This window comes from Pseudomonas sp. PvP089, assembly GCF_017875165.1.
In the GTDB taxonomy this organism is placed as follows: Bacteria; Pseudomonadota; Gammaproteobacteria; order Pseudomonadales; family Pseudomonadaceae; genus Aquipseudomonas; species Aquipseudomonas fortuita.
On record NZ_JAGGME010000001.1, the window covers coordinates 4727420 to 4958105 of the forward strand.

A 230686-nucleotide genomic window follows, 5' to 3' on the forward strand; every position below is an offset into this window, starting at 1 on the left:
AGCAACTGGGTGTGCGCCTGTTCGACCGCCTGGGCCGCGAGGTCACCCTGACCGAGGCCGGGCGCGCCCTGCTGCCACGGGCCTACCAGATTCTCAATGTGCTTGATGATACCCGACGGGCGCTGACCAACCTGACCGGGGCCGTGAGCGGTCGTCTGACCCTGGCCACCAGCCACCACATCGGCCTGCACCGCCTGCCTCCATTGCTGCGGGCTTTCACCCGCCAGTACCCGGCGGTGGCGCTGGATATTCAGTTTCTGGATTCAGAACAGGCCTACGACGAAATTCTGCATGGCCGTGCCGAGATTGCCGTGATCACCCTGGCGCCCGACCCGCACCACCTGATCAAGGCCGTACCGGTGTGGGACGACGCCCTGGACTTTGTCGCCGCGCCCGAGCACCCGCTGGCCAACAACCGTACAGTCAGCCTGGCTGATGTGGCCCGCCACCCGGCGGTATTCCCCGGCGGCAACACCTTTACCCACCATATTGTCCAGCGCCTGTTCGAAAGCCAGGGCCTGACGCCGAACATCGCCATGAGCACCAACTACCTGGAAACCATCAAGATGATGGTATCGATCGGGCTGGCCTGGAGTGTATTGCCACGCACCATGCTCGACGAACAGGTTGCACCCATCGCATTACCGGGCATACAGCTGTCACGCCAGCTAGGCTACATCTTGCACACGGAGCGTACGCTGTCGAACGCGGCCAGGGCTTTCATGGCCCTGCTCGACAGCCACGCAGGGCCGGCCTGACCGGCCGTCAGCCCGGCACATCCAATTCAAGGACGCGTCATACGCCAAAGGTCTGGTACCGATGCCCAAATCAGCAAACCGCTTTTTGCGCCTGCCGCGTATTCCTGCGGCCGATCCCCAAGAGTCGGAGCAGGCCTGGCAGAACGCCCCACAACTGCTGGCCGCGCTCAATGGCGCGCGCCTGGGGGCCTGGCTATGGGACATCGATAGCGGCCGGGTCAGCTGGTCACGAGGCACCCAGGCGCTGTTCGGCTTCGACCCGCAGCGACCGTTGCCCGCCGATGTCGACTACCTCGACTTGCTGCCCGAGGAAGACCGCGCCCGCACCCGCCAGGTGTTCCAGGCCGTGTTCAACGGCGAGCCGGTGGAACAGGCCATGCGTCACCGCATTCGCTGGCCTGACGGCAGCCTGCACTGGCTGGAGATCAACGGCAGCCTGACCCACGACCAGCATGGGCGCCCGCAGATGATCGGGGTGATCCGCGAAATCACCCGCCAGCGCGAGCGGGAAACAGCGCTGATCAATTCGGAAAAGCGCTTCGCCACCCTGTTCCACCTCAGCCCCAACGCCATTTTGCTGACCCGCCGCCACGACGGCATGATCTTCGAGGTCAACCAGCATTTCGAAGACATGTTCGGCTGGCCTGGCAGCCAGGTGATCGGCAAGACCAGCCTGGAGTTGGGCCTGTGGGTCCACCCCGAACAGCGTCACCAGGTGATGGAGTCGACCCGCGCCAATGGCGGCCCGCTCATCATGGAGGTGCAGTTCCGTGCCTCCAGCGGCAAGGTGCACGACGGCATCCTCTGCACCCAGGGCATCGAACTGGAGGGCATCACCTTCCTGATCAGCACGTTCGTCGACACCACCGAACGCAAGCGCGCCGAGCAGGCCCTGAAGGACAGCCAGGAACGGCTGGACCTGGCCCTGGACTCGGCGCAGCTGGGCACCTGGGACTGGCATATCCCCAGCGGCATGCTCTACGGTTCGGCCCGCGCCGCGCAGCTTCACGGCCTGCCGCCCACCCCTTTTCACGAGTCGTTCGATGCGTTTTTCGAGGGGGTGCCGGAACAGGAGCGCAACTCGATGCGCCAGGCCTACCGCAGCCTGCGCGAAGGGCCCGCTGGCAACTACCAGATTACCTACCGGGTGCAGCTGGAGAACGGCATTTCGCGCTATATCGAAAGCCGCGCACGCCTGTACCGCGACGAACAGGGCAACCCGCTGCGCATGGCCGGCACCTTGCTCGACATTACCGACCAGGTGGAGCGCGAGCAGCGCCTGAGCGCCTCGGAAGAGAAGTTCGCCAGCCTTTTCCAGGTCAGCCCCGACCCAATCTGCGTTACCCGCCAGGACACCGGCCAGTTCATCGAGATCAACCCCGCGTTCAGCCAGACCTTTGGCTGGGGCAGCGACCAGGTGATTGGCCGCACAGCCGAGGAAATCGGCTTGTGGGCCGAGTCCATCGAACGTGCGCAACGTATCGAGCGGGTCATCCGCGAACAGGCCCTGAGCAACGTTGCCGTGGTGGTCAACCACCGCGACGGCGCGCCGCTGACCTGTGTGATCTCCAGCCGCCTGATCACCGTCGACGACCAGCCCTGCAGCGTTACCACCCTGCGCGACATCACCCAGCAACAACGCGCCGAGGCGGCGCTGCAGTCCAGCGAGGAAAAGTTCGCCAAGGCCTTCCACTCCAGCCCCGACGCCATCACCATCACCGAACGCCACAGCGGCCGCTACCTGGAAATCAACGATGGCTTCTGCCGCCTGACAGGCTACAGTGCCGCCGATGTGGTCGGCCACACGGTATATGAGATCGGTATCTGGGCCGATGACAAGCAGCGCAGCGCGTTGCTGGCCGAGTTGCGCGAGCGCGGCCGGGTGCATCACCGGGAAATGCTTGGGCGTAACAAGCGCGGCGATATCCTCACCGTGGAAGTTTCTGTCGAGCCGATCACCCTCAACGAAGTCGACTGCCTGCTGCTGACCGCACGCGACGTCAGCCAGTTGAAAAACGCCCAGGCGCAAATACGCCATCTGGCCTACCACGATCCGCTGACCAACCTGCCCAACCGTGCCCTGCTGATGGACCGCCTGAGCCAGCAGATTGCCCTGCTCAAGCGCCACAACTTGCGCGGCGCCCTGCTGTTCCTCGATCTCGACCACTTCAAGCACATCAACGACTCGCTGGGCCATCCGGTGGGCGACGCGGTGCTGAAGATCATCACCGCACGCCTGGAAGCCAGTGTGCGCCTGGAAGACACCGTGGCCCGACTGGGTGGCGACGAGTTCGTGGTATTGCTCAGCGGACTGGAAGGCAGCCGTGAGCTGGTAGAGGAAAAAGTGCGTGAACTGGCCGACACGCTGCGTGAGCTGTTGGCCGAACCGATGTCGCTGGATGGCCAGCGCCTGCAGGTGACGCCCAGCATCGGCGTGGCGCTGATCCCCGACCACGGCACCACGCCGGCCGATCTGCTCAAGCGTGCCGATATCGCGCTTTACCGGGCAAAGGACTCTGGGCGCAACACCACCCAGTTGTTCCACACCACCATGCAGAAGGCCGCCAGCGAACGCCTGCGCATGGAAAACGACCTGCGCCTGGCCTTGGCCCGCGGTGAACTGGCGTTGTACTTCCAGCCCCAGGTGGATGCCCGCGACAACCGCATCGTCGGCGCCGAGGTGCTGCTGCGCTGGCATCACCCGCAACTCGGCCAGCAGCCGCCCTCGCAGTTCATCCAGGTGCTGGAAGAAAGCGGCCTGATCCTGGAAGTTGGCAGCTGGATCCTTGACGAAGCCTGCGATGCTTGCGCGCACATGCTGGCCGACGGCCTGATCGACGCGGATGATTTCAGCCTGTGCGTGAACATCAGCCCTCGGCAGTTCCGCCAAAACGACTTTGTCGGGCGCGTGCTGCGCAGCCTGGACGACTATCGGCTGCCACGACACATGCTCAAGCTGGAAATCACCGAAGGCATCGTCATCCAGAACCTGGAAGACACCATCAGCAAAATGCGCGAACTGAAGCACTACGGGGTGAGTTTTGCCATGGATGACTTCGGCACTGGCTATTCATCGCTGACCTACCTCAAGCGCCTGCCGGTCGATGCGCTGAAGATCGACCAGACCTTTGTGCGCGATGCACCGATCGACCCCAACGACGCCGAAATCGTCCGCGCCATTGTCGCCATGGCCCGCAGCCTGGACCTGGCGGTGATTGCCGAGGGGGTCGAACTGACTGAACAGCTTGAGTTTCTGGAACGGCTGGGCTGTCACCTGTATCAGGGCTACCTGCACAGCCGGCCGTTGCCGTTGCCAGAGTTTCGCAAGCTGTTGCTGGAAGCGCCGGCAGACTACTGATCGCCTGGCTGCCAGCGCCTGCACGGTAGCGCGTCAGGAGCACAAAAAAGGGCACCCCTGGGGGTGCCCTTCTTCATCGCAGCGTGATCAGTTCAGCGCTGGTTTGTCGCCATTGATCGGGATGCGCTTGGCCTTGGCTTCTTCAGGCACGATGCGCAGCAGGTCGATGCTGAGCAGGCCGTTGGCCAGGCCGGCGGCTTTCACTTCGATATGGTCAGCCAGGCGGAACGACAGCTTGAAGGCGCGTTGCGCGATACCCTGATGCAGGTAGGTCACTTCAGCGGCGCCATTGTCGCGCTTGCCACCGGTCACGGTCAGGACACCTTTCTCAACCTGCAGGTCGAGGTCCTCCTCTTGGAAACCGGCTGCGGCTACTACGATGCGATAGTGGTCCTCGCCATGTTTTTCCACGTTGTAGGGCGGGTAGCTGCTACCGGCCTCATTACGTGCCGCGGATTCGAACAGGTCGTTGAAACGGTCGAAACCAACGGAATGGCGGAACAGTGGAGCAAGAGAGAAAGCGGTAGTCATGGTCATAAACTCCTGAGATTCAGCAAGTAAGTCATTACGCGACCCGGCTTCGGCATCGCGTACTCAAAAGATATGGCCGAGGGAAAAGCTTTCAAGGGGCAATGATAAAAAAATTTGAAATCGGTGTAGCCCTTTTCGCGGGCATGCCAGCGAAGAGGCCAGCTCAGGCAACACAGGCCTCCAAAGCCTGCACCTCAACCCCCAGCAACCGGCTGATCCGCGCGCAGTCATCTTCCCGGCGCAACTCGGCAAACAGCACCACCGCTTCGGGGTAACTGCGGGTCAGCATGGCCAGCCATTGCTTCATCCGCCCCGGTGCATAACGCGGTGACAGTTTGGCCTGGGCCTGACGCCAGAACTCGCGCAACAACGGCAGCAGGTCATCCCAGCTCATCGGCTGATAGTCTCGCCCATCACGGGCTGCGGCAATCTGCAGGCCAAGGTCCGGGCGCGATACCAGGCCACGGCCCAGCATGATGTCCTCGGCCCCGCTGACCTCACGGCACCGCCGCCAGTCATCAACAGTCCAGATCTCGCCATTGGCGAACACCGGCACCTTGACCACATCCTGCACCCGCGCCACCCATTCCCAGTGCGCCGGCGGCTTGTAGCCCTCGACCTTGGTCCGCGCATGCACCACCAGATGCGCCGAGCCCCCCTCTGCCAATGCCGTGGCACACTCAAGCGCGCCGTCGGGGCTGTCGAAACCCAGGCGCATCTTCGAGGTTACCGGGATATGCGCCGGCACTGCGCGGCGCACCTCCCGCACGATGGCGTGCAGCAACTCCGGCTCTTTGAGCAGCACGGCACCGCCACGTGACTTGTTCACGGTCTTGGCCGGGCAGCCGAAGTTCAGGTCGATCACTGGCGCACCCAGCTCACAGGCCAGCGCCGCGTTTTCCGCCAGGCACACCGGGTCCGACCCCAGCAACTGCACGCGCATGGGCACCCCCGCAGCCGTACGCGCGCCCTGGCGCAGCTCGGGCGCCAGCTTGTCGAACGAGGACGGCGGCAGCAGGCGGTCGCACACGCGAATGAACTCAGTGACGCACCAGTCGATACCGCCCACGCGGGTCAATACGTCGCGCAGGATGTTGTCAACCAGCCCCTCCATGGGGGCCAGGGCAATTTGCATGTCGGGGTCTCGGTGAAAAAGCCGGCAGTCTAACAAAAATTGTCGACGATTCAGGTGCCGATCAGCGCCGGACCGTAGCCATCTACGAATTCCGCCGGCATGCGCCTGGGCTTGCCGCTGGACAGCTCGATGCAGGCAAAGGTGGTGTGCGCACGCAGCAGGGTTACGCCGTCACGCGGGCGCTTGAGCTGAAAGCGCCGGGTCATGCGCAGGCGCTGATCCCAGTCGATGATCCAGGTGGCCAGTTGCAGCTCGTCATCCTCGTAGGCGGCGGCCAGGTAATCGATTTCGTGACGCACCACCGCCATCGCCCGATCCAGGCGCCGATACTCCGCCAGGTCCAGCCCCAGGCGCTGGGAGTGGCGCCAGGCGCAACGCTCCAGCCACGTGACGTAGACCGCGTTGTTGGCATGACCAAGGCCGTCGATGTCCTCGCTGCTGACGCGCAGGTCGATGACGAAGGGTGTTGCCAGGTCCCAGCTCATGTTCGCTTCCTTGGCACAAAAGGCGATTTAGCAGCGACCTGCAGGGCAATGTCCAGCCCCTGCGCAAGATTTACCGGCCTCATCGCCGGCAAGCCAGCTCCCACAAAAACCGCGCAGGACTCCAGGTTTGCGCCGTACCTGTGGGAGCTGGCTTGCCGGCAATGAGGCCAGCACAGGCAACACCATCAGGCGGTTTGCCGCGCTGGCTCGTCAGCCCGGGCCAGCAATTCGAGCACGGCCACACTCAGCCGCGGGTCGGCCAGCACCCGCTGGTGGCCGCCCTCCTCCAACATCAGCAAACGGCTATCGAACCAGGCCTTATGAATGACATGGGCTTCATCGGCGGCCACGAGGGCGTCATCGGCGGCATGCACCACCAACCCCGGAAGCTCAAGCTGGTAACCGGTCACATCCAGCCGCGCAATCTGCATGCCCACGTCCCGCTCCACCTGGCGTATGAAAGCCGCCCGCGCCCGCGCCGGCATCCCCAGGCGATGAGCAAAGCCACGCAACACACCCAGCAGCCGCGCCGGGGCAGCAATGCTCACAGCCGCTTCCGTGCGCAACCCCATCTGCAGGGCCAGCAGCACACTGGCACCCCCCATCGAGTGGCCAATGACCGCACGCAGCGGCGGCAGCTCTGCAGCGGCCTCCAGCAGTGCCCGGGCAAACAGCACCACATTTGCCTGCTCGCCCGGCGAACGGCCATGGCCCGGCCCTTCCAGCGACACCACCGTGTGCCCGGCCTGGACCAAGGTCTCGATCAAAGCGGCAAACTGGGTCGGGCGCCCTTCCCAACCATGCATCAGCAACACGGTCGGCCCTTTGCCCCAGCGCAAGGCAGACAAGCCGAAGCGCAGGGTGATGCGTTCGGCGCTGGCCAGCGCGGGCAACTCCCATTCCTTAGGTGGCAGGTTGCGCGGGGTCATGAAGGCACGGCGCATCTTGCCCGCGACATGCTCAGGGGCCAGCCGGCCCAGGGTGCCATTGACACCACGAATCCAGCTCAGGGTAGTCATCGCCATGCTCCAGGGTTAAAGCACCGCCGATTTGGCGGCGCGCAGAATACGGTCAGAAAGTTCACCGGTACCCAAGGCACGGGCCAGGGCAAGGCCGCCAACCATGAGCGCCAGATCAGCCAGGGCCTTGTCGGCATCTTCAGGCCGGTCGACCATGGCGGCAGTCATCAGCTCGATGTGCTCAGCCAATACCTCGCGGAACGCCTCTGGCAGGCGCTGCATCTCGCCCAGCGAGTTGGGCAGCGGGCAAGCGTGCACTTCGGCATCCCGGTGCTTGCGCGACAGGTAAAAGGCACTGGCCAGCGCCCGCCGCCCTGCACCATCGAGGCTGGGGTCGATCTGGGCGAGCAAGGCGCGGCGCTCACCCAGCAGCTGGCGAAACGCTTCGAGCATCAGCTCGTCCTTGCTGTCAAAGTGGGCATAGAAACCACCGACGGTCAGGCCTGCCGCCCCCATCACCTGGCTAACGCTGGGCTCGGCCGGGCCGTGCTGGATCAGCGCACTGCGCGCTGCTTCCAGGATGCGTTCGCGGGTTCTGCTCTTCTTGTCGCTCATCAGGCATCCGCCATTCAAAATATGATGCTTGAAATATTATGCATATCATATTTTTTGGCAAGCAAAATTTTACGCCGCTGGTCAGCTGCGATTTTTCGGAAGGGAGAAAAAACAAAAGGCCCATTCAATAAGCGAATGAGCCTTTAAAATCCCGCAAAACGCGGGTAAATGTGGCGTCCCCTAGGGGACTCGAACCCCTGTTACCGCCGTGAAAGGGCGGTGTCCTAGGCCACTAGACGAAGGGGACGTAACCTTCGCGAAGATCCACTTACGTGAACCCTGGCAGAAATGGTGGAGCTAAGCGGGATCGAACCGCTGACCTCCTGCATGCCATGCAGGCGCTCTCCCAGCTGAGCTATAGCCCCGAAACAAAAGGCTCATCAATAATCGACGAGCCTTTTTAAGCCCTGCAAAACGCAGGAAAAAGTGGCGTCCCCTAGGGGACTCGAACCCCTGTTACCGCCGTGAAAGGGCGGTGTCCTAGGCCACTAGACGAAGGGGACGTAACCTTCGTGCCGATCCGCTTACGCGAACCGCGGCAAAATTGGTGGAGCTAAGCGGGATCGAACCGCTGACCTCCTGCATGCCATGCAGGCGCTCTCCCAGCTGAGCTATAGCCCCAGATTTCTAGCCTCGCGGCCCAGCGACAAGTGCACCATCGCTTGTGTAAAACTGGCGTCCCCTAGGGGACTCGAACCCCTGTTACCGCCGTGAAAGGGCGGTGTCCTAGGCCACTAGACGAAGGGGACGAACCTTCTTACCTTCAAGACCTGGTTGCTGGACCCGGTCTTGCTTGCCAGCCTTGACTGACAAGCGGAATTTGGTGGAGCTAAGCGGGATCGAACCGCTGACCTCCTGCATGCCATGCAGGCGCTCTCCCAGCTGAGCTATAGCCCCACAATGTCGCTTTGAACTGAACCGCTGGCTGGGTGCCTGACGATTCGTTTTCGTTCATCGCTGTGGACGGGGCGCATATTAAGATCGGATTGCAGGGCTGTCAAACGAAATTTTGAAAATATTCAAAAGTTTTTTCACAGATAACAATCACTTACCGCCCTGCCCCAGCAAAACCTCACCCTCGAACCCTTGTAGGAGCGGCGTTGTGTCGCGATAGGACCGCAGCGCGGTCCCACAATCTTCGCCTTGAAGCAAAATCATCGGGGCCGCTTTGCGGCCCTTTCGCGGCACACGGCTGCTACTACACGGTTCAGCGGCAGCTTTCAAAACACCGTCAAGCGATAGAAGCCAGCAGCTTTTCCCACTCTTTGTTTTCTTTCTTCGAAACGCCACCCAGCAGGTCCAAGGCCTGGCGCAGGCGATAGCGGGTCAGGTCGGGGCCGAGGATTTCCATGGCGTCCAGTACCGACACCGAGCTGGCCTGGCCGGTAATGGCGGCGAACATCAGCGGCATCGCATCCCGCAACTTCAGCTCCAGCGCCTCGACCACGGCCTGGATGCAGCCGGTGATGCGCTCTTTTTCCCACTGGCGCAGGCTTTCGAGCTTCCACAGGATCAGCTGGATCACCTGGCGCACCTGGTCGGCCGACAGTTTTTTGCTTTCGAACAGCTTGGCATCCAGTTTCAGCGCGCCTTCAAAGAAGAACCCGCCCAGCGGGGCAACCTGGCTGAAGGTCTCGACCCGGCCCTGCACGTGCGGGGCAATCTTCATCATGTAGTCGCTGTTGAATGCCCACTTCTGCAGCCGTGTGGCGAATTCCTCGACCGGCAGTTCGCGCAACCACTGGCCGTTGAGCCAGGACAGTTTCTCGATGTCGAAGATCGGGCCACCCAGCGAAATACGCGACAGGTCGAAGTGCTCGACCATTTCGTCCAGCGAGAACTTCTCGCGCTCGTCCGGCATCGACCAGCCCATGCGGCCCAGGTAGTTGAGCATCGCCTCAGGCATGAAGCCCATGCGCTCGTAGAAGGTCACCGAGGTCGGGTTCTTGCGTTTGGACAGCTTGGACTTGTCCGGGTTGCGCAGCAGCGGCATGTAGCACAGCTTGGGCTGCTCCCAGCCGAAGTATTCGTACAACTTGATCAGCTTGGGCGCCGACGGCAGCCACTCTTCGCCACGCAGTACGTGGGTGATGCCCATCAGGTGGTCGTCCACCACGTTGGCCAGGAAGTACGTCGGCAGGCCGTCGTTCTTCATCAGCACCTGCATGTCCATGCGGTCCCATGGGATCTCGACATCGCCACGCAGCATGTCCGGTACCACGCAGACACCTTCGCTCGGCACCTTCATGCGGATCACATGTGGCTCGCCGGCGTCCAGGCGGCGCTGCACTTCTTCGGCGCTCAACAGCAGCGCGCGGCCGTCGTAGCGCGGGGTTTCGCCGCGGGCCTGTTGCTCGGCACGCATTTGCTCCAGCTCTTCGGCGGTGCAGAAGCAGTAGAAGGCATGACCGGCATCCACCAGCTGCTTGGCATACTTCGCGTAGATCTCGCCACGCTCGCTCTGCCGGTACGGGCCGTGCGGGCCGCCCACATCCGGGCCTTCGTTCCATTCGATGCCGAGCCAGCGCAGGGCGTCGAAGATCTGCTGTTCCGACTCGCGCGTGGAGCGCAGCTGGTCGGTGTCTTCGATGCGCAGGATGAACTCACCGCCGTGCTGCTTGGCAAAGCAGTAGTTGAACAGGGCGATGTAGGCAGTGCCGACATGGGGGTCGCCGGTAGGCGATGGCGCGATACGCGTACGTACGGTGGTCATGGAAGGTCTCGAACTGAAGATGAAACAAAGGCGGGATGTTAGCAGGAGGCAGGCACCGGGCTCCAGCAATGGCGCGAACGTCACTTGTCGACAGCCCCTGCAGCGCTGTTAAATTTGTTTACATTTCTGGAACGATAGTGCCCATGCCTGCCCAACTCAAACGTCGCCTGCTGGTCTTCTTCACCCTGGTGGCCATCATCGCCCTCGCCTTTCTGGCCCACTGGTACTTCAAGGGCCGCTTCTACGAGAGTACCGACAACGCCTACGTACAGGGCGAGATCACCCGTATTTCCAGCCAGCTGGGCGCACGTATCGAGGCGGTGCCGGTCGAGGACAACCAGCATGTCAACAAAGGTGACCTGCTGGTGCGCCTGGAAGTAGCAGACTTCGAGCTGGCGGTTGACCGCGCCCGCGCTACCCTGGCTACCCGCGAGGCAGAATACGCGCAAGCGCAAAGCCGCCTGACCCAGCAGGGTAGCCTGATCGCCGCCGGGCAGGCGCAGGTGGCAGCCAACCAAGCCACGTTCGAGCGCTCGCGGGTGGACCTGAGCCGTGCCGAAAAGCTGCGCAAGCCAGGCTTCATATCCGAAGAGCGGGTCACCACCCTGTCGGCGGACAGCCATGTCGCCGGCTCTCAGGTCGACAAAGCCCGCGCCGACCTGCAAAGCCAGCGCCAGCAGGTCAACGCCCTGAACGCCGACCTCAAACGCCTTGATGCACAGATCGCCAACGCCCGCGCCGACCTGGCACAGGCCGAACTGAACCTGACCCGCTGCGAAATCCGCGCGCCGATCAGCGGCACCATCGGCCAGCGCAACGCGCGCAATGGCCAGGTGGTGCAGGCTGGCGCCTACCTGCTGTCGATCGTGCCCGACGAAGACATCTGGGTGCAGGCCAACTTCAAGGAAACCCAGATCGGCCGGATGCAGCCCGGGCAACGCGCCGAGCTGCTGTTCGACAGCTACCCGGATACCCCCATCGAAGGGCGGGTCGACAGTGTCTTCGCTGCCTCGGGCGCGCAATTCAGCCTGCTGCCACCCGACAACGCCACCGGCAACTTCACCAAGGTGGTACAGCGCATCCCGGTGAAACTCACCTTCAGCGCCGACAACCCGCTGCACGGGCGCATTCGCCCCGGCATGTCGGTGACTGCCACCGTCGACCTGCGCAGCGAAAGCGAAGGCCACAATGGCCGGTGACCAATTGCTCCGGCCCACCGCTGAGCCCACCCGCCGCGACTGGATCGCGGTAATGAGCGTGATGCTCGGTGCGTTCATGGCGGTGCTGGATATCCAGATCACCAATTCGTCGCTGAAAGACATCCAGGGCGCACTGTCAGCGACGCTGGAGGAAGGCTCATGGATTTCCACCTCGTATCTGGTGGCGGAAATCATCATGATCCCGCTGACTGCCTGGCTGGTGCAGTTACTCTCGGCGCGGCGCCTGGCGGTGTGGGTTTCTGCAGGGTTTCTGTTGTCGTCACTGCTGTGCTCGATGGCCTGGAACCTGGAGAGCATGATCCTGTTCCGCGCCCTGCAAGGCTTTACCGGCGGCGCACTGATCCCGCTGGCGTTTACCCTTACCCTGATCAAGCTGCCCGAACACCACCGCGCCAAAGGCATGGCGATGTTCGCCATGACCGCCACGTTCGCCCCCTCCATCGGCCCCACGCTGGGCGGTTGGCTGACTGAGAACTGGGGCTGGGAGTACATCTTCTACATCAACATCCCGCCCGGCCTGGTGATGATTGCCGGCCTGATGTATGGGCTGGAGAAGAAAGAGGCGCACTGGGAACTGCTGAAAAGCACCGATTACGCAGGCATCGTCACCCTGGGCCTGGGGTTGGGCTGCCTGCAGGTGTTTCTCGAAGAAGGCCACCGCAAGGACTGGCTGGAGTCGAACTTGATCGTTGGCCTGGGCAGCATCGCCCTGATCAGCCTCATCACCTTCGTCATCCTGCAGTTTTCCAAGCCGCACCCGCTGATCAACCTGCGCATTCTCGGTAACCGCAACTTCGGCTTGTCGAGCATCGCCAGCCTGGGCATGGGCGTAGGCCTGTACGGGTCAATCTACCTGTTGCCGCTGTACCTGGCGCAGGTGCAGGGTTACAACGCCCTGCAGATCGGCGAGGTGATCATGTGGATGGGTGTCCCGCAGCTGTTCCTGATCCCGTTGGTGCCGCAACTGATGAAGGTGGTGTCACCCAAAGTGTTGTGCGCCTTGGGGTTCTGCCTGTTCGGCGCCGCCAGTTTCGGTTCGGGGGTGCTGAACCCGGACTTTGCCGGGCCGCAATTCAACCAGATCCAGATCATCCGCGCCCTGGGCCAGCCGATGATCATGGTGACCATTTCGCTTATCGCCACGGCTTACATCCAGCCGCAGGATGCGGGGTCGGCATCGAGCCTGTTCAATATCCTGCGTAACCTGGGGGGTGCGATTGGTATCGCCTTGCTGGCCACGTTGCTGGATGCGCGGACCAATGTGTATTTCGATTACCTGCGCGAATCGGTAGTGCCGAGCAACCCACAGGTGGCAGAACGGCTGGCGCAACTGGCGGAGCGCCTGGGCAATGACAATGCAGCGCTGGGCAAGCTGAGCGAGATTACCCATCAGCAGGCCATGATCATGGCCTACAACGATGCTTTCCACTTTGTCGGGATCGGGTTGGCGGTGAGCATGGTGGCAGTGTTGCTGACCCGCAAGCTGCCGGCGGGGTTGAAGGCTGGGGAAGCTCACTAGCTTGTACTGGCCCTATCGCCGGCAAGCCAGCTCTCACAGGTACCGGGCAAATTTTGAATGCAGCGGCACACCTGTGGGAGCTGGCTTGCCGACGACAGGGCCAGTTCATCCACCCAAAGGGATCAGCTGGTAATCAACCGCTCGCGCAGCTGGGTAATCTCGTCGCGCAGCTGCGCCGCAGCTTCGAACTCCAGGTCGCGGGCGAGCTGCATCATCTTCTCTTCCAGCTGCTTGATGCGCTTGGTGATCTCGCCCGGTGTACGCAGCTCTGCCTCATAGCGGGCGCTCTCCTCTGCCGCCTTGGCCATGCCCTTGCGCTTTTTGCTGCGCGCGCCGGGCACGGTAGCGCCTTCCATGATGTCGGTGATGTCCTTGACCACACCCTTGGGCACGATACCGTTGGCTTCGTTGAAAGCGATCTGCTTTTCCCGGCGTCGCTCGGTTTCGTCAATTGCCCGCTGCATCGAGCCGGTAATATTGTCGGCGTACAGAATCGCCCGGCCATTGAGGTTACGCGCAGCACGGCCAATGGTCTGGATCAGGGAGCGCTCGGAACGCAGAAAACCTTCTTTGTCCGCATCCAGAATCGCCACCAGCGACACTTCTGGCATGTCCAGGCCTTCGCGCAGCAGGTTGATGCCCACCAGCACATCGAAAGTACCCAGGCGCAGGTCGCGGATGATCTCCACCCGCTCCACCGTGTCGATGTCCGAGTGCAGGTAGCGCACCCGCACATCGTGGTCGGCGAGGTAATCGGAAAGGTCCTCGGCCATGCGCTTGGTCAGCGTAGTGGCCAGCACCCGCTCCCCCACCGCCACGCGCTTGCGGATTTCCGACAGCAGGTCGTCTACCTGGGTCAGTGCCGGGCGTATCTCGACTTGCGGGTCGACCAGGCCGGTCGGGCGCACGACCTGCTCCACCACGCGCCCGGCATGCTCAGCCTCATAGGGGCCCGGGGTCGCGGAGACGAAGATGGTCTGCGGGCTGACGTCTTCCCATTCGTCGAAGCGCATCGGCCGGTTGTCCAGTGCCGAAGGCATGCGGAAGCCGTATTCGACCAGGGTTTCCTTGCGCGAACGGTCGCCCTTGTACATGGCGCCTACCTGCGGAACGCTGACGTGGGATTCGTCGATGACCAGCAACGCATCGGCTGGCAGGTAGTCGTACAGGGTGGGTGGTGGCGCCCCGGCCGGGCGCCCGGACAGGTAGCGTGAATAGTTCTCGATGCCGTTGCAGTAGCCCAGCTCCATGATCATCTCAAGGTCGAAGCGGGTACGCTGCTCCAGGCGTTGCGCTTCTACCAGCTTGTTGGCCTTGTGCAGGTACTCAAGGCGCTCCTTGAGCTCTTCCTTGATGCCCTCCACGGCCTCCAGCAGGGTTTCCCGCGGGGTAACGTAGTGGCTCTTGGGGTAGAAGGTGAATCGCGGCAGCTTGCGGAAGACCTCGCCAGTGAGCGGGTCGAAGGCGGCTATGTTCTCCACCTCGTCATCGAACAGCTCGATGCGGATGGCCTCTAGGTCCGACTCGGCCGGGAAGATATCGATCACATCACCCCGCACGCGGAAAGTGGCACGGGCAAAGTCCATTTCGTTGCGGGTGTACTGCAGGTCGGCCAGGCGGCGCAGCAGTGCGCGCTGATCGAGCTTGTCGCCGCGGTCCACATGCAGGACCATTTTCAGGTAGGACTCGGGGCTGCCGAGGCCATAGATGCAAGACACGGTGGTGACGATGATTGCATCGCGCCGCTCCAGCAGCGCCTTGGTCGCGGACAGGCGCATCTGCTCGATGTGGTCGTTGATCGAGGCGTCCTTCTCGATGAAGGTGTCCGACGATGGTACGTAGGCCTCGGGCTGGTAGTAGTCGTAGTAGGAAACGAAATACTCCACCGCGTTGTTGGGGAAAAACGCCTTGAATTCGCCGTAGAGCTGCGCGGCCAGGGTCTTGTTCGGTGCCAGGACAAGTGTCGGGCGCTGCACCTGCGCGATGACGTTGGCGATGCTGAAGGTCTTGCCCGACCCGGTCACGCCGAGCAGCGTCTGGTGCGACAGCCCCGCTTCGATGCCTTCGACCATCTGACGGATGGCCTCGGGCTGGTCGCCGGCCGGCTGAAAACGGGTGACGAGCTGGAACTCGGACATGTTTGACCTCGCGGTGCTGCAGCAACTGTAAATTTAGCCAGTAGTCTATACCCAAATGCGGCTAGCTGGGGGCGCTTTCAAGGCTGGGCTGTGAGCGCTTGTTACAGTGGACCCGGCAATTAGACCAATGGTCGAAAAATATTTGCGCAAATAGCCGGAAAAGCTGTGCCAGAGTGTCGCAGTGACCGGACGGTATCACTATACTGACTCCCCGTTTGTGCACCGCTTCAGTGCATTCGGCTGGAGCGTGTACGCCCTATCACTCTCCAATCAGAGCCAAGGTAACAATGAGCCTGTTTTCCGCTGTCGAGCTGGCACCCCGCGACCCTATTCTGGGCCTCAACGAAGCGTTCAACGCCGACCCACGTACCGATAAGGTCAACCTGGGCGTTGGCGTGTACTGCAATGAGGAAGGCCGCATTCCGCTGCTGCGCGCCGTGATCGAAGCCGAAACCCAGCGTGCCGCCCAGCACGCCTCGCGCGGCTACCTGCCGATCGACGGCATCGCCACTTATGACCAGGCCGTGCAAAAACTTATCTTTGGCGCCGAGTCGCCACTGCTGGCCGCTGGCCGCGTGGTCACCGTGCAAGCCGTTGGCGGCACCGGCGCGCTGAAGATCGGCGCCGACTTCCTCAAGCGCCTGTCGCCCAACGCTGTGGTAGCCATCAGCGACCCGAGCTGGGAAAACCATCGCGCACTGTTCGAGACTGCCGGCTTCCCGGTACAGAATTACCGCTACTACGACGCGCCAAGCAACGACGTCAACCGCGCGGGCATGCTGGAAGACCTGAACAACCTGCCGGCCGGCTCGATCGTGGTGCTGCATGCTTGCTGCCACAACCCGACCGGTGTCGACCTGGGCCTGGACGACTGGAAAAACGTCCTGGAAGTGGTCAAGGCCAAGGGCCATGTGCCGTTCCTGGACATGGCCTATCAGGGCTTTGGTGACGGCATCGCCGAAGATGCCTTCGCCGTGCGCCTGTTCGCCGAGTCGGGCCTGGAGTTCTTCGTTTCCAGCTCGTTCTCCAAGTCGTTCTCGCTGTACGGCGAGCGCGTTGGCGCACTGTCGATCGTCACCGCCTCGAAGGATGAGAGCACTCGCGTGCTGTCGCAGGTCAAGCGTGTGATCCGTACCACCTACTCCAACCCGCCGACCCATGGCGCAACCATCGTCGCTACCGTGCTGAACAGCGACGAACTGCGCCAAATGTGGGAAGCCGAGCTGGGCGAGATGCGCCAGCGCATCCACGGCATGCGTCAGCAAATGGTCAGCCTGCTGGCTGAATATGGCGCCAAGCGCGACTTCAGCTTCGTTGGCCGACAGGCAGGCATGTTCTCCTACTCGGGCCTGACCGTTGAACAGGTAGCCCGCCTGAAGAACGAGTTTGGCATCTACGCACTGGACACCGGCCGCATCGCGGTTGCCGCGCTGAACCAGAGCAACATCCACGTGGTAACCAAGGCCATCGTCGAAGTGCTGTAACCTGTTGATTTGCCTGGGAGAGGCTTGACTTCTTCCAGGCAGTCAGTAAGATACGCACAGATTCCGCGATAGCTCAGTCGGTAGAGCAAATGACTGTTAATCATTGGGTCCCTGGTTCGAGTCCAGGTCGCGGAGCCAAACATTGAAAAGCCCCCGGGTGCGCCAGCAACCGGGGGCTTTTTGCATTGCATCGGATTTACTGGCCCAGCGGCTCGGTCACTGGCTTGCCCTCGTCCACCAGGCTCCAGACCAGCAGCTTGGCGGGCTGGGTCTTGCTTGCATTGCGTGACACGCTGTGCACGGTGCCTGGCGCCTCGTACCAGTACTCACCGGCCTTGTAGGTCTTTTCCGGATCGTTGTTGAGCTTCGACACCACTGCCCCCTCCAGAACGTAGGCCATCACTGCGCCGGGGTGCTGATGCGCGGGCGATGCCTCGCCAGGGGCGTAGCTCACCGTAAGCATGACAGCCGTTTTGCCCGGGGCGTTCGAGGGTTGTTGCTGCTGCAGGACTTTGACCTGGTCGGCAACGTCGCCGTGGGCCCAGGCGGGGGCTTGGACGGCGAGCAGGGCAAAAAGGACGATAGCCAAGGGTTTCATGGCGGGCTTCTCCTGGATGACTAATGCCAGCAGGTTAGGCCTTCGTTGGCTGAAGACAAATGGCCAATTCGAGGTAAAAGCAGGGGGCCGATTTTACCTGTGCCGCCCGCTCCCACAAGTTCATTCGCCACAGGTGCTGTAGCTGTGGGAGCGGGCATGCCCGCGAAGAGGCCGGTACAGGCAACCAAGAGCTCAGCTGCTACGCCCAATCGGGTAGAACACGCCTTGGCTCCAGACCCCCAGCCATTCCTCGCCGTCGATTTCACGCGCCACCGCCAGCTCTACCAACTGATAGAAAACATTGCGGTGAATCAGCGCCTCAAGGTTGCTGCGCATCAGCACATAGGGCGATGGCTCCTGCGTCACCGGGTCGATGACCACACGCAAAGGGTTGTCCGGCCCGGCGTCAACCTGGTCCTCGACATTGCTGGTGAAGCGCAGCACCTGCTGCTCCCCCTCCCCCAGCACCTCCAGAGTCACGGCCACAAATGGGGCATCGTCGACGCGGATGCCAACCTTTTCTACCGGGGTAATCAGGAAGTAGTCATCGCCATCGCGGCGAATGATCGTGGAAAACAACCGCACCATCGGTTTGCGCCCGATCGGCGTGCCCAGGTAATACCAGGTGCCATCGCGGGCAATGCGCATATCGATGTCACCGCAAAAATCCGGGTTCCACAGATGCACCGGCGGCAGGCCCTTGGCCTTGGGGATCTGTGCCAGAAGATCATTGGCCTTGCCGGAATCACTCATCACGCCTGCCTCATTCGCTCATACCCAGAAGGCTACGAGCGTACTCGCGCATCGGCGCACCAAGCAAATCCTCCGGGGTGTTGTCGTGGAACGTCAACAAACCGCCACGGCTCTTGATGCGTGCGGTGTCGATCAGGTAGCGGGTATTGGTTTCGATCAACATCATCTGCACCACGCCAGTGTCCCACCCCAGCCGGTCGACGGCCTGTTCGTCATACCACTCATCGCCATTGCCGATGCGGTCGTCGGTACGGGCGAAGCGGGTGTACAGGACGTAGTCGGCACCCACCGAGCGTGCCTGGGCAATGGCGTCTTCCAGGCCCAATGGGCCTTGGGCGCGGCGCACCAACGGGAAATACTCGACAAAGCTCTTGAACGCCTCGTCAGCCACCGCATTCTGCCGTGGCACCGGCCCCTTGCCCGGCGGCACGAATGCGCCCTGGCCGATGAAAATGAACGAATCGGGCTGCAGGCGGATCGACAGGGTACGCCGGGTATCGCTGTGGTCCAGCAGACCGGCATCGCTCATGTGATAGCGGACGCCTTCGCCCATATCGCTGACATTCATGCAGCCGCCCAGCGCCATCAGCGCCAGCAGCAAGACCAGGCTACGCATCTTTCCTCCAGTGGCCGGCGACGAAAAACCGGCGAATAGCAGGCGGATGCAGCTTTTGCGCCAGCTTCAGCCGCCAATCACCTTCATCACCATCACATCACCGGAAAACGCCAGGTCCTGCTTGTCTGCCAGCGCCTTGACCAACAGGCGCTGCAGGGCCGGAAGGGCCTGATGACGCGGCTTTTCCAGCAGGTCACCGACGAAGTGGCGATTGCTCGAAGACAGGCAGCCATGCAACCAGCCCGTGGAGGACAGGCGCAAGCGCGAGCAGGTACGGCAAAACGGCACGCTCTCGTTGGCGATGATGCCGAAGTGGCCAATGCCCGGGATTTCATAGCGCAGGGCTGTAGCGTCCAGCGGCGCATCGACCTGGACATAGGCATACTTGCCGCCGATCAGCGCCAGCAACTGGTCGAGCCCGACGAACTGCTGCACAAAGGCATTGTGCTCACGGGCCAGGTGGCCCATGCGCATGAGTTCTATGAAGCGCAACTCGAAGCCGCGCTCCAGGCAGTAATCCAGCAGCGGCAATACCTGGTCGAGGTTGTGCCCGCGCATTGGCACCATGTTCACCTTGATTCGCATGCCCAGCGCAGTGGCCTGCTCCATACCCGCCAGCACACTGGCCAGGTCGCCGCCCCGGGCAATGCGGCGGAAGGCCTGGGGGTCGAGAGTGTCGAGGGAAACATTCAGGCGTCGGATACCCGCCGCTTGCAGCTGGGGCAGCTTACGTGCCAACAGCTGGCCATTGGTGGTCAGCGAGATATCGTCGAGGTCGAGCTTGGCCACTGTGGCCAGAAAGGCATCCAGGCGCGGGCTGACCAGCGGCTCACCCCCTGTGATGCGTAGGCGCTCGATACCCGCCGCTTCGATCAGGTAAGCCACGCCGCGGGCCAGGGCATCTGCCGAGAGCTCGTCTTGCGCCGCCACCAGGCGTTTGCCGTCGGGCACGCAGTAGGTGCAGGCATAATTGCAAGCAGCCGTCAGGCTGACACGCAGGTTGCGAAAGCGCCTGCCTTGACGATCGACAATCATGAATGACTCCGGCATGGATGATAGGGGCAGGCGAAACCTGACTCATAAATCAGGTTTTTGCAAGCCCCCGCACCCTGCCGGTTTCAGCGTCAAGTGACGGAACGCTTCAGTTCGTCGGTTCCGGATCGCGTTTGCGTTTGTTGCCCATGCGCACACCGATGTCCATCAGGAACTGGAAGAAACCTTCCTGATCCTCAAGCACATTGCTCCAGAACGGCGAGTGGTACAGCGCAACGGCGCCGTGCACCAGCGCCCAGGCGGCGCAGTAATGGAAATACGGCGGTACGTCTTCGAGCTTGCCTTCGCTGATGCGGCCCTTGATCAGCTGAGTCAGGCGATCGAAGTTGGAGGCACGGATACTGTGCAGTTGCTCGACCATTTCCGGCACCTGGTTGCCCTTGACCACCTTCTCTTCCAGGCGATCGAACAACCGGTAACGTTGCGGGTCGCGCATGCGGAACTCGAAGTAGGCGCGTGACAGGGCTTCCTTGTCACGGTCGACGTCGGCCGAGTGCAACAGTTCGTTCAGGTCGCGCTCATAGTCGAGCATCAGGCGCAGGTAGATTTCCGCCTTTGACTTGAAATGCTTGTAGATCGTGCCTTTGCCGATACCCACGGCGTCGGCGATCATTTCGACAGTGACGCTGTCCTCACCCTGTTCGAGAAACAGCTTGAGCGCGGTGTCGAGGATTTCCTGTTCGCGACGGCGAAACTCACGGACCTTACGAGGTTCTTTCTGCATGGGAAGGACTGGATGACAATCGAAGCGGTTTATTATGCCTAACTTGCAAGAAATTGCACGGATCATCCACGCATGTCTGTGTTTCACCATGCTTACTGCCATGCGCTGTGGAAGGATTGAAACCTCGGCGTATTCCAAATTTGTTTAAAAAACGACCAATATACGCTGGCACTGCGCCAAACCTGACCAATACTTGAAGTGTTGGCGCGGCGCATCCCCCCCAAGTGGCGCGCCGATAAAGGTGCTCAGGGACCGCGTACCTTTGTTTTACTCCTAATGGTCTTAACCCGGATTCCCCCCCCAGAACCCGGGTTTTTTTTGCTTGCGCGACGGGTCGCACAGCGACCCGCACTCCCCGCTCGAGGTTGTGCTGTACCGTGATTTTGATTTTGATCTTCGCGACTTCAGTAGGCCGAACGCAGGCCTTGCGGAGGGAGGTGACGGGCATGGATGCCCGTCAAGCGCTGGGCCCCAGGATGGGGCCTGCAGCGCGGTCCTCCTGGGAGCGAGGCCGGAGTGAGGGAACCCCGGAGCGCAGCGCAGGGGCCGGATGATGGGAGCGCAGCGTTTTTTGGTTACTTTTTGTCGCGTCTGACAAAAAGTGACTCGCCGTAAGGGCGAAAAGGTGAGTTAGTGTCGCCATCGCAAATGGCCTATGCGCGAGCTAAAAACCAGCACTGTTTCGCTGTTCGCTGTTCGCTGTTCGCTGTTCGCTGTTCGCTGTTCGCTGTTCGCTGTTCGCTGTTCGCTGTTCGCTGTTCGCGTTCAGGTGTGGGCATCAACAATGAGTCAACATTCATTTTCAAAGGTGGCGCCACATCACCTTTCCGCCCTTACGGCGGGTCACTTTTTGTCAAACGCGACAAAAAGTAACCAAAAAACGCTGCGCTCCCATCATCCGGCCCCTACGCTGCGCTCCGGGGTCCCCTCGCTCCGGGCTCGCTCCCGGGAGGACCGCGCTGCAGGCCCCATCCTGGGGCCCAGCGCTTGACGGGCATCCATGCCCGTCACCTCCCTCCGCAAGCCCTGCGCTCGGCCTCCTGAAGTCGCAATCTGCGTTGCCTGAGCTACCGCGCGCTTAGAAGCCAAAGCCGAAGCAAGAGCAAGAGCAAGAGCACTCAGGCTCGTGGGCCATCAGGCCACCCGCGCCAACGGGAACAACCGCTTGAAGTTGGCAGTAGTCTGCTCAGCCAGTTGGTCATAACTGGCGCCCCGCAACGAAGCCACATACTCAGCCACTTCCCGTACATACTGCGGAAGGTTCGGCTTGCCACGGTACGGAATGGGTGCCAGATACGGCGAATCGGTCTCGACCAGCAAACGATCGACCGGCACCTGCCGAGCCACTTCACGCAGGGCATCGGCGTTGCGGAAGGTTACGATGCCAGACAGCGAGATGTAATACCCCAGGTCCAGCGCGGCCTTGGCCATCTCCCAGTCTTCGGTGAAGCAATGCAGCACGCCAGCCTGTGGCAGGTTGGCTTCACGCAGCAGCGCCAGGGTATCGGCACGTGCCGCCCGGGTGTGCACGATGACCGGCTTGCCGGTCTGCCGCGAGGCTTCCAGGTGCAGGCGGAACGAAGCCTGCTGCAGCTCGGCAGCTTCCGGCTCATAGTGGTAATCCAGCCCGGTTTCACCTATCGCCACCACATGGGGGTGGGCCAGTTCGCGCAGCAACCATTCCAGCGCCGGGGTTTCACCCGGTGCCAGGTCAAGCGGGTGCACGCCCACCGAGCAATCGACATCGGCGTACTGCTCGCTCAACGCCTTCACGGCACCGGCGTTTTCGGCACTGACGCCAATACACAGAAAATGACCGACCCCACGCTCACGCGCTGCCTGCAAAGCGGCATCGAGGGAGCCCTGGTGGGCGCTCAGGTCAAGACGGTCGAGGTGGCAATGGGAATCTACGAGCATAGGATGACGACACACATGAAAAAGTGAAAATCAGCGGGTACCGGGCAGTTGCAGCCAGTGAGCCAGCAGCGATTCGAGCAGCAGGGCGCGGTTGAGGTTGGCCTTGCCCAGCACCTTCTGACGCTGCTCCAGGATCCAGGCCTGCACCTCCAGCACCTTGGCCTGGCGGCTCTTCTGCGCCAGGTATTGCACCACCTTGCGCATATCAGCCAAGCCTAACCCCTCCTCGTCCTGGGTCAACTGGTAGCGCAGGATCAGATGCGACCAATCGCAGAACCAGTCGAACAGCAACAGCAGTGGCACGCCGTTCCAGGCATCGGCCAGCTGGCTGGGCGATTGCTGCTGCTTGATCAGCTTCTTCACCCCGTCAGTAACCAGCGCACGTTGCTCGCGCACACCTTGTGCCTGCAGGCTGACCGCCATCAATGGCGAACCGGCGGCCAGCGTCAGTAGCTCGTCACGCTCGGCCTCGTCACTGTCAGGCAACGCACCCGCCAGCCAGGCCTGGCTCTGGGCCAGGCTTGGCTGCGGGCACGCCACCTGCTGGCAGCGGCTCTTGATAGTCGGCAACAAGCGGCTGGGCTGGTGCGTGACCAGCAGCAGCACCGTGTCGCCAGATGGCTCTTCGAGGCTTTTGAGCAGCGCGTTGGAGGCGTTGACGTTCATCGCCTCGACAGGCTCGATCAGCACCACCTTGCGCCCACCCAATTGCGCAGTTTGCACCACGAACGCCACCAGCTCGCGCACTTGGTCGACCTTGATCGGTTTGTCGGCCTCTTCAGGCTCAAGCACAAAATTGTCCGGGTGGCTGCCGGCCTTGAGCAACATGCAGGCCTTGCACCCGCCGCAGGCATCCAGCCCTTGGGGCTGCTGGCACAGCAGGCGGGCCATCAGGCGTTCGGCCATGGCCCGCTTGCCGATACCCTGCGGCCCGTGCAGCAGGTAGGCGTGCGCGTGCTGGCTGCGGCCGGCCAGCTGCTGCCAAATAGCCTGCTGCCAGGGGTAGGCGTCAGCCACGGCAACGCTCCACAATCGCCGGGAGTAGCACATCGATAGCGCGCTGCACGGCCTCCAGCGATTGTGCGGCATCGAGCAGGCTGTAGCGCTGCGGCTCGCGCTGGGCGCGCTGCAGGTAAGCCTGGCGTACAGCTTCGAAGAACGCCTGGCCCTCCTGCTCGAAACGGTCCAGGCGGCCGCGGGCGGCAGCACGGGCCAAGCCCACTTCCACTGGCAGGTCGAAAACCAAGGTCAGGTCCGGGCGCAGGTCACCCTGGACGAATTGCTCCAGGGTGGCGATGCGCTCGACCGACAAACCGCGCCCACCGCCCTGATAGGCATAGGTAGCGTCGGTGAAGCGGTCACACAGCACCACGGCGCCGCGGGCCAGCGCCGGGCGGATTACCTGCGCGAGGTGTTGGGCGCGCGCCGCGAACACCAGCAACAGTTCGGTGTCGGCCGCCATGCTTTCATCGGTGGGGGCCAGCAGCAGCTCGCGCACTTTTTCGGCCAGCGGCGTACCACCCGGCTCACGGGTCAGCACGACATCCAGGCCCTGCTCGCGCAAGCGTGCAGCCAAGTAGTCGCGGTTGGTGCTCTTGCCCGCACCTTCGGGGCCTTCCAGCGTAATAAACAAGCCGCTCACAGGCAGTCCTTAATGTTGTTCGTCAGGCGTCGGCCGTTCGGCCGCTTGAGCGCCGCCAGCAGGGGCGTCCTGCACAGGCGGCGCTTCGGGTGATGGCTGCGCAGCCGGCTCGTCAGTTGCAGGCACCTGGGGCTGGGCGTCGTCAGTACCCGGCTGTGCCTCTTGCTGCGGTGCGGGGCTGGAGCGGTAGCCTGCACGTCGCTTGAGCTGGAACTCACGCACCGCCGAGTTATGGTCGTCGAGGTCGTCGGAGAACACATGGCTGCCATCGCCGCGGGCGACGAAGTACAAGCTGGTGCCATCGGAAGGGTTGAGCGCCGCGTGAATCGCTTCACGGCCGACCATGGCAATCGGCGTGGGCGGCAACCCCGTCATGGTATAGGTGTTGTAGGGTGTCGGTTCGCGCAGATCGGCGCGGGTAATCTTGCCGTTGTACCGCTCACCCATGCCGTAGATCACCGTCGGATCGGTCTGCAGCATCATGCCCAGGCGCAGGCGCCGCACAAATACACCGGCAATCTGCCCACGCTCCTGGGGGATACCGGTTTCCTTTTCCACCAGCGACGCCATGATCAACGCCTGGTACGGATCGCGATACGGCAGGTCGGTGGTGCGCTCGGCCCATTCCTTTGCCAGCACTTCGTCCAGGCGCATGTAGGCCTGCTGCAGCAGCTCGACATCGCTCATGCCACGTACAAAGCGGTAGGTGTCCGGGAAAAAGCGCCCTTCCGGGAACACACCGGTATGGCCGAGCTTGTCCATCACCTCGGAATCCGACAGGCCGTCCAGGGTATGCTTGATTTTTTCATGCTTGGCCACGGCCGAGCGTACCTGACGGAAGGTCCAGCCTTCCACCAGGGTGAGGTTGTATTGCACCACGTCGGCCCGGCGCCAGGCGTCGAACAACTGTTCGACCGTCATGCCTGGGGTAAGGCGATACTCGCCGGTGTGCAGGGCAGTGCCTGCCATGTTGAAGCGCCAGTACAAGCGCAACCAGACGGCGTCGTCCAGCAAACCTTCTTGCTCCATGCGATAGAACATGCGGTTTGGGTTGGTGCCATTGGGCACGTCGAGCAGGCGCTCCTGCGTCACGTGCAAGGGCTGCTCAAGGACCGAGTTGACCTTCCAGGCCGACCAGCCAAGCGCCAACCCGGCAATGATCAGGCCCATTTCCAGCAGTAGCAGGAATTTACGTCTCACGAATTCAGGTTTCCAGTAACGTACGGGCAACGGCCTGCAGTTTACGGGTGAGCGGGCCAGGCGACCAGTTTAGCGCGGCTACGCCTCGCACGGGCCAGATGCCGTAAACGCTATTGCAAACAAATACTTCATCTGCCTGCTCCAACGCGTCGAACGGCAGGTCACATACCTGCGCCGGAATGCCCAGCAGCGCGGCCTGTTCCAGCAGTGCCGCACGCATCACCCCGGCCACACCACAACGGCTGAGGTCGGCAGTCAGCAGCACGCCATCACGCACCAGGAACAGATTGCTGTACACCCCTTCGATCAGCCTGCCCTGCCCGTCACGCATCAGGCCTTCGGCATGGCCGCTGTCCTGCCATTCGGCACGGGCCAGCACCTGCTCCAGGCGGTTGAGGTGTTTGAGGCCGGCCAGCAGCGGTTGTTCCCCAAGCCGGGTCTGGCACAGGAACAAGCGCACGCCCTGCTCGGCATGCTCGACAGGATAGCCGGGTAACGGGCTGCCCTGCAGAATTCGCCGCGGCGCAGCACCGGCAACCGGCGCATAGCCACGCTGGCTGTCACCACGGGTAAGGATGAGTTTGGCTACACCGTCACCGAGCTGGCTGGCATAGCGCAGGAGTTCGTCGCGCACCAGCACCAGGTCGGCGCTGAGCGCCAGGCGCTGGCAACCCAGCGCCAGGCGTGCAAGGTGGCCTTCCAGCAAGCGGGGCTGGCCACCACGCACAGCGATGGTTTCAAACAGCCCATCGCCGTAGGCCAGGCCGCGGTTCTGCAGGTTGACTGCACCCGCAGGCTGGCCATCGACCCAGCTCTGCATCAACCGGCGAACCGGCGGAACACCAGCGAGCCGTTGGTGCCACCGAAGCCGAACGAGTTGGACAGCACCACGTCGATCGGCATGCTGCGCGCCTGGTGCGGCACGAAGTCGAGGTCGCAACCTTCGTCCGGTTCGTCCAGGTTGATGGTGGGCGGGGCCATCTGGCTGTTGATCGCCAGCACACTGAAGATCGCTTCCACCGCGCCTGCGGCGCCCAGCAGGTGGCCGGTCATCGACTTGGTCGAACTGACAGCCAGCTTGTAGGCATGCTCACCGAATACGCGCTTGATCGCGGCCACTTCGGCCACGTCGCCCGCAGGGGTCGAGGTACCGTGGGCGTTGATGTAGCTGACCTCTTCCGGCTGGATACCGGCATCGCGCAAGGCGTTGGCCATGCAGCGGGCAGCACCCTCGCCGGTGTCAGGTGGCGAAGTCATGTGGTAGGCGTCGCCGCTCATGCCAAAGCCAACCAGCTCGGCATAGATGGTCGCACCACGGGCCTTGGCGTGTTCCAGCTCTTCGAGTACCAGGGCACCGGCACCGTCGGACAATACAAAGCCGTCACGGCCCTTGTCCCACGGGCGGCTGGCCCGGCTGGGCTCGTCGTTGCGGGTGGACAGCGCACGGGAGGCACCGAAACCGCCCATGCCCAGGCCACAGGCAGCCATCTCTGCGCCACCTGCAATCATCACGTCAGCTTCACCGTAGGCGATATTGCGCGCTGCCATGCCGATGCAATGGGTGCCGGTGGTGCAGGCGGTGGCAATGGCGTAGTTCGGCCCCTGCAGGCCCAGGTGGATCGACAGGAACCCGGAGATCATGTTGATGATCGAGCCCGGCACAAAGAACGGGGAAATGCGACGCGGCCCCGAATCGTGCAGCGTACGGCTGGTTTCCTCGATGTTGGTCAGGCCGCCGATTCCCGAGCCCATGGCCACGCCAATGCGCTCACGGTTGGCGTCGGTGACCTCCAGGCCGGCATTTCGCACCGCCTGGAAACCGGCCGCCAGGCCGTACTGGATGAACAGGTCAAGCTTGCGGGCCTCTTTGGCCGACAGGTATTGCTCAACCTCGAAGCCTTTCACCGAGCCGCCAAAACGGGTGGAGTAAGCAGACAGGTCCGTGTGTTCGATCGGACCAATGCCACTGCGGCCAGCCAGAATGCCCTGCCAGGTGCTCGGTACATCGGTACCCAGTGGCGACAGCATACCCATACCGGTGACCACGACGCGTCTACGCGACACAGTACTCTCCTTTTCTAATAACAGAGTCTCTTGCGATTACATTCAAGCGCTGGAATGGAATGGCAACAGGCTCTTGGTGCGCGGTGAGCGAAGCCGGCTCGCCAAAAAGCAGCACGTTCGCAAAGAAAAAACCGCACGCCGGCAAAGGCAGTGCGGTTTTTCTCGTCAAGTAGCGACGACTACAGCGTCTTAGGCCTTGTGGCTGTTGACGTAGTCGATAGCGGCTTGAACGGTAGTGATTTTCTCGGCTTCTTCGTCAGGGATTTCGGTCTCGAATTCCTCTTCCAGAGCCATCACCAGCTCAACGGTGTCAAGCGAATCGGCACCCAGGTCATCGACGAAGGACTTCTCGTTAGTCACTTCCTCTTCCTTCACGCCCAGTTGCTCGGCGACGATTTTCTTGACGCGTTCTTCGATGGTGCTCATACCTAGTTTTCACTCCTAATGGATATATGTCAGGCAGCTGGCCGGTGGCTAATTTTATAGAAAGACGTTCGCTTTTCAAGCTAAACGCACTCTCAGGCTAGACACCCTACCCGCTGCCTGGAATCTGGTTGCAGCTTTATAACGGATTTTAGGCTCGCAGTATGACTCTTTTTTTACGAAATCCGTCACATTGAGTTGCAGTGTTACATGTACATCCCGCCGTTGACCGGCACGGTAGCGCCGGTCACGTAGGCTGCACCGTCGGACGCCAGGAACGACACCACCTTGGCGATTTCGTCGGCCTGGCCCAGGCGGCCCAGCGGAATCTGGGTTTGCAGGGCTTCACGCTGCGCTTCTGGCAGCTCGCGGGTCATGTCGGTGTCGATGAAGCCCGGAGTCACCGAGTTTACGGTGATGCCACGCGAGCCCACTTCACGCGCCAGGGCGCGGCTGAAGCCTTCCAAGCCAGCCTTGGCGGCGGCGTAGTTGGCCTGGCCCGCGTTACCCATGGCACCGACGACCGAGCCGATGCTGATGATACGACCCCAACGTGCCTTGGTCATGCCACGCAGCACGCCCTTGGACAGACGGTAGAGGCTGTTCAGGTTGGTGTCGATCACGTCGAACCATTCGTCGTCCTTCATGCGCAGCATGAGGTTGTCGCGGGTGATACCGGCGTTGTTGACCAGGATGGCCGGCGCGCCAAACTGCTCGGCGATTGCACCCAAAACAGTTTCAACGGATTCGGCGCTGGTCACGTTCAGTTCCATGCCGGTGCCGGTGATACCGTGCTCTTTCAGGGTGGCAGCAATACGCTCGGCGCCGGAGGCCGAAGTGGCGGTACCGATCACGGTCGCGCCCTGGCGGCCCAGCTCGAGGGCGATGGCCTGGCCAATGCCACGGCTGGCGCCGGTGACCAGTGCAACTTTACCTTGCAGGCTCATGCAAGCTTCTCCAAATCAGGCCAGTGCCGCGCGGGTGGCGGCAACGGCGTCAGGGGTATTGAGGTTGTAGGTGGTCACGCCGTCGGCGCAACGCTTGTTCAGGCCCGCCAGGACCTTGCCCGGGCCGCACTCGACCAGGTTGACCGCACCGTTGGCAGCCAGGGTCTGCACGCACTCGACCCAACGCACAGGCTGGTACAGCTGTGCCAGCAGGTCATGCTTGAGGGCATCGAGGTCAGGGGCAATGGCAGCGGTGACGTTCTGCACCACCGGAATTTGTGGCGCCTTCCATTCGATGGCGTTCACGTTCTCGGCGAAACGCTCGGCGGCCGGCTTCATCAGGGCACAGTGCGACGGTACGCTGACCGCCAGTGGCAGGGCGCGCTTGGCACCAGCCTCTTTGCACAGCTCCATGGCACGGTCCACCGCAGCCTTGTTGCCAGCAATCACAACCTGGCCCGGCGAGTTGAAGTTCACCGCGCTGACCACTTCGTCTTTGGCCGCCCTACCACAGATCTCGACCACCACGGCGTCATCCAGGCCGAGGATTGCGGCCATGGCGCCATGGCCGGCCGGGACGGCTTCCTGCATCAGCTGGCCGCGACGCTCGACCAAGCGCACGGCATCTTTCAGCGACAGGCTGCCTGCGGCAACCAGGGCGCTGTATTCACCCAGGCTGTGACCAGAAACGAAAGCCGGCGTGGCGCCGCCCTCCTCCAGCCACAGGCGCCACAGCGCGATGGAAGCGGTGAGGATCGCAGGCTGAGTCTTGTCGGTTTGATTGAGTTGTTCTTCCGGGCCTTCCTGGACCAGCTTCCACAGGTCGTAACCCAGAGCGTCGGAGGCCTCCTTGAAGGTCTCAACGATCACCGGCTTTTCGGCGCCCAGTTCCTTGAGCATGCCCAGGGACTGGGAACCTTGACCGGGGAAGACGAATGCGAGGGATGCAGACATTGAACAAGCCCTTATGATCTTGTCGTCGAATGAGGTGCGCCGAGCCGTGGGCTGGACGCAGAATCTGAAAACTTGGATGAATACGCAGACCAAGCGGTCACATTTAAGCACTTCATCGGCGAAATGCCTAAGGCAACAAATCTTCGAGGCGGCCATGCAGGCGCTGCGGCAGGTTTTCCTGAATCTCGATCAACGCCCTCTGGATGGCGCTCTGGAAGCCCTGCACGCCGGCCGAGCCATGGCTCTTGATGACGATACCCTGCAACCCCAGAAAGCTCGCACCGTTGTGCCGCGCCGGCGCCAGGTCGGCCTGCAGGCGCTTGAGCAGCGGCATGGCCATGGCCCCGGCAACGCGGGCAAAAGCACCGCCCTTGAACAGTTTTTCGATGCGCGCACCGATCATCGTCGCCAGGCCCTCGCTGGACTTGAGCAGGATGTTGCCGACAAAACCGTCGCACACCACCACGTCCGCCTCACCCCTGTACAGGCCATCCCCTTCGACGAAACCGACATAGTTGAGGCCGCGAGCGTTCTGCAACAGCGTGGCCGCCAGCTTTACCTGCTGATTACCCTTGATGTCCTCGGTGCCGATGTTAAGCAATGCAACACGCGGCCGATGCACACCCAGGGCCTGGGCGGCCACCGAGCCCATCACCGCGAACTGATAGAGGTTTTCTGCACTGCAGTCGACGTTGGCGCCGAGGTCGAGCAACTGACAGTAACCCGCCTGGGTGGGAATCGCCGCCACCATGGCTGGCCGATCGATACCCGGCAAGGTCTTGAGCACGAAGCGTGACAGCGCCATCAGCGCCCCGGTGTTGCCGGCACTGACGCAGGCCTGGGCCTTGCCGTCGCGCACCAGTTCGAGGGCGATGCGCATCGACGAGTCCGGCTTGCCGCGTAGCGCCTGCGATGGCCGCTCGTCCATACCGATCACCTCACTGGCGGCGACAATCTGCAGGCGCGCGCGATCCGCAGCTGCAAGGCCACTGACAAGATCTTCTAGGAGGGAGGGTTGACCGACGAGGGTCAGGTGCAGCGAGGGGGTAGCCGAAAGGCAGGCAATGCTAGCCTGGACAATGCTGCGGGGACCGAAGTCCCCGCCCATTGCGTCGATCGCGATGATCTGAGCAGACAAGGATTACTCGTCAGCGCCCTTATCGATCACTTTACGACCACGGTATACGCCTTCTGGCGAAACGTGGTGACGCAGGTGAATTTCACCGGTGGTCTTTTCTACCGACAGCGCGTTTTCCGACAGGGCGTCGTGCGAACGGCGCATGTCACGGGCAGAGCGGGATTTTTTGTTCTGCTGAACAGCCATAATTGATTAACTCCTAAACGTTTGGGTCACGCTTTAACTGCGCCAAAACACTGAACGGGTTGGACCGCGATACCTCGTCCTTGCTCGATTCGGGCTCGTCTGCGCCCGCCGGCTGCTGGCATTCTTCCGGATGGTGAGCAGGCACGATTGGCAAGGCGAGCAGAAGCTCTTCCTCGACCAATGCCTGCAGATCCAAAGGATCTTCGCCCAGTTCCAGCACGTCATAGCCTTTCGGCAACGACTGGGTATTCGCACCCTCCTTCACCACAGCGTATGTACATTCGCTGTAGATCGGCAGGGTGACCAGCTCAAGACAACGCTGGCAAACCATCTTGACCTCGACGTTCAGCTCGGTGTGGATAACCACTACGTGCTGCTCATCTCGTTCAAAATCGAACTTCGCCTGCACCGTACCGACATTGTCGGAAAGCGGGTCGCAGAGTCTTTCCAAATCAGCGAGTTGCAGCGAACCGTTAAGGGTTACGCCACGATCGGCTAATTTGCGCGGGTCAACGTGAGGTGGAATCGGGTCATTCAACATAGGCGCAGCATTCTAGGGATGCCCCCCGCCCCTGTCAAAGGAAATTAGGCGGCATCGTGCGTGATAGGATTGGTTCAACCGAACCCGGAGTCTACCATGCTTCCTTTGTTACTGGCTTCCAGCTCTGCCTACCGCCGCGAACTGCTCACACGCCTGCGCTTGCCCTTCACCTGGGCAAGCCCTGATATAGACGAACAGCGACAGGATGACGAGCCCGCCGTGGACCTGGTGCGCCGACTGGCCAGGCAAAAGGCCGAGGCATTGGCGGGCAGCCACCCCGGGCACCTGATCATCGGCTCGGACCAGGTTGCGGTGCTGGGCGAACAGGTACTGGGCAAGCCGCACACCTTCGAGCGGGCTTGCGAGCAACTGCTGGAGTGCAGCGGTCAGCAGGTGAGTTTTCTGACCGGGCTGGCACTGCTGAACAGCGCCACCGGGCACTGCCAGGTGGATTGCGTGCCGTTTACCGTGACGATGCGCGAGCTGAGCCGTGAGCGGGTGGAACGCTATGTGGCGGCGGAACAACCACTGGATTGCGCGGGGAGCTTCAAGGCGGAGGGGCTGGGGGTGAGTTTGTTTCAGAGCACCCATGGGTGCGATTCGACCAGCCTGATCGGGCTGCCGTTGATTCGGTTGGTGGATATGTTGACCCGGGAGGGGGTGGTTGTACCTTGAGCCTGGCTCGAGATTTTCTGCGCCTGTGAGACCGAGCGCCGCCCGTGCGGCGCTTCGCGGGGCAAGCCCGCTCCCACATCTGTTTCAGGCCAATTTCTCCTGTCACCATTGGCGCGCGGACCCTTTGGCGCATGACACGATATCGCGTCGTACCTCCAAGGGGGCGCGCACCAATGGCTCAGGACTGACCGGCCCAAAACAAATGTGGGAGCGGGCTTGCCCCGCGAAGCGCCGCACGGGCGGCGCTCGATCTCACAGGCGCCGCAAAATGCACGCCGAACTCAACGCAACTGTGGCCCCTGGAACCCCATCCACATCGCCAGGTGCTCAGCCACGCTGGCACCCACGCGCTTGGAGAAGCGATCGAAAGGCGATTCCTGAACGGTAAAGTCCACCAGTTCCTTCTCGCCAACAATCTCACGTGCCACATAGCTGGCACTGCCCAGCCCATCCACCAAACCCAGCGCCTTGGCCTGCTCGCCCGACCAGACCAGGCCGCTGAACAACTCAGGATGTTCCTTGTCCTTCAAGCGTTCGCCACGCCCCTGCTTGACCATGGCAATGAACTGCTGGTGCGTGGTATCCAGCACACCCTGCCAGAACCGGGTTTCTTCGGGCTTTTCAGGCGAGAACGGATCAAGGAAGGCCTTGTGCTCACCCGAGGTGTAGGCGCGCCGCTCCACACCGAGCTTTTCCATGGTGCCAACAAAACCGTAACCGGCCGCCGTCACACCAATGGAGCCCACCAGGCTGGCTTTATCGGCGTAGATTTCGTCCGCCGCACTGGCAATGTAATAGGCACCAGAAGCGCCGAGATCGGCGATGACTGCATACAGCTTGATAGCCGGGTATTCAGCACGCAGGCGGCGGATTTCGTCGTACACGTAACCCGCCTGCACCGGACTGCCACCCGGGCTGTTGATGCGCATTACCACGGCCTTGGTCTTGCTGTCCTTGAACGCCTCGCGCAGGCTCTTGACGATATTGTCCGCGCTGGCGGCCTCCTGATCGGCAATCACCCCGCGCACCTCGACCAGCGCGGTATGGCTGGCACTGCGCGATGCCGCCTTGTCGAAATCCATCAGCGGCGTGAACAACGCCAGGAAGCCGAACAGGTAGATGAAAGTCAGCAGCTTGAAGAAGATCCCCCAGCGCCGCGCCCGGCGCTGCTCCTGTACACTGGCCAGCAAGGTCTTTTCCAGCAACTGCCAGCTCTTGCGCCCTTCGCGCTCCTCGGGTTCGGCCTCGGGGGCTTTCCATTCGTCTGCCATGCTTACCTACCTTGGAAGTGGAATTGCGGAACCACCCAGCCACTCGCGCAGCTGGGAAAAATGATCGATGCACACCTGCGGACCAAACTCGGCCAGCGCCTGCAGCGGCATGGCACCATAGCCCACCGCCACCGAATGCATCCCGGCATTGCTGGCCATCTGCAGGTCGAATGCCGAATCTCCGACCATCAGCGCACGCGCCGGTTCGACGCCGCAATGGCCGAGGATTTCCTCGAGCATCAGCGGGTGCGGCTTGCCACGGGTTTCGTCGGCAGCACGGGTGATGTCGAAGAACTGCTCCCAGCCATTGGCCTTGAGCACCCGGTCCAGCCCGCGACGCGCCTTGCCCGTAGCCACCGCCAGGCGGTAACCCTCGGCACGAAAGGCATCCAGCGACTCGACCACGCCCTCGAACAGTGGCGAAGGCTGCTGATCCAGCGCCATGTAGATATCAGCATAGTGCTGACGGAAGCTGTCGACCTGCGCAGGTGCCAGGTGCGGGTACAGGGTATGGATCGCCTCACCCAGGGCCAGACCGATGATGCCCTTGACCGCATCCTCACGGCTGGCGACCTCGCCGGCACGCTCGGCGGCGGCATTCATGGCCTCGACAATACGCCCGATAGAATCGGCCAGGGTACCGTCCCAGTCGAAGATCAGTAGCTCATAGCCTTTCTTCATGGATCAGGACGCACTCAGACGTTCAATGGTTTTCGCCCAGACTTCATCCACAGGCGCTTCAAGTTTCAGCTCACCACCATCCGGCAGCGGCACGGTCAGCGCATAGGCATGCAAGAACAGGCGCTTGCCCCCCAGCTCGCGAATTTCGCGGCTGAAGTCTTCGTCACCGTACTTGCTGTCACCGGCAATCATGTGCCCCGCATGCAGGGTATGCACGCGAATCTGGTGGGTACGCCCCGTGATCGGACGGGCCTCGACAATGGTGGCGAACTCGCCAAAGCGGCGGAGCACGCGGAACAGGGTCAACGCGTCCTTGCCCTCTTCGTTCACTTCAACCATGCGCTCGCCGGAGCGCAGGTTGCTCTTGAGCAACGGCGCATTCACCTGCTTCTTCGACGTCGGCCAGTGGCCGCGCACCAGCGCCATATAGCGCTTGTCGACCCCGTCACCGCGCAGGGCGGTATGCAAGTGGCGCAGCATGCTGCGCTTCTTGGCAATCATCAGCAGGCCAGAGGTGTCGCGGTCCAGGCGGTGCACCAGTTCGAGCTCCTTGGCGTCCGGGCGCAGCTGGCGCAGTGCCTCGATCACACCAAAGCTCAGGCCGCTACCGCCATGCACGGCAATGCCGGACGGCTTGTTCATCACGATCAGCGCCTTGTCTTCGTAGACAATGGCCGCCTCAAGGCGCTGCAGCAAGCCCTGGGCCACCGGTGCCGGCTCGTCACGCTCCGGCAGGCGGACGGGCGGCACCCTCACGATGTCGCCGGCCTGGATCTTGTACTCAGGCTTTACCCGACCCTTGTTCACCCGCACTTCACCCTTGCGCAGGATGCGGTAGACCAGCGTTTTGGGCACGCCCTTGAGGGCCGTGATGAGGAAATTATCAATGCGTTGGCCGGCAAGCTCCGGCGCGACTTCGATCAGCTGAACGCCGGAAGTCGGAGGGGTATTGGTCGTCATTGCGGGATCATAACAATTTTTTATGGAATTGAAGCACTTAATCATTGCTGCTATAGTCGCGAACGCCGCCAAAAGCGGCAGGCCAGCGGCAACAGGCTTTCAGCCGGCCCTGACCAACGCAATTCTCCAGGACGCGAGGCCGTCCTACGGGGTGTTCGCCAGTTTACCGAATTGCCTGGAATCGCCACCAGCGCCGTGTAGAGAAGACCGAAAAAAAACGACAAGCGCGGTGTTTCACCTGCTTACCCGATTCTTTTCGCAGCCCCTCTGCCCGCCCCGTCGCTTCCACGCAACGCACGGCGAATGCTTCGGAAATACCTGCCTTGGATATGAATGGCGCCAGTGCAGTACCTGCAGTGGCGAAAAATGCAACCCGTTGCGGATTCAGCGCGCGGCAGCACCCGAATTATCAGGGATACGTGCAGGGTGGAGATGCACAGCCCTCGGACCGTGTAGCACCGCGTCCGGCCACCAGCCCACTGACGGCTGGCGAGCGGATAAGGTCCTGAACAGATGCCCCCGGGCGTCCACGGCTGAAGGTTGATTCCTCCTCCTGACTGAGTGCACAAGGCCCGCTTGGTTGATTCGATCTCCATTCGAAGCCACCGGGGCCTTGTTGGCACCGCAGCAAACAGGACGCGTCGTCGCGACAACGGCAGGCTGGGCAACTGGCTGGTGCCGAACGTCGCTCGACACGGGGGTGGCCCGGCCACCCTTTGCGCACCTTGGCACCGACCATGAGAAGTCGTGTGTGCCGAACGCCGTTTCCGGCAGCCCGGAAACCGACGGTACAACATGAAAAGAATGCTGATTAACGCAACTCAACCCGAAGAGTTGCGTGTAGCCCTGGTGGATGGCCAACGCCTCTACGACCTGGACATCGAGTCTGGTGCGCGCGAGCAGAAAAAGGCCAACATCTACAAAGGCAAGATCACCCGCATCGAACCCAGCCTCGAAGCCGCCTTCGTCGACTTCGGTTCCGAACGTCACGGCTTCCTGCCGCTGAAAGAAATCTCCCGCGAATACTTCAAGAAAGCCCCCGAAGGCCGGGTGAACATCAAGGAAGTGCTCAGCGAAGGCCAGGAAGTCATCGTCCAGGTCGAGAAGGAAGAGCGCGGCAACAAAGGCGCAGCCCTCACCACCTTCATCAGCCTGGCAGGTCGTTACCTGGTGCTGATGCCCAACAACCCACGTGCCGGCGGCATCTCCCGCCGCATCGAAGGCGAAGAGCGCAACGAACTGCGCGAAGCCCTGAACGGCCTGACCGTGCCGGGCGACATGGGCCTTATCGTGCGCACTGCCGGCCTTGGCCGCAGCAGCGAAGAAATGCAGTGGGACCTCGACTACCTGCTGCAGCTGTGGACTGCCATCAAGGAAGCGTCCCTGGACCGCGCTGCGCCATTCCTGATTTATCAGGAAAGCAACGTCATCATCCGCGCTATCCGCGACTATCTGCGCCAGGACATCGGCGAAGTGCTTATCGACAGCATCGATGCCCAGGAAGAAGCCCTGACCTTCATCCGCCAGGTAATGCCGCAGTACGCCAGCAAGGTGAAGCTGTACGAAGACAGCGTACCGCTGTTCAACCGCTTCCAGATCGAAAGCCAGATCGAAACCGCCTTCCAGCGCGTGGTCGACCTGCCGTCCGGTGGTTCGATCGTGATCGACCCGACCGAAGCCCTGGTGTCCATCGACATCAACTCGGCGCGGGCCACCAAAGGCAGCGACATCGAAGAAACCGCCCTGCAGACCAACCTGGAAGCGGCCGAGGAAATCGCCCGCCAGCTGCGCCTGCGTGACATTGGCGGCCTGATCGTCATCGACTTCATCGACATGACCCCGGCGAAAAACCAGCGTGCCGTGGAAGAGCGCGTACGCGAGTGCCTGGAGGCAGACCGTGCCCGTGTTCAGGTCGGCCGCATTTCGCGCTTCGGCCTGCTGGAAATGTCCCGTCAGCGCCTGCGCCCATCGCTGGGCGAAAGCAGCGGCATCGTCTGCCCACGCTGCTCCGGCACAGGCATCATCCGTGACGTCGAATCGCTGTCGCTGGCCATCCTGCGCCTGATCGAAGAAGAAGCCCTGAAGGACCGCACCGCCGAAGTACGCGCACAAGTGCCGATCCCGGTGGCCGCATTCCTGCTCAACGAGAAACGTAACTCGATCACCAAGATCGAACTGCGCACCCGCGCACGCATCATCATCCTGCCGAACGATCACCTGGAAACCCCGCACTTCGAAGTCCAGCGCCTGCGCGACGACAACCCGGAAGTGCTGAACAACCAGTCCAGCTACGAGATCGCCGCCACCGAGACCGAAGAGGCACCGCAGCAGACCGCCACCCGCACCCTGGTTCGCCAGGAAGCGGCGGTCAAGACCGCACCGGCCCGCACCAGTGCGCCAGTACCGGCTGCTGAAGAGCCACAGGCTGTCGCCCCGGCTGCCCCAGCCCCGAGCGCCCCAGAGCCAAGCCTGTTCAAAGGCCTGGTGAAGTCGCTGGTCAGCCTGTTCGCCGGCAAGGAAGAACCTGCTGCTGCCCCGGTCGTCGCCGAGAAACCGGCTGCCGAGCGCAGCCCGCGCAACGAAGAGCGCCGCAACGGCCGTCAGCAGAGCCGCAACCGCAACGGCCGCCGTGACGAAGAGCGCAAGCCGCGTGAAGAACGTGCCGAGCGCGCCCCGCGCGAAGAACGCCAGCCACGTGAGGAGCGTGCACCACGCGAAGAACGTGCACCACGTGAAGATCGCGCCCCACGCGAAGAACGTGCACCACGTGAAGATCGCGCCCCACGCGAAGAGCGTGCACCGCGCGAAGAACGCGCCCCACGCCAGCCGCGCGAAGACCGCCGCAGCAACCGTGGCGAAGAACGCGTACGCGAGCTGCGCGAGCCGCTGGATGCCACCCCGCCAGCCGAACGCGAAGAGCGTCAGCCACGTGAAGAGCGTGTAGCCCGTGAAGAACGTGCTCCACGTGAAGAGCGCGCACCTCGCGAAGAACGTGCCCCGCGTGAAGAGCGCGCACCTCGCGAAGAACGTGCCCCGCGTGAAGAGCGCGCACCTCGTGAAGATCGCGCCCCACGTGAAGAACGTGCTCCGCGTGAAGAACGCGCACCTCGCGAAGAACGTGCCCCGCGCCCACCGCGCGAAGAGCGCCAGCCACGTGTAGCGGAAGAAGCGGCCGAGCAGGCTGCCGAACTGGCCGAAGAGCAACTGCCGAACGAAGAGTTGCTGCAAGACGAACAGGAAGGCACCGATGGCGAGCGCCCGCGCCGCCGCTCCCGTGGTCAGCGTCGTCGCAGTAACCGTCGTGAGCGCCAGCGCAACGCCAATGGCGAGCTGATCGACGGTGGCGAAGAGGACGAAGGCAGCGAAGAGCAGCCACAACAGCACAAGGCCACCGAGCTGGGTGCCGAACTGGCCGCCGGCCTCGCCGTGACTGCCACTGTTGCCAGCAGCAACATCAGCGCCGACGCCGAAGCCCAGGCCAACCAGCAGGCCGAACGTGCCACCGCCGAAGTCGCTACCGCTGCAGAGGCCGACAACCGCGAGGCCGCCCAGCCGGCCGAGCAAGCTGAAAAGGTCGAGCAGGTCGAGGCCGTCGCCAAGGCTGAAGAAGTTGCCGTGGCCCCAGTGGTCGAGCAGCCTGTCAGCCAGCCGGTAATCGTGGCCGAGGTCACTGCCGAGCCAGTGGTCGAAGTTGCTCCGCAGCCAGTGGTTGACGAAGCACCTGCAGCCGAGCCTGCGATCATCGCAGAGGCACCTGTTGAAGCGCCTGCCGTCGAAGCGGGTGAAATCGAACAGGCTCCGGCCGTGACTGACACCGCTCCAGCTGCCGAGCAGCCTGCACCGGTTGTCGAAGCCCAGCCAGAAGTGGTGGCCGAGCCTGCCCCTGTGGTGGTCGAGCCTGCGCAAGTCGAAGCCCCGGTTGAGGCAGAACCTGCCACTGTCATGCTGGCCAACGGCCGCGCGCCGAACGACCCGCGTGAAGTGCGCCGCCGCAAGCGTGAGGCCGAGGCCGCTGCCAAAGCAGCCCAGGAAGCTGCTGCAGCCTCCCAGGAACCCGCCCTGGAAGCCGCCGATGAGCACAAGCCTCATCACGGTTGATAGCCAAGGCTGAATGAAAAAGCCCCGCCAGTGCAAACTGGCGGGGCTTTTTCTTGGCTTGACGCTTAATGTCAATGCTGGCTGCCGCATTTGTAGGAGCGGCATCTGCACCGCCTCAGTAAAGGTTAGGCTCCATCTCCAGCTCCACCCCGAACCGCTCCAGGATATCCGCCTGGATCTGCCGCGCCAGCGCATGCATCTGCGCCCCGCTCGCCTGGCCGTAGTTCACCAGCACCAGCGACTGCAAGCGATGCACGCCCGCATCGCCATCACGATGGCCCTTCCACCCCGCCTGCTCGATCAGCCAGCCCGCCGCCAGCTTCGCCTGACCATCGGCCTGGGGATAAGCCACCACTGCCGGGTGTTTCGCACGAATACGCTCGACTTGCTCCGCAGACACCACCGGGTTCTTGAAAAAACTCCCGGCATTGCCGAGCTCCACCGGGTCTGGCAGCTTTTCGCGGCGAATGCTGCAAATGGCATTACTGATCGCCTGCGCGGTCGGTTCGGCTACACCCTGCTCCGCAAGGCGCTGACGCACCGGACCATAGTCCAGGTGGGCCTGCAGGGTGCGGCTCAAGGCAAAACGCACGCGCAGGATCAACCAGCGCCCGGGGTTGCGCTTGAACAGGCTGTCGCGATAACCGAAGGCACATTCTGCCAAACCAAAGTCATGCAGTTCGCCAGTCTCACGGTCCAGGGCCGTCAGGCCGGCAAACACGTCCTTGATCTCCACCCCGTAGGCGCCCACGTTCTGCATCGGCGCGGCGCCCACCGTACCGGGGATCAGGCTGAGGTTTTCCAGCCCGCAATAGCCCTGCGCCAGTGTCCACTGCACGAACGGGTGCCACGGCTCACCGGCCTCGGCCTCGACCACGATGTGTTCGCCATCGTCACTGAGCACGCGGCAGCCACGGCTGGCCATGTGCAGCACCAGTGCATCGACATCGCGGGTCAGCAGCAGGTTGCTGCCGCCGCCGATCACCAGCACCGGCAGACCTCGCTGCTGCGCCTGGCACAGCGCCTGTCGCACCTGCTGATCATCCTGGGCCTGGCTGAAAAAACGCGCCTTCACGTCGATGCCGAAGGTGTTAAAGGGTTTGAGCGAAACCTGCTCCTGCCACTGCACTGTCATAGGCGGCCCTTGATTTCCAGCACCAGTGCCTGGCACGCCGCCTCGACCAGGTCGAGCACCTGCTCGAAGCCATCGGCGCCACCGTAGTAAGGGTCAGGTACTTCATCCAGCACTGAGCCATAGCGGCGCAGGAACAGGTCGAGTTCGCCCGCTGCAGTGGGCGGGCGCAAGGCGCGCAGGTCGCGCAGGTTGCTCTCGTCCATGGCCAGCACCAGGTCGTACTCGGCAAAATGCGCTGCCTTGACCTGCTGGGCACGCTGCGCTGAGAGGTCGTAACCACGTGCCAGCGCTGCCTTGCAGGTGCGGCTGTCTGGCGCCTTGCCAACATGCCAGTCGCCGGTGCCGGCAGAGGCCACGTGCACCCGGTCGGCAAGCCCGGCGGCCTGCAATTGATGGCGCAGCACGCCTTCGGCGGTGGGCGAGCGGCAGATGTTGCCAAGGCACACGAACAAAACGCGCATCAAGCCTCCAGCAAGCGCCGTACGCGCTCCAGGTCTTCAGGGGTATCAACGCCTACGGCTGGCGCCTCGATGGCGTCCTCGACGTGAATGCGCACGCCGTGCCACAAGGCACGCAGTTGCTCCAGCGCTTCGGTCTGTTCAAGCCAGCATGGGCCCCAACCGACAAAGTCCTGCAGAAAGCCGACGCGGTAGGCGTACATGCCGATGTGGCGGCGATACGGCACGCCTTCGGGCAGCACATTGCGGTCGCTGGCAAAGCCATCGCGGGCCCACGGCAGCGGCGCACGGCTGAAAGTCAGGGCCAGTCCGTTCTTGTCGCTCACCACCTTGACTGCATTGGGGTTGAACACGGTTTCCGGCTCATGGATCGGCTCGGCCAGAGTAGCGATGCCGGCCTCTGGATGCGCAGCCAGGTTGGCCGCCACCTGGTCGATGATCACCGGCGGGATCAGCGGCTCGTCGCCCTGCACGTTGACCACGATGGCATCAGCCGGCAAGCCCAGGTGCACAGCCACTTCGGCCAGGCGGTCGGTGCCCGATTCATGGTCGGCGCGGGTCATCAGCACTTCGGCACCGAACGCCTGGCAGGCCTCGAAGATACTGGCGTCATCGGTGGCGATAACCACACGGCTCGCGGCACTTTTGCGTGCCTGCTCCCACACGTGTTGCACCATCGGCTTGCCGGCAATCGGCAGCAGCGGCTTGCCTGGGAGCCGTGTGGAGCGCAACCGGGCGGGAATCACCACGGTGAAGTCCAGGCTCATTTGTCCAGACGCTCGTCGTCGGTCAGGGTGCGCGCCTCGCTTTCCAGCATGACCGGAATGCCGTCGCGGATCGGGTAGGCCAGGCCGGCGCCCTTGCTGATCAGCTCGGTCTTGTCGGCACTGAGCTTGAGCGGGCCCTTGGTGATCGGGCAGGCCAGGATGTCGAGCAGTTTAGTGTCCATTGGAGGCTTCCTTTAGGCCAGGTGGCCGGAAATTGAAAACGGGCTCAGGGCTTGCGCAGCAGCCGCTGCAGCTGGTTGTCGAACCAGGTGCTGAACGCTGGCGTGGGCTGGGCCTCGACGGCCAGGTACCACCAGTCGTCAGCGGCGAAGGCTCGGCATTTCACCGCATCCTTCTCGGTCATCACCAGCGGCAGCGGCGGGCTGAAAGCCAGGCTCCGGGCGCTGAACTGCGCATGGTCGGCGAAGGGATGCGGCACCGGCTGCCAGTTTAGCCCCAGCAGGGTATTGAAGAAACGTTGCGGGTTGCCAATACCGGCCACCGCGTGCAGGCGCTGGCCTGGTGGGAAATGGTCGAGGGTACGACGTTCGCCGCTGCGCACGTTGACCAGTGCGGACGGTTGCAGGCAGAAGCCAAAACCATCGGCGCGGTCGGCACTGGCACCATTGAACAGCACCGCGTCGGCGCCTTGCAGGCGCTCGACGGGCTCGCGCAACGGGCCGGCAGGCAGGCAGCGGCCATTGCCCAGGCCGCGGGCGGCATCGATCAGCACCAGCTCCAGGTCGCGGGCCAGGCGATAGTGCTGCATGCCGTCGTCGCACAGGATCAGGTCGAGCGGTTCGCTGGCCAGCAACGCCTGCACGGCGCGGGAACGGTCAGGGTCGATCATCAGCGGCACGCCGGTGCGCTGCACGATCAGCAGCGGTTCGTCGCCCGCCTGTTCGGCCGGCTGGTCGGCCTGCACCCGCCAAGGCAGCTGTGGTGGCTTGGCACCATACCCACGGCTGACCACACCCACCTTCAGCCCCTGTTGGCGGCAGTGTTCGATCAGCCAGAGGATCATCGGCGTCTTGCCGGTGCCGCCCACGGTGATGTTGCCCACCACGATGACCGGCACTGGCGCCCGGTAACTGGCACTTTCGCCACTGAGAAAACGTGCCCGCTTGCGGGTGACCACGCGGCGGTACAACGCCTCCAGCGGGCGTAATAGCGCCAGGGCGGGGTGCCCGGCGTACCAGGCGGCGAGCAAACCGTCGGCGAAAGGCATCAAGGCGTGCCCTGTGCCGCCTCGACGGTGGTCATGCGCAACTGGCTGAAACCGAGCTTGCCGGCGGCATCCATTGCGGTGACCACAGCCTGGTGCGGGGTCTTGCCGTCGGCGCTGATGGCCAGCGGGAGCGTGTTGTCACCGCCCGACTCACGCTCGATGGCCTCGCTCAAGGTGGCCAGGTCGCTCTTGGGCAGCAGGTGGTTGTTCACCGAATACACGCCTTCGGCGCTGATGGTGATTTCCACCAGCTTGTCCTGGTCGGCTGGCGCCTTCTCGGCGCTGGCAGCTTCGGGCAGCTCGACACGCAGTTGTGTCTCGCGGGTAAAGGTAGTGGTGACCACGAAGAACAGCAGCAGGACGAACACCACATCGATCAACGACGCCAGGTTGATGTCGACGTTCTCCCGCTGACGATTGCGCCGGAACTTCACGCCTTGCCTCCGGCCACTTCCACTTCACGGTCGCCCTGGATCACTTCCACCAGCTTGATCGCCTCCTGTTCCATGCCCACCACCAGCTCATCGATGCGGCGCAGCAGGAAGCGGTGGAAGAACACTGCCGGGATGCCGACCATGAGGCCGGCCGCAGTGGTGACCAGGGCCTTGGAGATACCACCGGCCAGCACGGCCGCATTGGCGGTCATTTGCGAGCCCATGAAGGCGCTGAAGATGTCGATCATGCCCAGCACGGTGCCCAGCAGGCCCAGCAGCGGCGCCATGGCGGCGATGGTGCCGAGCGTGCTGATGTAGCGCTCCAGTTCGTGAATGACGCGCGAGGCGGCTTCCTCGATGCACTCTTTCATGATTTCGCGGCCATGACGCGAGTTGGCCAGGCCAGCAGCAAGGATTTCGCCCAATGGCGAATCGGCGCGCAAGGCCTTGAGCTTGTCACTGGTCAGTTGCTTGTCCTTGATCCACATCCATACCTGACCGAGCAGGTGCGGCGGGGTGACGCGACTGGCGCGCAGGGTCCACAGGCGCTCGACGACGATAGCCATGGCAGCGATGGAACTCAGAATGATCGGCAGCATCATCCAACCACCGGACTTGACCAATTCCCACACAGTAAACGCCCCTTCGCAAAAAGGCCGCCACTCTACCATAGGACCGCCCGAGGGCTCATCTGCCGAAGGTCAGGGAATTGGCGTGCCGGGCTGAGAAGCGTACTCCGTTACAAGTGTGGTGCCTGGGCGATCGAGCGCCGCGCGGGCGGCGCTCGATCTCACAGGCGCTGAAAATACCATGGCATGCACCTGCCTGCCTCCCCCTCACTCAGCTCGAACCCGCCAAAACCGCCGCTGCCCCCTCATCCCCTCAACCTCCCCATGCCGCCCCAACACCAACCGCAACGCCCCCTCCACCGCCGTGTCATGCACCGCCAGACCATGCCGCTGATAACGCTCCATCACCTGCACATGCGGGTGCCCGAAGCTGTTGTTACGCCCTCGCGAAATCAATACCCCGCGCGGCGCACTAGCCCGGATGAACGCCTCGGTGGACGAACTGCGGCTGCCATGATGCGGTGCCTGCAACCAGTCGATACGCGGCATTTCTGTGTCTGCCAGCCAGGCCCGTTCGGCCGCAGCTTCCATATCCCCCGCCAGCAGCAAGCGCTCACCCTGCGCCTCTACCAGCAAGACACAGGAACGGTCATTGCTACTCTGCCCGTCCGCCCAGCGCCATAGCGAAAAGCGCACGCCATCCCAGTTCCATTGTTCGCCACTGGCACAAGGCTGCAACGGCACATCATCCAGCGCTTCCCCACCGATCAGCCGCCTGACCGACAGCCCACGCTGTATGGCCGCAGCACCGCCCGCATGGTCGGCATGCGCATGGCTGATGACCATCAAGTCCAGGCTGCCCACCCCCAGCTTGCTCAAGGTCGGGAGCACCACCCGCTCGCCCAGGTCGGTCTCCCCTCTGGCCGGCCCGGCGTCGTACAGCAGGTTGTAATGCCGGGTACGCAACAGCACCGCCAGCCCTTGGCCAACGTCTAGCTGCCAGACCTCGACCTGGCCGAGCGGCACCGGCTCCCTGGGCACCCACAGTGCCAACAACATGACCCCACCCAACCCGCGCAAAGGCACGCCACGAGGCAGCAGCACCAGCAGCGCACCCAGCAATACCAGCAGCCAGGCCCACAACGGCAAGGCCGGGGCCAGCCACGCCGGGCGCTGATGCGCCACCAACGCCAACAGCCGGAACAGCCCATCCAGCAGGCCACCCGCCAGCCACAGCAACGCTTCCCCTACCCCACCCAGCGGCAGCAGCAACGCCCCCAGCAACGCCAACGGCAACACCGCCAGGCTAACCCATGGCACCGCGACAAGATTGGCCAGCGGCGCACTCAGACTCACCGGTAAACCTGTGGCCAGCAACACCGGCAGCAAGCCGATGGCGATCACCCATTGCGCCCGCGTCCAGGCCTGCCAGGGCCGCCAACCGCCCAAACGGCCGCTGAAGCAGTAGATGAGCGTGGCCACTGCGGCAAACGACAGCCAGAACCCAGGCAGCAGCGCCGCCAAGGGTTCGACCAGCAGCACCGCGACCAGCGCCAGCAATAGCGGCAGCATTGCGCCGAGGTGGCGAAAACGCAGGCGCCACAACAGCACTACCGCCAGCATCAGGCAGGCACGCTGCACCGGTACACCCGCACCGGCCAGCCAGCCGTAGGCCAACGCCGCCGCCATGGCCAGGGCACAGGCACAGGGCAGCCACGGCAACCGGGCGGGCCACAGCCCCCAACGCGCCAGCCCGGCCACCAGGCCGTACAGCAGACCGGCCACGAGGCCGATGTGCTGGCCAGAAATAACCAGCAAGTGCACCGTACCGGTGGCCTGCAACGTCTGCCAGTCCTCCCGGGCCAGGCCAGCGCCGTCACCCAGCACCAGTGCCACCAATGCGGCCTGCCGGCCATTGGCTTGGACCACCAGCAAGCGCTGACGCAGCGCATCGCGCCAACCACCGCTTACCGGCGCCAGTAGCTGCCCGGCTTTTACCGTACCGGTGGCGCCCACCCGCCGCGCCAGCAGTTGCGCCTCCCGGTCGGGCCCATGTGGGTTGAGCAGCCCGGCCGGGCGCTGCAAGGTCACCGCCAGCCGCCACTGCTCGCCCGCCCGCAGCGGCGGCCCATCGAACCAGCTCAGTTGCAGCCGTTGCGGCAGTTCGGCCCGCCGCGAGCGTGCCGCCTCCAGCTCGAAGCGCACCCCCTGCGCAGTTCGCGCTGGCAGGCCGACCACCCGCCCCTCCAGCCACAAGGTGCGGCCGTCCAGGCCGGCAGCCAGGCGATCGTCAAGGGCCTGCTGGGCAGACCAGCACGCCCAACACAGCCCCAGCACAAAACAGCCCAATGGCCAAACGCGGGTAAACACGCTGACGGCCGCGCAGGCAGCCAGCGTTATCAACCATCCGACCGATGGCAATGCGGGGAAAAAGCCCGGGCACAACAGCCCGAGCGCGAGCGCAAACATCCCTGTGCGCATGAGGTAGAGCTCCAGAAGGTAAATCACCCCCTGAGGCATAGCTCAATTGCCGGCAACGCTTGCTCAACAATTGTCACAAACTCTAAACGAGGCCGAGCAGGATTAAAGGCATACTGCCCGGGTCAACGCTCCGGGAGCCTACATGCCGCGCCGACTTTTCAAACGCTACATGCCGGACCCGACCAGCATTCGGGAACACAAGTCCTTACGCTTTTTCGGCAAGCTGCTGCACGACCCCAACCTCTGGCACCTGAACCGCCACTCGGTGGCGCGGGCCATGGGGGTGGGCCTGTTCGCGGCGCTGATTCCCATCCCCATGCAGATGCTGCTGGCGGCGGCGCTGGCAATCCCGGTACGCGGCAACCTGCCGATCGCCGTCAGCCTGGTGTGGCTGACCAACCCGCTGACCATGCCGCCGGTGTTCTTCGTCACCTACATGACCGGCGCCTGGCTGATGCAGGTGCCGCCGCGCACCTTGCCCGACGAATTGACCTTCGAGTGGATCACCGACCAGCTTGCCACCGTGTGGCAGCCGTTCCTGCTGGGTTCGGTGGTGTGCGGGGTGGTGCTGGGCATCGTCGCCTACTTCACCACCCTGCTGTACTGGCGCTGGTGGATTGGCCGGCAGTGGCGCCGGCGCAAGCTCCGTTGCTCATGCACGCATGCCGCGGCCGCTGACCAGCAGCCGGATGCACAACGCGTAGAGCACAGCGGTGGCGACCAGCATGAAGGTGATCGCCGTGCCAATGCTGATATCCGACACCCCTAGGATGCCGTAGCGGAACGAGTTGACCATGTGCAGCACCGGGTTTGCCAGCGATACGGTCTGCCAGAATGGCGGTAACAGGTTGATCGAGTAGAACACCCCGCCCAGGTAGGTCAGCGGCGTCAGCACAAAGGTCGGGATAATCGAGATATCGTCGAAGTTGCGTGCAAACACGGCGTTGACGAACCCCAGCAGCGAGAAGATGGTGGCCGTCAGCAGCACCACGACCACGGTCACGCCCAGGTGGTGCACCTGCAGGTCGGTAAAGAACATCGACAGGATGGTCACGATCACACCGACCGCCAGGCCGCGCAGCACGCCCCCCAGCACATAGCCGACGAGAATGGTGTGCGGCGACACCGGCGACACCATCAGCTCTTCGATCGAGCGCTGGAACTTGCTGCCGAAGAAGCTCGACACCACGTTGCCGTAAGAGTTGGTAATCACCGACATCATGATCAGCCCCGGCACGATGTACTGCATGTAGGTGAAGCCACCCATATCGCCGATCTGCCGGCCGATCAGGTTACCGAAGATGACGAAGTACAGGACCATGGTGATGGCAGGCGGCAGCAAGGTTTGCGGCCAGATGCGCAAGAAGCGCCGCACCTCGCGGTAGACGATGGTGTTCAGGGCGACCCAGTTGGTGCGCAGTTCCACACTCATACGGCCACCTTCGACAGGTTTTTTTCCACCAGGGACACAAACAGCTCCTCAAGTCGGTTGGTCTTGTTGCGCAGGCTCTGCACCTCGATGTTCTGCAGCGCCAGCTGGCCGAACAGCGCGGTAATGCCAATGTCCTTGTCCACCTGCACTTCAAGGGTGTGCGGCGTCAGCAGGCGGCATGGGTAGCCCTGCAGGGCCGGCGCCTGGGCCAGGTCCTGCCTGAGGTCGAGGACGAAGGTCTCGACATGCAGCTTGCCCAGCAGCTTGCGCATGCTGGTGTTCTCGACGATGGTGCCGTGGTCGATGATGCCGATGTTACGGCACAGCTGCTCGGCTTCTTCCAGGTAGTGGGTAGTCAGGATGATGGTGATGCCCTTCTGGTTGAGCTCGGTGAGAAAGCTCCACATCGAGCGGCGCAACTCGATGTCTACCCCGGCGGTCGGCTCGTCGAGGATCAGCAGGCGCGGCTCGTGGATCAGTGCACGGGCAATCATCAACCGGCGCTTCATCCCGCCCGACAACGAGCGCGACTGCACATCGCGTTTGTCCCACAGGCCGAGCTGGGTCAGGTACTGCTCGGCGCGTTCCTTGGCCAGCTTCGGCGGGATGCCGTAGTAGCCGGCCTGGGTCACGACGATGTCGAAGGTTTTCTCGAACTGGTTGAAGTTGAATTCCTGCGGCACCACACCCAGGCAGCGCTTGAGCGCCGCCGGCTCACGGTCCAGGTCATGGCCGAAGACGTTGACCGTACCGCTGGTCTTGTTGACCAAGGTCGAGAGGATGCCGATGGTGGTGGATTTGCCGGCGCCGTTGGGGCCAAGCAAGGCGAAGAAGTCACCTTCGGCAACATCCAGGTCGATGCCCTTGAGGGCCTGGAAGCCATTACCGTAGGTCTTGGTCAGCTGTCGGATGGACAGGGCAGAACTCATAGCGGGTCACGTACCGAATAAAGAATGGTTCAGGACACGCCAGGCGAAGTCACTGGCGCAGTGAGTGCGGCCATGGTGCAAGGCCATGCCGCACAAGTACAGTCACATCTATTGATAATGACTATCGAAGCAGGTTCAGGTCAGTGCAGTCATCACTGCCGCCTGGTAGGCCGGGCGCTGTTTCAGACGTTGGTACCAGGCTTCGAGGTGGCGCATGGCCGGGCGCTCGATGGGCATTTCAAACCAGGCATAGACAAAGCTACCCAGTGGGATGTCGCCCATGCCGATCTGGTCACCGGACAGGTAAGGTTGTTTGGCCAGGGTTTCGTCAGCAATGGCCAGCAACTGGGCACATTGCTTGTGCGCGGCGTTGATCGCCACCCAGTCGCGCTGGTCTTCAGGCGTGCGCAGCAGGCCCCAGAACAGCGGGCGGAACGGGGTGGCGAGTGACGAGGTTGTCCAGTCCATCCACTTGTCGGCCAGGGCGCGCTGGCGCGGGTCGTCCAGGTACCAGCCCTGCTCCGCGCCGTATTCGGCGCACAAGTAGCGGACGATGGTATTGGATTCCCACAGCACCAGGTCGCCATCTTCGAGCATGGGCACCAGGCCGTTGGGGTTGAGGGCGCGGTAATGCGGTTCGTTGACCACACCGAAAGCGCCGCCGGCGTCGATGGACTCGAAATCCAGGCCCAACTCGTGGGCGATCCACAGCGCCTTGCGCACATTGCTCGAATTCTTGCGGCCCCAGATCTTCAGCATGGCAACGTCCTTATGAATGCGGAGATCGTGCAGTCTACTCCAGACCTTCGCCGCCTGTACCGGCCTCTTCGCGGGGCAAGCCCGCTCCCACAATCAATACGTTGTTCAATGAGAGCGGGTATGCCTGCAAAGAGGCCGGCACTCACGAACAAATGAACTGAAACTCCCACCGCCACACCCTGTCACTGTTCTGAAGCTGCCGTTCACAGCATTGCGTCTAAGCTGTCTGGGACGGCTCAAGCCCTTGGTTCCAAGGAGGACCGATTATGTTGCTGTTGTGGTTGGTAGTGCTGGTGATCGGCGCGGCGTACCTCACGCACCGGCGCCTGGCGCCCTTGCAGATTCTCGGCATCATGGCGGCCTATGTGCTGCTGATGGGCATTTTCAGCAGTGCCCCTGGCTGGCTACTGGCCCTGATCTGGGTGGTGCTGGCCCTGAAGATCGCTTTGGTGGCACTGCCGGAGTGGCGGCGCAAAGTGTTTACCGCTCCGGTGTTCCGCTGGTTCCAGCGCACCCTGCCACCCATGTCGCAAACCGAGCGCGAAGCCATCGATGCTGGCACGGTCTGGTGGGACGGTGAACTGTTCAGCGGCCGCCCAGACTGGCGCACCCTGCTGGCCTACCCGGCACCAAAGCTGACCGAAGAAGAGCAGGCGTTCATCGATGGGCCTACGGAAGCACTGTGCGCCATGGTCAGCGACTGGCAGATCGGCCAGGACCTGGACCTGCCGCCCGAAGCCTGGCAGCATATCAAGGAGAACGGCTTCTTCGCCCTGATCATTCCCAAGGAATACGGTGGCAAGGGCTTCTCTGCCTACGCGCACTCGCAGGTTGCGATGAAACTGGCCACACGCAGTGGCGACCTGGCCTCCACGGTCATGGTGCCCAACTCCCTCGGCCCGGCCGAACTGCTGCTGCATTACGGCACCGATGAACAACGCAACCACTACCTGCCACGCCTGGCCCGCGGCGATGAGATCCCCTGCTTCGCACTCACCGGCCCCCTGGCCGGGTCCGACGCGGGCGCCATGCCCGACACCGGCATCATCTGCAAGGGCCAATGGTGCGGCGAAGAAGTGCTGGGCCTGCGCCTGAACTGGGAAAAGCGCTACATCACCCTGGGCCCGGTCGCGACCTTGCTGGGCCTGGCATTCAAGGCCTACGACCCGGACCACTTGCTGGGCGAGCAGGAGGAACTGGGTATCAGCCTGGCCCTGATCCCCACCGACACCCCCGGTGTCGAGATCGGCAAACGCCACCTGCCGCTGGGCGCGGCCTTCATGAACGGCCCCAACAGCGGCAAGGACGTGTTCGTGCCGCTGGACATGCTGATAGGCGGCCAAGCCATGCTCGGCAAGGGCTGGATGATGCTGATGAACTGCCTGTCGGTAGGGCGCTCCATTTCCCTACCAGCGGTCGGCACTGGTGCGGCCAAGTACACCAGCCTGGTCACTGGCCAGTACGCGAACATACGCGAGCAGTTCAACGTGCCGCTGGCGGCCTTCGAGGGTATCCAGGAATCGCTGGCACGCATTGGCGGCAACGCCTGGTTGATGGACAGCGCTCGCCTGCTGACCGCCAAGGCCGTGGACCTGGGCGAGAAGCCTTCGGTGCTGTCGGCAATCCTCAAGTACCACCTTACCGAACGTGGCCGCGAATGCATTCAGCACGCCATGGACGTGCACGGCGGCAAAGGCATCATCATGGGCCCCAACAATTACCTGGGTCGCAACTGGCAAGGGGCGCCGATCTTCATCACGGTCGAGGGCGCGAACATTCTCTCGCGCAACCTGATGATCTTCGGCCAGGGTGCCATCCGCTGCCATCCATTCGTGCTGAAGGAAATGGCCTTGGCCGGGCGCGAAGACCGGGAGCAGGCACTGATAGCGTTCGACGACCTGCTGATGAAACACATCATGTTCGCAGCCGGCAATGCCGCCAGCACGCTGGTGTTCAACCTGGGCCTTGGGCACTTCGAGCCAGTACCTGGGGATGCCTTGAGCCAAGGTTACTTCCGTGCCCTCAACCGTCAGGCCGCCGCCTTCGCCCTGCTGGCTGACCTGTCGATGATGCTGCTGGGCGGTGCGCTCAAGCGCCGCGAACGCCTTAGCGCGCGCCTGGGCGATGTGCTCAGCTACCTGTACCTGTCCAGCGCCGCGCTCAAGCGCTATCACGACCTGGGCTCACCCGAGCATATGCAACCCTTGCTGCGCTGGGCCATGGAAGAAAGCCTGGGCCAGGCGGAAAAAGCTCTTGATCAGCTGCTCGACAATTTTCCTAACCGTTTCGTTGGCTGCGCACTACGCCTGCTGGTTTTCCCCTTCGGCCGCCGCCACACCGGGCCAAGCGACGAACTGGATGCCGAGATCGCGGCCCTGATAGGGCGCAGCAAGGGCGATCCGGCGCTGGAAGAGCTGCTGGCGGGCTGCTTCAGGCCGCAGGCCAAAGGCGACCCGGTGGCGCAGCTGCAACGGGCAAGCGATTTGCTGGATGAAACAGCGCCCGCGCGCAAGGAACTGCATCAGGCGCTGAAGGACGGCAAAGTGAAGCCTCGACATGGGCAATCGTCAATCGACGCGGCAGTTGAGGCGGGCATCCTTCAGCAGAGCGAGTGCCAGCGGCTGCAAGCGTTGGAAGCCGCGCGAAGACTGGTGATCGATGTGGATGCCTTCGACCCACAAACGCTGCTACCAACCAAAGGCCAAGTGCGCTGACTGCACACTTCACGCGCTCCCGGCAACGCCGGGGGCGCGCATTGGTGTGGCTCATTGCAGATCCACCAACTGATCGACAGCTAGCGGCGGCAACACGGCGACCGCCCAGTACCATCTACGGTTATCCGACTCGACGGCCAAAATAGCCGAACAGCCACGCAAATCCGTACCAGGGGTGTACAGGCCCTCTTGAGAAACCGAGCCGTTGCCCGCCAACACCGTCCACTCAATATCTGCGGGGTCGACAACCTCCTCGACATCGTTTTTGTTGATGAAACACAGTGACAGCTGCAGCTTCCCCTGGACCTTCCCCAAGCGTAAGAAATGAGTGGGTGTCATGTTGAAGATAAGAAAAGCGGCGGAAGCTGACGCCCCACCGCCATCAATTTGTGCGATGTCAATATTGACCGGGACCAGATCGCCTGCCTTCAAGACGGCCAAGGGTACGGTTTTACTGTCGTCGTCAGGCGTCACACTCGATGCTGGCAGGACGGGTGGCGATTTATAGAACCATACCCCAGCCTCGCGCTGCAAAGTACCGCGGACGTCTCCTATCAAAGAGACGCCTGCGGGGTGAGTCATTGCCACCTGCATGGGGTAACGCACCGATCCGCGCTGAACCACCGTGATGATCGGATTGATGTCCTTTATTACATCCAGCGGTTCAGCACGTACTGTGATCGCATCCGGTAAAGACAGCCTTGGCAAGAAGATCATCTGGTAGATCTCTTCTGAAATGGGCTGCCACTGCCCTGCCCTGAGCGTCTGATAGGGATAGATGATATAAGGCAGGTTCAGTAGCCACTCGCTTTCTGCGTCCCCGGGAACGCGCTTCGTGGCCATGCGCACCTGGACCATGAATGAGTGGTTTTTATCGTGTTCGACCCGATGAACTGGAGTCGTTGGTACAGCAGATCGCAACGTGTCGCGTATTGCTTGCGAAAACGAAAAATACAGTACGAGCTCTTCACTATAAATAATTGGCTTGACGACGGTGAGTTTGAACGAAGCATTGGCAAACAGTGGCGAGTTGTACTGTTGCCTACCCAAACTCATGAGGGAATCATTGATACTACGCAGCGCCTGCGCATATCTGGCAGCCATAAGCGTATCGTCCTGGCCATCTCGAATCAGGTGGTAATCAGCAGCAGGCACGTCGCTAAGCACCACTAGCCCGTCCGGCCGATAGGTGCCCTCACGTTCAGCCAGGAGGAAATCCGCCCGCAATAGCGCGTCACGGCTGGGTTTACTGACCTGCATGACGCTTCTGACGGGCACACCCGAATTCTTGCTCATGATCAATTCGACAGCTTCCGAGAGCACACGGGACAACGATGCAGAAGCCGCTGAACCCGCAGTGCTACCCACAGCAAGCAAAGGAGCCCCCACTACGCCGTAGGACCTGAACCAGGTCTGGCCAGGGGTAATGATCGTTTCAAGCATCAAGGGCTGAGAATCAGTTTGCTCGTGTGCTTTAGCCAACGCAGTGTTCAGTTGGTTTACGCTGACCATGATCAGCCCGTCCCACCCATTCAGTTCAGAGGACGATTGGTTGTGTTCGTTATCCATCGCCATGCTCGCTCTCCCAGGTCAGGTGTAAGCGAACACTAGACCCGCCTCGCTGAGCCCTACAACTGGCAAAACTATCAGTACGTGCCCCTGCTCGTCGGTCACGCGTATACTTCAACCTCGTTTTTTACACCCCGAGGACCGCCTTATGGCCAACCCACATCTGGAATACCACCTGCAACTGCTGAACCACCTGCGCACTATCCTGGTGGCACTGGGTGAAGCCGAGCAGGTACCGCAGGAGAGCCACGGCCTGTTCCTCGAACGCTTCGACGAAATGCTCACCCTGCTGCCGCAAGACCCGCTGGAAAGCCAGTATCTGGGCCAAGACCTGCTCTGCCAGGTAGTCCAGCGCTACCCTCAAATTGCCCACTTGGTGCCACGCGACCTGTTGTGGTTCTTCGGTGGCGACTGCCTGCACTACATGCCCGACGAGGAACTCGCGCTGTATCAACAACTTGAGGAACTGCGCTACGAAGCCGGTGAACGCGGCGAACCTTTCGACTGGCACCAGCACAAGCAACTGCTTAGCCTGTCAGGTAACAGCCAGAACCAATGACCGGGGGCCCCTGCTAGTGGTAGGGGTCTGTCGAAAATGCCCATCGGTTTGCATGACTCGACCTACAGCCCCAAGCAATCACCATCCCTACCCTGTACGGCGCACTGGATAAATACAGAAAGTGCCGTGCGTTTGGCGCACGCCAACCAACAGCGTAGGAAGCACATCAATGAAGATAGCCATCATCCCTCTGGCACTGGCGTTCGCCAGCACTGCCGCCATGGCAGCACCGGCAACAGGCACTATCAATTTCTATGGCGCAGTGACCGATGGGGGCCCATGCCCCATCGAGGTGGTTGACCCCGACTCCGGCGTCCCTGCCCGCGTTGAACTGGGCCATCCATACACAAGCCACTTCAAAAACGTCGGCGATAAGACCGAGCCTCGTCAGTTTGCCCTCAAGATCACACCCAACAGTGAGTGCAGTATCCCTAGCGGCACGGAAGTGGATGTCACTTTTAATGCCGTAGGCAGCCCTGTTGGCCCAGCAAACGACCTGTTCCCACTCGTGGCTGGCGATACCTCGACCCCGGATCTCGCCATCTCGATCCGCGACAAGACCGATACCCGCCTCGCCCCGGGAGAAACCTCGGCGAGGTACCTGCTGGACGAACTTGCTCCCACGCTCATGCTGTTCTCCGCCCATTACGAGGCCATCAGCACACCGGTCAAGGAAGGGTCTGCGCTCGCCAACGTGAATTTCGTCGTTAACCTTCCATAACGCAGCACGCCGGGTGCGCCAGCACCCGGTCCTTGCTCTCAACCGCCAGGCTTACACAATGTCATTCACTTCTCCCCGGCTGCGCTCTGCCGCCTGTCTGTTCGCGTTGCTCGGCTGCCTGAACAGCGCTCACGCAGCTCTAACACTCAGCAACAGCCGCATCATCCACGAAAGCGACAAGAACAGTAGCTCCGTCACAGTCGGCAATCCCAGTACGAAAACCTACGCGGCGCAAGCGTGGGTCAACACCGAAACGGACGACACCACCACGGCCGTGCCGTTGATCGCCTCTCCCGCCCTGTTCCGCATACAACCGGGCGATGAGCAGTCGGTACAGATCAACCGCCTGCCCAATGACCTGCCGCAAGATCGCGAGTCGCTGTTTTTCTTCAACCTGCAAGAAATCCCCCAGGCCGAGGCCAATGAGCGTAATACCCTCAACATCGCCTTGCGCACCCGGATCAAGCTGTTTTACCGGCCGAGCCAGCTCAAAGGCAACCCGCAAACCCACCTCAAAGACCTGAAGTGGTCAGTGCAGCGCCTCGAGGGCCAACTGCGCCTGGTGGTCGACAACCCCTCGCCGTTCCACTTCACGTTCGGCATGCTCGAAGTCAAGGGCAAGGGCAAGACAGAACCGCTCAAAGGGCGCGAAATGGTAGCGCCGTTCGGGCGCCAAACCTACACGCTTGCCAGCACCACGGAGTCGGACGACCTTTCATTGACGCTCAATGCGTACAATGATTACGGCGGGATCACGCCAGCCATCACGGTGCCTCTGCCCGTCGCGGTCCAGTAACGCGGCCATTCATAGTATGTTCATCCAGAGCCTGCCAAAGTTGGGCAGTAGTGGCCAGGTTGTACCATTGTCGTAGCTGAGCTTGGCGGTGACCTCCAGCTGTGAGCCGGGAACCAACTGGCGGAGGTATGACAGCGGAATAGGCACTGGCACGCCGCTACCGATACCTTCGGCCACATCGGTTTCAGACAACTTGTAATTGACCAGAATAGGGTGGAGTACCTGGCCGTTGCGGGATAATCCCTCTGCCTGGAGCGATACCCGTTGATCGACGCTGATGTGCAACCACGTTCCCAGCGTGACCAAAGGATCCGAGGTCAACCCTCCTACGTCCAGGTTGCCTCCTGAGCGTCCGCCGAGCTGTGGCGTAGGCATATTGGCCGTTGGAGTAGGGGTCACTTTGACACTGCGTGTATCTGAAGGCAGTGGCTCGTCACCCACCAGCACCCGGTAGTACAACTGTGCTTGCTTGCTGGCCATGGCCACCACATTACGCAACGGAACGGCGTAATCGTTCTTTCCTGGGACACCTTCCTCACGCCAGGCGCCGAAGCACTCCTCGTCGCCCCAGAGCAACTCGAAGGCCTCACCCGGTTTTATGACCGCAGCCTGCGGAATGCTCACATCAAGCGCGGCGTTGAGCTTTCTCAGCTCCAGCTCGGCCGACTGGCCCAACAACGGCACTTCCAAAGCCGGCAGTACACGCGGCGCCGGCTGCGCAGCGACCTCCAGAACCGATGGCGTCGCGACCTGGCTGGCATTACCAGCGCGATCCTCGATGAGGTACTGCGCATAACGCATCCCATCCCCTCGATCAACGATCACTTCGCCTGTGTAGGCAAACTCCAAAGGTTTTGCAAGGTCCTCGCGGGTGAGCACCCAACGGTCGACCTCGTTGTTTTCAAACGGTTCGCTGTCCCAGTAATAGATGATGACATCCCCCGGCGCTGCGCCCTGGTAGTCAGGCATCAGGGCCAGCAGACGATTACCGTGGGTGAGCAGGAAATCTTCCGTCAGGTCGCTGTCACCCAGTTCGGGAAACTGCAAACGCCCATTGTTGGCGCCCAGCACCGGCGGGGTCTTGTCGACTGTCAGTGTGAGGTCATCTGAACGCAGTTCGCTGGCGTTATAGACATGCCCCACATAGTGAAACTGCAACGTGCCTTCGCTGAAGCAGTCGGGCGTGATTTCCACGAAACGTTCACTTTCTGGTAATGGCTGAGTCCATCTCCTGTCGCCTACCTTGACACCCTCACAGAAAATTTCGACCGACTCGGGTTCCGTCGGCGTCGGCCTGGAATGCTGCCACAACGTGAACTCGAGACGCACAGGGTCGGCCAATGCCTTGATGGGCATCAGGTTCGGTACACCCCCCGGGATGTTCGGCAGAGCAGCGGGGGCGGTGGGCGCCGGCAGGGCATTGGCGACCCTCACTCGAACGATGTCTGCATTATCCATAGCGGTCTCCTGGCTCAATGGCGAAAAAAAAGGGTAGGCCCAATGCCTACCCTGTACTAATGCCTCACCAGCTGTAGCGCACCCCGACATTCGCCCCCCAGGGCTGTTCAATGTGTTCACCATTGCTGTAGTCGAAATCGGCATGCAGTTGCAGCCGCTCGTTAAGTGATATCGCCAGCCCCGCCCCAAGTTCACCACGTGAGCCGGACAGGTCGTTGTCGAAACGGTTGTCATTGACTTTGACGTCGTTACTGTTGACGAACTCATGAGCGTATGCCAGGCGCACGTATGGCTGAGCGAAGCGCCCTTGGCCAAGGTCGTAGGTACGGCCCACGGTAGCGCCGACTTTGCCCAGCAGCGAGCGGGTATCGTCGCCATTTGCCCGCAGGCCGTTATCCAGCTGGTAATCCTTGCCTTCGATACTGACGGCCGACCATTGGGTGTAGGGCTCGACGAAATAGCCATTGCCCAGTTCGACATGGCGGCCGAACTCGGCAGACACGCCCAGCCCGAGGTTGTCGTAATCACCCTTGGTACGCTTGCCATCACTGAGGGTCACCTCGGAGGAGTTGTCAAACCGGTTGAGTTTGACGACACCGTCGAAGTAATACCCGCTCGCGGCATCCAGCCACGTGCTGTAAAGCCCCAGGTAATAGCTTTTCACGTCGGCCGAAGCCCCGCGATCAAGGTTCAGGTCCGAACTGCTATGGCCCGCCATGACCCCGACCAGCCACTGCCCATCACCCACCGGCAGCGGGGCATCGGCACCGATGGAGAACCCTTGCTGGACCTGTTGATAGCCGCTGCCGGCTGTGGTCGATACATTGAATTTGTTGCCGTATGCCCGGACCCAGCCACCCGCCTTGCCTTCATCCTGGCGCAATTCACCCATACGGCTACGCAGCGTGGTGAGTTCGCCATACCAGACAGTAGGGGCGGTGTTGAACAAGGCCAGCACCGACGCCGTGCCCGGGCTGATGATCTTCCTCGAACCATCCAGGAACCAGTCGTTACCCCGCTGCGCCAGTTCATAGGAGAACGCGCCAAGGTCGACCGAGCCGTTGAGGAGCGAAAACTGTGCATCACCACTGCCAGCATGAACCAGGTGAAGCTGGCTTGCCTCCAGCGGATCCGCGCCGCTGCTGCCAACCAGCAGGCTGTGAGCACCCGTGGCAGAGCCGGTCACTTCAAGAAAGTCAGTTTGCCCGGTGCTGAAATCGGCATCCATGATGAAGGTGCCATTGCCACTCAACTCCCCAACCGTCAGGCGCTGGTACTGATCGGCTTCGCCAAAACGTACCGAGCCTGCATTCAGGGCCAGGCTGCCAACGGTGCTGTCTTCGACCATATTCCAGCGCGCCCGGTTGGCCACGGACAATGACTCGACGTTTTCCAGGCGCCCGGTCAGGCTTGCGTCTTTGTCGAGGCTGATGCTCGCACTGGAGCCCGCTTCCACCTTCACATCGCCGACCAACGCACTGCCCTCGACAGCCATCGTCGCTGCCGAGTTGCCCAGCACCTCCAGCAGGATGCCATTGCTGCCCACCAGACTCGAACCGGGCCCTACCTGGACAGCGGCCTTCGCTGGCCTGCCAGGATAGTCGCCGACGACAATCGCCGAGCCATCCTTGCCCTCCACTGTGCTGCCCACCAGGGTGACCTTGGCGGGTTCCGTGAATGCACTGTCACTGATTATCTCCAAGCCACTGCCTGCCCCCGTCAAGGTGCTGCCTTGGGCATTTAGCGCGGCGTTGCCAAACAACGTGGCGGCACTGGATGTGCCATCTCCGACCAAGGTGCTGCCCTCCAGGTTCAAGGTAGAATTCGCCGACAGCAGCGCACCGCCTTGCCCCCCCTCCACATGGCTGTTGACCACTGTCGCCGTGGACCCCTCGAGATCGCTACGCTGCAAACGCAAACCGACGCGGTCGCTGACAACCTTCGAATTGCCAGAGATGATGGCATTCCCATTGACCAACGAAACGGCATCAGTGCCATTACCCGTGACAGTGCTGTCGGTCATCCGAAGCGTACCGGCACGCACATCGATCCTTTCGGTTGTGGCACCTTCGGCAACCAGTTCCGCCCCCCGGTTGACGCGGTAGCTGTCAAGAGGCGTATCTTGGCCAATGTTCAACTGATCATCGACAATCGTAACCGCGTGGCTGACTTGTGACATTGAAAATGCCGAGGCCAATAGTAAGGCGTGGGCGAGCGGATGCATTCTTGCATGTCCAGGAATCATGGATTTTACCCCGTTAATACTTCGTATAAATGAACTGTTCTGACGCTACGAATTCCCGAGATTACAAGTCCAGTTCCGAAATAACTGTAGGAAAATTCTGATTTTCATTTTGGCTTCATCCGTGACTTTTCTACGCACCCCACTCCACCTACGGTTTAGGTCTCAAGTCGCAGGTTGTTAGGCCGTTATGCATGGTAGCAATCGTCTCCTGAACGGGGGACTCGTAAGTTTTTTCATTCAAAACAAACGAATAATTCGCTCGCGCACGACCATCGGGCCTATTATTCTCCGGGTCATAAATTTGCTTCACGTATGTTTCGAATGGTACTTTCCAGATATAACCTTGTGCTTTGATCTGCCCCCAAGTTAACTCTTCATCCAACGCAGCTCCCGCCACAGGATCTTCGCCAGTATAATCATGCACTGCGGACCAGTGCATAAATACGTGGTCCTCGTCCTTCAAACCATGCTCGGCCAGGTCTGGCACTTTCACACGGACTGCCGGTTCCACGTCATCTTCACCTACGTAAATCGATCTACAGTCCAACCAACCCAATTCGCTAAGCCCGAGGAAATCAGGTGCAACAGGATGAATACCCACAGCCTCTACCAGCACATGGGTCTCTTCCGAGCGAATCGGGTTCGGGTTTCCTGGGCGTTGCACTCTGTAATAAACGAGCACGGTGTCGTCGCCTCGCGCCTTGATAACGTCCCACGGGACTGTTTTGGTTATTTCAGTTCCGGGTTCGCCATCCTGAACTTCATGATCTATACCTTCTATATAGGCATCGCCCCAATAAAAGGTCAGCACATCACCCTGCTTGAGCGCGGCATTGACTAGAAGTGTGAGCGTTGCCGGCTGTTCATAGTCCCCAGGATCTACCAAGTGGTTCTCCCCACCCGATTCCCCGTTGATCGTGACTTTCTCCAGCCCCGGATTCAACGGATCCGGCCACTTAGGGTTACCAGGGCCAATTTGCTCCAGGTTGACATTCACAACGATGTTTTTCGAACCTTGCAGCACAGTGCCGCGACGAACCTCATAGGCCACGGAAGTTGATTTATCCCCTGTACCGTCTGCGCCGTAGTCCGCAAGCAAGGTGTCAGCATGGATGGAGAACGCTAGTGGGAACACCGGCGAGTCAGTGACCGGCCGCCACTCCGAAGGGGCCTGCTCGCCCCAAATAACCCGCACCTGGTCGGTGGGTTTCCAGTTGTCAAACTTGGGGACCTGCACAATAACCCCGTCAAAGGCATCCTGCTGGTAGATTCCCCCATCCGCCGCCTGCGGTACGATCGGGTCCTTGAGGTTTGCGGGCAGCGCCCCTAGGGCGACGCCGATGTGGGTGATATCTGACAGGTGGCTGTTGTTGCCTGCCTTGTCCAGCAAGACGTAGACAGCCATTACACCGCCATCCCCCACCCTCTCGATCACGTCGGCTGAAACAGGCAGTTGTGCCGGTAGTGCACCAACTTCCGCGATACCGACCGGGTCAACACCCCACGGGTCTTCAGGAATCGATGCTTCCCACCAGTAGGCAACCCGGTCACCAGGCTGGTAGTCAACATATTCGGGCAGTTCGAGTTTGACGCCGCCTTTGTTGGCATCCGTGACTGCAGGGATAGCCGGGATTTTTGTAGGTGCAGTCTGATTGTAGGGTGGCACACGGTCGAAAATAAGTTCAAGGTCTAGCGAGTCACTATGCTCCCCATGGTAATGCGCAACTTCATAAGTGAAGGTATTTATACCCTCCCCCCACTTAGCAATCAATTCCTTTGGCACTTCGCAATCAAAGGGGAATTTTCCTTCGTCTCCCCGAAAAAACTCTGCGGTCTTGATTTCTGTACCGGTTTGCACATGCAAAATCGTCAGCGTATCGTGAAAAGTAGGATGGCCCGGCATCTGCCAAGGATTTTCAATCGTGATAATCAGTCGCGATGCTTCCTCCCTGAGGTACTTCACAAGCACAGTATTATCCTTTGGAACCGCCAGCAGTTCGTCCTTGATCGTCATGGCGTCCAACGTTGCCAGGGGTTGTGCACCGGCGTTGCGCATGTGGCGCACGAAACCTGAATTCTTGGCACTGTTCATGTGTAACCTCGCACAAGGTTTACGCTGTATTGAGGCGCAGAACAATCCACCTCCCTTTTCGTCCATACTCGTATCTGCACTGCCCTCACGCAACTGGCACTTTTATCAGTTGACAATGCGCCATACCCTAAGAAATTTTATTCATGGACTGCCGGTTACTGGCTCCCTCGAACTTGCGCGAGGCACCATAAAAAAACCCGCCTGTTACGGCGGGCTTCTAACTATTTGAAAGGGTCTGATTAATATGCCTGACTGGTCAATCTGTCCAACGCATCATACCCATACTCTGCAGTTTCAGGGCGCTGTACGGTGTCACACCACAAGAGCCTGCCGCTTTCTTCACGCCAGGCTGACAACAGCTTCCCTCCAGCCCCTTGTCTGCGCCTAACGCCACTGATTGGGCGTGTTACAGATGGCACATCCACCCTGATCACATTGCCTTGCTCGTCAGCCGTGAATCGCCGATTACCCTGGTCCCAGACACGGTTGCCCTGTTGGTCGAACGCCTCGCCGAACAATTGGGGGGCTTCCACACTGATCAGCCGCCCGAGCCCATCGTACGTCAACTTGCGCCCGGCATCGTCGCAGGTAAGATTGCCATCGCAGTCATATTCCAGCTTGATATTGGTCGGGTAATCTGCATGGCTGTTTTCGATGCGGCTCAGTTGCGCCGGGTCGTCTTCCTCGAAGTAGTACCTGGCCAGGTTATTACCTTCGGGATAGGTCGTACTGACCCGGGTAATGTTGTCCAGTTCATCAAACCGGAACACCTGCTCCCGTATGATATTGCCATACGGGTCCTCGGGAGAAAGGCGGCCCTCGCAATTATAGATGCGCAACCGGCCACGGATGTCGTATACGTAGGTTTCATGGCGTAACACTTCAAGGATTTCACCTTCACCCAGTGTCTTCCACACGATCGCATCTTCCGCATCGTAACCTTGGGTCAGCGATTGCAGCGTAGCGCCCGTGTCGAATTCACGCTTCACTTCTCTGTCGAATTCGTCAAATGCCAGTCGTGTTTCAAGGTATTGGCTACCTTCCGTGGTCCGGGTCTTGAACAGCCGACCAAGGCCATCGTATTCGAAGTTCGCCGTCATCGTGCCCAATGTCGTTTTGTCCAGCCTGCCGTAGCGGTCGTAGGCATAGGACTGCTGCCCGCCGACTACGTCGGTGTAAGCCAGCTGGCGCCCCAGCAAACTGGTCTGGTAGTGCATGACATGGGTTTCACCCTCATACTCCCGGGTCTCGCTCTTGACCTCCCCGTGGCTGAAATACTCACGCGACAGTACCAGCCCCAGTTCCTCGCAGCGCTTCAGACGCGCGTTCTTGTTGTCGAACTCGTAGTCGGCCTTGATCCCCTTCTCGACGATCTGCCGCAACTGCGGTTCGTCACTGAGCTCAGGCTGATAGCGGTACTCGATCAGTTGATTGCTTGGGGTCAAGACCGTGCTAGGTTTCATCTCGCCCGGCTTGAAACCGAATTCGCGCACCCGCCCACCCGTGATCGATTTGACCATGCGGTCCAGGCCATCGAAACGCTGCTCGCCCAACACCATGCCGTTGACACTGATCTGGACAGGCAGATCCTCTCGGCTATGCTCGGCGTAGTCGCGGTGCACCACGCTGTCATCAGCGAGGGTTTCATCCATCAGACGATCGAATACATCGTAGACAAAGCGCTGGGTTTCACTGCGAGCATTGACTTCACGCGCTTTGCGCTGCAAACCATCATGGAACGTCAGGTTGATGCTGTACGACTTGGCGTCGGCATCAAACCGCTCGACACGCGCTGGCTCATCGAACAGGGTAAGCCAGGTGACGGTTCTGGCGCTGCGCTGCGTGCCATCAGCGGACTCGCGCCACTGCGTTCGGCTGGGCCCTGGCGAGCCAGAGATGCCAATCGGATCGTAGCGATCAAAGTGACGCACCCTGTCCGCTGCGATTTCGCAATACTGCCGGCCCCAGCCATCGAACAGCATCTGCCGCGGCAACGCCAACTCGCAGGGTTGCTGCTCCGGGTAGTCCATCCAGTCGAAATCGGTTTCGCCAACCAAATTGCCCAGCGCGTCGTATTGGGCAGCATAGCGCGGCCGCCAGCCGGCGCGCTTGTTGACGTCAACATTGTCGGCGTCCTGGCGTGACTGCGCGACCACCCGATTGAGCCCATCGACCAGGGTGCGGGTAATCACCCCCTTGACATCCTTGGCGGTTTGATCGGCCTGCCCGCCCGCCCCGCTGACCAAGGTATAGGTGTATTCGCGCTCGGCTTTCAAGTCTTCGTCATTTGGCGAGACCGTTTCCTTGATCACACGCCGTAAGGCATCGTAAGCGTAAGCGATTTGCACATCATTATCGTCGTAGTTCAGCATGGGCTGGTTGATGAACACAGAATGGTGCAGGGTAGATACCTTCTGGGCGTGGCGAATAGTGCCATCATCAAGCGCTTGGCCATGGTCGAAACCGGTGAAGGTGCGCACCTCCTCCAGCACCTCATCACCCAACTCTGCGCGTTTGGCGAACCGGTGCTCAACTTTCGTATCGTAGCCATTGAGCGTCTGCACCTGCCGGGTCATGCGGCCGTGCTGCAGTGCAGTTGCAGGCGCGTTCTCGTAGTGACGGACGGTGTACTGCAGCCCCTGCTCCTGCTCCCCAATGACCTGCATCAGGTCTTCCTCATGGGCCTCGAGCCAGCCCTTGCCCACCTCTGAGCCGCCCAGCGCTGGCAGGTGCTGGTAACGGAAACGGGTGCGCAGGGTCTGCGCCTGGCCTTCGCCGGTGGTGGCCGGGTGCACGGTGCTGGTCTTGCGGCTACGGGTGAACAGCTGCGGGTCGGCCGGGCAATCGCTGCCTTCGCCGGTGTGCGGGTAGTAAGTGTGCCGGGCGTGGATCGTGCCGGCCAGGGTGGCGAGCTCGTCGATCGCATCGCCTTGATAGACCGGTGCTGCGGCCTGGGACTCCAGCTTCAGGTTGCCATGATCGTCGTAGTCGGTAATGAGCACTTCCTCACGCAGCCGGGTGGGAAGCTCCTTGATCTTCCAGCGCTTGAACTGATGCTTGGGCATCTGGAAGTAAGCCGGTTGCTGCTCGAAACTGGCATTGGTTTCGTGGTAAATGGTCTCGACTTCTTCAATACAGGTCTCGCGACGAGGCTGCTCGGCGCCTTCGTCGTATACCTCATGGGCTTGCTCGGTACGTTGCAGGGTCAGCAGGTGGAAGCGGTTGAAGCTGCGCTCGATGCTGCGCAGCGGTGTGTCACCGGCGAGGTAGGTGGCAGTCGAGCCGTAGCTGAAGCTAGTACCGGTGAATTGGTAGAGGTTGTCCTCGCCATTGTCGCGCCAGGAAATGCCACTGCCCATGCCGAGGAAGTTGTTGCTGGTGTAGTTGTAGGTGGTGACCATGTCGGGCTGGTCGAAGCCAGGCTTGATGGTGTGCCTGGTAACCCGGGGCAACGGGTCGTGCGCATCGCCGGGGAAGCGGTGGCCGGCATCGTTGTAGTCGATGGTTTCGGTGCCGCCGACGGGTGTACGCACGGTTTTCAGGCACACCACGCCACGCACCTTGTCGTAAGTGAGCCCCCAGCTGGCCTTGTCGTCGCTGGGCAGGACGATGGTATGGGGCAGGCGAACCGCCGGGGTGAAACGCTGGTCGAGCTGGAGCGTGTAGGTCGCCAGGGCGGTGCCGCCTGGGCCGGATCTGGGGTGCAGGGCAAGGATGATTTCAGCGCTGGTGTAGTTGATGGCCAGCAGCTCGAGCCCAGTGTCGTCCTTGATGCCGGTCAGGCAAGGGGCCCCCTGGAAATTACTGTAGCTAAGGGTGATGCCATGGCCCGAAGGCGCCTCGACCCGGGTGGGCAGAGCAACGCGGTTGTCGCTGGGGCCTTGCAGTTCCAGCAGCTCGATCAGGCCGGCCTTGTGCTCAACGCGCCAGCCGCTGCCGTGGTCGTGGAAGTGGAAGCTTCTGAGCTTGCGTTCCTTGAATACCTTGCCGGTGCCGTCACTGGCGTCGCTGCCTGTGACCTTATAGCTTTCGCCGGTGTGCAGGTGCAGCAGGTTGCTGGCGGGGTCGTACTGGGTGAGGTTGAGTGTCCAGCCCATGCCGAAGCCCGAGTCCTGGGTGTTCATCGGGTTGAAGCCGATGTGCAGGGGCAACGACGGGCCGCTGAGATTGTTGGCGGCCAGCTCCGGCAACTCGATGCCCAGCGTGTATTGGCCGGTGCGGGGGTCGACGCTGTTGTTGATGAAACTCAGGAAGTTGAAGGCGTTTGAATGCAGCATTGATTTGGTAGTCATGACCAGGTCCTTGAGTAGGAGGACCCACCCCGCTTGGCGAGGCGGGGACACATCATTGAGCAGACCACTCCAGCGTGTTGCGACTGTCTTCAATGCTGGGTTCAGGGAATCCGATACGCAACCGATGCCGTGTTCCATCCTGATCGTAGAGTACGAACATCAAAGGCTTGTCCAGCATTTTTCTGTACTTTTTGCTTTCTTCGTCTGTCATATCGTCACTCCAGAAGGGCATGTCCGACAGGCGATGCAGCATGATCAACAATTCTCCCGGCCCTGGCTCTTTGCCTGCGATCAGGTTTTTCTCTATTTTTAGGTAGGACAATTCCTTGGCCATTTGCGTCAGATAGCTGTCATCCTTGAGCTCGGCTACTTTCTCCGGTTGCCCCGGTTCCGGCAATTCCCTGAACGCATAGGACAGGTAACTGAAGAACACCTCATCCACCTGCTCGCTTTCCCACCGTACCGATGCCGCTGCCGAATCCTTGTCGACCCTGCACGTGGCGAACTTGATGTTTTTCCCTTTGAACCTATGCACCAGCCTCCAGTAATCGATCGATTCCAGCATGTAGCTGAATTCGTCCTTGGGCGCCCCATTGCCCGGGTCGTGAATTCTGCCCGCACCGTTGCGTACGCGCTGGCGGACAAGCTCGTAGTCGTCTGTTGAGGGACTATCGACGGGGGCGGCAGTGACGCAGACAAAGCCTTGTTTGTCACGGGAGTCCCACCAGGTGCCGTCATCAGCCTGGAACTTGGCATAGAACTCCTCCGTCGCGGCGACGCTGCTATGGAGCCAGAGTTCACGGGTGCTGCGTGTGGCTTCGGAACGCACTTGCGGCATTTCACTCTCTGTTACAGGACCGTACAGATTGAAACGGTTTCGCTTGACGCTTGTGGCCCATTTTGGAATTTCAAGCGGCAAGCCTTCCTGACCAGGTTCAAGGAACTCTACCTCGGAATTGCCGCTGCGATAGACCAGCCTCATGGTAGAGAGCTCGGTCACTGTAAGCGGAATGGGATATGTGACACCGCCCACACTGACCTCCTTGGGTTCAACCACGATTTCCAACGGTATCTGCTGCATGCCATTGGCCAGGCAGATGGGGGTGCCCTTTACGTTGATTTTAAAACCTTCGAGCTCTGTCCATCTGATAGGGGGCTCTTGGTAGGCGTGCTGGACAATCGCGTAACCGGTTTGCCGGTCATCGATATCGGCCATCACTACGCTGATGGGGGCCTGGGCCTGAATCGGCGGGTTATACACTCCGTCTTCGTTGATCTCTCCCTCACCAAATACCTTCCAGGTTGCAGCCTCGTGCCACTCAGCGGGCAAGCGGAAGGCAATCGGCGCGATGCCGGTCATCACAGGCACATGAAATGGCGTCACATTAAGTTGCTGGGGGTAGGCAAAGATGACCACGGTGGCAATATCGCTGGTAGTTGTCGCCTGGTCAGTGACTCGGATTTTCTGCAAACGCACTTCAGGCAAGTAACTCTCAGGATCGAAAGGTGTGAAAAGCCGCCCCGCAGGTCGCTCGGGATCCACGACCAGATCACCGTGCAACTGCCCATTGTCCGGGATCAGCTCCCAGCTCAAGTCGCCACCTGTTACAGCGCCGGCATGCAGCTTGATAGGGCCCATGCCAATACCCCAAGTGGCCACACGAGGGATCACGTTTACAGCTTGCCGGGATTCCACAACCAACCCCGTGCGTACCTGCTCCCCCGCAGCGGAAGAAAAACGCCCCGATACCAGCACCAATTGCTGATCGCGCTGGAACTTCTCAGTCCCCATCGCCTGGTAGGTCCCATCCTGCATGCTACCGGTCGCGAGTGGCTGATTGATATTGACTGCCTGCCATTGCGCCCTGACCTCGTTTCCCTCGTTGTCGATGATAAAATGTTGCGTGCTTTCCGGTAATAATGCGCTTTGCAGGGGCTCGACGAAAAATGACAGTGCAGTAGGCTCGATGCTGCCGAAAATCACATGATCCAGTGGGTCCTCCCGATCTACCATGCTCACCTGAAGCGCGTTGGGCAAAGTGAATTTCTGCAGAATGCCAGGCGCTTGCTGGTCATCGACAAAATGGCGCAACGGTGCCGCGATCAACGCCGTGGCGTTATAGGCAGGCGCTCCTTGCACGGTCAGGTCATCCGGTATCAGATACGGGTAGTCGTCAGGATTACCCGGCATCCTGCCCGGCTCGCTGTTGACACGCAGGTGGCAGAACAGTACGACCGCGCCGTTACCGTATTGGTCCGAATGCTTGTCGCCACCCTCAGGTGCCGGCTGGGTACGCACCTGGAAACTGCGCGGGCTCAATGGCCCATAATCGTTGAAATCCATCATCGCGCAGCTGTAGATCTGCCTGTAGGCAGGGTGCGACTGGATTTGCTCGCCCAGTTTGGCGCCGATCGCCAGCCTGGCGTCATCACTCAATCCCAGGTTGCAGCTGAACCGCTCCCCCTGCGAGAGGTCCAGCATCAATTTGCCCCTGTCGTCCACGCTGCCCACCCGCACACCCAGCTCAGCAGTCATTTCGAGCATCAGCCCCATGTCTTCACGCAACGTCTCACTGCGTAAAAGGTAGGGCGGGCTGCCAGGGGGATGGAAGGTGGAGGAATAAGTACCTGCCACAATATTGAGCCTGACCGTGGCCTTGGCATTGGTAAAGGTGGCACTTTCAAAGGAGACCTGCGGCGCACCGAGTACGATATCGCTCAAAGTGACGTGCTCAAGGTCGCCGATGACCACCTCATCGCTGAATGGCAACAAGAAGCTAAGGTCGTTGAACGCGGCCATGTACTGTTCCCGCAGCATACGGTTAACCTGGCCGCGGTCAAACGCCAGGATGGCGCCCCAGTCGAACATCACGTTGCCTTGAGCCAGACGCTGCAACAAAGCGGATTTGGGGTTACTTTTCATTGTCCGACCCTCCAGGCAAGGCTGCGTCTTCATCTTGTGCCGTCAGTTTCTCAACCAGCAATTCAGGCGTGAGGAACGGGATGGGTAATATGGCGTACGTCCACAGCCAGAAAGTTCTGTTGTCTTCAATTGCTGCCACCACCGCATAACGGCTCAAGGGTTGGCCATCGTTGGCTATCGGGGTATACAAACCATCCTCGAACGTACCGTTGCCAAGCACCAGGTACCAGGTCGTGTCTTCGGCAGGCACTTCGTAGTCATTCCCCTTGCCTGATCCCCAGAACTTCAACCGTATGCCGTTACCCTCAACATGGTGGGTGAACCAGTTGGTTTCATTTCGTAATGGCAGCAATACCGGAATCTGCTCCTGCCCATTGCCCGATTCCCTCGATACGTTAACGGTGTCAATTGCCAGTACCTCTGCCAGGTCGTCCTCAATACGCCAGGCGGCTGTAGCACGCAGACGTCGCCATTCATCGCTCTTGCGCGTCCCCTGTTGAAGGCCACCAACAGGCGCCACGTAGAGCATGCTTTGCTGTACCGAGGGGTCTGGCTGAGGGTCTTCCTGCAATGAGCCCTTGGCATCGGAAGGGAGGGTAAACGTGACCTTTTCTCCATCGAGGGTCGCCGCCGATAACTTGAACTTGCCACCTGCAGCGGCTTGCATGACCATAGGTGCTACCGCAATGCTGCGCGAGGTGATACTGACCAAAGCTTTGCTGTAACTCGTTCCACGGGTGGCGGTGACAATGACCTTCTTGCCGCTGCGCAGCACGGCGCTGGCGGCCGGTGCGGTGTACTCGTTGGACGTGAACGACCCACAATCTTCACCCTCGTCACCGGGTAGATTCGCCACGCTCCATGTCACTGACGCGCCTGCACCAAGCGTGGTCTCGAACGTCCTCTTGCCTCCGGCCTCCACCAAGGTTTCGTTTGGCTCGATTTCGAACTCTGTGCGTGCCGGCGCAAGGTAACCAGGCAATGTCAGATCACCCGGAAAGCGCACAACCGATGGCTGGGCAGACTCCTTGCCACTGCGGAACAACAGGCCATTAAGGCGGAATGCATCGATTTCCGTTGCCACACCAACAATGGTTTCGATCGTCTTTTCGAGGTGCTCGGCCAAGGCTTGCTCGCCGAAGTTGATGAAGAGCTCCAATGCAAAAGGGTGGCCTGCATTAGCCGCCAACGCTTGATCGGGCCACATTTTGCTGCGAAGGCTTGGCTTCGCCCTCAACTTGAGCGTCAACTGGCCAACGTTGTCGCCGGCCGTTTCCAGATGAAACGCGTACGAGGCCTTGTATTCCCAACGGTAGGACACCATGCCCGAGCGAGTCTGCTGGCTCCCGGATCTCACCTTGAAGGTGGCGGGCGCCTTCGCTAGGCCAAACCACTCAAAGTCCAACGTTTCGTCACTGGCCTTGACTTTGAAGTTTGTAAAGTCGTCTTCGTCGCTGCTGCTGGAAAAATTCAATAGCAGCCCCTGCGGGAATTCAATTATTTCAAGTACATCAGTATCACCTTCAACGGGAATACTCAAAAGCCCCGCTGTCGCCTGAATACCGGTGACGAACGTTTCACCCTCACCGCCTGTATACGTGGCCTTGAATGGTTCAATCACGCGTTCCAACCTTTCAAACCCAAAAGACACCAGCCGCTTGATCAGAAACTTGTTCCCGAGCAACAGGTTCATCGTGTAAGGGGTTGCCGCATCAGGCAGCAGATAATGCATGTTTTCATCATCTGCAGGGATGCCAGCATCGGAGTTATTGCTGCCTTTCATTGTGACGAAAAGCAGAACTTCCCCTTCGCCGTACTGGTCGGAGGCTCGTACTTTAGCAAGCGGCGCAGCATGGGTTCTGACCCAAAATTTCTCCGGCTGCAAGAAGTCGCTATCCTTCATCGGCATCTCAGTGAGGACGAAAATCCTTTTGGCAGGCTCCCAGCTGTCGAAAATAACTTTGTATCGCTGGCCACCGATCAGGTTTTCCTCATCGGTGTCGGCAAAACTCAGATAAAAGTGCTCAGCTTTCTGCAAATCCAGAGACACCGTCCCGGCCTGGGACACTGACCCTGGGCTGGCGTCCAGTGAAATCCTCACGTGCAAGGCTGGGCCATCGAGTGAATCGGCCTCTTTTACCCGAATCAGCTTCTTGACTTTGGCTCCAATGGACCTGGTCAGGGTCAATTGCTTACCGGCGGTGATACGCATGGTCAAGTCCGCGCGTGAATGCGCAATACTTGAGTTTTCAAACGATAACCGCGGCACATCCAGCGTATGATCAACTACCGCTTCCCACTGCGCCCCCGGGGTAATCGTGGTGGTAAATGACAGCGGTTCAAAATAACTGTTATTGTCAAAACGATCGATGTACTCCTGAAGCAATAACCGGTTGGCGCGAAAACGATCGTACGCCAGAATGGCATCATACCCATACGTGCTCGGTTTATTTTTCAGATACGTGACAAATTCTTCCAGCGTTTCTTTGTTTTTCATGATTCCACCTATGGCATTTAGCGGCATACGTGCGCGCCCCGTCACTTTCGCAATGTCATTGACGTCGGCGTGAAGAGTGTCCAGTTATCACTCCCCCCTTGGCCCTCGAAATCAACACTGACGTTGAATTCAAGTGGCGAGTTATCATCCAGATTCTCAAGGGTCTCTTTCAGCAAGATCGCGTTGATGACACCCTTGTCCACCTCCTCTTGAGTCACGGGGGAATTACGAATGGGATAAGGCCTGGGTGAGCCACCGGCGACGCCCAGCAAGGTAATGACCAGGTGTTGCCCCGGACTCATGAATGGCCAATTGGGCAGTGTCAGGTCCGCGTGAGTACCTTTGATATCTTCTACGTACAGGTCGGTGTCCCTGCGCGGGCTGCACTGCACCGTGGGGTATTTATCCCGGGCCAGGGGAAGAATGCGCAAATTTAACTTCTTGGACTCATGCCCCACGGGCGCTATCCTGTAGTAAACCGGAAACCGCTTTACACTGGTTTCACCCTGTTCCATGTTGGCTGCCACCGCCGCCGGGGGTATATTCAAAGGTTCTGCGGGCACCGTCCCAAAAGGGAAGACAAATGTTTTATTGCCTAATTCGGAGCGCCCCTGCCAATAAACTTCCAGGGTTTCGCCCTCCCTCAAGGTGACACCGGACAGGTCGATATAAGCTCCCGCCGTTGCGTTGCCCGCAGGCAGCCTTGCATTGAACTCACCCTCGCCACCCTCACTTTCCGCGAAAAATACTTTCAAAGGGGCATCCTCACGGCGAACAACCAATTCAACCTCTCGCACGGTCGCGCTGTAGGCAACACCTTCGCGAGCGACCTGATAGCCCAGCCTGATGCGGCCCAGCCCCTTCAACTTGTCTTTTGCCAGATTGAATACAATCACCCCGCTTTCCAGGCTGCTCAAGTCAACGCGCAGTTGCTGTTCACCCCATTCATCATTGAAGTGCAGCAACAACCAATCACTCACCATGAGCTCTGCATTGGGGGGCACGCGCAATGTCAAACCGTCGGGGAACAGTTCCGGGTCGAGCAGGCCGCTTTCATAATTATCGATGTCCAGCGCCGGCAGCAGGGGCGGCGTATCAGGCACCTTATCGACCTGGAATGTCTGGGTCGGCGACTTCAAACGTTTCGGGGGGGCGGCAAATTGGATCTCATAATAAACTTCGGCGTACCCCTTTTTTATGAAATCGAAATAAGAGGATGGTACATTCCAACTCAAGACCTGCCCGACGTGCTGTGCCTGCACGTCGATAAGTTTTGACCATGTATCATCTTGCGTGCCGTCACTTTCATATCCCACGAATGTCAGCGTCACTTTGTCTGCCACTTGCATGGCTTGATACGCAGGTACCAGGAAAGTGGCACCCGCACTGCCCAGCGAGTCCGGGTCAATAAACAGATTGTGTGACTTCGGCGCCTGGGCCACCGGCATATGCTCAAGGCGGTGCGGGCGCACCCCCACGAAGCAAAAAGCGCGCATCGACTCCTCCAGCGCCGGAAACGTAGGCTGAAAAGACGCAAATGCGTAGCCGTCGGCAGCCGCCACGACAAATGCATTGGACAAACTCACTGTTGCCCGTTTTGTCCTGGGGTCGAAGTTGTGATCGGCGATATCCACATCCCCGGAAAAACCGACTGCGTTACCGAGTTTGTCGGCACCTGTCCAGTTAAAGACTATCAGTTGACCTACGGCGATACCGTCATAGGTTATAAAAACGTTCAGGGCCTCCCCGCCCAACTCATCAAGGTCAATTTCGTCATAGGGTGTGAGGCCTTCGATTATCGGGCGGGGTGGGCGATCTGCGCTGTCGCGTTCACTAGCAGTATTCTCGGTCATGGCTTCGACTCGGCATCCGATTTACGTTTGCCCACACGCTATCGCCTACCTAGCACACTGCCTACTAGCAGAAATAACAGGTCGGCATCGTCGGTCGTGTTGTGTCACCTCGCACTTACGCACCCCACCTCCCTATTATTTTTGCCAGGTGTTGCAGGCGCTGGCGCTCGCTAGACTCGATCTGCACGCAGGGCGCCATCACCGAGGTGACGTTAATAACACTACAAAACACGTAGGCGCGAGCCATGCTCATACGGGCTGCGGCTCAAGACTGACAAGCACGCGGCCGCGAGGGTGATGAGCGCTCAGACCAGTGGTTCTATTGCACATAAGTCGGGGCAGCTGGAACAAGCCATCAATTCCCATGCATCCCACCGCCCGTAGATACCGCGAGCATCAACACGTCGCGAAGTGCGATAACCATGAAGTATTTGTGGCATGTCTCATTCCGGCAACAACCAGTACTACTGAAGCCTACTCTTCTGAGCAAAACCACGAGATTTCATCATGTCGAACCCACTCAAATACGGAATCATCGCTTTACCCCTGTTGCTGTCCTGCCTGCCTCAAGCGGTACAGGCAGCGACGCAGAACGGCACAATCCTTATACGGAACAAAGACTACGAGCAATGCTCACTGACTGTGCCCGGTGAAGGCTCAGGCAAGCTTACACAATATGAATTCAATCTTCCGGACTCGAGCTGCAAGAATATAAAACCACGCACAATACAATTTGATGGCCTCCCCAGCGCCGCGACAATCCTGATTACCGATGGCCTTGGGTGCGACTTGGAAGATGCCAAGTTCCGACTAAAACTTCGCACTACCCGCCGCGTAACATCCATGCCCGCCTTCGAATTCGAAGACTTGGTTTCATTCGAAAACTACATCGCACCCGGTGTGCTAGTGCTTGAAAAAGACTTCACGCAAGACAGCGACGCCCGGGACAGCACTGCGTGTATCCGTATAACGACCTCGCCAGCCACCAAGCGCCCTGATCCTATACCCGCAACGCAGGTTAAAGAAGCCGCATACTTCGTGGATCCAAGGGAGCGATTCACATGCGGCTTACACGAGGTGATCACGGCGCGCTTACATCGGGGCGACGAAACGGATGGCCGGACCGCCTACATATGCGCGACCTTCAAGCAGGCTTCAACTGATCTCTTGATAGGGCCTCTCTCCTGGTCCAACAAAATCATCGAAAGCAGTGGCACTTACTATATGTGCCCTCCAGGAAAGGTCATGGTTGGCCGCGATCACTGGAATGACGAGAATGGTTCCACCACTTATGCCTGTGCCTCACTGAAAAACGGGAGTAAAGATCTGGAAATTATATGTTCTGACGGGTGGTCCGCACCACAAGGAGAGCATGAGAGCGGTTTTGCCTGCCCGACCGATAGCTTTCTGGTAGGGCGCTATCACGATGGCGATGAAGAAGGCCCTACCCGCTACCGATGTGCAACTGCACAGTGAATATTGAACTGAACTATCAAGACCATCACCCCCAACATGGAACGTCTGGGTGAGGGACTTCAACCGCCCCGGCAGATCAGAAAATTGAATTTCATGATAAATTCAGCGCCCCCCTTTTCGCTTAGCATACGCACTGGATACTAGCAAAAAAACAATAAGTCGGCATCGGCAGTCTTGTTGTGTTACCTCGAGGCCGCCCACTCCACCTACCTAGTATTTTTGCCAGGTGTTCCACGCGCTGGAACTGGCTAGACTCGACGTGCACTCTTTTTTTCTAGCCAATGAGGACCCGCTCATGAACAGTAAATGGCCCGCACCTGCGGCCGCAGCGTTGCTGCTACTGCTGTGCAACTCTGCCGTTGCAGAACTTGCAATCATCGATCCTAATGAAATTTCGCCCCCTCCGCTAGTGGAGTTTCACCATGACTTCAAGTGTAAACCCGGCAATGTAATGGTGGGGCGTGTTCGCTTGGAAGACAAAGTTGGGTACGTATGCGGAAGTGTTACTCAAAGCGGGGAGGTGCTCAATACCTACAATGAAATCAAAATTATTGCAACAGGCGCTCTCGCCAACTGCCAGAGTCCGAAGATCATGACCGGGCGTGGCCGAGACATACTTGACGCCTCAAACTACTGGATACATTGCGCTGAAGTCAGAGACATCTGGGGCCAACCATTGACCCCCTCTCATACCAGCACCCGGAAATTCAAAGAGCCTGACCACGGCATGCAATGCGCTGCAAATGAAGTACTTTCGGGCATGGCGCTTTCCAGTGACAAGGAAATGGAGACCGAGTACTACTGCAGCAAACTGTTCTAACCAAACATCCGAGGTTTCATCATGTCAAGCGCACTCAGACTCAGCATCATTGCTTTACCCCTACTGCTGGCCAGCCTGCATCAAGCGGTGCAGGCAGCCACACAAAACGGCACAATCCTTATCCGGGACAAAGACAATGCGCAATGTTCACTGACTGTTCCCGGCGAAGGCTCAGGCGAACAGGTAAACTATGAATTCAACTCTCCCAACACCTGGTGCAAAGATATAAAGCGACGCACCATACAGTTCGATAACCTCCCATCTTCCGTGAACATCCTGATTACCGATGGCATTGGTTGCAACACAGAGGATGGCAAGTTTTCGATGGAACTTCGCACCACGAGGCGCGTGACGTCCACCCCCGCCTTCGAATTCGAAGACTTGGTTTCCTACGAAGACAATACGATCATCGCCCCGGGTTTGATGATGGTTAAAAAAAGAAAAACTCAAGACAGCGACGCCAGGGACAGCACTGCTTGCATCCGTTTAATTACATCGTCACGCACCCCTCTTCGCCCCACGAATCAATATAGAGTGAAGGTATATGAAAACGTAGGCACCCTAGATGAATTCAAATGCGGGCTGAACGAGGTGATGACGGGGCGCAAGGTAGTAGATGGCAACCTAAAGCAAATTTATACCTGCGCGGGATTCCAGCAAGATTCAGCCTCTCTCATGGTAAGAGATCCATCTTGGTCCGATGATATCCTTGAAAATGATGACGTTTACTTTATGTGCCCGCCTGGGAAGGTCATGGTTGGCCGCAAACAAGAGACTTTTTATTTTGGACCCACCAATTACGCCTGCGCCGCACTTACAAACGGCGACGAAAAGCTGAACATTCGATGGTTCGACGGATGGTCTGCACCACAAAATGAGAATGAGAGCGATTTTACCTGCCCAGACGATAGCTTCCTGGTAGGGCGCTATCACGATGGCGGTTTTGATGGCCCTACCCGCTACCGCTGTGCAACTGCACTTTGAACCTGGAGCTGAATTGTCATGACCATCACCTCAAACACAGCGTCCAACGCCTTCAACTTCCTGAGTTTCGTCAATAACAGCGTCGACCCCCGCACCGGCCAATACACGCTGGGCATCGAGTTGCCGGAGCTCGCCGCCAACAATCTCAGCGGCCCGTCGTTGCCCCTGCACATCGGCTTCAACCCGATGAACACCCAGGACTCGGGCTTCGGCATGGGCTGGACGCTCAACCTCACCCAGTACGACCCCGCCAGCAACCTGCTGCACCTGCACACCGGCGAAAGCTATAAGGTCACAGGCAGCGACGCCAGTGACGGCACCGGCAAGGTATTCAAGGAACGCAAGCTCAGAAGCTTCCACTTCCACGACCACGGCAGCGGCTGGCGCGTAGAGCACAAGGCCGGCCTGATCGAGCTGCTGGAACTGCAAGGCCCCAGCGACAACCGCGTTGCTCTGCCCACCCGGGTCGAGGCGCCTTCGGGCCATGGCATCACCCTTAGCTACAGTAATTTCCAGGGGGCCCCTTGCCTGACCGGCATCAAGGACGACACTGGGCTCGAGCTGCTGGCCATCAACTACACCAGCGCTGAAATCATCCTTGCCCTGCACCCCAGATCCGGCCCAGGCGGCACCGCCCTGGCGACCTACACGCTCCAGCTCGACCAGCGTTTCACCCCGGCGGTTCGCCTGCCCCATACCATCGTCCTGCCCAGCGACGACAAGGCCAGCTGGGGGCTCACTTACGACAAGGTGCGTGGTGTGGTGTGCCTGAAAACCGTGCGCACACCCGTCGGCGGCACCGAAACCATCGACTACAACGATGCCGGCCACCGCTTCCCCGGCGATGCGCACGACCCGTTGCCCCGGGTTACCAGGCACACCATCAAGCCTGGCTTCGACCAGCCCGACATGGTCACCACCTACAACTACACCAGCAACAACTTCCTCGGCATGGGCAGTGGCATTTCCTGGCGCGACAATGGCGAGGACAACCTCTACCAATTCACCGGTACTAGCTTCAGCTACGGCTCGACTGCCACCTACCTCGTCGGCGACACACCGCTGCGCAGCATCGAGCGCAGCTTCAACCGCTTCCACCTGCTGACCCTGCAACGTACCGAGCAAGCCCATGAGGTATACGACGAAGGCGCCGAGCAGCCCCGTCGCGAGACCTGTATCGAAGAAGTCGAGACCATTTACCACGAAACCAATGCCAGTTTCGAGCAGCAACCGGCTTACTTCCAGATGCCCAGGCATCAGTTCAAGCGCTGGAAGATCAAGGAGCTTCCCACCCGGCTGCGTGAGGAAGTGCTCATTACCGACTACGACGATCATGGCAACCTGAAGCTGGAGTCCCAGGCCGCAGCACCGGTCTATCAAGGCGATGCGATCGACGAGCTCGCCACCCTGGCCGGCACGATCCACACCCGGCACACTTACTACCCGCACACCGGCGAAGGCAGCGATTGCCCGGCCGACCCGCAGCTGTTCACCCGTAGCCGCAAGACCAGCACCGTGCACCCGGCCACCACCGGCGAAGGCCAAGCGCAGACCCTGCGCACCCGTTTCCGTTACCAGCACCTGCCAGCGCTGAGTGGGGCAAGTGCGGCCAAGGGCTTCCTAGCGACTGGTGGCGAAGACGTGTTGCAGGTAGACGACGAGGGTGAGAAGGTCTTGCGCACCACCACAAGCCGCTTCCTCAAGGAGAGCGAGCACAATGCTTTCCTGCATGGCCGCCTGGACCAACAGACGGTGACACTGAAAGACTTGAGCGACCCTGACAGGGAAAAAACTGCCACTTCAACGTTTTTCCATTCGCTGATCAACGATGACAACCAGCAAAAGACGTTGCTGCAGGTGCGCGAGACCTTCAAAGGTCATGACCTGGCGGAACGGGCGGTTGCCCGTGCCGTGTCGATCCATACCGGCCTGCTGCACCGCGCCCAGGATTTCAACAAGGTTGAAACTCACTACCACTACGATGCCCTCAACCGCCTGACGGTCGAAACCATCGCGCCCGGAACATCTCATGAAGCAGTCCGTAGATACACCTATGAGCTTGGCGCAAAGCCAAACCAAACGGTAAAGGATGTAAACGGGGTGGTCAGCCGAACATGGTTCGATGGTTACAATCGAGCTATCCGCGAAGAACGAGAAACCGAGGATGAGAAAACCGGTAAGCGCACCTGACACGATGTGCAAACCACGCACTACGACAGCGCAGGCCGGGTCGAGTCGCAGACCAGCTACGATTACCTGGAGAGCGAGACACGCACCCTCACCAGTACCTTCGGCTACGACGGCTGGGGCAACCGCACCAGCACCCTGATGCCAGACGGCGTGGTGGCATGCACTGAACGCTCGCCCTTCGGCAAGGAAGGGTTCATTGTCCAGCAGTGGCAGGAGCGCTTCACAGAAGCCAGACCACGCATGCGGCGGCAGTGCGTCAGCACTGAATTCAACCGTTTCGACAAACCGCTCGAAGACCGGCGCCTGGACCTGAGCGGCCAGATGGTGGGCAGCACGCGCTACCATTATGACGGTGGCGGCCGCTGCGTGCGCCAGGTGCAGCAACTGCGTGACCCACTGGACAAGGATGCAGCGCCACTGGAGCAGACCACAAGGTTCAGCTACGACGTGTGGAACCGCATGGCCAGCACCGAGCGCCCGGATGGCAGCAGCCTGCTACGCCGCTTCGCCAGCCACAGCATCAATGAGCTCACCACCGAACTGGAGCTTGCGCCAACCGAAGGCGAGGCAGGCACCATCATCTGTAAGCGTACGTTCGATGGCCTGGAACGGCTCACCCATCTAACGGTCGGCAACAGGACAGAAAGCTTCCGCTATCAAGGCCAAATGACACTGGTCGATGAACATGAGAAGCAATCGGGGCGCATCCTCAAATATGCTTACACACCGGAGCTGTCCCACCAGCCCGTCTCGATCACAATGACCCCCAAGGGTGCAACAGCCGCCAACGAAGAGTCCATCTTCGGTTACACAAGGCCCGACGCAGCGATCACTTCGGCTGGCAACGGCGCGGGTACTCGGGACTATGAGTATACCGACCAAGGCTACCTGCTGAAGGAAACCTGGACGGACAAGCAATCGGCGGGAAGCTATTTCATCGAGCATCTAGCGTCGCTGCAGGGTCGCCCGCTCACCCGCAGCAGCAGCGACGGCCCGTTGACCCGTTACGAATACGATGACAAGGGACGGCTTGAGTCCACGACACAAGGCAACCTCACCGCCACTTTCACCTATGACGACGACGGTCGCCTGCACACCACCACCACCGTTGACCGCACCAGCAAACGGCAGAGCATCAGCGCCGTTGTCTACGACGACCTGGGACGTGAATGCGAACGCAGCGTGACCCTCGATGGCGGCAGCACGCGAACGATGAAACTGGTGTGGAGAGACGACGACCTGTTGCATAGCCGGGCGACACTGCGAGACGGCCAGCAGCGCCTGCTCGAAACATTCCGCTACGATGCATTGAACCGGCTGGACAAGGTCACCTACACGGTTGAGGACGAGAACGACGCCGAGACCTACCTGCCGCGTAACCGGGCCGGACGCTCTATCGTGAGCCAGACGTTCCGCTTCGACGCCTTCAACAACCTCACACGCTGCAACACCATGTTCAGTGACGGCAGAGACGACCAAGCCCGCTTCAGCTATGGCAATGCAAGCACAGCCAACGTCCACGACATGTTCCAGTTGCGCGAGCTGACTCATTCACTGCAGCCGGATTACCCGGTAGCGCAGGCGATCTATTATGACGATGACGGCAACCAGACCAACGATGAGTGGGGACGCCGGCTCGAGTACGATGACTTCGGGCGCCTGAAGCAGGTGTCTACCAGCGATGGCACTGCTGCCCTCGTGCGTTACCGCTACGATGGGCACAATCATCTGGTGGGCGTTACCCAGGGTGGAGATACCGAACAACTGCGCCGCTACGAAGACTACCGCCTCAGCACGGTGAGCCAGGACACAGAGCGGGTGGACTACCTGCACGGCGGCGCTCATCCGCTTGGGCTTCAGAACCCGACCAAACCACAGAATACGCGCCTGCTGCTGACCGACAATACCGCCTCGGTCACTGCCGAGTATGGGGCCGCCGGGGTCAACGAAGCGTACTTGAGCCTGTATGGCGAACGCGGTGACGATGACACACTGCAGAGTCTGCTGGCGTTCAATGGTGAAGTGCGAGAACAGCAGCTCGACTGGTACCTGCTAGGGCGCGGTTACCGGGCTTACAACCCCGGGCTGATGCGCTTCCACAGCCCAGACTCGCTGGCCCAGGAAGAGGTCGGCGTGAACCCCTACCTGTACGCCCTGGGTGACCCGGTGAACTGGCGCGACCCAACTGGCCACAGGTCCTCGCCAGTACCGAGCAGGGATCCGAAACCGCCCTACCAGGACCCGCTGCCGGAACCCGAGAAGCCAAGCATTTGGGGGGCGATCTTGCCGGTCATTGCGGGGGTTGTAGGCTTGATGGTCGGCGTTGTACTGACTGCAATTCTCCCCCCTGCGGGTGCGCTGCTTCTTGGGGTTGTGGCCCTGGGCATGGGCATCACGGCAACGGCGTTAGCAGCCAAGGAGGAAGATCCAAAGAAAGCCATGATGTGGAACAGCATAGGGGGTTTCTTCCTGGGTGCCGCTACGCCCTTGATATTTAGTGGGGGGGGCGGGACGTACAAGCAGTGGAAGGCGAACCGGCCTTCAGCGCCAGGGAGCAAACTACCAAACCCAGCCAGTAGAACAAATTTGACAGAATCGCCTGAAGTGGCAGCGGCAAGCTCAGACTCGCAGATAGGCGCAATGCCCGGGCCGACTAATTCACCACCGGTTCCGGCATCTGCGGCACCTGCGGCACCTCAAGCAGGTCAGGCAGGTCAGGCAGGTCAGGCAGGTCAGGCAACTCAAACAGCTGAGACACCCTCGGGGTCGTCAAACTGGCTGCATGGGATGTACGTGCGTCAAATACTTAAGAGTGCAAAGCAGGTTGGGCGACAACGCGAAGAAAACGTACAAGGCCGTTTATCGGGCGATCCTACACGCAGCAACATACATAATCAAAGTGGATTCGACTTGCTTTATTAAATCATAACTAACAGAACTACCAGCATTTCGGGGCCGCAAAGCGGTCCCGATTCATTTCCCCTCAAAATCGTTCTGATGACAAGTTCATCAGATCATGCAGATATATCCTACATATCCCCGCGCACGCATTCCCTATCGTGCCCCTCGTAACTCAGTAGTGCGCAACATAATCGCGCCTCACTACCTGGCCCACGTGGTCTGACCGGACCGCATCGACACGCCCTTGTCAAGGATAAGATCATGCTCCTGCCCCCCACGCGCAGGCTACTGTTATCGCGCCTGCGGATTACGACGCTCGTGGCGCTTGGTTCAGGAAGCTTGCTGATTGCCCCGCAACGCCCGGCGAGCGCCTCCCCACAATTCGACGCCAGTTTCATGCGCCAAGCCCCCGACCAGCCCGCCGACGCCGGTGCCCTTGCACTTCAGGCCCTGGCTGCCGAAACCCCACTCGCCCCTGGCCGCTACCGCCTTGAGGTTTGGGTAAACCTGGTGTTCCTGGCCGAGCAAGATGTACACCTGCAAAAAATCGACGGCCACCGCACCCTGCGCCCCTGCCTGAACGCCACCCTGCTACGCCAGGCCGGCCTGCGTGAACAAAGCCTGGCACAGCCGCTGCCCGACGATGACAGCTGCATCGACCTCGAAACCCTCGCCCCTGGCGCCACGACCAAGCTCGACAGCGGGCGGCTGCGCTTGGAGCTGTCCATCCCCCAGGCATTCATGATCCGGCAAGCGGGGCGCATGCCCAGCGCCGAGCAGTGGGACTACGGCATAAATGCCGCCTTTATCAACTATCAGGCCTCGGCACAAATGCGCAGCCTGGCGCACGGTGGCAGCCAGAGCAGCCAGGACCTGAACCTCAGCAGCGGCCTCAACCTCGGCCCCTGGCGCTTGCGCAGCAGCCAGTCGCTGCGGGAGGACGAACACGGCAGCCGGCGCTGGACCCACACCAACACCTATGCCCAGCGCGACCTGCCCGGCAGCTTCGGCACCTTGACCCTGGGCGAAACCTTCAGCAACAGTGACGTGTTCCGCAGCCAGCCGTTCAAGGGCCTGCAGCTGGCCTCCGAGCTGGGCATGCTGCCCGATGTGATGCAAAACTACGCACCGATCATCCGTGGCGTGGCACAGACCCGCGCCAAGCTCGAAGTGCTGCACAACGGCTACCCTATCTACACCACCTATGTGGCCCCAGGCCCTTACGAAATTGATGACCTCGCCGTGGGCGGCGGCAGTGGTGAACTGGAAATCGTCCTGACTGAAGCCGACGGTCAGGTCAGGCGCTTCATCCAGCCCTATTCCAGCCTGAGCAACCTGCTGCGCGAAGGCGTATGGCGCTACAGTGCCACCTTCGGCCGCTACAACGGTGCCGAAGACCTCGACGCGCCGCTCCTGTGGCAGGCGACACTGGCCCGCGGCACCAGCTTGAACACCACCCTGTACGGCGGCGTGCAAGGTGGCGACTACTACCGCGCAGCCACCGTGGGCGCCGCTCGCGACCTGGGCACACTCGGCGCGCTGTCGCTTGATGTAACCCGCGCCGAGACCGACCTGGGCAACACCTTGGGCCAGGTTCACGGGCACAGCTTCGCCGCCCGCTACGGCAAGGCATTCGACACCGGCACCAACCTGCGCTTCGCCGGCTACCGCTACTCCACCGAAGGCTACCGTGACTACGACGAGGCCGTGCGCGAACGCAATGCCTATAGCGCGTACCGGGGGAGCCGTCGCAGCCGCCTGGAAGCCTCTGCCCACCAGCGCCTGGGCAGCCGCAGCTCACTCAGCTTTACCATGACCCAGGACGACTACTGGCAAAGCGGCCAGCAGTTGCGTCAGTACCAACTGCAGCTCAGCACCAGCTGGCACAATGTCTCCTACAACCTGTACGCCTCACAGTCCCTGAACGAGCGCAGCCAAAATGACCGCATGTTTGGCTTGAGCGTTTCGCTACCCCTAGGCTTCGGTCGCGCCTCCAGCGCCAACATCAGCCTTCAGTCACATAACGGCGAACACAGCCAGCGGGCCAGTTTTTCCAGCAGCGCAATGGACCGCCGTCTCAGCTACCTTGCCTCGACCAGCCGCGACGCACGGCGCAACCAGACATCCGCTTTCTCCGCCAACTATCGGGGAGCCAACGCCAGCCTTGGCGCCGGCTACACGCAGAGTGACGATTACCGTACGTTGTCGCTCAACGCCAGCGGCAGCCTGTTGCTGCACGAAAGCGGCTTGACCCTTGGCCGCTATCTTGGCGAAACCAATGCCTTGGTACACGTGCCCGATGTTGCCGGGGTTGGCGTGAAGAACAACCCTGAAAGCCGCAGCGACAGCAGCGGCCACATGGTGGTGCCGTACCTGCGGCCGTACCGCAGCAACTTGCTCGAACTGAACACCGATGACCTCGGCCCACAAGTGCACATCGACAACGGCGCCCAGCACCTGATACCGCGCCGCGGCGCGATCGTGCTGGCCGAATTCCAGGCGCGCAAGGTCAGCCGGCTGATCCTCACCCTGCTCCAGGCCAACGGCAGACCAATGCCTTTCGGCACCCAGGTCAACGATATCAGCGGCACGTCGCTGGGCGTGGTCGGCCAGGCCGGCCAGGCCTTGCTGGCTGTGGAAGACAAACCCCAGACGCTGCACGTGCGCTGGGGCGAAGCCAATGATGAGCAATGTCAGCTGCAGATCGAGCCCGCCAGCATGGAGCAAACCCAGGGCTACCACCAACAGACGCTGAATTGCCCCACGACTTGACCCTCGCCCACCCGGCACTGGAAACCATCACCATGAACGCTTCATTCATCCGCCGCGCGATCCTGCCCCTGGCGTTGACAAGCCTGTTCACCAGCAGCAACGCGCTTGCCCTCTGCTACTGGAAAGACGCTCCGAGCGGCGAACTGCTGTACGACATTCATCTGGAGCCCCTCTTTGTACCGCGCGATGCACCGGTCGGTACGGTCATCCGCACCGCCAGCCAGATGAGGACGCCGAACGCCACCGGCGACATCCTCCTCTGCTCGGTGCCGGTGGCGGGCGAATATGCCGAAGTCAACCTGCTCAACTCCATGAAGCTCTTCCCGGGGCCTCTGCCCGTTATCCCGGGAATCGAAACCGATCGGGTGCTCGAAACCAACATCCCGGGCATCGGCATACACGTGGGACTCGGACAACAGTACGCTGGTGGAAACCAGACTCGCTGGATACCGCTGACCCCAGTTTCCATTCCCTACAAGGGGTACCAGGACCAGCCGGCAGGGCTGCCGATTACCACAAACTACCTGGACACCCTCATCACGGTCATCAAGACAGGCGACATAGATTCGGGGCCGCAGTACTTTCTCGGGGAGGAGATTTTCACCGGCAATTACACAGACGTGGGCAGGGTGCTGAGGGCCAATTTGCACGGGACAGTGACCCAGGCCGAATGCTCATTGCGAGCCGACGTGGTCAGCGACACCTCGGTAGACCTCGGCGAACACAAGCTGGAAACCTTCAACGACGAAGGTTCGGGCACCAGCCCGAGGCCATTCCATATCAACCTGACCAAGTGCACCGGGGGCAAGGCAGGGGTTTACGTCAAGTTGGAGGTGGCCAAGGGCGCAACCGTGATCGATGCCGACAAGGGCCTGTTCAGCCTGACACCCGACCCTAACAGCGCGTCCGGGATTGGCGTACAAGTGCTTCGAGCCGACGGCGAGACACCCGCCGCACTTGGCCAGGAACTGGAAATGGCCCAGATTTCCCCCGACCCCGACGACATACGCATCGACTTCAGCGCCCGCTACGTAAAGGTGGCACCCGTGGTCACGAGCGGGGACGCCAAGAGCGCACTCAGTTTCACGATCTATTACAAGTAAGGTCGAGAGGGAGCAACGGGCCAGTTCGGTCCGTTGCACGAACAGCAGACCGCTCTGCGGGATGAAAAACAGACGCACAAAACGAAGAAAGGGACTTTCGTCCCTTTCTTCGTTTTTCGATTTGGAGCGGGAAACGAGACTCGAACTCGCGACCCCGACCTTGGCAAGGTCGTGCTCTACCAACTGAGCTATTCCCGCATTGTAAAACTTTTACCGCTTTTGGCGTGAAGCGCCTTGACGACCTTCACCACCACTGCACCGCATAGACGCCACAGTATTTAAACTGGAGCGGGAAACGAGACTCGAACTCGCGACCCCGACCTTGGCAAGGTCGTGCTCTACCAACTGAGCTATTCCCGCAAATGGCGTCCCCTAGGGGACTCGAACCCCTGTTACCGCCGTGAAAGGGCGGTGTCCTAGGCCACTAGACGAAGGGGACACACAACACTTTTCAGTGCACCAGCACATGAACCTCACGGTTCAGACTGGATTTTCTTTTCCTGCCCCGCCGTTAAGCAGTGCCGGAGAAACTGGAGCGGGAAACGAGACTCGAACTCGCGACCCCGACCTTGGCAAGGTCGTGCTCTACCAACTGAGCTATTCCCGCATTGGCGTCCCCTAGGGGACTCGAACCCCTGTTACCGCCGTGAAAGGGCGGTGTCCTAGGCCACTAGACGAAGGGGACACGCTACAAGCATTACTGCTTGCTTTCACTCCCTGCCGCGTTTCGCTGTGTGCTTTACGCTGCAAGTGGCGCGCATTCTATGGATGGATCGGGAAGGCGTCAACCCCTTTGTAGAAATTTATTTAAATCAAAGACTTCCGGGTGGGTTGGGGTGTAAATGCGGGGCGGGTTGTCGATATAGAGAGCAGTCATCCTGCACTGGCCTCCTCGCGGCTTTAGCCGCGAAAGGACCAGCACTGGCATACAGCCGCTGTTCGCCCCTTGGCAAACTCACTACACTCAAAGCTGTAATTCTTCTTCAATGAGGCATTAACGGTGACACCACTTCTGATCACCCTGCTCATCGTGGCAGGCATCGCGTTGCTGATCGTGATCGGCTACCTCAACAATGTGGTCGAGAACGGCAAGCTGGAACGCGCCCGGACCAAGATCGAGCTGGCCGACCGCCTGCGCCGCTGTGGCGAAATCACCGAGACCTTCCCGGGCCAGTTCATGACCCCGGCCCTTAAACTGTTGCTCACCCGCCTGGAGCTGAACCTTACCCAGCGCCAGCTGGCGGTGGACAAGCATAATGCCGAACTCAAGGCGCGCATTGCCGAGCTGGACGTGCTGATTGCCCTGGGCGAAAAGATCCCGGTGAACAACCCGCCCAACCCGATCCATACCGAGATCAAGGCCAAGGACGTGCGCTTCTTGCTGGAGGCCATGCACAACCAGGTGACTCGTGCGGCCCAGGAAGGCTTCCTGACCACGCCTGAAGCCAAGCACTGGGTCAAGGAAATCCGCCACATCCTGGTCCTGCTGCATATCGAGTTCTTCAACAACCTCGGCCAGCAAGCCCTGCAGAAGAACCAGCCCGGCCAGGCACGCCTGGCATTCGAGCGCGGCGTGCAGTACCTGCGCAAGCAGCCGGAGCCGAAGGTGTATGAAGAGCAACTGACGTATCTGGAAAAGCTGCTGGCGCGGGCCAATGCCCAGGTGCTGGACCGCATGGCACCTGCGGAGGACGAGCACAACGAACTGACCGACGGGCTCAAGACCGATGCAGAAGAGACCTGGAAGAAGAAAGTGATCTACGACTGATTCGTTAGCCTGTGCTGGCCCTGTGAGAGCGGCCAGTACAGCGAACCTGTTGGTCAGCAGTCTGTCAGCTCCAGGAAGATCGCCGCCAAGCGTTCCAGCCCCGCCTGGTCTGCCTCGCTGAACCGCCCAACCTTCGGGCTATCCAGGTCCAGCACACCAATCAACCGCCCCGCCTTAACCAACGGGATTACCAGCTCGCTGTTGGACGCGCTGTCACAGGCAATGTGGCCCGGAAACGCATGCACGTCCTCTACCCGCTGGGTCTGGCGCGTTGCCGCCGCTGCACCGCACACGCCCTTGCCGAACGGAATGCGCACGCACGCCACCTGGCCCTGGAACGGGCCCAGCACCAGCTGTTCGTTGCGGTTGAGGTAGAACCCCGCCCAGTTCAGGTCGTCCACCTGGTTGTACAGAAACGCCGAAAACTGTGCGGCATTGGCGATGAAGTCACGCTCGTCGGCAAACAGCGCCTGCACTTGCGCCGCCAGCAGGTGGTAGCCGTCGAGGCCGGCGCCACTGGCATTAAGGTCGATCATTTACTTTGCTCCAGCAATTGCAGCCCGACCCAATAGCGGGCGAACTGATAGGCACAACGGCCATTACGGTTACCGCGGCCGGTGGCCCAGCGCACGGCGAGGATGTCGAGTGCTTCAGAGCGCTGCCAGGCAAGCCCGGCAGGCCGTGCCAACTGGCCAATCCAGTGCTCGACAACATTCAGGAAGTGGTCCTGGGTAAACGGGTAGAACGACAGCCACAGGCCAAAGCGGTCAGACAGGGCAATCTTGTCCTCCACCGCTTCGCTGGGGTGCAGTTCGCCATCTACGCGCTTCCAGTTTTCGTTGTCGCTTTCTTTTTCGGGCACCAGGTGGCGGCGGTTGGAGGTGGCGTACAGCAGCACGTTGTCCGGCGCCTGCTCCAGCGAGCCGTCGAGCACGCTTTTGAGTACCCGGTAGTCGCCCTCCCCGGCCTCGAACGACAAGTCGTCACAGAACAGGATGAAGCGTTGTGGCAGCTTCTGCAGCTGCTCGACCACCCGTGGCAGGTCGGCCAGGTGGTCGCGTTCAATTTCGATCAGGCGCAGGCCGGCGCTGGCATGCTCGGCCAGCAAGGCGCGCACCAGCGACGACTTGCCAGTACCGCGCGAGCCCCACAGCAGCGCGTGGTTGGCCGGCAGGCCGTTGATGAACTGGTGGGTGTTGCGGCCCAGCTGGTCGCGCTGCTGATCGACGCCGATCAGGTCGGTCAGGCGGATGTCCAGGCTGACTTCCAGTGGCAGCAGATAACCGCTGCGGCCATCGCGCTGCCAGCGCGCGGCCAGGGTGGTGCCCCAGTCGATGTCCGGGCGCTGTGCCGGTAACAGGGGCTCAAGGCGCGCCAGTACCGATTCGGCGCGGTCCAGAAAAGCAATCAAGCGAGCGTCCATGACGACTCCTAACAATTCAGATTCGAGGCTGCTGTGCTGGCCTCTTCGCGGCTAAAGCCGCTCCCACAGGGACCGCACCAGGCCAGAGGACGGCGCAGTACCTGTGGGAGCGGCTTTAGCCGCGAAGAGGCCGGTACAGCCAGTTGAGCAATCAAGGCTGAATGTGTGACAGACCCACCAGTAGCCGGGGTTGATCGGCTATGCTTGCGCAGCGCAAGGAACGGGAAACCGGCTCGGGACTCATGGATATCAAGTTCACCAATCGCCTGTCATACAAGCAAGCCCGGTTGACAGTCCTGGTCGGCTTCATCCTGGGAACATTGCTCAGTCTCATCCAGATCGGCATCGATTATGCCAGCGAAGATGCGTCCATCAACCGTGAAGTGAATGCGTTGCTGCAAATCAGCCACAACCCGGCCTCGCGCATCGCCTACAACATCGACTCGGAGCTGGCGCTGGAGCTGACCCGCGGCTTGTTGCAGTCGCCGGCCATCATCCGTGCGCGGCTGATCGACAACAACGACACCGTGCTGGCCGACGTCGAGCGGCCCAGGCTGCAACATCGCTACCGGCCGCTGAGCGACTTCCTGTTCGGCGAGCAGCGCCAGTTCAAGGAACGCTTGTACCTGACCCACATGCCAGAGGAAAACCTGGGCACCCTGTACCTGGACGTCGACACCTTTGCCTTCGGCAGCCGCTTTCTCGAACGCGCCGGCATCACCCTGCTCAACGGTTTTGCCCGTAGCCTGGTGCTGACCGGCATTCTGCTGGCGCTATTCTACATGATGCTGACCAAGCCACTGGTCACGGTGATCGGCGCGCTCAGCGGCAGCGACCCGCGCAAACCCCGGCAAACCCGCCTGGACTGCCCGCACGGCCACGAGCACGACGAAATTGGCGTGCTGGTGAAAGTCGCCAACCAGCAGTTCGTCAGCATGGCCACCGAGATCGAGCAGCGGCGCACCGCCGAAAACCGCCTTACCCAGTACCTGAACGAACTGGAAGACATCGTCTCGGCACGCACCAACGAGTTGAAGGCCAGCAACAACAGCCTGAGCCTGTCCAACCAGGAGCTGGAAGAAGCGCGCCGCCGCGCGCTGGACATGGCCCAGGCGCGTGCGGCGTTCCTTGCCAACATGAGCCACGAAATCCGCACCCCGCTAAACGGCATGCTCGGCATGATCGCCCTGGCCCTGGACAGCCCGCTACCCAGCGAGCAGCGCCAGCAACTGGCGATTGCCCACGACTCGGGCAAAGTACTGGTGGAGTTGCTGAACGATATCCTCGACCTGTCCAAGTTCGATGCCGGCCAGCTGGAGCTGGAACGCATTCCGTTCGACATGGGTTCGATGGTGGAGGACACCGCCAACCTGCTGTCTCAGAACACCGCACAGAGCGTGGAACTGACCTGCCTGATTGCCCGTGACTTCCCCAGCAGTGTGCTCGGCGACCCCACGCGGGTGCGGCAGATCGTCAGCAATCTGCTGTCCAACGCGCTGAAGTTCACCCGCTTCGGCCGCGTCGATGTGCGCCTGGTGACTATCGTCGGCGGTGTCCGGCTAGAGGTGCGTGATACCGGCATCGGCATCCCTGAAGACGCCCAGGCACGGATCTTCCAGCCGTTTACCCAGGCCGGCGCCGGCATCACCCGCCAGTACGGCGGCACCGGCCTGGGCCTGGCGCTGACGCGCAACCTGTGCAAGGCCATGCAAGGCCATTTGCACATTCGCTCCGAAGCGGGCTTTGGCAGCTGCTTCAGCGCCGAGCTGCCGCTGGTCGTGCACACTGAAGCCATAGCACCGTTGCCGCTGCATGGGCGTGTGGCCGCCCTGAGCGATGCAGGCAGCGGGCTCAACGAACTGTTACAGGGCCTGCTGCCCGCCTGGGGTTTGACCTACCAGCGGCATGACAGCAGCGCGACGCTAGCCGCCACCGCGATGGACCTGCTGATCACCGACGACGTAGAGCGCCTGTTCGAACTGCGCCAAACGCTGAAAACCCCCATCTTGCTGGTGACCGCCTACGGCAACTTCCTGTCCAGCGAGCAATCCGCCGCCCTCGCCCCACTCCATCAACTGGCCCGGCCACTGGCGCGCAACGCCCTGTACCAGACCCTGCGCCGCACCCTGCAAGGCTTCGACCCCGAGCACCCGCTGGCCAGCCCGGCCATCAGCCTGGAGGCAGGCCGCGCGCGCATCTTGCTGGTGGAAGACAACCCCGTGAACCAGTTAGTGGCCAAGGGCATGCTGGCCAAGCTCGGCTGCCAGGTGCAACTGGCCACGCAGGGCGCCGAGGCCCTGGAGCAGCTGGAACGGGATGACTTCGACCTGGTGCTGATGGACTGCAACATGCCAGTGATGGACGGTTACGAAGCCAGCCGACGCATCCGCCAGAGCGGCCGCTGGCCCAACCTGCCAATCGTCGCCCTCACCGCCAACGCCATGCCCGAGGAGCGCGAGCGCTGCCGGACCGCGGGCATGAACGACTACCTGGCCAAGCCATTTCGCCGCGAAGAGCTACTGGCGCTGATCGACCACTGGGTTCCGCTCAGCGGCTAAGCAGGCGCTCGATGTCTGTTGCCAAGGCCTGTGGCTTGGTAGTGGGTGCATAACGCGACACCTGGCCGCTGGCCGGGTCGACCAGGAACTTGGTGAAGTTCCACTTGATCTTCTGGCTGCCCAAAATGCCCGGTGCGCGCTGCTTGAGCTCGACGAACAACGGGTGGGTGCCTGGGCCGTTGACTTCGATCTTGCGAAACAGCGGGAAGCTCACGCCAAAGTTGCGTTCGCAGAACTGCGCAATGTCCCGCGCGTCGCCCGGCTCCTGCTTGCCGAACTGGTTGCAGGGAAAGCCCAGCACCACCAGGCCGCGCTCGCGGTAGGCCTGCCACAGTTGCTCCAGGCCCTTGTACTGCGGGGTAAAGCCGCACTGGCTGGCGGTATTGACCACCAGCAACGCCTTGCCCGGGAAGTCGCCGAGCTTCTTTTGCTCGCCGCCCAGGGTCACGCAGGGGATGTCCAGCATCGATCCAGCCATGTCAGGGCTCCGGTCAGTCGCGCGGGCGCAAGTCGATGCACACCGAGTTGATACAGTAGCGCAGGCCAGTCGGTGGCGGGCCATCGGGGAACACGTGGCCCAGGTGCGCGTCGCAGCGGGCACAGGTGACTTCGGTACGGATCATGCCGTGGGAGGTGTCACGGATCTCGATCATCGCACTGTCTTCGATCGGCGCGTAGAAGCTGGGCCAGCCGCAGCCGGAATCGAACTTGGTCTGCGCATCGAACAGTTTCGCGTTGCAGCAGATGCAATGGTAGATGCCGTCTCGGCGCTCGCTGTTGTACTTGCCGCTGAACGGCCGCTCAGTGCCTTTTAGGCGGCATACCTGGTACTGCTCGGGGTCGAGCATCGACCGCCATTGCTCCAGGGTTTTTTCGATCTTTTGCATATGGAAACCTCGGCAGGCTGAATTTCACCTCGCGCCGTCTTTTCCGGGGCGCGGGTGGCACGTATATTAGTTGGCTTCGTGTGCCAGGCGTTCAGTCTGGCACCCGCTTCCTGCCGTTACAAACCTTTCGGCGGGGCGTAGCGCGTTTTCTCATATCGGGATCCCATCATGCAGTTCAGCAAATCGAACAAGCTCGCCAATGTCTGCTATGACATTCGCGGCCCAGTGCTCAAGCACGCCAAGCGCCTGGAAGAGGAAGGCCACCGCATCCTCAAGCTGAACATCGGCAACCCAGCGCCGTTTGGCTTCGAGGCGCCCGATGAAATCCTCCAGGATGTGATCCGCAACCTGCCCACCGCGCAGGGCTACAGCGACTCCAAAGGCCTGTTCAGTGCACGCAAGGCCGTGATGCAGTACTGCCAGCAAAAGGAAATCGAAGGCGTCACCATTGAGGACATCTACCTCGGTAACGGCGTTTCCGAGCTGATTGTCATGTCGATGCAGGCGCTGCTGAACAACGGCGACGAAGTGCTGATCCCGGCCCCCGACTACCCGCTGTGGACGGCCGCCGTAAGCCTGGCCGGGGGCAAGCCGGTGCACTACCTGTGCGACGAGCAGGCCGACTGGTTCCCCGACCTTGAAGACATCAAGGCCAAGATCACCCCGAACACCAAGGCCCTGGTGATCATCAACCCGAACAACCCGACCGGCGCGGTGTACTCCAGGGAGCTGCTGCTGGGCATGCTGGAGCTGGCCCGCCAGCACAACCTGGTGGTGTTCTCCGACGAAATCTACGACAAGATTTTGTACGATGAAGCGGTACACATCAGCACCGCCTCGCTGGCACCAGACCTGCTGTGCCTGACTTTCAACGGCCTGTCCAAGTCTTACCGGGTGGCGGGCTTCCGTTCCGGCTGGCTGATCATCTCCGGGCCCAAGCACCACGCGCTCAGCTACATCGAAGGCATCGACATGCTGGCGAACATGCGCCTGTGCGCCAACGTGCCGGCCCAGCATGCCATCCAGACCGCACTGGGCGGCTACCAGAGCATCAACGACCTGGTGCTGCCGCCAGGCCGCCTGCTGGAGCAGCGCAACCGTACCTACGAGCTGCTAAACGATATCCCGGGTGTAAGCTGCGTGAAGCCGATGGGTGCGCTGTATGCCTTCCCGCGGATCGACCCGAAGGTGTGCCCGATCCTCAACGACGAGAAGTTCGCCCTGGACCTGCTGCTGTCGGAAAAGCTGCTGATCGTACAAGGTACGGCGTTCAACTGGCCGTGGCCGGACCACTTCCGCGTGGTGACCTTGCCGCGGGTGGATGACCTGGAAGCGGCGATTGGCCGGATCGGCAATTTCCTGCGGACGTATTCGCAATAAATGATGGCCTCTTCGCAGCACCAGGCTGCGCCTACAGGTGTACGCGTTCTCCTGTAGGTGCAGCCTGGTGCTGCGAATGGGCTGCAAAGCAGCCCCTCGCACTCTCACAGGGTGTTTCTTACATCCTGCAACGCTCTATCCCACAGCCCCCGCGTCATCCTCTGCCATACTCCGCCGTACACAGTTTGAAATAGTCGGCCGATTGAATCGGCGCGACAGGCCCCTTATATACCCCGCAGTAAGCGACAATTCATCCGTCAGGAGAACGTAACAACCATGATGCGCATTCTGTTGTTTGTGGCCACCAACCTTGCGGTGGTGCTGGTTGCAAGCATTACCCTGAGCCTGTTCGGTTTCAACGGGTTCATGGCCGCCAACGGGGTCGACCTGAACCTCAGCAGCCTGCTGGTGTTCTGCGCCGTGTTCGGCTTTGCCGGCTCCCTCGTCTCGCTGTTCATCTCCAAGTGGATGGCAAAGATGAGCACCGGCACCCAGATCATCAGCCAGCCGCGCACCCGCCACGAGCAGTGGCTGTTGCAAACGGTCGAAGAGCTGTCCCGTGAAGCGGGTATCAAAATGCCCGAGGTGGGTATCTTCCCGGCGTACGAGGCCAACGCCTTCGCCACCGGCTGGAACCGCAACGACGCATTGGTAGCCGTGTCCCAGGGCCTGCTGGAGCGTTTCTCGCCCGATGAAGTGCGGGCGGTGCTGGCCCACGAAATCGGCCACGTGGCCAATGGCGACATGGTCACCCTGGCGCTGGTACAGGGCGTGGTGAACACCTTCGTGATGTTCTTCGCACGCATCATCGGCAACTTCGTCGACAAGGTCATCTTCAAGAACGAAGAAGGCCAAGGCATTGCCTACTACGTGGCGACCATCGTTGCCGAGCTGATCCTGGGCATCCTGGCCAGCATGATCGTGATGTGGTTTTCGCGCCGCCGCGAGTACCGCGCCGACGAAGCCGGTGCGCAACTGGCTGGCACCTCGGCCATGATCGGCGCCCTGCAGCGCCTGCGCGTGGAACAAGGCCTGCCGGTGCACATGCCAGACACCATGAAGGCCTTTGGCATCAACGGTGGCCTCAAGCACGGCCTGGCCGGGCTGCTGATGAGCCACCCGCCCCTGGAAGACCGTATCGAGGCCCTGCGCCGTCGCGGTTGATCCATCGGGTAATACAGAAAGGGCGACTTTGGTCGCCCTTTTTCGTATTACCGGCCAAGCCGGTAAACCCGCTCCAACAGACTGGAAACCCCGGCCTGCACAAACTTGGGGCTCTCCTGAATCACCTCTACCGCCTCCAGCTCATGCAGCTGCCACCCTGCAAACCCCTGCCGCACCTCTGCGTCCCCGACTGAAAACGGCGGCCCGGGCAGCAGTGACTGATCATAATCCAGGGTCACCACCAAACCCCGGCAATTGGCCGGCAGCAAAGCCGTCAGCGCCTGCATGTACATCGCGCGCATTTGCGCCGGCAGCGCAATCAGCGCCGCCCGGTCATACAGCCCCACGCAGTCGCCGATATCCTGCGCACGCAACGCAAAGAAATCACCACACCACAGCTCCACGTCACCACTGCGCCAAACTTCGAAGTCCCCGCGCTGCTGCACCTCGGCTTCAAGCCCGTGCTCGCGGAAGAAATCCTCTACCGCGCGTCGCGACAGCTCCACACCCAACACTCGGTACCCCTGCCCGGCCAGCCAGATCAAATCCAGGCTTTTGCCGCACAGCGGCACCAGCACTCGGCTACCAGACTCAAGGCCGAGTGACGGCCAGTGCGCCTGCAGGTACGAATTGACCTGCCCCTGATGAAAGCCGATCTGGTTATCGACCCACCGCTTGTGCCAGAAAGCTGGCTCCATGGTTGCTCCTTGTTTATCGAGTAAACCGATAGAAAACGCGTAAAACTTGCGATGGATATCGATCAGTTTCTGACCGAAGATGAGTGCATCTTAACCTTCAGGACCTTGCCATGCTGCCCAGCCTGTTCATTTCCCATGGTTCGCCCATGCTCGCCCTGCACCCGGGTGCCAGCGGGCCGGCCTTGGCCGGGCTGGCCAACAGCCTGCCACGCCCCAAGGCAATCGTGGTGGTGTCAGCGCACTGGGAAAGCCGTGAATTGCTGGTAACCAGCAGTGCACAGCCAGAAACCTGGCACGACTTCTACGGCTTTCCACCGGCCTTGTATGCGGTGCAGTACCCGGCGCCGGGCGAGCCTTCCCTGGCAGGCCAGGTCAGCGAGTTGTTGAAAGCTTCGGGGCTGCCAGCCCGGCTGGACGCCCAGCGGCCGTTCGACCACGGCGCCTGGGTGCCGCTGTCGCTGATGTACCCGGACGCAAGCATTCCCGTGGTGCAGGTTTCCCTGCCCAGCCACATGGGGCCTGCGCTGCAGGTGAAGGTGGGCCAGGCGCTGGCGAACTTGCGTGCCGAGGGCATCTTGCTGGTGGGTTCGGGCAGCATCACCCATAACCTGGGGGAACTGGACTGGCATGCAGGGCCGGATGTGATCGAGCCATGGGCGCTGGCGTTCAGGGATTGGGTGGTGGAGCGGCTGCAGGAAGATGACCAAGCGGCATTGCTGGATTACCGGAAGCAGGCGCCACATGCCGTGCGTAACCATCCCAGTGATGAGCATTTGCTGCCGCTGTTCTTTGCCCTGGGGGCTGGGAGCAGGTTTGGCGTGGTGCATCAGGGGTTTACCCTAGGGGCGCTGGGGATGGATATATATCGGTTCGACTGAAGGGCCTCTTCGCGGGCTTGCTCGCGAAAGGGCCGGTACAGGCAAAAAAAATCCCCGACCTGGGCCGGGGATTTTTTTATAGCGCCAGGATCAATCCTCGCGGTAGCGACGCAGCTTCAGCTGCTTGCCAGCTACGCGGGTGTCCTTGAGCTTGGACAGCAGCTTCTCGAGGCCGTCTTCCGGCAGCTCGACCAGGCTGAAGCTGTCGCGAACCTGGATGCGACCGATGGCATCACGCGCCAGGCCACCCTCGTTGAGGATCGCGCCCAGCAGGTTCTTGGCAGCGATACCGTCGCGGGCACCCAGGGCGGTACGGCAACGTACACGGCCTTCGGCCAGCGGCAGCGGCGCACGGCGCTCGCGGTCACCGCGGTCAGGGCGCTCGCCACGCTCAGGACGCTCACCACGCTCACCACGCGGGGCACCAACGCCCGGCACCAGCGGCTGCTCACGCTCTACCGCAGCCAGGTCCAGCGCCTGGCCATTGGTGGCTTTGCGCAGCAAGGCCGAAGCCAGCGCACGTGCGCTGCAACCCAGGTCGGTGGTCAGGCGGTCGAACAGTTCACCGTGGGTGGCTTCTGCTTCGGCTACCAGCGGCGCCAGGCTCGAGGTCAGCTTCTTGATGCGGGCATCCAGCACGGCCTGGGCATTCGGCAGGCGGGCTTCGGCAACTTTCTGTCCGGTTACACGCTCGATCACCTGCAGCATGCGGCGCTCACGCGGGGTGACCAGCAGCAGCGCACGGCCTTCGCGACCGGCACGGCCAGTACGGCCGATACGGTGCACGTAGGACTCTGGGTCGTACGGCATGTCAACGTTGAACACGTGGGTGATGCGCGGTACGTCCAGACCACGGGCAGCGACGTCGGTGGCGACGACGATGTCCAGGCGGCCATCCTTGAGCGAGTCGATCACGCGCTCACGCTGGTTCTGGGCGATGTCGCCGTTCAGCGCGGCAGCCTTGTAGCCTTTGGCTTCCAGGGCGGCGGCCAGGTCCAGGGTGGCTTGCTTGGTACGCACGAAGGCGATCAGTGCGTCGAACTCTTCCACTTCCAGCAGACGCAGCACAGCCGGGATCTTCTGGTCGGCATGGACCATCAGGTGGGCTTGCTCGATCGCGGTTACGGTCTGGGTCTTGGTCTGGATCTTGACGTGCTTGGGCTCGCGCAGGTGGCGCTCGGCGATCGAACGGATCGACGACGGCAGGGTTGCGGAGAACAGTACGGTCTGACGGGTAGCCGGGATTGCGTCGAAGATCACTTCGAGGTCATCCATGAAGCCCAGCTTCAGCATCTCGTCGGCTTCGTCCAGTACCAGGTACTGCACGGTGGACAAGACTTTTTCGTCACGACGCAGGTGGTCGCACAGGCGGCCCGGGGTGGCGACGACGATTTGCGCGCCGTTGCGGATTGCACGCAGCTGTGGGCCCATCGGGGCACCACCGTATACGGCAACCACGTTCACGCCCGGCATCTGCTTGGCGTAGGTTTCGAAAGCGGTAGCTACTTGCAGCGCCAACTCACGGGTTGGCGCCAGGATCAGGGCTTGCGGTTCGCGCTTGCTCACATCGATCTTGTTGAGGATCGGCAGGGCGAAGGCAGCGGTCTTGCCGGTGCCCGTCTGCGCCTGGCCGATCATGTCGTGACCGGCGAGGATGATCGGGATCGATTGTTGCTGAATGGCGGACGGCTCTTCGTAGCCGGTAGCTACCACAGCAGCAACAATGTTCGGATTAAGATCGAGAGCGGCGAAGCCGCCGGTTTCCTGGGTCATGGGTCTGCCTCTAGGTGCATCCGCAAAGACCCATGCTCCAAAGCTGCACATGCCTTGAAAGACCGTCAGGTCACCCAGGCAGCTTTGGCGGCGGGGATTTGCGAAAACGATTGAAAAAGAAAACTTGGGAAGGTCCGCCTAGCGGACGCGCAGCCGAAGCTGGACTCGGAGGATTTGCACCACCTGATTTTGAGGTCCGCTAAAAGACCGGCGCGTACTATACCTGAAATAGCGGCAACCGTGAGGAATATTTTCAGGGGGCAAGGCCATTATCGGGCCATCAACCAATCCGCGCTGAATCGATAATTCCCTGAAGCCTCACCCGATCTGTGTGGGAGCGGCCTTGCGTCGCGAAAGGGGTGCGAAGCGCCCCCAGGATTTAAGCCACGCCGCATAGATTGCCGGGGCCGCTCCCACAAATGGCCGCGTCAGGCGTTCAAGTTGCTGGCCGAATCTCTTTGATCAACCCATCCAGGCTATAACCCAGCTGCGGCGCCAGCGCCTCGGCCCGGGCACGCAACCCCTCCAGATCCAGCACCTGCTCAAGATCAGCCGGCACCAGCAAGATCACATTACCCTCCTTCACCGGCAGCTCCCAGTAATGCCGATGGTACAGCCCGCGCAGCAATGCCGCGCCCAGCGGCTTGCCGTCGTCGGTAGCCCACTGGTTGATTACCAGCCAGCCGCCCGGGTTCAGTTGCTGCTGGCAGTTTTCCAGGAATTTCCATGCCAGGTGCCCCACGCCCGGCCCATGGTCGGTGTACAGGTCGACAAACAACAGGTCGGCCTTCTCCGCCGTGGGCAGCAACTCGATGGCATCACCGATGCGCACGTACAACCGAGGGTCATCATCCAGGCCCAGGTGCTCCATGGCCAGGCGCGGTACGTCCGGGCGCAGCTCGATGGCCTCGATGTCTTCAAGTGGCAGGAACTTCATGCAGGCCTGGGTCAGCGTGCCGGCACCCAGGCCAAGAAACAGCGCGCTCTCCGGCTGTTCATGGCACAACGCCCCCACCAGCATGGCGCGGGTGTAGTCGTACTCCAGCCAGCTGGGGTCGGCCGTGAACACACAGCTCTGCTCGATGGCATCGCCGAATTCCAGAAAGCGGTAGTCGTCGACTTCATACACGCTGATGACGCCAAAAGCGTCCTCTACCCGTGCCAGTAGCCGCTCTTCCCGTTCCGCCGTCATGCTTACCACCCACCCGCGCAAAACGCGCATTGTCCGTCAACACCCTTGATGCAACAAGCGCAGCGCCAACTGTTACCATGGCCTATAGCCTACAACCTACAAGACCGAGCCCGAGATGAACCGACCGTGGAGCCCTGACAGCTGGCGCACCCTGCCGATCCAGCAGCAACCGACCTACCCCGATGCTGCGCACCTGCTGAAGGTTGAACAGACCCTCGCCAGCTACCCGCCGCTGGTGTTCGCGGGCGAGGCACGCGAGCTGCGCAGGCAGTTTGCCGAGGTTACCGAAGGCCGCGCCTTCCTGCTGCAAGGTGGCGACTGCGCCGAGAGCTTCGCCGAGTTCTCGGCGGCAAAAATCCGCGACACCTTCAAGGTGCTGCTGCAGATGGCCATTGTGATGACCTTTGCTGCCGGCTGCCCGGTGGTGAAGGTGGGGCGCATGGCCGGGCAGTTTGCCAAGCCGCGCTCCTCGGGCGATGAAACCATTGGCGACATCACCCTGCCCGCCTACCGCGGCGACATCGTCAACGGCATCGGTTTCGACGCCAAAAGCCGCATCCCCGACCCGGAGCGCCTGCTGCAGGCCTATCACCAGGCCACCGCCAGCCTCAACCTGCTGCGCGCCTTCGCCCAGGGCGGGTTTGCCGACCTGCACCAGGTGCACAAGTGGAACCTGGATTTCATCGCCAACTCGGCACTGGCCGACAAGTACCACCAACTGGCCAACCGCATCGACGAAACACTGGCATTCATGCGTGCCTGCGGCCTGGACAGCGCGCCGCAACTGCGCGAAACCAGCTTCTTCACTGCCCACGAAGCGCTGCTGTTGAATTATGAAGAAGCCTTCGTGCGCCAGGACAGCCTGACCGGCGACTACTACGACTGCTCGGCGCACATGCTGTGGATAGGCGACCGCACCCGCCAGCTCGACGGCGCCCACGTGGAGTTTTTGCGCGGCGTGCACAACCCGATCGGGGTCAAGGTCGGCCCGAGCATGAACCCCGAAGAGCTGATCCGCCTGATCGACACGCTGAACCCGGCCAACGACCCCGGGCGCCTGAACCTGATAGTGCGCATGGGCGCGAGCAAGGTTGGCGACCACCTGCCGGGGCTGATCCGCACCGTCGAGCGCGAGGGGCGCAAGGTGCTGTGGAGCTCCGACCCGATGCACGGCAATACCATCAAGGCCAGCAGCGGCTACAAGACGCGCGACTTTGCGCAGATCCTGGATGAGGTGAAGCAGTTCTTCCAGGTGCACCAGGCCGAGGGCAGCCATGCTGGCGGCATTCATATCGAGATGACCGGGCAGAATGTCACCGAATGCATCGGTGGCGCCCGGCCGATTACCGAGGATGCGTTGTCTGACCGGTATCACACCCATTGTGATCCGCGGATGAATGCCGATCAGTCGCTGGAGTTGGCGTTTTTGATTGCCGAGACGTTGAAGCAAGTCCGGCGGTGAGGCTGGGGCGCATGCCTTGAGAAGCCAGGCGCCCGGCCCACACTCACTTCCTCAGCGGATCATCCCAGAAATGCCGCTCGGCCTCTTGCTGGATATCCGCCCGGCTCAACCCCAAGTCGTGCAAGGTTGCGTCACTGAGGCTGGCCAGCTCCTGGCGCTGGCGGTACAGCTGCAGCCAGCGCGCCGGACGCTGCAGGGCCGCATGCCACAGGTGGTTCAGGGAAAAGGCAGGTTGCTGGATGCTGCTGACATGACCTTTCATCGTGAAGCCCTCCGTGTTGGATGGCCTCAGTCTCGCGCCGGGCTTAAGATCAATCCAACGAATGTTTCTGATGCCATGCATCTCGGAGATTGATGCAATGTCCCAGTACCAGAGCCTCGATGCGGACGTATTGCGCACCTTCGTCGCCATCGCCGAGCAAGGCGGCTTTACGCGCGCCGGCGAAGTGGTCAACCGCACCCAATCGGCGGTGAGCATGCAGATGAAACGCCTGGAAGAAGACATCCTGCAGCGCCAGCTGTTCGAGCGCGACGGCCGCCAGGTTCGCCTCACCGCCGAGGGCCAGGTGCTGCTGGGCTATGCCCGGCGCATCCTCAAGCTGCATGGCGAGGTGTTCAATACCCTGCGCATGCCGCACATGGTCGGGCTGGTGCGGATTGGCACGCCTGACGACTACGCCATGCGCTTTCTGCCGACCATCTTGTCGAGCTTTGCCCAGGCCTACCCGCTGGTGCAGGTGGAAGTGCATTGCGACTCTTCCAAGCAATTGATGCTGCGCCAGGACCTGGACCTGACCATTGTCACCCGCGAACCAGGTAACGAGGTGGGCCAATTGCTGCGCCAGGAACGCTTGGTGTGGGCCGCCGCCGAAGGCTTTTGCCCACAGGAACAGCGGCCGATGCCCGTGGCACTGTTCAATACCGACTGCTTCTGCCGGGCCTGGACCTGCAATGCACTGCAAGCACAAGGTATCGACTACCGCATTGCCTATACCAGCCCCAGCCTGGCGGCGATCTTTGCCATCGTCACGGCAGGGTTGGCGGTGACGGCGCAACTGCAAAGCCTGATTGGTGGCAATATCCGCATACTGGGTGAACAGGACGGGCTGCCGCAGTTGCCCTTAGCCAATGTGATGCTGGTGCGCAGTGCGCAGAACCCCTCGCCGATTACCGACTGTATGGCCGACTACATCGTTGAGGGTTTCAAATAATTGGGGCTTGTGGGAGCGGGCTTGTCCCGCGAATGGGCCGCAACGCGGCCCCACAATCTCACAGTTCAAACCCCAGCATCACCGCACACACCACCAAAAACACACAGAACATCGCCCGCAGTACCTTCTCCGGCAACGCATGAGCCAGCTTCACCCCCCAGCTGATGCTGAGCAAACCACCCACCGCCAACGGAATCCCCACCGCCCAGTCGACACTGTGGTGCACCCCATAGGTCACCAACGTCACCAAAGTACTCGGCGCGGCCAGCGCCAGCGACAGCCCCTGCGCCACCACCTGGGTGGTGCCGAACACACTGGTCAGGATCGGCGTGGCCACCACCGCCCCGCCCACGCCGAACAAGCCGCCCATGGTGCCGGCAAAACTGCCCAGCACGCCCAGCCAGGGCCAGGCATAACGCAGTTCGGCACTGGGCGGCGATGCCTTCATGAACATGCGCGCCACGTTCCACACCGCCAGGGCGACCAGAAAGCCGACAAAGCCCAGGCGCATGGATTGCGCATCCAGCCCCACTGCCCAGATCGACCCCAGCCAGGCAAACAAAAAGCTGCACGCCGACAGCGGCAAGGCATGGCGCAGCTCGATGCGGTTGCGCTGGTGATAGCGCCATAACGCCAGCAGCACGTTCGGCACCACCATCACCAGCGCCGTACCCTGCGCCAACTGCTGGTCCAGACCAAACAGCACGCCCAGCGCGGGGATTGCGATCAGCCCCCCACCAATACCGAACAAGCCCCCCATGGTGCCCAAGGCAGCGCCCAGCACGATATACAACAACCACTCGATCATCAGGGCCTCGTTTGCCTGTACAGATAATGCGAGCATGCTAACGACTGTGTGCTGGCGGGGAAACGCACAGCAGCGCACAATGGCTATGCGTTTTTCGCAAAAGCAAGGCAGCCATGAGCCCCGATACCCTGACCGACCAATTGAGCCTGTTCCTCGATGTGTTGGAGGCTGGCAGTTTTTCCGCCGCCGCCCGCCGTCACCCGCTGACCCCGTCCGCTGTGGCCCGGCGCATCGACAACCTGGAAAGCGCCGTCGGCAGCCGCCTGTTCACCCGCAGCACCCATGCCGTGCGCGCCACACCCGCAGGCAATGCCTTTGCCGAACGGGCCAGGCGCATCATCGAGGAGCTGCGCCTGGCCCGGGCTGAAGCGGTATCGCTGAGCAACGCCCCCGAAGGCCTGATCCGCATCGACGCCCCCGCCGCGTTCGGCCGCCGCCATCTGGCCCCCGCCATCGCCGACTTCCTGGTGGCCTACCCCGGCCTGGATGTGCAACTGCGGTTGATCGACAGCTTCGTCGACCTGCAGGGCAGCCACCTGGGCGAGGTCGACCTGGTACTGCGTGCCGGCCCCTTGGCCGACACCCGGTTGGTCGCCACGCCGCTGGCTTACATGGTGCGCGTCGCCTGCGCCAGCCCCGCCTACCTGGCCAGCCGCGGCATGCCCACCTGCCCCAGCGAACTGCCTGGGCATGACGGCCTGGACTGGGACGGCCTGGCCCCGCCGTTCGCCTGGCGCTTCAACGTGGCCGGGCAAACGCGCCTGTACCGTCCTGCGCGCATGCGCATGGCCGCCAACAATGCCGAAACCTTGCTGTTCGGTGCGCTCGCCGGCTTAGGTGTTGCCCACCTGCCTACCTGGCTGATCAGCGAATACCTGCTGCGTGGCGAACTGGTTCCGCTGTTTTGCGACGGCGGCCTGCCAGCAGCCGAGACCAGCGGCATTTACGCACTACGGCTGGAACATGAAACGAACTCTCGCAGCCGTTTGCTGCTCGAATTCCTCAAGAGCCGCTTCAGCCCGATTCCACCCTGGGACCTGGCCTTGCGCAGTGAACTGCGTGAGTAATGCGCGCACTAAAAATAAGCGTGCCAGAATTCCCCATTGATCAATTTCAAGGACCTGCATGAACGCCGACACCCAAGCCTCTTGCGACGAGCTGCTGCTGGACAACCAGGTCTGCTTCGCCCTGCACTCCACCTCGTTGCTGATGACCAAGGTCTACAAACCGCTGCTGCAAGCCTTGGGCCTGACCTACCCACAGTACCTGGCCATGCTGGTGCTGTGGGAGCGCGACGACCTGACAGTGGGCGAAATCAGCCAGCACCTGCTGACCGACCCGGGCTCCCTGACGCCACTGCTCAAGCGCCTGGAAAGTGAAGGCCTGCTGCAGCGTAACCGCAGCAGGGAGGACGAACGGGTAGTAATGGTGCAGCTGACTGAAAAGGGCCGCGCCCTGCAACAGCAGGCCAAAGAAGTGCCGCAGTGCATCCTCAAAGCCAGCGGGCGCAGCCTGGAGCAGTTGCAGCAACTGCAGGCCGACCTGCTGAACCTGCGCGAGAACCTGCAGAAAAACCTCTGACAGCTATGCTGTGCACTGGCCGTTCGGATGGACGGCAATGATTTATCTTGCGCGCAAACTAATTGCGCGCTAATTTAAATCCCACACCAATCCGCGCCCTCCTTGACCGGGAGCGCACAGCACATTAGCGAGGCTCAAGATGCAAAAGGTCACTCCGCTGTACATCGCAGAAGCTACCTCCACCGGTGGGCGCGACGGAAAATCGAATTCCAGCGACGGCAAGCTGGCAGTCAGCCTGAGCACGCCCAAGGAACTGGGCGGCGCAGGCGGTGACGGCACCAACCCCGAGCAGCTTTTCGCTGCCGGATACTCAGCCTGCTTCATCGGCGCCCTGAAGTTCGTGGCCGGGCAAGAGAAGAAGGCCCTGCCGGCAGATGCCTCTATCACCGCCAAGGTGGGCATTGGCCAGATCCCAGGCGGTTTCGGCCTGGACATCGACCTGCACATCAACCTGCCAGGCCTGCCCCAGGCCGATGCCGAAGGCTTGGTGGAAAAGGCTCACAAAGTTTGTCCGTATTCCAACGCTACCCGCGGGAACGTGGATGTGCGCCTGCATGTGACGGTTTAAGTCGCAGGCACAAAAAACCCGGCCGAGGCCGGGTTTTTTGTGCACATTGCAAGAAGAATTACTTCTTGGCACGGCCTTTGTACGAACCGCCTTCGCGGGTATCGATTTCGATCAGGTCGTCGATTTCGATGAAGTCAGCAACGCTGAGTTCAGTACCGTTTGCCAGCTTGGCAGGCTTCATGACTTTGCCCGAAGTGTCGCCACGAGCCGAACCTTCGGTGTAGGCAACCTTACGCACGATGGTGGTCGGCAGCTCTACCGATACCAGACGGTCTTCGAAGAACACAGCTTCGCAGATGTCTTCCATGCCTTCTTCGATGAACGGCAGAACGGCCTCGATGTCTTCGGCGTTCAGCTCGTACATGGTGTAGTCGGTGGTGTCCATGAAGGTGTATGTGTCACCGCTGATGAACGACAGGGTCGCTTCTTTGCGATCCAGGATCACGTCGTCCAGCTTGTCGTCCGCACCGTATACGGTTTCGGTCTTGTAGCCGGTCAGCAGGTTCTTCAGCTTGGTCTTCATGATCGCGCTGTTACGGCCCGACTTGGTGAACTCAGCTTTTTGAACCAGCCACGGGTCGTTGTCGATCCGCAGGACGGTACCGGGTTTCAGTTCTTTACCAGTTTTCATTACGAAGTATCCGAATCTGGATGGATTTATAAAAATCGAGGCCGCGTATCATAGCGAATTTCGGTAAAAGTGTACTAGCGCTGTGGCAAGGTCCGGCTGAGCGGCCTGTCGCACCGCCCAAAGCCGGGCATGCCGTTGCAGTTCCGGCCAGTGCTGGCGGGCTGCCTGCCACGCCTGGCCCATGTCGCAGTCCATGTTCCAGGCACGCCACAGGCCCAGCAGGGCGGCATCGGCTTCATCTGACAGGCCGCGTCGATAATGCGCCAGAAACGCTTCGAGCTTTTCCCAGTGGGCGTTCTCGTCCTGCACATAGATGTGCCACAGCATCGGCTGCCCGGCCCACTGCGCCCGCACGAACGAGTCTTCACCACGCACCGCGTTGAAATCGCAACTCCACAGCAGCCGGTCGAAGTCGTCCTGGCTGACGAACGGCAGCACCTGCACGGTCAGCGCGCCCCGCTTGCGCACGCTGCCCACCTGCAGCGGCACCTCGCCAAGCCACTGGCTCAGCCCCGCCACGATACGCCCTTGCGGTACCAGCAGGTGGCACGGTTGCGCGCCTGTGGCCAAGGCATTCAGCCAGCTGGCCAACTGCGGGTTTTCGTAGGCAAACAGCGATATCAGCAATGCCCCCTGCTCGGGCGCTACCCCAAGCTCCTGCAGAAACGCCTGGCGTGCCCCGGCCGACTGCTGGAAGGCATCACGCCGCGCCAGCAGCGAGCCCTCGCGTAGCAGGCCGCCGGTTTTTTCGGTAAAGCCGGGGAAGAAAAACACCTTGCGCAGGCCGTTGGGCTGCGGCGAAGGCAAGCCATGGCAGCCCTCCACCCAGTCCTCGGCACTGAGGTATTCAAGGTTCAGCCACAGCGGCGGCGTGGCGCAGGCACGCATTGCCTCTACATAGGCCGCCGGCAACTGGCACGCGAAGGCGCCGATCACCCCATCGGCCGGTGCCACCGGCAGCCAGGCCGCAGGCCACTGACGCACATCCACACCGTGCTGCCACTGCTGTGCTGCGCTGGCATCAGCCCCTGGGCACATGGGCGTGAACGCGTTCAGGTCATCTACCCACAGGCGCACCGCCAGGCCATGCTCAGCCACCAGTTGCCGGGCCAGGCGCCAGGTCACGCCTATGTCGCCGTAGTTGTCGACGACGCTGCAGAAAATGTCCCAGGTGGCTTTCACCCGCCCCTCCCGTTCTGGTGCAAAAAACGCGAATTCTGCGGATAAATTGTCGCCGACAAAAGCACCCGCACGGAAAAATGCTCAAGTGCATGCGACAATGTACCCCGACCTACCCTGCCAGGAGGCTGCCATGGCCCGTCACCGTGAACTCAAGATCACCCTCAAGCCGCTGCCGTTGATTGTGTGCGTTGCCTTTGGCCTGTGGCTGGGCGCCGTGGCCATTGCCGCGAGCCTGTGGCTGGCGCTGCAACTGTGGCCACAGCAGGTGCAGCCGCTGGCCCAGGCCGTGGCCCCCGGTGTGTACCGGCCTGCCGCCCCCCCGGCGCCAGCCCCGGCACAAGACGCCCAGGCCGAGATGTTCGAGCACTACAAGGGCATTCTGCGCAAACAGGAACTGCAACAGGCCGCCGAGGCCGCGCAGGGCAACCCGCGCAACCTCAACAGCCCCAAATGCCAGTTCTGGATGCAGCAGAACCGCACCGCCCCCACCGACAAAAGCCAGGCCAACGTGCTGGAGTTCTGTTACTGACCATGGACAAGACCCGCCTGCTGGCGCAGATCGTCGCCACCCTCGAGCATGACCTTGACGTGCTGACCCGCGCGGCGCAAAGCGCCTACGAAACTGCCACCGCCGAAGAGAACATTGCCGAGAACAAGTACGACACCCTGGGCCTGGAAGCTTCGTACCTGGCCACCGGCCAGGCCCGCCGCAGCGCCGAGATCCGCCAGGCGCTGCTGACCTACCAGCAATTGCTGCTGCGCGACCATGACCCGGCGCGCGGGGTGCAGATCAGCAACCTGGTGACCCTGGAAGATGACGCTGGCGGGCAGCGCCGGTTGTTCCTCGGGCCTGAGGCGGCGGGGTTGAAGATTGGTGAGGGGGATGAGCGGGTGACCGTGATCACCCCGCGCTCACCGCTGGGGCAGCAATTGATGGGCAAGCGGGTGGATGATGAGGTGAGCCTGGGGGCGCAGGCATTGTTCATTACGGGTATTGCCTGACCGGGCCCTATCGCCGGCAAGCCAGCTCCCACAGGATTACCACAGGCCTGAATACTGCAGGCTCCCTCTGGGAGCTGGCTTGCCGGCGATAAGTTTCGGTCAGGCAAAACACACCTAAAGGGTTTGCAAGGCATCGAACCGCCCCGCCAACCCCTGTTCGGCAAACTGCTCCACCACAAAATCGATGAACGCCCGGGTCTTGCCCGGCATCAGCTTGTGCTCGGCGAAATACAGGCTGATATGCCCGTCATCCACGTACCAGTCAGGCAACACCCGCCGCAGCCGCCCTGCCTGCAGGTATGGCACGGCAAATGGCAGGCTCACCAGGGCAATCCCCAGCCCCTGCTCGGCCACCGCGCACGCCGCGTCCGAATCGCTCATGGTCATCGCCTGGCGCAGTTGCATCGGCTGCTGCGCCTGCCAGCGGCTGGTCAAAGGCCACGAGCGCACCCGCCCGGTCTGCGGTGAGCGGATCAGGATGCCGTCGTGCCGCTGCAGCACCTGCGGGTCGTCAATCGGTGCGTGCCGCTGCAGGTAGGCCGGTGCTGCCACCAACACCCGGTGGGCCGGGGTCAGCTTGCGCGCCACCACCCCCGGCGGCAGATCGAAACCACCGCCAATCGCTGCATCGAAGCCCTGGCCGATCAGGTCGACCTGGCGGTTGTCGAAATGCCAATCCGGGGTAATCGCCGGATAACGCCGTAAAAACTCACCCAGCAAGGGCAACACATACAAGCGCCCGAACACAGTGCCCATGCTCACCCGCAACAACCCGGCCGGCTGGCCTTCGGCGCTGGCCAGGTTGGCCACGGCATACTGGATGGTACGAAAGCTGTCGCTGACTTCGCCCAGAAAACGCTGCCCCGCCTCAGTCAGGGTCAGCTTGCGGGTACTACGCTGGAACAACCGCACGCCCAGGCGCGCCTCCAGCTGAGCCACGTGCTTGCCCACGGCGGCGGGGGTAATGCTCAGGCGCCTGGCAGCTTCGGCAAAGCTGCCGACCTCGGCACTGCGGATGAAGCACTCCAACGCGTTGAACGATTCCACGGCCATCATTGCCAACCCAAGGTTTACTCTGCTGATAGTGATTGCCATCTTATCAGCAGGTAATCAAGCGCCGATACTTTGCCCATCCAAGGCATTTCGGCCTGGCTTCCAGCAGGAGATCAGCATGTCCAAGCAACTTTCACTCGAAGGCAAAGTGGCCCTGGTTCAGGGCGGTTCCCGCGGCATAGGCGCAGCCATCGTGCGCCGCCTGGCACGCGAAGGTGCGCAAGTGGCCTTCACCTATGTCAGCTCCGCCGGCCCGGCAGAAGACCTGGCCCGCGAGATTACCGAAAACGGCGGCAAAGCCTTGGCCCTGCGGGCCGACAGCGCCGACGCAGCCGCCGTGCAACTGGCAGTGGATGACGCCGTGAAGGCCTTTGGCAGGCTGGATATCTTGGTCAACAACGCCGGTGTGCTGGCGGTAGCACCGGTGACCGAATTCGACCTGGCCGACTTTGACCGCATGCTGGCGGTGAACGTACGCAGCGTGTTTGTCGCCAGCCAGGCCGCAGCCCGTTACATGGGCCAGGGCGGGCGCATCATCAATATTGGCAGCACCAACGCCGAGCGCATGCCATTTGCCGGCGGTGCGCCTTATGCCATGAGCAAGTCGGCGCTGGTTGGCCTGACCCGTGGCATGGCGCGTGATCTGGGGCCACAGGGCATTACCGTGAACAACGTGCAGCCGGGGCCGGTGGACACCGACATGAACCCCGCCAGTGGCGAGTTTGCCGAGAGCCTGATCCCGTTGATGGCGATTGGACGGTATGGCGAGCCGGAAGAAATTGCCGGCTTTGTGGCTTACCTTGCTGGGCCAGAGGCGGGGTATATCACCGGGGCAAGCCTCACGATTGATGGTGGGTTTGCCGCTTGAATTGATGGGTTGCCTGTTTCGGCCCATTGCCGGCAAGCCAGCGCCCACAAGATCACCACAGGCCTTGAACCCGTGGGGTTCCCGTGGGCGCTGGCTTGCCGGCAATGGGGCCAGAACAGGCTCAATCATTGCCCCCCAGATGCTGTTCCATCACCTCCAGAAACGCCCGGGCAGCAGGCGTCGGGCTGGAGGACCACACGGCATACAGGTGCCGCACCGGCGCATCTACCAACCGCGCCAGTGCCACACCTTCGAAACCCTGGGCCACCCGTTCCGGCACCAGGCCCACCGCCATGCCCCGCTGCACGAACTTTTCCACCAGGCGCACATGGCCGATCTCGAATTGCACCCGATGCTGCAGCCCCGCTGCCTGAAACGCCTCATCTGTCTGGCGCCGCGCCCCGGTGCCTTCGGGGAAATCCACCAGCACTTCATCCGCCAGATCGGCCAAAGCCAGCTGCCCGCAGCCGGCCAGCCGATGATCAACCGGCAACAACGCCACCAGTTCCTCCCTGGCCAGCAACCGATGCTGCACGCCCTGCACCACCTCGCCCTGCCACAGGCCAATGAAACCAACGTCCAGGCGCCGCTCGACCACATCGGCTATCAGCCATTCGCTCTTGGCCGTGATCCAGCGCACATCCACATCCGGGAATCGTCCGTGGAACACGGCCAGCAAGTCGACCAGGTCCAGCGCCGTGAGCGAGCTGATTTCCCCTATCGCCAGCCGCCCGCGCACCTGCCCGCATGCCGCCGCCACGTCATCGGCAATGCGCCGGGCCGCGTCCACCGCCGGCCGCGCGCTGAGCACAAAGGCCTCACCGGCAGGCGTCAGGCGCACCCGCCGCGAACTGCGCTCAAACAGGCTTACACCCAGCTGCGCTTCCAGCCGCGCCACCTGGTGGCTGAGCGCCGACTGCACCACATGGCAGCGCTCAGCGGCACGGGTAAAACTGCCAGTGTCGGCCACGGCGAGGGCGTATTCGAGCTGCTTGAGGTTCATCGATCTATCGGCTTTCAAGATGGATAAGTTGAAAACTATACATTGGTGTCATGCCTGACACTTCTTGATAATTCCCCCACTTACTACTGCCCGCCAAGAGAACCGCATGAACGCCCCCACTCTCAGCCGCGCCATGATCCTGCTGATGGCCACCGCCACCGGCCTGGCCGTGGCCAGCAACTACTACGCCCAACCGCTGCTGCACAGCATCGCCCAGCAGTTTGGCCTGAGCACTGCCAGCGCCGGCAGTATCGTCATTGCCGCACAGCTCAGCTATGGCGCCGGCCTGTTGCTACTGGCGCCGCTGGGTGACCTCTTCGAGCAGCGCCGGCTGATCACCGTGATGACCGCCATTGCCACGTTAGGGCTGGTCATCAGTGCATGTGCGCCGAGCCTGCCCTGGCTGATCCTCGGCACGGCGCTGACCGGGCTGTTCTCGGTGGTGGCGCAGATTCTGGTGCCCATGGCCGCGACCCTCAGCGAGCCGCATCAGCGTGGGCGCGCAGTCGGTACGCTGATGAGCGGCCTGCTGCTGGGCATCCTGCTGGCACGTACTGCTGCCGGTTTTATGGCCGAACTGGGCGGCTGGCGCAGCATCTACGTGTTGGCCGCTGTGCTGATGGCGGTCACCGCGGTGGCGCTGTGCCGCAGCCTGCCGCAGCATCACAGCCATGCCGGGCTGAAGTACCCGGCACTGATCGGCTCGGTGTTCCGCCTGTTCGTTGAAGAACCGGTCCTGCGCCTGCGCTCGCTGCTCGGCCTGCTGGCGTTCAGCCTGTTCGCCCTGTTCTGGACGCCCCTGGCCTTTTTGCTGACCAAGGGCCCCTACCACTACTCCGATGCGGTGATCGGCCTGTTCGGCCTGGCCGGTGCAGCCGGTGCGCTGTCGGCGAACTGGGCCGGGCGCCTGGCCGACCGCGGCAAAGGCGCGCTGGGTACCACCGTGGGCCTGGTGGTGTTGCTGCTGTCGTGGGTGCCGCTGGGCTTTGCCCAGCAGTCATTGCTGGCCCTGCTGCTGGGCGTGCTGATGCTCGACCTGGCGGTACAACTGGTGCACGTGAGCAACCAGAACGCAGTGATTGCCCTACGCCCCGAGGCACGTACGCGGCTGAACGCCGGGTATATCACCTGCTATTTCATTGGCGGGGCGCTGGGGTCATTGCTGGGCACGCAGTTGTTCCAGTACCAGGGCTGGATGGGCATTGTGGCGGCGGGCCTGGTGATTGGCGGGCTGGCGTTGCTGGTGTGGGGCCTGGCCGAGCGTAAGCGCAAGAACACCTTGCAGGTGGCCTGAATGACTCTTGCTGGCCTCTTCGCGGGCACGCCCGCTCCCACAGGTGCATCACAAACCTCAGGGCAGTGACAAGCCTGTGGGAGCGGGCGTGCCCGCGAAGAGGCCATTAGCCACGGCGACAATGCACCGCACGACCCTCCGTCGCATGGTCGTTGACTTGCCAGGCCAGGCAGCGCCCATTAGGCGCTGGTCAATGCCCTTTCCTGACAGGACGACTTTATGACAAGACTCACGGTGCAATCCGGCGATTTCTTGCAAGGTGAAGGCGAGTATCGCAACGGATCGCTCACACTCAAGACCCCGCGCAGCCCGTCACCGGGTGAGCGGATTTCCCTGGCCCGCATCAGCGACCTCCGGCTGGCCAGCCTGGAAACCAGCCGCAGCCTGGGCAGCGCCCTGGGCTGGGGTGTGGCGGGGGCCCTGGTGGCCGGGCCGGTGGGCTTGCTTGCCGGGCTGTGGCTAGGCGGCAAGGAGCAAGAAGCTACCTTCCTGGCCACCTTCAAGGATGGTCGCAAGCTCATGGCGATTACCGACGGCAAAACCTGGTCGAAGATCGATGACAGTTGGCGGCAGCACAAGCACCCTGCCAACCAGGGCTGAATATCGCGGGGCCTGGATCGTTTTATGCTGAAGGCGGCTGTTAATATGCCGCCTTTTTCATGGCCTGTGCCGGCCTCTTCGCGGGTTTACCCGCGAAGAGGCCGGCACAGGTGTGCGCATCCAGGAGCCCCGCATGCCCCCGCGTCACCCCCGCCTGCCCCTGAGCCTGCTCAGCCTGGGCCTGGCCCTGCATTGCCCCCATGTGCTCGCCGAAAACAGCGTGGTGCTGGCCCCGCTGCAGGTGTCCGACACCTACGGCGACGACGGCTATCAGGCACACCAGGCCGCAGTGGGCGGCTTCCAGCCCGCGCCCTTGCTTGATACCCCTGCCGCCATCAGCGTTTTCAGCCAGCAACTGCTTGAAGACCGGCAGGTGCGCCAGCTAAGCGAAGTGCTGCAAAGCGACGCCTCGGTTGGCGAAAGCTATGCCCCCATCGGCTACTACGAAAACTTCAACGTGAGGGGCTTCGAGCTTAACGCCGCCAGCAGCTACCGTATCAACGGCCAGACCATTGCCGGCGAGCAGAACGTGGCCCTGGAAAACAAACAGCAAGTCGAGTTGCTAAAGGGCCTGTCCGGGCTGCAAAGCGGCGTTTCAGAGCCGGGTGGCCTGGTCAACTACGTGACCAAGCGCGCCGAGGATGTGCGTAGCGTCACGCTGTCGACCAACGCACAGGGCGAACGCTACCTGGCCACCGACCTGGGTGGCTGGTTCGGCAGCGAAAAACAGTTCGGCCTGCGTGCCAACCTGGCCCATGAGGACATCCGCTCGTATGTCGACCATGCGGATGGCAAGCGTGACTTCGCCTCGCTGGCCTTCGACTGGCAGATCAACCCGGATGCCACCCTGCGACTGGATGCCGAATACCAGCACCGCGAACAGCGCTCGGTGCCGGGTTACCAACTGCTGGGCGGCACCGCAGTGCCTCATGGCATCGACCCGGACGATCGTTTGGCGTACCAGCACTGGGCCAAACCCGTGCAGAACGACTCGCTGAACCTGGGCGGGCGCTTCGAGTACCGCTTCAACGAGGCCTGGACCGGCACCTTGAGTGCCTCGCGCAGCAAGGTGGTGATCGACGATTACAGTGCGTTTGCCTGGGGTTCGAGCGAAGGCGCGTTCTTTGCCGGCAATGGCGACTACGACATCTACGACTTCCGCAGCCCCGACGACACCCGCCGCACCGATGAAGCACAGGCCATGCTCAACGGGCACTTCGATGCGCTGGGCGTGGGGCATGAACTGACCGTGGGCACCAGCGCGCAGCGGCGCACGCTGGATCAACGGCCGTACTACAACGAGTGGCTGGGTACCGGCAACATCTACACCGGCGCCCCCGCCTTCGCCCCGTCCGACAAAGCTGTCGGCGCCAGCGAACGCCGCCTGGACAGCCGTCAGTACGGCCTGTTCGTCAGCGACCGCATCAGCTTCAACGAACAGTGGCAGACCGTGCTGGGCGCCCGTGAAGTGCGCCTGGATGAAAAGACCTGGGACGAGAACGGTGTTGCCGGGCGCCATACCCGCCAATATGAGTTGCTGCCCAATGCTGCACTTATCTACAAGCCGCAGCCAGATACCACGGTATACGCCAGCTACGCCAAGGGCCTGTCTGCCGGCGGCACGGCACCCTGGTTTGCCAGCAACGCTGCCGAAATCCTCGCCCCCACAACCTCACACCAACTGGAACTGGGCCTCAAGCACGACTGGCAAGGCCTGAGCCTCAGCGCCGCGCTGTTCCAGATCCGCCAGGCCTACCAGTACGCACGCCCGGACGGTGCTGGCAACTTCACCTACGTGCAGCAAGGCCAGCAGAAAAACACCGGCCTGGAGCTGGGTGCCAGCGGCTGGGTAACCCGCAACTTGCAGGTACAGGCCAGCGCCGCAGCCATTCGTGCGCGGGTGAAAAACAGCGGTACCGATGCCTATGAAGGCCATCAGGCAATCAATGTGCCCAGGTTCCGGGCAGCACTGCACGCGCAATACACGCTGCCGGTACCGGGGCTGGCACTGTTGGGCGGGGCGCGCTACAGCGCCAGCAAGTATGCGAGCCAGGCGGGCAATGTGGAGGTTGGCGGGTACACCGTGTTCGATGTAGGGAGCCGGTATCGTACGCGCATTGGCGGGTATGACACGGTGCTGCGCCTGACCGTGGATAACGTGTTCGACAAACGCTATTGGCGCGATGCGGGGGACTATCTGGGGGATAACTACCTGTTCCAGGGGGCGCCACGTACCGCTCGGCTTTCGGCTTCGGTCAGCTTTTAAGATCTTGGGGCCGCTTTGCGGCCCATCGCGACGCAAGGCCGCTCCCACAGAGGACCGCGTGAATCTCAGGTGAACGCGGTCCCCTGTGGGAGCGGCCTTGCGTCGCGATGGGCTGCAAAGCAGCCCCAAAGGCCCAAATACAAAAAGCCCCCGTGCTTTTCAGCGCGGGGGCTCTTCGTAGAATGTGGCGGTGAAGAAGGGATTTGAACCCTTGATACGATTTCTCGTATACACACTTTCCAGGCGTGCTCCTTCGACCACTCGGACACTTCACCGTTTCTCTTCAAGCCTTGCGGCCCGTCGAGGTGCGCTAATTTAGTGAAAGACATTCCCTTTGGCAAGCACTTTTTTCAAATTTTTCATGTATTTGCATTTGGCACGCGGTGAACGCTGACCGACCAGTCAGCCTTGCTGCTTTACCTGGCCTCTGGCGCTGGGTAACGTCGTCGCCACGCCAACAAAAGGACTCTGCCATGAGCGAGCTGATTACCTACCACGCCGAAGACGGCATCGCCACCCTGACCCTGAACAACGGCAAGGTCAACGCCATCTCGCCGGACGTCATCACCGCCTTCAACGCCGCGCTCGACCGCGCGATCGAAGCGCGCGCAGTGGTGATCATCACCGGGCAGCCAGGCATCCTGTCGGGTGGTTACGACCTCAAGGTGATGACCAGCGGCCCGCAAGAGGCAATCAGCCTCGTCACCGCCGGCTCTACCCTCGCCCGCCGCCTGCTGTCGCACCCGTTCCCGGTGGTGGTCGCCTGCCCGGGCAATGCCGTGGCCAAGGGCGCTTTCCTGCTGCTGTCGGCCGATTACCGCATTGGCGTCGAAGGCCCGTACAAGGTGTGCCTGAACGAAGTGCAGATCGGCATGACCATGCACCATGCCGGTATCGAACTGGCCCGCGACCGCCTGCGCCGCTCAGCCTTCCACCGCTCGGTGATCAATGCCGAGGTATTCGACCCACACGCGGCGGTCGATGCCGGCTTCCTCGACAAAGTGGTGCCGGCCGAGCAGTTGCAGGAAGCGGCACTGGCGGCGGCGCGTGAATTGAAGAAGCTGAACATGCTGGCGCACAAGAACACCAAGCTGAAAGTGCGTAAAGGCCTGCTGGAGGCCCTGGACAAGGCGATCGAGCTGGACCAGCAGCATATGGGCTAGGCCCACCGGCCTCTGTGGGAGCGGGCTTGCCCCGCGAAGCAGGCAACGCGTTGCACGGCACCGGCTCCGCCGGTGTTCGCGGGGCAAGCCTGCTGCCACCGTCAGCAAGGCGCAGCAACAAGGTTTGCCCGAACCAGTGCACATCCGTACACTCCCCGGCGACTGTCTGGTGTGAGTCGTACCATGCTTTATTCCTTGCGCATGCTTCTGCTGGCGCTGCATTTCCTTGTGGTTGGCGTCGTGGGCCTGGTCATCGGCCTGTGCCGCCCCTTCAACCCCGACAACAGCCGCATATTCGCCCACCTCTACAGCCGCCCGGCCACCAGACTGCTGCGCATCAAGGTCAAGGCCGAGGTCGGCCCGCTATGGGATCAGCCCCCCGGTTGCGTGATCATCGCCAACCACCAATCCAACTTCGACCTGTTCGTGCTCGGCCAGGTCGTGCCACGACGCACCGTTGCCATCGGCAAGAAAAGCCTGGGCTGGGTTCCGTTGTTCGGCCAGCTGTTCTGGCTGGGCGGCAACGTGCTGATCGACCGCAAGAACAGCTACCAGGCACGCAAGGCCCTGCAGAAAACCACCCGCGTGCTGCAGGACGATACCTCGATCTGGGTGTTCCCCGAAGGCACACGCAACCCTGGTGAACACTTGCTGGCATTCAAGAAAGGCGCTTTTCACATGGCCATCGAGGCCGGCGTGCCGATTGTGCCGGTATGCGTCAGCCGCTATGCCAAACGCATGGGCCTGAACAGCTGGCGCCAGCGCACGGTAGTCGTCCGTTCGCTGCCGCCCATTACAACCGCCGGCATGACCCAACGGGACATCCCGGCGCTGATCGAGCAGTGCCGGGTGCAGATGCAGCAATGCATCGACCGCATGGAACACGAGCTGGCCTGAAGCCGGTTGCTCTTGGGCCGGGTACGGCCCAAGCTGTACCCCGTGTTCAACCGGAATAAGCAGGCAACCATGGGTCGAGTCGTGGCATCGGCGGTGTACAGCGCCGGCAGAAAGGTCACCAACATCAGCATCGACGAAGGCAGCGAGTGGGCGCGCAAGCCGGGGCACTTTGTGTGGATTGGCCTGGAAGAGCCCAACGCCGAGGAACTGGCCAACCTGCAATGCCAGTTCAACCTGCACGAGCTGGCCATCGAAGACGCCCTGGAAAAGCACAGCCGGCCCAAACTGGAAACCTTCGGCGACGCGCTGTTCATCGTCACCTACTCGCCAGTGCGCCATGAAGGCAAGCTGGAGTTCATCGAAACGCATATCTTTGCCGGCAACGGCTACATCATCACGTGCCGCAATGGCCACTCCAAATCCTATGCCCTGGTGCGCCAGCGCTGCGAGGCGCGGCCGCTGCTGCTGGAGCACGGTGAAGATTTTGTGCTGTACGCCCTGCTCGACTTCGTCACCGAGAACTACCAGCCGGTCAGCGAGGCCATTCATGGTGAAATCGAGGAGTTGGAGCAAAGCGTGCTCGGCGGTTCGTTGCAGGAGGATGACATCCGCCGCCTGCACAGCCTGCGCCGCGACATCCTGCGCCTGCGCCGCTATGTGGCGCCGATGGTGGAAGTGAGCGAGGAGTTGCAGCGCCTGAGCTTTCCGTTTATCGACAAGAACATGCGCCCGTATTTTCGTGATGTGCAGATTCACGTGACCCGGCAGATGGAAGACCTGGCCGGCATCCGCGACATCGCCAGCCAGACCATCGAGATCGGCATGCTGCTGGAGTCGTCACGGCAGAGCATCGTGCAACGCAAATTCGCGGCCTGGGCGGCGATTCTGGCGTTCCCTACAGCGATTGCGGGGATTTACGGGATGAACTTCCAGAACATGCCGGAGCTGGGGTGGCACTATGGATACTTCGGGGTACTGGGGGTGATCGTGCTGGGATGTACGGGGTTGTTTGCCAGCTTCAAGAAGTCTGGCTGGCTCTGAGATTGCCGGGGCCGCTTTGCGGCCCCCGCCACTACGCCGCGTTATGCTTGCTCACCGGCTGCTGGATAAAGCGCATCATCCACTCCCCCACCAGGTCGCCCTGGTGCTCGGTGGCCAGGCTGGCCACCGCCTTGTGGTACACCTCATCCCCCAGGTATTCCTGGCGGGCATCCAGCAGCGCGCGTGAATAGTCGTGCACGAACTCCGGGTGGCCCTGGAAGCACAGCACCTGGTCGCGGATGTGGTACGCCGCATTCGGGCAGAAATCGCTTGAAGCAATCACCGTGGCGCCTTCCGGCAGTTCGGTCACCTGGTCCTGGTGGCTGATCAGCAAGGTCAGCTCCGACACCTCCGGGTCCATCCACGGCGCATGGGCCGCCAGCGAGTAGCGATGGATGCCCACGCCCCAGCCCTTCTCCGCCCGCTCGGCCTTGCCACCCAAGGTCAGCGCCAGCAACTGATGGCCAAAACACACCCCCAGCAGCTTCTCGCCACGCTCGTAAAGCTTCAGCAAGTAGGCCCTGAGCGTCTGGATCCAGGCATCTGTACCGAACGAATCGGCCTTGCTGCCCGTCACAAGGTAGGCATCGAACACTTCATTCTCGGCGGGATAGTCGCCGTGCATCACGTTGTAGACACGAAATTCGGCGGCAATCGGCTGACGCGAGAAAAGCTGCTCGAACATCCTGCCGTAGCCCTGGTACTGCGCCGTCAACTCCGGTCGCAGGACATCGGTTTCAAGGATGCAGATGCGTAACGACATAGGGGTAGTCCTGAACGACATGGGTGGGAATCTGCTGTAGAGACTGACGCGAAAGACACGTACAAGCAAGTAGGCTGCACTGACGAACGGTCACATTTCGTCGGTACCCGCTTTGTGCTTGCGCCCCTGTCTAGTCAGAGCATGCCAGCCAGATGGCACATGGCCTCATAGCTAACTGAAATCAATGAACCACACAATTAGAACAAAGGGTTCTCAAACATGCATCACACACACCCTACTGTTGGATGTATATCCACTTTCAAGAGGCATGCAGTTCAGGCGCCAAGCGTCGCCACTGTGATCGACCCGAAGCGCGACAAGGAAGCCAACGGGTATTCAGGAATAACAACAAGAAGGCGGTCCGCCATGTTCAGACAATCAAAAATTCGCCAAGCTGGGCTCATTCTCTTTGCCACGACATTGCTGTTGATATTGCCGAACCTGACACGTTTATTCGGCTGACCCTTTCGGTGGCGCCAACGGGCAGTGCACAGGTAACCTGCCGGCCTTGATGGTCGGAGATTACCCATGCGCCACTGCCTTGCACTGTTTGCGTTGTTCCTGAGCCTGCCGCTGTCGGCGGCGCAACTGCACCTTGAGCTGGGCGCCAGCGCGCGCCAGTGGAGCAGCGCCGAACTGCTCGGCCACCCGCAGGCCCGGGATATCAGCGTCGATCAGGATGTGTCATACAAACGCCCCATGCACTATCGGGCGGTGCCATTGGCCACGCTGCTGGAAGGCGTAAGCCCCGCTGATCACCTGCAGGCAGTGGCACGGGATGGCTTTGCCGCCGAAATGCCCGCCGCACCGCTGCTGCAGCAAGGGCCGGCACGGGCCTGGTTGGCCATAGAGGACCCCGACAAACCGTGGCCGGCATTAGGCAAGGGCAAACCCAGCGCGGGGCCGTTCTACCTGGTGTGGACTCAGCCGCAAGCGAGCGGCATTCGCCCGGAGCAGTGGCCGTTCCAGATTTCCACCCTTCGTAAACTGGACGCTGTCGAGACGCGCTTCCCGGCCTTGCTGCCCGATCCGAAGTTGCCAGCCGATAGCCCGGTGCGCCAGGGCTTTGCCTTGTTTCAGCAGAACTGCATGGCGTGCCACCGCCTTAACGGTGCGGGGGATGCGCAAATGGGGCCGGATTTGAACATGCCGCACAACCCGACCGAGTATTTCCAGCCGGGTTATCTGCGCCAATTGATTCGCAACCCGCAAAGCCTAAGGCAGTGGCCGCAGGCAAAGATGCCGGGGTTTGCTGAAAACGTGCTGAGTGAACAAGACCTGGATGCGTTGCTGGCTTATCTGGGGCATATGGCTGGGCGCAAGCCTTGAGGGCTTCTTCGCGGCTTCACCCGCGAAGAAGGCAACGGAAAACCTTCAGGCAGTCTGCCGTTCGTGCTTGACTCCCCACCCTTCCACCTCCCCCCCATAAGGTGTCACCAACTGCTCGAACGCCTCTTCAAAGTCGCCAATCCCGCCATAGGTCGCATACATGACCTTGCTCAGTTCCAGGTGCCAGGCACCGTCGCCCAGCTCTTTCACCTGGGCATTGAGCGATTCGCCACGAAACTGCCCGGCGGCGCGGCGGGCACCTGCTTCATCGGGGAATACGGCATAGAACTCGATGGGGTGGATCTGGGTGAAGTCGAAACCGCCTGCCTTCATCTGGCGCAGGACGTTGCTGCTGATATCGTCGTTCTGGCTGCTCATGAATCGTCCTCCTGAATAACGCAATGGATAGACTTTCCGTGCACTACGCACCTGCCGGCAATCAATGGCCGAGCAGTTCGAGCTGATGCAAGACGCGAATTGAAACGGCGCCTACCCGCAGAATGGCAGGCACCTTTCATCATCGTAGCGCTTGAACAGGCACCACGCAAACGTGTGGGTCAGGGCGCTTCGTGAATACTGGTGATGGTCACCCCGCTATGCTCCTTGAGCCAGCGGGCGGTCGGAGAAATGGTGCGGTCCTGGAAGTCGTTGAGGTCCAGCTCGTCCATCACCGGGAACAGCTGCGAACGGATGGCCCGCGCGGCTTCCTCCTCGCTGGGACGGTGCTCGGTCCGCAGCATCAGGGTGGACGGTTCGCCTTTTTGATCGGCAAAGATGACTTCCCACTCTTTCATTGAACAAGTCCTCCCAATCCAGATACACCACGGTGTGATGCCTGATCAACTGACCTTGGGGCCGGGAGAATGTTCAGTCTGTGAGGGCCTCTTCGTGGGGCAAGCCCGCTCCCACAGAGATATCAACGGCGGGATTGCGATGATATCCCTGTGGGAGCGGGCTTGCCCCGCGAAAGGGCCGCAAAGCGGCCCCTTTTGCAGCCTTACTTCGGCGTGCCGTGCACGACACCGGCGGTGTTATCCAGCAGGCTCTTGGTCGCCGTCTGGATATACGCTTCCAGCTTTTTCAGCATTTCTGGCTGGTCCGGGCTTTCAATCAGTTCGGCCTTGAACTCGCTGCCCAACTGATAGCGGTACATGCGCGGGGTCATGTCCTTGGACTCGATCAGGATGCGGTCGCCTTGCACCAGGCCGACGATCTGCTCGCTGCCCGACGGCTTGATCATGCCCACGCCCTGGTCACCCTCAGGCAGGTTGAGCAGATCACGCCCCCAGCACTGGTGGCGGGCCTTGCCACCCAGGCGGCCCATGATGGTCGGCACGATGTCGACCTGGGTGCCCACGGTGTGGTTCACCGCACCAAACTTCTCCTGAATGCCCGGGGCAATCAGCAGCAGCGGCACGTTGAAACGGCCCAGGTCCAGTTCGGTGACTTGCTGGTGGTTGCCAAAGCCATGGTCGCCGACGATGACGAACAGGGTTTCCTTGAAGTATGGCTCTTTACGCGCCTTCTCGAAGAACTGGCCCAGCGCCCAGTCCGAATAGCGCATGGCAGTGAGGTGCTCGTCCAGGCGGCCTTGCCCGGTGACCTTCTCGACCGGCAGGTCTTTGGGCAGCGCGTATGGGGTGTGGTTGGAAAGCGTCTGCAGCAGCGCGTAGATCGGTTTCTTGCCGTCGTGCTTGGCCAGCTCCTCGTTGCCGCGGTCGAACATGTCCTGGTCGGACACGCCCCAGGTCGGGTCGGAGAACACCGGGTTGACGAAGTCGTTACGGCCAATGAAGGTGGTCATGCCCTGGTTGCCGAAGAACCCGGACTGGTTGTCCCAGGCAAAATCGCCGTTGTAAACGTACACGTCGTCGTAATCACGGGCGCTCAGCAGTGCCGGCAGGCCCGACAGCTTGTGGCCGCCTTCCGGGGTCTGCATCAGGTATTCGAAGCCTGGCAGATTGGGGAAGCAGGCCATGGTGGCGAACATACCTTGATGGGTATGGGTGCCGTTGGAGAAGAAGCGGTCGAACAGCAGGCCTTCTTTGGCCAGCTTGTCGAAGTACGGGGTAATGTTGTTGGGGCTGCCCAGTGCGCCTACCGAGTGGCCGGCGAAGCTTTCCATCAGGATCACCACCACGTTCTTGATCGGCAGGGTGCGCTCGGCCGGCGGCACGAAGTCGCGGCGGATGGCAGCCTCGTCGGCATCGACCAGGGTGTCGTGTGCCGTCAGCAGTTGCTCGCGCACGCTTTGCGTGGCCACGTTCTGCTCCAGTACCGGCTTCCAGATGTTGGCGCGGTCTTCGCCGAAGCGGCTCTTGGCAGCGTCGATCAGGGTCAGGGTGCCGTTCAGGCCTAACTGGTTGACGAAGTTGGAGTCAGTGGTAAACGCATCACCCCAGCGCATTGGCGGGCCTTGGCGCAGGGTGCCACGGGCAGCGACCACGGCCACCAGCAGAATCACCATGAACACCGCCAGGCGGTTGTACCATGGGGCAACCCGGTGCAGGCCTTCGCCACGGGTCGCGCGGTCGATGCCTTTGAACAGCAGGCTCAGCAGCCAGGTACCGAAGGCCCAGGCCAGCAGGTAGCGCACCACCGGGAAACCGTACCAGAGCATGCTCATGACGGTTTTCGGGTCTTCCTTGATGTACTGGAACACCAGGCCGTTAAGGCGCTGGTGGAACTCGCGGTAGAAGTCCATCTCCATCAGGCCGAGGAACATTACCACGCTCGAGGCAAGGGTCAGCCAGAAGCGGAACACCCCACGCCGGGCCATTGCCCAAGGGCTTAGGATGGCCAGCAGCAGCGGGATGCTGAGGTACACCACCACGCGCAGGTCGAAGCGCAAGCCGTTGAGGAAGCCTTCGGCAACGGTGGAATACGGGGTATCACCGATCATGTCGCTGTTGTAGACCAGCAGCGCCAGGCGCACCAGGCTGAGCATCAGCATGATCACCAGCCCGCTGAGCAGCGTGTAGGCCAGGTGGGATTTCAGGGTCGGCGAAAACGACGTTCGCGCGCCCTGTTGCTTCAAGGCGTCCGTGTTAGCCATGAATGGGGAGGTCCTAGGATTGCGGTTTGCGAAGAGGCGATGGCGCTAGACCAACGCAGCATTGTGCGGGTGCGGATTCTGTTTAAACCAATGTGAAAATTTTGTCACTGGGATGTTGCGGCTTTTGTCTGTGCCGGCCTCTTCGCGGGCTTGCCCGCTCCCACAGGAGCCCCACAACTCTTGAGAGCGGCGCAGTACCTGTGGGAGCGGGCGAGCCTGCGAAAAGGCCGGCACAGGCGTTCAGATGCGCACGTTCCCCCGCGGCCCGGCAATTGCCCAGATCACCAGCCCTACCACCGGCAACAGTGCGATCAGCAAGATCCACAACACTTTGACACCCACCTCGCTGCCACTCTTGATGACATTGAGGATGGCCCAGATATCCAGCGCCAGAATGATCAGCCCGACGAGGCTGTTGAAGGTAGACCCCATGCCTAAACTCCTGTCCAGAGGCTTTGCTGCACAGCATAGCCAGCTATCGCACCAATAGAAGGGAATCCTTGGCCGTTGGCACAGGTCCCTGAGTAGACTGACTGCAATAACTGATTCGAGGTTCGCATGCCCCCCGCACACAGCCAAAGCGCCGCCCCACTTTCACTGCTGCACGCCTGGCGTCAGCAGGTGGCCCACACCCCTTGGCTCAGCGCCGGCCTGGGGCTGAGCCTGCTGGCAGTGATCGCACTGCTGGTGGCCAGCTTCTGGAACGCGGTGAACGGCGACCATGCCGATAACCTGCACCTGGCCGTGCTAGGCGGGTTGTCCGGCTTTGGCGCCACCGCGTTGGGTGCAGTGCTGGCGGTAGTGCTGCGCGATGTCAGCGCCCGCACCCAGGACGTGATGCTTGGCTTTGCCGCCGGCATGATGCTGGCGGCCAGTTCGTTTTCACTGATTCTGCCGGGCCTGGACGCCGCCCGCGAGATCACCGGCAACGGCCCGGCTGCGGCCTTTACCGTAGTGCTGGGCATGGCGCTGGGCGTATTGCTGATGCTGGGCCTGGACCGGTTCACCCCGCACGAGCACGAAAGCACCGGCCCATGCGGCCCCGAGGCCGAGCGTATCAGCCGGGTATGGCTGTTCGTGCTGGCGATCACGTTGCACAACCTGCCTGAAGGCATGGCGATTGGCGTGAGCTTCGCCAATGGCGACATGAACATCGGCCTGCCGCTGACCAGCGCCATCGCCATCCAGGACATCCCCGAGGGGCTGGCCGTGGCGCTGGCCCTGCGCGCTACCGGGCTTTCGAACATGAAAGCCGCGCTGGTGGCGATAGGGTCTGGGCTGATGGAGCCGCTGGGGGCGGTGATCGGGCTGGGGATTTCGACCGGCTTTGCCCTCGCCTACCCGATCAGCATGGGGCTGGCGGCGGGGGCGATGATCTTTGTGGTGAGCCACGAGGTCATCCCCGAAACCCACCGCAATGGGCACCAGACGGCGGCGACCCTTGGGTTGATGGGTGGCTTCGGCGTGATGATGTTTCTGGATACCGCGCTGGGCTGAGGTTTTGCGGTTGCCTGTGCCGGCCTCTTCGCGGGCTTGCCCGCGAAGAGGCAAACGACGAAATCAGATGTGCACGGCGACTTTCAGGGCTTCCAGGGCCGGCTCGACCTTGATGCCCAGCGCTGCACCCAGTTCCAGCACGCGCGCCAGGTCGTTCTGCCCCACCATCACCACCTGCAGCTCGTCATCCAGCAACTGGCTGAAGTTCAGCAACACATAACCACCGGCTTCTTTGTTCAGTGCGCCCATCTGCACCTGAATGCGGTTGAGCGCGGTCAGTGGCTCGGTGCGGGCCAGTTGCTTGGGCTTGAGGGTGAACGGCACGCTGCTGTCGAACGAGTCGCTGATCTGCTGGAACAGGTCCTGATAGCTGTCAGCCTGGAACACTACAGTGTCCGGCAAGCTGCCCAGCACCACCCATTCGCCCAGCGGGATGGGGAAGCTGTCGTCGTAGTTGATGTCGGGGTTGGCGGCCAGGAAAGCGGCCGGGTCGGCGTAGGCCTGGGCGGCCTCGTCGGCGATGCGCTCGATGTCGGCCTCACGCATGCAGCCGGCGCCAATGAGGCTGATGAATTCGAGCAACTGAGTTTTCATGAAAGGGGGCCTGCGACGGGTGAAAAGTCGCCAAGGATAGCCGCAAATGCCCCCGGGCGGTTAGCCGGCCAGCGTTTGCAAGCGTGCGGCTGTGTCCACCGCGCCCATGGTTTGCGCGGCCATCAGCGCGGTGGCGCCGCGGGCATCCTGGCGAGTCGGGTCGGCGCCTTGGGCCAACAGGTACTCGAGGATTTCGCTGCGGTTGAACATGGCCGCCAGCATTAATGCGGTGCGGCCGTCCTGCGCTGCGGCATCGACTGGCACGCCGTGCTCCAGCAGCAGGCGGATCATCGCCAAATCCCCCTTGAACGCGGCACCGGCAATCGGCAATTGGCCGTTGTCGTTGGCAATCAGCGGGTCGGCGCCCTGCGCCAGGAGCACGCGCACCGCGTCGTGGTGGCCGTGGTAGCTGGCCAGCATCAGCAGGGTATCGCCTTTGTGGTTACGCAGGTTGGCCGGCAGGCCGCTGGCAAGCAGGCGACCAAGCATTTCAGCATCCCCCTGGCGGGCACGTTCGAACACTTGCTCGGCGAACGCAGCAGTTTCGTCGTCGGTCATTGTGGCTGGCGCGGTGTGGCTGGACATCGGGAACCTCCTGGCATAAATGATTGCCCAAGTGTTTGTCAGGCACGCCATTGTGGTCAAAGGTTCAGATTCTATAGGGCCAATAGCTAAAGCCGGACCCGTGCAAAATGCACTGTGCAAAATGCACGACCATGCAACCTGCACGGCACCGCTTCTTCAAATACCTATTAAGTGACTGTTTTTACTGGGTTTTTTCTGAAATCAAGTTCTGGCACGGTCGCTGCAATCATCAACTCATGTCTGCCACACTAGCCAGGAGTTGATATGGACCTCATCCAGCAAAAGTTCGTCTCGGTATTTTCGGCCTATCAGGTGACCACCCAGGCACGCCCTGATGGCGGCGTACTGTTGACCCTGCGTGCCGCTGACAACAAAGTCACCCGCCGGGTGCTGACCTATGCGCAGCTGCACAACGCAGAGCAACTGTCCTGGGCGATCAGCGCCATCCGCCGTGACCTGGCTGAACAGGCCAGCGAGTTGCCAGTGATTACCATGCTGCAGAGCCAGCAACGGTTTGCCCTGCCGACCTATCGCTGAGCTTGGTGGTGTTGCTAGTGGCCCCATCGCCGGCAAGCCAGCCCCCACATTGACCACGTCGGCCTCAAGGCCTGCGCATAACCTGTGGGAGCTGGCTTGCCGGCGATAGGGCCTACCCAGCAATTAAAGCTCGTCAATCCCCATGAACGCCCGCGCAGTCACATCTCCGGTGAATCGCGCTTGCGCGCCCTGCTCGCTGCCATACAAACGCAACGCCAGGCAAAAAGGCATCGCGCCCAGCTCTACCCAGCGCCGTGTTCCCGCCGGCACTACCAGCTGGTCACCCTTCTCGCACAGCACCGAATACACCCAGTCGCCCAGCCGCAGGCCAACCTGCGCCCGCCCGCTGACCACGGCAAACACCTCGTCGGCATCATGCACATGCTCATCGCGCACATCGACTTGCAGCGCGTCTTCACCGTCACGGTTCAACAACACGTAGGCTTTGCTGCCGTGTGCAGTCATCAACTGGTCCAGATACTCACGGCTGAGCTCCAGTGCCTCACCGTCGGCCGTGCCAGGCCGCACCCGCAGGCCAGGCTCGCAATGGGAAAAATGCACGCCCTGCTCGGCAAGGGTCGCGGCGATATCGTCGTGGTGGGTCAGCACCTTGTTCGGCAGTTCCGGGCTGGCGGGGTGAAAAACGCTGAGAATGCTCATCAGGGGCGGGTCCTGGTCGGTTGCGAACAAAGGGCAATGATAACGGCTGCAGCCAAGGCTGCGGCACTGGCCATACCAAAGGTGAAGGTGGGGCCCAGCAGTTTCCAGCTGTAGCCCGAATATAATGCCCCCAGTGCACCGCCGGTGCCCGACAGCGCCGCGTACAACGCCTGGCCCTGGCCCTGCTGGCGGGCGCCGAAACTGGCCTGGACGAACGCGATGCTGGCAGCGTGAAAGCAACCGAAGGTGGCCGCGTGCAGCAGCTGGGCGAAGATCAGCACGGCCGGTGCCTCGGCCAGGTTGCCCAGCAGCAACCAGCGCAAAGCCGCCAGCAAAAAGCTGACCAGCAAAACGCGTTGCACACTGAAGCGCGCAAATAGCCGGCTCATCACCATGAACATCAGCACTTCGGCCACCACCCCCAGCGCCCACAGCAGGCCGATGGCACTGCGGCTGTAACCCAGGTGCTCCAGGTGCAGGGTAAGGAAGGTGTAGTACGGCCCATGGCTGAGCTGCATCAGCGCCACGCAGGCGTAGAACGCGACCACCCCCGGGGCCCGCAACTGCTGCAGGAAGCCGCCGGCGCCTTTGCGCTCGCCCTGCTCCACCGGCTGGGCGTTTGGCACCCACAGGCTGGCAGCGACAATACCGGCCATGATCGTGACCAGGGCCACCGGGTAGATGTCCAGGCTCAGCCATTCGAACAGGCGGCCCAGGCCAACCACCGTGAGGATGAAGCCGATAGAGCCCCACAGGCGCACCTGGCTGTAGCGCGACGTTTGCCCGTGCAGGTGGGCCAGGGTGATGACCTCGAACTGCGGCAGCACCGCGTGCCAGAAGAACGCGTGCAGGGCCATCACCAGCGCCAGCCACGCGTAGCTTTTGCCGAAGAAGATCAGGGCGAAGGTGGCCAGGGTGGACAACGCGCCCAGGCGCACGATCAACAAGCGCTGGCCGGTACGGTCGCCCAGCCAGCCCCACAGGTTGGGGGCGATGCAGCGCATCAGCATGGGAATGGCCACCAGCTCGCCGATACGCGCCGGGGAGAAGCCCAGGTGGTCGAAGTACAGGGCCAGGAAGGGGGCGGTGGAGCCTAGCAGGGCGAAGTAGAACAGGTAGAAGCTGGACAGGCGCCAGTAGGGGATGGGTTGCATGGATTTACCGTCTGAACCGGCACCACCCTGTAGGCGCAGCCTTGTGCTGCGAAAGGGCCGATGTCGCCATAGAGATGTGTGCTAGCTGCACCGGCCCTTTCGCAGCACGAGGCTGCTGCTGCAAAGAGCGGGCCGGCGCAAGCAACACGGTCAGAGCTGGCCCAGCACCGGGGTGGTTACCTTCACATCGGCATTCTGCGCGCGGTGGCGCAGCAGGTGGTCCATCAGCGCGATGGCCATCATCGCCTCGGCGATCGGCGTGGCGCGGATGCCCACGCACGGGTCGTGGCGGCCTTTGGTGATGACGTCCACCGGGTTGCCGTCGATGTCGATCGAGCGACCCGGGGTGGTGATGCTGGAAGTCGGCTTCAGCGCCAGGTGGGCAACGATCGGCTGGCCCGAGGAAATGCCGCCCAGGATGCCACCTGCGTTATTGCTGAGGAAGCCTTGCGGGGTCAGCTCGTCACGGTGCTCGGTACCGCGCTGGGCCACGCTGGCGAAGCCGGCGCCGATTTCCACGCCTTTGACCGCGTTGATGCTCATCAGCGCATGGGCCAGCTCGGCATCGAGTCGGTCGAAGATCGGCTCGCCCAGGCCAGGCATCACACCCTCGGCGACCACGGTGATCTTGGCACCTACAGAGTCCTGGTCACGGCGCAGTTGGTCCATGTAGGCCTCCAGCTCCGGCACCTTGTCCGGGTCGGGGCTGAAGAAGGCGTTCTGCTCCACCGATTCCCAGGTCTTGAACGGGATTTCAATCGGACCCAGCTGGCTCATGTAGCCACGTACGGTGATGCCCTGGGTGGCCAGGTACTTCTTGGCAATGGCACCAGCGGCCACGCGCATGGCGGTTTCGCGGGCCGAGCTGCGGCCACCGCCGCGGTAGTCGCGGATGCCGTATTTGTGATGGTAGGTGTAGTCGGCGTGGGCCGGGCGGAACAGGTCCTTGATGGCCGAGTAGTCCTTGGACTTCTGGTCGGTGTTGCGGATCAGCAAGCCGATCGAGCAGCCAGTGGTGCGGCCTTCGAACACGCCGGAGAGGATTTCCACCTCATCGGCTTCCTGGCGCTGGGTGGTGTGCCGGCTGGTGCCAGGCTTGCGCCGGTCGAGGTCGTGCTGCAGGTCGGCCAGGGAAATTTCAAGGCCCGGTGGGCATCCATCGACAATGGCGACCAACGCCGGGCCATGGCTTTCGCCAGCGGTGGTGACAGTGAACAGCTTGCCGTAGGTATTGCCGGACATGGGCGCTCCGCGAGTTCTGCCTGAAATGGACGAAAGCGGCAGTATACAGATGGATTGGTTGTCTGTACTGGCCCTATCGCCGGCAAGCCAGCGATGGGGCCGATCCTGCAACACACTACCCGAGAACCTTCCCGCAAACATTGGGTCAAAGCTGCATCTCCCCATGTAGTACCGCATGATGTCGCGCCTCGTCGCCTTGCTCTTACTGCTGTGCACCGGCCTGGCCCAGGCCGCTGCCCCCACCGTGCTGCAACGCCCGATCGACCTGGATACCGGCCAAGGCGTGCTGCACGGCAGCCTGCTGCTGCCACAACAGGCCTCCCCGCCGCCGGTGGTACTGATTATCGCCGGCTCCGGCCCCACCGACCGCGACGGCAACAACCCGGCGTCGGGCCGGGTCGACAACCTCAAACGCCTGGCTTTGCTACTGGCCAACGAGCACATTGCAAGCGTGCGCTACGACAAGCGTGGAGTGGCTGCCAGCCAGCCGGCCACGCCTGATGAGCGCAACCTCAGCGTGGAGCGCTACGTGGCCGATGTGGTCGCCTGGAGCCACAAGCTCAAGGCTGACCCGCGCTTCGGCCCGCTGATCCTGGTTGGGCATAGCGAAGGTGCGCTGATTGCAAGCCTGGCTGCAGAACAGGCCGGCGCCAGCGCGGTGATCACCCTGGCCGGCAGTGGCCGGCCGCTGGCCGACGTGCTGCGCGAGCAACTGGCCAAGCGGCTGCCACCGGCGCAACTGGCCAGTGGCAGCGCCCTGCTCGACCGCCTGCAGGCCGGGCAAACCAGCCTGGAAGTACCCGCGCCGCTGCGCCAGGTGTTCCGCCCCAGCGTTCAGCCCTACCTGATCTCGCTGTTCCAGCAGAACCCGGCGGCAGCCTTTGCCCGCCTGCCCATGCCCGCATTGATCGTGCAGGGGCGCAACGACGTGCAGGTGGACGTGGCCGACGCCGAACGGCTCAAGGCGGCCAAGCCGGATGCGCAGCTTGTGCTGATCGACGGCATGAACCACATGCTGCGCATCAGCCCCAGGGACATGAGCCAGCAGCGCGACAGCTACCTCAACCCCGAGCTGCCGCTGGCGCGCGAGCTGGGTGAGCGCATTGTGACGTTCATCCAGCATTTGCCTTCGGCATGAGGTAAACGAGCTCAGGTCCGCGGCAAGCCTGCCGATACAGCAGGCATAGCCGAGGACAAGCCTGATGACTACCGCCCCCGCCGCCGCAGAGCCGGCCGAAGAATCCCAGGAAAACCCTGCCCTGCCTTGGGCAGAACTGGCCACAGAACACTTCCAGCTGCTGCGCCTGGCCGCGCTGCCCACCGACCGCAGCACCGGCGCACGGCCGCTACGCTTTGTGCAGTTCGGCTATGCCGAGCGCCACGACAAGGCCCACAGCTTGCTACGCATGGAAATCCAGCTGCCTGGGCAAAAGGTGCACAAAGAGCAGAACCGCCTGGACATCCGCGTAGACCATACCGAGCGCCTTGTGCGCATTGGCAGTGAACACGGCCTGCAACTGGAACCGGTAAACCGTGGCATTGGCCGCTTCATGCTCGCCCAGGCCGCGCAATGGCTGCAGCGCAAGTGGCCGCACTACCGGGTGCCAGGCATGGCGCTGCCGAGCAAGGATGCCCTGAGCGAGGACTCACGCCTGCGCCGTGACCAATGCTTGCGCGGGGTGGGGATCGAAGTGGAGTACGAGGACGGCCAGCACCTGAAGGGCCGGACCGTGGACATGACCGTAGGCCAGCTGAAGGCCGCCTGGAGCAACGAGCGCCTGCAGCGAGTGGAGATTCTGGACGCCGCCAACCTGCTGCAGCAGGCGGACCAGCAGTTGCAAGAGATGGAGGGGCAACTGCGCGAGCGCGATGAACGGGTGGCCAAGTACCACCGCGAGGACAGCGGGCTGCGCTTCACCATCACCTGCCTGGTGGCGTTTGCGGTGTTTCAGGCGGGGTTATTGATCTGGATAGCAACCCGCTGACACCGCGCCAGCGGGTGGATATTAGGGCCGCTTTGCGGCCCATCGCGACACAAGGCCGCTCCCACAAGGTATCGCGATCAATCTGTGGGAGCGGCCTTGTGTCGCGATGGGCTGCAAAGCAGCCCCAAATAGCCTAAACGCGGGCTTTGAACAACTCCTGATGCTGGCGGCACTGCTCGGCGGTGAGCATGAACACCCCATGCCCGCCACGCTCGAACTCCAGCCAGGCAAAGTCCACTTCTGGGTACAACGCCTCGACATGCACCTGGCTGTTGCCCACTTCAACAATCAGCAGGCCCTTGTCGGTCAGGTGGTCTGCCGCTTCGGCCAGCATGCGCCGTACCAGGTCCAGGCCGTCGTTGCCGCAGGCCAGGCCCAGTTCGGGCTCGTGGTGATACTCGGCCGGCATGTCGTCGAAGTCTTCGGCATCGACGTACGGCGGGTTGGACAGGATCAGGTCGAAACGCTGCCCCGGCAAGCCGCCAAAACCATCGCCCTGCACGGTATACACGCGGCCGTCCAGGCCATGGCGCTCGATATTCTGGTTGGCCACTTCAAGGGCCTCGAACGACAGGTCGGCCAGCACCACCTCTGCCTCGGGGAACACGTCGGCGGCGACGATACCAATGCAGCCCGACCCCGTGCACAGGTCAAGAATGCGTGCCGGCTCACTCGCCAGCCACGGTTCGAAGCGTTTTTCGATCAGCTCGCCAATGGGCGAGCGCGGCACCAGCACGCGCTCGTCAACGATGAACGCCATGCCGCAGAACCACGCTTCGCCCAACAGGTAGGCAGCCGGCACCCGCTCTTCGATCCGGCGTTTGAGCAAATGCTGCAGGCGTACCCGCTCGTCGTCCTCGAGCATGCAGTCCAGGTAGCTGTCGGCCACCTCCCATGGCAGGTGCACAGCACCCAGCACCAGCATGCGGGCCTCGTCCCAAGCGTTGTCGGCACCGTGGCCGAAGAACAGGTCGTGCTCGTGGAAGCGGCTGACCGCCCAGCGGATGTAGTCGCGCAGCGTGCGCAGACGGGATGTGATCACGGGGTACTCCTATTTCAGACCGGCCAAAAGTCTAACAGCCCCACCCGCACATTTGTTCGTTTGCCGTGACCAGTGGCTAGCCAGAGGCCAGTAACCACGCCGCTTGCGTTGTCAACCATTCCCATTGGCGTCAAGGCAGGGGACAATAGGTATACAAAAGCCCTTCCAAGGAGCCCTTGATGTCCGTTCCAACCACGATGTTCCGCCTCACTGGCCGCGACTACCCGCCGGCCAAGCTGAGCCACGCCAGCCTGATCATCATCGATGCACAAAAGGAGTACCTCAGTGGGCCCCTGCAGCTGTCGGGCATGGACGAGGCCGTGGCCAACATCGCCAGGTTGCTCGACGCCGCCCGTAAAAGCGGCCGTCCGATCATCCATGTTCGCCACCTGGGCACTGTCGGTGGCCGCTTCGACCCACAGGGGCCTGCCGGCCAGTTCATTCCGGGGCTGGAGCCGCTCGAAGGCGAAATCGTCATCGAAAAACGCATGCCCAACGCATTCAAGAACACCCAACTGCACGAAACGCTGCAGGCGCTGGGCCACCTGGACCTGATCGTCTGTGGTTTCATGAGCCATTCCAGCGTCAGCACCACCGTGCGCCGCGCCAAGGACTATGGTTACCGGTGCACCCTGGTGGAAGACGCCTCGGCAACCCGTGACCTGGCCTTCAAGGATGGCGTCATCCCGGCCGCGCAGATTCACCAGTGCGAAATGGCCGTGATGGCTGACAACTTCGCTTGCGTGGCCCCCACCGCCAGCCTGATCTGAGCGGCTAGGCACTACCGCCCGGCAGCCGGGCGGAACCCGATGGGCGGCGGCAGGTCGAATTCCGGATATCCACAGAGGAGAGCGGAATGAAGCTTAAAGGCAGTTTCGACGCCAAGCGCCTGCGCCCGCGCCAGCCGCGCAATTGGGGCGCCCGCCTGGCGGCCGGCCTGTCGGCGCTGCTGGCGACCCTGGGCGTGCTGCTGGCCATGGCCGGCGTCGCCGGTTTGCTGGGCAACTACCCTGCCCTGCAAGAACTCAACACCAACAAGCCGCTGTCCAGCATCCTTACCGTGGCTGGCTTGTTGCTGCTGTGGCTGGGGGTGCGCTTCTGGCGGCGCAGCCGTATTCGCTTGCGTCGCGGGCGGGAATTGAACCTGTCGCCGCACCTGATGAAAAAGCACGACTGAATCCTGCACTGGCCCTATCGCCGGCAAGCCAGCTCTCACAGGATTATCACAGGCCTGAGTGTTCTCCAGTACCTGTGGGCGCTGGCTTGCCGGCGATAGGGCCCGCACAGGCTGCACACGGCCCCACAGTCGCGTAAACTACGCCGCCCACGTGGAGGCATCATGCAAGACGACGATTTTTCCCTGTTCAAGGCCGAAGTGCGTGGCGTGAAGCCAATCCGCCACGACCGCGCCGAAGTCGGCAAGCCCAAGGCCGACCGCCAGAAGCTGGCCGGTCTGCGCCAGGCAGCGACCGTGCGCAGTGACAAGGCCTTGGTAATCGACGGTATGTCCGACCTGTTCGTCATCGACGTTGGCGCCGAAGACGAGCTTATGTGGCGCCGCGACGGCGTTCAGGAAGGCCAGTTGCGCAAGCTGAAGCTGGGCCAGATCCCGTTCGAGGGCAGCCTCGACCTGCACGGCATGACCGTGGAAAAGGCCCGCGAAACCCTGTGGGACTTCATCGCCGAAGCCACCAGACTGGAAGTGCGCTGCGTAAGGGTTACCCACGGCAAGGCGGCACGTCTGGACGGCAAGCGCCCGATGATCAAAAGCCACGTCAACACCTGGCTGCGCCAGCACCCGCAAGTGCTCGGTTTTGCCTCGTGCAGCGCCCGCCACGGCGGCACCGGCGCGGTGTATGTCATGCTCAAGCGAACCATGCTCGAAGGCCGCGACGAGTAACGCCGCGCTTGCAGCGCCGCCCTCACCGCCGTAACCTTCGTTTTTGCGATTTTTTCCCACAGGTAGATCCATGTCCCTGGAACAGAACTACACCGAGATCCTCAGCCAGATTGGCGAGGACGTCTCCCGTGAGGGCCTGCTCGACACGCCCAAGCGGGCTGCAAAGGCGATGAAGTACCTTTGCCGCGGTTATGAGCAAACACTGGAAGAAGTCACCAACAACGCGCTGTTCAGCTCTGACAACAGCGAAATGGTGCTGGTCCGGGACATCGAGCTGTATTCGATGTGCGAACACCACATGCTGCCGTTCATCGGCAAGGCACACGTGGCCTACCTGCCCAAGGGCAAGGTGCTGGGCCTGTCGAAAGTAGCGCGCATCGTCGACATGTATGCCCGCCGCCTGCAGATCCAGGAAAACCTCAGCCGCCAGATCGCCGAAGCCGTGCAGCAGGTCACCGGTGCCGCCGGTGTGGCCGTGGTGGTCGAGGCCAAGCACATGTGCATGATGATGCGCGGTGTCGAAAAGCAGAACTCGACCATGATCACCTCGGTGATGCTGGGTGAGTTCCGCGACAACGCCGCCACCCGCAGCGAGTTCCTCAGCCTGATCAAGTGATTGGCTGCTGACCCCAAGCCGACCCAGCCGGGTCGGCTTTTGCATTTCAGGAGTTGCCCGTGATCGTCAAAGCCCTGCGGGTTGGCCTCGGCCAGCTCATCGTGTTCGGTGACTGGATCAGCCGCCCAGCCAAGCGCAAGCGCGACGCCGCTGCCCAGGCCCGCGTCGAGCAAGCGGCCAAGGGCCTGGCGCTGTACCAGTTCCATGCCTGCCCGTTCTGCGTAAAGACCCGCCGCACCCTGCACCGGCTGAATGTGCCGGTGGCGCTGCGCGATGCAAAGAATGACCCGGTGCACCGCCAGGCCCTGCAGGAAGGTGGCGGCCGGGTGAAGGTGCCGTGCCTGCGCATTGAAGAGGCCGGCAAGGTGACCTGGATGTATGAGTCCAAGGCCATCGTTGCCTACTTGGATGAGCGTTTTGCCTCGGCCTGATAGCGTCTAGTCATCCTGTATCGGCCCTATCGCCGGCACAGGCTGACAGTCAACCCACCATCGGCACATGCCGCGGGTGGCTGCTGACCCGCTCCAGCCAGGCCTGTACCGCCGGGTAATCGGCCAGGTCGAACCCGCCCTGCTGCGCCACATGGGTGTAGGCGTACAGCGCCACATCGGCAATGGAGTACTGCTCACCCACCAGGTAAGGCGTCATCTGCAGCTGTCGCTCCATCACCCTCAGTGCCTTGTAGCCGCCCTTGTGCAGCTTGCGGTACTCATCCACCCGTTCATCCGGCAGCCCCAGGTAGAACTGGATGAAGCGCGCCACGGCAATGTACGGCTCATGGCTGTACTGCTCGAAGAACTGCCACTGCAACACCTGCGTGCGCAGGCGCGGTTCGCTGGGCAGGAACTCGCTGCCATCGGCCAGGAAGTTGAGAATGGCATTGGATTCCCACAGGTAGCTGCCGTCTTCCAGCTCCAGCACGGGCACCTTGCCGTTGGGGTTCATCGCCAGAAACTCAGGCGTTTCGGTCTCGCCCTTGAGGATGTCCACCGGGTGCCATTCATACGGCCGGCCCAGCAGGCTCAACATCAGCTTGACCTTGTAGCAGTTGCCCGACTGGTAGTCGCCATAGACCTTGTACATCGCCCCTCCCCCTCCAAGCAGTTTTGCAATTGCGCCCAATAGTTGGCGACTGTACGGCTAAAAGCAATGGCCGCTGTATGGCAAGGATCAATCTTGCTCGCTGTAGTCTGAAAAAACTGCTTACACCTTTACAAGGACTTTGTTCATGACCGATGCCACTTCCGCACGCCTGCGGCCCCTGGCAGACACTTCCCCGTCGGCGGTGGTCGCCGGCTTCATCGCCATGCTCACCGGCTATACCAGTTCGCTGGTATTGATGTTCCAGGCCGGCCAGGCAGCCGGGCTGACCACCGCGCAGATCTCCTCTTGGATCTGGGCGCTGTCGATCGGCATGGCGGTCTGCAGCATCGGCCTGTCGCTACGCTACCGCACCCCGATCACCATTGCCTGGTCTACCCCCGGTGCCGCCTTGCTGATCACCAGCCTGGGCGGTGTGAGCTATGGCGAGGCCATTGGTGCCTACATCACCTGTGCCGTGCTGGTACTCCTCTGCGGCCTCACCGGCAGCTTCGAGCGCCTGGTCAAACGGATTCCGGCTTCGCTGGCCTCGGCGTTGCTGGCGGGTATCCTGTTCAAGATCGGTAGCGAAATTTTTGTTGCGGCGCAGCATCGCACATTGCTGGTGCTGGGCATGTTCTTCAGCTACCTGCTGGTCAAGCGCCTGTCGCCGCGTTACTGCGTGCTGGCGGCGTTGCTGGTGGGCACGGCATTGTCCGGCGCCCTGGGCCTGCTGGACTTCAGCGGCTTCCACCTGGAGGTGGCCAAGCCGGTGTGGACCACACCAAGCTTCTCGCTGGCGGCAACCATCAGCATTGGCATTCCGCTGTTCGTGGTGGCCATGACCTCCCAGAACATGCCCGGCGTCGCCGTGCTGCGTGCCGACGGCTATCAGGTACCGGCCTCGCCGCTGATTTCAGCCACCGGCTTTGCCTCACTGTTGCTGGCGCCATTCGGTTCGCACGGGGTCAACCTGGCGGCGATCAGCGCGGCGATCTGCACCGGGCCACACGCCCATGAAGACCCAGGCAAACGCTACACCGCAGCGGTATGGTGCGGGATTTTCTACGGCATCGCCGGGGTGTTCGGGGCGACCTTGGCGGCGTTGTTTGCAGCGTTGCCGAAAGAGCTGGTGCTGTCGATTGCCGCCCTGGCGCTGTTCGGCTCGATCATGAACGGGCTGACCGTGGCCATGAGCGAGGCGCGCGAGCGGGAGGCGGCAGTGATTACCTTCATGGTCACGGCTTCAGGACTTACGTTGTTCTCGATTGGCTCGGCGTTCTGGGGGATTGTGGCGGGGGTGCTGGCCTTGATGATCCTCAACCCGCGCAAGGCCTGACTGCAACTAAATGTGGGAGCGGCCCTTTCGCGACACAAGGCCGCTCCCACAAAGACCGTATTCACAAAGCCTGCTGAATCACAACCTGAAATGCCCCACCATCCCCTTCAAATCAATGCCTAACTGCGCCAGTTCCACACTCGACCGGGCATTGTCCTGCATTGCTAGCGCCGCCTGATCCGCACTGCCGCGAATCTGCGTGACACTGCGGCTGATCTCTTCCGCCACCGAGCTCTGCTGCTCGGCCGCCGCAGCAATCTGCTGGTTCATCTGCTGGATCAACGAAACCGCAGCAGCAATGCTGCCCAGCGCGCTCTCGGTGTGCAGCGCATCGGCCACCGCCAACCGCACCAGCTCGGTGCTGCCACGGATCTGCGCCACCGACTGCTGGGCATTGCCGCGCAGGCTGGCAACCAGTGCCTCGATCTGCTCGGTAGACTGCCGGGTACGCCGCGCCAACGCACGCACCTCATCGGCCACCACGGCAAAACCACGCCCCTGCTCGCCAGCGCGGGCGGCCTCGATGGCGGCATTCAGCGCCAGCAGGTTGGTCTGCTCGGCCACGCTTTTGATCACTTCGAGCACGTCGCCGATGGTGTGGATTTCGGCACTGAGGCTGTCGATGCCGGCGCTGGCCGTTTCCGCTGCCGACGCCAACTGCTCGATGCGCTGCATGCTCTGACGCACCACCTGCTGCCCCGAGCCGACCTTGTCGTCCGCCGCCTGGGCGGCCTGCGCCGCTTGCTCGGCATTGCGCGCCACATCGTGCACAGTGGCCGTCATCTGCTGCATGGCAGTGGCCACCTGCTCGGTTTCCTCCTTCTGGCTGCCCACCTCACGGTTGGTCTGCTCGGTCACGGCCGACAACGCCTGGGCGCTGCCAGCCAGTTGTTCGATACCTTGCTGCAACCCACTGACAATGCCCGACAGGCCCGCCGCCATCTGCTGCATGGCCTGCATCAACTGCCCCACCTCGTCGCGCCGCGGTGGCTGGGCGTCAAAGCCAAGCTCGCCAGCCGCAATGCGCTGGGCGCGGCCGATGACATGCTTGAGCGGGCCGACGACCGCGCGAGTGATCAGCCAGGCAGCCAGTACACCCACCAGCAGCGCCAAGGCAGTGGCCAAGGCAATGGCCACAGCATTGCGTTGCAGCTCGGCCTGCAGGGCCTGCTGCTGGGTCAGGTAGGCCTGGTCGACCCTCCCGGTGACCTGCTCGGCACTGGCCTGCAACTGGGCTTTGAGCCCCTGCTCATGGGCCAGCTGGTCGGTATATTCATTGAGTTTTTCCGAGAAGCTGCCAATGTGCCCCGCCACTTCGCCCAGCACGCTCTGGTAGCCGGCATCACTGACCGTGCCCTGCAACTGACCAACCAGGCTGGCAGCCTCCACTGTCTGGGCAATGCGCGCCTGGCTCACGCCCTCTTCGCCCTTGCGGCTTTTTTCCAGGCGTACGCGCGCTTCGTCCATGGCCTGCAACATCAGCCGCGATACCTGTGCCACCTGCGCAGCCTGCTCAAGAAACTCGCCCCCCTGCTGGCCCTGGGACTGCTTGAGGGTATAGACGCCGTCATCGGCCAGGCCGGCCTGCAGCACATCAAGGTTATTGGCAACGCTGGACACCGACCAGCTGGCCATGTCCAGCGCCAGCTCCTTGGCCTGCACCGCGGCTACGAAAGCCTCGAACGCCTGGCCGTAGGCCGCCAGGTCAGTTTCTGCGGCCACCAACGCCGGCAGGCCACGGGCGCGCTCGGCCAAGCCCTGCAGGCCACTGCGCAAGGCCTCGGCCTGCTGAATATCGGAGCGCAGGGCAAATGCCTGCTCATGCTGACGCAAGCGCAGCAGGTCGGTATTGAACTGTGCCAGTTGGCGCAAACTGTCGAAGCGCTGGCCAACGCTGGCCAGCGCGGCGATGCCGATGGCCGCCACCGCCAGGGTCAGCACCAGCACCAAGGCAAAGCCCAGGCCGAGTTTGCGGGCCATGCCCAGGTTGGCCAGCACACCGTGCTTGCTCGCGCCCATCGCCGATTCCCCTTCTGCGTGCGAGGTGATCCCGAAGGCCAAGGGTGGCAACGTTGCCCGCCGATGAACAAGGGCCTGGCGTCAGAATAGTGTCAAATAGCTATGAGCGTGTCGTTTTCAGCTTGGCAGAGGTCGCCCTGCATACCGGTTAGGGGCCTCGACCCGCGAATACTGCCCAGAGGCGACATGGGTGCGCACCTGGCTCAGATCGCCGTAGCCCCGCCATCCACCGTCAGGCAATGCCCGGTGGTAAACGCTGCGCCGTCGCTGCACAGGTACAGCACGGCGCTGGCAATTTCCTCGACCTTGCCAATGCGACCTACCGGGTGCATGGCGGCGGCGAACTCGGCTTTGCGTGGGTCTGCCTCGTAGGCGCGGCGGAACATGTCGGTATCGATTACCGCCGGGCACACGGCATTCACACGGATGCCCTTCTTGGCGTATTCGATGGCCGCCGACTTGGTCAGGCCTATCACTGCGTGCTTGGAGGCGCTGTAAATACTCATCTTTGGCGCCGCACCCAGCCCCGCCACCGACGCGGTATTGACGATCGCCCCACCGCCTTGGGCCAGCAGCAAGGGCAGCTGGTACTTCATGCACAGCCACACGCCCTTCACGTTAACGCCCATGATGGCATCGAACTCCGCCTCACTGCCTTCGGCCAGGCGGTGTTGCTCAATCTCGATGCCGGCGTTGTTGTAGGCATAGTCCAGCCGGCCGAATGCAGCGATCAGGCGCTCGTGCAACTGGCGCACCTCGGCGTCGCGGGTAACGTCACAGGCGATGAACAAGGCCTCGCCACCTGCGGCCTGAATCTGCGCCACCGTCGCCTCGCCACCCAGCGGGTCGAGGTCGGCCACCACCACCTTCAGGCCCTCATGGGCGAACGCCAGGGCCGTCGCCCGGCCTATGCCGGCAGCGCCGCCGGTGACCAGCGCTACCTGGCCGGAAAAGGTCATGCTCATTGCGTGCTCCTCAGGGGATGGTGGGTTTCAGAGCATAGTCAGACACCGCCAGGCCGGGCAGCATCATCACACCAACGGTTGAGCTACCATGCTTGTCAGTGATGTTAGGGACCTGCCTACATCAACAAGGTAGATTGAACACCTATCATCTTCCATTGCCCACAAGGACCCCGCCATGACCCAGACCAACCGCCGCTTCCTGCTTGCCAAACGCCCGGTCGGCGCAGTGCGCCGTGACGACTTCACCTTCGAAAGCGTACCCGCCGAACAACCTGGCGAAGGCCAGGTGCTGGTGCGCAACCTGTACCTGTCGCTGGACCCCGCCATGCGCGGCTGGATGAACGAAGGCAAGTCCTACATCCCCCCCGTGGCCCTGGGTCAGGTCATGCGTGCGCTGGGCGTGGGCGAAGTGGTTGCGTCCAACCACCCGGCGTTCAAGCCGGGCGACCACGTCAGTGGCGCCCTTGGCGTGCAAGACTACTTCACCGGCGAGCCCCAGGGCCTGCACAAGATCGACCCCAACCTGGCGCCCCTGCCCCGCTACCTGTCGGCACTGGGCATGACCGGCATGACCGCCTACTTCGCCCTGCTGGAAGTTGGCCAACCCAAGGCCGGCGAAACCGTGGTCATCTCCGGCGCTGCCGGTGCGGTGGGCAGCATTGTCGGGCAAATTGCCAAGGTCAAAGGCTGCCGCGTGGTCGGCATTGCCGGCGGGGCCGAGAAGTGCCAGTACCTGAAAGATGAACTGGGCTTTGATGGGGTCATCGACTACAAGGCCGAAGACGTGCTGGCCGGCTTGAAGCGCGAATGCCCCAAAGGTGTGGACGTTTACTTTGACAACGTGGGCGGCGACATCCTCGATGCCGTGCTGACGCGCATCAACTTCAAGGCCCGCATCGTGATTTGCGGTGCGATCAGCCAGTACAACAACAAGGAAGCGGTAAAAGGCCCGGCCAACTACCTGTCGCTGCTGGTGAACCGTGCACGCATGGAAGGGTTTGTGGTGATGGACCATGCCAAGGACTACGGCAAGGCCGCGCTGGAGATGGCCGGCTGGCTGGCCAGTGGGCAGGTGAAGAGCAAGGAGGATGTGGTGGAGGGGCTGGAGACGTTCCCCGAGACGTTGCTGAAGCTGTTCAGTGGGGAGAATTTTGGCAAGTTGGTGCTGAAGGTGTGACGTTGTGAGTTGCGTTTGGGGCTGAAAGCGCATGCCTTGAGGGGTTTAGCGCCTGTGAGATCGAGCGCCGCGCGGGCGGCGCTCGATCTCACAGGCAAAGAAAATGCCCTGCCGGACCTTCCAGCCATCACACCTCATCCAGCCCGAAAAAAAAGCCAGCACACGCGTGCTGGCCTTTTTCATTACCGGGGGCTATTTACCCACGAATCTGCGCCACCACCGCAGCCAGCGCCTGGGCCGGGTCTGTGGCCTGGCTGATCGGTCGGCCGATCACCAGGTAATCCGAACCCGCATCCAGCGCCTGGCGCGGGGTAAGGATACGGCGCTGGTCATCCTGCGCGCTGCCCGCAGGGCGAATGCCCGGGGTTACCAGCTGCAGCGACGGGTGCGCCGCCTTCAACGCCGGGGCCTCCAGCGCCGAACACACCAAACCGTCCATGCCCGCCTTTTGCGCCAGCGCCGCCAGGCGCAATACCTGCTCTTGCGGGTCGACATCCAGGCCAATACCGGCCAGGTCTTCGCGCTCCATGCTGGTCAGCACGGTCACGCCAATCAGCAATGGCTGCTGGCCGCTGCGCTTGTCCAGCACTTCACGGCAGGCGGCCATCATGCGCAGGCCACCGGAGCAATGCACGTTCACCATCCACACACCCATCTCGGCAGCAGCTTTTACAGCCATTGCCGTGGTGTTGGGGATGTCGTGGAACTTGAGGTCCAGGAACACTTCGAAGCCCTTGTCGCACAGGGTTTCGACAATGCCCGAAGCGCTGCTGGTGAACAGCTCCTTGCCAACCTTCACCCGGCACAGCGCGGGGTCAAGCTGGTCAGCCAGCTTCAGGGCGGCCTCACGGGTAGGGTAATCCAGGGCGACGATCAGGGGCGTCTGGCAGGCGGACATGGGCAGGGTCTCTTGGCAAGTCGAAAACGGCGCGCATTGTAAACGAAGTGACGCAGGCTTTGGGGCCCATGGATCACGGAATTGGCCCAGCGGCGGCTGGCTTCTATAATTGAACCAACGGAACGGGTTAATGCTCAAATTTCGTACAAGCACTGCACACCCCCCCGCTTAAGGAGTATGACAATGCCCTGGTATGCCTGGCTGATCCTCATCATAGCCCTCGGCTCCATCGTCGGCGGGCTGATGATGCTGCGCGATACGGCAAAAAAACTGCCACTGACTGACGAGCAACTGCGCAAGGTGCATGAGCGCAATGCCGAAGCGGACGCAAAGGACAACCAAGACCGCTGACGCACCAGGCGCTTGATTGAGGGCCAGGGCGACAAGCCCCAGCCCCCTCTCCCCTTACTCCACCATCACTTTGTCCCGGTTACGCTCCAGCAACGCGTTTCCGATCCCCTTGATCTCCAGCAATTCATCCACCGAAGCGAACGGCCCATTAGCCTCACGGTAGGCGACGATGGCCTCGGCCTTGGCTTTCCCTATCCCGTTCAACTCCTTCTGCAACGTCAGCGCATCAGCCTTGTTCAGGTCAAGCCGTGGCGCCTGCTGGGTCGGCATTTGGGCCACCACCGGTACCGGCTCGGGCACCGCCGTGGCGCTGGTAGGCGCCGCGCTAAGGGAGAAAGACAGGCTGGCGAACAGCGGCAGCAGCAGGTACGACAGAACGTTGTTGCGCATTGAAGAACACTCCTTGGGTTGGTCATTTTCCAGCAGCCGTTTTCCTTCGGCTGCGCAACAAACCCTAGTGCCTGCCCCCGCAGCAAAACAGCCCCCAACAGTGGCGAATGGTTACAGAAACTGTCTGCAATGGGCTCAACGTCATCTACCCAAAAAAGCCGTCAGCACGCCCACACCAGCCGTGCCCCATTTTTTATAGGCGTTTCGCTAAATTTACAGCCAGATTCTCGTTGGTCAGATACGGGCTGCCGACCTGCACCAGGCCATTCTCCTACAGCACCCGCCGCTCATGGCCCGCCTCTCAGGCAACCTGTCGCCGGCCCGCAAATCTCCTCGGCATGGCTGGCACCCTGCCAGCCTGCTGCTAGATTTGTTCAACACGGAAAACCGGTTTGCTTAAAGGACCCAAGCAAGAGGACCACCGCTGTGCCTCTCAAGACCCTCATCGTGTTCGGTACCCGCCCAGAAGCCATCAAGATGGCCCCCTTGGCCCTTCAGCTTGCTAACGACTCCCGCTTCGAGTCACGCGTGTGCGTTACTGGCCAGCATCGGCAAATGCTCGACCAGGTGCTGAAACTGTTCGAGATCAGCCCCGAGTACGACTTGAACATCATGCAACCCGGCCAGGACCTGACTGGCGTAACCACCGCGATTTTGCATGGCATCAAACCCATACTGGCTGAATTCAAGCCCGACATGGTGCTGGTGCACGGCGACACGGCCACCACCTTTGCCACCAGCCTGGCGGCGTACTACCAACAAATCCCGATCGCCCACGTTGAGGCCGGCCTGCGCACCCATAACCTGTATTCGCCCTGGCCCGAGGAGGGCAACCGGCGCCTGACCGGTGCGCTAGCCGCACTGCACTTCGCCCCTACCGCCATCTCGCACGATAATTTGCTGCGCGAAGGCATCGACCACGCCAGTGTTTTCATCACCGGCAATACAGTGATCGATGCCTTGCTGCAAGTGGTGCGCAAACTTGAGGTGCCAACACTGAGGGCTCAATTCGAGCACATGTTCCAATACCTTGCGGCTGATCGGCAGATGGTATTGATTACAGGCCACAGGCGAGAGAACTTTGGTGATGGCTTTGACCGCATTTGCCAGGCCCTGGTGCAAACCGCGCGGCAGTTCCCTGAGGTAGACATGGTGTACCCGGTGCACCTTAACCCTAACGTACGTGAGCCGGTAACGCGGTTGCTGGCGGACGTGAGCAACATCCACCTGATCGAGCCGCTGGACTACTTGCCGTTCGTTTATCTGATGACCCGTGCATACGTGATACTCACCGACTCCGGCGGTATTCAGGAGGAAGCACCAGCGCTGGGCAAACCCGTGCTGGTGATGCGCGATACCACAGAGCGGCCGGAGGCGGTAGCGGCGGGGACCGTGAAACTGGTCGGCACGCAGGTTGACGTCATAGTCGGGGAGCTGGCCAGGTTGCTGACGGATGAGCGCGCCTACCGTCAAATGAGCGTGGCGCAGAACCCCTATGGCGATGGCAAGGCATGTGACCGCATAGTTCAAGCGCTAGCCAGTTTTTGTATGAGCTTGAAAAGCGCATAGCCAGCCGTTCCAGGCAGCGAAGGGGGCTATTGCGTAGCCCCCTGCCGAGCAAGTTGGCTGACGGATCAACCGCGATGCCTACCCCGGAAGTAATCGATCAGCCCCTGGGTGGAGCCGTCTTCGGCGCTGTCTTCCAGGGTGCCAACCAGGCGTTGGTACACACCCTTGCCCAGCTCTTTGCCCAGCTCCACGCCCCACTGGTCAAAGGCGTTGATGCCCCAGATGACGCTCTGCACGAACACCTTGTGCTCATACATTGCCACCAGCGCGCCGAGGCGGCGTGGGCTGATGCGCTCCACTACCAGGGTGTTGCTAGGGCGGTTGCCCGGGATCACCTTGTGCGGGGCCAGCTTCTCGATGTCCGCTTCGTTCAGGCCTTTGCTGCGCAGTTCGGCCTCGGCTTCTTCACGTGTCTTGCCCTGCATCAGCGCCTGGCTCTGCGACAGGCAGTTGGCGTACAGCCACTGATGATGGTCGGCCACCGGGTTGAAGCTCACGACCGGCACGATGAAGTCGGCCGGAATCAGCTGGGTGCCCTGGTGCAACAACTGGTGGTAGGCATGCTGGCCGTTACAGCCGACGCCGCCCCAGATCACCGGGCCGGTGGCGGTTTTCACCGGGGCGCCGTCCTGCAGCACGCTCTTGCCGTTGGACTCCATGTCCAGCTGCTGCAGGTGCTTGGTAATGTTGCGCAGGTAGTGGTCGTACGGCAGGATCGCGTGGCTGCTCGCGCCCCAGAAATTGCCATACCACACACCCAGCAGGGCCAGCAGCACCGGCATGTTCTTGTCGAACGGCGCGGTCTGGAAGTGCTGGTCCATGGTGTGGGCACCTGACAGCAGCTCCTTGAAGTTGGCGGTGCCGATGGCCAGGGCAATGGGCAGGCCGATGGCCGACCATAGCGAATAGCGCCCACCCACCCAGTCCCACATCGGGAAGATGTTCTCTTCGCGAATGCCGAACGCCACTGCGGCGGCCTTGTTGCTGGAAACCGCGATGAAATGGCGGTACAGCTCGGCTTCCGAGCCGCCCTGGGCCAGGTACCAGGTACGCGCAGCCATGGCGTTTTTCAGGGTCTCGAGGGTGTTGAACGACTTCGACGAGACGATGAACAGGGTGGTTTCGGCGCGCAGGTTGGCCGAGAGCTCGTGGAATTCACTGCCGTCGATGTTCGCCAGGTAGTGGCAGCGTACGCCACGCTGAGCGTAAGGCAGTAGCGCTTCGGAAACCAGCTCGGGGCCAAGGAACGAGCCACCGATGCCAATGTTGACCACGTCGGTGATCGGCGTCTCGTTGTAGCCGCGCCACTGGCCACAATGGATGCGCCCGACCAGTTCAGTGATTTGGTTGAGCACCTTGTGCACTTCCGGCATGACGTCCACGCCGTTGACGCTGAGCTTGTCGCCCACCGGCCGGCGCAGGGCGGTGTGCAGCACCGGGCGGCCTTCGGAAGCGTTGATGATTTCGCCGCTGAACATCGACTTGATGGCGCCCTGCAGGCCCACTTCGTTGGCCAGGTTCACCAGCAGGTCGCGGCTTTGTTCGGTGATCAGGTTTTTCGAGTAGTCGAGGAACAGGCCGCAGCAGCTCAGGGAGAACTGGTCAAAGCGTTGGGCATCGGCGGCGAAGGCTTCGCGCATGCTGAAGCCTTGCATGGCTTTGCGATGTTCATTCAGCGCCTGCCAGGCGGGCATGCGCGTTACATCATGGGGGTTACGGTAATACGACATTGCAACTCGGTTCCTTCATGTACATCGTTCCTTGAATAGCCCCACTGCAGCGGGGCCTGGGTAGCAGCAACTGTTTGGCCCCTGAACTGAAAGACTGCTTGGTGCTTGCGTGCCCATGTAAAGCAACCTGGCATTGTATGTGCTGCTAATAGCCGGTTGCCAGCCATGAAGGTGACTTCTCCCGCTCATCGTGCAGAATTGTAAAAAAGTGTACGGAATAAGGCAGAGAAATGTATCATTGGATCCATTAGGCTGATGGCATTTTGATTCCATAAGGATGTGACGTGGTAGGCGATCCCCGGGTTTGGCAAAACGAGTACCCCCATGTTGTGCGTTATCGTGATGCCACCCTGCATTTTCAAACCGTCCTCCCCAGCCATACCCGGCAAGCTATCGAGCAGTTGGTGGAACAGACGCCAACCGCCAAACGCGTGAGTGCGCCGCTCCCGTGTAGCGCCAGCAAGCTTTTTGCCAAACGCGAAAAGCTCGACTCACTGAAAAAAAAATGGCGCATGCAACGTGGTAACCCAAAGCGCAACGGGATGTACGACTGGCCCATTGAAGAGCTGATTAACACGCGTGAAGCGGCCAAGCGAGGCGCCCGGGTACCGGGGCTGATCGGTTATGGATACACCAGCTCGAAACTTGGGCTGATCCAGGACTTTTTCCTGATTACCGAGTTGCTGCACGATCACGTCGACGGGTTGAGCAAAGCCCGTGAGGCGCCCGCAGCAGTGAGCGCCGTGATAGAGGCTACCTTCGAGCTGCTGCATGCATTGCACCGCCGAGGCATTACGCATATGGACCTGTGGGTTGCCAATGTCATGCTGCCCCAACAGGGTAAAGCTCGCGCCATCGACCTGGAAAACTGCTTCTTCGGCCAAACGGATTACCCGGATGAAATCCTGGGCTTCCAGTTTGGTTTTATCTACTTCCGAGAGATTTATCGGTACATCACCGAAGCGGACTATGACAGCGCGGTAGAGCAGGCGCTGGCCACGTATTTCCCGAACATTGGTCGCGCGGGTTTCGACCGCATTTATGCATTGGCCAAGCATCAGGAGGTGGGGCGCCTGGAGCGGCGTGACATCTTCAACAACGGCGTACTGCAGAGCCGTTGGTAGGGCCAGAGCGGGTTTAAGCTGTAGCGACGAACTTGCCCCAGGGCAGCGGTTAATCAATCAAGGCGGTTATGCGGCCATCGCCGGCAAGCGGGCCGCATTAGCTGCCGCCCTATCGGTCCAACAGCCCTTGGCGCCGCTGCAGATACACCCAATCCACAATTTCTCCCTGAGGCGAGTAACCACTGACCAGTTCTCGCAACAACTGTCGCACACGGGTGAAGTCATCGTCGGCAACCGCAGCCAGCAACTGGGTCAGCCGCTCACGCAGAAAATCCCACGCCAGGAAATCTTCGTTGGCGGCCATGATCATCGGGTGGGCTGTGGGCGATACGTCATCGCCGATAAGCAACTCTTCGTAGAGCTTTTCACCGGGGCGTAGCCCCGTGAAGTCGATGGCGATATCGCCCTGCGGGTTGCCCTGGCTGCGCACACTCAGCCCCGAGAGGTGGATCATTTTTTCGGCCAGCTCGACAATGCGTACTGGCTCACCCATATCCAGCACGAACACATCGCCGCCCTGCCCCATGGCACCTGCCTGCACCACCAGTTGGGCAGCTTCGGGGATGGTCATGAAGTAACGGGTAATTTTCGGGTGAGTTACCGTCAACGGCCCACCCGCCTTGATCTGCTTGTGAAACAGCGGAATCACCGACCCGGAAGAGCCCAGAACGTTGCCAAAGCGCACCATGGTGAACCGGGTCTTGTTCACCCGGGCAATCTTGCTGCTGTCTCCATACATCACCGGTGCCGCCTCGCGGCTCAGCGCCTGCAGGATGAGCTCGGACAACCGCTTGGTGCTGCCCATGACATTGGTCGGCCGCACGGCTTTGTCGGTGGAAATGAGCACGAAGTTGGCGACACCGGTCTGCAGTGCTGCCTGGGCAGTACACAACGTGCCATAAACATTGTTGAGAATACCTTCGGCGATGTTGTGCTCGACCATCGGCACATGCTTGTAGGCTGCCGCATGGTAGACCGTATCGACGCGCCAGGTGGCCATTACATCAACCAGGTGCTGCTGATTGCGAACCGAGCCCAGAATCGGCAACAGCCTGACCGATAGCGACTCACGCAAGATGCGCTGTTCCAACTCACTCAAAATGCTGTAAAGGTTGAATTCACTGTGATCGAACAACAGTAGCGTGGTAGGCCCCAGCCCGATGATCTGGCGGCACAGCTCGGCACCTATGGAGCCCCCCGCCCCGGTGACCAACACGGTTTGCTTGTAGATGCAGCGCTCAAGCAGCCCTTCCTGGGCGGGAACCGGGTCACGCCCCAGCAGATCGGCGATGTCTACGTCCTGAATGTCATCCACTTTTACCCGGCCACTGGCCAGGTCGGCGAAAGCTGGCACGCTCCGTACGTGCAATGGGTAAGGCTCAAGGAAAGAAAGAATTTCCTTTCGTCTTGCGCGTGAGGCCGAGGGTAGCGCCAGAAGAATTTCTTGAGCCCCCGTTTCCTTGATCATCTGTTGCAAATGCTTGGGCTTGTAGACTTGCAAACCCGAAATGACACGGTTGGCAAGGTCGCTATCGTCATCGATAAACGCCACGGGCCGCATCACCCGCCCCATTCGCAGCGCAGCCAGCAGCTGATTGCCTGCCGTACCCGCTCCGTAGATAGCTACTTTGATCAGGCCGTCATCGCGGTTGGCAAACGGAATCTGATGAGCCCCGGTGAACCAGTCACCCAGGAAATACTGCCGCATGATCAGGCGCAAACCGCCGATGATGACCATGCTCAACCACCAGTAATTGAAAATGATCGACCGCGGCACAACAACCTGATGGTTACTGTACCAATACACCACCACCGCCAGAATGAGCGATGACAGTGTCACAGCCTTGATGATGGTGACGAGGGCATCATTGCCAAAATAGCGCATCACTGCCCGGTACATGCCAAACCGTATAAACAACGGGATGGCCACCGCAGGAGCAGCCACGAACAGCCAGGCGTGCGTGACGATGGGGTTGTACATTTCATCGAGGCCCAAGCGCACGATAAAGGACAGCCACAACGCGAACCAGATCAGCGAGATGTCCGTACACACCTGAATGAGCCGTTTCTGACGCCGGGACAGATTGACCAGATACTGGCGCATTCTGTCTTTCTTCTCGTCGCTCATTCGGCACTCCTCAGCGCAAAAGAACCTCGTTTGAATGACCTGAGCGCTGGCCGGCCATACCACGGCGTTAGCAGCTCTCTACGATGGCTTCCTTGCCCGCCCATCCTATTCCTTTTTCCCTGCATGGTAGGTGACCGCCAAGACTATGAGAGGCACATAAGCGACCAGGGTTCCCGTGGCGCCATCAACCTTGAAGAGCACCACCGCCAGCGCTATTGGCAACAGCCAAGCGAGGTTGATCGCCGCCACCGCCAGGCTTACAGGCCGATGGCTGCCGTGGTGGCGCGAAGCATACTGATAGGCATGACTACGATGCGCTTCGTAAACCTTTTCACCGCGCAACAGGCGACGCCCCAGGGTAAATGTGGCGTCGACTACAAACACACCCAAAAGTATTAACCACCCCCAGAATAATAGCGGGTTTACCGAACCCGCCATCAATGCCAGCAAACCCAGCACGATGCCGAGGAAGCCACTGCCTGCATCGCCCATGAAGATGCGGGCGGGCGGGAAGTTCCAGCACAGGAAGCCAACCACGGACGCCGCCAGTAATAGCGGCAGCCATGCAGCCTGAGCATGGCCGCTAACCCAGTAAAGCAAGGCCCCGCCCAGACATACGCAAATGGCCTCAATACTGGCAAGGCCATCGATGCCGTCCATGAAGTTGTAAAGGTTGAGCAGCCACACCAGATACAGTACCCCTATGATGCTGCTTAACCAGACCGGCCCCAGCGCCAGGCCGAAGACAGAAAGAGGCGGCATCCCGCCAAGCCAGGCAAGCCCCCATCCGGCCGCTGCGAAATGCCCCAGCAAACGCCACCGTGCAGCGATGTGCCCGTGGTCATCCATGAAGCCGATCAGGGCAACCAGCCCCCCCGCACCCAGCAAGCTGACCAGCTGTACCGGAGCGATGGACCCGGCCCAAGCCAGGCCAAGCATGGCAACCAGCATCGCCACCACGAATGACAGGCCACCACCACGGGGGGTTGGCAAGGTATGCGAGCTACGAGCATTGGGGATATCCAGCAGGCTGCGCGACAGCGCATAGCGGCGCAATACTGCGGTCATACACCAGGACGCGACGCCTGCCACGACGATCAGCCATATCATACGCGGCGGTTTTCCAGAAAAGATCGAGCGGCCATGTTCAGTCCTTGCTCCAACGTGTAAGGGGGGCGCCAGCCGAGCAGTTGCCGGTTTTTATCGATGTCCACCTGCAGCGAGCCGAGCAAGCGCTGGGCAAGGTCCTGTCGGCCAATCAGCCGGGCTGCCCAGTGCAACAGGGCTGAGGACACAGGCAAAAGCCGGGCGGGCCTGCCCAGTGCACGGCCAAGCGCACGCAACAGATACGCCAGCGAGACATCTTCGCCGTCACTGGCCAGGAAGGTTTGGTTAGCGGCGCCCGGGTGGTCGATGCAAGTGATGATCAAATCGACCAGATTTGCCAGCGACACCAGGCTGCGACGGTTATCAACCGCGCCGAAAGGCAGGGGCAAGCCCCGTTGCACGCAGCGCATCATGCTGCGGAAATTGGCTTTGACACCTGGCCCGTAAACCAGCACCGGGCGGATGACTACAACCTCCATGCCGGTAGCTGCCGCCAGTTGGCGCAACCCCTGCTCCGCTTCATGCTTGGACACGCCGTAAGCATCCTGAGGTGCCGGTGCGTCGTCGGCGCACAGGGGCCGGCCGGGTTGACTCGCCTCACCATTGACCTTGACCGAACTGATGAAAATAAAACGCCGCACACCAGCTGCCGCTGCCTGGCGGGCCAGGTTGAGGGTGCCCTCGACATTGATCCGACGGAACTCGGCCAAACTATCGGCGGCGGTTTCTTTCATCACATGCACCCGGGCTGCGGCATGCACCACAACGCTGACACCTGCCAGTGCCGGTGCCCAATCGGTGGTGGCAGCCAGGTCGCTTACCGTCACAACCTGAACGCCCGTGGTATCTCCGCGGCCAGTGCCACGCAAAGCCGCACGGGTTGCGAAGCTACCCATCGTTGCCAGCCGACTACAGACTGCGCTGCCGACAAAACCGCTGGCGCCTGTAACAAGAATGGTGCGTCGTTCCATGAAATCAGATCTCAATTTACCCAAGTGCCGCCAAGGCTGAACGGCAGCGTAGCCCATCGGGTGGGTAACGCTTACAACAGGCTACGGTAGAGGCCGGCATACGCACTGGCCATTGCCGATGCGGTAAATACTTCCTCGTAACGCTGCAGTGCCTTGGCGCCCATGGCTTGCGCCAACGTCGGGTCATCCCACAAGCGTTGCATGGCCTGAGCCAGCGCTGCAGCGTCACGCGGCGGCACCACAAGACCGGTCTCGCCAGCCAAATTGATGAAGGTGGTACCAGAACCCATTTCACAGGAAATCAACGGTTTGCCATACATCGCCGCTTCCAGCAGTGAGATGCCGAATGACTCGGAGCGCAGGTGGGACGGGAAGGCAAATGCATAGCACAGCTCAAGCAACGCTGCCTTGTCGTCATCTCCAAGGCCACCCAGGAACTGTACGTTGCCAAGGCCCTTCTGCTGCGCCTGCGCCTTGAGCTGCGCCTCAAGAAAGCCGCCGCCCATGATCACCACCGGCAACCGATTGATGTGCGCGGCTTCCAGTAGATAATCCAGCCCTTTGTAATAGCGCAGGGCCCCTACGAAGAGGAAGAAGCGCTCGCCCAGACGTGCACGCCAATAAGCCAGTTTTTCAACCGACGCCTTGGGATAGGTGCCACGGTCGAGACCGTAGGGAATAATTTCGACCTTGTCCTTGAACCGCGTCAGCACTGGGCTGTGCGCAGCATAGTTGGGCGAGGATGCTACTATCCGGTCAACGCTGGCAAAAAACCGGTTCATCAACGGCTGATATAGCTTCAATAGCCACTTCTGCTTGACGATGTCGGAATGGTAGCTGACCACCGTGGGCTTGTTCAGCCGCGCCAGGAAATGCACCAGGTCCATGTAGGGCCAAGGGAAATGGTAATGCACAATGTCAGCCTGGGCGGCCAACTCGGCAAAGTCCTTCATGGCCGACAACGAAAAGCCGGTCGAGGCCACATGCAAATCAAGCTTGGATCGGTGCGTTACATGATTGCCCACTGTTTCATTGCGCGCAGCGCCGCGCGGGCTCAGGTAAAGCACCTCGGGTTGCACGCCATGGGCCTGAGTACCTTCTGCAATCTGAAAAATGACTTGCTCGATACCCCCCATGGAGTCGGGGTAATACGTTTTAAAAAAATGCAGGACCTTGATCATCGTTCCCTGACCGATTTATAGACCTCGATGGTTGCCTGTGCACAGCGCTCCCAAGAGAACCCCCCGGCATGCTGCAACCCCTGCTGCACCGCAGTTGCGCGCCAGGTTTCGTCTTCCAGGCCCTGGCACAACAATGCAGTCAGGCCCTCCACGTCGTCGGGCGAGCACATCAACGCCGCCGGCCCTGCAACTTCCGGCAGCGAAGAACTGTTGGAACACACCACAGGCACCCCTGAGCTCATGGCCTCGAGTACGGGCAAGCCAAACCCTTCATAATGGGATGGGAAGGTGAACAGCCGTGCTCCGGCAAACAGCAGGGGCAAGTCTTCGCTAGCAACAAAACCGAGATAGCGCGCCCAGCCTTGCTGTTGTGCCTGGGCAATGCGGCCGTGGATCGCCTCGCTGCGCCAGCCATGGTAGCCCGTAAGGATCAGCGGCCAGCGCTGGCGCAATGCAAGAGGCAACCGACCGTAAGCATCCAGCAGGGTCTCGATATTCTTGCACGGCTCAATGGTGCCGACGAACAGGCTATAGCCACCCGGCTCAAGGCCATGACGCGACAGCGCTTCGCGCAACGCTTCATACGGACGGGGGTGGAACTCTGGCGAGCTGGCCAACGGAACGCTGTGAATACGCTCAAGCGGCCAGGCAAAATAGTCCGCCAATTCCTGTCGGGTATAGCTCGAATCGGTGATCAGCGCATCTGCACGCTCAAGTGTCAGCTTGAGCTCCTTCTGCAAATAGCGGGCAATTTGCGGCGCGTGGCAATGCGCCCAGGTGAAGGGCGACAAGTCGTGGAATGTCGCCACGGTACGGCCGGCGAACTTTGGCAGGTAGTAATTGGGGCTGTGATAGATGAAGTCATCATGGCCACGCAACGCACGCTCACGCAAATACGGCATCAAGCGCCGATAGGCCTCCACTGCCAGCGCATTTTTTTGCACCAGACGCTTCAAGCCATGCACGGCATCCGATTTATCGGTAGCCTCAGGCAGCGCCTGCAAGAATCTGCGCCCGGCGAACAAGCGCAACTCTTCTAGTTCGCTGCTTTGTTGCAGGCGGGAAGCCAGCTCGTAGGTGTAGCGCCCGATACCGGTAAGAGGGAAGCGCACCGGCTCGACAGAAAGGATGAGCTTCATTTACCAGCAAGCATCCATCCCAAGGTGTCATCCAGCGAGGGTGTTTGCCAGCCGGGCACCAGCCCTTTCAGCAAACTGTTATCACCGCACAGGGTCTTGACCTCATTGGCGCGAACAAATGCCGGGTTAACCTGTACTTCGATGGAATGCCCAGTGATGGCGGAACATTTGCCAATAACTTCACGCAGCGAGTGGGTAGAGCCCGAGCTTACATTGACCACCTGCCCCAACGGGCGCGCCTCGATCAGGCCACGATATGCCCGCACGACTGCACGTACGTCACTGAAGTCCCGCCAGACATCGAGATTGCCCAGCTCGATGGTGTCAGCCTTGCGGCGGAAGTGCGAAACGATCTTGGGCAGCAGGAAGTTTTCTGCCTGCCCAACACCGGTGTAATTGAAAGGACGCGTGATGACGATAGGCAACCGGTCACACCACAGCCGCGCCATGTATTCCATGGCCAGTTTGCTGACCGCGTAATCATTGGCGGGCGCCGGTGGGGTCTGTTCGCCCAGCATCCCTTCGGAAACGTTGCCATACACGTTGGCACTGCTGGCAATCAACACACATTCTGGTGTTTTGCCGCAGGCTGCAATGGCTTCGAGCAGGTTCCGTGTGCCTATCAGGTTGACTTGATAGAACGCATCGGCGGCACCATGCCCGACAAAAGCTATGGCAGCCAGATGCACGACGACATCTGGCTGCAGTTCGGCCAGCAACGCGCGCAGGCCCGGCCCATCGGTCAGATCGGCCTGACGATAGTCGGGGGCCTGCAAAGGCTGGCTCCCAGTCCCGAACACTTCGTAGCCACTGGCCCGCAATTCGGCCGCCATGTAACGGCCGGTGAACCCGTGAATACCTGTAATCAGCGCGCGTTTACTGGCCATTTGCATCAGAACGAGAACCCTTTTTCGTTACGACGCAGGTCGGCTTCGACCATCATGCGGCACAGCTCTTCCAGGCTGGTTTTCGGTTCCCAACCCAGCACTTGCTTGGCCTTGTCAGGGTTGCCGATCAGCAGCTCGACTTCGGCCGGGCGGTAGAATTTCGGGTTGATGACAACCAGTACCTTGCCGCTGGCTGCGCAGGTACCCTGCTCTGCCTCGTCCTTGCCGCTCCAGTTGATTTCGATGCCGGCAGCCTTGAACGCCATGGACACGAAGTCACGTACGGTTTCGGTGCGGTTGGTGGCAAGCACGAAGGTATCAGGCTGTTCAGCTTGCAGCATGCGCCACATGCCTTCGACGTACTCTTTGGCAAAGCCCCAGTCGCGCTTGGCATCGAGGTTGCCCAGCTCCAGCTTGTCCAGCAGGCCCAGCTTGATCTTGGCCACCGAGTCGGTGATCTTGCGGGTCACGAACTCACGGCCGCGCAGTGGCGACTCATGGTTGAACAGGATGCCGCTGGTGGCAAAGATGTTATACGACTCACGGTAGTTGATGGTCATCCAGTGAGCGTACAGCTTGGCCACGCCGTAAGGGCTACGCGGGTAGAACGGGGTGGTCTCGACCTGTGGAATTTCCTGGACCTTGCCGAACATTTCCGAAGTCGACGCTTGATAGAAACGTGCCTTCGGATTGACGATACGAATGGCCTCAAGCAGGTTCACAGCACCCAGGCCGGTGATTTCGGCGGTGGTCAGTGGCTGTTCGAACGATACGCCAACAAAGCTCTGTGCAGCGAGGTTGTACACCTCGGTGGCTTCCGTGGTTTGCAGCAGGCGAATGCTGGCCGACAGGTCGGTGAGGTCGTACTCGACCAGGTGCAGGTTAGGGTTGGTGTGAATACCCAACTCCTCGATGCGCCAGAAGTTAACCGAGCTGGTACGACGATAGGTGCCATAGACTGTATAGCCCTTTTCCAGCAGCAGTTCCGCCAGGTAGGCGCCGTCTTGACCAGTGATCCCAGTAACGATTGCTTTCATGCGACTTAACCAACTCCGATAGTGCCGTGCGGGCATGTGTTAATAGGTTTGACGCGGGCAGTTCCAGCCACGCATTTTCGGTTCCATGCCGAAGTATACATAGGTCGTACGCACTACTCGACTTACAAAGTACTGGCGCGACACACGCTGGCAGCTATGAGCTCGCCTGGAACGACCCAGGGCCGGTCAGGCGCCGCAGAATGGCGTAGGCGCCATGGAGGGGAGCATAAGTTCCACGGCCCAAAGCCGCCACAACAAAACGTGTAGGAATATTCCGAATCGGACGACTGTTGCTTGCCCGCCCCTGGCTATGGAGGCGGGGAAGATATCGAGCGCAATGGGGGGGCGCTCGATTGGGCAGACGCTGCAACACCCCGGTTGAAGGCCCGCAGCCCGATCAGCTGCGAGCGTCCACCCGCGGAACATCGCCACCCGGCAAGCTGGTTTCCGGCACCGGGCTCAGCCACACATTGACGTTATCCACACTTTCCTGATTCAGCTCCCCCGCCCAACGGTTGAGCAGGAACAGGTTGGTGATGAAGTCGTACTGCGTCTTCAACAGATCGCGGCGCGCCTTGAATTCGTTCTGCACGGCAGTGAGCACATCCACGGCATTGACCACACCGAAGGTGAACGCCTTCTGCGCCGCAACGCTGGACTGCTGCGCCGATGACAGCGCATTGCGGTTAGCGCGAATCTTCTCGACCGCAGCCTGCGCAGTCAGATAGGCGGTGGTGGTTTCCTTGACCACCTGACGCCGTACGCCTTCCAGCTGTTCCTCGGCGGCCAGCTGGTCATCGTAGAGGCCACGCACCCGCGCGGAGGTAGAACCACCGCTGTAGATCGGGATTTTTACCCCTATAGAGGCCACATAGCTCTCACTGCGCGGCGTCTGGGTGTTGTCGTAGCCTTGGTCGTTCTGCTGCGCACTCAAACTCAACCCCAGCTGCGGGTAGTGCTCACCTTTACCCTCACGCACCGCCGCATTGGCCGCCTCCGCCCCACTTTGATAAGACTTGAGCAAAGGGTTGGTTTCAATAGCTTGGGTTACCCAGTTCTGCAAAGGCCGGGTGGGAGCTTGCAATGCTACATCGTTGCGCACTCGGCTGAGTGGCTCGGTAATCGGCCGGCCGACGATTTCGGCCAACGCTTCGCGACTTACTTGCACCTGATTACGCGCTTCGACTTCTTGCGCAAGCAAAAAGTCCACCCGAGCCTGCATATCGAGCTTGTCGGTGATCTTAGCCATTTGCCGATCGAACATGCTGCTGACGCGGTCGAGGTTTTTCTGGGTTGCGCGGCGCTCCGCCTGCACCAATTCCAGCTCATCGTCGGCGGCAAGCGCTACAAAGTAGCGCTTCGCCAAGTCGACGGTAGCTTCTGCAAGCGCATCTTCAGCCTCATGACCCTTCTGATCTTTTACGCTTTTGGACTTCTGGTAACGCTCCCACGCCGGCTTGTTGTACAGGTACTGGGTGAGGCTGAGCGAGTAAGTTTCAGTATTGTAAAGGTCGCGACTAATCTCGTTCTCGCGCAGGATGCGGCTTGAGTTGGCGTTGGCCGACACCTGTGGCAACAAGCTACCGAGCGCTGCCCGCTGCTGCTCGCTGGCAGAGCGCGCGCGCGCGTAAGCGGCGAGGACCCGTGGGTCCTCCAGGCGCGCTTCACGGTACAACCCCGCCAGGTCCAACGTGTACGTGGATGCCGAAACCCCTTTCGGCTGCTCACCTACCGCCCCCTGCCCTTCCACGGCCACCGCCTGCCAGGCGACCATGCACATCATTAATCCAGGTAGCAAACGCAGCACAATCATTCCTCGATCAGCGATTCAGCGAACATGTTGCGCGCCGGCTTCAACAGGTACTGCAGCATGGTGCGGTCGCCTGCGTTGATGAGGACCTCGGCTGGCATGCCAGGTTGCAGCTTGCGGTTGCCGAGTTTTTTCATGCCGTCTTCGGTGACTTTGACGCGGACCAGGTAGTACTGGTCGCCCGAACGCTCATCGACCAGGCTGTCAGCCGAAATGCGGGTCAACTTGCCTTCGATGACCGGGGTGGTGGCCTGGTTGAACGCGGAGAAGCGAACGTCCGCAGTCTTGCCCAGCTCAAGCCGGTCAATGTCTCGCGTGGCCACTTTGGCTTCCACCACAAGCTCCGACTGAGCTGGCACGATATCCAGCAAAGGTGTGGCAGCGCTGACCACGCCACCAATGGTGTGCACTTTCATGTCCAGAACCATGCCGCTTTCCGGTGCACGGATCACCACACGGGAGAGCCTGTCACGCAGCGCCGCTTCCTTTTCCTGCAGATCGAACACTTGGGCTTGGACGTCGGACAGCTCTTTGGCCACGTCAGCATCGAACTTCTTCTTCAACTGCACGATCTGCAGCTCGGTCTCCCCGATCTGCAGCTTGGTCTTGGTAATGCTTGACTGGTGGTCAGCCACTTCAGTCTTCAGCATGTCGAGCTTGCGCTCCTGCTCCAGCAAACGCTGGTTGTCGACAAAGCCCTCGGCCAACAGCTCTTTCAGCTGTTTGATTTCGCCGGAGTACGACTTGTTCAGGCCTGCTTTGGTGCGGATCATGTCGTTCAGACCGGCGATCTGCTGCTGCATTTGCTGGATCCGCTCACGGTTGACCGAGATCTCACCCTGCAAAGAATCGTGGCGGGCCTTGAACACCTGCTGCTCGCCGGCCAACGCTTCTTGCGCTCGGTCAGAATCGGTACCCTCCATCGTCACTGGCGGGATCGAACCCAAGCCGTCACGCTCTGCACGGAGACGTGCCTCTTTATAACGTGCGACAATCAATTGGTTTCGAGTGGACTCATACTCCGCGCTCAGCTGCGACTCATCCAGTACAATCAGCGGGTCACCCTTCTGTACCAGATCGCCATCACGGGCATGAAGCTCTTTGACGATGCCACCCTCCAAATGCTGCACGGTCTTGCGGTAATTCTGCACGGTTACCACACCGGTGCCGTGCACGGCATTGCTCAGAGGCGCGAAAGCCGCCCAAGTACCAAAAATACCGAACGTTACAAAAACGATGGTCAGCCCGATGCGGCGAATACCGCGATCCGATGTAGGCATGTCATCGAAGTTGTGGTCGAACGTTGTGATCGCTTTACTGCTCATCTAGAAATCCTTTCAAGCGCCAGTGCTGGTGCTGGCGGCTGGTACAACGGCAGTGGGCGCAACCGGCGTAGCGGCAGGCGTGTTAGGCGGGGTAGTAGGCGACTGAGCCGCAGCCGCCTGGGCGCCGCGCTGCTGAAGCTTGGCTTGCTGGGCAGCCAGCTCGGCTATAACACGGTCGCGCTCGCCGTACAGCGAAATGGTGCCACCAGCCATGACCAGAATGCGGTCCAGGCGCGTAAGGATATTGGGGCGGTGAGAAACAATGAACACGGTCGCGCCGGTTTCCTTGAGCTTTTGCAGGGCAACGCCCAGCGCCCGCTCGCCCACATCGTCAAGGTTCGAATTAGGCTCGTCGAGTACGATCAATCGCGGGTTGCCGTAGATGGCGCGAGCCAGACCGATACGCTGACGCTGACCTCCGGAGAGGTTTACCCCTTCGCTGCCGATGACCGTATCGTAGCCGTCCGGCAGCATCAGGATCATTTCGTGCACACCCGCCATTTGCGCGGCCTGCACGACCTTGTCAGGGTCTACCTTGTCGAAACGCGCGATATTCTCGCTGATGCTGCCCTCGAACAGCTCAATGTCCTGCGGCAGGTAACCCACATAAGGGCCGAGGGCTTGCTTGTCCCAACTGGCAATATCCGCACCATCAAGGCGGACGACACCATGCTGGGGCGGCCAGATACCCATCAAAGCCCGTACCAGGGTGGACTTGCCGGCTGCACTTGGGCCGACGATGCCGACGATGGAACCCGCGGGGGTTACGAAGCTGATATTGCGCAGTACTGGGGACTTGGCGCCCGGCGGCGCGACGATGAGATTTTCAACCTGGATATGACCTTCAGGCGCGGGAAGCGGCATGCGCTCAGGCTCTTTATTAAGGTCGTCCATGACTTTATTCAGACGGTCATACTGCACCTTGGCAGCGACAAAGCCCTTCCAACTGTTGATCATTTGATCGATAGGGGACAGCGCCCGACCAAGCAACAAGGAACCAGCCATCAACAGACCTGGATTGATTTCATGCTGAATGACGAGATAAGCACCTAACGCCAACATGACCGATTGCGACCACATGCGGAACATTTTCGAAATAGAGCTAACGACCCCGCCCTTATCGCTAGCCTGTGATTGCAGCATCATCACGTAGCGCTGACGCTTCGCCCAACGGTTCATGAGCGTTTCCAACATACCCATGGACTCGATCACTTCGGCATTACGCAGCGTCTTAGACGTGATCACATTGGAAGCTACGTTTTCTTTGTTCGCTATGGCTAGAGCCTGACCTGTCACACGGTGATTAATCACTGCAAAGACGGCCAAAATTGATCCACACGCCAACGTCATCCACCCAAACCACGGGTGGAATAGGAACATCACGGCCGTATAAATGGGAAACCACGGAGCGTCGAAGAATGCGAACACGCCCGCTCCCGTGAAAAACTGTCGCAAAGACGTCAGGTCATTCAACGACTGCGCTGTAGCATCAGCCCCCCCACTCTGGAGTGACCGCTTAAAGCTGGCTCTGTACACATCCCTGCTCAACAGCACATCTAGCCTATTGCTTATACGCACCATAATCCGCGACCGAACCCATTCGAGCGAGCCTAGGGATGGTCTGAAGTAGCCCCTGTTTTCCGGCTACTTCGCCATCGACACTTTCAAAAAACGGTAGCCGCTCAAATCCCGGTCAAACCTGCCGTCTATTTCAGCCTTTTTTGCCGCTGCAAGCACCTCGCAGCAGTCACTTCACTCTTCACGGACGCACCTCTCCTGCATTGGAGAGCAAATGTCGACGCGCCATCCAAATGTTCGACAGGGCGAACAGCGTCACCATCTGAGCAGTGTTTTTCACCAAGCCTCGGAAGCGCACTTTCGTATAACCAAACTGGCGCTTGATCACCCGAAATGGATGCTCAACCTTGGAGCGAACCTGGGCCTTGGCTCTTTCGATCTTACGTATCGCTTTGTATAACGCGCTGCGGTTACCGTGCTTTTTGTAAGTGCTGCGCCGGGCTGCAATCTGCCAGATGACTTGGCGCCCCTCATGCTCTTCACGCTTCTCTACACCGGTATAGCCCGCATCAGCGCAGACCACGTTCTCACCACCGTGCAGCAGTTTGTCGACTTGGGTTACGTCCGCGACGTTGGCCGCAGTGACCACCACGCTGTGCACAAGCCCGGACTCATCGTCGACACCAATGTGAGCTTTGGCACCGAAGTAATACTGGTTGCCCTTCTTGGTCTGATGCATTTCCGGGTCGCGTTTGCCGTCCTTGTTCTTGGTCGAACTGGGCGCATGAATCAGAGTGGCATCGACGATGGTGCCTTGTCGCAGTGACAAGCCACGGTCGCCCAAATAGCCATTGATCACGCCGAGAATACCGGTGGCCAACTCATGCTTTTCCAGCAGGCGACGGAAGTTGAGGATGGTGGTTTCATCCGGGATTCGCTCCAGGCTCAGACCGGAAAACTGGCGCAGGATCGTCGTCTCGTACAGCGCCTCTTCCATCGCCGGATCGCTGTAACCGAACCAGTTCTGCATTAGATGAATCCGCAGCATCGCCATCAGCGGATAGGCTGGACGGCCCCCTTCGCCCTTTGGGTAATGAGGTTTGATCAGAGCAATCAAACCCTCCCAGGGTACGACCCGATCCATCTCTATCAGGAACAGCTCCTTGCGGGTCTGCTTGCGCTTACCGGCGTACTCGGCATCGGCGAAGGTCATTTGTTTCATCATCGAAAAGCTCGGCGATTGGTGTCCGGGGATTTTGCCAAATCAGGAAGTCTTTTTCAGGATTTCCCTAGAGTCAGCAACAGGACGGTCAGGATCAATGTCAGCATCAACAAAGTTGACGTGCTGCCGGACGGCACGACGCGCCCAGAGACCTGAATCATGTATAAAGTAGGCACTAGCATCAGCGTGTTGACGAAGAAGCTGAAGAAACCGACCGAAAGGAAGCTGCTTTTACAAGCTTTGAGGGCAGCCTGCAGGTTATTTTCGGGTTGTGAACTCATGGTATCCATACTGAGGTAGGCGAAAGCGGCGGGCAGTGTAACACCCACATCGGGACAGCTGCGTGTCAGATTGTCCGGAAGACGACTCGTTCCGTGACCAATCGCCTGAATCATGAAATTTCTAACGAGAAATCTGGCTGGAATTTTCCAGCCTCTGCACGGGTGAGCATCAGGCGACCAACGGTTCTCCTCGCAGAAAAAGCAGTTGAAGCCATGTCAAAAAAACCGCACCATGCGAACATATTGCGCTAAAGAATCCGTAAATCTCTGATTTTCCGCTGCTTCTAGGTAAAATTTTTTAATCCCTGCGTTCCGCTCAGGTATTCCAAACAGCCTGCCCCGAGTGCTAACAAGATTGCTAAGTTCCCAGCGGATATGAAATTTTTTTTAGAAATCGTGGTTGACAACATTTCCCTCGGACGGCATCTTCGCCACTCGCAGGGAGCCATCACTGGCCGTTTGGTGCACGCACGGGTTTGAGCAAGTTAGCTACCAGTGTTTTTGCTTAAAAGGAGCTTAACAACGCCATGTCTATGCCTTCGCAGACCCTTGACGGCCTGAAAATCAGCTCTCGGGTTACGCTGCTCGAGCCGGGCATGTATATCTTCCGCTACGCCTCGCAACCCCCTGCCGACAAGCCGGTGTGCATTGCCCTGCAGCAAGCACCGCTAGGTAAAGGTTCTATCGACTTCTTCCCTGCCGAGGGCGTCAGCAAAAACATGCTGACCAAGCTGGGCGACACCATCGTGGCGCGGGTCAAAGGTGGCGTTACCACTGTCTTGATCACCGAGTACCACATGTTTGACGAAGTGATCGACCCCATCGACCTTCGCATCGACCGTATCGACACTTCGCCTGCCATAATGCGCACCTATGCGGTGGTCGCCACCGCCGAGCCAGCACAGACTATTGCTGCGAGCACTAAGCCACTGCCCATCATGCTTACAGCCCACCTGAAGAACGCGGGTGAGGTGGCATCGAGTGAGGGCTGGGTCGGCGCTCCAGGCACTGACGACTTCATCGAATCCTTCGCCGTCGACTGGGCAGAAAAACCGGTCGGCGTAGATCTGCTCTATACCTGCATGGTGGCCGGCTCTGGCCCCTGCCGCAATGTCTCCACTGGCACCGTTATCGGCGCCCGCGCACAGGGCCTGCCCCTGCTGTGCGTCGGCTTCAGCCTGGTGGGCCCATTGCGCAAACATTACGAACTTACAGGCCTGGTTGTGTTCGGCAATGCCGAGCCACAACGCTTGGTCGCCAATCAGATGATGCATGGCCCCACCGGCAACGAGCCGTTGGTGGCGCTGCATATCGCCCTTACCCCCGTTACGAAGATGAACGCTGCCCGCCTTAAGTCTCCGTGGGAAAACTCTGCAAGTAAGCAGAACACTATTGCAGCGGGCCAAATGGCCTGAAGTAACAGGAATACACAATGCAATACGATAATCCCGTATCGAGCAGCGATCTGCTGGCAACCCTGACCGCCGACAGCGCCAACCTCTCCGACTCCACTATCGCAGCTATTAACAGCCTGCTGAACCTGGATAACGTAGACACCGTTGACGTTGCTGGCATCACCGGCACCACCGTTCAGCTGCCACAATCCGGCACCGCAAGCGCCGTTCACGGCACCGTTGCTGGCGTTAAAGGCGACACAGTCGTTGTTGACCTGGCCGCTGCTGAAGCCGCTGGCGCTAGCGTTTATCACCTGCAGAGCGATGCCAACCTGGTTGTGAACCTGGAAGGTCAAGCTGCTGCTGGCGCTGCCGACGTACAACTGTTCGCTGCCCTGGCAGTCGACACCTCGGCTATCGACCTGGTAGTTACCACCGGCAACGGTGATGACGTGATCACCGTCAAAGGCGACCAGAACACCCTGATCGACGCTGGCGACGGCAACGACACCATCGTTACTGGCAACGGCGACAACGTCGTTATCGCTGGCGCTGGCAACAACAACGTGACCACCGGTTCGGGCAATGACACTGTCATCCTGAGCGGCAGCAACCACGCTGACATCGTCAACACCGGCGCAGGCTACGACGTTGTCCAGCTGGACGGCTCGGCTGAAGACTACGACTTCGCAGTCGGCAACAACTTCACCGTGAACCTGACCGGCAACCAGACTGCTGCAATCAGCAACGCTGAGTTCCTGTCGTTCGCCAACGGCGACACTGTGGCCCTGGCTCACAGCGACGACGAAGCTGCTGCCCTGCGCCTGTACCAAGGCATCCTGGGTCGCGACGCTGACCTCGACGGCGCTAAAGCCTTCGTTGAAGCTGTCAACGCTGGCACTTCGCTGAACGACATCGCCAACACCTTCCTGAACTCTGACGAGTTCGGCGGTGCCAACAACGCTGCTGACATCAACGAGCTGTACAAAGCTCTGCTGGGTCGTGACGCGGAAGAAGGCGGTTCGGCTGTATGGCAAGAAGTTCTGGCCAACGGCGGCTCCCTGGCTGACATCGCTGCTGCTATCGCAGTATCGGCTGAAGCTCAGGAACTGGACGCTTCGAACGCTACCTTCGTTAACGACCTGTACGTGAACGTACTGGGCCGCGACGCGGAAGAAGCTGGCCTGAACAACTGGGTCGACGCTCTGTTCAACGGCGCAAGCCGCGCAGAAGTTGCCCAAGCCATCGTTGGTTCGTCGGAAGCTTCCGACAAAGCCAACAGCGACTTCGTCGACGCTCTGTACCAGTCCGCACTGGGCCGTACCGCTGACGAAGCTGGCAAGGCTGCCTGGACCGAAGCACTGGCTGCTGGCGTTTCGCACGCTGACGTGGCCCTGGGCATCGTTGGTTCGGCCGAAGCCATCGACCACATCGACAACGTCGTTGTACTGCACGGCCAAGTTTAACTAGCCCTGCTTTGACGTTGCATATGTCCGGCCTTCGGGCTGGGCATATGCCAAAGGGGCGACTTTCGGGTCGCCCCTCTTTTTTATTTGTGTAGCCAAGCCAAAGCTTATGTCCATACACCTCGATCATGGGCGAGAAACGCTCATGGACATTTTCCATCGCCACCGCAATGCCGGTGAACATGAACTTGCCGCCAGCGTACTGGAGCGGGCCATGCAAATCGTTGAGCACCGGCCGGAAGCGTTGATATGGAAAGGGATTGCGGCTCTGCCGCGTAACCCGAAGCTGGCCTTTTTATTTCTTGTAACCGCTGCACAGCTGCTACCAGAACGCGCCGATGTTAAGGCACTGGCAGGCCGCGCCCTGCTGGCACAAGGGCACGCGGAACTCGCCACTCGCTATCTCACCATGGCATGGCAGAAACTCCCCGGGGACGCCACGCTTCGCATGCTGCTATGGCAAGCACGCAGCCAGTCTGAAACACCGGCCAAGCTACGCAGCATGATTCTTGCCCATTTGCCTGAGATCAATTCGCCCAAGGAACTGGCGCAGGTACTCAAGTTACTCACAGCGCAAACTGGCGCCGCTGGCACAGTAGGTGTGGTGCATTACCTGGAGCAGCAGCGCGAAGTGCAGGGCTGGGCCATTGATCTTGGCAACCCGCACGCTCCGGTTTCATTAAAGATTGAGGCTGGCAGCGCCAAGGTTGACGCCGTAGCCAATATACCCCACCCATTACTTAGCGCTGCCGGCCTGCCGACCACCCATGGCGGCTTGCGCATACGCGTGCCAAATCCCACCGCCGCTGTGCATATCCGCTTTGCGGACAATACACCGCTACTGGGCAGCCCTGTGTTTGCGGCGCCGTCATTTGTGCCGCCTCCAGAACACCCCAGCCTGGGTGTGCAGCAGCACGTAGATGTACTGATACCGGTTTATAATGGGCTGCACGAAACACTTGAATGCATCAACAGCGCCCTCGAAGCTCGCAAACTTAACCGCACGCCTCATCGCCTGGTCGTGATCGAAGACGCCACACCCGTGCCGGCTCTGGCGAAAGCGCTGAAAATGCTGGCCGGTAAAGGCAAAATCACGCTGGTGAACAACGCTGTGAACCTGGGTTTCATCCGTACCATGAACCGTGCGATGGCACTGAGCCCTGGCCGGGATGTGGTATGGCTGAATGCCGACACACGGGTACAGGGCAACTGGCTCGACCGCTTGCGCAACATCGCTCTCAGTAGCGCAGATATCGCCTCTGTCACGCCATTCACAAACAATGGCGAGCTGATGAGTTTCCCACAGAGTCAAGTCAGCCATGCCATGCCCAATGCTCGTGACCAGGCAGCGCTGGATGAACTGGCCAAACATGCCAACATCTCTCCCGTCGAGATCGAGACTGGCTGCGGCTTCTGTCTGTATATAAAGCGTGCAGCGCTCAACCAGGTCGGCTACCTGGATGAAGTTCACCTGGCCAGAGGTTATGGCGAAGAAACCGACTGGTGCCTGCGTGCGCGCAGCTTTGGCTGGCGCCATATGGGCGCGCCCAATGTATTCGTGGCTCATCAAGGCGGGATTTCTTTCGGGGCAGAAAAAACACTGCGCGTAGCACAGAACAACGCTATCTTGCGCCGCCGCTATCCAGACGCTTCGGCACGCTATAATGCGTTCTGCCTGCGGGACCCGATCAAGGCTGCCCGGGGCGCGCTACAGCGTGCCCGCCTGGCCCGCTTCGCACAACAAAGCGATGAACGAAAAGCCTCGCAATGGCCGATGGAGGCAAGTCATTCGCTGCACATTCACGACGGCACAGGGGCTGATTCTATCCTCTCTCTTGTCTGGCACCGGGACAGCCATCGCACTTGGGTCACATTGAAAGCCCCGCTTGCCCCCTTGCCTTTGGAGCTTGACTACGAGATGCCTGGAGAATTCTCCGAGCTGGTCAAGAACCTGGCCGCGCTGCCACTGAAAGACATCGTGCTCGAACACCAGGTCCAGTGCCCCTCCAAGCTCTGCGATCTGCCTTCACTGCTGAACATTCCTTACACAATCGTATACCGTGACGGCCATCTGCAAGGCCTGGACGCTACCTACGATTGGCAGCGCTTTGCCAACCAGGCAGAAAGCGTGGTTTTACCGTGGCAGTCCTGGCATAGCGCATTCGCCGAGGCGTTCCCGCAAGCCAACCTCGTGATTCAACCATGCGCCGAACTGCCCACGCCTGCAACCAGCCAACCCAATATACTGCTGATCGGCGACGCCCTGGATGATCCAGAGATCATCCAGACCTGGGTTCGCCTTGGCAGACGCATCACTCGAGAGCGGTTACCGCTTACGCTACTGGTCAAACAAGACACACCGTGGCTTAAAACCTTATCTGCAACCGGTGCGGTTCAGGCACTACCCCAAGTGAACGGTTTCAGCTTGCCGGAGATTGCCAAGGCGACCGGATGTGATGCAGTGGTCAGTCTTGCCCCTTCTCCTGGCGAAAAATGGCAAGCCCCGGAACTTGCCAGCGAGTACGATTTGCCGTTGTATACGCGTTGCCATTCCCTAGGCACTGAAGCAAGGGCGAACTGTGTAACCCAATTACCATTTTCACTGAGCCAAGCCTGATGACACAGAACGTCCTCAACGAGCGGCCGGCGGGTCAGAAACCTGTAGCGCTCTCCTCATTTCGTGGCTGCATCAACGGACTGTACGGGGATGTTCTGCAGGGGTGGGCTATCGATATCACGCAGCAAGATCAGCGGCCTGTCATCGAGGTGTTCGTTGATGGGGCCAGTGTCGCATTGGCCAGAGCAGACCAACATGAGCCCAATGCTCCGCACGGCGATCAATTCCATGGCTTTACCGTGCAACTGCGCCAGAGCCTGCTGGCAAATGCCAACCGAATAACCGCTCAAATTGCTAATACAGGCATCCAGCTCGAAGGTGAGATTGAGCTCCCTTCCCAGCCTCCACAAGAAACTGCTGCCGTAGCTTCACAGGTATGGCATACGGGTGGGTTGCGCGTCGGCGGCTGGTCTTGGGATCCACAGGCGCCGCATCGCCATGTGGAAGTTACGCTACGCGAAGGTAGCCGGGTTGTCGCCCAGGTCACTTGCAATACCCACCACCAGGCACTCGCGTATCGCGCCACAAGTGATCACGGTTTCACGATAGACCTGCCGTGGGAACTGGCAGATGGCAAGTTGCATGTCATTGAAGTGACCAATGACCTCGGACAGTCACTATCAGGAAGCCCGATTCGTTTGCGCTGCCGCCCGGAGGGCCTGGAAGGCCTGTTGCATCAGCTTGAACTGAAACCCGATTCTGCAGTGCAGGCCCTGGTGGCAGAAGTTGCGAAGGAGCAATCATCGCGCTTGCCAAAAAGCGCAGGATGGCAGCACTACCCACGATGGTACGACGCCTTCCAGAAGCGCGAGCCTATCGCTGCCACCCCGTCCAGGTTCACACCCGGCCTGTTGCTGCTCAGTGAAGGTGACGCCGCCCTGGAACAAATCAGCCTCGATAGCCTGGGCGATGACGCTGAAAGTGTCCATCAGTTGGCGAAAGCTGCCCCGGCCGACCTCCTCCCCGCCGTTGAACAACTGCTGGCAGCCGGCTGCGACAGCATTATCCAGATCGCTGCAGGTGACAGACTGGCGCCCCGAGCCATCGCACAGCTTTGCAATTTGCTGGAGGATGGTTGCGCTTGGGCCTATGCCGACTGTGACCGCGACGGACCGCAAGGCCAACGTAGCCAGCCATGGTTCAAGCCGGTTTGGGACATTGACCTGTTCATTGGCGCAGACATTTTCTCTGCTGGCGCAATTTTCTCTGCCGCCATTGTCAAAGAGGCTTTGGTTCTGCTCAACGCAGGCCAAAAGCAGTCAGCCATTAACCGCCACGATCTAATCGCCGGTATAGCACTAGCTACGGAGCTAAACGGCCGATCTGTAACACACCTGCCTCGGGTTCTCTACCATCGCTCTAGCGATGCCTGTACAAGCCCGGAGCAAGCTGCGCCCTCAAAGCAACGCAAGGACGCCGTGACGTGGTTATGCCAAAGCCTCGCACCAGGCGCGCAGGTCAGCGCCGTACCAGACTACCCTGCTCTGCTCAGGGCTCACTGGCCGCTCCCTGAGCAACTGCCACGTGTCAGCCTGATCGTACCCACACGTGACCAGTACAAGCTGCTGCACGCCTGTATCGAAGGCCTGTTGAACAACACGGATTATCCAGACCTGGAGATCATTGTTGTCGACAACCAGTCGACTGATCCGCAGACATTGGCCTACCTCGCCGAACTCATTCAGCGCGGCGTTAAGATTCTTGCGCACCCACACCCCTTCAACTACTCCACGATCAACAATCGCGCGGCGAGCGTTGCCACGGGAGAGCTGATCGGCCTGGTCAACAACGATATCGAAATCATCGAAAGCGGCTGGCTGAAAGAGATGGTTTCGCAGGCACTGCGCCCCGGAATCGGCGCAGTGGGTGCCAAGTTGCTGTGGCCCAACAGGATGGTCCAGCATGGTGGCGTAGTTGTTGGCGTCAATGGCCTCGCTGCCCATGCCGGCAACACCTTGGAGCAACGAGATGCCGGGTACCTGGGGATGAACCAGGTTACCAGGCGGCAGAGCGCGGTTACGGCGGCATGCCTGCTGCTCCGCAAGTCGTTGTTCGACTCGATTCAGGGATTGGATGAACGAGCGTTTCCTGTGGCGTTCAACGATGTCGATTTATGCTTGCGCATTCATGAACTTGGCCTGCGTAATCTATGGACCGCCTTCGCGCAATTGATCCATGCCGAATCCGCCAGCCGAGGGAAAGATATCTCGCCAGAGAAAATGGCACGCGCCCAGCGAGAGCAGCAGTTGTTTACAGAACGATGGTCCGTCAGCTACAGGGATCCCTACTACCATCCCGCATTAAGCCTGGACTATCTGACCGGCCCCTACGGGGGCTTGTCATTGCCGCCAGAACCAGAATATTGCGCCCCCAGAAAATTGGCATCCAGTGAGATTCATGGTCATATCTACTTGGCTGATCCTTCCTGAAGCGCCAATACAATCACCCATCAATACAGGGACACATTGACATGAAGCATCTGGACTGCACACTTCGAGATGGTGGTTATTACAATAACTGGAACTTCTCCGAAGCGCTGATTGCACAGTACATAACCGCCATGCAAGCGGCTGGCATTCAAACGATTGAACTGGGCCTTCGTTCGTTAAAAAACAGCAGTTTTAGCGGCGCCTGCGCTTATACCACTGATGCCTTCCTGAGCACCCTGGATCTGCCCCCCTCCATGACGATTGGCGTGATGGTTAACGGCAGTGAACTGGTCGGAAAAAACGCGGGGCAGCAAGCACTGCAGCTACTGTTCCCCAGCCCGGCGAGTGAATCGCCGGTTGACCTGGTGCGTATTGCTTGCCACGTTCATGAGTTTGCAGAAGCACTCCCAGCGGCGAGCTGGCTTAAGGAACAGGGCTACGATGTAGGCTTTAACCTGATGCAGATCGCGAACTGCTCAGAAAGCGAAATCAAAGCGCTGGCTAAACTTGCAAACAACTACCCGCTGGATGTGCTGTATTTTGCTGACAGCATGGGGAGCATGTCCCCTGATGAAGCGGCACAGATCATCCAGTGGCTGCGTAGTGAGTGGCAGGGGGCCTTGGGGATCCACACCCATGACAATCTCGGCTTGGCGCTTTCCAATACCTTGCGCGCGATGGATGAAGGCGTTACCTGGGTCGACTCTACAGTCACGGGCATGGGCCGAGGGCCCGGCAACGCCCGCACCGAGGAGCTGGCTATCGAGATTGCTGCACGCACTGGGAAACCCGCGAATCTGATACCTTTGATGACGCTTCTTCGTGAGCACTTCAAACCCATGCAAGTTAAGTATGGCTGGGGGACCAACCCCTATTATTACCTCGCTGGAAAATATGGTATCCACCCAACCTACATTCAAGAAATGCTGGGTGACTCCCGCTTCGGCGAAGAAGATATTCTTGCGGTCATTGAATACCTTCGCAATGAAGGCGGTAAGAAGTTCAGCGTGCATACACTTGATGCCGCCCGACACTTTTACCGTGGCGCGCCCACAGGTCAGTGGGCACCGCAGGATCTTTTCGCCGGCCAAGATGTATTGCTTCTAGGTACGGGCCCTGGCGTAGCGGCGCACCGGCAAGCGTTGGAACACTTCATTCGCCAGCATAAACCGGTTGTGATGGCGCTGAACACGCAGAGCTCAATTGCCGCTGAATTGATTGATGTCAGGGTCGCTTGCCATCCCGTCCGCCTTCTGGCCGATTGCGAGGCACATATCGAACTGCCTCAGCCTTTGATTACGCCCTACTCCATGCTACCGATGGATGTGCAGGGTGCGCTCGCCAATAAAAACGTTCTTGATTTCGGCCTGAATGTTCAGCCCGATAATTTCACGTTCGAGGACACCCATTGCACTATCCCGACCTCGCTAGTGGTAGCGTACGCCATGGCTGCCGCCAGCTCTGGCAAAGCTAAACGCATTCTCATGGCTGGCTTCGATGGGTATCCTGGCGAAGACCCGCGAAATGCTGATACCAACAAGCTTTTGAGGCAGTATCAAGACACCCCGTCCAGCACGCCGCTGCTCTGCCTGACGCCAACTCGATATGACATTAGCTGCCAAAGCATTTATGGGCCACTGAAATGAAATATGAAAAAACGACGTGTTTTCTGCCCTGCCGAAAAGGCAGCGAACGCATTCCGAATAAAAATATAAAACCATTTGGCGGCCACGCATTCGGCTTGATTGAAATCAAGTTGAAGCAACTGCTTGAAGCTGAGGCTGTTGATGCCATCGTGCTGAGCACCAACGACGAAAGCATCCTTGACTACGCCTCATCGCTTCAAAGTAATAAAATCACACTCCATAAGCGACGAGAAGAGCTGTCTTCCAGCCAGACCAGCACTGACCAGTTGGTGGCGCATGCGCTTGAGTTGATCGGCGAAGGTAATATCTTGTGGACCCACGTTACCTCGCCCTTCCTCAGCGCCAGTCATTACAACGAAATCGTAAAGCTTCACAATGAGAAAGTACTGACCGGGTACGACTCCTTGATGACCACAAATTTGCTGCACGGCTTCCTCTGGCAAAATGGCGAAGCCATGAACTATGACAGAAACGTAGAGAAATGGCCGAGAACGCAAACCCTCAACCCCGTACATGAAGTAAACAGTGGTGTATTCCTTGCTCATGCAAGTATTTACAGGGAGCTAGATGACCGAATTGGTCGTAAACCCTACCTTCATCCACTGGGCAAACTGATCAGCCATGACATTGACTGGCCGGAAGACTTCACCATCGCAGAATGCCTGCTAGAAAAAGGTTTGGTTACCCTATGAAGAGTATTAAATCGAATCTAGGCGACTACGCCACCCTGGTTTTTGACTGCGACGGCGTGCTGCTAGATTCGAATAAAGTGAAAACCCAAGCCTTCTACCAAGCAGCGCTGCCTTACGGCGAAATGGCCGCCCAGGCTCTCGCTGATCACCACGTCGCTAATGGCGGGGTTTCACGCTATAAAAAGTTTTCATATTTCTTAGAACACATAGTCGCCCAACATGTTGAAGGACCTACATTAGAGCAGCTTCTACACCGCTATGCTGAGCACGTAAGGAGCGGCCTGCTCAGCTGCGATATAGCGAGTGGCATACGGGAGCTTCGAGCAAAAACTCCGAATACTCGCTGGTTGATCGTTTCTGGCGGTGACCAGACCGAACTCCGTGAGGTTTTTGCACAGCGAAAGCTTGCTGAGATGTTTGATGGCGGCATATTCGGAAGCCCAGATGCTAAAGAGGAAATTCTTGCGCGCGAGCAACGCGACTCAAATATTGTATCCCCTGCCCTCTTCATCGGCGACAGTAAATATGACTTCAAGGCAGCTCGCGAATCGAATTTGGATTTCCTTTTTTTGAGTGACTGGTCCGAAGTTAAGAACTGGCAGCAATGGTGCCATGAGAATAATATATATGCCCTAGGCAATATTTCTTCTCTGCTCGAAACCTGCACCCATCCTGAATAGAGAACGCATTAAATTATTACGCATTGGGCAGCGCCACTCCAGGCACTGCCTTGCGGGGAATACCCTGCACCCTCTGCGCTTTGTAAATTTCATTTCAACTTCAGCGCCCCAACCGAAAAATTTATTTCAGAACTCAGCCTCAGTCAAAGGTAAAAACCAGAGTCTAGCAAACCAAGTCAAATCCTGATAAACCATCTATGCCTACTTAGCATTATTATTTTTACATTTTTATGATCGGACATTAACATGATTATTGGCCCCTCGCACGTAGTACGCTGGCAAAGGCTGAGAGATTTTTTTGAAATCGATAGCCCGTTTCATGGAGTCGGTGGTCTCCCGATCTGGCATGATAGTATCGAGCGCTGCTCAAGAACAAATAGCCCATTCATCATGGTAGGTGACTTTAGATTCGGCAACACTTATCACCTGACGCATAATGAAAGCGACGCCTTCATTGTAAAGAAAGAATTTATAAACCCAGAAATAGACAAGCTCATGTATGACAAGTCTATTGAAAGTCTAGAAACTCTTCAAAGAGATGATATAAGGCTAGTTTTCTGGTGCCTATTAATCAGAGAATATAAAAATATCAATGAGGATAAATATTTCAAGAACAGCACATACCAACACCCCATTTGGAATCTACCCGAAATTGAAAACAAATTCAGGAACAGCATAAAACTTTCTGACATACTTCATTACGATCTTAACTTTTTGTTTATTGACTCCAGCAATCATCCTTCAATTTTTGGTTATTACTTCCTCAAAAAAATCCACGAAGGATTGACTTCCAGCCAAGCACTAACCTTGGCTCTGAAGGCAAAAAAATCGTTTTTCAAAATATTTGATTATTACAAAAACGACAGCTTTATTGTATCGGGAACCACTAACACATTCAGACTCATCAAGGATTACCTAAGACGAGGAATTCTTGACACAACAACAGTCGGCGGCTTTCATGTCAGGGAAGCTGATGAGGCTCTTTTTTCATCACATAAATATCATAAAACGCTAATCTATTTTGCAAAAGAAGAAGATTCCAAACCGAACGAAGCCAGTCTTACCTTCTTCGACAAAGCGCCATATCAAAATAAAGTACTCATCATAAAAAGAGACGGCAAGACCTTTTTTTACAAAGCATTTAAGCAAGAGAAGCCAACACTATGCTTCGTAATGATTAATACTACTGAAGACGAAGAAATAGCTGGCGATATTTACAACCTTATCGGACTTGCGCAAGTACTTTATCTATCAATGGCCTTAATCAACAAAGATGGCACCATTAAAACCAATCCGTATTGCAAACTTAAATCAATATTATCATAACTACACATCAAAAAGCCTGAGGCGAGCGATTTCACATCCAAAAAACCGGTCGCCTCAGCGAAGCAAATTTATAAAGAGCTCATTGCAAATCTGCAACGAGCCATTTAATTTTCTAGGATATCAAGAGCAGGTAGACTCTGAATACCCTGCTATGAATTAAGCGCCATTTCAGTCACGTCAAAAAACTCACTTTTAAATTTCGACCGCGAACTTTGAAACCTTGAAAATACGGGCGCGAAGCTTATTTTTCCACTGTACTTGATATCAGCATACCGGGACTCGGAGGGTATCCTGCCTAGACTTTTAGCAGCACATTTCATCGCTAATTCCCCGAGATTCAGGAGCGCATGGCAGTCCGATATCTGCCCCAGAACCCAATCATTCCTAGAATGGAATGTATCGTTTATAGCTTTTCTCGAAAAATCAAATGCAGCAAGGAACTTCCAACCTGACTCTTTATTTCTACCAACAAAGGCAAGTATTGCAGCCTTTAGAATCAAGCACTGACAATAATTCCAATAGCTGAGCTGGTTTAGATTGGGCTCATATCTGCGCAGCGCCGAATCGATTACCCACTCAGCATCTTCAACACGGTCATTAAGGAGAAGCACTAGGGCAAATGCTGTCGCTGAGGAAATACCCCAGCGCGCAGTATTAGGGGTACAATATTCTACCGCGTCGTCAAACTTTGTCTTTGACTCCAATAGAACACCAATCACCCACCCCCGATACTCCGGGGCCTCAAGGTACTTATAGGAAATCAAAGTTATTAATGCGCCGTAAAAATGGTTGTTCACAGGCATAATTGACAGGGCATTGAATGCAACGAAAAATAATTCGTTATTTTCCATGCCGCGAGTAGCAGCGTTGATTATGGCGCCTGTAACATAGAACTCATCAGCGAGCTTTTTTTCATCCAGCCTATATTTTTCAAAGGCTCCGGCTAACTCCAACTTATGTTCATCAGAAGCAAGTTGCAGACTTTCATAGACCGAAAAATCTCTGATATTGACCTCAATGGCTACCTGCTGAGGATCGCCAGCGTCCACCCATTTGAATGGCACCTCCCGCTGCGCCTGGCTAAGATTTATAAATTTGGAAGCATCGACGCTCGCAAATTCAATCACGACTGAGGACAGCCCTATATTTGTCACTTTCATTTTATAAGCTTCCTTCCTACTGCATGGCCATCTTTCAAGGTCATGTAGAGCTTCTTGAGGTCCATAGCTTGGCTAGCTGAGGTTCTCCTTACCTCTGTGTCGGATGCCGCCTTGTGTTGGGCAATTGAGCTACTGATATGCTTTAACGTTACTACTAAGGCTTCCGTACTAGGCTCAATAACATAACCATTCTTATTTGGAACAATGTCTTCGCCTATGCCTCCCATGTTACTGGCGACCGCCCAGCATCCGCTAGCAACCGCTTCACGGGTTACAAGGCCGAAGCTTTCCGGCCACATCGATGGCGCAAAGAGGACATCCATTTTCCCATAAAGGTCTACGATTCCTTTCTGGCTTACGCGACCGATAAAGGTTACTGGCACTTTCCCCCACTGAGAATGATGTTCATACCCCTCTTCCTTGGAATGGTCAACAATCAAAAACTCAAGGTTCTCAGGCTGACTCTGAAGCACTGCTTCCTTAAGCAGATAATACCCCTTGTGCTCCGACATTCCGCCGATATGCCCGCAGACAACCCGCTTGGTGTAAGAGGTATCTTTCTGCGTCCACGGAATGTCACTGGAGACGCCATTAGCTACAACTTCTATCTGCGGGATACCGTTTCGACGATAAATGTCTGCGAACGCGTTCGACACGGTCAGCACCCTCGAAGCACTGTGCAGGAGGTCTTTCAGATCGCGGCGTCGCTCGATGGAATCTGCCAACTTCATATTCGTTGGCATTTCTATGAGCTCGTAAGGGTCAGGATGCCCGTCAGGATAAACTTTTGAGTTATGGTCGACCAAGAACTGGAAATCCGAGATCCACCAGGCATCGTGAATAGTGACCATGTAAGGAATTTTGGCATCTCGTGCCGCTTCCACAATCGAAGCTGTCAAGCGCTGGACGCAATGGAAGTGGATCAAATCGGGTTTTTCCAGCTCCAGGAACTCTTGGAACAGGCGATACATCTCTGGGTCTTTAGGATGCCAATCCATGTGCTCACGCCACAGGGTTGTAGACCGGTAGACCCGGCAGCCCTCATAGGTGTAGACAGTCATCTGATGAGCGGGTCTGCACTCGACATCCGCTGTGAACACACAGACATCGAAGTCCTCGGCGTAAGCGCTTCTGAACTCTGAGAAGTTATCAGCCACAACACGCGTGGCACCACCAATCGCCTGCGGTGGGAAAAATACGTTGACCAACGCAATTTTTTTCCTCGGCTTGGCTTTCTGAATGCCACTTACGAACTCATCGAGCGTAGCTGCCAGCGTACTTCCAAGCGCCTGCAGGCTGTAATCGTCCTGGGCCCGTTTCTGAGCGGCCTGGCCTACCTGTTGCCGTAAGGCTTGGCTACCAGCGAGGTTTTTTAATGCCAGGTACCATTCTTCTTCAGTCGTGGCAAGGAAACCATCTTCTCCATCTTTGACAACATCACGGTAATTGGCCGTGCTGCTCAAAACCGATGGGATACCAAAACAGCCTGCTTCAAACCATTTCAGCTCGCTTTTACAGGCATTGACTTTGTCATCGTGCAACACCGCGATATTGATATCCGCTTGCTCAAGCAGCGACCAATAACCTTGCACACTGTCCATGGCCGGCAACTGGGTAAACTGCTGAGCGTATTTTGCGGTAAATGACACTGGCAATCGCAGGTAACCCACAACGACCAAACGAGCCTGAGGGGTCTCGCTAAGCACACGCTCAATCGCAGGCAGCGCCTGTTCGATAAAGTCGGTGTTGTGTGCTTGAGTACCGCTGCCATAGAAGATATCGATGGTCTTCTTGTGCGATTTGTCGTTTGTGCGAATCTGATTCAATCTGTCCAGGCCGTTGCGATGCAACCAGCACTGTTTTTCTCTCACCAGCTTGGCGAGTTCCGAACGCAGCGGCTCAGTGGATGCGATCCCCTGACGGCAAAGTCGCGCAGCGGCATTGAACAACGCCATGCCGCGCGTGAGTTCCCGGTGTGTGGCCAGCGAGACATAGCCACCATAGCTATCGATCGACGGCGGGTACTCCGGAACAAATAGCAGATCATCAATTTCGTACAGGCTGAGCTTACCCGTTGCGTTGACTTGAGCGATGGCCTTGATAACTTGAACTACCGCTGGCACTCGATAGAAGATCACCACATCGTGCAGTGCTAATGCATTTTGGTTCTTGTCCAGCTCGGTCCAGCTTATGGCAGTTACCTGCTTGCCAACTGCTTCCAGCTGTTCAATTTTCTGCTCAATGCGGTAGCGCACGCACTGGGCGATGTGGAAGTCACCAACAATTAAGACACGATCGGTATTCAAATTGCCCAAGGGCGGCAGTGCGGGCAAATCGTCTGCGGCGCTTTCCGACAGATCACCGTAAACAGGCAGGTACGCTCGATACAAGTCAACCGCGTAAGCGTAGGCCTCATTGATCAAGCTCTCCCGGTCCAGCATATCCACTCGGGTCATGAGCTTTGCGTGTAAGTCACGCCATTTCTGCTCGGCCAGACGCTCGAGTTCGTCTTGCTGGGGACGGTGATTCGGGTTGGTAGCAATACCTGCAGAAAGCACCCGAATGGCTTCATCTAGCTGATGCAGCTTAGCCAAGCAGTGCGCTCGGTTGAAGGCGGTCCACACCGGCGGATTCGGCAATTGCGCGGCAGCATTGAAGTACTGCAAGGCAATACTGAAGTGACCATCCTCCATGTAGCTACCGCCTAGACGGTTGAATACCTCAGCACTCGGCGCGATGCTCAAAGCCGCCTCAAGCAGGATTCTGCCCTCCTGGACCTTGTGCCGGGACAGGTAATGCATACCCAGTTTAGAGAACACTACCTGGCTTTTCTGAGGCGTCTCGGCGAGATCAACAGGGATAACATCCTGCCCCAGGAATATGCCCATGACCCGCTGTGGTTCAACCTCAAGGCCGCGCTTGGCGCTCCGTTCAATGACGGCGGAAAGGCTGAACCCGTTCGGTAACAGCTCTGGTGGGAGCTCGTGCTTCTTAGCCCAGGCATCGGGGGTAGGAAGTCGCCCCTCCGCCCGTCCGAAGCGTTGGAAATGTGCTTCCGCAATCGCTTGAGTTTCAACGCCGCCGGCTTTGAGGTCAGGGTAAAGGGTCAGGTAAAAATCCAGGTCTACTTTAGCAACATCCGGCCTGACCATGACGGCGCTGTCGGCCGCATTGAGCACTGCTTCAGCGATAAGCTCCGCATCACCACTTTCGTGCGAAGCCGAGGCATAACGGCCTTCTTGATAACCGAACGCATGCCAATGCTGCTCGAGCGCATCGTCCGTGAGCGAAGACAGGTCTGGGTATCGATTCCGATAATAAGCCAGATCCAGCACGAATCGCCTTGAGCCAGTCTTTTTCTGGGTGGCGGGTACTGAATTTCTCTTAACATGCATGCTCGGCTGCACATCTACGCTCGGCAAGCCTTCCTTAACAGACATTTTTCACTTTCCTATGAATTTTCAAGAGCGCCAGACCGCTGAAACATGAAGAATGACGTCTAACCTGCCGAGCCCCGAGCCTATTATATTTTTTGTTGGGTTGTTCAACATGAATGCAAGAACTGCCATCACTCTAATTCCTATTTCAGGAATGCTGACAAATAAAAATGACACTTTTCAACCCCCGGAAACGAACCCGCCCCCTGAGGCGCGCGCTGCACTGCCATGCCCACCGAACTGGAACCACAAGATAGCGGTAGCTCAAGGCACTCTAGACTTGCCTGCACTCAGGTCAATCTCCGTGAGTTGCATTGCTCAAACAGCTGTTTGTTGCATGGACACCTGACGACTCCCTGTTGTGTCATGGCAACCATGAGGTCACCTTCCACCGCTGCAACGGCTCCTCCTCGTCCAGCATGAGCAGATCGGCACGGTCAGTACCGGCACCCAGCAGTGTATTTTTCGACATCAGGGTGGTCTAATTCCGGGCAGCGCTAGCAGCTCGCCTTGCGTTGCCGGGGCGAAGTTTCTCAGCGTCATCTGTCTACGACAACACCTTTTGTCCAATTAGAGCCAAATTATGATTCTAGTAACAGGCGGAGCCGGCTTCATCGGCTCAAATTTCGTACTGCAATGGTGTGCGAACAATGAGGAACCCGTCCTCAACCTCGACGCCCTGACCTACGCAGGCAACCTGGCCAACCTGCAGTCGCTGGAAGGCAACCCTCAGCATCGCTTCGTCCAAGGCAATATTTGCGATGCAGCACTGCTGGCCAAGCTGTTTGCCGACCATCGCCCACGCGCCGTGGTTCACTTCGCCGCCGAATCCCATGTAGACCGCTCGATCACCGGCCCCGAAGCGTTTGTCGAAACCAACGTGATGGGCACGTTCCGCTTGCTTGAGGCCGCCCGGGCGCATTGGAACAGCTTGGAAGGTGCAGAGAAGGAGGCCTTCCGTTTCCTCCATGTCTCTACCGACGAAGTCTACGGCACTCTGGGGCCAAACGACCCGGCGTTCACCGAGACCACGCCGTACGCGCCGAACAGCCCGTACTCCGCCAGCAAGGCAGCCAGTGACCATTTGGTACGCTCGTATTTTCATACCTACGGCATGCCGGTACTCACTACCAACTGCTCCAACAACTACGGGCCGTTCCACTTCCCGGAAAAACTGATCCCGCTGATGATCGTCAACGCACTCGCCGGCAAGCCGCTGCCCGTCTATGGCGATGGCCAGCAAATCCGCGACTGGCTGTATGTCGAAGACCACTGCTCGGGCATCCGTCGCGTACTGGAAGCCGGTGCGTTCGGCGAGACGTACAATATTGGCGGCTGGAATGAAAAAGCCAACATCGACATTGTGCGTACACTTTGCGGCCTTCTCGACGAGATGGCACCTGCGGCATCGCGCCAGGTGATCAACCAGAAGACCGGCGAGCCTGTCGAACAGTACGCAGAGCTCATCGCCTACGTAACCGACCGCCCAGGCCATGACCGCCGTTATGCCATCGATGCACGCAAGATCGAGCGGGAGCTCGGCTGGAAACCTGCCGAAACCTTCGAGACGGGCATTCGCAAGACAGTCGCTTGGTACCTGGCCAACCAGGAATGGGTAAAAGGTGTCATGGACGGCAGCTACCGTGACTGGGTGGCACAACAATACGGGGCAAATAAAGCGTGAAAATCCTGCTGTTGGGGAAAAACGGGCAAGTAGGCTGGGAGCTACAGCGCGCCTTGGCGCCGCTGGGTGAGGTCATCGCGCTGGATCGTCAGGGGGCCGAAGGCTTATGTGGCGACTTGTCCAACCTGGACGGCTTGGCCGTTACGGTTCGTCAGCTGGCGCCGGACGTGATCGTCAACGCTGCTGCCTACACTGCAGTGGATAAAGCTGAGAGCGATCAGGCACTGGCCGCAATGATCAATGCCGAGGCTCCTGCTGTATTAGCACGTGAAGCAGCAGCTTTGGGCGCCTGGCTGATTCATTATTCCACCGATTATGTATTTGACGGCAGCGGCAGTCAGCGCTGGGAGGAAGCTGCGCCGACCGGCCCCCTTTCGGTCTACGGCCGTACCAAGCTGGAAGGCGAGCATGGCATACTCGCCAGCGGCGCCAAGGCCGTGGTACTGCGCACCAGCTGGGTGTATGCTGCGCGCGGGCACAATTTTGCCAAGACCATGCTGCGCCTGGCGGCGGAGCGTGAGACGTTGAGCGTGGTAGCAGACCAATTTGGCGCACCCACGGGCGCTGACCTGATCGCCGACGTTACCGCACACATCCTGCGGCAAATCTTCAATGGGCAAGACAACCGTCACCTGGCAGGGATTTACCACTTGGCTGCGTCAGGTGAAACCTCTTGGCATGGTTTTGCTCAGTTCGTGCTGGCGCACGCTCAACGCACTGGCGTAGCGCTGAAAGTGACAGCTGATCAGGTTGCTGCAATCAGCACCGAAGCTTATCCAGTACCTGCACCACGTCCGCGCAACTCGCGCCTGGCACTGGGCAAGCTGGAACACACGTTCAATTTCAAAATGCCGCTTTGGGAGCAAGGCGTGCAACGTATGCTGGACGAAATCCAGTAATAGGGACTCTCATGGCTCGTAAAGGAATTATTCTGGCTGGCGGTTCGGGTACACGACTGCATCCGGCCACACTTTCGGTTTCGAAGCAGCTGCTGCCGGTGTATGACAAACCGATGATCTACTACCCGCTGAGCACCCTGCTGCTCGCCGGGATCCGGGACATCCTGATCATCTCCACCCCGCAAGACACTCCGCGCTTCGAACAGCTGCTGGGCGATGGCAGCCAGTGGGGCCTGAACCTGTCCTACGCAGTACAACCAAGCCCGGATGGCTTGGCCCAGGCGTTCACCATCGGCGCAGACTTTATCGGTAACGACCCGTCAGCGCTGGTACTGGGTGACAATATTTTCTACGGCCATGACTTCCAGGCTCTGCTATTGAATGCAGACAAGCGTGAAGCCGGGGCTTCGGTGTTCGCTTATCACGTGCATGACCCAGAACGCTATGGCGTAGCGGAGTTTGACGATAGCGGCCGCGTACTGTCGCTGGAAGAAAAGCCGGCTGTTCCCAAGTCGAGCTATGCCGTTACCGGCCTGTATTTCTATGACAACCAGGTAGTCGACCTGGCCCGCGATTTGAAGCCATCTGCGCGCGGCGAGCTGGAAATCACCGACCTCAACAATCTTTATCTGCAGCAACAACAGCTGCAGGTTGAAATCATGGGCCGGGGTTATGCTTGGCTGGACACCGGCACGCATGACAGTCTGCTGGAGGCTAGCCAGTACATCGCAACCATGGAGCGCCGTCAGGGCTTGAAAGTCGCCTGCCCTGAGGAAATTTGCTACCGCGCTGGCTGGATCAACGCTGAGCAACTCGAGTGCCTGGCTCAACCACTGCTGAAAAACGGTTATGGCAAGTATCTGCAAAACCTGCTGAAAGAGAAGGTGTTCTGATGCAAGCCATTGCGCTGGATATCCCTGAAGTCGTGCTGTTTACCCCCAAGGTTTTTGGCGACGAACGTGGTTTCTTCTACGAGAGCTTCAACGCCCGTGTCTTCAGCGAAGTGACCGGCCTGCAGCCCGACTTCGTACAAGACAACCACTCGCGCTCGGTAAAAGGCGTGCTGCGTGGCCTGCACTATCAGCTGGCACCTCACGCCCAGGGCAAGCTCGTACGTGTGGTGCAGGGCGAGGTTTTCGATGTTGCGGTGGATATCCGTCGCTCGTCCCCTACCTTCGGTAAATGGGTAGGTGCGGTATTGTCGGCCGATAACAAGAACCAGCTGTGGATCCCGCCAGGGTTCGCACACGGGTTCGTCACGTTGAGTGAAACCGCAGAGTTCCTCTACAAGACCACCGACTTCTACTCGCCGCAGTGTGAGCGCTGCATTGCCTGGAATGATCCGGCAGTGGGTATCGAATGGCCTATCGACTTCGCACCAAGCCTGTCTGGCAAGGACCAGCTTGGGGTCGCATTGGCTGACGCCGAACTGTTCGAGTAACAGCTCTCGCGGGGCAAGGCTGCGGTAGCGCAGCCTTGTCTCGGGCTATATTGCCTGGCAGCCTCTTTTTTGGGTCTGGCGGTTTTAATATTGCTCCAGAGGCCCCTCATAGCCTCGCTAGTCATCAGAACTCCCCTCCCTCCTTGTAGGCTATTTCCCAAAGATACCCGCTGCGCCGGCTTTTGATTGCACTCGCTAATCATGGGCCTTAGGCTCGCGTGGCCGCTACGATTCGCAGCATCCGTTGATACACCGATTGTGACGAGGGTTGGCTATTTGGCGGCCCGACAGCTCAGCGGCTTTGCCTGGAATTCAATACTCCAGTCGGCGAATGGGTACGTTACCCCGTTCATATTGCTGATAACCGGTATAGGGAAGAACTATGGTATCGGCAAGGCTTGACGCTGCCATGTCAACCAGGACGGGGAACGGTGCCCAGTGGGCGCCCGATCTCGCTGGAGCGTTCAGGCTGCAAAACTGATACGCCACACCGCTGTAGGCCCTGGGGATGCTGTGGCAGTCACTTTGCCATTTCGCCAGGTCATCTACCGCCTTGGCTTCGCTGAAAACGGTGTGTACAGTTCCGCAGCCTGCAAGCCCTGCGGCCAGCATTACACCTATCCATGGTCGCATGGGGATTACCTCTGGTTTCGACAGAGCCAAGCTTAGCGCGTTCTGTATGCAGGTTACAGAATGCCAGCAATGAGCTTCTCCTTGGTCCGGGTGATAACTACAATGCCACCATCTCCAGGAGAACCGGCATGCAACAAGCTTCAGACAGAGCGCTTTTCGCCAACCAGTTAAGAGGCGTGGCGGTGATCGCCGTGCTTATCGTTCACTGGTGCGGTGTTTATTGGTTTTCACGGGACGTGGTGGCGTCCTATATTCACGCCCCCATCGTGGAGGGGCCCTCGTCGAGCATGATCTATTGGCTGACGATCCCAACCTTCAACTACGGACCCTTCGGCGTTTCGGTCTTCTTCCTGATTAGCGGCTTTGTCATTCCGTTTTCGCTGAATCGTCTGGAGCCGGTGAAGTTTCTGATCGCGCGCTTTTTGCGCATCTACCCGACCTATATCGCTGCTTCGCTGATCATGTTGGCGCTGGTCTACTTGTCCAGCCGATACTGGGGTCAGCCGTTTTCGATGGCGCTTGACCGGCTGCTCGCCAACCTGCTTCTGCTGCAGGGCAACTTGCATTATCCCTCAATCGACATGGTCAACTGGACCCTGGCCATTGAGATCAAGTTCTACATCATCGCCGCGCTGCTTTATCGCTCGATCAAGGCTGGGAATGCGTTCCCACTGATCTTGTTCGCCGTGGCGGTGCTCGCAGCGTGCGAGGCGCTTCCGACATTGCTGGCCGGGAGAGAGCTGCGCGTAGGCCTGGTTGAATCGCTTGAGACCGAGTTGATGTGCGTAATCTTCATGTTCATCGGCACGGGCTTTTATCATCATTACACCGGTACCTATACGACTCGACAATTGCTGGCCTATGCAGCAATTATGATGCTGGTGTTTTTGCTGTGCTGGCCTCATACCGACTGGGATGTACAGATGCCATCGGTGCCGCAGAACTATGTTTACGGCTTGGTGCTGTTTAGCTTCAGCTACATGATGCGCAGGTATTTCCGCCCGTTTGCTCCGCTGGATTTCATCGCCAATATCAGTTACTCGATCTACGTGACGCATTCGATCATTGGCTACCTGTCTCTACGGATTCTGATGGACCAAGGGTTGTCATTCCCAGTATCAGGGTTGTTGACGCTGATCTTCGTGCTCACGCTTGCCTACGCACTTTATCGGCTGGTCGAAGTGCCTACCATGCACCTGGGCAAGCGGATTTTCGGGAAGAAAGCCAGGCCTGCGCCGGACGCCGCTGTGAACCTGGAGCAAGCCACGAAGTAGGCTGCGTGGGCGTGGGCTGCACCGGCTGTGCCGGTGGTTTGCGGGCACGCCCTCCCCCATTGAACATGACATGACTTATAGATTTGGCAGGGATTCTGTGGGGGCGGTGTTATCTGCATGACAGCACAGCCCAATGGGCCGTGCTTCTGCAGCAAGCAGGCGATCAGGCTGCCGGTTTGAACGCCCAAAGCTTCATCACCAGGTAATTCAATACCGGCACCACGAAGATCACCATCGCCAGGCCCACCGCGTAATGCAGGCCCAGGTACTCCACCACAGAAGTGATCAACAACGTCAGGCCCAACGACACCAGCGACACCGCCAGGAAGCGCCGATAACCCAACAGGCTGGTTGGCGTCCTGAAGGTAAACCGGCTATTGAGCATGTACGACATTATGTTGGCAAAGCAGAACGCGATGCCATTGGCGACAAACGCTGGTGGCGCAAGCACCTCCATCAGCGCTATCACAATACCTGCATGCACCGCAGTGTTGGCAACGCCAACCAGCCCAAACCGTATGAATTCGTGATAACGCGCCGGGATGAGGTTTGTCACTTGATCACATCACGTACGATATAAACAGGCCGGTTTTTCGACTCGGTGAAGATACGTCCCACATATTCCCCCAGTACACCAATACCAATCAGCTGCACGCCACTGGCAAAGAGTACTGTAATCATGATCGAGGCGTAGCCGGGCAAGTCCACGCCAAAGAACAGGGTCTTGATCAGCAGATATGCCGCGTAGACAAACGACACTGCCGATACCAGGCAGCCCAAGTAGGTCCAGATACGCAACGGTACGGAGCTGAAGCTTGTAATCCCTTCGATGGCGAAGTTCCAAAGCTTCCAGGTATTGAAGCTTGAGCTTCCGTGTTCGCGGGCGGCCACTTTATATTCCACAGTCGTGGTCCGGAAGCCCACCCAAGCGAACAGCCCCTTCATAAAGCGGCGGCTTTCGGGCAACGTCTTCAAGGCATCGACAACCTTGCGGTCCATCAGGCGGAAATCGCCCACATCCGCGGGTATATCGATGTCCGAGATCCGGTTGTGCACCTTGTAAAAATAGTTGGCCGTGAATTTCTGGATCGGCCGGTCGGTTTCGCGGTCAACACGCTTGGCCAACACCACCTCGGCGCCCTGCTCCCACTTTTCGACCAGTTCCAGGATGACTTCCGGCGGGTGCTGCAGGTCAGAGTCGATCGGCACAATGGCGTCGCCCGTGGCAAAGTCGAGCCCGGCAGAAATCGCCGCCTCCTTACCAAAGTTGCGCGACAGGTCCACCACGGTCAAGTACGCGTAATCCGCCTTGGCTTTGACCAACTGATCATACGTGTGATCGCGACTGCCATCATTCACGGCTATCACTTCCAGCTCGTAGCGATCAGCCAGGCTGGCGAATACTTCATTAATACGCTGAAAAAAAGCGTGCACCCCTTTTTCTTCGTTGTAAAAAGGCGACACCAGCGAAATCGTGCGCTTGTTCAGTTCGGTCATGGGTTCACCTGCCCTGCTTGGCCGACGCGGCAGACATGAGCAAAGTCGAGCACTTTGCACTCAGGCTGCCGATTTGATGGGAAAAGCTGCTTGACCTGATCAACTTGTGGGAAGTCGCCGGTATTAAACACGTACATGGAATTGGCAAAATCTGACGCGGCAATTTCTGCCTGGGTGCTCTCGGTACTGCAGTTGGCGTTGGAGCGGGCTACGTAACCAGTGTTGATCTTGATGTTATGCACGGCCGCGTAACGCATGATCGGCATCAGGGTCTGCAGCACCTGGTCGCCGCGCCCACATTTGAATTTGGGGAAGAAATACAGATACTCGGTGTTGCTCGCGGTCTGCGCATTCCACTCGGCCTGGTCAAGCACCGGCTCAGCCGGGCGGTTGGCCACCGCAACCAGCAGCCGGCGGAATGCCGACAAGTCGCTGATCTGCACAACAAGCATGACCAGCATACAAGCGGCGAACAACTTGGTACTCAAGTGGCGGTACAGATAGGTAATCGAGAAGATCACTATACAAAAACCTACCGGCCAGAAGAACCGCCCAGAGGCACGGAACTGGGAGGTAATAGGGCTCAGAATCGACGGGTAGTCGATTGACACCAGGTGGCTGGTACCCAGATAAATCTCGTTGGAAAGCGCGTAGAGGGTAAACAGCGCCATCAACCAGGTGAGCGCTTTGTGTCGGCCAAACGTGTCGTCACCGTCTTTGCGCTTCAACACCAGGCTCAATACAAAGGCCATTACTACACCCAAGCCCAAGTAGTTGAAACCCTCACCCTGTCCTGGCATTTCCGGGTTAGGGAAGTGCAGGTATTTACCACCATGCAGCGGTGACAGCAGGTTCATCGAGAACACGCCGAAGCCGCCTTCCTTCGAAACTGCCGCCTCGCCCATTGGGAAGATGGTAAGGAAGAGGCTGGCGCCAATGACCACGAATGGCACCAGAGCGCGGGCAACGAACGCCGGCTTGAAGCGTTCAGCGCTGCCCAGGTGGCTCGCCAGATAGATGGCGCTGGCCATGGCGAACAGGTAGATGTTGACGTAGAAGCCAGCAACCAGCAGCACGCCCCATGCCCACCGATGCGCCTGGCCGGTGTTGCGGCTACGCAGGTAAAGCGCCAGGGCGCACAGCACGATCCACTGCGACATCAGCGACACATGCGCAATGCGCGAGGTGAATTCAGGCATGCTCACCAGGCAGAACACTGCTGCGGCGAGCGCCAACCATGAACGCACCCGCAGTTCGCGCATGATCCACCAGGCGCAAATGGCCTGGGCGACGAAGCACCCGGCGATCCATACACCTAACGGGTTGAAGGGAGCAAAGCTCTTGGGCACGAACACTTTCAGCAAAAACGCATACAAGGGTATTGCGTCGACGAAGGTAGCCCGGGTGCCCTGCGGGTAGTTGATGCTGTCAAATGCCAACAGCGGGAAGCTAAAGGGGGCATTGAAGAAGGCATTAAAACCCGCGAAGTATTGGGTGACGTCTTCTACTTCGGTTTGCCAATACGAATTGGTGCCAAGGATGAAATCCAGTGGAAAGTGCCGCAGTACAAAAAACAACCCGAAGGCCACAGCGAACGCAAAGCCGGCTCGGCCTGTTGAGTCAAGCTTGAAACCCATTATCCTGTTTTCCCAACCATGTTTTTTCAGGGCGCGGCGATCAGAACGCATGCTTGCTGATTTCGTCGATCAGTTGCTGCGCGCTGCCTTTCCAGGTCAGCCACGGCATCTGTACCGATGTTGGATGCTCGCCAGCGGCGTGCAACGCCAGCCACGCACCGATGCTGTCGGCCACGTTACGCGCGTCATTGCCAGCAAAGAACCAGGCGTGCTCCCCCGCCACTTCACGGAACACTGGTAGGTCGCGTGCGATGATCGGCAGCCCATGCTGTGCGGCTTCGATCAGCGGCAGGCCAAACCCTTCACCGTAGGACGCTGCGATAAGGCAATCACACGCTTGGTACAAGTGCTCCAGGTACTCATCGCTGGCACCTTCCAGCCAAAGAAGCCGCTTGCCGCGCTCGGCGTGGTTGAGCAGCCTGCTGGCCAACTCCTCCACCAGCCAGCCGTGCTTGCCGACAATGACCAGGTTGGCCTGCACACCTTGCTGCCACAGCAGTTCGAAAGCGTCCAAGGTTTGCAAGTGCCCTTTGCGCGGCTCCAGAGTGCCAACCATGAGGAATGTAGGGTTGGCTTGCAGGGCCTCGACGCGCATGGCCGGATCTTCCGGAATGCCCGTGGTCGGTACCGACTGGTCAATGTCGGCGCCGAGGTGGAACACACCGATGCGGAACGGTCTCTCGCGTTTGGGCGCGTTCTCGTCCATCCAGGCCTGCAACTCGTCCCCGACTGCCCGGGAGATGCACATGGCACCGTCATAGCGCGCGATGGTGTTGATCCAGTCGACATAGAACGGGTGCAGGTGATCCGAGAAGAAGTGGCGCATCTGCAAGATCAACAGGTCGTACACCACGAAGAACAGGCTCACGCCATGGGCGCGCAGTGTGTCGAGATAAGCCTGGCGCTGCGGCAGCATGTCCAGCAGCAGGTCCAGGCAGATGTAGGCGTCCCCGGCTTTGTAGCTGATGGCCTCGTCCACATCGTCATCGTTTGGCGTATTCCCGAGGAACTGCGTCGTGAACTGCTTGGCGTAGCGGTAGAACGACTCTTCAACTTTGCTGTAGATCGGCGTGACGTTATAGCCCTCGGGCGGGTTTTTCAGCCACTCGAGCAGAATGCTGCGGACCACACGCTGGATACCGCTCTTGGCATCGTGGCGGCACAGCTGAGAAATATCCACCAAAAGGTTTGGCTTGCCCGCCGGCCCCTGTAGCGAGTAATCGATCGCCTTGGCGAGGCGCTGCACATCAACTCCGCCCTTGGCCAGTTCACCTGAGGCAACCAGCGCCTCGACCAAGTGCTCGATGCGTTGCTCGGTAGGCAGGTCTTCGTCCACGGGGTGATCGGCCACTGGCGTTTTTTGCACGCACTGCTCGAACGCGGCGATGGCTGCCTTGCCCGTCAAGTCCCAGGAAAAGAGCTTGGCGCGCTCCAAGCCATGCTTGATCATGGCCTCACGGAAGTCATCGTCGACCAACGCCTGATTCATCTTCTGGGCGATAGAGGCGGTATCCAGCGGATCGAACGTGGCCTCATCCCAGCCAATCACTTCAGGCACGCTCGAGGTATTGGCACCGATCACTGGTGCGCCACATTTCATGGCTTCCAATGGCGGAAGGCCAAAGCCCTCATGCCAAGACGGGAATACGTAAAGGCGGCAGGTGTTATACAGCGCCACCAGCTCATCGTCGGTAATGAAACCTGTGAACACCAAGTCATCTTCGGCCAGGCCTTGCGCCAACGCTTCGCCACGGTAACGCTCGATGATGTGCTGGGAAATCTTGCCGGCGAATACCAGTTGCACGTCTTCGATCTCACGCTTGACGTCAGCGAAGGCGACAATCAGGCGGGACAGGTTCTTGCGTTCATCCGCCCCACCCGAGTAAAGCACGAATGCATCGCGCAGCCCGAACTTGGATTTGAGCGCGCTGCGTGCTTCATCGGTGAGCGTGACCGGCCGGAATATCGCGTCTGCCGCGCCCGAAATGTTGAACACCTTGTCCTGATCCAGCGGCAGCAACGACAGTGCTTCCTGGCGGGCACATTCCGAAATTGCCAGCAACACCCCGTGGTCCTTGAAGGAGCCAACGATGCCCATGTAGTACTGCTTGTACTGGGCGTGGTCCAGGTACTGCTGCGGGTTTGTCAGCGGAATAAGGTCGTAAAGCGTGACGCTGACGATTGCGCGCTTGTGCTCTGGCGGACGGCAGATCACCGCATCGTCGATAAAGCCCTCGACCGCACTGGTAATATGCACCACGTCCGGCTGTAGTTCGTCGATGGCAGCCTGGCGGATGAGCTTGGCCACTTCATGCCGACTTTCGTTGGCGGGATTGATGCCCGCCACAGGGCCTTGGGCGTACCAGACCCGAATATGGCTTTGCGGCAACAGGCCAACAAATGCACCACGAATTGCCTCGATGCTCTCGCTAAGCATACCGTTGAGCAGCAGGTAAACCTCGTGCTCGCCGCGATTGCGCACGATGCCTTGAGCCAGGGATACGCTATAGCGACCGATACCACGGAAGCGGCTTTCGGTTTGCGCACCTTGCATGTCAATTACAATACGCATTCGGTATCAGCTCTTCTTCATTGCTGCGTGGAGGGCGCTTTCGATAGCGCGGCCTCGCGGTGTCAGAGGGGCGTGATCGATCACGCCATGCTGCGGGTCAACGACCACACTGGCCGGATCCGGAGCTAACAAGTTGCGTAGTTTGGCACTCAGCCAGGGGCTTCGGTTCAACACGGCAAGTGCCAGACGCCGCACCGCCGGGCGGCGTGCCACCCACAGGCGGGCGTGCGGCGCCGCGTAGCGCAGTTTAAGCCGCAGCCACGTCTTGCCATGGCGAGCCGGCCACAGCACGACCCGCCCAGTCACCCGCAGTGGGCCGGTAATACGCCAAGATGTACTGCTACGCATGGCCTCAACTTGCTGCTCCGCACCCTGGGCACGCATGTGCTGCCAATGGCAGTTCTCCAGTGCCGCCTTGCGTTCCTGGGCCATGGCCTCAGCCTGAGCCTGAGCCTGGTTCAGGGCCTCCTGCAACGCACCGCATTGGCGGTGCAAGGCTTCGGTAGTGGCTTCGTAACTGTCCTTGAGCGCCATTAACTGCTGGGTTTGCTGCTGGCTGACCTCGGCCATCAGCCGCTGGAACTCGGCGGGTTCGAAAAAGGTAGCCCGCACCGCCTCAACACTGCTCTCCAACTGCCCCAGACGACGCTCGATGGCCTGGTCATAGCGCACTGCCATGTCGTCAAGCGACAAACCGTATGACGCTTCGAACACCGCCTCGAACATTTCCAGCTGGTGGGCGTCGGCTTGCTTCTGGGCCACCACAGCATAGTCGGGGCTGGCACCGGACAGCACTTCGCGCACCCCTACCTTGACCTGCTCATCATGCAATGAGGGCGCTTCCTGGAGGCGTACCACCTTGGAACGGGCAAAGCCGGTGTGCTCGGTGAGGAACGACATCAGCAAATTCGGGATTGGCTGATCGTGGGTCGGGTCCAGATAGAAATTGTTGGTACCCACCATGACGTTTTCGGCGTTGGGGGTTTCCAGAATCAACATTCCGCCCGGGCGCAATACGCGCAGCGCCTCGGTGACCAACTCACCCAGCACCGGGAATGGCACATGCTCGGCGATATGGAAGCCACTCACAACCACCTGGCTGGCATCTGGCAACGCTTGCAGGGCCTGCAACGCATCGCCTTTTTGCGCAGGCAGGCCCAGCGCCTGGCAGGCCTCCAGCATGCCGTCATCCAGGTCGACGCCCATCGGCTCGAAGCCTTCGCGACGCATCAACTCAAGCCATTCGCCACGGCCGCAGCCAATGTCGAATACCGGGCAGTCGGTGTAGATTTGCTTCAGAGGTTGCAGAAACGGCAAGTACGCTTCAAGCCGCTGGGTGATGAGCTCCCTCGACCCGCGATAGCGGTCTTCGAAAGCCCGGTAGAAACCAGCATTCATCAATTGCACTCCACGGTCGGCGGGATCCACGCCAGGCCTACGAAGGTTCGTTCGGACATGTTCACTACGTTGAAGACCAACGCCAGGTCACGCCACTCATAGTTATCGGCAATATGGGTGTCGCTCGCATGCAGCGCGATGGCCACTGAATATGAGCCAACGCCCAGGTTTGCAGGAAAGCGGAAACTGTACTTCAGCAATGCACCTTCGGCCAAATTCGTGCGAATGCATTGCAGGTGATGGGTATTGGTGCCGAACACGTCCTGGCCGAGGCGGTCCTTGATCACGTAGCCCACTACCAACTCGGGCAGTGGCGCATTGACCCTGACTTGAATATTCAAGCAAACATCTTCGCCCACCGAGACGTACTCGACCGGCGCACCTTCAGCATTATGCAGCGCTACCGTCTCGATGCTCGCCTTGCCGCTGCCAGATCGGGTCTGCCGGGTACCATCGGACAAGGTCTGGACCTCGACGGTGGCGTTCTCCTTTTGGGCGATGATAGCGTTGTAATAGTCCATCACCTCCTCGGGTGGGCCATCTTTGATCACCGTACCGCCGTCCAACAGGATCGCGCGATTGCAGAGGGCCTGGATCGAACCACGGTCGTGGGAGACGATCAGCAATGTGGTGCCGGCTTTCTGGAATTCCTTGATACGGCCAAAGCTCTTGTGCTGGAAGTAGCTGTCGCCTACCGACAAGGCTTCATCAATGATCAGGATCTCGGGGCGGAAGGCGGTGGCCACCGCGAATGCCACCCGCATCTGCATGCCACTGGAATAGGTGCGCACGGCCTGGTCGAAATACTCACCGATTTCCGCAAATGCCTCGATATCATCAATTACCGCGTCGATCTGCGCGGTGGTGAAGCCCATCAACCCGGCGGCATGATAGGCATTCTGCCGGCCGGTCAGCTCACCATTGAAGCCCATGCCCAGTTCAAGGATGGCAGCGATGCGACCATTGACGTGAACCTTGCCTTCGGTGGGCTGCAAGGTGCCGGTAATCATCTTCAACAAGGTCGATTTGCCAGCGCCGTTCTGACCCACCAGGCCTATGGCTTCACCGGCCTGAATGTTGAAGCTGATGTGCCTGAGCACCCAATGCTCGCTACTGGCCTTGACCGGCAGGTAGAACCAGCGAGCGATGCGCTGCCATTCAGAACGGTAGCTGCGGTAGGCCTTGCCTACGTTGTTGACGGCCAACAGGGTCATAGGGAGTCCACCATTTCGGCAGAGGCACGGCGGAACAGGAACAGGCCAGCCACCATCAAACCCACGGCAATGGCGAGCACCACCCCGAGCTGGGCAACTTCAGGCGCCTGCTTGTAAACCAGCACATTGTGATAGGCGGTGACGATGGGGTACATCGGGTTAACATCCAAAGTGCCTTTCAGGTAATCCGGCACAATGTTCACCGAGTACACAATGGGCGTGAACCAGAACCAAACCTGCATCACGATAGGTACCACCTGGCCGATATCCCGCAAGAACACGTTCAGCACACCCAGCACCAGGCCGATACCAACTGCCAGTGCTACCACCAACAGGGTCAAGGGCATCAGCCAAAGCATCTGTGCGTCAGGGGCGTGACCTAGCACGGCAAACACGATCATTACTGCAACAAACAGCAGCAAATTATTGAGTAAGCACGACCCCACCACGATCACTGGGAGCGCGATGCGCGGGAAGCGCATCTTCTTCATCAGGTTGCCCTGATCGATGAACACCGAAAGGCAGCGCTGGATAATTTCTGAGAACAGGTTCCAGGCCAGGATGCCGGCGATCAGGTACAACGCGTAGGCGTACTTGTTATCGATGCCCGGCAGGCGCGCGCCCAATACGTTGGACAGGATCAACGCATAAATCGCAACCTGGGCCAGGGGGTGGATGATCATCCACAAGCCACCCAGCTTGCTGCGTGCGAACCGGGAAATGAACTCGTTCTTGATGGACGTGAGGATGAAGCCTCTGTAATCCCAGACGCCCCGAAACATGCCAAACATAATTATCCTTGAATCAGGCGGGCGATTTCTGCGACACGCTCAGCGACCAGCGCCTCGTCGCCACGGCTCTCCACGTTAAGCCTCAGCAGCGGCTCGGTGTTGGAACCGCGCAAGCTGAAACGCCAGTCGGCAAACTCAACGCTGATGCCGTCAGTGCGGTCGACGGTGGGCTCATATGGCAGGTAGAACGCCAGGATTTTGTCGATGGTCGCCTTTACGTCAGCCACCTCGTAGTTTATCTCGCCGCTGCAGGGGAACCTGGCTATGCGCTCGTCCACCAGTTGCGCCAATGTCTTGCCGGTGGCGCTCATCAACGCCGCTACAAGCAACCACGGGATATTGCCGCTGTCGCAGTAGGCAAAATCGCGGAAGTAGTGGTGAGCGCTCATTTCCCCGCCGTATACGGCGTCTTCTGCGCGCATGCGTTCTTTGATGAACGCATGCCCGGTCTTGCTCTGGATCGCCACGCCGCCGGCAGCTTGCACCTGCTCGATGGTGTTCCACGTTAGCCGCGGATCGTGAATGATCTTGCTGCCTGGGTGCTTGGCCAGCAGCATTTCAGCGAGCAAGCCAACCACGTAGTACCCTTCGATGAAACGACCGTGGCTGTCGAAGAAAAAGCAGCGATCAAAGTCACCATCAAACGCAATCCCCATGTCGGCGTTGGTATCAATTACTGCCTGACGGGTAAGCTCACGGTTTTCTGGCAGAAGCGGGTTGGGAATACCATTGGGGAAATTCCCATCTGGCTGGCCATTGATAATGGTCATGTGCAGCGGCAACTTAGCGCTGAGCAATTCAAGCACTGGCCCGACGGCGCCATTGCCCGGATCGGCCAGTACCGTTAAAGGGTTGAGGGCAGACACGTCGATGTAGCTGAGCAAGTGGTCGATATAGGCGCTTTTGTCAAAAGCCTCACTGACGCTGCCCGGGATGGCTGCCACCTGGCCAAGATCGCCCGCCTCGACACGCTGGCGGATATCGTTCAAGCCGGTGTCGCCACTGATGGGACGGGATTGTTCACGCACCAGTTTCATGCCGTTGTAACCCTTGGGGTTATGGCTGGCAGTGATCATGATGCCGCCGTCGGCCTGATGATGGCTGGTGGCGAAGTAGACTTCTTCAGTACCGCACAGCCCGATGTCGATCACATTGACCCCGCCCTGGGTCAGCCCCTTCATGAGCGCTAACGACAGGCCCGGGCTTTCAAGACGCATGTCGCGCCCTACTACATAGGTGCGTCCACCCAGTTCGGCCACGATGGCACGGCCTATGCGATATGCCACATCATCATTGAGGTCAGCGGGCACTTGGCCGCGAATGTCATAGGCCTTGAAGCAACGGGTCTGGATAGGTGGGTACATAGGTCTCACTTGGTGCGGTGACACCTGCGCGTCACCGATCAGAACTGGGATAGCAAACAGCCGACAACGGGTTGCGACCACAGGCCGGCCCTGTACCTCGTTGGGCAGCGGCCGACCCTGCGGACCACCTGGATTCAGGCGTCGCAACGACCGTAGTTGTCTTCGAAGCGAACGATATCGTCTTCGCCGAGATAATCACCGCTTTGTACTTCAATGAGTACCAAGTCAATGACACCCGGGTTTTGCAAACGGTGCTTGTGGCCGGCACGAATGAATGTGGACTCGTTGGTATTAAGCATCAATTCCTGGTCGTCATTGACAACCACTGCCATGCCGCTGACGACGATCCAGTGTTCACTGCGGTGATGATGCATTTGCAGCGACAGCGATGCCTTGGGCTTTACTACGATGCGTTTGATCTTGAAACGTTCGCCATCCTCCAGGGTGGTGTAGGTACCCCACGGACGATGAACGGTCTGATGCAACAAGTGTGCGGCGTGGCCGTCACTCTTCAGGCGCTTGACGATGTGTTTCACATCTTGGGCATGATCTTTGTGGGCAATCAGGAATGCATCAGGTGTATCGACCACAAGCAGGTCCTGTACACCAACCAGTGCCGCCAGGCGATCCTCGGAGCTGACATAGTTGTTATGCGCTTCGTAGGCTATGACCTCGCCTTCGAAACGGTTGCCATGCTCATCAGGCGGGGTCAGCTCGCTGACCGCGTTCCAGGACCCGATGTCGCTCCAGCCAATATCGCAGGGAATGGTCGCGACCTTGCGCGAACGCTCCATCAAGGCGTAATCGATGGAGATGTCCGGCACGCTGGCAAAGCTATCGGCGTCCAGGGCAAGGCAACTGTAGTCCTTGGCCGTGGAGCTGCGAGATGATTCCAAGGTAAGTGCAACGGCCTCCAGCACATCAGGCGCATGCTCCTTGAATTCTTCTAACACAGCGCCTACTTGGAAACAGAACATCCCGGCGTTCCAGAAGTAGTTGCCTGCCGCTACATATGACTCCGCAGTTTTGGCGTCAGGTTTTTCAACAAAACGCTCAACTTTCAAACCGCCTTCCAGCAAACCTTCAGCTGTGGCTTCGATATACCCGAAGCCTGTTTCCGGGTACTGGGGCTTGATGCCGAAAGTCACCAACCACCCCTGTTCGGCCAACTGTATGGCTTTGCGAACAGCTTCGGAGAAAGCAGCTTCGTTCTGGATAAGGTGGTCAGCCGCCAATACCAGCATAAGCGCCTGAGGCCCATACGAGGCTTGCAGCTTAAGGGCAGCCGCGGCTACCGCAGCAGCGGTGTTTCGGCCGACAGGTTCAAGAATGTAGCCCTGGGGGAGACCCTTGGTATTAATGGTCCGGTATTCGTCTTCGGTTTTGAACAGCAATTCGCGATTGGTGACAGTCAGCACCTCAACAACACCTTCCAGCCGCGCAGCGCGCAAGAAAGTCTTTTGAATAAGGTTCTGCCCATCAGGCAAAGACATGAACGGCTTCGGATGAGCCTCACGAGAAACTGGCCACAAACGGCTGCCAACACCACCGGATAGAATAACCGGGATCAATTCCATATTTGGATCCTTAAGGCCTCTTAGAATTAGCTCAAGAGGCCGGCATGAGTCTTTTTTTGATCGCTGCCGCGATGGCTCACGACAACGCTTATTTACGCGCCCAGCGTGTGTAATCCTTGGCTATCCATAGGCTCAAGACGCAAGCTTCGACCCTTAGGATACCAGAGATTGCTATTCGTAGCTGCCTGGCTGACAGCAGGCGCCGCAGGGTGAATCAGCATGCCACTCATCGCAGCACTCAGCTCCCGACAGCTCATGTAAACAATAGTGAGCATCAGACAACGTGCTGGCACATCGTTCCCTTAGGACAGGGCTTTAAATTGCAACACGTATGCTAGTCATCCACTTTCTGGCTTTCATCCGCCCCCTCAGGGCAGCGACAAGCGCGGCCTTGGCGGCGGGCTCTCCATGCACCAGCACAACCGTATCAGGCGCTTGATCCATACCACTAGCAAAGTCAACCAGCCCTGCTTGATCAGCATGGCCACTATAGCCGCTGAGCGTAACCACTTTGGCGCGCAGGTCATGCATTCGCCCATCCAGGTCAATCTGCACAAACCCTTCTGCCCCTTCACTCGCCTGTATCACCGCCCCCGGCGTACCCTTGGCCTGATAGCCGACAAACATCACCTCATGCCGTGCATCCCCGAGCATAGCCTTGAGGTAATTGACGATGCGCCCACCCGAGCACATGCCATTGCCTGCTATCACGATCGCCGGTCGCCCGGTGCTTTTGAGGTAATTGACCACCTGCTGATGCCGGGCATGGGTATCCACGCTGATCAACTGGCTGAAATCCAGTGGGTCTCGCCCCTTGGCAAGTCGCGCCCTAGCCTCGGCATTCCAGTAGTCGTGCAGTTCCCGGTACACGCTGGTGATGCGCTGAGCCAAGGGCGAGTCGAGGATGATGGGCAATTGCGACCAGTCGAGCGGGTCGCCATCAGGCCCGGGATCAGCGCCGCCCAATAAAGCCTTGCGATGGAGGATGTCTTCCAGCTCGTACAGCAGTTCCTGGGTGCGGCCCAGGCTAAACGCCGGGATGAGGATGGTGCCTTTGTCAGCCAGGGCGCGATCGATGGCGTCTTCCAGCCGTTGCCTGCGGTCGCCGGCCTGGGCATGCAGGCGGTCGCCATAGGTACTTTCCAGCACGAGCACATCAGCACGCTCCGGCGGCTGCACCGGGCGCAGCAACGGGTTGCCACACGCACCCAGGTCGCCGGAAAACACATAGCGGCTATTGGCCTGACCATGCTGCATGTCGCACTCGACATAAGCCGAACCCAACAAATGCCCGGCGCGCTGCAGGCGAATACGACAAGCCAGACCAGGGCCCTCGACCACCGCGTGCCACTGCTCAAAAGGCAGCGGCACGATAAGGTCACGGATGAATTCGATATACCGGGCTACCTGCGCAGGCTCGCTGCTGATGCTTAGTTTGTAGGCATCTTCCAGTACAAGGGGCAGCAGCCGGGCAGAAGGTTCACTGCACAGGATGGGGCCACGATAGCCGGCGGCCAGCAGCGCGGGAATGCGGCCAACGTGGTCAAGATGAACATGGGTGATGACCAGGGCCTGAATGCCCAGTATGCCGAAGCCGAGTGCCGCGCTTTCCGCACCCGTCGCAGCCTCGCTCCCCTGCTCAAGCCCGCAATCGATCAGCAGACTGGTGGACGGGTCAAGGTGCAACTGGTGGCAAGACCCGGTAACGCCGCGGGTACCACCGTGATGGGAAAGGCTGGGATATTCCATGCTGCACACACTCGCCGGGGCCGAAAATGAAGTGGGCTATTACTCCATGAGGGCAGGTGCATGCATAGGTGAGACTTTCCTAAGAGGATGTAGGAAATTTCCTTAGTTGCTGTTGAGTGCCGCCTGACGGGCAGACTCCCTGATCTTGCGCTTGCTGCGCTGCACGCCATAGGCGCCCAGCAAGGGCCCGACTGCCAGGCCAATGACCAGTGCTGCCAGCACAAGTACGGCAACCGGCATTTCCGGCGCAGCCCAGCCGAACAGAACCAGCGACACGGCTTGCTGGTTCTCCAGCACGAAGAACAGCACCACGGCCGCCAACAGCAGCACGAACACCGCCGCCAGGGCGCGCTTGAGGTTACGCATCAGATTGCTCCTTGAGTGCTCAGGCTTCAGCCTCGTCATCTTCGTTGACCCGGTCGCGCAGCTCTTTACCGGGCTTGAAGTGCGGCACAAACTTGCCATCGAGGCTGACCGACTGACCGGTCTTGGGGTTACGGCCAACGCGCGGGGCGCGATAGTGCAGCGAGAAGCTGCCAAAACCGCGAATTTCGATGCGATCGCCAGTGGCAAGGCATTGAGACATCTGCTCAAGCATGGTCTTGATGGCCAGCTCCACGTCCTTGGGCGAGAGCAGGCCCTGATGGGTGACAATACGTTCGATCAGCTCCGACTTCGTCATATTTTTCCCTTCGTTATCAAGCAGCTAGATCATTGCTTAACCAGTTTGTAGCACGCTGGGAGGGATTTGAACAGGGTGGTTCTTGACTTAATAAAAAAATTCAAGATTGAAGTTTTGCAAGAATGGTCTAGAGGGCGGGAGGCGTGTAGGTGTCCGGCGGTGGATTTGCGGTGGCGCTCGATCTTATAGGCGCTGAAAATGCCACGGCGAACCCTCACCACTCAAACGCATTTTCAACTTAAAAAAAAGGGCGACCCGAGGGTCGCCCTTTTTACCGATCAAACAGAACTCAGTTCTGTTTGGCCATTGCTTCGCGCAGCAGCGCAGCCATGGTGGTGTCGGCAGCAGCTTCCGGAGCGTTTTTCAGGCTCTGGATAGCTTCGCGCTCTTCAGCGTCGTCTTTCGATTTGATCGACAGGCTGATAACGCGGGACTTGCGGTCAACGCTGATGATCTTGGCTTCGATCTCTTCGCCTTCCTTCAGAACGTTACGCGCGTCTTCAACGCGGTCACGGCTGATTTCGGAAGCTTTCAGAGTAGCTTCGATGTCGTCGGCCAGGGTGACGATGGCGCCTTTGGCGTCAACTTCTTTCACGATGCCCTTGACGATAGCGCCCTTGTCATTGACAGCAACGAAGTTGGAGAACGGATCGTCTTCCAGCTGCTTGATGCCCAGGGAGATGCGCTCGCGCTCTGGGTCGACCGACAGGATGACGGTTTCCAGCTCGTCGCCCTTCTTGAAACGACGTACGGCTTCTTCGCCGGTTTCGTTCCAGGAAATGTCGGACAGGTGAACCAGACCGTCGATGCCGCCGTCCAGGCCGATGAAGATACCGAAGTCGGTGATCGACTTGATGGTACCGGTGATCTTGTCACCCTTGTTGAACTGGCCGGAGAAGTCTTCCCATGGGTTGGACTTGCACTGTTTGATGCCCAGGGAGATACGACGACGCTCTTCGTCGATGTCCAGAACCATGACTTCCACTTCGTCGCCAACCTGAACGACTTTCGACGGGTGGATGTTCTTGTTGGTCCAGTCCATTTCGGAAACGTGTACCAGACCTTCAACGCCTTCTTCCAGCTCAGCGAAGCAGCCGTAGTCGGTCAGGTTGGTAACGCGAGCTTGTACGCGAGTACCTTCTGGGTAACGGGCAGTGATAGCTACCCACGGATCTTCGCCCATCTGCTTCAGACCCAGCGAAACGCGGTTGCGCTCGCGGTCGAACTTCAGAACGCGTACGTCGACTTCGTCGCCAACGTTAACGATTTCCGAAGGGTGCTTGATGCGCTTCCAAGCCATGTCGGTGATGTGCAGCAGGCCGTCGATACCGCCCAGGTCCACGAATGCGCCGTAGTCGGTGAGGTTCTTGACGATACCTTTGACTTGCTGGCCTTCCTGCAGGGTTTCCAGCAGGGCTTCGCGCTCGGCGCTGTTCTCGGCTTCCAGCACGCTGCGACGCGAAACAACAACGTTGTTGCGCTTCTGGTCCAGCTTGATGACCTTGAATTCCAGCTCTTTGCCTTCCAGGTGGGTGGTGTCGCGCACAGGGCGGACATCAACCAGGGAGCCCGGCAGGAACGCACGGATGCCGTTAACGTCGACAGTGAAGCCGCCTTTAACCTTACCGTTGATAACGCCCTTGACCACTTCTTCGGCGGCGAAAGCTGCTTCCAGAACAATCCAGCACTCGGCGCGCTTGGCTTTTTCACGGGACAGTTTGGTTTCGCCAAAGCCGTCTTCGACCGCGTCCAGCGCAACGTGAACTTCGTCACCGACCTTGATGGTCAGCTCGCCAGCTTCGTTGTAGAACTGCTCGAGCGGGATGACGCCCTCGGACTTCAGGCCAGCGTGTACGGTAACCCAGTCGCCGTCGATGTCGACAACGATACCGGTGATGATCGCACCCGGCTGAAGATTGAGGGTTTTCAGGCTTTCTTCAAAGAGTTCTGCAAAGCTTTCGCTCATTTTAATTCCTGTAGATTCGGGCGAAACAAACGCCCATAACCACATTCCAGACAATGTGGGTTCGTTTTAAGTAAAGGAAAGCCGGCAGGACGTTGACTGGTGCCCCTGCCTGCTTTCCTGGCGATCAGATGAGGTCGCGCTGGGCGATCTCGCTTCTGATACGTTGCAACACCTGCTCGATGGACAACTCGGTAGAGTCCAACTGAATGGCATCGGCCGCCGGCTTCAGCGGGGCCACTGCACGTTGGGTGTCGCGCTCATCGCGCGCACGAATCTCATCCAGCAGACTCGACAGACTAACATCTTCACCCTTGCCCTTCAACTGCAGGTAGCGGCGACGTGCCCGCTCCTCTGCGCTGGCAGTGAGGAAGACCTTCAACGGCGCGTCGGGGAACACCACGGTACCCATGTCGCGACCATCGGCGATCAACCCCGGCATATCGCGAAATTCACGCTGACGCACCAGCAGCGCATCACGCACTGCCGGCAGCGAGGCGACCATCGACGCGCCCGCGCCAACGGTTTCGGTGCGGATGACGTTACTGACGTCCTCACCCTCGAGGATGATCTGTTGCAGCTTACCGGGCTGGGCTGCGATGAACTGCACATCCAGATGGGCGGCAAGCCGGGTCAGCAGCTCTTCGTTGGTCAGATCGACGCCATGATTGCTGGCGTTGAACGCCAGCAAGCGGTACAGCGCGCCGGAGTCCAGCAGCTTCCAGCCCAGCTCGCGGGCCAGCAGGCCGGCGACCGTGCCCTTGCCCGAGCCGCTTGGCCCGTCGATGGTGATGACCGGTACCAGCGAATTCACGACTTGCCCTCTTCCGCCACGCGGATACCCACTTCGGCGCACAGCGCCAGGAAGTTGGGGAACGAGGTGGCGACGTTGGCACAATCGTGGATGCGGATGGGCGCGCTGGCGCGCAACGAAGCGACGCTGAAGGCCATGGCAATACGGTGGTCACCGTGGCCATGCACTTCACCACCACCCAACTGGCCACCCTCGATGATGATGCCGTCCGGGGTCGGCTCGCACTTGATGCCCAAGGTAATCAGGCCGTCAGCCATGACCTGGATACGGTCGGACTCTTTCACCCGCAGCTCTTCTGCGCCACGCAGCACGGTACGCCCTTCGGCGCAGGCGGCAGCCACGAACAGTACCGGGAATTCGTCGATGGCCAGCGGCACCAGCTCTTCGGGGATGTCGATACCTTTCAGCCTGGCACCGCGTACGCGCAGGTCGGCCACTGGTTCGCCGCCGACTTCACGCTGGTTCTCCAGGGTGATGTCGCCCCCCATCAGGCGCAGGATATCGATGACACCGGTACGGGTCGGGTTGATGCCAACGTGTTCCAGCACCAGCTCGGAACCTTCGGCGATGGAGGCCGCGACCAGGAAGAACGCTGCCGAAGAAATGTCGGCCGGTACTTCGATGCGGGTAGCGGTCAGCTTGCCACCGGACTGCAGCGAAGCTACCGGGCCGTTGCTTTCGACTGTGTAGCCAAAGCCACGCAGCATGCGCTCGGTGTGATCACGGGTAGGCGCAGGCTCGGTGACAGTGGTCTTGCCTTCAGCGTACAGTCCAGCCAGCAGCAGGCAGGATTTGACCTGGGCGCTGGCCATTGGCAGCGTGTAGGTCAACCCTTTGAGCTTGTGGCCACCGCGGATGGTCAGCGGCGGGCGCCCTTCCGGGCCGGTCTCGACCACAGCCCCCATTTCACGCAGCGGGTTGGCCACGCGATTCATCGGGCGCTTGGACAGCGAAGCGTCGCCAGTCATGGTTACGTCGAACGACTGGCCGGCCAACAGGCCCGACAGCAGGCGCATCGAGGTGCCGGAGTTGCCCACATACAGCGGCCCGGGCGGCGGCTTCAGGCCGTGCAGGCCTACACCATGAATGGTGACGCGACCGTGGTTGGGGCCTTCGATGACCACACCCATGTCCCGGAATGCCTGCAGAGTCGCCAGTGCGTCTTCACCTTCGAGGAAGCCTTCGACTTCGGTGGTGCCTTCGGCCAGCGAGCCGAGCATGATCGAGCGGTGGGAAATCGACTTGTCGCCCGGTACGCGGATTCGCCCGGACAGGCGGCCACCCGGTTGGGCCAGGAAAATCAGATCGTTGGCGTTCATAGCGTCCACATAGGCCCGGCGGGCCAGGATTTTACTAAAATGCTCGCGGGCAACCCGTGCACGGGTGAATACACCCAGCAACTGGTGCCCGTCCCCTTCAGCGATCGCGTCGCGCAAGGCGTCGAGATCGCTGCGATATGTATCGAGTGTGCGCAGGACAGCGTCGCGGTTGGCGAGGAAGATGTCATGCCACATGGTCGGGTCGCTGCCGGCGATTCTTGTGAAATCGCGGAAGCCTCCCGCAGCGTACCGGAAGATCTCGAGGTTTTCATTGCGCTTGGCCAGCGAATCGACCAAACCAAAGGCCAGCAGGTGCGGCAAGTGACTGGTGGCTGCCAGCACCTCGTCATGGCGCTCGACCGACATGTGCTCCACGTCGGCATCCAGCGCACGCCACAGCCGGTCGACCAAGGCCAGCGCGGCCGGGTCGGTTTCGGCCAGCGGCGTCAAAATCACCTTGTGCCGACGGAACAGGGCGGCGCTGGAAGCCTCCACGCCGCTTTGCTCGGAACCGGCGATGGGGTGGCCGGGGACGAAGCGTGGCAGCCGCTGGCCGAAGACCAAACGCGCCTCACGGACGACATTACCCTTGGCACTGCCAACATCGGTAATGATCGCATCGCCCAGATCGAGCCGGGCCAGGACGGCCAGGACTTTTTCCATGGCCAGGATGGGTACGGCCAGCTGGATGACATCGGCACCAACACAGGCTGCGGCGAGGTCTTCTTCGCAGCGGTCGACCACGCCCAGGGCCACGGCCTGCTTGCGCGAAGGCGCGTCCAGGTCGACACCGACCACTTCGCGGCACAGGCCGCTTTCACGCAGGCCCTTGGCGAACGAACCACCGATCAGGCCGAGGCCGACCACGACCAGGCGGTTGATGATCGGCTCAGGTTTGGTTTTTGCTGCTTTTACCACTGGTGCGAACCCTGTTCTGAAATCTGGACAGCCTGCTGGACCCTACGGGGCCGCTTCGCGACCCTTTCGCGGCACAAGGCCGCTCCTACAAGGACCCTGCAGGAGCGGCCTTGTGCCGCGAAAGGGCTGCAAAGCAGCCCCAAGGGCCTTGAATCAAAGCACCGCCTTCGGATAAGAGCCCAGCACCTTCAGCGCCACCGCCTCCTGGCTGATCTGCTCGAGCACCGCCTTGATCAGCGGGTCGCGGTGGTGGCCAACGAAGTCGATGAAGAACACGTAGGTCCACTTGCCACTGCGCGACGGGCGGGTCTCGATGCGGGTCAGGTCGATACCGTTCTGGTGGAACGGCACCAGCAACTCGTGCAAGGCACCTGGCTTGTTGCTCATCGAGACAATGATCGAGGTCTTGTCATCGCCAGTCGGCGGCACTTCCTGGCTGCCGATCATCAGGAAGCGCGTGGAGTTGTCCGGGCGGTCTTCAATCTTTTCGGCCAGGCGGGTCAAACCATACAGGTTGGCCGCCATGTCACCGGCGATCGCCGCCGAGTTCCACTCACCCTTGACCCGCTTGGCCGCCTCGGCATTGCTCGACACGGCCACGCGCTCCACGTTCGGGTAGTGGGCGTCCAGCCACTTGCGGCACTGGGCCAGCGACTGGGCATGGGAGTAGATGCGGGTGATGCTGTCGGTCTTGGTGTTTTCGCCTACCAGCAGATGATGGTGGATGCGCAGCTCGACTTCACCGCAAATCACCATGTCGTGCTCAAGGAAGCTGTCCAGCGTGTGGCTGACAGCACCTTCGGTGGAGTTTTCCACCGGCACCACGCCAAAGTTGACGGCACCGGCCGCCACTTCGCGGAACACTTCGTCGATAGCGGCCATTGGCCGGCTGATCACCGCGTGACCGAAGTGCTTCATGGCTGCGGCCTGGGTGAAGGTACCCTCTGGGCCGAGATAGGCGATTTTCAGCGGCTCTTCAAGGGCCAGGCACGACGACATGATTTCGCGGAACAAACGCGCCATCTCTTCGTTGCCCAGGGGCCCCTTGTTGCGCTCCATCACGCGCTTGAGCACTGCAGCCTCACGTTCGGGACGGTAGAACACCGGCTTCTCGCCTTCTTTCAGCGAGGCGGTCTTGACCCGGGCGACTTCTTCAGCGCAACGGGCACGGTCGCTGATCAGCTCGAGAATCTTCTCGTCGAGGCTGTCGATGCGTACGCGCAGCGCCTTGAGTTCCTGTTCGGACATCAGCCGTGCTCCTTCTCGAATTCGGCCATGTAGCCAACCAAGGCTTCCACAGCCTCAAGGCCCAGGGCGTTGTAGATGGAAGCGCGCATACCGCCCACCGAACGGTGGCCCTTGAGATTGAGCAGGCCACGGGCATCGGCGCCGGCGAGGAAGGCCTTGTCCAGGCGCTCGTCAGCCAGGCGGAACGGCACGTTCATCCACGAACGGGCGTTGACGCTGATCGGGTTGGTGTAGAAATCGCTGTTGTCGATGAAGCCGTACAGGCGGTCTTTCTTGGCGCGGTTGCGCTGTTCCATGGCGTCGACGCCACCCTGCTCCTTCAACCACTCGAAGACCAGGCCCGAGAGGTACCAGGAATAAGTGGCCGGGGTGTTGTACATCGAGCCGTTGTCAGCCGAGACCTTGTAGTCGAGCATGGTCGGGCAGCTGCTGCGGGCATGGCCCAGCAGGTCTTCGCGCACGATGACCACCACCAGGCCGCTGGGGCCGATGTTCTTCTGCGCGCCGGCGTAGATCAGGCCGAACTGCGACACGTCGATGGGGCGTGAGAGAATGTCGGAGGACATGTCGACCACCAGCGGCACATCACCAGTCTGCGGCACCCAGTCAAACTGCAGACCACCAATGGTCTCGTTGGACGCATAGTGCACATAGGCGGCGTTTTTGGTCAGATTCCAGTCGTTCTGGCCAGGGATGCTCAGGTAGTCGTAAGGCTTGGCACTGGCGGCGACGTTGATGTGGCCGAAGCGGCGCGCTTCTTCGATGGCCTTTTTCGACCAGATACCGGTTTCGATGTAGTCGGCAGTGCCGTTTTCCGGCAGCAGGTTCAGCGGAATTTCGGCGAACTGCTGGCTGGCGCCGCCCTGCAGGAACAGCACCTTGTAGTTGGAGGGGACGGACAGCAGGTCGCGCAGGTCCTGCTCGGCCTTTTCGGCGATGGCCACGTAGTCGTCGCTGCGATGGCTCATTTCCATCACCGACAAGCCCTTGCCGCGCCAGTCCAGCATCTCGGCCTGGGCGCGCTGCAACACAGCATCAGGAAGCGCGGCAGGGCCTGCGCAGAAGTTAAAGGCTCGTTTGCTCACATCCACTCTCGCTCTGCCAAATAGAACAAAATCATAATTCGGTGGCCACATTCCATGCAGGATCGGTGGCGCCTGCATCGCGGGCAAGCCCGCGCCTACACAGGCAAACGGGGCGACCTTGGTCGCCCCGTCCGGGTTTACGCTCGCTTACTCCTGCGGGGCCTCTTCGGCACCCGCAGCGTCTTCATTGTCTGGCGCTTCAGCCTCGGTGCCCTCCTCGTCCACCTCGATCACTTCATCGAGTTCGTCCTCGGACGGCTCCTGGATCCGCTCCAGGCCCACCAGTGTTTCATCCGCCGCCAGCTTGATCAGCGTCACACCCTGGGTGTTACGGCTCAGGCTGGACACTTCGCCAACACGGGTGCGCACCAGGGTGCCCTGGTCGGAAATCAGCATGATCTCCTCGCCTTCCTGCACCTGGATAGCACCGATCAGCAGGCCGTTGCGCCCTTTGGTACCCATGGCAATCACGCCCTGGCCACCACGGCCGCGACGCGGGAACTTGGACAGCGGGGTGCGCTTGCCGAAGCCACGCTCGGAGGCAGTGAGAATCTGCGAACCGGACTCCGGGATCAGCATCGAAATGATCTGCTGGCCTTTGCCCAGCTTCATGCCGCGAACACCACGGGCAGTACGGCCCATTTCACGCACTACGCTCTCGGCGAAACGGATGACCTTGCCGGCGTCGGAGAACATCATGACTTCTTTGGCGCCGTCAGTGATGGCCGCCGCAATCAGGGTGTCACCTTCCTTCAGCTTCAGGGCGATCAGGCCGTTGGAGCGTGGGCGGGCGAACTGCACCAGCGGGGTTTTCTTGACGGTACCGGAGGCCGTGGCCATGAAGATGTAGGCGCCTGTCGGCTCTGCCACCCACTCTGCGGTGTCGCCATCTTCCTCGTCGACTTCCTCGGCCTCTACCAGCTCACCCTCGAGCACGGTGTCATCAGCGTCTTCCAGCTCTTCGTCAAGGTCAGCGTTCTGCTGCAGCGCTTCGAGGTCGATCTGCAGCATGGCGGTGATGCGCTCACCTTCCTCCAGCGGCAGCAGGTTGACCAGCGGGCGACCACGGGCAGCGCGGGACGCTTCGGGGATTTCGTAGGTCTTCTTCCAGTACACCTTGCCCTTGCTGGAGAACAGCAACAGGGTGGCATGGCTGTTGGCGACCAACAGGTGCTCGATGTAGTCCTCGTCCTTCACGCCGGTCGCCGACTTGCCTTTACCGCCACGGCGCTGGGCCTGATAAGCGGACAATGGCTGGGTCTTGGCATAACCACCGTGGGAGATGGTGACCACGCGCTCTTCTTCCGGGATCATGTCGCCGTAGTTGAGGTCGTGGCTGGCATTGAGAATTTCGGTGCGGCGCACATCGCCGTATTCGGCACGGATGGCTTCCAGCTCTTCGCGGATCACTTCCATCAGGCGCTCTGCGCTGCTGAGGATGCGGATCAGCTCGCCGATCTGCTCGAGGATTTCCTGGTACTCGGCCAGCAGCTTCTCGTGCTCAAGGCCGGTCAGGCGGTGCAGGCGCAGGTCGAGGATGGCCTGGGCCTGTTCCGGCGACAGGAAGTACTTGCCGTCATGCAGGCCGTACTGCTCCGGCAGGTCCTCAGGGCGGCAGGAATCGGCGCCGGCGCGCTCGACCATGACCTGCACGGCACTGGATTCCCACGGCGTGGAAACCAGGGCTTCCTTGGCCTCGGACGGGGTTGGCGACGCCTTGATCAGGGCGATGACCGGGTCGATGTTGGACAGTGCAACCGCCTGGCCTTCAAGGATGTGGCCACGCTCACGGGCCTTGCGCAGCTCGAATACGGTACGGCGTGTCACCACTTCACGGCGGTGACGGACGAACGCTTCGAGCAGGTCCTTGAGGTTGAGCAAACGCGGACGGCCGTCGATCAGGGCGACCACGTTGATGCCGAACACGCTCTGCAGCTGGGTTTGCTGGTAGAGGTTGTTGAGCACCACCTCCGGCACCTCGCCGCGGCGAAGCTCGATGACGATGCGCATGCCGTCCTTGTCGGACTCGTCGCGCAGCTCGGTGATGCCTTCGATCTTCTTCTCTTTTACCAGCTCGGCGATCTTCTCGATGAGGCGCGCCTTGTTCAGCTGGTACGGCAGCTCGGTCACGACGATCTGCTGACGGCCGCCAACCTTGTCGATGTCTTCGATTTCGGAGCGGGCACGCATGTAGATGCGGCCACGACCGGTACGATACGCCTCGATGATGCCCTGACGGCCGTTGATGATACCGGCAGTCGGGAAGTCCGGCCCAGGGATGAACTGCATCAGCTCATCGATGGTGACTTCGGGGTTGTCGATCAGCGCCAGGCAGCCGTCGATCACTTCACCGAGGTTGTGTGGCGGAATGTTGGTCGCCATGCCCACGGCGATACCGCTGGATCCGTTGACCAGCAGGTTGGGAATACGGGTCGGCATGACCGCCGGGATCTGCTCGGTGCCGTCATAGTTGGGCACCCAGTCGACGGTTTCCTTGTGCAGGTCGGCCAGCAGCTCGTGAGCCAGCTTGGTCATGCGCACTTCGGTGTATCGCATGGCCGCAGCGTTGTCGCCGTCCACCGAACCGAAGTTGCCCTGACCATCGACCAGCAGGTAGCGCAGCGAGAACGGCTGGGCCATACGCACGATGGTGTCGTAGACCGCAGTGTCGCCGTGCGGGTGGTACTTACCGATCACGTCACCGACCACACGGGCGGATTTCTTGTACGGCTTGTTCCAGTCGTTGCCCAGTTCGCTCATCGCATAGAGAACGCGACGATGCACGGGCTTCAAGCCGTCACGCGCATCGGGCAGCGCTCGCCCGACAATCACGCTCATCGCGTAGTCGAGGTAAGACTGTCTCAGTTCGTCTTCGATATTGACCGGGAGGATTTCTTTGGCCAGTTCGCCCATGAGAAGCCTGATTCCTTTTTCTGGTGAAACTTCGCAGCTCCATCAAGGGCCGAACGAAGCTCGCCGCCGCAGCGCATAAGGGTGCGACGACTTACGACAAATCAATGAGTTGTGCCATGGATCTGCGCAATGAAGGCCGCCGTGATGAGCGGTCTTGGAAACTGCCGGATGTTATCACAAAGGCGGGGGCGGTGGGGAGAGGTGGCAGTTGGTCTCAGCCGGGTTTGAATCCTGGTTTTTTGTATTGCCTGCACCGGCCTCTTCGCGGGCTCGCCCGCTCCCACAGATTCACCACCGCCCTAAGGCCATGCGATATCCCTGTGGGAGCGGGCAAGCCCGCGAAGAGTCCGGTGCAGGCAGCGCAAAATCAATGCAGCCGCTTGCGGCAAATCAACTGGGCCAGCTTGGCGGTATCCGGGCGCTCTACGATGCCCCGCTCGGTCACGATCACGTCGATCAAGTCGGCCGGGGTCACATCGAACACCGGGTTGAACACTTCGACATCCGGTACCGCCGGGGCACCGCCAAAGTCCAGCCACTCGTCGGCGTCACGCTCTTCCAGCGGGATATCCTCGCCGGTGGCCAGGTTCAGGTCGATGCTGGTGCTCGGCGCCACCACCATGAAGCGCACGCCGTGGTGCATGGCACTGACCGCCAGCTGGTAAGTGCCGATCTTGCTGGCCACGTCACCATTGGCAGCAATGCAGTCCGCCCCCACCACCACCCAGGTGATGCCCTTGCTCTTCATCAGGTGCGCCAGCGCCGAGTCGGCACAGAGCGTTACCGGGATGCCTTCGTTGGCCAGCTCCCAGGCGGTCAGGCGCGAGCCTTGCAACCAGGGGCGAGTCTCGCCGGCGTACACCCGCTCGACCATGCCCTCCAGGTAGCCGGCGCGAATCACCCCCAGGGCGGTGCCAAAACCGCCGCTGGCCAGGGCACCGGCATTGCCGTAGGTGAGCAGGGCCTGGGCATTGCCCTGATGACGACGGATCAGCTCGATACCTTGCTGGGCCATGGTCAGGTTGGCTTCACGGTCGCTTTCGTGGATGGCCACGGCCTCTGCCTCCAGCACGGCCAGCACGTCTTCATCAGGGCGCAGGCGCAGCAGGCGTTCGCGCATGCGGTTCAGCGCCCAGAACAGGTTGGCCGCCGTGGGGCGTGCTTCGGCAAGGGTGAGGTAGTCTTCTTCCAGGTCCATTTCCCAGTCGCCACCCTCGGCCAGCCGCTCTTCCAGGGCCAATACCAGGCCGTAGGCCGCGGCAATACCAATGGCCGAGGCGCCGCGCACCGCCATGTCGCGGATTGCCGCCGCCACCTGCGCAACATTGTCGCAGGCCAGCCAGCGTTCCTCCGACGGCAGCAGGCGCTGGTCGAGCAGGTGCAAGATGCCGCCCTGCCAGCGGATCCCGGTCACCTTCTCCGCCGCCAAAAGTCGCTCGCGCATCGCCTCTCCCCGTGGTTCGCATGTCAAAAGCCGGCGATTATAGCGAGCCTGGGGGCCGAGCGCTCGGGTATACTCCGGCCCAATTTTGCGAAGTTTCAGAGGACTGTTCAATGAGCAACGTCGACCGCGCCGAAATCGCCAAGTTCGAAGCGCTGGCCCACCGTTGGTGGGACCGCGAAAGCGAGTTCAAGCCGCTGCACGAAATCAACCCGCTACGCGTCAACTGGATCGACGAGCGGGCCAGCCTGGCCGGCAAGAAAGTGCTGGACGTAGGCTGCGGCGGCGGCATCCTCAGCGAAGCCATGGCCCTGCGCGGCGCCACGGTAACCGGTATCGACATGGGCGAGGCACCACTGGCGGTGGCCCAGCTGCACCAGCTGGAGTCGGGCGTACAGGTGGAGTACCGGCAGATCACCGCCGAAGCCCTTGCCGAAGAAATGCCTGAACAGTTCGACGTTGTCACCTGCCTGGAAATGCTCGAACACGTCCCCGACCCGTCCTCGGTGATTCGCGCCTGCTACCGTATGGTCAAGCCAGGCGGCCAGGTGTTCTTCTCCACCATCAACCGCAACCCCAAGGCCTACCTGCTGGCCATCGTCGGCGCCGAGTACATCCTGAAGATGCTGCCGCGCGGCACCCATGACTTCAAGAAGTTCATCCGCCCGTCCGAACTGGGCGCCTGGAGCCGTGATGCCGGCCTGCAGGTGAAGGACATCATTGGCCTCACCTATAACCCGCTGACCAAGCACTACAAGCTCAACAGCGACGTCGACGTCAACTACATGATCCAGACCCTGCGCGAGGAATGAGCATGCGTTTGCGAGCAGTACTCTTCGACATGGACGGCACCTTGCTCGACACGGCGCCGGACTTCATCGCCATTTGCCAGGCCATGCTCGCCGAGCGCGGCCTGCCAGCCGTTGACGACCACCTGATCCGTGGCGTGATCTCTGGCGGCGCCCGCGCCATGGTTGCCACTGCGTTTGCCATGGACCCGGAAGCCGAGGGCTTCGAGGCCCTGCGCCTGGAGTTTCTGGAGCGCTACCAACGCGACTGCGCGGTCCACAGCAAGCTGTTCGACGGCATGGCCGAGCTGCTGGCTGACATCGAAAAAGGCAACCTGCTGTGGGGCGTGGTCACCAACAAGCCGGTACGCTTCGCCGAGCCGATCATGCAGCAGCTGGGCCTGGCCGAGCGCTCGGCACTGCTGATCTGCCCGGACCACGTGAAGAACAGCAAGCCTGACCCCGAGCCGCTGACCCTGGCCTGCACCACCCTGGGCCTGGACCCTGCCAGCGTGCTGTTCGTTGGCGACGACCTGCGCGACATCGAGTCTGGCCGCGACGCTGGCACGCGCACGGCTGCGGTGCGTTACGGCTATATTCATCCAGAGGACAACCCCAACAACTGGGGTGCCGACGTGGTGGTGGACCACCCGCTGGAACTGCGCAAAGTGATCGACAGCGCGCTGTGTGGCTGCTGAACTAGAGACAGGGAATACACAATGTTCGACTACACCGCCCGTCCCGACCTGCTGCAAGGCCGGGTCATCCTGGTTACCGGCGCCGGCCGCGGCATTGGTGCCGCGGCCGCAAAGGCTTACGCTGCACTGGGCGCCACCGTGCTACTGCTGGGCAAGACCGAGGCCAACCTGAACGAGGTCTACGACCAGATCGAAGCCGCCCGACACCCGCAACCGGTGGTCATCCCGTTCAACCTGGAAACCGCCCTGCCCCACCAGTACGACGAGTTGGCAGTGATGATCGAAGACCAGTTCGGCCGCCTGGACGGCCTGCTGAACAACGCCTCGATCATTGGCCCGCGCACGCCGCTGGAACAGTTGTCGGGCGACAACTTCATGCGCGTGATGCACATCAACGTCGATGCCACCTTCATGCTCACCAGCACCCTGCTGCCCCTGCTGAAGCTGTCGGAAGACGCCTCGGTGGTGTTCACCAGCAGCAGCGTCGGCCGCAAAGGCCGGGCCTACTGGGGCGCCTATGGCGTGTCGAAGTTCGCGACCGAGGGCCTGATGCAGACCCTGGCTGACGAACTGGAAGGCGTGGCACCCGTGCGCTCCAACAGCATCAACCCGGGCGCCACGCGCACAGCGATGCGGGCCCAGGCTTACCCCAGCGAAAACCCGCAGAACAACCCGCTGCCTGAAGAGATCATGCCGGTGTATCTGTACCTGATGGGGCCGGACAGCAAAGAGGTGAATGGGCAGGCTCTCAACGCCCAATAAGCTTTTTTGCCTGTCCTGACCCTATCGCCGGCAAGCCAGCTCCCACAGGATCACCACAGGCCAGGGCAATGTGGAATCCCTGTGGGAGCTGGCTTGCCGGCGATAGGGCCAGGACAGGCGAAAGATCAGCCGGCCGCCAACGCCGGGCGCAAACGGCCTTGCTGGCGGCTCTCCAGCTGCATGCACCGCTCCAGGAACAGGTACATGCAGTCGTAACTCTTGCAAATCGCCCTGCGCAACTCGGTACGCAGCCCAAGGCTCGGGTTCTCGCCGGCCAGGGTACAGATGATTTCCAGCGCCTCCCAAGGGTGCGCATCATCGTACTGGGCATGCATTTTCAACCACTTCATCGCCCGCTTGCGCTGGTCTTCCGGGAAGCCCTGGGCGTAGGTATCGGTCGAGCACACCACCGCCGACCATTCCCCGGTCGCACCCTCGATGGCGTAGTTGGTCGCTGCCATGGAAATGGCCAGGTTCTCGGTGGCGCACACGCGCCAGCACCAGTCGTTCAGGCCGTTCAGCTCGGGTGGCACTTCCTGGGCCTGCAAATCATGCAGGTGCACACCATGGGCCTGGCACCAGTTCACCCAGTAGTCGGCATGGTTGAGCTCGACGCGGATGTTGCGCATCAGCCAGCGCCGCGCCATGTCTTCGCCCTGATGGCGGCCATAGCGGGTCTTGGTCAGGTTATGGGCCATGTACAGAGAGAACTGCTCCACCACCGGCCAGCCACCGATCAGGTACTGACGAATGGTCGACTGCTTGAGCTGGCCGTCGCGCAGGCGCGCGTAGAACTCATGCTCCACCACCCGGCGCTTGCTCTCCCGGCAGTCTTCAATCAGTTGCTGGGCCCATTGGGGGTAGCTGGCGGGGTCCATCAGAGGCCCGATACGAACGAATGCATCAATCACTTTCAGCTCCTTGATCCTTGTGATTTCTCGCTAGCGAAATGTGCCAGGTGCCCGCTGCAACAGAGGCCGGGCGGCAATCCGTTGGCGCTGCAGACTGTCACAGGTGAACACCTGGGGGCGCTCGATCAGGTAACCCTGGGCGTAATCCACGCCTATTTCCTGCAGGGCCTGCTCGATCAAGGGTGTTTCGACGAACTCGGCGATAGTGCGTTTACCCATGACATGGCCGATGTGGTTGATGACCTCGACCATGGCCCGGTTGATCGGGTCGTCGAGCATGTCCTTGACGAAACTGCCGTCGATCTTCAAGTAATCCACCGGCAAATGCTTGAGGTAGGCGAACGACGACATGCCGGCGCAGAAGTCATCGAGCGAAAAGCGGCAGCCCAGCCCCTTCAACTCGTTGATGAAGCGAATGGCACTGCCCAGGTTGGCAATTGCGCTGGTTTCGGTGATTTCGAAACAGATCATCCGCGGCGGAATGGCATACTCGACAAACAACCGCTGCAGGTATTCAAGGAACTTGTCATCGCCAATGCTCGACCCTGACAGGTTGATCGCGCAGGTCGACAGCGGCCCTTCGCGGCCTTCGTCCAGGCATTGGCGCACAACCTGGAACACATTGCGCACCACCCAACGGTCCAGCGCACTCATCAGGCCGTAGCGCTCGGCCGCAGGAATGAAGCTGCTGGGCAGGATGGTGCGGCCACTTTCGTCGTGCAGGCGCAGCAGGATTTCGATATGGCCTGGGCCTTCAAAGGCTTTCAGCGGCGCTATTTCCTGTGCGTAGAGGCAGAAGCGGTTTTCTTCCAGAGCCACGTGCAAGCGCTGGATCCAGGCCATTTCGCCAAAACGCATGGACAGCTCGCTGTCGTCGGTGTGGTACACCTGTACGCGGTTGCGGCCCTTCTCCTTGGCCATGTAGCAAGCCATGTCGGCGGCCCGCAGCGAGGCCTCCAGGGTGCCAGGTGCCTGGGCCATGTGCACCAGGCCGACGCTGACCGTAGTGACGAACGGCCGCCCCTTCCACACAAAGTGCAAGCTCTGCACCATCTGGCGCAACTGCTCGGCAATGCGCTCGGCCTGCTCGGGCGGGCAGTTTTCCAGCAGCACGCCAAACTCATCGCCACCCAGCCGCGCCAGGGTATCGCCTTCGCGCAGGCCCGATTGCAGCACAGCGCAGATGTGCCGCAACAATTCGTCGCCAGCGGCATGCCCGCAGGTGTCGTTCACCAGCTTGAACTGGTCAAGGTCAAGGAACATCAGCGAATGCCGCCCGGCCTGGCGCGCCAGGCCGTTCAGCGCCTGCTCCAGGCGGTATTCGAACTCACGGCGGTTGGCCAGCCCGGTCAGGGCGTCATGGGTAGCCTGCCAGGACAGGTTGGCGATGTACTGCCGCTCCTGGGTCATGTCATGCAGCACCAGGACGATGCCACTGAGCTGGCCGTTACTGACGATCGGCGAGCCCACCAGGTTGATCGACACGGTGCTGCCATCCAGGCGCTGGATCAGCCGGGCATGCTCGGCGCCGCCCTTGAGGCTGCCACTCAGTACCTGCTCGACCAGGCTGCGGCCATCTTCCTCGGCCTGCTCGTCCACCAGGCTGAACAGCGCCGACAACGGCAAGCCCTGGGCCTGGCCAGACTGCCAATGCGTCAGTTGCTCGGCGGCTGGGTTCATGTAGCCGATGCAGCCATCCACGTCGGTGGTAATGACCGCATCGCCAATGGCCTGCAACGTGGTCTGGGCCCGCTCTTTTTCTTCCTGCAGTGCGCTGGCAAATGCCTGCCGCTGGGCCAGCAGCTTGCTGGAGCGGCGCCAGGCAATGGTAATGAGGAACATCGCTGTCAGCAGGTTGGTAATCAGCAGCACCCGCAGCAACATGCGCGAGCCTTCGCCCAAGGCATCGCTGAACGCCTTGGCCGCCGGCGTGACCCCTTCGTTGATGGTGACGATGCGGGCTTTCCAGGCGTTGACTGCCTGGGCGTCGACCGGGCCATTGGCAAAACTTTGGCGCATCTCGCCGGCCAGTACATCGAGCTTGGCCAGGTAGTCGTCGCCGATGTCCCAGTAGTCGATGGCTGTCTGCATGTAGCTGATGTTGCGAAAGTTACGGTAGAACCAGATGATCCGTTCGACATCGTTAGAGTGGTTGCCGCCTTGCAGCACAGCTTGGCGCGCGGCAGCCAGGTCGGGGCTGGGGTGGTCGAGCACCTCGCGTAGCTGGTGGTCACCCTGGGGCACGGTAATGGCCTGGCGATAACGCTGGTAGGTGCTTTCGTCGCGGGTGTCGGCGTACAGGTTCAGGTAATAGATGGCGTCTTTCTGCGCCTTGGACCACAGGCTTTCGCCCGCGACATAGGCACGCACGGCCGACAGCGTATAAAGGCTGAGGCTACCGAGTGCCACCTGGAAGACCACAACGGCGATGAAGGGCCAAGTGATGCCGAGCAACTTTGGCGCTTCGAGTGTGCGATGTCCCTTCATGGAGTCCCTGTCACAGAGCAGATAAGGCGCAAATCGACCCAGACAAGCACAGCGTAGGCCATCTGCCATCAACGTGACGGGGTTTTTTATGACAGGGAATCGCAGGATTTGCACGCACGCTGTGGGAGCGGCCTTGCGTCGCGAAAGGGCCGCGACGCGGCCCCCGGATTTCAAGGTTGATGCTGAAATTGCCGGGGCTGCTTTGCAGCCCTTTCGCGACACAAGGCCGCTCCCACAGCGACGGCACAAGGCACCTGAAATTCAGCTTTGCTGCAAGTGCCCATAAAGCTTGGCGTACAACCCACCCTCGGCAATCAGCTGCTGGTGGTCGCCATCTTCGGCGACATGCCCGCCATCGAACACCAGCACCCGGTCGGCCTGCTTCACCGCCGACAGCCGGTGGGCGATGATCAGCGTGGTGCGGCCGCTGAGGAAGCGCGCCAGGGCCTGGTGCAGGTTGTACTCGGTGGCGGCGTCCAGCGCCGAGGTGGCTTCGTCGAGAATGACCACCTTGGGCTCGGCCAGCACCATGCGGGCAATGGCCAGGCGCTGGCGCTGCCCGCCAGACAAGCGCACGCCGGAACGCCCCACCACACTGTCCAGGCCCTGTGGCAAGGCGGCGATGGTGACATCCAGCTGGGCGATGCGCAGCGCCTGCCAGCACGCCTCGTCGCTGCAGTCGCGGCCCATGGCCAGGTTGGCGCGTACGGTGTCGTTGAACAGCGACGGGTGCTGCAACACCACCGCGACGTTTTCGCGCAGGGTTTCCAGGCCGATTTCCTGCAGGCTGGCACCGCCAAAGCGGATGGTCCCGGCCTGGGCGCTGTAAAGGCCCAGCAGCAGTTGCACCAGGGTGCTCTTGCCGCCGCCACTGGCGCCGACAATCGCCACCTTTTCCCCCGGGGCGATGGACAGGTCGAGGTTTTCCAGCACCGGCTCGTCAGCATAGGCAAAGCGCAAGTCGCGCACTTCGATGCCCACCGTCTCGCGGCCGGCGAACGGGTCGCTGGCGGCCGGGTACTGCGGCTCGTCATCGCGTGCCAGCAGCTCGTTGAGGCGGCTCAGCGCACCTCCCGCGGCGTAGTAGGCATATTGCAGGTTGAGCAATTGCTCCACCGGCCCGATCATGAACCACAGGTAGCTGAACACCGCCAGCATCTGGCCGATGGAAAGGTCGGAGAACAGTACGGTCAGCATGGCCGCGGCGCGGAAGATGTCGATGCCGAACTGGAACAACAAGCCACTGGCTCGGCCACTGGCATCGCTCTTCCACTGGGAATCTACGGCGTAATCACGCACCTCGCGGGCGCGCAGGCCCAAGCGACCAAGGAAGTAGCCCTGGCGGTTGCTTGCACGGATTTCCTGGATGGCATCAAGGGTTTCCGTCAGCGCCTGGGTAAAACGCGCAGTGCTGTCGTTCTCAAGCTTTTTAAGGTGTTTGACGCGCTTGCCCAACTGCACGGTGAAGTAGATCACCAGCGGGTTGAACAGCAAGATCAGCAAGGCCAGCTGCCAGTGCATCCAGATCAGGATCGCCGCTGTGCCGGTCAAGGTCAGCATGGCCACCAGGAAACGGCTGAGTGTTTCGCCAACGAACTTATCGAGGGTGTCCAGGTCGGTGACCAGATGGGTAGTGACCGTGCCACTGCCCAGGCTTTCGTATTCCTTCAGCGAAATGCGCTTGAGGCGCTCGATCAGGCGGATGCGCAGGCGGTAGACGATATCCTTGGCCAAACCGGCAAACAACTTGGCCTGGAGCACGTTGAATGCCAGGGCAGCCAGGCGCAGGCACAAGGTGAGCGCCAGCATCAGCCCGATATAACCGGCTGCCACCTGCCAGCTGGATGGCAGCAGGTGGTTCATCCACTTCAGGGCGGCATCGCCATGGCCCAGCAGCACTTCGTCCACCAGCAGGGGCAACAGCAACGGGATGGGCACACTGCAGCAAGCCGCCAGCACGGCGATGAGGTTGGCAGACCAGAGGTTTTTCTTATGATGCAGGGCCAGGCGGCGGATTTCCGCCCAGCTCAGTCGATCGCCCGCAGCATGAGGCTTGCCCGGCACCGGGTCGGGTGACCCCGGCACATCAAGCACAGGCGGCCTGCTGCAGCCAGCGGCCGAGCAAGGGTTGCAGGCGCTCCAGCGGCTGGTAGCCGTTGGTCAGCAGCGCCAGCTGGCCATTGCGTTCGGCCAGCAGGGTCGGGAAGCCGGCGATACCCAGGTCCTGGGCCCAGCTGAAATCGGCTGCGGTGGCGGCTCGGGTATCGGCGCGGGCGAAGGTGTCGGCAAACACGGCGCGGTCGAAGCCGCATTGCGAGGCCAGCTCGACCAGCTGTGGCGCAGTGGTCACGTCCACGCCCTGCTCGTAGAACGAACGCTGGATCAGCGCCAGCAGCGGCCAGACGCGCTCGGCGTCAAGCTCGCGGGCGGTGACCAGGGCGCGACAGGCCGGCTCGGTGTCATAGACGAAGCCGTCAGGCATGGCCCCCTCGAAACGAAAAGGCTGGCCGGTGGCGTCAGCCACCGCCTGCCAGTGTTCGAGGATGTACTTGCGGGTGGAGCTGTCCAGCGCGCTGCCGCCGGTGCGCAACCCGCCCGGCACCACGCGGGTGGCAACGCCCGCCTCACGCGCCTGGGCGATCAGGGCGGCGGCTACCGGCGCGAACCCCCAGCACCAGGAGCACATCGGGTCCATCACATAGATCAGGCGGGCAGACATGCATCAAGCCTCGGCTTTGTAGTTGTAACCGATCGGGTGCGGCAGGTTGCGGGCCTTGGCCAGCTCGATCTGCTTCTGCCGGTCGATGGCGCTGCGCCGGGTCTTCTCGCTCAGGGTGTCCCAGCAATGCGGGCAGCTGACACCTGGCGAATAGTGCTCGGACGCGCGCTCTTGTGCATTGATCGGGTGGCGGCAGGCGTGGCACTGGTCGTACTCGCCTTCGGTCAGGTCATGGCGCACCGTGACGCGGTTGTCGAAGACGAAGCAGTCGCCGTCCCACAGGCTTTCTTCCTGAGGCACTTCTTCGAAGTATTTCAGGATGCCGCCCTTAAGATGATAGACCGCCTCGAAGCCTTCACCGAGCATGTAGCTGGAGGCTTTTTCGCAACGAATGCCGCCGGTGCAGAACATGGCCACTTTCTTGTGCTTGCTTGGGTCGAAGTTGGCCTTGATGTACTCCGGGAACTCGCGGAAGGTTTCGGTCTTGGGGTCCACCGCGCCCTTGAAGGTGCCAATGGCCACTTCGTAGTCATTGCGGGTGTCGATCAGCAGCACTTCCGGGTCGCTGATCAGCGCGTTCCAGTCCTTGGGTTCGACATAGGTGCCGACCGCCTGGTTCGGGTCCACGCCTGGTACGCCGAGGGTGACGATTTCTTTCTTGAGCTTGACCTTGGTGCGGTAGAACGGCTGCTCGTCGCAGTACGATTCTTTATGGTCGACATCGGCCAGGCGCGGGTCGTTGCGCAACCAGGCCAGCAGCCCGTCGATGCCTTCGCGGGTGGCCGACACAGTGCCGTTGATGCCTTCGTGGGCCAGCAGCAGGGTGCCTTTGACGTCGTTGTCGAGCATGGCCTTGAGCAGCGGTTCGCGCAGCTCTACGTAGTCTTGCAGGGTGACGAACTTGTACAGCGCCGCGACGACGATGGGTTGTGACATGAAACAGGTTCTCCAGGTGGGTGCCCTCGTAAGGGGCGGACCGGGTTTGACAGGTATTGAAAAAAGCATGGGGGCGCTTTGCGCCCCTTTCGCGGCACAAGGCCGCTCCCACAGGGACCGCGTAACCCGATGGCGAGTGCGGTTCCTGTGGGAGCGGCCTTGTGCCGCGAAAGGGCCGCAAAGCGGCCCCCGGATTTTGCAGGATTCTACCAGAACAACAGAAAGGTTTCAGTGCCCGCCGCCGGCACACACCGGCGAGGCCGGCGCTGCGCCGACCTTGGCCCACTCTTCTGCGGTGTAGGTATGGATGGCCAGGGCATGGATCTGCTGCATCAGCTCACCCATGGTGGCGTACACCTTCTGGTGGCGCTTGACGCTGTTCAACCCGGCAAACTGCTCGCTGACGATCACTGCCTTGTAGTGGGTCTCCTGACCACGACTGTGCATGTGGCTTTCGTCGAGCACTTGCAGGTGCTGCGGCGCCAAGGCACCCAGCTGTTGTTCAATGCGCTGTTGCATGGTCATCGCGGCGTGCTCACTTCTTGGCAGGAACGGCGGCCTTGCCTGCGTTAGGGTCCAGTTCCTTGGTCATGTCTTCCAGCAGCTTGTTCACCACCGGCACTGCTGGCTCCAGGCTCTGCTGGGTCAACTGGGCCGACTGCTGGGTAACCTTGGGCATTTCACGCAGTACTTTCTTGCCCAGCGGCGATTCGTAGAACTTGACCAGGTCTTTCAGCTCTTGTTCGGTGAAGGTCTGGGTGTACAGGTCGACCATCTTCGGCTTCAGCTTGTTCCAGCCGATGGCGTTGTCCAGCGCGGCGTTGGCCTTGGCCTGGTAGCTTTCCAGCACCGGCTGCTTGGCGGCTGGGGCCTTGGTCTGGGCAAAGCGCTGGGCGAACATCTGCTGGACCTGCATGTACACCGGGGTGCCCAGCTTGTCGGCGTTGGCCAGGGTCAGGAATTTCTCGGCAGCAGCGTTATGGCTGGCGGTGGCAGCGAGCACCTGGCCGCTGGCGCAAGCCAGGGCAACGGCGGCACAAAGGACACGGAGACGGGTCATTGCATTTCCTTCAAGGAGAGGGAGGCGGGTACCTCAGAGTAGAGCATTCTGCGCCGTGGTGGCGATGTGCTCAAGTGGCACGACGAGCGACGGAACCGCTCGGTCGAATCAAGGCCTAAACTGCGATTTCGAACTACACAGGAGTGAGTACAGAATGAGCCGTATCGAGACAGACAGCCTGGGCCCGGTCGAAGTTCCTGAAGGCGCCTACTGGGGTGCGCAAACCCAGCGCTCGCTGATCAACTTCGCCATTGGCAAGGAGCGCATGCCCATCGCGGTGCTGCACGCCCTGGCGCTGATCAAGAAGGCCGCGGCACGCGTCAACGACCGCAACGGCGACCTGCCGGCCGACATCGCCCGGCTGATCGAACAAGCCGCCGACGAAGTGCTGGGTGGCCAGCACGACGACCAGTTCCCGTTGGTCGTCTGGCAGACCGGCAGCGGCACGCAAAGCAACATGAACGTCAACGAAGTGATCGCCGGGCGCGCCAACGAACTGGCCGGCAAAGGCCGCGGCGGCAAAGCGCCAGTACACCCCAACGATCATGTCAATCGCTCGCAAAGTTCCAACGATTGCTTCCCGACTGCCATGCACATTGCTGCTGCGCAGGCGGTGCACGCGCACCTGTTGCCCGCCATCGCCGAACTGTCGTCGGGGCTGGCCGAGCTGTCGGGGCGCCACCAAAAGCTGGTAAAGACTGGCCGCACCCACATGATGGACGCCACACCGATTACCTTCGGCCAGGAGGTGTCTGCCTTCGTCGCCCAGCTCGACTATGCCCAGCGCGCCATCCGCGCCACCCTGCCGGCAGTGTGCGAACTGGCCCAGGGCGGCACCGCCGTAGGTACCGGGCTGAATGCCCCGCACGGTTTTGCCGAAGCCATCGCCGCCGAGCTGGCGGCGCTGTCCGGGCTACCCTTTGTCACGGCGCCGAACAAGTTCGCCGCCCTCGCCGGCCACGAACCACTCACCAGCCTGGCGGGCGCCCTGAAAACCCTGGCCGTTGCGCTGATGAAAATCGCCAACGACCTGCGTTTGCTGGGCTCCGGCCCGCGCGCCGGTTTGGCCGAAGTGCGCCTGCCAGCCAACGAACCGGGCAGCTCGATCATGCCAGGCAAGGTCAACCCGACGCAGTGCGAGGCGCTGTCGATGCTGGCCTGCCAGGTGTTGGGCAACGACGCGGCCATCGGTTTTGCCGCCAGCCAGGGGCATTTGCAGCTGAACGTGTTCAAACCGGTGATCATCCACAACCTGTTGCAGTCGATCGAACTGCTGGCCGATGGCTGCCGCAACTTCCAGCTGCACTGCGTGGCGGGCATCGAGCCCGATGCCGAGCAGATGGCCGCGCACCTGGAGCGTGGCTTGATGCTGGTAACGGCATTGAACCCGCATATTGGCTACGACAAGGCGGCGGAAATTGCCAAGAAGGCTTATAGCGAGGGCAAGACCCTGCGCGAGGCTGCACTGGAGCTGAAGTACCTGACCAATGAGCAGTTCGACCAATGGGTACGGCCGGAGAACATGCTGGCACCGGGTGGCAAGGGCTGAGTCATCTATAGCCTGTGCTGGCCCCTTCGCGGGTAAACCCGCTCCCGCAGGGGTAGCACAACATTCAGCCCCGTGGTGAACCTGTGGGAGCGGGCTTGCCCCGCGAAAGGGACCGCGCGGTGCAAGGCACCGGCTTCGCCGGTGTTCGCGGGGCAAGCCCGCTCCCACAAAACGCTCAGTGAAACTGGGCCAATCGCGCCTTGCGGGCACGCCAACTGGCCACCAGCGATGGCCCCAGCGCCACCAGCGCCGAGCCGCACACCACGGTCACCGCCCCTACATAGCCCAGGGCATTGATGTCTTCGGCCTGCACGTACTCCGGCCACACCCCTGCCGCCACCGCCACCGCAACGAACGTCACCAGCGGGGTCAGCGCCAGGGTGGCACTGACCCGCGACGCCTCCCAGTGCGCCAGCGCCTCGGCGAACGCGCCGTAGGCCACCAGCGTATTCAGGCAACAGGCCAGCAACAGCCAGCCCTGCACCGGGGTCAGCTGCAACGCCTCCAGTGGGTGTACCCAAGGCGTGAGCAGCGCAGCGCAACTGAGGTAAATCACCATCATCACCTGCTGTGAATGCCACACGGTCAACAGTTGCTTTTGGCTGAGGGCATAGAACACCCAGATGCTGGTGGCCAGCAGAATGGTCAGCACGCCGGTGGTGTAGGTACCCAGTGAGGTCAGCAGCTCTTCGAGGCGCTGGTTGAAGAACAGCCCAAAACCCGCCAGCAGAATCAGCAGGCCCACCCCCTGCCCCAGGCTGAAGCGCTCACGGAACACAAACACGCTGGCCACCAGCAACAGCACCGGGCCGACCTGCACCACCAGTTGCGCGGTACCGGGGCTGAGCAGGTTGAGGCCGATCAGGTACAGCACGTAGTTGCCCATCAGGCCAAGCACAGCCACCACTACCAGGCCTTTGCCCCTGGGGGCCAGGCGCGTGAACGAGGGCAAGCGCTGTTGGGCTGCCAGCCAGGCAAACAGCAGGCCACCTGAAACCAGCAGGCGGTACCAGGTGACGGTGATCGGGTCGACCACCTGCAGTACCTGCTTGAGCTTGATCGGCAAGATGCCCCAGAGCAGCGCGGTCAGAAGTGCCAGGAACAGGCCATAGCTCCAGCGGCCGGAAGTGGTGTGCATAGTGTCCTCGGTCAAGCCCGTGGTGGGGGTGATTGAATTCTACGGGCTTGGAGGGCAGTGACGGGGGTGGGTGCCGAGAAAAGAATTCATCAGGTCATTCTTTTGGGGCATGGCTGGGGCTTGCGAGCTTTTGCGCCCGTGACATCAAGCGCCGCCCGCGCGGCGCTCGATGTCACGGGCGCAAAAAAATCCCAAGACCAGCACCCGGCCTATTTCTTGTGCTTGGCAAACGCTGCCTCCAGCGCCTCATTGATAGTGCGCAGCACCTTCACTCGCGCCCAGCGCTTGTCGTTGGCCTCCACCAGCGTCCAGGGCGCAATTTCGCTGCTGGTCCGGTCGACCATATCGCCCACCGCCTGGGTGTAGTCGTCCCACTTGTCGCGGTTGCGCCAATCGTCCTCGGTGATCTTGTAGCGCTTGAACGGGATTTGCTCACGCTCCTGAAAGCGCTCCAGCTGGGTCTGCTGGTCGATCGCCAGCCAGAACTTCACCACCACCACGCCGGCATTCACCAACTGTTCTTCAAAGTCGTTGATCTCACTGTAAGCGCGCATCCAGTCCGCCGGGCTGCAAAAGCCTTCGACCCGTTCCACCAGCACCCGGCCATACCAGGAGCGATCGAAGATGGTGAACTTGCCGCGTGCCGGAATATGCCGCCAGAACCGCCACAGGTAGGGCTGCGCGCGCTCTTCCTCGGTGGGCGCGGCAATCGGCACGATGCGATACTGGCGCGGGTCCAGCGCCGCCGCCACGCGGCGGATGGCACTGCCCTTGCCGGCAGCATCGTTGCCTTCGAACACCGCCACCAGGGCGTGCCGGCGCATGCGCTTGTCGCGCAGCAGGCCGGCCAGGCGGGCCTGTTCGGTGACCAACTGCTCCTGATAGTCAGCCTTGTCCAGGCGCAACGTCATGTCCAGGGCGCCGAGCAGGCTGCGCTGGTCGATACTGCGGCCCAGCGGTGCCACGTTGCCCTGGTGCTTGCCCTTGGGGTTGTTGGCCAGCGCGGCTTGCAGGCTGTCCAGCAAGATACGCCCCACCGCCAGGCTGCGGTAGTTCGGGTCTACGCCTTCAACGATATGCCACGGCGCATAGTCGCGGCTGGTGCGGCGCAGTACGCGCTCGCCAAAGCGCACGAAGCGGTCGTAGGTTTGCGACTGCTGCCAGTCCAGCGGGCTGATCTTCCAGCTGTGCAGCGGGTCGTCCTTGAGCGACTTCAACCGGGCCTTCATCTGCTTCTTGGACAGGTGGAACCAGAACTTGATGATCAGTGCACCTTCATCGCACAGCATCTGCTCCAGGCGCTCGGCGCCCATGATGGCCTGATCAAGCACGGCATCCTTGAACACCCCGTGCACCCGCCCCTGCAGCATCTGGCTGTACCAGTTGCCAAAGAACACGCCCATCCGCCCCTTGGGTGGCAAAGCCCGCCAGTAGCGCCAGGCGGGCGGGCGGGCCAGCTCTTCGTCGGTCTGCTGGTCGAAGGTGAGCACGTCGATCATGCGCGGGTCCATCCACTCGTTGAGCAGTTTTACCGTCTCACCCTTGCCGGCGCCTTCGATGCCGTTGATCAGCACGATCACCGGGAAGCGCGCCTGCTGCTTGAGTTCGTACTGGGCTTCGAGCAGGGCCTCGCGCAAAGCGGGTACCTCGGCGTCGTAAGCCTCCTTGTCGATACTGTGGCCGATTTCGGCGGATTCGAACATGCACTGGCTCCTTTAATGGATAAGCAAGACTAGCGGATTTCATTTCTGCCTGTACTGACCTCTTCGCGAGTGAACGCGCTCCCACAGGTAGCGGGTATGGCATAAAATCCCGCCATCCGCTGCAACCGAGCCAACCATGTCCACCCTCCTCCAGCACGCACAAATCGACTGGGACGACCAGGGCCGCCCCCACTCGCGGCAATATGACGACGTCTATTTCGCGGTCAACGAAGGCATCGAAGAAACCAAGCATGTGTTCCTGGGCCAGACCCGCCTGGCCGAGCGCTTTGCCAACCTGGCGCCGCATGCCTGCAAGGTGATCGGCGAAACCGGTTTTGGCACCGGCATGAATTTTTTCTGCGCCTGGCAGCTGTTTGACCAGCACGCGCACCGCGACGCCCGCCTGCACTTCGTCAGTGTCGAGAAATACCCTCTCGGGCACGAAGACATGGCCCGGGCAGTGCGCCTTTGGCCGGAGCTTGCCGCCTACACAGAGCCATTGCTGGCGCAATATGTGGCAGTGCACCCGGGCTTTCAGCAGTTCACCTTCGCCGATGGCCGGGTCGCCCTGACCTTGCTGATCGGCGACGTACTTGAGCAACTGCCGCAACTCGATGCGCAGGTCGATGTGTGGTTCCTCGATGGCTTCGCCCCTGCCAAAAACCCCGACATGTGGACCCCGGAACTGTTCGCGCAACTGGCGCGATTGTCGCACCCGGGCACTGTGCTGGGCACCTTCACCACCACCGGCTGGGTCCGCCGCAGCCTGGTCGACGCCGGTTTCGCCATGAAGAAGGTGCCGGGCATCGGCAAGAAGTGGGAAGTGATGAGCGGCGCCTACGTCGGCCCACAGTCCAGCCCAGGCGCGCCTTGGTACGCACGTCCCGCCGTTACACAGGGACCGCGCGAGGCGCTGGTGATCGGTGCCGGGCTCGCCGGCAGCACAACGGCCGCCAGCCTGGCCCGACGCGGCTGGCAGGTGACCGTGGTGGAGCGCCACGATGCCCCGGCACAGGAAGCTTCAGGCAACCCGCAAGGGGTGCTGTACCTCAAGCTGTCTGCCCATGGCACTGCGCTGTCGCAGGTGATCCTGTCCGGTTTCGGCTACACCCGGCGCCAGCTTGAACGCCTGCAGCGTGGCCGCGACTGGGATGCTTGCGGGGTGCTGCAACTGGCCTTCGACAGCAAGGAAGCTGAGCGCCAGGGCAAGCTGGCCGCCGCCTTCGACCACAACCTGCTGCACGCACTGCCGCGCACGGAGGCCGAAGCCGTCGCCGGGGTGGCGTTACCGGCCGGGGGGTTGTTCTACCCCGAAGGCGGCTGGGTGCACCCACCTGCGTTGTGCCAGGAGCAACTGCAGCACCCAGGGATTCGACTGGTCACCCATCAGGAAGTGCTCGAGCTGCGCAAGGTCGACCAGCAGTGGCAGGCTTCGGCGGGTGACCGCCTGATCGCCAGCGCGCCCGTGGTGATTCTGGCCAGTGCCGCCGAGGTAAAGCGCTTCGAGCCTTGCGCGCAGCTGCCGCTCAAGCGCATCCGGGGGCAGATCACCCGCTTGCCGGCCACCGCCAGCAGCCGGGCACTGCGCACCGTGGTGTGCGCGGAGGGCTACGTGGCGCCGCCACGCGAGGATGAACATACCCTGGGCGCGAGCTTTGACTTCCACAGCGAAGACTTGGCGCCGACGGTGGCCGAGCACCAGGGCAACCTGGCGTTGCTGAACGAGATTTCCCTCGACCTGGCGCAGCGCCTGGGCACAGCCGGGTGGGCCCCTGAGCAGTTGCAGGGGCGCGCGGCGTTCCGTTGTACCAGCCCGGACTACCTGCCGATCGTGGGGCCGGTAGCGGATGGACAGGCATTTGCCGAAACCTATGCGGTGCTGAGCCGGGATGCGCGGCAGGTGCCGGATGTGGCCTGCCCTTGGCTGGATGGGTTGTATGTGAACAGCGGGCATGGGTCGCGCGGGTTGATCACGGCGCCACTGAGTGGCGAGCTGGTGGCGGCTTGGGTATGTGGGGAGCCGCTGCCGTTGCCCCGGGCAGTGGCAGAGGCGTGTCATCCGAACCGGTTTGCCTTGCGTAAGCTGATTCGGGGGAAGTAATCGGCCGGGGGCCGCCGGCGATTGGGCCGCACAGCGGCCCCATATAACAAATCGTTCTAAAACTCTCAAAAAGCACGCCGGTCAGTTCCTTAAGGTGCCCTAATCCTGGGCGCCCCCTCCCCAACGGAAAAACCGGTAAGGACTTATGTGCGGATTAGCAGGAGAGTTGCGTTTCACCCCCCTCGACCAAGCCCCTCGCCCAGCCGACCTGGCTGCGGTAGAGCGCATCACCCATCACCTGGCGCCTCGCGGCCCGGATGCGTGGGGCTTCCATAGCCAAGGCCCGATCGCCCTCGGCCACCGACGCCTGAAAATCATGGACTTGTCCGACGGCTCGGCGCAACCGATGGTCGACAACACCTTGGGCCTGTCACTGGCCTTCAACGGTGCCATCTACAACTTCCCCGAACTGCGCCAGGAGCTGCAGGACCTGGGCTACAGCTTCTGGTCCGACGGCGACACAGAAGTACTGCTCAAGGGCTATCACGCCTGGGGCGCAGCCTTGCTGCCCAAGCTCAACGGCATGTTCGCCCTGGCCATCTGGGAGCGCGACAACCAGCGCCTGTTCCTGGCCCGCGACCGTCTGGGCGTCAAGCCCCTGTACCTGTCGCGCAACGGCGAGCGCCTGCGTTTTGCCTCGACCTTGCCAGCGCTGCTAAAGGGTGGCGATATCGACCCGATGCTCGACCCGGTGGCGCTCAACCATTACCTGAACTTCCACGCCGTGGTACCCGCGCCGCGCACGCTGCTGGCCAACGTGCAGAAGCTTGAACCCGGCACCTGGATGCGCGTCGACCGCCATGGCGAAGTGGAACGCCAGACCTGGTGGCAGCTGAAATACGGTGCCAACCCGGATGAGCGTGAGCTTGATCTGGAAGGCTGGACCACCCGCGTGCTCGACGCCACCCGCGACGCCGTGGCCATTCGCCAACGTGCTGCAGTGGACGTCGGCGTGCTGCTGTCCGGCGGTGTCGACTCCAGCCTGCTGGTCGGGCTGCTGCGCGAAGTCGGCGTGGACGACCTGTCGACATTCTCCATCGGGTTCGAAGATGCCGGTGGCGAACGTGGCGATGAGTTCCAGTATTCCGACCTGATCGCCAAACACTACGGTACCCGCCACCACCAGTTGCGCATTGCCGAACACGAGATCATCGACCAGTTGCCGGCTGCATTCCGCGCCATGAGCGAGCCGATGGTCAGCCACGACTGCATCGCCTTCTACCTGCTGTCGCGGGAAGTGGCCAAGCACTGCAAGGGTGTGCAAAGCGGCCAGGGCGCCGACGAGCTGTTTGCCGGTTATCACTGGTACCCGCAGGTGGACGGCGCCGATGACGCCTTTGCGGCTTACCGCGACGCGTTCTTCGACCGCAGCCATGCCGAGTACCGCGACACCGTGCAGGCGCCCTGGCTGCTGGACACCGACGCCGCCGGCGACTTTGTGCGCGAGCACTTCGCCCGCCCCGGTGCCCGCGACGCAGTGGACAAGGCCCTGCGGCTGGACAGCACGGTGATGCTGGTGGACGACCCGGTCAAGCGTGTGGACAACATGACCATGGCCTGGGGCCTGGAGGCGCGCACACCGTTCCTCGACTACCGCCTGGTGGAACTGTCGGCACGTATCCCGGCGCGCTTCAAGCTGCCCGATGGCGGCAAGCAGGTGCTCAAGCAGGCAGCACGACGGGTAATTCCCCATGAGGTGATTGACCGCAAGAAGGGCTACTTCCCGGTACCGGGCCTGAAGCACCTGGAAGGCGCCACCCTGGGCTGGGTGCGTGAGCTGCTGACCGACCCCAGCCAGGACCGTGGGCTGTTCAACCCGGCCATGCTCGACCGCCTGCTGAGCAACCCACACGGCCAGCTCACCCCACTGCGCGGCTCCAAGCTGTGGCAGCTGGCAGCGCTGAACCTGTGGTTGAGCGAACAAGGAATCTAACCCATGAAAGCCCATGAAATCGCTTACGGCCAGCGTCTGTTGCGCGGCCAGGCGCCGTCCTACGAGCGCCTGCAGGCGCGCCTGGCCGGCGATGGCAGCCAGCCCCATGACCAGCCTCGCGCGGTGCACTGTGGCTGGGGTCGATTGCTGATCGGCCATACCTACCCCGACCCGGTCAGCCTGGCCGAAGAGCTGCTGGACGAACGCCCTGGCGAGCGCGACATCGCCCTGTACGTGGCCGCGCCGCAGCAGTTGCTGGCCCAGGCCCCTCAGCAGCTGTTCCTTGACCCGTCCGACACCCTGCGCCTGTGGTTTACCGACTACCGGCCGGCGCAGCGGGTGTTCCGCGGCTTTCGCGTGCGCCGGGCGCAAAACCCGGCCGACTGGCAGGCCATCAACACCCTGTATCAGGCACGCAGCATGCTGCCGGTAGACCCAGACCTGCTTACCCCCAGGCACCTGGGCGGCCCGGTGTACTGGCTGGCCGAGGACGAAGACAGTGGCGCAGTGATTGGCAGCGTCATGGGCCTGAACCATGCCAAGGCGTTCGACGACCCGGAACACGGCAGCAGCCTGTGGTGCCTGGCTGTAGACCCGCACTGCACCCGCCCCGGCGTAGGCGAGGTGCTGGTGCGCCACCTGATCGAGCACTTCATGAGCCGTGGCCTGGCCTACCTCGACCTGTCGGTCTTGCACGACAACCGCCACGCCAAGCGCCTGTACCAGAAGCTGGGTTTTCGCAACCTGCCCACCTTTGCGGTCAAACGCAAGAACGGCATCAACCAGCAGCTGTTCCTGGGCCCGGGCCCTGAGGCCGAGCTGAACCCCTACGCCCGCATCATCGTCGATGAGGCCCTGCGCCGGGGCATC

At 60.6% G+C, this 230686-nt stretch carries 189 protein-coding genes, 13 tRNA genes and 3 pseudogenes (2 of these 205 cut by a window edge); 74 read left to right on the forward strand and 131 right to left on the reverse strand.

All coding sequences use genetic code 11. The features are described 5' to 3' along the window. Both J3A71_RS21560 and J3A71_RS21565 read left to right on the forward strand, forming a co-directional pair. Positions 1 to 758: the 3' portion of a LysR family transcriptional regulator gene (locus J3A71_RS21560; RefSeq protein ID WP_016485512.1), read on the forward strand. The gene continues 121 nt to the left of window position 1, outside the view; only the last 758 of its 879 coding nucleotides appear in the window; its start codon lies beyond the left edge, outside the window; the stop codon is at positions 756 to 758. A gap of 61 nt (positions 759 to 819) precedes the next feature. After that, positions 820 to 4116 (forward strand): PAS domain S-box protein, encoded by a 3297-nt coding sequence (locus J3A71_RS21565; RefSeq protein ID WP_016485511.1) that lies wholly within the window; start codon positions 820 to 822, stop codon positions 4114 to 4116. A gap of 87 nt (positions 4117 to 4203) precedes the next feature. Here J3A71_RS21565 and J3A71_RS21570 read toward each other — a convergent pair whose 3' ends face one another. The 12 genes from J3A71_RS21570 to gltX form a co-directional block, all read right to left on the reverse strand. Continuing rightward, complete coding sequence (locus J3A71_RS21570) at positions 4204 to 4647, reverse strand: Hsp20 family protein (protein ID WP_016485510.1); 444 nt, start codon at positions 4645 to 4647, stop codon at positions 4204 to 4206. Between the two features lie 163 nt (positions 4648 to 4810). Next, positions 4811 to 5782 (reverse strand): tRNA-dihydrouridine synthase, encoded by a 972-nt coding sequence (locus J3A71_RS21575; protein WP_060519118.1) that lies wholly within the window; start codon positions 5780 to 5782, stop codon positions 4811 to 4813. A gap of 50 nt (positions 5783 to 5832) precedes the next feature. After that, positions 5833 to 6267: a thioesterase family protein gene (locus J3A71_RS21580; RefSeq protein WP_016485508.1), complete on the reverse strand. Its 435-nt coding sequence runs from the start codon at positions 6265 to 6267 to the stop codon at positions 5833 to 5835. 185 nt (positions 6268 to 6452) lie between these two features. Further along, complete coding sequence (locus J3A71_RS21585) at positions 6453 to 7286, reverse strand: alpha/beta fold hydrolase (RefSeq protein WP_209953234.1); 834 nt, start codon at positions 7284 to 7286, stop codon at positions 6453 to 6455. A gap of 15 nt (positions 7287 to 7301) precedes the next feature. Next, complete coding sequence (locus J3A71_RS21590; RefSeq protein ID WP_016485506.1) at positions 7302 to 7841, reverse strand: TetR/AcrR family transcriptional regulator; 540 nt, start codon at positions 7839 to 7841, stop codon at positions 7302 to 7304. Positions 7842 to 8012: 171 nt separating this feature from the next. Further along, positions 8013 to 8088: transfer RNA gene (locus J3A71_RS21595), tRNA-Glu, on the reverse strand. A 42-nt stretch (positions 8089 to 8130) separates the two neighbouring features. Next, a tRNA-Ala gene (locus J3A71_RS21600) sits at positions 8131 to 8206 on the reverse strand. A gap of 62 nt (positions 8207 to 8268) precedes the next feature. Continuing rightward, positions 8269 to 8344, reverse strand: a tRNA-Glu gene (locus J3A71_RS21605). A 42-nt stretch (positions 8345 to 8386) separates the two neighbouring features. Further along, positions 8387 to 8462: transfer RNA gene (locus J3A71_RS21610), tRNA-Ala, on the reverse strand. Between the two features lie 52 nt (positions 8463 to 8514). Continuing rightward, positions 8515 to 8590 (reverse strand) — tRNA-Glu (locus tag J3A71_RS21615). 72 nt (positions 8591 to 8662) lie between these two features. Beyond that, positions 8663 to 8738: transfer RNA gene (locus J3A71_RS21620), tRNA-Ala, on the reverse strand. A 334-nt stretch (positions 8739 to 9072) separates the two neighbouring features. Then, complete coding sequence (gene gltX / locus J3A71_RS21625) at positions 9073 to 10554, reverse strand: glutamate--tRNA ligase (RefSeq protein ID WP_016485504.1); 1482 nt, start codon at positions 10552 to 10554, stop codon at positions 9073 to 9075. Positions 10555 to 10697: 143 nt separating this feature from the next. Here gltX and J3A71_RS21630 point away from each other — a divergent pair, with 143 nt between their 5' ends. Both J3A71_RS21630 and J3A71_RS21635 read left to right on the forward strand, forming a co-directional pair. Further along, positions 10698 to 11753, forward strand: coding sequence for an HlyD family secretion protein (locus tag J3A71_RS21630; RefSeq protein ID WP_023047685.1), 1056 nt, complete (start codon positions 10698 to 10700; stop codon positions 11751 to 11753). Next, on the forward strand, positions 11743 to 13293 hold the full coding sequence (locus J3A71_RS21635; protein WP_209953236.1) for an MDR family MFS transporter: 1551 nt from the start codon (positions 11743 to 11745) through the stop codon (positions 13291 to 13293). The genes J3A71_RS21630 and J3A71_RS21635 overlap by 11 nt, the downstream gene beginning before the upstream one ends. Positions 13294 to 13415: 122 nt before the next feature. On the opposite strand, the gene uvrB is transcribed toward J3A71_RS21635, so the two are convergent. Continuing rightward, positions 13416 to 15431 carry an excinuclease ABC subunit UvrB gene (gene uvrB / locus J3A71_RS21640; protein ID WP_016485501.1) on the reverse strand — a complete coding sequence of 672 codons (2016 nt, stop codon included), beginning with the start codon at positions 15429 to 15431 and terminating at the stop codon, positions 13416 to 13418. 287 nt (positions 15432 to 15718) lie between these two features. Here uvrB and J3A71_RS21645 point away from each other — a divergent pair, with 287 nt between their 5' ends. Continuing rightward, positions 15719 to 16915 (forward strand): amino acid aminotransferase, encoded by a 1197-nt coding sequence (locus tag J3A71_RS21645; protein ID WP_016485500.1) that lies wholly within the window; start codon positions 15719 to 15721, stop codon positions 16913 to 16915. Between the two features lie 62 nt (positions 16916 to 16977). Next, positions 16978 to 17053: transfer RNA gene (locus J3A71_RS21650), tRNA-Asn, on the forward strand. Between the two features lie 58 nt (positions 17054 to 17111). On the opposite strand, the gene J3A71_RS21655 is transcribed toward J3A71_RS21650, so the two are convergent. The 17 genes from J3A71_RS21655 to J3A71_RS21735 form a co-directional block, all read right to left on the reverse strand. Further along, entirely contained in the window at positions 17112 to 17513 is a 402-nt protein-coding gene (locus J3A71_RS21655) for a cupin domain-containing protein (RefSeq protein WP_016485499.1), read from the reverse strand. Positions 17514 to 17705: 192 nt separating this feature from the next. After that, positions 17706 to 18266, reverse strand: coding sequence for a DUF1285 domain-containing protein (locus tag J3A71_RS21660; protein ID WP_209953239.1), 561 nt, complete (start codon positions 18264 to 18266; stop codon positions 17706 to 17708). Between the two features lie 10 nt (positions 18267 to 18276). After that, positions 18277 to 18882, reverse strand: a complete 606-nt coding sequence (locus J3A71_RS21665; protein WP_016485497.1) for a DUF4823 domain-containing protein — start codon at positions 18880 to 18882, stop codon at positions 18277 to 18279. A 66-nt stretch (positions 18883 to 18948) separates the two neighbouring features. Beyond that, positions 18949 to 19917: a radical SAM protein gene (locus tag J3A71_RS21670; RefSeq protein ID WP_209953241.1), complete on the reverse strand. Its 969-nt coding sequence runs from the start codon at positions 19915 to 19917 to the stop codon at positions 18949 to 18951. 106 nt (positions 19918 to 20023) lie between these two features. Continuing rightward, a complete protein-coding gene (locus tag J3A71_RS21675) occupies positions 20024 to 20659 on the reverse strand; it encodes a TetR/AcrR family transcriptional regulator (protein ID WP_016485495.1) in 636 nt (211 codons plus the stop codon). A 1134-nt stretch (positions 20660 to 21793) separates the two neighbouring features. After that, positions 21794 to 22576, reverse strand: coding sequence for a TatD family hydrolase (locus tag J3A71_RS21680; protein WP_016485494.1), 783 nt, complete (start codon positions 22574 to 22576; stop codon positions 21794 to 21796). A gap of 30 nt (positions 22577 to 22606) precedes the next feature. Next, the gene (locus tag J3A71_RS21685; RefSeq protein WP_016485493.1) at positions 22607 to 23593 is read right to left on the reverse strand and encodes a DNA polymerase III subunit delta'; all 987 of its coding nucleotides are present in this window, start codon (positions 23591 to 23593) and stop codon (positions 22607 to 22609) included. Next, a complete protein-coding gene (gene tmk / locus J3A71_RS21690; RefSeq protein ID WP_016485492.1) occupies positions 23586 to 24218 on the reverse strand; it encodes a dTMP kinase in 633 nt (210 codons plus the stop codon). Before tmk ends, J3A71_RS21685 begins: the two co-directional genes overlap by 8 nt. A 9-nt stretch (positions 24219 to 24227) precedes the next feature. Continuing rightward, positions 24228 to 25418 (reverse strand): endolytic transglycosylase MltG, encoded by a 1191-nt coding sequence (gene mltG / locus J3A71_RS21695; protein WP_016485491.1) that lies wholly within the window; start codon positions 25416 to 25418, stop codon positions 24228 to 24230. A gap of 4 nt (positions 25419 to 25422) precedes the next feature. Beyond that, a complete protein-coding gene (pabC, locus tag J3A71_RS21700) occupies positions 25423 to 26238 on the reverse strand; it encodes an aminodeoxychorismate lyase (RefSeq protein WP_060518413.1) in 816 nt (271 codons plus the stop codon). Next, positions 26238 to 27482 carry a beta-ketoacyl-ACP synthase II gene (gene fabF / locus J3A71_RS21705; protein ID WP_012271164.1) on the reverse strand — a complete coding sequence of 415 codons (1245 nt, stop codon included), beginning with the start codon at positions 27480 to 27482 and terminating at the stop codon, positions 26238 to 26240. Before fabF ends, pabC begins: the two co-directional genes overlap by 1 nt. 189 nt (positions 27483 to 27671) lie before the next feature. Further along, entirely contained in the window at positions 27672 to 27908 is a 237-nt protein-coding gene (gene acpP / locus J3A71_RS21710; protein WP_008096410.1) for an acyl carrier protein, read from the reverse strand. A gap of 203 nt (positions 27909 to 28111) precedes the next feature. Beyond that, the gene (gene fabG / locus J3A71_RS21715) at positions 28112 to 28852 is read right to left on the reverse strand and encodes a 3-oxoacyl-ACP reductase FabG (RefSeq protein WP_016485489.1); all 741 of its coding nucleotides are present in this window, start codon (positions 28850 to 28852) and stop codon (positions 28112 to 28114) included. A 15-nt stretch (positions 28853 to 28867) separates the two neighbouring features. Continuing rightward, positions 28868 to 29806 carry an ACP S-malonyltransferase gene (fabD, locus tag J3A71_RS21720; protein WP_209953243.1) on the reverse strand — a complete coding sequence of 313 codons (939 nt, stop codon included), beginning with the start codon at positions 29804 to 29806 and terminating at the stop codon, positions 28868 to 28870. Positions 29807 to 29933: 127 nt separating this feature from the next. Continuing rightward, positions 29934 to 30944, reverse strand: a complete 1011-nt coding sequence (gene plsX / locus J3A71_RS21725) for a phosphate acyltransferase PlsX (RefSeq protein WP_016485487.1) — start codon at positions 30942 to 30944, stop codon at positions 29934 to 29936. Positions 30945 to 30947: 3 nt separating this feature from the next. Further along, positions 30948 to 31130 carry a 50S ribosomal protein L32 gene (gene rpmF, locus J3A71_RS21730; RefSeq protein ID WP_016485486.1) on the reverse strand — a complete coding sequence of 61 codons (183 nt, stop codon included), beginning with the start codon at positions 31128 to 31130 and terminating at the stop codon, positions 30948 to 30950. A 13-nt stretch (positions 31131 to 31143) separates the two neighbouring features. Next, positions 31144 to 31671, reverse strand: coding sequence for a YceD family protein (locus J3A71_RS21735; RefSeq protein ID WP_016500896.1), 528 nt, complete (start codon positions 31669 to 31671; stop codon positions 31144 to 31146). Between the two features lie 96 nt (positions 31672 to 31767). Between J3A71_RS21735 and J3A71_RS21740 the strand changes: the two genes are divergently transcribed. Beyond that, on the forward strand, positions 31768 to 32346 hold the full coding sequence (locus J3A71_RS21740) for a nucleoside triphosphate pyrophosphatase (RefSeq protein ID WP_016485484.1): 579 nt from the start codon (positions 31768 to 31770) through the stop codon (positions 32344 to 32346). Positions 32347 to 32627: 281 nt separating this feature from the next. Here the strand turns inward: J3A71_RS21740 and J3A71_RS21745 are convergent, their stop codons facing one another. From J3A71_RS21745 to rluC, 3 genes are read right to left on the reverse strand one after another with little or no spacing between them, the layout of a single operon-like run. Next, positions 32628 to 33617, reverse strand: a complete 990-nt coding sequence (locus J3A71_RS21745; RefSeq protein WP_016485483.1) for a S49 family peptidase — start codon at positions 33615 to 33617, stop codon at positions 32628 to 32630. Between the two features lie 6 nt (positions 33618 to 33623). Continuing rightward, the gene (locus tag J3A71_RS21750) at positions 33624 to 34298 is read right to left on the reverse strand and encodes an HAD family hydrolase (RefSeq protein WP_016485482.1); all 675 of its coding nucleotides are present in this window, start codon (positions 34296 to 34298) and stop codon (positions 33624 to 33626) included. 3 nt (positions 34299 to 34301) lie between these two features. After that, positions 34302 to 35258 carry a 23S rRNA pseudouridine(955/2504/2580) synthase RluC gene (gene rluC / locus J3A71_RS21755; protein ID WP_209953245.1) on the reverse strand — a complete coding sequence of 319 codons (957 nt, stop codon included), beginning with the start codon at positions 35256 to 35258 and terminating at the stop codon, positions 34302 to 34304. A gap of 795 nt (positions 35259 to 36053) precedes the next feature. Here rluC and rne point away from each other — a divergent pair. Beyond that, positions 36054 to 39356, forward strand: coding sequence for a ribonuclease E (rne, locus tag J3A71_RS21760; RefSeq protein ID WP_016485480.1), 3303 nt, complete (start codon positions 36054 to 36056; stop codon positions 39354 to 39356). Between the two features lie 115 nt (positions 39357 to 39471). Here the strand turns inward: rne and murB are convergent, their stop codons facing one another. From murB to J3A71_RS21800, 8 genes are all read right to left on the reverse strand, one after another. Next, positions 39472 to 40491 carry a UDP-N-acetylmuramate dehydrogenase gene (murB, locus tag J3A71_RS21765; protein WP_016485479.1) on the reverse strand — a complete coding sequence of 340 codons (1020 nt, stop codon included), beginning with the start codon at positions 40489 to 40491 and terminating at the stop codon, positions 39472 to 39474. Next, entirely contained in the window at positions 40488 to 40952 is a 465-nt protein-coding gene (locus tag J3A71_RS21770) for a low molecular weight protein-tyrosine-phosphatase (protein WP_023048424.1), read from the reverse strand. The genes murB and J3A71_RS21770 overlap by 4 nt, the downstream gene beginning before the upstream one ends. Then, positions 40952 to 41716, reverse strand: a complete 765-nt coding sequence (kdsB, locus tag J3A71_RS21775) for a 3-deoxy-manno-octulosonate cytidylyltransferase (protein ID WP_016485478.1) — start codon at positions 41714 to 41716, stop codon at positions 40952 to 40954. Before kdsB ends, J3A71_RS21770 begins: the two co-directional genes overlap by 1 nt. After that, on the reverse strand, positions 41713 to 41898 hold the full coding sequence (locus J3A71_RS21780) for a Trm112 family protein (protein ID WP_003247142.1): 186 nt from the start codon (positions 41896 to 41898) through the stop codon (positions 41713 to 41715). The genes kdsB and J3A71_RS21780 overlap by 4 nt, the downstream gene beginning before the upstream one ends. Positions 41899 to 41942: 44 nt before the next feature. Beyond that, positions 41943 to 42944: a tetraacyldisaccharide 4'-kinase gene (gene lpxK / locus J3A71_RS21785; protein ID WP_016485477.1), complete on the reverse strand. Its 1002-nt coding sequence runs from the start codon at positions 42942 to 42944 to the stop codon at positions 41943 to 41945. Then, complete coding sequence (locus J3A71_RS21790) at positions 42944 to 43378, reverse strand: biopolymer transporter ExbD (RefSeq protein WP_016485476.1); 435 nt, start codon at positions 43376 to 43378, stop codon at positions 42944 to 42946. The genes lpxK and J3A71_RS21790 overlap by 1 nt, the downstream gene beginning before the upstream one ends. Then, positions 43375 to 44010, reverse strand: coding sequence for a MotA/TolQ/ExbB proton channel family protein (locus J3A71_RS21795; protein ID WP_016391244.1), 636 nt, complete (start codon positions 44008 to 44010; stop codon positions 43375 to 43377). Before J3A71_RS21795 ends, J3A71_RS21790 begins: the two co-directional genes overlap by 4 nt. A 204-nt stretch (positions 44011 to 44214) precedes the next feature. Beyond that, a complete protein-coding gene (locus tag J3A71_RS21800; RefSeq protein ID WP_209953247.1) occupies positions 44215 to 46428 on the reverse strand; it encodes a DNA internalization-related competence protein ComEC/Rec2 in 2214 nt (737 codons plus the stop codon). A 142-nt stretch (positions 46429 to 46570) separates the two neighbouring features. On the opposite strand from J3A71_RS21800, the gene J3A71_RS21805 reads away from it, so the two are divergent. After that, the gene (locus J3A71_RS21805) at positions 46571 to 47197 is read left to right on the forward strand and encodes a DUF2062 domain-containing protein (RefSeq protein WP_156343168.1); all 627 of its coding nucleotides are present in this window, start codon (positions 46571 to 46573) and stop codon (positions 47195 to 47197) included. On the opposite strand, the gene J3A71_RS21810 is transcribed toward J3A71_RS21805, so the two are convergent. From J3A71_RS21810 to J3A71_RS21820, 3 genes are all read right to left on the reverse strand, one after another. Beyond that, positions 47081 to 47860, reverse strand: a complete 780-nt coding sequence (locus J3A71_RS21810; RefSeq protein ID WP_016485472.1) for an ABC transporter permease — start codon at positions 47858 to 47860, stop codon at positions 47081 to 47083. The two genes, J3A71_RS21805 and J3A71_RS21810, sit on opposite strands and share 117 nt — an antisense overlap. Continuing rightward, positions 47857 to 48789, reverse strand: a complete 933-nt coding sequence (locus J3A71_RS21815; protein ID WP_016485471.1) for an ABC transporter ATP-binding protein — start codon at positions 48787 to 48789, stop codon at positions 47857 to 47859. The genes J3A71_RS21810 and J3A71_RS21815 overlap by 4 nt, the downstream gene beginning before the upstream one ends. Before the next feature lie 135 nt (positions 48790 to 48924). Next, positions 48925 to 49548, reverse strand: a complete 624-nt coding sequence (locus J3A71_RS21820) for a glutathione S-transferase (RefSeq protein ID WP_023049045.1) — start codon at positions 49546 to 49548, stop codon at positions 48925 to 48927. A gap of 266 nt (positions 49549 to 49814) precedes the next feature. On the opposite strand from J3A71_RS21820, the gene J3A71_RS21825 reads away from it, so the two are divergent. Then, positions 49815 to 52262 carry an acyl-CoA dehydrogenase gene (locus tag J3A71_RS21825; protein ID WP_209953249.1) on the forward strand — a complete coding sequence of 816 codons (2448 nt, stop codon included), beginning with the start codon at positions 49815 to 49817 and terminating at the stop codon, positions 52260 to 52262. A gap of 51 nt (positions 52263 to 52313) precedes the next feature. On the opposite strand, the gene J3A71_RS21830 is transcribed toward J3A71_RS21825, so the two are convergent. Next, positions 52314 to 53837, reverse strand: a complete 1524-nt coding sequence (locus J3A71_RS21830) for a hypothetical protein (RefSeq protein ID WP_209953252.1) — start codon at positions 53835 to 53837, stop codon at positions 52314 to 52316. Positions 53838 to 53979: 142 nt separating this feature from the next. Here J3A71_RS21830 and J3A71_RS21835 point away from each other — a divergent pair, with 142 nt between their 5' ends. The 3 genes from J3A71_RS21835 to J3A71_RS21845 all read left to right on the forward strand — a co-directional run bounded on the left by J3A71_RS21835 (position 53980) and on the right by J3A71_RS21845 (position 55907). Further along, positions 53980 to 54390, forward strand: a complete 411-nt coding sequence (locus J3A71_RS21835; RefSeq protein ID WP_016485468.1) for a PA2817 family protein — start codon at positions 53980 to 53982, stop codon at positions 54388 to 54390. Positions 54391 to 54559: 169 nt separating this feature from the next. Then, the gene (locus tag J3A71_RS21840; protein ID WP_060518426.1) at positions 54560 to 55111 is read left to right on the forward strand and encodes a fimbrial protein; all 552 of its coding nucleotides are present in this window, start codon (positions 54560 to 54562) and stop codon (positions 55109 to 55111) included. Positions 55112 to 55124: 13 nt separating this feature from the next. After that, positions 55125 to 55907, forward strand: a complete 783-nt coding sequence (locus tag J3A71_RS21845) for a molecular chaperone (protein WP_232895308.1) — start codon at positions 55125 to 55127, stop codon at positions 55905 to 55907. A gap of 9 nt (positions 55908 to 55916) precedes the next feature. On the opposite strand, the gene J3A71_RS21850 is transcribed toward J3A71_RS21845, so the two are convergent. From J3A71_RS21850 to J3A71_RS21880, 7 genes are all read right to left on the reverse strand, one after another. After that, a complete protein-coding gene (locus J3A71_RS21850; RefSeq protein ID WP_209953254.1) occupies positions 55917 to 57365 on the reverse strand; it encodes a hypothetical protein in 1449 nt (482 codons plus the stop codon). A 64-nt stretch (positions 57366 to 57429) separates the two neighbouring features. Then, complete coding sequence (locus tag J3A71_RS21855; protein WP_209953256.1) at positions 57430 to 59544, reverse strand: autotransporter outer membrane beta-barrel domain-containing protein; 2115 nt, start codon at positions 59542 to 59544, stop codon at positions 57430 to 57432. 214 nt (positions 59545 to 59758) lie between these two features. Next, complete coding sequence (locus J3A71_RS21860; protein WP_209953258.1) at positions 59759 to 61702, reverse strand: hypothetical protein; 1944 nt, start codon at positions 61700 to 61702, stop codon at positions 59759 to 59761. Between the two features lie 239 nt (positions 61703 to 61941). Continuing rightward, positions 61942 to 65994: a sugar-binding protein gene (locus J3A71_RS21865; protein WP_096425754.1), complete on the reverse strand. Its 4053-nt coding sequence runs from the start codon at positions 65992 to 65994 to the stop codon at positions 61942 to 61944. Positions 65995 to 66046: 52 nt separating this feature from the next. Further along, the gene (locus J3A71_RS21870; protein WP_096425753.1) at positions 66047 to 68917 is read right to left on the reverse strand and encodes a hypothetical protein; all 2871 of its coding nucleotides are present in this window, start codon (positions 68915 to 68917) and stop codon (positions 66047 to 66049) included. Further along, the gene (locus J3A71_RS21875) at positions 68907 to 71414 is read right to left on the reverse strand and encodes a hypothetical protein (protein ID WP_102668022.1); all 2508 of its coding nucleotides are present in this window, start codon (positions 71412 to 71414) and stop codon (positions 68907 to 68909) included. The genes J3A71_RS21870 and J3A71_RS21875 overlap by 11 nt, the downstream gene beginning before the upstream one ends. A 41-nt stretch (positions 71415 to 71455) precedes the next feature. Next, complete coding sequence (locus J3A71_RS21880) at positions 71456 to 73267, reverse strand: hypothetical protein (protein ID WP_023048925.1); 1812 nt, start codon at positions 73265 to 73267, stop codon at positions 71456 to 71458. A gap of 507 nt (positions 73268 to 73774) precedes the next feature. On the opposite strand from J3A71_RS21880, the gene J3A71_RS21885 reads away from it, so the two are divergent. The 7 genes from J3A71_RS21885 (at position 73775) to J3A71_RS21915 (ending at position 85513) form a co-directional block, all read left to right on the forward strand. Then, a complete protein-coding gene (locus J3A71_RS21885; RefSeq protein ID WP_209953260.1) occupies positions 73775 to 74743 on the forward strand; it encodes a hypothetical protein in 969 nt (322 codons plus the stop codon). A 295-nt stretch (positions 74744 to 75038) separates the two neighbouring features. After that, positions 75039 to 75563: a hypothetical protein gene (locus J3A71_RS21890; RefSeq protein WP_096425750.1), complete on the forward strand. Its 525-nt coding sequence runs from the start codon at positions 75039 to 75041 to the stop codon at positions 75561 to 75563. A 21-nt stretch (positions 75564 to 75584) separates the two neighbouring features. Next, positions 75585 to 76547, forward strand: coding sequence for a hypothetical protein (locus J3A71_RS21895; protein ID WP_096425749.1), 963 nt, complete (start codon positions 75585 to 75587; stop codon positions 76545 to 76547). An 18-nt stretch (positions 76548 to 76565) separates the two neighbouring features. Continuing rightward, positions 76566 to 78737 (forward strand): hypothetical protein, encoded by a 2172-nt coding sequence (locus J3A71_RS21900; RefSeq protein ID WP_209953262.1) that lies wholly within the window; start codon positions 76566 to 76568, stop codon positions 78735 to 78737. 6 nt (positions 78738 to 78743) lie between these two features. Further along, positions 78744 to 81659 (forward strand): RHS repeat-associated core domain-containing protein, encoded by a 2916-nt coding sequence (locus J3A71_RS31785; RefSeq protein WP_209953264.1) that lies wholly within the window; start codon positions 78744 to 78746, stop codon positions 81657 to 81659. A gap of 240 nt (positions 81660 to 81899) precedes the next feature. Then, complete coding sequence (locus J3A71_RS21910) at positions 81900 to 84410, forward strand: fimbria/pilus outer membrane usher protein (protein ID WP_096425747.1); 2511 nt, start codon at positions 81900 to 81902, stop codon at positions 84408 to 84410. Positions 84411 to 84442: 32 nt separating this feature from the next. Next, positions 84443 to 85513, forward strand: coding sequence for a fimbrial protein (locus tag J3A71_RS21915; protein WP_157754397.1), 1071 nt, complete (start codon positions 84443 to 84445; stop codon positions 85511 to 85513). A gap of 122 nt (positions 85514 to 85635) precedes the next feature. Here the strand turns inward: J3A71_RS21915 and J3A71_RS21920 are convergent. From J3A71_RS21920 to J3A71_RS21940, 5 genes are all read right to left on the reverse strand, one after another. Continuing rightward, positions 85636 to 85711, reverse strand: a tRNA-Gly gene (locus tag J3A71_RS21920). Between the two features lie 86 nt (positions 85712 to 85797). Further along, a tRNA-Gly gene (locus J3A71_RS21925) sits at positions 85798 to 85873 on the reverse strand. Between the two features lie 3 nt (positions 85874 to 85876). Then, positions 85877 to 85952, reverse strand: a tRNA-Glu gene (locus J3A71_RS21930). Between the two features lie 92 nt (positions 85953 to 86044). Next, positions 86045 to 86120, reverse strand: a tRNA-Gly gene (locus J3A71_RS21935). A 2-nt stretch (positions 86121 to 86122) separates the two neighbouring features. Further along, positions 86123 to 86198 (reverse strand) — tRNA-Glu (locus J3A71_RS21940). A 315-nt stretch (positions 86199 to 86513) separates the two neighbouring features. Between J3A71_RS21940 and J3A71_RS21945 the strand changes: the two genes are divergently transcribed. Further along, positions 86514 to 87281, forward strand: coding sequence for a hypothetical protein (locus J3A71_RS21945; RefSeq protein ID WP_016485458.1), 768 nt, complete (start codon positions 86514 to 86516; stop codon positions 87279 to 87281). Positions 87282 to 87334: 53 nt separating this feature from the next. Here the strand turns inward: J3A71_RS21945 and J3A71_RS21950 are convergent, their stop codons facing one another. Continuing rightward, the gene (locus J3A71_RS21950; RefSeq protein ID WP_016485457.1) at positions 87335 to 87817 is read right to left on the reverse strand and encodes a GAF domain-containing protein; all 483 of its coding nucleotides are present in this window, start codon (positions 87815 to 87817) and stop codon (positions 87335 to 87337) included. Continuing rightward, the gene (locus J3A71_RS21955) at positions 87814 to 88704 is read right to left on the reverse strand and encodes an ATP-binding protein (RefSeq protein WP_145913219.1); all 891 of its coding nucleotides are present in this window, start codon (positions 88702 to 88704) and stop codon (positions 87814 to 87816) included. The genes J3A71_RS21950 and J3A71_RS21955 overlap by 4 nt, the downstream gene beginning before the upstream one ends. Positions 88705 to 88904: 200 nt before the next feature. On the opposite strand from J3A71_RS21955, the gene J3A71_RS21960 reads away from it, so the two are divergent. Continuing rightward, positions 88905 to 91262: a response regulator gene (locus J3A71_RS21960; protein WP_016485455.1), complete on the forward strand. Its 2358-nt coding sequence runs from the start codon at positions 88905 to 88907 to the stop codon at positions 91260 to 91262. On the opposite strand, the gene J3A71_RS21965 is transcribed toward J3A71_RS21960, so the two are convergent. Then, positions 91252 to 91740, reverse strand: a complete 489-nt coding sequence (locus tag J3A71_RS21965) for a glutathione peroxidase (protein WP_060518438.1) — start codon at positions 91738 to 91740, stop codon at positions 91252 to 91254. The two genes, J3A71_RS21960 and J3A71_RS21965, sit on opposite strands and share 11 nt — an antisense overlap. A 13-nt stretch (positions 91741 to 91753) precedes the next feature. Further along, on the reverse strand, positions 91754 to 92149 hold the full coding sequence (gene msrB, locus J3A71_RS21970; protein WP_016485453.1) for a peptide-methionine (R)-S-oxide reductase MsrB: 396 nt from the start codon (positions 92147 to 92149) through the stop codon (positions 91754 to 91756). Between the two features lie 168 nt (positions 92150 to 92317). Here msrB and J3A71_RS21975 point away from each other — a divergent pair, with 168 nt between their 5' ends. Both J3A71_RS21975 and htpX read left to right on the forward strand, forming a co-directional pair. Next, the gene (locus J3A71_RS21975; RefSeq protein ID WP_016485452.1) at positions 92318 to 93529 is read left to right on the forward strand and encodes a pyridoxal phosphate-dependent aminotransferase; all 1212 of its coding nucleotides are present in this window, start codon (positions 92318 to 92320) and stop codon (positions 93527 to 93529) included. A 276-nt stretch (positions 93530 to 93805) separates the two neighbouring features. After that, complete coding sequence (gene htpX / locus J3A71_RS21980; protein WP_012271122.1) at positions 93806 to 94693, forward strand: protease HtpX; 888 nt, start codon at positions 93806 to 93808, stop codon at positions 94691 to 94693. A 47-nt stretch (positions 94694 to 94740) separates the two neighbouring features. On the opposite strand, the gene J3A71_RS21985 is transcribed toward htpX, so the two are convergent. After that, positions 94741 to 95391, reverse strand: coding sequence for a thiopurine S-methyltransferase (locus tag J3A71_RS21985; RefSeq protein ID WP_209953266.1), 651 nt, complete (start codon positions 95389 to 95391; stop codon positions 94741 to 94743). 110 nt (positions 95392 to 95501) lie between these two features. Here J3A71_RS21985 and J3A71_RS21990 point away from each other — a divergent pair, with 110 nt between their 5' ends. Further along, on the forward strand, positions 95502 to 96269 hold the full coding sequence (locus J3A71_RS21990; protein WP_209953268.1) for a class III extradiol ring-cleavage dioxygenase: 768 nt from the start codon (positions 95502 to 95504) through the stop codon (positions 96267 to 96269). A gap of 90 nt (positions 96270 to 96359) precedes the next feature. On the opposite strand, the pseudogene J3A71_RS21995 reads toward J3A71_RS21990, so the two are convergent. Together J3A71_RS21995 and J3A71_RS22000 are read right to left on the reverse strand one after the other, a co-directional pair. Further along, positions 96360 to 98076 (reverse strand): annotated as a pseudogene (locus tag J3A71_RS21995) (DEAD/DEAH box helicase). 402 nt (positions 98077 to 98478) lie between these two features. Further along, the gene (locus tag J3A71_RS22000; protein WP_016485447.1) at positions 98479 to 99234 is read right to left on the reverse strand and encodes a spermidine synthase; all 756 of its coding nucleotides are present in this window, start codon (positions 99232 to 99234) and stop codon (positions 98479 to 98481) included. A 115-nt stretch (positions 99235 to 99349) separates the two neighbouring features. Here J3A71_RS22000 and J3A71_RS22005 point away from each other — a divergent pair, with 115 nt between their 5' ends. Next, positions 99350 to 100696, forward strand: coding sequence for a 3-deoxy-7-phosphoheptulonate synthase class II (locus J3A71_RS22005; protein ID WP_096425744.1), 1347 nt, complete (start codon positions 99350 to 99352; stop codon positions 100694 to 100696). A 43-nt stretch (positions 100697 to 100739) separates the two neighbouring features. Here J3A71_RS22005 and J3A71_RS22010 read toward each other — a convergent pair whose 3' ends face one another. Next, positions 100740 to 100958, reverse strand: coding sequence for a DUF1127 domain-containing protein (locus J3A71_RS22010; RefSeq protein WP_013971536.1), 219 nt, complete (start codon positions 100956 to 100958; stop codon positions 100740 to 100742). A 97-nt stretch (positions 100959 to 101055) separates the two neighbouring features. On the opposite strand from J3A71_RS22010, the gene J3A71_RS22015 reads away from it, so the two are divergent. Further along, on the forward strand, positions 101056 to 101907 hold the full coding sequence (locus J3A71_RS22015) for a LysR substrate-binding domain-containing protein (RefSeq protein ID WP_095117221.1): 852 nt from the start codon (positions 101056 to 101058) through the stop codon (positions 101905 to 101907). Positions 101908 to 101965: 58 nt separating this feature from the next. Here J3A71_RS22015 and J3A71_RS22020 read toward each other — a convergent pair whose 3' ends face one another. Continuing rightward, entirely contained in the window at positions 101966 to 102715 is a 750-nt protein-coding gene (locus tag J3A71_RS22020; protein ID WP_024717729.1) for a sulfite exporter TauE/SafE family protein, read from the reverse strand. A 113-nt stretch (positions 102716 to 102828) separates the two neighbouring features. Between J3A71_RS22020 and J3A71_RS22025 the strand changes: the two genes are divergently transcribed. From J3A71_RS22025 to J3A71_RS22035, 3 genes are all read left to right on the forward strand, one after another. Next, entirely contained in the window at positions 102829 to 103782 is a 954-nt protein-coding gene (locus J3A71_RS22025; protein WP_016485443.1) for a LysR family transcriptional regulator, read from the forward strand. A gap of 58 nt (positions 103783 to 103840) precedes the next feature. Next, positions 103841 to 104296 carry a MarR family transcriptional regulator gene (locus J3A71_RS22030; protein ID WP_016485442.1) on the forward strand — a complete coding sequence of 152 codons (456 nt, stop codon included), beginning with the start codon at positions 103841 to 103843 and terminating at the stop codon, positions 104294 to 104296. A gap of 139 nt (positions 104297 to 104435) precedes the next feature. Then, positions 104436 to 104864, forward strand: a complete 429-nt coding sequence (locus tag J3A71_RS22035; RefSeq protein WP_096425742.1) for an organic hydroperoxide resistance protein — start codon at positions 104436 to 104438, stop codon at positions 104862 to 104864. A gap of 58 nt (positions 104865 to 104922) precedes the next feature. Here J3A71_RS22035 and J3A71_RS22040 read toward each other — a convergent pair whose 3' ends face one another. Beyond that, positions 104923 to 105495, reverse strand: a complete 573-nt coding sequence (locus tag J3A71_RS22040) for an elongation factor P (protein ID WP_016485440.1) — start codon at positions 105493 to 105495, stop codon at positions 104923 to 104925. A 48-nt stretch (positions 105496 to 105543) separates the two neighbouring features. Continuing rightward, positions 105544 to 106677, reverse strand: coding sequence for an elongation factor P maturation arginine rhamnosyltransferase EarP (gene earP, locus J3A71_RS22045; RefSeq protein WP_095117196.1), 1134 nt, complete (start codon positions 106675 to 106677; stop codon positions 105544 to 105546). A 130-nt stretch (positions 106678 to 106807) separates the two neighbouring features. Between earP and J3A71_RS22050 the strand changes: the two genes are divergently transcribed. Together J3A71_RS22050 and J3A71_RS22055 are read left to right on the forward strand one after the other, a co-directional pair. After that, the gene (locus J3A71_RS22050) at positions 106808 to 107206 is read left to right on the forward strand and encodes a hypothetical protein (RefSeq protein WP_016485438.1); all 399 of its coding nucleotides are present in this window, start codon (positions 106808 to 106810) and stop codon (positions 107204 to 107206) included. Between the two features lie 2 nt (positions 107207 to 107208). Further along, positions 107209 to 107679 carry a GreA/GreB family elongation factor gene (locus tag J3A71_RS22055; RefSeq protein WP_016485437.1) on the forward strand — a complete coding sequence of 157 codons (471 nt, stop codon included), beginning with the start codon at positions 107209 to 107211 and terminating at the stop codon, positions 107677 to 107679. A gap of 114 nt (positions 107680 to 107793) precedes the next feature. Here the strand turns inward: J3A71_RS22055 and J3A71_RS22060 are convergent, their stop codons facing one another. Beyond that, positions 107794 to 108732 carry a LysR family transcriptional regulator gene (locus tag J3A71_RS22060; RefSeq protein ID WP_024717730.1) on the reverse strand — a complete coding sequence of 313 codons (939 nt, stop codon included), beginning with the start codon at positions 108730 to 108732 and terminating at the stop codon, positions 107794 to 107796. Positions 108733 to 108850: 118 nt separating this feature from the next. Here J3A71_RS22060 and J3A71_RS22065 point away from each other — a divergent pair, with 118 nt between their 5' ends. Beyond that, the gene (locus J3A71_RS22065) at positions 108851 to 109600 is read left to right on the forward strand and encodes a 3-oxoacyl-ACP reductase family protein (RefSeq protein WP_016485435.1); all 750 of its coding nucleotides are present in this window, start codon (positions 108851 to 108853) and stop codon (positions 109598 to 109600) included. Positions 109601 to 109721: 121 nt separating this feature from the next. On the opposite strand, the gene J3A71_RS22070 is transcribed toward J3A71_RS22065, so the two are convergent. Next, complete coding sequence (locus tag J3A71_RS22070; protein ID WP_145913227.1) at positions 109722 to 110603, reverse strand: LysR family transcriptional regulator; 882 nt, start codon at positions 110601 to 110603, stop codon at positions 109722 to 109724. A gap of 106 nt (positions 110604 to 110709) precedes the next feature. Here J3A71_RS22070 and J3A71_RS22075 point away from each other — a divergent pair, with 106 nt between their 5' ends. The 3 genes from J3A71_RS22075 (at position 110710) to J3A71_RS22085 (ending at position 114763) form a co-directional block, all read left to right on the forward strand. Continuing rightward, positions 110710 to 111897: an MFS transporter gene (locus J3A71_RS22075; protein WP_209953270.1), complete on the forward strand. Its 1188-nt coding sequence runs from the start codon at positions 110710 to 110712 to the stop codon at positions 111895 to 111897. A gap of 219 nt (positions 111898 to 112116) precedes the next feature. Continuing rightward, complete coding sequence (locus J3A71_RS22080; protein WP_016485432.1) at positions 112117 to 112497, forward strand: hypothetical protein; 381 nt, start codon at positions 112117 to 112119, stop codon at positions 112495 to 112497. A gap of 133 nt (positions 112498 to 112630) precedes the next feature. Next, positions 112631 to 114763 (forward strand): TonB-dependent siderophore receptor, encoded by a 2133-nt coding sequence (locus J3A71_RS22085; RefSeq protein ID WP_209953272.1) that lies wholly within the window; start codon positions 112631 to 112633, stop codon positions 114761 to 114763. Between the two features lie 185 nt (positions 114764 to 114948). Here the strand turns inward: J3A71_RS22085 and J3A71_RS22090 are convergent. After that, a tRNA-Ser gene (locus J3A71_RS22090) sits at positions 114949 to 115038 on the reverse strand. Between the two features lie 198 nt (positions 115039 to 115236). Here J3A71_RS22090 and J3A71_RS22095 point away from each other — a divergent pair. The 3 genes from J3A71_RS22095 (at position 115237) to J3A71_RS22105 (ending at position 117864) form a co-directional block, all read left to right on the forward strand. Next, a complete protein-coding gene (locus J3A71_RS22095; protein ID WP_016485430.1) occupies positions 115237 to 115926 on the forward strand; it encodes a crotonase/enoyl-CoA hydratase family protein in 690 nt (229 codons plus the stop codon). 183 nt (positions 115927 to 116109) lie between these two features. After that, positions 116110 to 116823, forward strand: coding sequence for a lysophospholipid acyltransferase family protein (locus J3A71_RS22100; protein WP_016485429.1), 714 nt, complete (start codon positions 116110 to 116112; stop codon positions 116821 to 116823). Positions 116824 to 116892: 69 nt separating this feature from the next. Next, on the forward strand, positions 116893 to 117864 hold the full coding sequence (locus J3A71_RS22105) for a magnesium and cobalt transport protein CorA (protein WP_024717731.1): 972 nt from the start codon (positions 116893 to 116895) through the stop codon (positions 117862 to 117864). Positions 117865 to 117895: 31 nt separating this feature from the next. On the opposite strand, the gene J3A71_RS22110 is transcribed toward J3A71_RS22105, so the two are convergent. Then, positions 117896 to 118627: an amidotransferase gene (locus tag J3A71_RS22110; RefSeq protein WP_023048853.1), complete on the reverse strand. Its 732-nt coding sequence runs from the start codon at positions 118625 to 118627 to the stop codon at positions 117896 to 117898. A 528-nt stretch (positions 118628 to 119155) separates the two neighbouring features. Between J3A71_RS22110 and J3A71_RS22115 the strand changes: the two genes are divergently transcribed. Further along, positions 119156 to 119956, forward strand: a complete 801-nt coding sequence (locus J3A71_RS22115; RefSeq protein WP_102689859.1) for a cytochrome c — start codon at positions 119156 to 119158, stop codon at positions 119954 to 119956. A gap of 45 nt (positions 119957 to 120001) precedes the next feature. Here J3A71_RS22115 and J3A71_RS22120 read toward each other — a convergent pair whose 3' ends face one another. From J3A71_RS22120 to J3A71_RS22135, 4 genes are all read right to left on the reverse strand, one after another. Further along, a complete protein-coding gene (locus J3A71_RS22120) occupies positions 120002 to 120334 on the reverse strand; it encodes a ribonuclease E inhibitor RraB (protein ID WP_016485425.1) in 333 nt (110 codons plus the stop codon). 179 nt (positions 120335 to 120513) lie between these two features. Then, complete coding sequence (locus tag J3A71_RS22125) at positions 120514 to 120750, reverse strand: hypothetical protein (RefSeq protein WP_016485424.1); 237 nt, start codon at positions 120748 to 120750, stop codon at positions 120514 to 120516. A gap of 203 nt (positions 120751 to 120953) precedes the next feature. Continuing rightward, entirely contained in the window at positions 120954 to 123011 is a 2058-nt protein-coding gene (locus J3A71_RS22130; RefSeq protein ID WP_016485423.1) for an LTA synthase family protein, read from the reverse strand. 240 nt (positions 123012 to 123251) lie between these two features. Next, positions 123252 to 123443, reverse strand: coding sequence for a PLD nuclease N-terminal domain-containing protein (locus tag J3A71_RS22135; protein WP_016485422.1), 192 nt, complete (start codon positions 123441 to 123443; stop codon positions 123252 to 123254). Positions 123444 to 123569: 126 nt separating this feature from the next. Here J3A71_RS22135 and J3A71_RS22140 point away from each other — a divergent pair, with 126 nt between their 5' ends. After that, positions 123570 to 124508 carry a ZIP family metal transporter gene (locus J3A71_RS22140; protein WP_016485421.1) on the forward strand — a complete coding sequence of 313 codons (939 nt, stop codon included), beginning with the start codon at positions 123570 to 123572 and terminating at the stop codon, positions 124506 to 124508. 63 nt (positions 124509 to 124571) lie between these two features. Here J3A71_RS22140 and J3A71_RS22145 read toward each other — a convergent pair whose 3' ends face one another. Both J3A71_RS22145 and J3A71_RS22150 read right to left on the reverse strand, forming a co-directional pair. Next, positions 124572 to 125102, reverse strand: coding sequence for a hypothetical protein (locus J3A71_RS22145; RefSeq protein WP_016485420.1), 531 nt, complete (start codon positions 125100 to 125102; stop codon positions 124572 to 124574). A gap of 60 nt (positions 125103 to 125162) precedes the next feature. Further along, the gene (locus tag J3A71_RS22150) at positions 125163 to 125687 is read right to left on the reverse strand and encodes an ankyrin repeat domain-containing protein (protein WP_016485419.1); all 525 of its coding nucleotides are present in this window, start codon (positions 125685 to 125687) and stop codon (positions 125163 to 125165) included. 264 nt (positions 125688 to 125951) lie between these two features. Here J3A71_RS22150 and J3A71_RS22155 point away from each other — a divergent pair, with 264 nt between their 5' ends. After that, positions 125952 to 126224, forward strand: coding sequence for a DUF3509 domain-containing protein (locus J3A71_RS22155; protein WP_016485418.1), 273 nt, complete (start codon positions 125952 to 125954; stop codon positions 126222 to 126224). 123 nt (positions 126225 to 126347) lie between these two features. Here J3A71_RS22155 and J3A71_RS22160 read toward each other — a convergent pair whose 3' ends face one another. From J3A71_RS22160 to aroC, 3 genes are all read right to left on the reverse strand, one after another. Beyond that, on the reverse strand, positions 126348 to 126884 hold the full coding sequence (locus tag J3A71_RS22160) for an oxidase (protein ID WP_209953274.1): 537 nt from the start codon (positions 126882 to 126884) through the stop codon (positions 126348 to 126350). Then, the gene (locus J3A71_RS22165) at positions 126884 to 128038 is read right to left on the reverse strand and encodes an MFS transporter (protein WP_016485416.1); all 1155 of its coding nucleotides are present in this window, start codon (positions 128036 to 128038) and stop codon (positions 126884 to 126886) included. Before J3A71_RS22165 ends, J3A71_RS22160 begins: the two co-directional genes overlap by 1 nt. Before the next feature lie 150 nt (positions 128039 to 128188). Continuing rightward, on the reverse strand, positions 128189 to 129280 hold the full coding sequence (gene aroC, locus J3A71_RS22170) for a chorismate synthase (protein WP_016485415.1): 1092 nt from the start codon (positions 129278 to 129280) through the stop codon (positions 128189 to 128191). A gap of 175 nt (positions 129281 to 129455) precedes the next feature. Between aroC and J3A71_RS22175 the strand changes: the two genes are divergently transcribed. After that, the gene (locus J3A71_RS22175) at positions 129456 to 130418 is read left to right on the forward strand and encodes an alpha/beta fold hydrolase (RefSeq protein WP_016485414.1); all 963 of its coding nucleotides are present in this window, start codon (positions 129456 to 129458) and stop codon (positions 130416 to 130418) included. A 64-nt stretch (positions 130419 to 130482) separates the two neighbouring features. Further along, a complete protein-coding gene (locus tag J3A71_RS22180; RefSeq protein WP_016485413.1) occupies positions 130483 to 131265 on the forward strand; it encodes a hypothetical protein in 783 nt (260 codons plus the stop codon). A 133-nt stretch (positions 131266 to 131398) separates the two neighbouring features. Here J3A71_RS22180 and prmB read toward each other — a convergent pair whose 3' ends face one another. Beyond that, a complete protein-coding gene (gene prmB, locus J3A71_RS22185) occupies positions 131399 to 132307 on the reverse strand; it encodes a 50S ribosomal protein L3 N(5)-glutamine methyltransferase (RefSeq protein ID WP_016485412.1) in 909 nt (302 codons plus the stop codon). Positions 132308 to 132486: 179 nt separating this feature from the next. Between prmB and J3A71_RS22190 the strand changes: the two genes are divergently transcribed. From J3A71_RS22190 to J3A71_RS22210, 5 genes are all read left to right on the forward strand, one after another. Beyond that, entirely contained in the window at positions 132487 to 133077 is a 591-nt protein-coding gene (locus J3A71_RS22190; RefSeq protein WP_012271080.1) for a cysteine hydrolase family protein, read from the forward strand. 86 nt (positions 133078 to 133163) lie between these two features. Next, the gene (locus J3A71_RS22195) at positions 133164 to 133484 is read left to right on the forward strand and encodes a hypothetical protein (RefSeq protein ID WP_016485411.1); all 321 of its coding nucleotides are present in this window, start codon (positions 133164 to 133166) and stop codon (positions 133482 to 133484) included. Positions 133485 to 133646: 162 nt separating this feature from the next. Beyond that, a complete protein-coding gene (locus tag J3A71_RS22200) occupies positions 133647 to 134207 on the forward strand; it encodes a Smr/MutS family protein (RefSeq protein WP_060518466.1) in 561 nt (186 codons plus the stop codon). A gap of 70 nt (positions 134208 to 134277) precedes the next feature. Then, on the forward strand, positions 134278 to 134823 hold the full coding sequence (gene folE, locus J3A71_RS22205) for a GTP cyclohydrolase I FolE (RefSeq protein WP_003252789.1): 546 nt from the start codon (positions 134278 to 134280) through the stop codon (positions 134821 to 134823). 59 nt (positions 134824 to 134882) lie between these two features. Continuing rightward, positions 134883 to 135254 carry a glutaredoxin gene (locus J3A71_RS22210; RefSeq protein WP_016485409.1) on the forward strand — a complete coding sequence of 124 codons (372 nt, stop codon included), beginning with the start codon at positions 134883 to 134885 and terminating at the stop codon, positions 135252 to 135254. Between the two features lie 49 nt (positions 135255 to 135303). Here the strand turns inward: J3A71_RS22210 and J3A71_RS22215 are convergent, their stop codons facing one another. Next, complete coding sequence (locus J3A71_RS22215; protein ID WP_016485408.1) at positions 135304 to 135906, reverse strand: glutathione S-transferase family protein; 603 nt, start codon at positions 135904 to 135906, stop codon at positions 135304 to 135306. Between the two features lie 145 nt (positions 135907 to 136051). Here J3A71_RS22215 and J3A71_RS22220 point away from each other — a divergent pair, with 145 nt between their 5' ends. Next, positions 136052 to 137242, forward strand: coding sequence for a benzoate/H(+) symporter BenE family transporter (locus J3A71_RS22220; protein ID WP_016485407.1), 1191 nt, complete (start codon positions 136052 to 136054; stop codon positions 137240 to 137242). A 78-nt stretch (positions 137243 to 137320) separates the two neighbouring features. Here the strand turns inward: J3A71_RS22220 and J3A71_RS22225 are convergent, their stop codons facing one another. Further along, positions 137321 to 139261, reverse strand: a complete 1941-nt coding sequence (locus J3A71_RS22225; RefSeq protein ID WP_096425735.1) for a methyl-accepting chemotaxis protein — start codon at positions 139259 to 139261, stop codon at positions 137321 to 137323. Between the two features lie 203 nt (positions 139262 to 139464). After that, entirely contained in the window at positions 139465 to 140226 is a 762-nt protein-coding gene (locus J3A71_RS22230) for an SDR family oxidoreductase (protein WP_096425734.1), read from the reverse strand. Positions 140227 to 140401: 175 nt separating this feature from the next. On the opposite strand from J3A71_RS22230, the gene J3A71_RS22235 reads away from it, so the two are divergent. Next, positions 140402 to 141403, forward strand: a complete 1002-nt coding sequence (locus J3A71_RS22235) for an NADP-dependent oxidoreductase (protein WP_023047774.1) — start codon at positions 140402 to 140404, stop codon at positions 141401 to 141403. 196 nt (positions 141404 to 141599) lie between these two features. Here the strand turns inward: J3A71_RS22235 and pyrF are convergent, their stop codons facing one another. Then, positions 141600 to 142301, reverse strand: a complete 702-nt coding sequence (gene pyrF, locus J3A71_RS22240; protein ID WP_016485403.1) for an orotidine-5'-phosphate decarboxylase — start codon at positions 142299 to 142301, stop codon at positions 141600 to 141602. A gap of 183 nt (positions 142302 to 142484) precedes the next feature. On the opposite strand from pyrF, the gene J3A71_RS22245 reads away from it, so the two are divergent. Then, the gene (locus tag J3A71_RS22245; RefSeq protein ID WP_016485402.1) at positions 142485 to 142652 is read left to right on the forward strand and encodes a DUF2897 family protein; all 168 of its coding nucleotides are present in this window, start codon (positions 142485 to 142487) and stop codon (positions 142650 to 142652) included. Between the two features lie 54 nt (positions 142653 to 142706). Here the strand turns inward: J3A71_RS22245 and J3A71_RS22250 are convergent, their stop codons facing one another. Next, a complete protein-coding gene (locus tag J3A71_RS22250) occupies positions 142707 to 143042 on the reverse strand; it encodes a ComEA family DNA-binding protein (RefSeq protein ID WP_096425732.1) in 336 nt (111 codons plus the stop codon). Between the two features lie 426 nt (positions 143043 to 143468). Between J3A71_RS22250 and wecB the strand changes: the two genes are divergently transcribed. Then, a complete protein-coding gene (wecB, locus tag J3A71_RS22255; protein ID WP_096425731.1) occupies positions 143469 to 144611 on the forward strand; it encodes a UDP-N-acetylglucosamine 2-epimerase (non-hydrolyzing) in 1143 nt (380 codons plus the stop codon). 65 nt (positions 144612 to 144676) lie between these two features. On the opposite strand, the gene pgi is transcribed toward wecB, so the two are convergent. Then, positions 144677 to 146341 carry a glucose-6-phosphate isomerase gene (pgi, locus tag J3A71_RS22260; protein WP_096425730.1) on the reverse strand — a complete coding sequence of 555 codons (1665 nt, stop codon included), beginning with the start codon at positions 146339 to 146341 and terminating at the stop codon, positions 144677 to 144679. A gap of 512 nt (positions 146342 to 146853) precedes the next feature. Here pgi and J3A71_RS22265 point away from each other — a divergent pair. Next, entirely contained in the window at positions 146854 to 147465 is a 612-nt protein-coding gene (locus tag J3A71_RS22265; protein WP_231995318.1) for a lipopolysaccharide kinase InaA family protein, read from the forward strand. Between the two features lie 109 nt (positions 147466 to 147574). Here J3A71_RS22265 and J3A71_RS22270 read toward each other — a convergent pair whose 3' ends face one another. The 12 genes and pseudogenes from J3A71_RS22270 to J3A71_RS22325 all read right to left on the reverse strand — a co-directional run. Next, positions 147575 to 149593 carry a nucleoside-diphosphate sugar epimerase/dehydratase gene (locus J3A71_RS22270; RefSeq protein ID WP_016485397.1) on the reverse strand — a complete coding sequence of 673 codons (2019 nt, stop codon included), beginning with the start codon at positions 149591 to 149593 and terminating at the stop codon, positions 147575 to 147577. 105 nt (positions 149594 to 149698) lie between these two features. After that, positions 149699 to 150703: a glycosyltransferase family 4 protein gene (locus J3A71_RS22275; protein ID WP_016485396.1), complete on the reverse strand. Its 1005-nt coding sequence runs from the start codon at positions 150701 to 150703 to the stop codon at positions 149699 to 149701. Next, entirely contained in the window at positions 150700 to 151671 is a 972-nt protein-coding gene (locus tag J3A71_RS22280; RefSeq protein WP_095117097.1) for an SDR family oxidoreductase, read from the reverse strand. Before J3A71_RS22280 ends, J3A71_RS22275 begins: the two co-directional genes overlap by 4 nt. Before the next feature lie 71 nt (positions 151672 to 151742). Further along, positions 151743 to 152852 (reverse strand): glycosyltransferase family 4 protein, encoded by a 1110-nt coding sequence (locus tag J3A71_RS22285; RefSeq protein WP_095117095.1) that lies wholly within the window; start codon positions 152850 to 152852, stop codon positions 151743 to 151745. After that, positions 152849 to 153991, reverse strand: a complete 1143-nt coding sequence (locus J3A71_RS22290) for a glycosyltransferase family 1 protein (RefSeq protein ID WP_209953276.1) — start codon at positions 153989 to 153991, stop codon at positions 152849 to 152851. Before J3A71_RS22290 ends, J3A71_RS22285 begins: the two co-directional genes overlap by 4 nt. Beyond that, positions 153988 to 154884, reverse strand: coding sequence for a GDP-mannose 4,6-dehydratase (locus J3A71_RS22295; RefSeq protein WP_095117091.1), 897 nt, complete (start codon positions 154882 to 154884; stop codon positions 153988 to 153990). Before J3A71_RS22295 ends, J3A71_RS22290 begins: the two co-directional genes overlap by 4 nt. Further along, entirely contained in the window at positions 154884 to 155915 is a 1032-nt protein-coding gene (gmd, locus tag J3A71_RS22300) for a GDP-mannose 4,6-dehydratase (RefSeq protein WP_016485391.1), read from the reverse strand. Before gmd ends, J3A71_RS22295 begins: the two co-directional genes overlap by 1 nt. A gap of 397 nt (positions 155916 to 156312) precedes the next feature. Continuing rightward, positions 156313 to 157728: a TolC family outer membrane protein gene (locus tag J3A71_RS22305; protein WP_209953279.1), complete on the reverse strand. Its 1416-nt coding sequence runs from the start codon at positions 157726 to 157728 to the stop codon at positions 156313 to 156315. Then, positions 157725 to 159050, reverse strand: a complete 1326-nt coding sequence (locus J3A71_RS22310; RefSeq protein WP_023047784.1) for an HlyD family type I secretion periplasmic adaptor subunit — start codon at positions 159048 to 159050, stop codon at positions 157725 to 157727. The genes J3A71_RS22305 and J3A71_RS22310 overlap by 4 nt, the downstream gene beginning before the upstream one ends. A gap of 12 nt (positions 159051 to 159062) precedes the next feature. Continuing rightward, a pseudogene (locus J3A71_RS22315) lies at positions 159063 to 160667 on the reverse strand (type I secretion system permease/ATPase); the annotation flags it as partial. 142 nt (positions 160668 to 160809) lie between these two features. Beyond that, on the reverse strand, positions 160810 to 161790 hold the full coding sequence (locus J3A71_RS22320) for an IS5-like element ISPa26 family transposase (protein WP_024086516.1): 981 nt from the start codon (positions 161788 to 161790) through the stop codon (positions 160810 to 160812). 59 nt (positions 161791 to 161849) lie between these two features. Further along, positions 161850 to 162080, reverse strand: a pseudogene (locus J3A71_RS22325) (type I secretion system permease/ATPase); the annotation flags it as partial. A gap of 524 nt (positions 162081 to 162604) precedes the next feature. Here J3A71_RS22325 and J3A71_RS22330 point away from each other — a divergent pair. The 8 genes from J3A71_RS22330 (at position 162605) to J3A71_RS22365 (ending at position 174321) form a co-directional block, all read left to right on the forward strand. Continuing rightward, a complete protein-coding gene (locus tag J3A71_RS22330; protein WP_096425728.1) occupies positions 162605 to 163486 on the forward strand; it encodes a hypothetical protein in 882 nt (293 codons plus the stop codon). Positions 163487 to 163503: 17 nt separating this feature from the next. Further along, positions 163504 to 164931, forward strand: a complete 1428-nt coding sequence (locus tag J3A71_RS22335; RefSeq protein WP_016485386.1) for a DUF4214 domain-containing protein — start codon at positions 163504 to 163506, stop codon at positions 164929 to 164931. A 145-nt stretch (positions 164932 to 165076) separates the two neighbouring features. Beyond that, positions 165077 to 167548: a glycosyltransferase family 2 protein gene (locus J3A71_RS22340; RefSeq protein ID WP_191087369.1), complete on the forward strand. Its 2472-nt coding sequence runs from the start codon at positions 165077 to 165079 to the stop codon at positions 167546 to 167548. Then, entirely contained in the window at positions 167548 to 169977 is a 2430-nt protein-coding gene (locus tag J3A71_RS22345; protein ID WP_209953281.1) for a glycosyltransferase family 2 protein, read from the forward strand. The genes J3A71_RS22340 and J3A71_RS22345 overlap by 1 nt, the downstream gene beginning before the upstream one ends. 41 nt (positions 169978 to 170018) lie before the next feature. After that, the gene (locus J3A71_RS22350) at positions 170019 to 171623 is read left to right on the forward strand and encodes an aldolase catalytic domain-containing protein (RefSeq protein ID WP_016485383.1); all 1605 of its coding nucleotides are present in this window, start codon (positions 170019 to 170021) and stop codon (positions 171621 to 171623) included. After that, a complete protein-coding gene (locus J3A71_RS22355; protein WP_191087367.1) occupies positions 171620 to 172315 on the forward strand; it encodes an acylneuraminate cytidylyltransferase family protein in 696 nt (231 codons plus the stop codon). The genes J3A71_RS22350 and J3A71_RS22355 overlap by 4 nt, the downstream gene beginning before the upstream one ends. After that, positions 172312 to 172995 carry an HAD family hydrolase gene (locus J3A71_RS22360; RefSeq protein ID WP_191087366.1) on the forward strand — a complete coding sequence of 228 codons (684 nt, stop codon included), beginning with the start codon at positions 172312 to 172314 and terminating at the stop codon, positions 172993 to 172995. Before J3A71_RS22355 ends, J3A71_RS22360 begins: the two co-directional genes overlap by 4 nt. Before the next feature lie 246 nt (positions 172996 to 173241). Then, positions 173242 to 174321 carry a hypothetical protein gene (locus J3A71_RS22365; protein WP_191087365.1) on the forward strand — a complete coding sequence of 360 codons (1080 nt, stop codon included), beginning with the start codon at positions 173242 to 173244 and terminating at the stop codon, positions 174319 to 174321. Positions 174322 to 174470: 149 nt separating this feature from the next. On the opposite strand, the gene J3A71_RS22370 is transcribed toward J3A71_RS22365, so the two are convergent. After that, positions 174471 to 175481 (reverse strand): hypothetical protein, encoded by a 1011-nt coding sequence (locus tag J3A71_RS22370; RefSeq protein WP_023047793.1) that lies wholly within the window; start codon positions 175479 to 175481, stop codon positions 174471 to 174473. Continuing rightward, the gene (locus tag J3A71_RS22375; protein WP_209953283.1) at positions 175478 to 178921 is read right to left on the reverse strand and encodes a glycosyltransferase; all 3444 of its coding nucleotides are present in this window, start codon (positions 178919 to 178921) and stop codon (positions 175478 to 175480) included. The genes J3A71_RS22370 and J3A71_RS22375 overlap by 4 nt, the downstream gene beginning before the upstream one ends. 580 nt (positions 178922 to 179501) lie before the next feature. Here J3A71_RS22375 and rfbB point away from each other — a divergent pair. From rfbB to rfbC, 4 genes are read left to right on the forward strand one after another with little or no spacing between them, the layout of a single operon-like run. Beyond that, positions 179502 to 180602: a dTDP-glucose 4,6-dehydratase gene (gene rfbB / locus J3A71_RS22380; RefSeq protein ID WP_016485376.1), complete on the forward strand. Its 1101-nt coding sequence runs from the start codon at positions 179502 to 179504 to the stop codon at positions 180600 to 180602. After that, a complete protein-coding gene (gene rfbD, locus J3A71_RS22385) occupies positions 180599 to 181501 on the forward strand; it encodes a dTDP-4-dehydrorhamnose reductase (protein ID WP_016485375.1) in 903 nt (300 codons plus the stop codon). The genes rfbB and rfbD overlap by 4 nt, the downstream gene beginning before the upstream one ends. Positions 181502 to 181512: 11 nt before the next feature. Further along, positions 181513 to 182394: a glucose-1-phosphate thymidylyltransferase RfbA gene (gene rfbA / locus J3A71_RS22390; protein ID WP_016485374.1), complete on the forward strand. Its 882-nt coding sequence runs from the start codon at positions 181513 to 181515 to the stop codon at positions 182392 to 182394. Then, positions 182394 to 182942: a dTDP-4-dehydrorhamnose 3,5-epimerase gene (rfbC, locus tag J3A71_RS22395; RefSeq protein ID WP_016485373.1), complete on the forward strand. Its 549-nt coding sequence runs from the start codon at positions 182394 to 182396 to the stop codon at positions 182940 to 182942. The genes rfbA and rfbC overlap by 1 nt, the downstream gene beginning before the upstream one ends. Positions 182943 to 183254: 312 nt before the next feature. Here rfbC and J3A71_RS22400 read toward each other — a convergent pair whose 3' ends face one another. Further along, positions 183255 to 183575: a YceK/YidQ family lipoprotein gene (locus tag J3A71_RS22400; protein WP_024717766.1), complete on the reverse strand. Its 321-nt coding sequence runs from the start codon at positions 183573 to 183575 to the stop codon at positions 183255 to 183257. Between the two features lie 128 nt (positions 183576 to 183703). Here J3A71_RS22400 and J3A71_RS22405 point away from each other — a divergent pair, with 128 nt between their 5' ends. Next, positions 183704 to 184849, forward strand: a complete 1146-nt coding sequence (locus tag J3A71_RS22405) for an acyltransferase (protein WP_159971697.1) — start codon at positions 183704 to 183706, stop codon at positions 184847 to 184849. Between the two features lie 163 nt (positions 184850 to 185012). On the opposite strand, the gene J3A71_RS22410 is transcribed toward J3A71_RS22405, so the two are convergent. The 19 genes from J3A71_RS22410 to mtnA form a co-directional block, all read right to left on the reverse strand. Continuing rightward, positions 185013 to 185405, reverse strand: coding sequence for a GtrA family protein (locus J3A71_RS22410; RefSeq protein ID WP_016485370.1), 393 nt, complete (start codon positions 185403 to 185405; stop codon positions 185013 to 185015). Further along, positions 185402 to 186346, reverse strand: a complete 945-nt coding sequence (locus tag J3A71_RS22415; protein ID WP_016485369.1) for a glycosyltransferase family 2 protein — start codon at positions 186344 to 186346, stop codon at positions 185402 to 185404. Before J3A71_RS22415 ends, J3A71_RS22410 begins: the two co-directional genes overlap by 4 nt. After that, a complete protein-coding gene (locus tag J3A71_RS22420) occupies positions 186343 to 187983 on the reverse strand; it encodes a DUF6311 domain-containing protein (RefSeq protein ID WP_016485368.1) in 1641 nt (546 codons plus the stop codon). Before J3A71_RS22420 ends, J3A71_RS22415 begins: the two co-directional genes overlap by 4 nt. Positions 187984 to 188023: 40 nt before the next feature. Beyond that, complete coding sequence (locus J3A71_RS22425) at positions 188024 to 190555, reverse strand: glycosyltransferase family 1 protein (protein WP_209953285.1); 2532 nt, start codon at positions 190553 to 190555, stop codon at positions 188024 to 188026. A gap of 6 nt (positions 190556 to 190561) precedes the next feature. Continuing rightward, entirely contained in the window at positions 190562 to 191953 is a 1392-nt protein-coding gene (locus tag J3A71_RS22430) for a class I SAM-dependent methyltransferase (RefSeq protein WP_016485366.1), read from the reverse strand. Next, positions 191953 to 193167 (reverse strand): ABC transporter ATP-binding protein, encoded by a 1215-nt coding sequence (locus J3A71_RS22435; RefSeq protein ID WP_016485365.1) that lies wholly within the window; start codon positions 193165 to 193167, stop codon positions 191953 to 191955. Before J3A71_RS22435 ends, J3A71_RS22430 begins: the two co-directional genes overlap by 1 nt. Next, on the reverse strand, positions 193164 to 193958 hold the full coding sequence (locus J3A71_RS22440) for an ABC transporter permease (protein ID WP_016485364.1): 795 nt from the start codon (positions 193956 to 193958) through the stop codon (positions 193164 to 193166). The genes J3A71_RS22435 and J3A71_RS22440 overlap by 4 nt, the downstream gene beginning before the upstream one ends. A gap of 2 nt (positions 193959 to 193960) precedes the next feature. Next, positions 193961 to 195322 carry a phosphomannomutase/phosphoglucomutase gene (locus tag J3A71_RS22445; RefSeq protein WP_016485363.1) on the reverse strand — a complete coding sequence of 454 codons (1362 nt, stop codon included), beginning with the start codon at positions 195320 to 195322 and terminating at the stop codon, positions 193961 to 193963. A 134-nt stretch (positions 195323 to 195456) separates the two neighbouring features. Further along, positions 195457 to 196899: a mannose-1-phosphate guanylyltransferase/mannose-6-phosphate isomerase gene (locus J3A71_RS22450; RefSeq protein WP_209953287.1), complete on the reverse strand. Its 1443-nt coding sequence runs from the start codon at positions 196897 to 196899 to the stop codon at positions 195457 to 195459. A 315-nt stretch (positions 196900 to 197214) separates the two neighbouring features. After that, positions 197215 to 198648 (reverse strand): MBL fold metallo-hydrolase, encoded by a 1434-nt coding sequence (locus J3A71_RS22455; RefSeq protein WP_209953289.1) that lies wholly within the window; start codon positions 198646 to 198648, stop codon positions 197215 to 197217. Between the two features lie 102 nt (positions 198649 to 198750). After that, the gene (locus tag J3A71_RS22460) at positions 198751 to 199014 is read right to left on the reverse strand and encodes a lipopolysaccharide assembly protein LapA domain-containing protein (protein WP_016485360.1); all 264 of its coding nucleotides are present in this window, start codon (positions 199012 to 199014) and stop codon (positions 198751 to 198753) included. A 19-nt stretch (positions 199015 to 199033) separates the two neighbouring features. Next, positions 199034 to 199330 carry an integration host factor subunit beta gene (gene ihfB, locus J3A71_RS22465; RefSeq protein WP_016485359.1) on the reverse strand — a complete coding sequence of 99 codons (297 nt, stop codon included), beginning with the start codon at positions 199328 to 199330 and terminating at the stop codon, positions 199034 to 199036. A 289-nt stretch (positions 199331 to 199619) separates the two neighbouring features. Next, positions 199620 to 201296 (reverse strand): 30S ribosomal protein S1, encoded by a 1677-nt coding sequence (gene rpsA / locus J3A71_RS22470; RefSeq protein ID WP_003252673.1) that lies wholly within the window; start codon positions 201294 to 201296, stop codon positions 199620 to 199622. 124 nt (positions 201297 to 201420) lie between these two features. Further along, positions 201421 to 202107, reverse strand: a complete 687-nt coding sequence (cmk, locus tag J3A71_RS22475) for a (d)CMP kinase (RefSeq protein WP_016485358.1) — start codon at positions 202105 to 202107, stop codon at positions 201421 to 201423. Then, positions 202104 to 204344 carry a bifunctional prephenate dehydrogenase/3-phosphoshikimate 1-carboxyvinyltransferase gene (locus J3A71_RS22480; protein ID WP_209953292.1) on the reverse strand — a complete coding sequence of 747 codons (2241 nt, stop codon included), beginning with the start codon at positions 204342 to 204344 and terminating at the stop codon, positions 202104 to 202106. Before J3A71_RS22480 ends, cmk begins: the two co-directional genes overlap by 4 nt. A gap of 153 nt (positions 204345 to 204497) precedes the next feature. Continuing rightward, complete coding sequence (pheA, locus tag J3A71_RS22485; RefSeq protein ID WP_016485356.1) at positions 204498 to 205592, reverse strand: prephenate dehydratase; 1095 nt, start codon at positions 205590 to 205592, stop codon at positions 204498 to 204500. Beyond that, positions 205592 to 206677, reverse strand: coding sequence for a 3-phosphoserine/phosphohydroxythreonine transaminase (gene serC / locus J3A71_RS22490; RefSeq protein ID WP_024717769.1), 1086 nt, complete (start codon positions 206675 to 206677; stop codon positions 205592 to 205594). The genes pheA and serC overlap by 1 nt, the downstream gene beginning before the upstream one ends. A 147-nt stretch (positions 206678 to 206824) precedes the next feature. Continuing rightward, positions 206825 to 209590, reverse strand: coding sequence for a DNA gyrase subunit A (gene gyrA / locus J3A71_RS22495; protein ID WP_023047424.1), 2766 nt, complete (start codon positions 209588 to 209590; stop codon positions 206825 to 206827). Positions 209591 to 209957: 367 nt separating this feature from the next. Continuing rightward, positions 209958 to 211034, reverse strand: coding sequence for an S-methyl-5-thioribose-1-phosphate isomerase (gene mtnA, locus J3A71_RS22500; RefSeq protein ID WP_016485353.1), 1077 nt, complete (start codon positions 211032 to 211034; stop codon positions 209958 to 209960). A 110-nt stretch (positions 211035 to 211144) separates the two neighbouring features. Here mtnA and ubiG point away from each other — a divergent pair, with 110 nt between their 5' ends. From ubiG to J3A71_RS22515, 3 genes are read left to right on the forward strand one after another with little or no spacing between them, the layout of a single operon-like run. Beyond that, positions 211145 to 211843, forward strand: a complete 699-nt coding sequence (gene ubiG, locus J3A71_RS22505; protein WP_012271034.1) for a bifunctional 2-polyprenyl-6-hydroxyphenol methylase/3-demethylubiquinol 3-O-methyltransferase UbiG — start codon at positions 211145 to 211147, stop codon at positions 211841 to 211843. Between the two features lie 2 nt (positions 211844 to 211845). After that, positions 211846 to 212517: an N-acetylmuramic acid 6-phosphate phosphatase MupP gene (gene mupP / locus J3A71_RS22510; RefSeq protein WP_016485352.1), complete on the forward strand. Its 672-nt coding sequence runs from the start codon at positions 211846 to 211848 to the stop codon at positions 212515 to 212517. Between the two features lie 21 nt (positions 212518 to 212538). Further along, a complete protein-coding gene (locus J3A71_RS22515) occupies positions 212539 to 213279 on the forward strand; it encodes a YciK family oxidoreductase (protein ID WP_209953294.1) in 741 nt (246 codons plus the stop codon). A gap of 125 nt (positions 213280 to 213404) precedes the next feature. On the opposite strand, the gene J3A71_RS22520 is transcribed toward J3A71_RS22515, so the two are convergent. From J3A71_RS22520 to J3A71_RS22550, 7 genes are all read right to left on the reverse strand, one after another. After that, positions 213405 to 214190, reverse strand: a complete 786-nt coding sequence (locus J3A71_RS22520) for an iron-containing redox enzyme family protein (RefSeq protein ID WP_023047425.1) — start codon at positions 214188 to 214190, stop codon at positions 213405 to 213407. Positions 214191 to 214220: 30 nt separating this feature from the next. Continuing rightward, positions 214221 to 216677 (reverse strand): EAL domain-containing protein, encoded by a 2457-nt coding sequence (locus J3A71_RS22525; RefSeq protein ID WP_023047426.1) that lies wholly within the window; start codon positions 216675 to 216677, stop codon positions 214221 to 214223. A gap of 261 nt (positions 216678 to 216938) precedes the next feature. After that, the gene (locus tag J3A71_RS22530) at positions 216939 to 218771 is read right to left on the reverse strand and encodes an ABC transporter ATP-binding protein (protein ID WP_209953296.1); all 1833 of its coding nucleotides are present in this window, start codon (positions 218769 to 218771) and stop codon (positions 216939 to 216941) included. Continuing rightward, positions 218764 to 219396 carry a DsbA family protein gene (locus J3A71_RS22535; protein ID WP_145913253.1) on the reverse strand — a complete coding sequence of 211 codons (633 nt, stop codon included), beginning with the start codon at positions 219394 to 219396 and terminating at the stop codon, positions 218764 to 218766. The genes J3A71_RS22530 and J3A71_RS22535 overlap by 8 nt, the downstream gene beginning before the upstream one ends. Positions 219397 to 219399: 3 nt before the next feature. Continuing rightward, positions 219400 to 220332: a rhodanese-related sulfurtransferase gene (locus J3A71_RS22540; protein ID WP_016485346.1), complete on the reverse strand. Its 933-nt coding sequence runs from the start codon at positions 220330 to 220332 to the stop codon at positions 219400 to 219402. Between the two features lie 228 nt (positions 220333 to 220560). After that, a complete protein-coding gene (locus tag J3A71_RS22545) occupies positions 220561 to 220857 on the reverse strand; it encodes a BolA family protein (RefSeq protein ID WP_023047764.1) in 297 nt (98 codons plus the stop codon). Positions 220858 to 220867: 10 nt separating this feature from the next. Beyond that, positions 220868 to 221392 carry a DUF2059 domain-containing protein gene (locus tag J3A71_RS22550; protein ID WP_016485344.1) on the reverse strand — a complete coding sequence of 175 codons (525 nt, stop codon included), beginning with the start codon at positions 221390 to 221392 and terminating at the stop codon, positions 220868 to 220870. Positions 221393 to 221546: 154 nt separating this feature from the next. On the opposite strand from J3A71_RS22550, the gene J3A71_RS22555 reads away from it, so the two are divergent. Beyond that, positions 221547 to 222941, forward strand: a complete 1395-nt coding sequence (locus J3A71_RS22555) for a class II fumarate hydratase (protein ID WP_016485343.1) — start codon at positions 221547 to 221549, stop codon at positions 222939 to 222941. Between the two features lie 175 nt (positions 222942 to 223116). On the opposite strand, the gene J3A71_RS22560 is transcribed toward J3A71_RS22555, so the two are convergent. Together J3A71_RS22560 and pap are read right to left on the reverse strand one after the other, a co-directional pair. Beyond that, on the reverse strand, positions 223117 to 224079 hold the full coding sequence (locus tag J3A71_RS22560) for a DMT family transporter (RefSeq protein ID WP_016485342.1): 963 nt from the start codon (positions 224077 to 224079) through the stop codon (positions 223117 to 223119). Positions 224080 to 224288: 209 nt separating this feature from the next. Beyond that, entirely contained in the window at positions 224289 to 225782 is a 1494-nt protein-coding gene (gene pap, locus J3A71_RS22565) for a polyphosphate:AMP phosphotransferase (RefSeq protein ID WP_016485341.1), read from the reverse strand. 136 nt (positions 225783 to 225918) lie between these two features. On the opposite strand from pap, the gene mnmC reads away from it, so the two are divergent. The 3 genes from mnmC to ngg form a co-directional block, all read left to right on the forward strand. Continuing rightward, a complete protein-coding gene (mnmC, locus tag J3A71_RS22570) occupies positions 225919 to 227883 on the forward strand; it encodes a bifunctional tRNA (5-methylaminomethyl-2-thiouridine)(34)-methyltransferase MnmD/FAD-dependent 5-carboxymethylaminomethyl-2-thiouridine(34) oxidoreductase MnmC (RefSeq protein ID WP_209953297.1) in 1965 nt (654 codons plus the stop codon). Between the two features lie 145 nt (positions 227884 to 228028). Beyond that, on the forward strand, positions 228029 to 229816 hold the full coding sequence (locus J3A71_RS22575) for an N-acetylglutaminylglutamine amidotransferase (RefSeq protein WP_016485339.1): 1788 nt from the start codon (positions 228029 to 228031) through the stop codon (positions 229814 to 229816). A 3-nt stretch (positions 229817 to 229819) separates the two neighbouring features. Next, positions 229820 to 230686 carry the 5' end (the start) of an N-acetylglutaminylglutamine synthetase gene (ngg, locus tag J3A71_RS22580; protein ID WP_016485338.1) on the forward strand. 879 nt of this gene lie beyond the right edge of the window, so the window shows 867 of its 1746 coding nt (coding positions 1-867); it begins with the start codon at positions 229820 to 229822; its stop codon lies off the right edge, out of view.

Coding starts and splice junctions, on each gene's coding strand:
- mtnA (WP_016485353.1), bottom strand. CDS start 211,034: ATGCGCGAGCGACTTTTGGCGGCGGAGAAGGTGACCGGGATCCGCTGG.
- J3A71_RS21770 (WP_023048424.1), bottom strand. CDS start 40,952: ATGCGCGTTTTGTTCGTGTGCCTTGGCAACATCTGCCGCTCGCCCACC.
- J3A71_RS21840 (WP_060518426.1), top strand. CDS start 54,560: ATGAAGATAGCCATCATCCCTCTGGCACTGGCGTTCGCCAGCACTGCC.
- J3A71_RS21745 (WP_016485483.1), bottom strand. CDS start 33,617: ATGGCAGACGAATGGAAAGCCCCCGAGGCCGAACCCGAGGAGCGCGAA.
- J3A71_RS22180 (WP_016485413.1), top strand. CDS start 130,483: ATGACTACCGCCCCCGCCGCCGCAGAGCCGGCCGAAGAATCCCAGGAA.
- J3A71_RS22415 (WP_016485369.1), bottom strand. CDS start 186,346: ATGACCGAACTGAACAAGCGCACGATTTCGCTGGTGTCGCCTTTTTAC.
- ubiG (WP_012271034.1), top strand. CDS start 211,145: ATGAGCAACGTCGACCGCGCCGAAATCGCCAAGTTCGAAGCGCTGGCC.
- J3A71_RS22095 (WP_016485430.1), top strand. CDS start 115,237: ATGAGCGAGCTGATTACCTACCACGCCGAAGACGGCATCGCCACCCTG.
- J3A71_RS21900 (WP_209953262.1), top strand. CDS start 76,566: ATGACCATCACCTCAAACACAGCGTCCAACGCCTTCAACTTCCTGAGT.
- J3A71_RS22445 (WP_016485363.1), bottom strand. CDS start 195,322: ATGTACCCACCTATCCAGACCCGTTGCTTCAAGGCCTATGACATTCGC.
- J3A71_RS21635 (WP_209953236.1), top strand. CDS start 11,743: ATGGCCGGTGACCAATTGCTCCGGCCCACCGCTGAGCCCACCCGCCGC.
- rfbA (WP_016485374.1), top strand. CDS start 181,513: ATGGCTCGTAAAGGAATTATTCTGGCTGGCGGTTCGGGTACACGACTG.
- J3A71_RS21870 (WP_096425753.1), bottom strand. CDS start 68,917: ATGAAAAGTAACCCCAAATCCGCTTTGTTGCAGCGTCTGGCTCAAGGC.
- J3A71_RS22200 (WP_060518466.1), top strand. CDS start 133,647: ATGCAAGACGACGATTTTTCCCTGTTCAAGGCCGAAGTGCGTGGCGTG.
- pap (WP_016485341.1), bottom strand. CDS start 225,782: ATGTTCGAATCCGCCGAAATCGGCCACAGTATCGACAAGGAGGCTTAC.
- rpsA (WP_003252673.1), bottom strand. CDS start 201,296: ATGAGCGAAAGCTTTGCAGAACTCTTTGAAGAAAGCCTGAAAACCCTC.
- J3A71_RS22145 (WP_016485420.1), bottom strand. CDS start 125,102: ATGAAAACTCAGTTGCTCGAATTCATCAGCCTCATTGGCGCCGGCTGC.
- J3A71_RS21860 (WP_209953258.1), bottom strand. CDS start 61,702: ATGAACAGTGCCAAGAATTCAGGTTTCGTGCGCCACATGCGCAACGCC.
- J3A71_RS22010 (WP_013971536.1), bottom strand. CDS start 100,958: ATGAAAGGTCATGTCAGCAGCATCCAGCAACCTGCCTTTTCCCTGAAC.
- J3A71_RS22330 (WP_096425728.1), top strand. CDS start 162,605: ATGCCTTCGCAGACCCTTGACGGCCTGAAAATCAGCTCTCGGGTTACG.
- J3A71_RS22085 (WP_209953272.1), top strand. CDS start 112,631: ATGCCCCCGCGTCACCCCCGCCTGCCCCTGAGCCTGCTCAGCCTGGGC.
- J3A71_RS21815 (WP_016485471.1), bottom strand. CDS start 48,789: ATGAGTTCTGCCCTGTCCATCCGACAGCTGACCAAGACCTACGGTAAT.
- pabC (WP_060518413.1), bottom strand. CDS start 26,238: ATGCAGAGCTGGGTCGATGGCCAGCCTGCGGGTGCAGTCAACCTGCAG.
- pheA (WP_016485356.1), bottom strand. CDS start 205,592: ATGTCCGAACAGGAACTCAAGGCGCTGCGCGTACGCATCGACAGCCTC.
- J3A71_RS22070 (WP_145913227.1), bottom strand. CDS start 110,603: ATGAACCTCAAGCAGCTCGAATACGCCCTCGCCGTGGCCGACACTGGC.
- J3A71_RS22305 (WP_209953279.1), bottom strand. CDS start 157,728: ATGATTGTGCTGCGTTTGCTACCTGGATTAATGATGTGCATGGTCGCC.
- J3A71_RS21975 (WP_016485452.1), top strand. CDS start 92,318: ATGCAGTTCAGCAAATCGAACAAGCTCGCCAATGTCTGCTATGACATT.
- J3A71_RS22575 (WP_016485339.1), top strand. CDS start 228,029: ATGTGCGGATTAGCAGGAGAGTTGCGTTTCACCCCCCTCGACCAAGCC.
- J3A71_RS22535 (WP_145913253.1), bottom strand. CDS start 219,396: ATGTCTGCCCGCCTGATCTATGTGATGGACCCGATGTGCTCCTGGTGC.
- rpmF (WP_016485486.1), bottom strand. CDS start 31,130: ATGGCTGTTCAGCAGAACAAAAAATCCCGCTCTGCCCGTGACATGCGC.
- J3A71_RS21740 (WP_016485484.1), top strand. CDS start 31,768: ATGCTTCCTTTGTTACTGGCTTCCAGCTCTGCCTACCGCCGCGAACTG.
- J3A71_RS21875 (WP_102668022.1), bottom strand. CDS start 71,414: ATGAAAAACAAAGAAACGCTGGAAGAATTTGTCACGTATCTGAAAAAT.
- J3A71_RS22290 (WP_209953276.1), bottom strand. CDS start 153,991: ATGAAGCTCATCCTTTCTGTCGAGCCGGTGCGCTTCCCTCTTACCGGT.
- J3A71_RS22335 (WP_016485386.1), top strand. CDS start 163,504: ATGCAATACGATAATCCCGTATCGAGCAGCGATCTGCTGGCAACCCTG.
- J3A71_RS22065 (WP_016485435.1), top strand. CDS start 108,851: ATGTCCAAGCAACTTTCACTCGAAGGCAAAGTGGCCCTGGTTCAGGGC.
- mnmC (WP_209953297.1), top strand. CDS start 225,919: ATGTCCACCCTCCTCCAGCACGCACAAATCGACTGGGACGACCAGGGC.
- J3A71_RS21655 (WP_016485499.1), bottom strand. CDS start 17,513: ATGAAACCCTTGGCTATCGTCCTTTTTGCCCTGCTCGCCGTCCAAGCC.
- J3A71_RS22195 (WP_016485411.1), top strand. CDS start 133,164: ATGAAGCTTAAAGGCAGTTTCGACGCCAAGCGCCTGCGCCCGCGCCAG.
- J3A71_RS22165 (WP_016485416.1), bottom strand. CDS start 128,038: ATGCAACCCATCCCCTACTGGCGCCTGTCCAGCTTCTACCTGTTCTAC.
- J3A71_RS21585 (WP_209953234.1), bottom strand. CDS start 7,286: ATGACTACCCTGAGCTGGATTCGTGGTGTCAATGGCACCCTGGGCCGG.
- J3A71_RS21590 (WP_016485506.1), bottom strand. CDS start 7,841: ATGAGCGACAAGAAGAGCAGAACCCGCGAACGCATCCTGGAAGCAGCG.
- J3A71_RS22040 (WP_016485440.1), bottom strand. CDS start 105,495: ATGAAAACTGGTAAAGAACTGAAACCCGGTACCGTCCTGCGGATCGAC.
- J3A71_RS22235 (WP_023047774.1), top strand. CDS start 140,402: ATGACCCAGACCAACCGCCGCTTCCTGCTTGCCAAACGCCCGGTCGGC.
- J3A71_RS22020 (WP_024717729.1), bottom strand. CDS start 102,715: ATGATCGAGTGGTTGTTGTATATCGTGCTGGGCGCTGCCTTGGGCACC.
- J3A71_RS22400 (WP_024717766.1), bottom strand. CDS start 183,575: ATGCGACCATGGATAGGTGTAATGCTGGCCGCAGGGCTTGCAGGCTGC.
- J3A71_RS21665 (WP_016485497.1), bottom strand. CDS start 18,882: ATGCGTAGCCTGGTCTTGCTGCTGGCGCTGATGGCGCTGGGCGGCTGC.
- J3A71_RS21985 (WP_209953266.1), bottom strand. CDS start 95,391: ATGGAGCCAGCTTTCTGGCACAAGCGGTGGGTCGATAACCAGATCGGC.
- J3A71_RS21630 (WP_023047685.1), top strand. CDS start 10,698: ATGCCTGCCCAACTCAAACGTCGCCTGCTGGTCTTCTTCACCCTGGTG.
- J3A71_RS22190 (WP_012271080.1), top strand. CDS start 132,487: ATGTCCGTTCCAACCACGATGTTCCGCCTCACTGGCCGCGACTACCCG.
- murB (WP_016485479.1), bottom strand. CDS start 40,491: ATGACAGTGCAGTGGCAGGAGCAGGTTTCGCTCAAACCCTTTAACACC.
- J3A71_RS22425 (WP_209953285.1), bottom strand. CDS start 190,555: ATGCGTATTGTAATTGACATGCAAGGTGCGCAAACCGAAAGCCGCTTC.
- J3A71_RS22250 (WP_096425732.1), bottom strand. CDS start 143,042: ATGCGCAACAACGTTCTGTCGTACCTGCTGCTGCCGCTGTTCGCCAGC.
- J3A71_RS21660 (WP_209953239.1), bottom strand. CDS start 18,266: ATGAGTGATTCCGGCAAGGCCAATGATCTTCTGGCACAGATCCCCAAG.
- J3A71_RS22435 (WP_016485365.1), bottom strand. CDS start 193,167: ATGACCCTGTTGGCCGTCAACAACGTAGGCAAGGCCTACCGCAGCTAC.
- J3A71_RS22450 (WP_209953287.1), bottom strand. CDS start 196,899: ATGGAATTGATCCCGGTTATTCTATCCGGTGGTGTTGGCAGCCGTTTG.
- J3A71_RS22295 (WP_095117091.1), bottom strand. CDS start 154,884: ATGCAAATGGCCAGTAAACGCGCGCTGATTACAGGTATTCACGGGTTC.
- J3A71_RS22455 (WP_209953289.1), bottom strand. CDS start 198,648: ATGGAATATCCCAGCCTTTCCCATCACGGTGGTACCCGCGGCGTTACC.
- rfbC (WP_016485373.1), top strand. CDS start 182,394: ATGCAAGCCATTGCGCTGGATATCCCTGAAGTCGTGCTGTTTACCCCC.
- J3A71_RS22515 (WP_209953294.1), top strand. CDS start 212,539: ATGTTCGACTACACCGCCCGTCCCGACCTGCTGCAAGGCCGGGTCATC.
- J3A71_RS22555 (WP_016485343.1), top strand. CDS start 221,547: ATGAGCCGTATCGAGACAGACAGCCTGGGCCCGGTCGAAGTTCCTGAA.
- J3A71_RS21750 (WP_016485482.1), bottom strand. CDS start 34,298: ATGAAGAAAGGCTATGAGCTACTGATCTTCGACTGGGACGGTACCCTG.
- J3A71_RS22420 (WP_016485368.1), bottom strand. CDS start 187,983: ATGGGTTTCAAGCTTGACTCAACAGGCCGAGCCGGCTTTGCGTTCGCT.
- J3A71_RS22560 (WP_016485342.1), bottom strand. CDS start 224,079: ATGCACACCACTTCCGGCCGCTGGAGCTATGGCCTGTTCCTGGCACTT.
- J3A71_RS21960 (WP_016485455.1), top strand. CDS start 88,905: ATGCTTGCGCAGCGCAAGGAACGGGAAACCGGCTCGGGACTCATGGAT.
- J3A71_RS21865 (WP_096425754.1), bottom strand. CDS start 65,994: ATGACTACCAAATCAATGCTGCATTCAAACGCCTTCAACTTCCTGAGT.
- kdsB (WP_016485478.1), bottom strand. CDS start 41,716: ATGAGCCTGGACTTCACCGTGGTGATTCCCGCCCGGTTGCGCTCCACA.
- J3A71_RS22370 (WP_023047793.1), bottom strand. CDS start 175,481: ATGAAAGTGACAAATATAGGGCTGTCCTCAGTCGTGATTGAATTTGCG.
- J3A71_RS22125 (WP_016485424.1), bottom strand. CDS start 120,750: ATGAAAGAGTGGGAAGTCATCTTTGCCGATCAAAAAGGCGAACCGTCC.
- J3A71_RS22000 (WP_016485447.1), bottom strand. CDS start 99,234: ATGACGGCGGAACGGGAAGAGCGGCTACTGGCACGGGTAGAGGACGCT.
- J3A71_RS21570 (WP_016485510.1), bottom strand. CDS start 4,647: ATGACTACCGCTTTCTCTCTTGCTCCACTGTTCCGCCATTCCGTTGGT.
- J3A71_RS22215 (WP_016485408.1), bottom strand. CDS start 135,906: ATGTACAAGGTCTATGGCGACTACCAGTCGGGCAACTGCTACAAGGTC.
- folE (WP_003252789.1), top strand. CDS start 134,278: ATGTCCCTGGAACAGAACTACACCGAGATCCTCAGCCAGATTGGCGAG.
- ihfB (WP_016485359.1), bottom strand. CDS start 199,330: ATGACGAAGTCGGAGCTGATCGAACGTATTGTCACCCATCAGGGCCTG.
- J3A71_RS21820 (WP_023049045.1), bottom strand. CDS start 49,548: ATGCTGAAGATCTGGGGCCGCAAGAATTCGAGCAATGTGCGCAAGGCG.
- gltX (WP_016485504.1), bottom strand. CDS start 10,554: ATGACCACCGTACGTACGCGTATCGCGCCATCGCCTACCGGCGACCCC.
- J3A71_RS22365 (WP_191087365.1), top strand. CDS start 173,242: ATGATTATTGGCCCCTCGCACGTAGTACGCTGGCAAAGGCTGAGAGAT.
- J3A71_RS22055 (WP_016485437.1), top strand. CDS start 107,209: ATGGACAAGACCCGCCTGCTGGCGCAGATCGTCGCCACCCTCGAGCAT.
- acpP (WP_008096410.1), bottom strand. CDS start 27,908: ATGAGCACCATCGAAGAACGCGTCAAGAAAATCGTCGCCGAGCAACTG.
- J3A71_RS22440 (WP_016485364.1), bottom strand. CDS start 193,958: ATGTTTGGCATGTTTCGGGGCGTCTGGGATTACAGAGGCTTCATCCTC.
- J3A71_RS21830 (WP_209953252.1), bottom strand. CDS start 53,837: ATGGCGATGGATAACGAACACAACCAATCGTCCTCTGAACTGAATGGG.
- J3A71_RS21825 (WP_209953249.1), top strand. CDS start 49,815: ATGTTGCTGTTGTGGTTGGTAGTGCTGGTGATCGGCGCGGCGTACCTC.
- J3A71_RS22550 (WP_016485344.1), bottom strand. CDS start 221,392: ATGACCCGTCTCCGTGTCCTTTGTGCCGCCGTTGCCCTGGCTTGCGCC.
- J3A71_RS21670 (WP_209953241.1), bottom strand. CDS start 19,917: ATGATTGTCGATCGTCAAGGCAGGCGCTTTCGCAACCTGCGTGTCAGC.
- J3A71_RS22360 (WP_191087366.1), top strand. CDS start 172,312: ATGAAGAGTATTAAATCGAATCTAGGCGACTACGCCACCCTGGTTTTT.
- J3A71_RS22060 (WP_024717730.1), bottom strand. CDS start 108,732: ATGGCCGTGGAATCGTTCAACGCGTTGGAGTGCTTCATCCGCAGTGCC.
- J3A71_RS22075 (WP_209953270.1), top strand. CDS start 110,710: ATGAACGCCCCCACTCTCAGCCGCGCCATGATCCTGCTGATGGCCACC.
- J3A71_RS21910 (WP_096425747.1), top strand. CDS start 81,900: ATGCTCCTGCCCCCCACGCGCAGGCTACTGTTATCGCGCCTGCGGATT.
- J3A71_RS22340 (WP_191087369.1), top strand. CDS start 165,077: ATGGACATTTTCCATCGCCACCGCAATGCCGGTGAACATGAACTTGCC.
- J3A71_RS21810 (WP_016485472.1), bottom strand. CDS start 47,860: ATGAGTGTGGAACTGCGCACCAACTGGGTCGCCCTGAACACCATCGTC.
- J3A71_RS22030 (WP_016485442.1), top strand. CDS start 103,841: ATGAACGCCGACACCCAAGCCTCTTGCGACGAGCTGCTGCTGGACAAC.
- aroC (WP_016485415.1), bottom strand. CDS start 129,280: ATGTCCGGCAATACCTACGGCAAGCTGTTCACTGTCACCACCGCTGGC.
- J3A71_RS22150 (WP_016485419.1), bottom strand. CDS start 125,687: ATGTCCAGCCACACCGCGCCAGCCACAATGACCGACGACGAAACTGCT.
- J3A71_RS21680 (WP_016485494.1), bottom strand. CDS start 22,576: ATGCTCGTAGATTCCCATTGCCACCTCGACCGTCTTGACCTGAGCGCC.
- J3A71_RS22310 (WP_023047784.1), bottom strand. CDS start 159,050: ATGAGCAGTAAAGCGATCACAACGTTCGACCACAACTTCGATGACATG.
- J3A71_RS22015 (WP_095117221.1), top strand. CDS start 101,056: ATGTCCCAGTACCAGAGCCTCGATGCGGACGTATTGCGCACCTTCGTC.
- J3A71_RS21735 (WP_016500896.1), bottom strand. CDS start 31,671: ATGTTGAATGACCCGATTCCACCTCACGTTGACCCGCGCAAATTAGCC.
- J3A71_RS22540 (WP_016485346.1), bottom strand. CDS start 220,332: ATGTCACAACCCATCGTCGTCGCGGCGCTGTACAAGTTCGTCACCCTG.
- J3A71_RS22160 (WP_209953274.1), bottom strand. CDS start 126,884: ATGAGCATTCTCAGCGTTTTTCACCCCGCCAGCCCGGAACTGCCGAAC.
- J3A71_RS21675 (WP_016485495.1), bottom strand. CDS start 20,659: ATGCAGAAAGAACCTCGTAAGGTCCGTGAGTTTCGCCGTCGCGAACAG.
- J3A71_RS22525 (WP_023047426.1), bottom strand. CDS start 216,677: ATGAAGGGACATCGCACACTCGAAGCGCCAAAGTTGCTCGGCATCACT.
- J3A71_RS22135 (WP_016485422.1), bottom strand. CDS start 123,443: ATGGGGTCTACCTTCAACAGCCTCGTCGGGCTGATCATTCTGGCGCTG.
- J3A71_RS22280 (WP_095117097.1), bottom strand. CDS start 151,671: ATGGAACGACGCACCATTCTTGTTACAGGCGCCAGCGGTTTTGTCGGC.
- J3A71_RS22110 (WP_023048853.1), bottom strand. CDS start 118,627: ATGTCGTTACGCATCTGCATCCTTGAAACCGATGTCCTGCGACCGGAG.
- J3A71_RS22120 (WP_016485425.1), bottom strand. CDS start 120,334: ATGAGCAGCCAGAACGACGATATCAGCAGCAACGTCCTGCGCCAGATG.
- J3A71_RS21565 (WP_016485511.1), top strand. CDS start 820: ATGCCCAAATCAGCAAACCGCTTTTTGCGCCTGCCGCGTATTCCTGCG.
- J3A71_RS21805 (WP_156343168.1), top strand. CDS start 46,571: ATGCCGCGCCGACTTTTCAAACGCTACATGCCGGACCCGACCAGCATT.
- J3A71_RS22105 (WP_024717731.1), top strand. CDS start 116,893: ATGGGTCGAGTCGTGGCATCGGCGGTGTACAGCGCCGGCAGAAAGGTC.
- lpxK (WP_016485477.1), bottom strand. CDS start 42,944: ATGCCTTTCGCCGACGGTTTGCTCGCCGCCTGGTACGCCGGGCACCCC.
- rne (WP_016485480.1), top strand. CDS start 36,054: ATGAAAAGAATGCTGATTAACGCAACTCAACCCGAAGAGTTGCGTGTA.
- J3A71_RS21915 (WP_157754397.1), top strand. CDS start 84,443: ATGAACGCTTCATTCATCCGCCGCGCGATCCTGCCCCTGGCGTTGACA.
- J3A71_RS21885 (WP_209953260.1), top strand. CDS start 73,775: ATGTCGAACCCACTCAAATACGGAATCATCGCTTTACCCCTGTTGCTG.
- J3A71_RS22005 (WP_096425744.1), top strand. CDS start 99,350: ATGAACCGACCGTGGAGCCCTGACAGCTGGCGCACCCTGCCGATCCAG.
- J3A71_RS22265 (WP_231995318.1), top strand. CDS start 146,854: ATGCAACGTGGTAACCCAAAGCGCAACGGGATGTACGACTGGCCCATT.
- J3A71_RS21800 (WP_209953247.1), bottom strand. CDS start 46,428: ATGCGCACAGGGATGTTTGCGCTCGCGCTCGGGCTGTTGTGCCCGGGC.
- J3A71_RS22175 (WP_016485414.1), top strand. CDS start 129,456: ATGATGTCGCGCCTCGTCGCCTTGCTCTTACTGCTGTGCACCGGCCTG.
- J3A71_RS22115 (WP_102689859.1), top strand. CDS start 119,156: ATGCGCCACTGCCTTGCACTGTTTGCGTTGTTCCTGAGCCTGCCGCTG.
- J3A71_RS21780 (WP_003247142.1), bottom strand. CDS start 41,898: ATGGACACTAAACTGCTCGACATCCTGGCCTGCCCGATCACCAAGGGC.
- J3A71_RS22245 (WP_016485402.1), top strand. CDS start 142,485: ATGCCCTGGTATGCCTGGCTGATCCTCATCATAGCCCTCGGCTCCATC.
- J3A71_RS22405 (WP_159971697.1), top strand. CDS start 183,704: ATGCAACAAGCTTCAGACAGAGCGCTTTTCGCCAACCAGTTAAGAGGC.
- J3A71_RS22225 (WP_096425735.1), bottom strand. CDS start 139,261: ATGGGCGCGAGCAAGCACGGTGTGCTGGCCAACCTGGGCATGGCCCGC.
- htpX (WP_012271122.1), top strand. CDS start 93,806: ATGATGCGCATTCTGTTGTTTGTGGCCACCAACCTTGCGGTGGTGCTG.
- J3A71_RS22320 (WP_024086516.1), bottom strand. CDS start 161,790: ATGAAACAAATGACCTTCGCCGATGCCGAGTACGCCGGTAAGCGCAAG.
- J3A71_RS22080 (WP_016485432.1), top strand. CDS start 112,117: ATGACAAGACTCACGGTGCAATCCGGCGATTTCTTGCAAGGTGAAGGC.
- gyrA (WP_023047424.1), bottom strand. CDS start 209,590: ATGGGCGAACTGGCCAAAGAAATCCTCCCGGTCAATATCGAAGACGAA.
- J3A71_RS22230 (WP_096425734.1), bottom strand. CDS start 140,226: ATGAGCATGACCTTTTCCGGCCAGGTAGCGCTGGTCACCGGCGGCGCT.
- J3A71_RS22100 (WP_016485429.1), top strand. CDS start 116,110: ATGCTTTATTCCTTGCGCATGCTTCTGCTGGCGCTGCATTTCCTTGTG.
- J3A71_RS22270 (WP_016485397.1), bottom strand. CDS start 149,593: ATGAGCGACGAGAAGAAAGACAGAATGCGCCAGTATCTGGTCAATCTG.
- J3A71_RS22025 (WP_016485443.1), top strand. CDS start 102,829: ATGAGCCCCGATACCCTGACCGACCAATTGAGCCTGTTCCTCGATGTG.
- J3A71_RS21990 (WP_209953268.1), top strand. CDS start 95,502: ATGCTGCCCAGCCTGTTCATTTCCCATGGTTCGCCCATGCTCGCCCTG.
- J3A71_RS21855 (WP_209953256.1), bottom strand. CDS start 59,544: ATGTCACAAGTCAGCCACGCGGTTACGATTGTCGATGATCAGTTGAAC.
- J3A71_RS21955 (WP_145913219.1), bottom strand. CDS start 88,704: ATGGACGCTCGCTTGATTGCTTTTCTGGACCGCGCCGAATCGGTACTG.
- J3A71_RS22275 (WP_016485396.1), bottom strand. CDS start 150,703: ATGATATGGCTGATCGTCGTGGCAGGCGTCGCGTCCTGGTGTATGACC.
- J3A71_RS22140 (WP_016485421.1), top strand. CDS start 123,570: ATGCCCCCCGCACACAGCCAAAGCGCCGCCCCACTTTCACTGCTGCAC.
- uvrB (WP_016485501.1), bottom strand. CDS start 15,431: ATGTCCGAGTTCCAGCTCGTCACCCGTTTTCAGCCGGCCGGCGACCAG.
- J3A71_RS22355 (WP_191087367.1), top strand. CDS start 171,620: ATGAAATATGAAAAAACGACGTGTTTTCTGCCCTGCCGAAAAGGCAGC.
- J3A71_RS22050 (WP_016485438.1), top strand. CDS start 106,808: ATGGCCCGTCACCGTGAACTCAAGATCACCCTCAAGCCGCTGCCGTTG.
- J3A71_RS22375 (WP_209953283.1), bottom strand. CDS start 178,921: ATGTCTGTTAAGGAAGGCTTGCCGAGCGTAGATGTGCAGCCGAGCATG.
- J3A71_RS21580 (WP_016485508.1), bottom strand. CDS start 6,267: ATGAGCTGGGACCTGGCAACACCCTTCGTCATCGACCTGCGCGTCAGC.
- J3A71_RS21645 (WP_016485500.1), top strand. CDS start 15,719: ATGAGCCTGTTTTCCGCTGTCGAGCTGGCACCCCGCGACCCTATTCTG.
- J3A71_RS22285 (WP_095117095.1), bottom strand. CDS start 152,852: ATGATCAAGGTCCTGCATTTTTTTAAAACGTATTACCCCGACTCCATG.
- msrB (WP_016485453.1), bottom strand. CDS start 92,149: ATGCAAAAGATCGAAAAAACCCTGGAGCAATGGCGGTCGATGCTCGAC.
- J3A71_RS22545 (WP_023047764.1), bottom strand. CDS start 220,857: ATGACCATGCAACAGCGCATTGAACAACAGCTGGGTGCCTTGGCGCCG.
- J3A71_RS22430 (WP_016485366.1), bottom strand. CDS start 191,953: ATGAATGCTGGTTTCTACCGGGCTTTCGAAGACCGCTATCGCGGGTCG.
- J3A71_RS21890 (WP_096425750.1), top strand. CDS start 75,039: ATGAACAGTAAATGGCCCGCACCTGCGGCCGCAGCGTTGCTGCTACTG.
- pyrF (WP_016485403.1), bottom strand. CDS start 142,301: ATGTCCGCCTGCCAGACGCCCCTGATCGTCGCCCTGGATTACCCTACC.
- J3A71_RS21880 (WP_023048925.1), bottom strand. CDS start 73,267: ATGACCGAGAATACTGCTAGTGAACGCGACAGCGCAGATCGCCCACCC.
- J3A71_RS21965 (WP_060518438.1), bottom strand. CDS start 91,740: ATGGCTGGATCGATGCTGGACATCCCCTGCGTGACCCTGGGCGGCGAG.
- fabG (WP_016485489.1), bottom strand. CDS start 28,852: ATGAGCCTGCAAGGTAAAGTTGCACTGGTCACCGGCGCCAGCCGTGGC.
- J3A71_RS22345 (WP_209953281.1), top strand. CDS start 167,548: ATGACACAGAACGTCCTCAACGAGCGGCCGGCGGGTCAGAAACCTGTA.
- J3A71_RS21950 (WP_016485457.1), bottom strand. CDS start 87,817: ATGATCGACCTTAATGCCAGTGGCGCCGGCCTCGACGGCTACCACCTG.
- J3A71_RS22035 (WP_096425742.1), top strand. CDS start 104,436: ATGCAAAAGGTCACTCCGCTGTACATCGCAGAAGCTACCTCCACCGGT.
- gmd (WP_016485391.1), bottom strand. CDS start 155,915: ATGAAAGCAATCGTTACTGGGATCACTGGTCAAGACGGCGCCTACCTG.
- J3A71_RS21835 (WP_016485468.1), top strand. CDS start 53,980: ATGGCCAACCCACATCTGGAATACCACCTGCAACTGCTGAACCACCTG.
- fabD (WP_209953243.1), bottom strand. CDS start 29,806: ATGTCTGCATCCCTCGCATTCGTCTTCCCCGGTCAAGGTTCCCAGTCC.
- pgi (WP_096425730.1), bottom strand. CDS start 146,341: ATGTCGTATTACCGTAACCCCCATGATGTAACGCGCATGCCCGCCTGG.
- J3A71_RS22220 (WP_016485407.1), top strand. CDS start 136,052: ATGACCGATGCCACTTCCGCACGCCTGCGGCCCCTGGCAGACACTTCC.
- rfbB (WP_016485376.1), top strand. CDS start 179,502: ATGATTCTAGTAACAGGCGGAGCCGGCTTCATCGGCTCAAATTTCGTA.
- J3A71_RS21895 (WP_096425749.1), top strand. CDS start 75,585: ATGTCAAGCGCACTCAGACTCAGCATCATTGCTTTACCCCTACTGCTG.
- J3A71_RS22350 (WP_016485383.1), top strand. CDS start 170,019: ATGAAGCATCTGGACTGCACACTTCGAGATGGTGGTTATTACAATAAC.
- J3A71_RS21575 (WP_060519118.1), bottom strand. CDS start 5,782: ATGCAAATTGCCCTGGCCCCCATGGAGGGGCTGGTTGACAACATCCTG.
- J3A71_RS22155 (WP_016485418.1), top strand. CDS start 125,952: ATGGACCTCATCCAGCAAAAGTTCGTCTCGGTATTTTCGGCCTATCAG.
- rluC (WP_209953245.1), bottom strand. CDS start 35,258: ATGACGACCAATACCCCTCCGACTTCCGGCGTTCAGCTGATCGAAGTC.
- J3A71_RS22130 (WP_016485423.1), bottom strand. CDS start 123,011: ATGGCTAACACGGACGCCTTGAAGCAACAGGGCGCGCGAACGTCGTTT.
- J3A71_RS22460 (WP_016485360.1), bottom strand. CDS start 199,014: ATGCGTAACCTCAAGCGCGCCCTGGCGGCGGTGTTCGTGCTGCTGTTG.
- mupP (WP_016485352.1), top strand. CDS start 211,846: ATGCGTTTGCGAGCAGTACTCTTCGACATGGACGGCACCTTGCTCGAC.
- J3A71_RS21850 (WP_209953254.1), bottom strand. CDS start 57,365: ATGGATAATGCAGACATCGTTCGAGTGAGGGTCGCCAATGCCCTGCCG.